Annotated in this window: 225 protein-coding genes, 4 tRNA genes and 2 pseudogenes (2 of these 231 only partly in view); 63 read left to right on the top strand and 168 right to left on the bottom strand. The window is 64.1% G+C overall.

The features are described from left to right. The 7 genes from pyrH to JN280_RS23125 all read right to left on the bottom strand — a co-directional run. Nucleotides 1–614, bottom strand: the 5' portion of a protein-coding gene (pyrH, locus tag JN280_RS23155; RefSeq protein ID WP_202305701.1) for a UMP kinase. The gene continues 106 nt to the left of window position 1, outside the view; the window shows 614 of its 720 coding nt (coding positions 1–614); it begins with the start codon at nt 612–614; the stop codon falls past the left edge of the window. 121 nt (nt 615–735) lie between these two features. Next, nucleotides 736–1,659 carry a translation elongation factor Ts gene (gene tsf / locus JN280_RS23150; protein ID WP_202305700.1) on the bottom strand — a complete coding sequence of 308 codons (924 nt, stop codon included), beginning with the start codon at nt 1,657–1,659 and terminating at the stop codon, nt 736–738. Nucleotides 1,660–1,782: 123 nt separating this feature from the next. Next, nucleotides 1,783–2,565 carry a 30S ribosomal protein S2 gene (gene rpsB, locus JN280_RS23145; RefSeq protein WP_202305698.1) on the bottom strand — a complete coding sequence of 261 codons (783 nt, stop codon included), beginning with the start codon at nt 2,563–2,565 and terminating at the stop codon, nt 1,783–1,785. 210 nt (nt 2,566–2,775) lie between these two features. Continuing rightward, a complete protein-coding gene (locus JN280_RS23140) occupies nt 2,776–3,381 on the bottom strand; it encodes a LysE family translocator (protein WP_202305696.1) in 606 nt (201 codons plus the stop codon). Next, nucleotides 3,378–3,662, bottom strand: a complete 285-nt coding sequence (locus JN280_RS23135) for a DUF4031 domain-containing protein (RefSeq protein ID WP_202305694.1) — start codon at nt 3,660–3,662, stop codon at nt 3,378–3,380. The genes JN280_RS23140 and JN280_RS23135 overlap by 4 nt, the downstream gene beginning before the upstream one ends. Nucleotides 3,663–3,759: 97 nt before the next feature. Beyond that, entirely contained in the window at nt 3,760–4,050 is a 291-nt protein-coding gene (locus JN280_RS23130) for a hypothetical protein (RefSeq protein ID WP_202305692.1), read from the bottom strand. A 53-nt stretch (nt 4,051–4,103) separates the two neighbouring features. Further along, nucleotides 4,104–4,931: a cell envelope integrity EipB family protein gene (locus tag JN280_RS23125; RefSeq protein ID WP_202305690.1), complete on the bottom strand. Its 828-nt coding sequence runs from the start codon at nt 4,929–4,931 to the stop codon at nt 4,104–4,106. 138 nt (nt 4,932–5,069) lie between these two features. Between JN280_RS23125 and JN280_RS23120 the strand changes: the two genes are divergently transcribed. The 4 genes from JN280_RS23120 (at nt 5,070) to JN280_RS23105 (ending at nt 8,041) form a co-directional block, all read left to right on the top strand. Continuing rightward, a complete protein-coding gene (locus tag JN280_RS23120) occupies nt 5,070–5,534 on the top strand; it encodes a RidA family protein (protein ID WP_202305688.1) in 465 nt (154 codons plus the stop codon). 7 nt (nt 5,535–5,541) lie between these two features. Further along, on the top strand, nt 5,542–6,264 hold the full coding sequence (locus JN280_RS23115) for a glycerophosphodiester phosphodiesterase (protein ID WP_202305687.1): 723 nt from the start codon (nt 5,542–5,544) through the stop codon (nt 6,262–6,264). Nucleotides 6,265–6,315: 51 nt separating this feature from the next. Then, complete coding sequence (locus JN280_RS23110; protein WP_202305684.1) at nt 6,316–7,533, top strand: GNAT family N-acetyltransferase; 1,218 nt, start codon at nt 6,316–6,318, stop codon at nt 7,531–7,533. 76 nt (nt 7,534–7,609) lie between these two features. Then, a complete protein-coding gene (locus JN280_RS23105; RefSeq protein WP_202305683.1) occupies nt 7,610–8,041 on the top strand; it encodes an HIT family protein in 432 nt (143 codons plus the stop codon). 90 nt (nt 8,042–8,131) lie between these two features. Here the strand turns inward: JN280_RS23105 and JN280_RS23100 are convergent, their stop codons facing one another. From JN280_RS23100 to JN280_RS23080, 5 genes are all read right to left on the bottom strand, one after another. Beyond that, entirely contained in the window at nt 8,132–8,482 is a 351-nt protein-coding gene (locus JN280_RS23100) for an AzlD domain-containing protein (protein WP_202305682.1), read from the bottom strand. After that, nucleotides 8,482–9,225 (bottom strand): AzlC family ABC transporter permease, encoded by a 744-nt coding sequence (locus tag JN280_RS23095; protein WP_202305681.1) that lies wholly within the window; start codon nt 9,223–9,225, stop codon nt 8,482–8,484. The genes JN280_RS23100 and JN280_RS23095 overlap by 1 nt, the downstream gene beginning before the upstream one ends. A 157-nt stretch (nt 9,226–9,382) precedes the next feature. Then, nucleotides 9,383–11,845: an ATP-dependent Clp protease ATP-binding subunit ClpA gene (clpA, locus tag JN280_RS23090; RefSeq protein WP_202305680.1), complete on the bottom strand. Its 2,463-nt coding sequence runs from the start codon at nt 11,843–11,845 to the stop codon at nt 9,383–9,385. 8 nt (nt 11,846–11,853) lie between these two features. Beyond that, nucleotides 11,854–12,204, bottom strand: coding sequence for an ATP-dependent Clp protease adapter ClpS (clpS, locus tag JN280_RS23085; protein ID WP_202314991.1), 351 nt, complete (start codon nt 12,202–12,204; stop codon nt 11,854–11,856). A gap of 246 nt (nt 12,205–12,450) precedes the next feature. After that, on the bottom strand, nt 12,451–12,780 hold the full coding sequence (locus tag JN280_RS23080) for a phasin family protein (RefSeq protein ID WP_202305678.1): 330 nt from the start codon (nt 12,778–12,780) through the stop codon (nt 12,451–12,453). Between the two features lie 295 nt (nt 12,781–13,075). Between JN280_RS23080 and JN280_RS23075 the strand changes: the two genes are divergently transcribed. Then, entirely contained in the window at nt 13,076–14,467 is a 1,392-nt protein-coding gene (locus JN280_RS23075) for a D-alanyl-D-alanine carboxypeptidase family protein (RefSeq protein ID WP_244741944.1), read from the top strand. Nucleotides 14,468–14,520: 53 nt separating this feature from the next. On the opposite strand, the gene JN280_RS23070 is transcribed toward JN280_RS23075, so the two are convergent. From JN280_RS23070 to JN280_RS23055, 4 genes are all read right to left on the bottom strand, one after another. After that, nucleotides 14,521–15,216, bottom strand: coding sequence for a DnaJ domain-containing protein (locus JN280_RS23070; RefSeq protein WP_202305676.1), 696 nt, complete (start codon nt 15,214–15,216; stop codon nt 14,521–14,523). After that, nucleotides 15,213–15,947: a VWA domain-containing protein gene (locus JN280_RS23065; protein WP_202305670.1), complete on the bottom strand. Its 735-nt coding sequence runs from the start codon at nt 15,945–15,947 to the stop codon at nt 15,213–15,215. Before JN280_RS23065 ends, JN280_RS23070 begins: the two co-directional genes overlap by 4 nt. A 98-nt stretch (nt 15,948–16,045) precedes the next feature. Next, nucleotides 16,046–16,483, bottom strand: coding sequence for a DUF1489 family protein (locus JN280_RS23060; RefSeq protein ID WP_202305668.1), 438 nt, complete (start codon nt 16,481–16,483; stop codon nt 16,046–16,048). 69 nt (nt 16,484–16,552) lie between these two features. Further along, nucleotides 16,553–17,953 (bottom strand): L-serine ammonia-lyase, encoded by a 1,401-nt coding sequence (locus JN280_RS23055; RefSeq protein WP_202305666.1) that lies wholly within the window; start codon nt 17,951–17,953, stop codon nt 16,553–16,555. A 598-nt stretch (nt 17,954–18,551) separates the two neighbouring features. Between JN280_RS23055 and JN280_RS23050 the strand changes: the two genes are divergently transcribed. Further along, nucleotides 18,552–19,277, top strand: coding sequence for a DUF599 domain-containing protein (locus JN280_RS23050; RefSeq protein WP_202305655.1), 726 nt, complete (start codon nt 18,552–18,554; stop codon nt 19,275–19,277). Here JN280_RS23050 and JN280_RS23045 read toward each other — a convergent pair. The 6 genes from JN280_RS23045 to JN280_RS23020 form a co-directional block, all read right to left on the bottom strand. Continuing rightward, nucleotides 19,253–20,050 carry a YdcF family protein gene (locus JN280_RS23045; protein ID WP_202305653.1) on the bottom strand — a complete coding sequence of 266 codons (798 nt, stop codon included), beginning with the start codon at nt 20,048–20,050 and terminating at the stop codon, nt 19,253–19,255. The genes JN280_RS23050 and JN280_RS23045 overlap by 25 nt on opposite strands. Nucleotides 20,051–20,374: 324 nt before the next feature. After that, entirely contained in the window at nt 20,375–21,946 is a 1,572-nt protein-coding gene (locus JN280_RS23040) for an amidase (RefSeq protein WP_202305651.1), read from the bottom strand. Nucleotides 21,947–21,958: 12 nt separating this feature from the next. After that, nucleotides 21,959–22,429 carry a GNAT family N-acetyltransferase gene (locus JN280_RS23035; RefSeq protein WP_202305642.1) on the bottom strand — a complete coding sequence of 157 codons (471 nt, stop codon included), beginning with the start codon at nt 22,427–22,429 and terminating at the stop codon, nt 21,959–21,961. Nucleotides 22,430–22,432: 3 nt separating this feature from the next. After that, nucleotides 22,433–22,720, bottom strand: coding sequence for an Asp-tRNA(Asn)/Glu-tRNA(Gln) amidotransferase subunit GatC (gatC, locus tag JN280_RS23030; protein WP_202305640.1), 288 nt, complete (start codon nt 22,718–22,720; stop codon nt 22,433–22,435). A gap of 112 nt (nt 22,721–22,832) precedes the next feature. Next, complete coding sequence (locus JN280_RS23025; RefSeq protein WP_244741941.1) at nt 22,833–23,255, bottom strand: hypothetical protein; 423 nt, start codon at nt 23,253–23,255, stop codon at nt 22,833–22,835. A 106-nt stretch (nt 23,256–23,361) separates the two neighbouring features. Further along, complete coding sequence (locus tag JN280_RS23020) at nt 23,362–24,069, bottom strand: metal-dependent hydrolase (RefSeq protein WP_202305638.1); 708 nt, start codon at nt 24,067–24,069, stop codon at nt 23,362–23,364. 74 nt (nt 24,070–24,143) lie between these two features. Between JN280_RS23020 and ruvX the strand changes: the two genes are divergently transcribed. After that, the gene (gene ruvX, locus JN280_RS23015) at nt 24,144–24,617 is read left to right on the top strand and encodes a Holliday junction resolvase RuvX (RefSeq protein ID WP_202305636.1); all 474 of its coding nucleotides are present in this window, start codon (nt 24,144–24,146) and stop codon (nt 24,615–24,617) included. On the opposite strand, the pseudogene JN280_RS39540 reads toward ruvX, so the two are convergent. The 5 genes and pseudogenes from JN280_RS39540 to JN280_RS22995 form a co-directional block, all read right to left on the bottom strand. After that, nucleotides 24,606–24,905 (bottom strand): annotated as a pseudogene (locus JN280_RS39540) (DUF6105 family protein); the annotation flags it as partial. The gene ruvX and the pseudogene JN280_RS39540 overlap by 12 nt on opposite strands. 331 nt (nt 24,906–25,236) lie before the next feature. Beyond that, nucleotides 25,237–28,530 (bottom strand): hypothetical protein, encoded by a 3,294-nt coding sequence (locus tag JN280_RS23010; protein WP_202305634.1) that lies wholly within the window; start codon nt 28,528–28,530, stop codon nt 25,237–25,239. Continuing rightward, entirely contained in the window at nt 28,527–30,680 is a 2,154-nt protein-coding gene (locus JN280_RS23005; protein WP_202305632.1) for a trypsin-like serine peptidase, read from the bottom strand. The genes JN280_RS23010 and JN280_RS23005 overlap by 4 nt, the downstream gene beginning before the upstream one ends. Before the next feature lie 9 nt (nt 30,681–30,689). Next, nucleotides 30,690–31,832, bottom strand: a complete 1,143-nt coding sequence (locus JN280_RS23000) for a trypsin-like serine peptidase (RefSeq protein WP_202305630.1) — start codon at nt 31,830–31,832, stop codon at nt 30,690–30,692. Then, entirely contained in the window at nt 31,829–35,644 is a 3,816-nt protein-coding gene (locus tag JN280_RS22995) for a DNA/RNA non-specific endonuclease (RefSeq protein ID WP_202305628.1), read from the bottom strand. Before JN280_RS22995 ends, JN280_RS23000 begins: the two co-directional genes overlap by 4 nt. A 548-nt stretch (nt 35,645–36,192) precedes the next feature. On the opposite strand from JN280_RS22995, the gene JN280_RS22990 reads away from it, so the two are divergent. Beyond that, entirely contained in the window at nt 36,193–36,666 is a 474-nt protein-coding gene (locus tag JN280_RS22990) for a hypothetical protein (protein ID WP_202305626.1), read from the top strand. Nucleotides 36,667–36,685: 19 nt separating this feature from the next. Here JN280_RS22990 and JN280_RS22985 read toward each other — a convergent pair whose 3' ends face one another. Continuing rightward, the gene (locus JN280_RS22985; protein ID WP_202305624.1) at nt 36,686–38,353 is read right to left on the bottom strand and encodes a DNA alkylation response protein; all 1,668 of its coding nucleotides are present in this window, start codon (nt 38,351–38,353) and stop codon (nt 36,686–36,688) included. A gap of 227 nt (nt 38,354–38,580) precedes the next feature. Between JN280_RS22985 and JN280_RS22980 the strand changes: the two genes are divergently transcribed. From JN280_RS22980 to rpmG, 10 genes are all read left to right on the top strand, one after another. Continuing rightward, the gene (locus JN280_RS22980) at nt 38,581–39,549 is read left to right on the top strand and encodes an aspartate carbamoyltransferase catalytic subunit (protein WP_202305622.1); all 969 of its coding nucleotides are present in this window, start codon (nt 38,581–38,583) and stop codon (nt 39,547–39,549) included. Beyond that, complete coding sequence (locus JN280_RS22975) at nt 39,546–40,832, top strand: dihydroorotase (RefSeq protein WP_202305620.1); 1,287 nt, start codon at nt 39,546–39,548, stop codon at nt 40,830–40,832. The genes JN280_RS22980 and JN280_RS22975 overlap by 4 nt, the downstream gene beginning before the upstream one ends. Nucleotides 40,833–40,850: 18 nt before the next feature. After that, a complete protein-coding gene (plsY, locus tag JN280_RS22970) occupies nt 40,851–41,465 on the top strand; it encodes a glycerol-3-phosphate 1-O-acyltransferase PlsY (protein ID WP_244741937.1) in 615 nt (204 codons plus the stop codon). Continuing rightward, a complete protein-coding gene (gene dprA, locus JN280_RS22965; protein ID WP_202305618.1) occupies nt 41,462–42,595 on the top strand; it encodes a DNA-processing protein DprA in 1,134 nt (377 codons plus the stop codon). Before plsY ends, dprA begins: the two co-directional genes overlap by 4 nt. Before the next feature lie 206 nt (nt 42,596–42,801). Further along, nucleotides 42,802–45,402 carry a type I DNA topoisomerase gene (gene topA, locus JN280_RS22960; protein WP_202305608.1) on the top strand — a complete coding sequence of 867 codons (2,601 nt, stop codon included), beginning with the start codon at nt 42,802–42,804 and terminating at the stop codon, nt 45,400–45,402. 4 nt (nt 45,403–45,406) lie between these two features. Next, a complete protein-coding gene (rnr, locus tag JN280_RS22955; protein ID WP_202305606.1) occupies nt 45,407–47,707 on the top strand; it encodes a ribonuclease R in 2,301 nt (766 codons plus the stop codon). A 2-nt stretch (nt 47,708–47,709) separates the two neighbouring features. Next, on the top strand, nt 47,710–48,144 hold the full coding sequence (locus tag JN280_RS22950) for a DUF983 domain-containing protein (protein WP_202305589.1): 435 nt from the start codon (nt 47,710–47,712) through the stop codon (nt 48,142–48,144). A gap of 21 nt (nt 48,145–48,165) precedes the next feature. Continuing rightward, on the top strand, nt 48,166–48,906 hold the full coding sequence (locus tag JN280_RS22945) for an NUDIX hydrolase (RefSeq protein WP_202305587.1): 741 nt from the start codon (nt 48,166–48,168) through the stop codon (nt 48,904–48,906). A 15-nt stretch (nt 48,907–48,921) separates the two neighbouring features. After that, on the top strand, nt 48,922–50,106 hold the full coding sequence (locus JN280_RS22940) for an MFS transporter (RefSeq protein ID WP_202305585.1): 1,185 nt from the start codon (nt 48,922–48,924) through the stop codon (nt 50,104–50,106). A gap of 102 nt (nt 50,107–50,208) precedes the next feature. Beyond that, nucleotides 50,209–50,376 (top strand): 50S ribosomal protein L33, encoded by a 168-nt coding sequence (gene rpmG, locus JN280_RS22935; RefSeq protein ID WP_188256947.1) that lies wholly within the window; start codon nt 50,209–50,211, stop codon nt 50,374–50,376. A 194-nt stretch (nt 50,377–50,570) separates the two neighbouring features. Here rpmG and JN280_RS22930 read toward each other — a convergent pair whose 3' ends face one another. Together JN280_RS22930 and JN280_RS22925 are read right to left on the bottom strand one after the other, a co-directional pair. After that, a complete protein-coding gene (locus JN280_RS22930) occupies nt 50,571–50,888 on the bottom strand; it encodes a hypothetical protein (protein ID WP_202305583.1) in 318 nt (105 codons plus the stop codon). Beyond that, nucleotides 50,885–51,388, bottom strand: a complete 504-nt coding sequence (locus JN280_RS22925; protein ID WP_202305581.1) for a hypothetical protein — start codon at nt 51,386–51,388, stop codon at nt 50,885–50,887. Before JN280_RS22925 ends, JN280_RS22930 begins: the two co-directional genes overlap by 4 nt. 87 nt (nt 51,389–51,475) lie before the next feature. Here JN280_RS22925 and JN280_RS22920 point away from each other — a divergent pair, with 87 nt between their 5' ends. The 3 genes from JN280_RS22920 to JN280_RS22910 all read left to right on the top strand — a co-directional run bounded on the left by JN280_RS22920 (nt 51,476) and on the right by JN280_RS22910 (nt 52,606). Then, a complete protein-coding gene (locus JN280_RS22920) occupies nt 51,476–51,760 on the top strand; it encodes a helix-turn-helix domain-containing protein (protein ID WP_202305580.1) in 285 nt (94 codons plus the stop codon). Then, the gene (locus JN280_RS22915; protein WP_244741932.1) at nt 51,669–52,094 is read left to right on the top strand and encodes a Rap1a/Tai family immunity protein; all 426 of its coding nucleotides are present in this window, start codon (nt 51,669–51,671) and stop codon (nt 52,092–52,094) included. The genes JN280_RS22920 and JN280_RS22915 overlap by 92 nt, the downstream gene beginning before the upstream one ends. Before the next feature lie 74 nt (nt 52,095–52,168). Then, nucleotides 52,169–52,606 (top strand): thermonuclease family protein, encoded by a 438-nt coding sequence (locus JN280_RS22910; protein WP_244741928.1) that lies wholly within the window; start codon nt 52,169–52,171, stop codon nt 52,604–52,606. On the opposite strand, the gene JN280_RS22905 is transcribed toward JN280_RS22910, so the two are convergent. Continuing rightward, nucleotides 52,603–52,914, bottom strand: coding sequence for a hypothetical protein (locus JN280_RS22905; RefSeq protein WP_202305578.1), 312 nt, complete (start codon nt 52,912–52,914; stop codon nt 52,603–52,605). The genes JN280_RS22910 and JN280_RS22905 overlap by 4 nt on opposite strands. 121 nt (nt 52,915–53,035) lie before the next feature. On the opposite strand from JN280_RS22905, the gene JN280_RS22900 reads away from it, so the two are divergent. The 3 genes from JN280_RS22900 to JN280_RS22890 all read left to right on the top strand — a co-directional run bounded on the left by JN280_RS22900 (nt 53,036) and on the right by JN280_RS22890 (nt 54,485). Continuing rightward, nucleotides 53,036–53,737 carry an SOS response-associated peptidase gene (locus JN280_RS22900; RefSeq protein WP_202305577.1) on the top strand — a complete coding sequence of 234 codons (702 nt, stop codon included), beginning with the start codon at nt 53,036–53,038 and terminating at the stop codon, nt 53,735–53,737. Nucleotides 53,738–54,045: 308 nt separating this feature from the next. Continuing rightward, the gene (locus JN280_RS22895; RefSeq protein ID WP_202305576.1) at nt 54,046–54,294 is read left to right on the top strand and encodes a hypothetical protein; all 249 of its coding nucleotides are present in this window, start codon (nt 54,046–54,048) and stop codon (nt 54,292–54,294) included. Then, nucleotides 54,291–54,485, top strand: coding sequence for a hypothetical protein (locus JN280_RS22890; protein WP_202305575.1), 195 nt, complete (start codon nt 54,291–54,293; stop codon nt 54,483–54,485). The genes JN280_RS22895 and JN280_RS22890 overlap by 4 nt, the downstream gene beginning before the upstream one ends. Nucleotides 54,486–54,619: 134 nt before the next feature. Here the strand turns inward: JN280_RS22890 and JN280_RS22885 are convergent, their stop codons facing one another. Next, complete coding sequence (locus tag JN280_RS22885) at nt 54,620–54,877, bottom strand: DUF6894 family protein (RefSeq protein WP_202305574.1); 258 nt, start codon at nt 54,875–54,877, stop codon at nt 54,620–54,622. Between the two features lie 878 nt (nt 54,878–55,755). Here JN280_RS22885 and JN280_RS22880 point away from each other — a divergent pair. Next, nucleotides 55,756–55,995, top strand: a complete 240-nt coding sequence (locus JN280_RS22880; protein WP_202305573.1) for a hypothetical protein — start codon at nt 55,756–55,758, stop codon at nt 55,993–55,995. Between the two features lie 242 nt (nt 55,996–56,237). On the opposite strand, the gene JN280_RS22875 is transcribed toward JN280_RS22880, so the two are convergent. Together JN280_RS22875 and JN280_RS22870 are read right to left on the bottom strand one after the other, a co-directional pair. Next, the gene (locus JN280_RS22875) at nt 56,238–56,507 is read right to left on the bottom strand and encodes a DUF982 domain-containing protein (RefSeq protein WP_202305571.1); all 270 of its coding nucleotides are present in this window, start codon (nt 56,505–56,507) and stop codon (nt 56,238–56,240) included. Nucleotides 56,508–56,631: 124 nt separating this feature from the next. Further along, entirely contained in the window at nt 56,632–57,636 is a 1,005-nt protein-coding gene (locus JN280_RS22870) for a P63C domain-containing protein (protein WP_202305569.1), read from the bottom strand. Nucleotides 57,637–57,873: 237 nt separating this feature from the next. On the opposite strand from JN280_RS22870, the gene JN280_RS22865 reads away from it, so the two are divergent. Further along, the gene (locus JN280_RS22865; protein ID WP_202305567.1) at nt 57,874–58,326 is read left to right on the top strand and encodes a pyridoxamine 5'-phosphate oxidase family protein; all 453 of its coding nucleotides are present in this window, start codon (nt 57,874–57,876) and stop codon (nt 58,324–58,326) included. A gap of 41 nt (nt 58,327–58,367) precedes the next feature. Here JN280_RS22865 and JN280_RS22860 read toward each other — a convergent pair whose 3' ends face one another. The 24 genes from JN280_RS22860 to JN280_RS22750 all read right to left on the bottom strand — a co-directional run bounded on the left by JN280_RS22860 (nt 58,368) and on the right by JN280_RS22750 (nt 78,456). After that, the gene (locus tag JN280_RS22860) at nt 58,368–58,727 is read right to left on the bottom strand and encodes a hypothetical protein (RefSeq protein WP_202305565.1); all 360 of its coding nucleotides are present in this window, start codon (nt 58,725–58,727) and stop codon (nt 58,368–58,370) included. 15 nt (nt 58,728–58,742) lie between these two features. Continuing rightward, nucleotides 58,743–58,919, bottom strand: coding sequence for a hypothetical protein (locus tag JN280_RS22855; protein ID WP_202305564.1), 177 nt, complete (start codon nt 58,917–58,919; stop codon nt 58,743–58,745). An 11-nt stretch (nt 58,920–58,930) separates the two neighbouring features. Then, a complete protein-coding gene (locus JN280_RS22850) occupies nt 58,931–59,641 on the bottom strand; it encodes an NlpC/P60 family protein (protein ID WP_202305563.1) in 711 nt (236 codons plus the stop codon). A gap of 383 nt (nt 59,642–60,024) precedes the next feature. After that, complete coding sequence (locus tag JN280_RS22845) at nt 60,025–62,565, bottom strand: SGNH/GDSL hydrolase family protein (RefSeq protein ID WP_202305562.1); 2,541 nt, start codon at nt 62,563–62,565, stop codon at nt 60,025–60,027. 43 nt (nt 62,566–62,608) lie between these two features. Next, nucleotides 62,609–65,038 (bottom strand): hypothetical protein, encoded by a 2,430-nt coding sequence (locus JN280_RS22840; protein WP_202305561.1) that lies wholly within the window; start codon nt 65,036–65,038, stop codon nt 62,609–62,611. Then, on the bottom strand, nt 65,038–65,418 hold the full coding sequence (locus tag JN280_RS22835) for a DUF6950 family protein (RefSeq protein WP_202305559.1): 381 nt from the start codon (nt 65,416–65,418) through the stop codon (nt 65,038–65,040). The genes JN280_RS22840 and JN280_RS22835 overlap by 1 nt, the downstream gene beginning before the upstream one ends. 3 nt (nt 65,419–65,421) lie before the next feature. Then, nucleotides 65,422–66,012, bottom strand: coding sequence for a hypothetical protein (locus JN280_RS22830; RefSeq protein ID WP_244741923.1), 591 nt, complete (start codon nt 66,010–66,012; stop codon nt 65,422–65,424). Further along, a complete protein-coding gene (locus tag JN280_RS22825; RefSeq protein WP_202305555.1) occupies nt 66,012–66,677 on the bottom strand; it encodes a hypothetical protein in 666 nt (221 codons plus the stop codon). Before JN280_RS22825 ends, JN280_RS22830 begins: the two co-directional genes overlap by 1 nt. A 15-nt stretch (nt 66,678–66,692) precedes the next feature. After that, entirely contained in the window at nt 66,693–69,299 is a 2,607-nt protein-coding gene (locus JN280_RS22820; protein ID WP_202305553.1) for a phage tail length tape measure family protein, read from the bottom strand. After that, the gene (locus JN280_RS40025) at nt 69,299–69,421 is read right to left on the bottom strand and encodes a hypothetical protein (RefSeq protein ID WP_274609027.1); all 123 of its coding nucleotides are present in this window, start codon (nt 69,419–69,421) and stop codon (nt 69,299–69,301) included. The genes JN280_RS22820 and JN280_RS40025 overlap by 1 nt, the downstream gene beginning before the upstream one ends. Continuing rightward, nucleotides 69,418–69,858, bottom strand: coding sequence for a gene transfer agent family protein (locus JN280_RS22815; protein ID WP_202305549.1), 441 nt, complete (start codon nt 69,856–69,858; stop codon nt 69,418–69,420). The genes JN280_RS40025 and JN280_RS22815 overlap by 4 nt, the downstream gene beginning before the upstream one ends. Continuing rightward, nucleotides 69,858–70,304 carry a phage tail tube protein gene (locus tag JN280_RS22810; RefSeq protein ID WP_202305539.1) on the bottom strand — a complete coding sequence of 149 codons (447 nt, stop codon included), beginning with the start codon at nt 70,302–70,304 and terminating at the stop codon, nt 69,858–69,860. Before JN280_RS22810 ends, JN280_RS22815 begins: the two co-directional genes overlap by 1 nt. A gap of 75 nt (nt 70,305–70,379) precedes the next feature. Then, the gene (locus JN280_RS22805; protein ID WP_202305537.1) at nt 70,380–70,613 is read right to left on the bottom strand and encodes a hypothetical protein; all 234 of its coding nucleotides are present in this window, start codon (nt 70,611–70,613) and stop codon (nt 70,380–70,382) included. Then, nucleotides 70,610–71,032, bottom strand: a complete 423-nt coding sequence (locus tag JN280_RS22800; protein ID WP_202305535.1) for a DUF3168 domain-containing protein — start codon at nt 71,030–71,032, stop codon at nt 70,610–70,612. Before JN280_RS22800 ends, JN280_RS22805 begins: the two co-directional genes overlap by 4 nt. After that, on the bottom strand, nt 71,029–71,433 hold the full coding sequence (locus JN280_RS22795; RefSeq protein WP_202305533.1) for an HK97-gp10 family putative phage morphogenesis protein: 405 nt from the start codon (nt 71,431–71,433) through the stop codon (nt 71,029–71,031). The genes JN280_RS22800 and JN280_RS22795 overlap by 4 nt, the downstream gene beginning before the upstream one ends. Further along, complete coding sequence (locus JN280_RS22790; RefSeq protein ID WP_202305531.1) at nt 71,433–71,786, bottom strand: hypothetical protein; 354 nt, start codon at nt 71,784–71,786, stop codon at nt 71,433–71,435. Before JN280_RS22790 ends, JN280_RS22795 begins: the two co-directional genes overlap by 1 nt. A 15-nt stretch (nt 71,787–71,801) precedes the next feature. Next, nucleotides 71,802–72,140 carry a phage head closure protein gene (locus JN280_RS22785; protein ID WP_202305529.1) on the bottom strand — a complete coding sequence of 113 codons (339 nt, stop codon included), beginning with the start codon at nt 72,138–72,140 and terminating at the stop codon, nt 71,802–71,804. Next, a complete protein-coding gene (locus JN280_RS22780; RefSeq protein ID WP_202305520.1) occupies nt 72,137–72,721 on the bottom strand; it encodes a head-tail connector protein in 585 nt (194 codons plus the stop codon). The genes JN280_RS22785 and JN280_RS22780 overlap by 4 nt, the downstream gene beginning before the upstream one ends. Before the next feature lie 2 nt (nt 72,722–72,723). Then, nucleotides 72,724–72,906, bottom strand: coding sequence for a hypothetical protein (locus JN280_RS22775; RefSeq protein WP_202305519.1), 183 nt, complete (start codon nt 72,904–72,906; stop codon nt 72,724–72,726). A 61-nt stretch (nt 72,907–72,967) separates the two neighbouring features. After that, nucleotides 72,968–74,239 (bottom strand): phage major capsid protein, encoded by a 1,272-nt coding sequence (locus JN280_RS22770; RefSeq protein ID WP_202305518.1) that lies wholly within the window; start codon nt 74,237–74,239, stop codon nt 72,968–72,970. A gap of 97 nt (nt 74,240–74,336) precedes the next feature. Beyond that, nucleotides 74,337–74,855, bottom strand: a complete 519-nt coding sequence (locus JN280_RS22765; RefSeq protein ID WP_202305517.1) for an HNH endonuclease — start codon at nt 74,853–74,855, stop codon at nt 74,337–74,339. Next, a complete protein-coding gene (locus tag JN280_RS22760; RefSeq protein WP_202305516.1) occupies nt 74,839–75,435 on the bottom strand; it encodes an HK97 family phage prohead protease in 597 nt (198 codons plus the stop codon). Before JN280_RS22760 ends, JN280_RS22765 begins: the two co-directional genes overlap by 17 nt. Continuing rightward, nucleotides 75,425–76,747, bottom strand: a complete 1,323-nt coding sequence (locus JN280_RS22755; protein ID WP_202305515.1) for a phage portal protein — start codon at nt 76,745–76,747, stop codon at nt 75,425–75,427. The genes JN280_RS22760 and JN280_RS22755 overlap by 11 nt, the downstream gene beginning before the upstream one ends. Next, nucleotides 76,747–78,456 (bottom strand): terminase large subunit, encoded by a 1,710-nt coding sequence (locus JN280_RS22750; RefSeq protein ID WP_274609099.1) that lies wholly within the window; start codon nt 78,454–78,456, stop codon nt 76,747–76,749. The genes JN280_RS22755 and JN280_RS22750 overlap by 1 nt, the downstream gene beginning before the upstream one ends. Between JN280_RS22750 and JN280_RS39535 the strand changes: the two genes are divergently transcribed. After that, entirely contained in the window at nt 78,355–78,567 is a 213-nt protein-coding gene (locus tag JN280_RS39535) for a hypothetical protein (RefSeq protein WP_244741914.1), read from the top strand. The two genes, JN280_RS22750 and JN280_RS39535, sit on opposite strands and share 102 nt — an antisense overlap. Here the strand turns inward: JN280_RS39535 and JN280_RS22745 are convergent. The 4 genes from JN280_RS22745 to JN280_RS22730 form a co-directional block, all read right to left on the bottom strand. Beyond that, nucleotides 78,548–79,021 carry a P27 family phage terminase small subunit gene (locus tag JN280_RS22745; RefSeq protein WP_202305513.1) on the bottom strand — a complete coding sequence of 158 codons (474 nt, stop codon included), beginning with the start codon at nt 79,019–79,021 and terminating at the stop codon, nt 78,548–78,550. The genes JN280_RS39535 and JN280_RS22745 overlap by 20 nt on opposite strands. Before the next feature lie 40 nt (nt 79,022–79,061). Further along, complete coding sequence (locus tag JN280_RS22740; protein WP_202305511.1) at nt 79,062–79,412, bottom strand: SLOG family protein; 351 nt, start codon at nt 79,410–79,412, stop codon at nt 79,062–79,064. Continuing rightward, nucleotides 79,409–80,023 (bottom strand): phosphoribosyltransferase, encoded by a 615-nt coding sequence (locus JN280_RS22735; protein ID WP_202305509.1) that lies wholly within the window; start codon nt 80,021–80,023, stop codon nt 79,409–79,411. Before JN280_RS22735 ends, JN280_RS22740 begins: the two co-directional genes overlap by 4 nt. A gap of 162 nt (nt 80,024–80,185) precedes the next feature. Continuing rightward, nucleotides 80,186–80,551, bottom strand: coding sequence for a hypothetical protein (locus JN280_RS22730; protein ID WP_202305508.1), 366 nt, complete (start codon nt 80,549–80,551; stop codon nt 80,186–80,188). 105 nt (nt 80,552–80,656) lie between these two features. Between JN280_RS22730 and JN280_RS40020 the strand changes: the two genes are divergently transcribed. Further along, complete coding sequence (locus JN280_RS40020) at nt 80,657–80,788, top strand: hypothetical protein (RefSeq protein ID WP_274609026.1); 132 nt, start codon at nt 80,657–80,659, stop codon at nt 80,786–80,788. A gap of 383 nt (nt 80,789–81,171) precedes the next feature. Here the strand turns inward: JN280_RS40020 and JN280_RS22725 are convergent, their stop codons facing one another. After that, nucleotides 81,172–81,420: a DUF982 domain-containing protein gene (locus JN280_RS22725; RefSeq protein WP_202305507.1), complete on the bottom strand. Its 249-nt coding sequence runs from the start codon at nt 81,418–81,420 to the stop codon at nt 81,172–81,174. Between the two features lie 155 nt (nt 81,421–81,575). Between JN280_RS22725 and JN280_RS22720 the strand changes: the two genes are divergently transcribed. Beyond that, nucleotides 81,576–81,923 (top strand): hypothetical protein, encoded by a 348-nt coding sequence (locus JN280_RS22720; RefSeq protein WP_202305506.1) that lies wholly within the window; start codon nt 81,576–81,578, stop codon nt 81,921–81,923. Between the two features lie 173 nt (nt 81,924–82,096). On the opposite strand, the gene JN280_RS22715 is transcribed toward JN280_RS22720, so the two are convergent. The 12 genes from JN280_RS22715 to JN280_RS22660 all read right to left on the bottom strand — a co-directional run bounded on the left by JN280_RS22715 (nt 82,097) and on the right by JN280_RS22660 (nt 92,853). Beyond that, entirely contained in the window at nt 82,097–82,777 is a 681-nt protein-coding gene (locus tag JN280_RS22715) for a hypothetical protein (protein WP_202305505.1), read from the bottom strand. 476 nt (nt 82,778–83,253) lie between these two features. Further along, nucleotides 83,254–84,192 carry a hypothetical protein gene (locus JN280_RS22710; RefSeq protein ID WP_202305504.1) on the bottom strand — a complete coding sequence of 313 codons (939 nt, stop codon included), beginning with the start codon at nt 84,190–84,192 and terminating at the stop codon, nt 83,254–83,256. Continuing rightward, nucleotides 84,189–85,757, bottom strand: a complete 1,569-nt coding sequence (locus JN280_RS22705) for a DEAD/DEAH box helicase (RefSeq protein ID WP_202305503.1) — start codon at nt 85,755–85,757, stop codon at nt 84,189–84,191. Before JN280_RS22705 ends, JN280_RS22710 begins: the two co-directional genes overlap by 4 nt. Continuing rightward, nucleotides 85,754–86,104: a hypothetical protein gene (locus JN280_RS22700; RefSeq protein WP_202305502.1), complete on the bottom strand. Its 351-nt coding sequence runs from the start codon at nt 86,102–86,104 to the stop codon at nt 85,754–85,756. Before JN280_RS22700 ends, JN280_RS22705 begins: the two co-directional genes overlap by 4 nt. After that, complete coding sequence (locus tag JN280_RS22695; protein ID WP_202305500.1) at nt 86,097–87,278, bottom strand: ParB N-terminal domain-containing protein; 1,182 nt, start codon at nt 87,276–87,278, stop codon at nt 86,097–86,099. The genes JN280_RS22700 and JN280_RS22695 overlap by 8 nt, the downstream gene beginning before the upstream one ends. Continuing rightward, entirely contained in the window at nt 87,275–87,553 is a 279-nt protein-coding gene (locus JN280_RS22690; protein WP_202305497.1) for a hypothetical protein, read from the bottom strand. Before JN280_RS22690 ends, JN280_RS22695 begins: the two co-directional genes overlap by 4 nt. A gap of 1 nt (nt 87,554) precedes the next feature. Then, nucleotides 87,555–87,758: a helix-turn-helix transcriptional regulator gene (locus JN280_RS22685; protein ID WP_202305495.1), complete on the bottom strand. Its 204-nt coding sequence runs from the start codon at nt 87,756–87,758 to the stop codon at nt 87,555–87,557. 121 nt (nt 87,759–87,879) lie between these two features. Continuing rightward, nucleotides 87,880–88,647, bottom strand: coding sequence for a hypothetical protein (locus JN280_RS22680; RefSeq protein ID WP_202305493.1), 768 nt, complete (start codon nt 88,645–88,647; stop codon nt 87,880–87,882). A 4-nt stretch (nt 88,648–88,651) separates the two neighbouring features. After that, a complete protein-coding gene (locus tag JN280_RS22675) occupies nt 88,652–89,818 on the bottom strand; it encodes a tyrosine-type recombinase/integrase (protein WP_202305491.1) in 1,167 nt (388 codons plus the stop codon). Between the two features lie 289 nt (nt 89,819–90,107). After that, entirely contained in the window at nt 90,108–90,551 is a 444-nt protein-coding gene (locus JN280_RS22670; RefSeq protein WP_202305489.1) for a transposase, read from the bottom strand. 540 nt (nt 90,552–91,091) lie between these two features. Beyond that, entirely contained in the window at nt 91,092–92,465 is a 1,374-nt protein-coding gene (locus JN280_RS22665; RefSeq protein ID WP_202305472.1) for a PleD family two-component system response regulator, read from the bottom strand. A gap of 31 nt (nt 92,466–92,496) precedes the next feature. Beyond that, nucleotides 92,497–92,853 (bottom strand): response regulator, encoded by a 357-nt coding sequence (locus tag JN280_RS22660; RefSeq protein WP_342215992.1) that lies wholly within the window; start codon nt 92,851–92,853, stop codon nt 92,497–92,499. Nucleotides 92,854–93,115: 262 nt separating this feature from the next. On the opposite strand from JN280_RS22660, the gene JN280_RS22655 reads away from it, so the two are divergent. Continuing rightward, the gene (locus JN280_RS22655) at nt 93,116–93,415 is read left to right on the top strand and encodes a DUF3572 domain-containing protein (RefSeq protein WP_244741909.1); all 300 of its coding nucleotides are present in this window, start codon (nt 93,116–93,118) and stop codon (nt 93,413–93,415) included. Then, on the top strand, nt 93,412–94,065 hold the full coding sequence (locus JN280_RS22650) for a hypothetical protein (protein WP_202305468.1): 654 nt from the start codon (nt 93,412–93,414) through the stop codon (nt 94,063–94,065). Before JN280_RS22655 ends, JN280_RS22650 begins: the two co-directional genes overlap by 4 nt. 40 nt (nt 94,066–94,105) lie before the next feature. Here JN280_RS22650 and JN280_RS22645 read toward each other — a convergent pair whose 3' ends face one another. Then, entirely contained in the window at nt 94,106–94,678 is a 573-nt protein-coding gene (locus tag JN280_RS22645; protein ID WP_202305466.1) for a GNAT family N-acetyltransferase, read from the bottom strand. 66 nt (nt 94,679–94,744) lie between these two features. On the opposite strand from JN280_RS22645, the gene JN280_RS22640 reads away from it, so the two are divergent. Next, nucleotides 94,745–96,073, top strand: coding sequence for a DNA polymerase IV (locus JN280_RS22640; protein WP_202305464.1), 1,329 nt, complete (start codon nt 94,745–94,747; stop codon nt 96,071–96,073). 46 nt (nt 96,074–96,119) lie between these two features. On the opposite strand, the gene JN280_RS22635 is transcribed toward JN280_RS22640, so the two are convergent. Continuing rightward, on the bottom strand, nt 96,120–98,078 hold the full coding sequence (locus tag JN280_RS22635) for a hypothetical protein (RefSeq protein ID WP_202305462.1): 1,959 nt from the start codon (nt 98,076–98,078) through the stop codon (nt 96,120–96,122). Beyond that, complete coding sequence (locus JN280_RS22630) at nt 98,078–99,595, bottom strand: NAD(P)H-hydrate dehydratase (RefSeq protein WP_202305460.1); 1,518 nt, start codon at nt 99,593–99,595, stop codon at nt 98,078–98,080. The genes JN280_RS22635 and JN280_RS22630 overlap by 1 nt, the downstream gene beginning before the upstream one ends. A gap of 348 nt (nt 99,596–99,943) precedes the next feature. On the opposite strand from JN280_RS22630, the gene JN280_RS22625 reads away from it, so the two are divergent. The 4 genes from JN280_RS22625 to JN280_RS22610 all read left to right on the top strand — a co-directional run bounded on the left by JN280_RS22625 (nt 99,944) and on the right by JN280_RS22610 (nt 104,277). After that, nucleotides 99,944–100,282, top strand: a complete 339-nt coding sequence (locus JN280_RS22625; RefSeq protein WP_202305458.1) for a P-II family nitrogen regulator — start codon at nt 99,944–99,946, stop codon at nt 100,280–100,282. 55 nt (nt 100,283–100,337) lie between these two features. Then, a complete protein-coding gene (gene glnA, locus JN280_RS22620; RefSeq protein ID WP_202305456.1) occupies nt 100,338–101,747 on the top strand; it encodes a type I glutamate--ammonia ligase in 1,410 nt (469 codons plus the stop codon). A 123-nt stretch (nt 101,748–101,870) separates the two neighbouring features. Continuing rightward, on the top strand, nt 101,871–102,296 hold the full coding sequence (locus JN280_RS40015; RefSeq protein ID WP_274609025.1) for a DUF4212 domain-containing protein: 426 nt from the start codon (nt 101,871–101,873) through the stop codon (nt 102,294–102,296). 13 nt (nt 102,297–102,309) lie between these two features. Next, the gene (locus JN280_RS22610) at nt 102,310–104,277 is read left to right on the top strand and encodes a VC_2705 family sodium/solute symporter (protein WP_202305444.1); all 1,968 of its coding nucleotides are present in this window, start codon (nt 102,310–102,312) and stop codon (nt 104,275–104,277) included. Nucleotides 104,278–104,311: 34 nt separating this feature from the next. Here JN280_RS22610 and JN280_RS22605 read toward each other — a convergent pair whose 3' ends face one another. The 3 genes from JN280_RS22605 to JN280_RS22595 are packed head-to-tail and all read right to left on the bottom strand — an operon-like array spanning nt 104,312 to nt 106,999. Next, on the bottom strand, nt 104,312–105,100 hold the full coding sequence (locus tag JN280_RS22605; RefSeq protein ID WP_202305443.1) for an ATP12 family chaperone protein: 789 nt from the start codon (nt 105,098–105,100) through the stop codon (nt 104,312–104,314). Nucleotide 105,101: 1 nt separating this feature from the next. Beyond that, nucleotides 105,102–106,019 carry a DMT family transporter gene (locus tag JN280_RS22600; RefSeq protein WP_244741903.1) on the bottom strand — a complete coding sequence of 306 codons (918 nt, stop codon included), beginning with the start codon at nt 106,017–106,019 and terminating at the stop codon, nt 105,102–105,104. Then, a complete protein-coding gene (locus tag JN280_RS22595; protein WP_202305442.1) occupies nt 106,016–106,999 on the bottom strand; it encodes an RluA family pseudouridine synthase in 984 nt (327 codons plus the stop codon). The genes JN280_RS22600 and JN280_RS22595 overlap by 4 nt, the downstream gene beginning before the upstream one ends. A 388-nt stretch (nt 107,000–107,387) precedes the next feature. Here JN280_RS22595 and JN280_RS22590 point away from each other — a divergent pair, with 388 nt between their 5' ends. Further along, nucleotides 107,388–107,759 (top strand): DCC1-like thiol-disulfide oxidoreductase family protein, encoded by a 372-nt coding sequence (locus tag JN280_RS22590; protein ID WP_202305441.1) that lies wholly within the window; start codon nt 107,388–107,390, stop codon nt 107,757–107,759. A 12-nt stretch (nt 107,760–107,771) separates the two neighbouring features. Here JN280_RS22590 and JN280_RS22585 read toward each other — a convergent pair whose 3' ends face one another. The 35 genes from JN280_RS22585 to rpsL form a co-directional block, all read right to left on the bottom strand. After that, nucleotides 107,772–108,605 (bottom strand): aspartyl/asparaginyl beta-hydroxylase domain-containing protein, encoded by an 834-nt coding sequence (locus JN280_RS22585; protein ID WP_202305440.1) that lies wholly within the window; start codon nt 108,603–108,605, stop codon nt 107,772–107,774. Nucleotides 108,606–108,760: 155 nt separating this feature from the next. Next, complete coding sequence (locus JN280_RS22580) at nt 108,761–110,074, bottom strand: replication-associated recombination protein A (protein ID WP_202305439.1); 1,314 nt, start codon at nt 110,072–110,074, stop codon at nt 108,761–108,763. Between the two features lie 9 nt (nt 110,075–110,083). Next, a complete protein-coding gene (locus JN280_RS22575; protein ID WP_202305438.1) occupies nt 110,084–111,574 on the bottom strand; it encodes a DegQ family serine endoprotease in 1,491 nt (496 codons plus the stop codon). Between the two features lie 99 nt (nt 111,575–111,673). Beyond that, nucleotides 111,674–112,798 carry a 2OG-Fe(II) oxygenase gene (locus JN280_RS22570; protein ID WP_202305437.1) on the bottom strand — a complete coding sequence of 375 codons (1,125 nt, stop codon included), beginning with the start codon at nt 112,796–112,798 and terminating at the stop codon, nt 111,674–111,676. A gap of 198 nt (nt 112,799–112,996) precedes the next feature. Continuing rightward, complete coding sequence (gene rplQ / locus JN280_RS22565; RefSeq protein WP_202305435.1) at nt 112,997–113,428, bottom strand: 50S ribosomal protein L17; 432 nt, start codon at nt 113,426–113,428, stop codon at nt 112,997–112,999. A gap of 159 nt (nt 113,429–113,587) precedes the next feature. Beyond that, a complete protein-coding gene (locus tag JN280_RS22560; RefSeq protein ID WP_202305433.1) occupies nt 113,588–114,598 on the bottom strand; it encodes a DNA-directed RNA polymerase subunit alpha in 1,011 nt (336 codons plus the stop codon). 99 nt (nt 114,599–114,697) lie between these two features. Further along, on the bottom strand, nt 114,698–115,087 hold the full coding sequence (gene rpsK / locus JN280_RS22555) for a 30S ribosomal protein S11 (RefSeq protein WP_202305431.1): 390 nt from the start codon (nt 115,085–115,087) through the stop codon (nt 114,698–114,700). Nucleotides 115,088–115,207: 120 nt separating this feature from the next. Continuing rightward, nucleotides 115,208–115,576, bottom strand: coding sequence for a 30S ribosomal protein S13 (gene rpsM, locus JN280_RS22550; protein WP_202305422.1), 369 nt, complete (start codon nt 115,574–115,576; stop codon nt 115,208–115,210). Between the two features lie 186 nt (nt 115,577–115,762). Beyond that, nucleotides 115,763–116,356: an adenylate kinase gene (locus JN280_RS22545; RefSeq protein WP_202305419.1), complete on the bottom strand. Its 594-nt coding sequence runs from the start codon at nt 116,354–116,356 to the stop codon at nt 115,763–115,765. Next, nucleotides 116,353–117,693: a preprotein translocase subunit SecY gene (secY, locus tag JN280_RS22540; RefSeq protein ID WP_202305418.1), complete on the bottom strand. Its 1,341-nt coding sequence runs from the start codon at nt 117,691–117,693 to the stop codon at nt 116,353–116,355. Before secY ends, JN280_RS22545 begins: the two co-directional genes overlap by 4 nt. A gap of 127 nt (nt 117,694–117,820) precedes the next feature. Further along, nucleotides 117,821–118,297 carry a 50S ribosomal protein L15 gene (rplO, locus tag JN280_RS22535; RefSeq protein ID WP_202305417.1) on the bottom strand — a complete coding sequence of 159 codons (477 nt, stop codon included), beginning with the start codon at nt 118,295–118,297 and terminating at the stop codon, nt 117,821–117,823. Nucleotides 118,298–118,319: 22 nt separating this feature from the next. Beyond that, the gene (gene rpmD / locus JN280_RS22530) at nt 118,320–118,517 is read right to left on the bottom strand and encodes a 50S ribosomal protein L30 (RefSeq protein ID WP_202305416.1); all 198 of its coding nucleotides are present in this window, start codon (nt 118,515–118,517) and stop codon (nt 118,320–118,322) included. A 26-nt stretch (nt 118,518–118,543) separates the two neighbouring features. Beyond that, the gene (gene rpsE, locus JN280_RS22525; RefSeq protein ID WP_202305415.1) at nt 118,544–119,110 is read right to left on the bottom strand and encodes a 30S ribosomal protein S5; all 567 of its coding nucleotides are present in this window, start codon (nt 119,108–119,110) and stop codon (nt 118,544–118,546) included. A gap of 79 nt (nt 119,111–119,189) precedes the next feature. Further along, complete coding sequence (rplR, locus tag JN280_RS22520; protein WP_202305409.1) at nt 119,190–119,549, bottom strand: 50S ribosomal protein L18; 360 nt, start codon at nt 119,547–119,549, stop codon at nt 119,190–119,192. Nucleotides 119,550–119,634: 85 nt separating this feature from the next. Continuing rightward, on the bottom strand, nt 119,635–120,168 hold the full coding sequence (gene rplF, locus JN280_RS22515) for a 50S ribosomal protein L6 (protein ID WP_202305407.1): 534 nt from the start codon (nt 120,166–120,168) through the stop codon (nt 119,635–119,637). A gap of 37 nt (nt 120,169–120,205) precedes the next feature. Further along, entirely contained in the window at nt 120,206–120,604 is a 399-nt protein-coding gene (gene rpsH, locus JN280_RS22510; protein WP_202305406.1) for a 30S ribosomal protein S8, read from the bottom strand. Between the two features lie 12 nt (nt 120,605–120,616). Continuing rightward, nucleotides 120,617–120,922: a 30S ribosomal protein S14 gene (rpsN, locus tag JN280_RS22505; protein WP_202305402.1), complete on the bottom strand. Its 306-nt coding sequence runs from the start codon at nt 120,920–120,922 to the stop codon at nt 120,617–120,619. A gap of 27 nt (nt 120,923–120,949) precedes the next feature. Beyond that, nucleotides 120,950–121,510, bottom strand: a complete 561-nt coding sequence (gene rplE / locus JN280_RS22500) for a 50S ribosomal protein L5 (protein ID WP_202305397.1) — start codon at nt 121,508–121,510, stop codon at nt 120,950–120,952. Then, nucleotides 121,503–121,817: a 50S ribosomal protein L24 gene (rplX, locus tag JN280_RS22495; protein WP_202305389.1), complete on the bottom strand. Its 315-nt coding sequence runs from the start codon at nt 121,815–121,817 to the stop codon at nt 121,503–121,505. The genes rplE and rplX overlap by 8 nt, the downstream gene beginning before the upstream one ends. Nucleotides 121,818–121,828: 11 nt before the next feature. Continuing rightward, the gene (rplN, locus tag JN280_RS22490) at nt 121,829–122,197 is read right to left on the bottom strand and encodes a 50S ribosomal protein L14 (protein WP_006205457.1); all 369 of its coding nucleotides are present in this window, start codon (nt 122,195–122,197) and stop codon (nt 121,829–121,831) included. 63 nt (nt 122,198–122,260) lie between these two features. After that, nucleotides 122,261–122,503: a 30S ribosomal protein S17 gene (rpsQ, locus tag JN280_RS22485; RefSeq protein ID WP_202305387.1), complete on the bottom strand. Its 243-nt coding sequence runs from the start codon at nt 122,501–122,503 to the stop codon at nt 122,261–122,263. Between the two features lie 11 nt (nt 122,504–122,514). Further along, nucleotides 122,515–122,715, bottom strand: coding sequence for a 50S ribosomal protein L29 (gene rpmC, locus JN280_RS22480; protein WP_202305385.1), 201 nt, complete (start codon nt 122,713–122,715; stop codon nt 122,515–122,517). 13 nt (nt 122,716–122,728) lie between these two features. Continuing rightward, on the bottom strand, nt 122,729–123,142 hold the full coding sequence (rplP, locus tag JN280_RS22475) for a 50S ribosomal protein L16 (RefSeq protein ID WP_202305383.1): 414 nt from the start codon (nt 123,140–123,142) through the stop codon (nt 122,729–122,731). Nucleotides 123,143–123,170: 28 nt separating this feature from the next. After that, nucleotides 123,171–123,893: a 30S ribosomal protein S3 gene (rpsC, locus tag JN280_RS22470; RefSeq protein ID WP_202305371.1), complete on the bottom strand. Its 723-nt coding sequence runs from the start codon at nt 123,891–123,893 to the stop codon at nt 123,171–123,173. Beyond that, nucleotides 123,893–124,282: a 50S ribosomal protein L22 gene (gene rplV / locus JN280_RS22465; protein WP_202305369.1), complete on the bottom strand. Its 390-nt coding sequence runs from the start codon at nt 124,280–124,282 to the stop codon at nt 123,893–123,895. Before rplV ends, rpsC begins: the two co-directional genes overlap by 1 nt. 2 nt (nt 124,283–124,284) lie before the next feature. Then, nucleotides 124,285–124,563: a 30S ribosomal protein S19 gene (gene rpsS, locus JN280_RS22460; RefSeq protein ID WP_202305359.1), complete on the bottom strand. Its 279-nt coding sequence runs from the start codon at nt 124,561–124,563 to the stop codon at nt 124,285–124,287. A gap of 16 nt (nt 124,564–124,579) precedes the next feature. After that, nucleotides 124,580–125,413 carry a 50S ribosomal protein L2 gene (gene rplB / locus JN280_RS22455; protein ID WP_202305357.1) on the bottom strand — a complete coding sequence of 278 codons (834 nt, stop codon included), beginning with the start codon at nt 125,411–125,413 and terminating at the stop codon, nt 124,580–124,582. A gap of 22 nt (nt 125,414–125,435) precedes the next feature. Continuing rightward, nucleotides 125,436–125,729 carry a 50S ribosomal protein L23 gene (locus JN280_RS22450; RefSeq protein WP_202305355.1) on the bottom strand — a complete coding sequence of 98 codons (294 nt, stop codon included), beginning with the start codon at nt 125,727–125,729 and terminating at the stop codon, nt 125,436–125,438. Continuing rightward, on the bottom strand, nt 125,726–126,346 hold the full coding sequence (gene rplD, locus JN280_RS22445) for a 50S ribosomal protein L4 (protein WP_202305353.1): 621 nt from the start codon (nt 126,344–126,346) through the stop codon (nt 125,726–125,728). The genes JN280_RS22450 and rplD overlap by 4 nt, the downstream gene beginning before the upstream one ends. Beyond that, nucleotides 126,346–127,059, bottom strand: a complete 714-nt coding sequence (gene rplC, locus JN280_RS22440) for a 50S ribosomal protein L3 (RefSeq protein WP_202305351.1) — start codon at nt 127,057–127,059, stop codon at nt 126,346–126,348. Before rplC ends, rplD begins: the two co-directional genes overlap by 1 nt. A 20-nt stretch (nt 127,060–127,079) precedes the next feature. Then, the gene (rpsJ, locus tag JN280_RS22435; RefSeq protein WP_007066362.1) at nt 127,080–127,388 is read right to left on the bottom strand and encodes a 30S ribosomal protein S10; all 309 of its coding nucleotides are present in this window, start codon (nt 127,386–127,388) and stop codon (nt 127,080–127,082) included. A gap of 70 nt (nt 127,389–127,458) precedes the next feature. Next, entirely contained in the window at nt 127,459–128,634 is a 1,176-nt protein-coding gene (tuf, locus tag JN280_RS22430) for an elongation factor Tu (RefSeq protein ID WP_202305309.1), read from the bottom strand. Nucleotides 128,635–128,698: 64 nt separating this feature from the next. Further along, nucleotides 128,699–130,789 carry an elongation factor G gene (gene fusA, locus JN280_RS22425; RefSeq protein WP_202305348.1) on the bottom strand — a complete coding sequence of 697 codons (2,091 nt, stop codon included), beginning with the start codon at nt 130,787–130,789 and terminating at the stop codon, nt 128,699–128,701. Nucleotides 130,790–130,819: 30 nt separating this feature from the next. After that, complete coding sequence (rpsG, locus tag JN280_RS22420; RefSeq protein WP_202305346.1) at nt 130,820–131,290, bottom strand: 30S ribosomal protein S7; 471 nt, start codon at nt 131,288–131,290, stop codon at nt 130,820–130,822. 64 nt (nt 131,291–131,354) lie between these two features. After that, entirely contained in the window at nt 131,355–131,726 is a 372-nt protein-coding gene (gene rpsL, locus JN280_RS22415) for a 30S ribosomal protein S12 (RefSeq protein ID WP_008837709.1), read from the bottom strand. 480 nt (nt 131,727–132,206) lie between these two features. Between rpsL and JN280_RS22410 the strand changes: the two genes are divergently transcribed. Further along, the gene (locus tag JN280_RS22410; protein ID WP_202305337.1) at nt 132,207–132,488 is read left to right on the top strand and encodes a transcriptional regulator; all 282 of its coding nucleotides are present in this window, start codon (nt 132,207–132,209) and stop codon (nt 132,486–132,488) included. A 129-nt stretch (nt 132,489–132,617) separates the two neighbouring features. Here the strand turns inward: JN280_RS22410 and JN280_RS22405 are convergent, their stop codons facing one another. Next, nucleotides 132,618–133,865: an acyltransferase family protein gene (locus tag JN280_RS22405; RefSeq protein ID WP_202305335.1), complete on the bottom strand. Its 1,248-nt coding sequence runs from the start codon at nt 133,863–133,865 to the stop codon at nt 132,618–132,620. Between the two features lie 189 nt (nt 133,866–134,054). Between JN280_RS22405 and JN280_RS22400 the strand changes: the two genes are divergently transcribed. Then, on the top strand, nt 134,055–134,897 hold the full coding sequence (locus tag JN280_RS22400; RefSeq protein ID WP_202305333.1) for a LytTR family DNA-binding domain-containing protein: 843 nt from the start codon (nt 134,055–134,057) through the stop codon (nt 134,895–134,897). Nucleotides 134,898–135,035: 138 nt separating this feature from the next. Here the strand turns inward: JN280_RS22400 and rpoC are convergent, their stop codons facing one another. The 9 genes from rpoC to JN280_RS22355 form a co-directional block, all read right to left on the bottom strand. After that, entirely contained in the window at nt 135,036–139,232 is a 4,197-nt protein-coding gene (gene rpoC / locus JN280_RS22395) for a DNA-directed RNA polymerase subunit beta' (protein WP_202305331.1), read from the bottom strand. Between the two features lie 177 nt (nt 139,233–139,409). After that, nucleotides 139,410–143,546 carry a DNA-directed RNA polymerase subunit beta gene (gene rpoB, locus JN280_RS22390; protein ID WP_202305329.1) on the bottom strand — a complete coding sequence of 1,379 codons (4,137 nt, stop codon included), beginning with the start codon at nt 143,544–143,546 and terminating at the stop codon, nt 139,410–139,412. 252 nt (nt 143,547–143,798) lie between these two features. Beyond that, complete coding sequence (gene rplL / locus JN280_RS22385; RefSeq protein ID WP_202305327.1) at nt 143,799–144,179, bottom strand: 50S ribosomal protein L7/L12; 381 nt, start codon at nt 144,177–144,179, stop codon at nt 143,799–143,801. A 53-nt stretch (nt 144,180–144,232) separates the two neighbouring features. Next, the gene (gene rplJ, locus JN280_RS22380) at nt 144,233–144,751 is read right to left on the bottom strand and encodes a 50S ribosomal protein L10 (RefSeq protein ID WP_202305325.1); all 519 of its coding nucleotides are present in this window, start codon (nt 144,749–144,751) and stop codon (nt 144,233–144,235) included. Between the two features lie 377 nt (nt 144,752–145,128). Further along, nucleotides 145,129–145,827 (bottom strand): 50S ribosomal protein L1, encoded by a 699-nt coding sequence (gene rplA, locus JN280_RS22375; RefSeq protein WP_202305323.1) that lies wholly within the window; start codon nt 145,825–145,827, stop codon nt 145,129–145,131. A gap of 4 nt (nt 145,828–145,831) precedes the next feature. Further along, nucleotides 145,832–146,260 carry a 50S ribosomal protein L11 gene (gene rplK, locus JN280_RS22370; RefSeq protein ID WP_202305321.1) on the bottom strand — a complete coding sequence of 143 codons (429 nt, stop codon included), beginning with the start codon at nt 146,258–146,260 and terminating at the stop codon, nt 145,832–145,834. 152 nt (nt 146,261–146,412) lie between these two features. Further along, entirely contained in the window at nt 146,413–146,940 is a 528-nt protein-coding gene (nusG, locus tag JN280_RS22365) for a transcription termination/antitermination protein NusG (RefSeq protein WP_202305319.1), read from the bottom strand. Nucleotides 146,941–146,965: 25 nt separating this feature from the next. Continuing rightward, nucleotides 146,966–147,169, bottom strand: a complete 204-nt coding sequence (gene secE / locus JN280_RS22360; RefSeq protein ID WP_202305317.1) for a preprotein translocase subunit SecE — start codon at nt 147,167–147,169, stop codon at nt 146,966–146,968. A 407-nt stretch (nt 147,170–147,576) separates the two neighbouring features. Further along, a complete protein-coding gene (locus JN280_RS22355) occupies nt 147,577–148,239 on the bottom strand; it encodes a GntR family transcriptional regulator (RefSeq protein WP_202305315.1) in 663 nt (220 codons plus the stop codon). Nucleotides 148,240–148,424: 185 nt separating this feature from the next. On the opposite strand from JN280_RS22355, the gene JN280_RS22350 reads away from it, so the two are divergent. The 5 genes from JN280_RS22350 (at nt 148,425) to JN280_RS22330 (ending at nt 154,308) form a co-directional block, all read left to right on the top strand. Further along, a complete protein-coding gene (locus JN280_RS22350; RefSeq protein ID WP_202314979.1) occupies nt 148,425–149,390 on the top strand; it encodes a TRAP transporter substrate-binding protein in 966 nt (321 codons plus the stop codon). Between the two features lie 73 nt (nt 149,391–149,463). Next, a complete protein-coding gene (locus JN280_RS22345) occupies nt 149,464–150,039 on the top strand; it encodes a TRAP transporter small permease subunit (protein WP_202305314.1) in 576 nt (191 codons plus the stop codon). Then, nucleotides 150,036–151,352: a TRAP transporter large permease gene (locus JN280_RS22340; protein ID WP_202305313.1), complete on the top strand. Its 1,317-nt coding sequence runs from the start codon at nt 150,036–150,038 to the stop codon at nt 151,350–151,352. The genes JN280_RS22345 and JN280_RS22340 overlap by 4 nt, the downstream gene beginning before the upstream one ends. Further along, a complete protein-coding gene (locus tag JN280_RS22335) occupies nt 151,349–152,782 on the top strand; it encodes a malonyl-CoA decarboxylase (RefSeq protein ID WP_202305312.1) in 1,434 nt (477 codons plus the stop codon). The genes JN280_RS22340 and JN280_RS22335 overlap by 4 nt, the downstream gene beginning before the upstream one ends. Further along, nucleotides 152,779–154,308, top strand: coding sequence for a malonate--CoA ligase (locus JN280_RS22330; RefSeq protein WP_202305311.1), 1,530 nt, complete (start codon nt 152,779–152,781; stop codon nt 154,306–154,308). The genes JN280_RS22335 and JN280_RS22330 overlap by 4 nt, the downstream gene beginning before the upstream one ends. 32 nt (nt 154,309–154,340) lie before the next feature. Here JN280_RS22330 and JN280_RS22325 read toward each other — a convergent pair. From JN280_RS22325 to ilvD, 4 genes are all read right to left on the bottom strand, one after another. Beyond that, a tRNA-Trp gene (locus tag JN280_RS22325) sits at nt 154,341–154,416 on the bottom strand. 108 nt (nt 154,417–154,524) lie between these two features. Beyond that, complete coding sequence (locus JN280_RS22320) at nt 154,525–155,001, bottom strand: group II truncated hemoglobin (RefSeq protein WP_202305310.1); 477 nt, start codon at nt 154,999–155,001, stop codon at nt 154,525–154,527. 202 nt (nt 155,002–155,203) lie between these two features. Beyond that, the gene (gene tuf / locus JN280_RS22315) at nt 155,204–156,379 is read right to left on the bottom strand and encodes an elongation factor Tu (protein ID WP_202305309.1); all 1,176 of its coding nucleotides are present in this window, start codon (nt 156,377–156,379) and stop codon (nt 155,204–155,206) included. 324 nt (nt 156,380–156,703) lie between these two features. After that, a complete protein-coding gene (gene ilvD, locus JN280_RS22310; protein WP_202305308.1) occupies nt 156,704–158,539 on the bottom strand; it encodes a dihydroxy-acid dehydratase in 1,836 nt (611 codons plus the stop codon). Nucleotides 158,540–158,844: 305 nt separating this feature from the next. Here ilvD and JN280_RS22305 point away from each other — a divergent pair, with 305 nt between their 5' ends. Beyond that, on the top strand, nt 158,845–159,189 hold the full coding sequence (locus tag JN280_RS22305) for a hypothetical protein (RefSeq protein ID WP_202305305.1): 345 nt from the start codon (nt 158,845–158,847) through the stop codon (nt 159,187–159,189). Between the two features lie 134 nt (nt 159,190–159,323). Here JN280_RS22305 and JN280_RS22300 read toward each other — a convergent pair. Both JN280_RS22300 and JN280_RS22295 read right to left on the bottom strand, forming a co-directional pair. Further along, nucleotides 159,324–159,397: transfer RNA gene (locus JN280_RS22300), tRNA-Gly, on the bottom strand. 29 nt (nt 159,398–159,426) lie between these two features. After that, a tRNA-Tyr gene (locus tag JN280_RS22295) sits at nt 159,427–159,511 on the bottom strand. 200 nt (nt 159,512–159,711) lie between these two features. Here JN280_RS22295 and JN280_RS22290 point away from each other — a divergent pair. Beyond that, complete coding sequence (locus tag JN280_RS22290) at nt 159,712–160,563, top strand: TrmH family RNA methyltransferase (RefSeq protein ID WP_202305303.1); 852 nt, start codon at nt 159,712–159,714, stop codon at nt 160,561–160,563. Between the two features lie 78 nt (nt 160,564–160,641). On the opposite strand, the gene JN280_RS22285 is transcribed toward JN280_RS22290, so the two are convergent. The 3 genes from JN280_RS22285 to gcl form a co-directional block, all read right to left on the bottom strand. After that, entirely contained in the window at nt 160,642–161,529 is an 888-nt protein-coding gene (locus JN280_RS22285) for a 2-hydroxy-3-oxopropionate reductase (protein ID WP_202305300.1), read from the bottom strand. 278 nt (nt 161,530–161,807) lie between these two features. After that, on the bottom strand, nt 161,808–162,605 hold the full coding sequence (gene otnI / locus JN280_RS22280; protein ID WP_202305298.1) for a 2-oxo-tetronate isomerase: 798 nt from the start codon (nt 162,603–162,605) through the stop codon (nt 161,808–161,810). A gap of 13 nt (nt 162,606–162,618) precedes the next feature. Beyond that, the gene (gene gcl / locus JN280_RS22275; RefSeq protein WP_202305296.1) at nt 162,619–164,400 is read right to left on the bottom strand and encodes a glyoxylate carboligase; all 1,782 of its coding nucleotides are present in this window, start codon (nt 164,398–164,400) and stop codon (nt 162,619–162,621) included. Nucleotides 164,401–164,585: 185 nt separating this feature from the next. On the opposite strand from gcl, the gene bhcR reads away from it, so the two are divergent. Continuing rightward, nucleotides 164,586–165,413, top strand: coding sequence for an HTH-type transcriptional regulator BhcR (gene bhcR, locus JN280_RS22270; protein ID WP_202305294.1), 828 nt, complete (start codon nt 164,586–164,588; stop codon nt 165,411–165,413). A 21-nt stretch (nt 165,414–165,434) separates the two neighbouring features. On the opposite strand, the gene JN280_RS22265 is transcribed toward bhcR, so the two are convergent. Next, entirely contained in the window at nt 165,435–165,674 is a 240-nt protein-coding gene (locus JN280_RS22265) for a hypothetical protein (RefSeq protein ID WP_202315344.1), read from the bottom strand. A gap of 98 nt (nt 165,675–165,772) precedes the next feature. Between JN280_RS22265 and JN280_RS22260 the strand changes: the two genes are divergently transcribed. Both JN280_RS22260 and JN280_RS22255 read left to right on the top strand, forming a co-directional pair. After that, a complete protein-coding gene (locus tag JN280_RS22260; protein WP_202305292.1) occupies nt 165,773–167,413 on the top strand; it encodes an EAL domain-containing protein in 1,641 nt (546 codons plus the stop codon). Between the two features lie 119 nt (nt 167,414–167,532). Further along, complete coding sequence (locus JN280_RS22255; RefSeq protein WP_202305290.1) at nt 167,533–169,782, top strand: adenylate/guanylate cyclase domain-containing protein; 2,250 nt, start codon at nt 167,533–167,535, stop codon at nt 169,780–169,782. 32 nt (nt 169,783–169,814) lie between these two features. On the opposite strand, the gene JN280_RS22250 is transcribed toward JN280_RS22255, so the two are convergent. Together JN280_RS22250 and JN280_RS22245 are read right to left on the bottom strand one after the other, a co-directional pair. After that, nucleotides 169,815–170,321, bottom strand: a complete 507-nt coding sequence (locus JN280_RS22250; protein WP_202305288.1) for a YHS domain-containing (seleno)protein — start codon at nt 170,319–170,321, stop codon at nt 169,815–169,817. A gap of 42 nt (nt 170,322–170,363) precedes the next feature. Continuing rightward, nucleotides 170,364–170,954, bottom strand: a complete 591-nt coding sequence (locus JN280_RS22245) for an ankyrin repeat domain-containing protein (protein ID WP_244741898.1) — start codon at nt 170,952–170,954, stop codon at nt 170,364–170,366. A 622-nt stretch (nt 170,955–171,576) separates the two neighbouring features. On the opposite strand from JN280_RS22245, the gene JN280_RS22240 reads away from it, so the two are divergent. Both JN280_RS22240 and JN280_RS22235 read left to right on the top strand, forming a co-directional pair. After that, nucleotides 171,577–174,036 (top strand): phosphoketolase family protein, encoded by a 2,460-nt coding sequence (locus JN280_RS22240; protein ID WP_202305286.1) that lies wholly within the window; start codon nt 171,577–171,579, stop codon nt 174,034–174,036. Nucleotides 174,037–174,099: 63 nt separating this feature from the next. Beyond that, on the top strand, nt 174,100–175,419 hold the full coding sequence (locus JN280_RS22235) for a glucoamylase family protein (protein WP_202305284.1): 1,320 nt from the start codon (nt 174,100–174,102) through the stop codon (nt 175,417–175,419). A 136-nt stretch (nt 175,420–175,555) separates the two neighbouring features. On the opposite strand, the gene JN280_RS22230 is transcribed toward JN280_RS22235, so the two are convergent. The 5 genes from JN280_RS22230 to JN280_RS22210 form a co-directional block, all read right to left on the bottom strand. Beyond that, the gene (locus JN280_RS22230) at nt 175,556–176,539 is read right to left on the bottom strand and encodes a branched-chain amino acid ABC transporter permease (protein WP_202305282.1); all 984 of its coding nucleotides are present in this window, start codon (nt 176,537–176,539) and stop codon (nt 175,556–175,558) included. A 1-nt stretch (nt 176,540) separates the two neighbouring features. Next, nucleotides 176,541–177,428 carry a branched-chain amino acid ABC transporter permease gene (locus JN280_RS22225; protein WP_202305280.1) on the bottom strand — a complete coding sequence of 296 codons (888 nt, stop codon included), beginning with the start codon at nt 177,426–177,428 and terminating at the stop codon, nt 176,541–176,543. A gap of 109 nt (nt 177,429–177,537) precedes the next feature. Then, a complete protein-coding gene (locus JN280_RS22220) occupies nt 177,538–178,743 on the bottom strand; it encodes an ABC transporter substrate-binding protein (RefSeq protein WP_202305278.1) in 1,206 nt (401 codons plus the stop codon). Between the two features lie 47 nt (nt 178,744–178,790). Next, complete coding sequence (locus JN280_RS22215) at nt 178,791–179,507, bottom strand: ABC transporter ATP-binding protein (RefSeq protein ID WP_446720766.1); 717 nt, start codon at nt 179,505–179,507, stop codon at nt 178,791–178,793. Nucleotides 179,508–179,526: 19 nt separating this feature from the next. Then, nucleotides 179,527–180,282: an ABC transporter ATP-binding protein gene (locus JN280_RS22210; RefSeq protein WP_202305274.1), complete on the bottom strand. Its 756-nt coding sequence runs from the start codon at nt 180,280–180,282 to the stop codon at nt 179,527–179,529. 165 nt (nt 180,283–180,447) lie between these two features. Between JN280_RS22210 and JN280_RS22205 the strand changes: the two genes are divergently transcribed. Continuing rightward, entirely contained in the window at nt 180,448–181,188 is a 741-nt protein-coding gene (locus JN280_RS22205; RefSeq protein ID WP_202305272.1) for an IclR family transcriptional regulator, read from the top strand. 480 nt (nt 181,189–181,668) lie between these two features. Here the strand turns inward: JN280_RS22205 and JN280_RS22200 are convergent. Both JN280_RS22200 and JN280_RS22195 read right to left on the bottom strand, forming a co-directional pair. After that, nucleotides 181,669–181,744: transfer RNA gene (locus JN280_RS22200), tRNA-Thr, on the bottom strand. Nucleotides 181,745–181,805: 61 nt separating this feature from the next. Next, a complete protein-coding gene (locus tag JN280_RS22195; RefSeq protein ID WP_202305270.1) occupies nt 181,806–182,210 on the bottom strand; it encodes a GFA family protein in 405 nt (134 codons plus the stop codon). A 138-nt stretch (nt 182,211–182,348) separates the two neighbouring features. On the opposite strand from JN280_RS22195, the gene JN280_RS22190 reads away from it, so the two are divergent. From JN280_RS22190 to JN280_RS22180, 3 genes are all read left to right on the top strand, one after another. Further along, nucleotides 182,349–183,122 (top strand): NAD kinase, encoded by a 774-nt coding sequence (locus JN280_RS22190; RefSeq protein ID WP_202305269.1) that lies wholly within the window; start codon nt 182,349–182,351, stop codon nt 183,120–183,122. A 161-nt stretch (nt 183,123–183,283) separates the two neighbouring features. Next, nucleotides 183,284–183,517, top strand: a complete 234-nt coding sequence (locus JN280_RS22185; RefSeq protein WP_202305268.1) for a hypothetical protein — start codon at nt 183,284–183,286, stop codon at nt 183,515–183,517. A gap of 206 nt (nt 183,518–183,723) precedes the next feature. Then, complete coding sequence (locus tag JN280_RS22180) at nt 183,724–185,229, top strand: DEAD/DEAH box helicase (RefSeq protein ID WP_202305267.1); 1,506 nt, start codon at nt 183,724–183,726, stop codon at nt 185,227–185,229. Between the two features lie 51 nt (nt 185,230–185,280). Here the strand turns inward: JN280_RS22180 and JN280_RS22175 are convergent, their stop codons facing one another. Then, nucleotides 185,281–185,604: a TfoX/Sxy family protein gene (locus JN280_RS22175; RefSeq protein WP_202305266.1), complete on the bottom strand. Its 324-nt coding sequence runs from the start codon at nt 185,602–185,604 to the stop codon at nt 185,281–185,283. A 180-nt stretch (nt 185,605–185,784) separates the two neighbouring features. On the opposite strand from JN280_RS22175, the gene JN280_RS22170 reads away from it, so the two are divergent. Further along, on the top strand, nt 185,785–186,276 hold the full coding sequence (locus JN280_RS22170) for a GFA family protein (RefSeq protein WP_202305265.1): 492 nt from the start codon (nt 185,785–185,787) through the stop codon (nt 186,274–186,276). A 7-nt stretch (nt 186,277–186,283) separates the two neighbouring features. Here JN280_RS22170 and sufA read toward each other — a convergent pair whose 3' ends face one another. The 7 genes from sufA to JN280_RS22135 all read right to left on the bottom strand — a co-directional run bounded on the left by sufA (nt 186,284) and on the right by JN280_RS22135 (nt 193,512). Beyond that, nucleotides 186,284–186,673: a Fe-S cluster assembly scaffold SufA gene (gene sufA / locus JN280_RS22165; protein ID WP_202305264.1), complete on the bottom strand. Its 390-nt coding sequence runs from the start codon at nt 186,671–186,673 to the stop codon at nt 186,284–186,286. A 213-nt stretch (nt 186,674–186,886) separates the two neighbouring features. Further along, nucleotides 186,887–187,279: an SUF system Fe-S cluster assembly protein gene (locus JN280_RS22160; RefSeq protein ID WP_446720852.1), complete on the bottom strand. Its 393-nt coding sequence runs from the start codon at nt 187,277–187,279 to the stop codon at nt 186,887–186,889. A 2-nt stretch (nt 187,280–187,281) separates the two neighbouring features. Continuing rightward, nucleotides 187,282–188,526 (bottom strand): cysteine desulfurase, encoded by a 1,245-nt coding sequence (locus JN280_RS22155; protein WP_202305262.1) that lies wholly within the window; start codon nt 188,524–188,526, stop codon nt 187,282–187,284. Between the two features lie 4 nt (nt 188,527–188,530). Further along, nucleotides 188,531–189,799: a Fe-S cluster assembly protein SufD gene (gene sufD, locus JN280_RS22150; RefSeq protein WP_202305260.1), complete on the bottom strand. Its 1,269-nt coding sequence runs from the start codon at nt 189,797–189,799 to the stop codon at nt 188,531–188,533. Between the two features lie 10 nt (nt 189,800–189,809). Beyond that, entirely contained in the window at nt 189,810–190,565 is a 756-nt protein-coding gene (gene sufC / locus JN280_RS22145) for a Fe-S cluster assembly ATPase SufC (RefSeq protein ID WP_202305258.1), read from the bottom strand. Nucleotides 190,566–190,658: 93 nt separating this feature from the next. Then, nucleotides 190,659–192,176: a Fe-S cluster assembly protein SufB gene (gene sufB / locus JN280_RS22140; RefSeq protein ID WP_202305256.1), complete on the bottom strand. Its 1,518-nt coding sequence runs from the start codon at nt 192,174–192,176 to the stop codon at nt 190,659–190,661. A gap of 172 nt (nt 192,177–192,348) precedes the next feature. Then, entirely contained in the window at nt 192,349–193,512 is a 1,164-nt protein-coding gene (locus tag JN280_RS22135; protein WP_202305254.1) for a cysteine desulfurase family protein, read from the bottom strand. A 228-nt stretch (nt 193,513–193,740) separates the two neighbouring features. On the opposite strand from JN280_RS22135, the gene JN280_RS22130 reads away from it, so the two are divergent. Next, a complete protein-coding gene (locus tag JN280_RS22130; RefSeq protein ID WP_202305252.1) occupies nt 193,741–194,415 on the top strand; it encodes an alpha/beta hydrolase in 675 nt (224 codons plus the stop codon). Between the two features lie 193 nt (nt 194,416–194,608). Here JN280_RS22130 and JN280_RS22125 read toward each other — a convergent pair whose 3' ends face one another. Beyond that, complete coding sequence (locus JN280_RS22125; protein ID WP_202305250.1) at nt 194,609–195,964, bottom strand: esterase-like activity of phytase family protein; 1,356 nt, start codon at nt 195,962–195,964, stop codon at nt 194,609–194,611. A gap of 365 nt (nt 195,965–196,329) precedes the next feature. Here JN280_RS22125 and JN280_RS40135 point away from each other — a divergent pair. After that, a pseudogene (locus JN280_RS40135) lies at nt 196,330–196,509 on the top strand (YegP family protein); the annotation flags it as partial. A gap of 617 nt (nt 196,510–197,126) precedes the next feature. Here the strand turns inward: JN280_RS40135 and JN280_RS22115 are convergent. Next, nucleotides 197,127–198,245 carry an anhydro-N-acetylmuramic acid kinase gene (locus JN280_RS22115; RefSeq protein ID WP_202305246.1) on the bottom strand — a complete coding sequence of 373 codons (1,119 nt, stop codon included), beginning with the start codon at nt 198,243–198,245 and terminating at the stop codon, nt 197,127–197,129. A gap of 106 nt (nt 198,246–198,351) precedes the next feature. Here JN280_RS22115 and tyrS point away from each other — a divergent pair, with 106 nt between their 5' ends. Continuing rightward, entirely contained in the window at nt 198,352–199,605 is a 1,254-nt protein-coding gene (gene tyrS, locus JN280_RS22110) for a tyrosine--tRNA ligase (RefSeq protein WP_202305244.1), read from the top strand. Between the two features lie 44 nt (nt 199,606–199,649). On the opposite strand, the gene JN280_RS22105 is transcribed toward tyrS, so the two are convergent. After that, on the bottom strand, nt 199,650–203,078 hold the full coding sequence (locus tag JN280_RS22105; RefSeq protein ID WP_202305242.1) for a YhdP family protein: 3,429 nt from the start codon (nt 203,076–203,078) through the stop codon (nt 199,650–199,652). A gap of 86 nt (nt 203,079–203,164) precedes the next feature. Between JN280_RS22105 and JN280_RS22100 the strand changes: the two genes are divergently transcribed. Then, nucleotides 203,165–203,632: a peroxiredoxin gene (locus JN280_RS22100; protein ID WP_202305240.1), complete on the top strand. Its 468-nt coding sequence runs from the start codon at nt 203,165–203,167 to the stop codon at nt 203,630–203,632. A gap of 244 nt (nt 203,633–203,876) precedes the next feature. Here the strand turns inward: JN280_RS22100 and merB are convergent, their stop codons facing one another. The 6 genes from merB to JN280_RS22070 form a co-directional block, all read right to left on the bottom strand. Next, the gene (gene merB / locus JN280_RS22095; protein ID WP_202305238.1) at nt 203,877–204,566 is read right to left on the bottom strand and encodes an organomercurial lyase; all 690 of its coding nucleotides are present in this window, start codon (nt 204,564–204,566) and stop codon (nt 203,877–203,879) included. A 180-nt stretch (nt 204,567–204,746) separates the two neighbouring features. Further along, nucleotides 204,747–205,604: a helix-turn-helix transcriptional regulator gene (locus JN280_RS22090; protein WP_202305237.1), complete on the bottom strand. Its 858-nt coding sequence runs from the start codon at nt 205,602–205,604 to the stop codon at nt 204,747–204,749. Then, nucleotides 205,589–207,067, bottom strand: coding sequence for a mercury(II) reductase (gene merA, locus JN280_RS22085; RefSeq protein WP_202305236.1), 1,479 nt, complete (start codon nt 207,065–207,067; stop codon nt 205,589–205,591). The genes JN280_RS22090 and merA overlap by 16 nt, the downstream gene beginning before the upstream one ends. A gap of 26 nt (nt 207,068–207,093) precedes the next feature. Beyond that, on the bottom strand, nt 207,094–207,309 hold the full coding sequence (locus JN280_RS22080) for a mercury transport protein (RefSeq protein WP_202305235.1): 216 nt from the start codon (nt 207,307–207,309) through the stop codon (nt 207,094–207,096). A gap of 1 nt (nt 207,310) precedes the next feature. Further along, nucleotides 207,311–207,607 carry a heavy-metal-associated domain-containing protein gene (locus JN280_RS22075; RefSeq protein ID WP_202305234.1) on the bottom strand — a complete coding sequence of 99 codons (297 nt, stop codon included), beginning with the start codon at nt 207,605–207,607 and terminating at the stop codon, nt 207,311–207,313. Nucleotides 207,608–207,623: 16 nt separating this feature from the next. Then, nucleotides 207,624–208,019, bottom strand: coding sequence for a mercuric transporter MerT family protein (locus JN280_RS22070; protein ID WP_244741894.1), 396 nt, complete (start codon nt 208,017–208,019; stop codon nt 207,624–207,626). Between the two features lie 107 nt (nt 208,020–208,126). Between JN280_RS22070 and JN280_RS22065 the strand changes: the two genes are divergently transcribed. Beyond that, nucleotides 208,127–208,591: a MerR family transcriptional regulator gene (locus JN280_RS22065; protein ID WP_202305232.1), complete on the top strand. Its 465-nt coding sequence runs from the start codon at nt 208,127–208,129 to the stop codon at nt 208,589–208,591. A 109-nt stretch (nt 208,592–208,700) separates the two neighbouring features. On the opposite strand, the gene JN280_RS22060 is transcribed toward JN280_RS22065, so the two are convergent. Continuing rightward, nucleotides 208,701–211,025 (bottom strand): Tex family protein, encoded by a 2,325-nt coding sequence (locus tag JN280_RS22060; protein ID WP_202305231.1) that lies wholly within the window; start codon nt 211,023–211,025, stop codon nt 208,701–208,703. 532 nt (nt 211,026–211,557) lie between these two features. Between JN280_RS22060 and JN280_RS22055 the strand changes: the two genes are divergently transcribed. Next, entirely contained in the window at nt 211,558–212,823 is a 1,266-nt protein-coding gene (locus JN280_RS22055; RefSeq protein WP_244741891.1) for a M23 family metallopeptidase, read from the top strand. A gap of 285 nt (nt 212,824–213,108) precedes the next feature. Here the strand turns inward: JN280_RS22055 and prfB are convergent. The 4 genes from prfB to JN280_RS22035 form a co-directional block, all read right to left on the bottom strand. Next, nucleotides 213,109–214,240 (bottom strand): peptide chain release factor 2 gene (gene prfB, locus JN280_RS22050; protein WP_202305229.1). Its coding sequence is split into 2 segments (ribosomal slippage): nt 213,109–214,173 and nt 214,175–214,240, totalling 1,131 coding nucleotides; the frame shifts between segments, so codons are not numbered across the junction. Between the two features lie 227 nt (nt 214,241–214,467). Beyond that, nucleotides 214,468–214,938 carry a VOC family protein gene (locus tag JN280_RS22045; RefSeq protein WP_202305227.1) on the bottom strand — a complete coding sequence of 157 codons (471 nt, stop codon included), beginning with the start codon at nt 214,936–214,938 and terminating at the stop codon, nt 214,468–214,470. Nucleotides 214,939–215,191: 253 nt separating this feature from the next. Next, on the bottom strand, nt 215,192–217,651 hold the full coding sequence (locus tag JN280_RS22040) for a penicillin-binding protein 1A (RefSeq protein WP_202305225.1): 2,460 nt from the start codon (nt 217,649–217,651) through the stop codon (nt 215,192–215,194). 245 nt (nt 217,652–217,896) lie between these two features. Then, complete coding sequence (locus JN280_RS22035; protein ID WP_244741888.1) at nt 217,897–219,114, bottom strand: N-acetylmuramoyl-L-alanine amidase; 1,218 nt, start codon at nt 219,112–219,114, stop codon at nt 217,897–217,899. Nucleotides 219,115–219,771: 657 nt separating this feature from the next. On the opposite strand from JN280_RS22035, the gene JN280_RS22030 reads away from it, so the two are divergent. Continuing rightward, nucleotides 219,772–222,726, top strand: coding sequence for an Rne/Rng family ribonuclease (locus tag JN280_RS22030; RefSeq protein WP_202305221.1), 2,955 nt, complete (start codon nt 219,772–219,774; stop codon nt 222,724–222,726). An 89-nt stretch (nt 222,727–222,815) separates the two neighbouring features. Here the strand turns inward: JN280_RS22030 and JN280_RS22025 are convergent, their stop codons facing one another. Beyond that, nucleotides 222,816–223,185, bottom strand: partial view of a pyridoxal phosphate-dependent aminotransferase gene (locus JN280_RS22025; RefSeq protein ID WP_202305219.1) — the end only. It continues 782 nt past the right edge of the window; 370 of the gene's 1,152 nt are visible here — the last part of the coding sequence; the start codon falls outside the window, past its right edge; the stop codon is at nt 222,816–222,818.

Here is a 223,185-nt window from a genome sequence, read left to right as displayed (position 1 = left end):
AGTGCAATCGCAGCGGTATCCATGATGGCGAGCCCCCTGACCAGCACTTCCTCGTGGCTGATGCGGTCGTAGCGAACGGCGTCGGGGTCTTTCTTCGGGTCGCTCGAATATACGCCATCAACCTGGGTGCCCTTGAACAGGGCGTCTGCGCCGATCTCGGCGGCGCGCAGCGCCGCGGCGGAATCCGTGGTGAAGAAGGGGTTGCCGGTACCTCCGGCGAAGATCACCACCTTGCCGGCATTCATGTAGGAAGTCGCCTGGCGCTGCGAGAAGCTTTCGCAGAGTTCCGGCATCGCGATCGCGGAGAGCACGACGGCGTCGACGCCGATCTTGACGAGGGAGGTGCGCAGGGCCAGCGAATTGATGACGGTCGCCAGCATGCCCATATGGTCGCCGGTGACGCGATCGCCGCCCTTGGAGGCGACGGCGACGCCGCGGAAGATATTGCCGCCGCCGATCACCACGCCCACTTCCACGCCGAGCGCCCTTGCCTCGGCGATGTCGGCGGCGATGCGGTCGACGACCGAGACGTCGATTCCGAAATGCTGGTCGCCCATCAGCGCCTCACCCGACGCTTTCAGCAGGACACGCCGGTAAAGGGGCTTCGCCGTCATTGGTTCCTCGTCAATCCTCTTCTGCCGCCTTGCATCCCGCCTGGAGCCGCTCGATACACGAAGGGCGCCGCCATGTCACGGGGCGCCCTTCAGTAACTGGCGGGAAGCGTTTGATGCGGCGTTACTTTTTCACTGCCGCGGCGACTTCGGCGGCGAAGTCGCTCTCTTCCTTCTCGATGCCCTCGCCAAGCGCGAAACGTACGAAGCCGGTGATCTTCGCCGGAGCGCCGATCTCCTTCTCGGCATCCTTCAGCGCCTTCTCGACGGTGATGTCGGGATTGAGCACGAAGGCCTGTTTCAGGAGCACGACTTCCTCGTAGAACTTGCGCAGGCGCCCTTCCACCATCTTCTCGATGATGTTCTCGGGCTTGCCGGACTGGCGCGCCTGATCCGAGAAGATGTCCTTCTCGCGGGCAACCACTGCCGGATCGATCTCCTCGGCCGTCAAGGCGAGCGGATTGGTCGCGGCGACATGCATGGCGACCTGGCGGCCGAACGCGCGCGCGGCTTCCGCATTCCCCGTGGTCTCGACGCCCACCAGCACGCCCATCTTGCCGAGATTGTCGGCAACGGCGTTGTGGACATATGTTGCGACGGCGCCGGCGGACACCGAAAGCTTGGCCGAACGGCGGAAGCTCATGTTCTCGCCGATCGTGCCGACGGCGTCCTTGATGGTGTCGGCGACATTCTTGCCGGTGCCGGGATAGGCCGCGGCGGCTACCGCTTCCGAGGAGCCGTCGGTGGCGAGCGCAAGCTGCGAGACGTTGCGCACGATCTCCTGGAAGGCGGCATTGCGGGCGACGAAGTCGGTCTCGGAATTGACTTCGACCACGACGGCGCCGTTGGCGTCGGAAGCGACGCCGACCAGGCCCTCGGCGGCAGTGCGGCCGGCCTTCTTGTCGGCCTTGGCGATACCCTTCTTGCGCAGCCAATCGACCGCGGCCTCCATGTCGCCGTTGGTCTCGGCAAGGGCCGCCTTGCAGTCCATCATTCCCGCGCCGGTCATGTCGCGGAGCTGTTTAACCTGTGCAGCAGAAATGCTCATTTTCGCCTCTTCATATTCAACGCGTCAGCGCATCACCGAAGGATCGATGATGCGCCGGCCCGCAAGCGCGACATAGCGCGCCAAGTCCAAGATAATGTGAAGGTCGCGGTGAACCTTCGCGGATCAGGCGCCGGCCTGGTCGCCTGCGGCACGCTCGTCGAGGGCCGGCTCGACCGGGGCCTCGGCCGAAGCGCCGAGATCGACCCCGAGCGCGCCCTGCTGGCGCGCGATACCGTCGATCGCGGCCTTGGCGACGAGGTCGCAATAAAGCGCGATGGCGCGCTGCGCGTCGTCATTGCCCGGGATCGGGTAGTCGATCTTGTCCGGATCGCAATTCGAATCGATCACCGCCACGACCGGGATCCCGAGGCGCTTGGCCTCCTGGATGGCGATCGCCTCCTTGTTGGTGTCGATGACGAACATCAGGTCCGGCGTGGAGCCCATGTCCTTGATGCCGCCCAGCGCGCGGTCAAGCTTCTCGCGCTCACGCTCGAGATTCAGGCGCTCCTTCTTGGTGAAGCCCTGGGCTTCGCCGGCGAGCAGCTCGTCGAGCTTGCGCAGGCGCTGGATCGAGTTGGAGATCGTCTTCCAGTTGGTCAGCATGCCGCCGAGCCAGCGCGAATTGACATAGTACTGCGCCGAACGCTGCGCGGCGTCGGCGACGATGTCGGACGCCTGGCGCTTGGTGCCGACGAAGAGCACGCGGCCGCCGCGCGAGACGACATCAGACACCTGCTTCAGGGCCTGGTGAAGCAGCGGAACCGTCTGCGACAGGTCGATGACGTGGATGTTGTTGCGGGCGCCGTAGATATAAGGCGCCATCTTCGGATTCCAGCGATGGGTCTGGTGGCCGAAGTGAACACCAGCTTCCAAAAGCTGGCGCATGCTGAAGTCTGGCAGAGCCATTACAACTTTCCTTTCCGGTTGAGCCTCCACGGACGCTTGACGTTGTCGGGAGGGTCCCGCTACGCCACCGGAGGTTCCGCCGGATTTCTCCCGGCCGGTAACCCATGTCCGTGTGTGGAATGGGCGGCCATATAGAGGCTGCGCGCCGGAAAAGCAAGCGCCTGCACCCGACTTATGCGCCCGCACCTGGTCGGCTGGCGCGGAAAGCGGTCAGCGCGAGGCGATCAGCGCCCCGGCACTGATCATCGCACCGCCGGAAATGCGGTTGACCATGCGCATGCGCCGTTCCGTCCCGAAGAGGCGCGCGGCGCCGGTTGAGAGGCCAGCATAGATGCCCATCACCACCGCATTCGCGCCGATCACCACTGCGATCACGACCATACCGTCCGTGATGGTGAGGACGTCGAGGTCGAGGATCAGCGGCATAATGCTGGCGTGGAAGAGAATCGCCTTCGGATTGCTCAGGCCTATCGACGCGCCGAGAACAAAGGGGCGCGCCCGGCTGCCACCTGCAGGCTTGCCCTCGGCCGCAGCCGGAGCACGCCACATCTTCACGCCGAGCCAGACCAGATAGGCAGCGCCCGCATATTTGAGGACCAGGAGTATCCACTCGAAAGCCTGCACGAGCGCTACCAGACCGAGCAGAGCAAGGACGACCAGAATTGCATCGGCCAAGGCGACACCGGCGCCGGCAAGGACGGCCGGCATGAAACCTCGTGACAGTCCCGTCGATATGACAGCGAACATCGCCGGCCCCGGCGTGGCCGCGGCAAGGGTGATCGCAGCGCAATAGGCCAAAAATGCCGCCAGGGTCATGCCGCCACGCTCCCTGCCCGCCGCGCCACGCGCACGCGCCGGAAGACCTCCACGATTTCCTCTCGGCCACACGGCACCGCGCCCAGCCTGACCGCGCGATCTCGCTCGAAGCCGGTGATGTCGTAATGCGGCGCCGACGTCTTTGGCGGTCCCTGATAGGATAGATGATGGATGCCGAGCAGTGCGGCAAAGCGATGAAGCTCCGCGATGTCGTCTGCCAGCATGTGGCACCATCTTCGCCCCGCCCAGTTCCAGATCGCATCGTCGACATAGACCGTCATGCGACCTCCCCTGCGGCCGGCAGGACGCCCCGCACTCTCGGCGTGTCGCCGCATGGAGCCGGGCGTAGCAAACGCCGTTGCAGATGCAGGATGCTCTTCAAGACCCAGATATCCCCAGTGTGCGCTCAACTGCGGGAAGATAGAATGGATTGCCATAGGAATTGAAGCCGCCGGCAGCCTCACGTTCGCCCATCACGTAGTCGATCGCGGATCGCATGCGGCAGCGCAACTCGCCGAGCGCCGCGCCGACCGAGCCTTCGAAACCGTGCAGCGGCAGTGGATCGGGCACGCGGATATGCGCCCTGCGCGGTCCGGCCGGCTGCGGGACGAATCGGCTGACCGTGTCGCGCAGCGACCCTGCAGTAGTCGTCGCGCAGCCGCTTAACATGCTCGGCAATCTCCGTGCATCCACGCGGACGCACGGCTCTCCAGGAGTCCTTTTCAGTCGCAGTCCTTCGGGGCATCGAACAGCGACAGGTTGACGAGCTTGCCCTTCATGGAAAAATCGCCGTAGTCCATCAGGAGATCGCGGGTGACGCCGTTCTCATGCAGCTTGAAGGAGATATGGTACTCCGGCACTTCCTCGCCGCTGCTGCCGGCCTTAGACAGATCGAAATAGGCGATGTCGACCGGCCAGTAGGGTTCCGGCGCCAGTTCGCTCATGACGGGGAGTTCCGGATCGTCCTTGCCGGACTTCTCCTCCTTGCCGATCACGACCGTGGTGGTCATCACCCGATCGGCATCCTCCGAACCGTCGAACAGGGTCGTCTCGTAGAAGGTCTCGCCCTTGTTGGCCTTGTCGATCATCTCGATCAGATGCTGGGTCGGGAATTGCGTCTTGCCAAGTTCCAGCGTGTTCCTGTCGGGTTTTTCCAGGTCGACCCGCACGCCGGACGGCTCGATGTGGGCCGAGCCCTTCACCTCGCGATCGGGGTTCTGGTCCACGAAGGATTTCGTGACGAAATTGAAGGACTTGCCGGCACCATCTTCGAAAGTCGTCGTCTGCTGGTCGGTAAGCCGCGAGACATCGCGCGTGTCTATCTTGGTGACGAACCGGAACTTCACGGTATAGCCTTCGCAGGGCGAGCCGTTGAACTCGTAGACCATGCGTCCGGCTATTCCGGTGATCCCCGAGCGGTCCGAAGCCTTGTCGAGAATGAGATCGTAGACGGCGCGATGAGGCGCGAGAATCGGCGCCGACAAAGCGGGCTGGATTACGAGCAGCGACGGAGAGGCCAGGGCAAGCAGGACAAGGCGCTTCAAGCGCATCAGGAAAACTCCGGAAGCACGGCCTTTCATCAGGCCGCGATGATCGATAGGCCACAATAAAAAAAGTCGTGGCGGAAGCGAGGCAAAAATAGCACCTTCCCCGCTTCTCGCCATCCCACCCCGAACAAGGACCGCATCATGGCCCAAACGATCGAAACCCGCCTGGCAGATCTCGGCGTGACGCTGCCGGCCGCTGCTGCCCCTGCCGCCAACTATGTTCCCTTCATGCGCTCCGGCAATCTGCTCCTGACGGCCGGGCAGCTTCCTTTCAAGGACGGAAAGCTCTCCTCGACCGGGCTGCTGGGTCGCGACGTCGACGTGGAAGCCGGCAAGGAGGCCGCCAAATATTGCGCAATCAACGTCCTTGCCCAGGCCAAGGCGGCCCTCGGCGATCTCGAAAAAATCAGGCGCGTGGTCAAGATTACGGTCTTCGTCGCGTCCACGCCGGACTTCGTCGAGCAGCACCTCGTCGCCAACGGTGCCTCAGACTTCCTTGTCGCCGCGCTCGGCGACCATGGCAAGCATGCGCGTTCGGCTGTCGGCACAGCCGCCCTCCCGCTCAATGCACCAGTCGAGATCGAAGCCATCATCGAGTTCGAGTAGGACCGCCATGCGCGACATTTCCTGGCTTATGAAGAGACCGGTCGCCCATCGCGGCTTCCACGACATGAACAAGGCGCGCTGGGAGAACACGCTCTCGGCCTTCGAGGCCGCAGCCGAACGCGGTTACGCGATCGAATGTGACGTGCATCTCACGCTCGACGACGAGGTGGTCGTCTTCCACGACAACGACCTCAGGCGCCTGACCGGCACGGAAGGCTATGTGTGGCAGCGCACGGCGGCCGAGTTCGGCGCACTGCGTGTCGGCGGAACCGCGGACCATGTGCCGACGCTGGGCGAACTGCTGTCGCTGGTTCGCGGGCGCGTGCCCCTCGTCATCGAGCTCAAGGGCATTCCCGGCAAGGATGCGGGCCTGGTCGCCAAGGTCGCCGCGGCGCTGCGCAACTACAAGGGCGAGGTGGCGATCATGTCCTTCGACCACTGGCTGATCCGCGAGTTCCCGACGCAGGCGTCGGGAATTCCGGCCGGTCTCACCGCCTGGGGAGACAAGCCGCACGAGATCGAGGCCCATTTCTCCATGCTCGCCAACGGCATCTCCTTCGTCTCCTACAGCGTCGTCCATTTGCCCAACCCGTTCGTCACCTTCGTGCGCGACAGGCTGGCGATGCCTGTCATCACCTGGACGGTGCGCGACCAGCCGATGGTCGACAAGACCTTCGCCGAGGCCGACCAGATGACGTTCGAAGGGTTCGAGCCCGCACTCGTCTCATGAAGGTGATCGTGCAGGCCTTGCGCATTGCGGAACGAGACGTAAGTAAGCGCCATGGGTAACGGGACCGAAGCCGCACGACCGGAAGCGGATGGCGCCTATGCCATCCGAGCCGCCACCAGCATTGGCGCCTTCCGCAGGAGCGAATGGGAATCGCTCGCAGGAACCTCGAAAATCAGTTCACAGAACTACTACAACCCTTTTCTTTCATTTGATTTTCTGACCGCGCTGGAAGAATCCGGCTGTGCTGTCGCCCGTGCAGGATGGCAGGGCCACCATCTGAGGCTGGAGACGTCGGACGGAAGGCTTGTCGGTGCGGTGCCCTGTTATGCCAAGTCCCACAGTCAAGGCGAATATGTGTTCGACCATGGCTGGGCCGATGCACTCGAACGGGCCGGCGGGCAGTATTATCCGAAGCTGCAAGTCTCCGTCCCGTTCACGCCGGTGACCGGCCCTCGCCTGCTGGTCGCTTCCGACGGCGACGCCGGCAGCCTGCGCGCGGCCCTCGCCACCGGCCTGAAGATGGTGACCGACCGCCTCGGCGTATCGTCCGCGCATGTGACCTTCGCGCAGGAGGCCGACATGACGGCACTGGACGCAGCCGGCTACCTCGTGCGCAACGACCAGCAGTTCCACTTCTTCAACGAAGGATATGGAAGCTACGACGACTTCCTGGCCTCCCTTGCCTCGCGCAAGCGCAAGGCGCTGAAGGCCGAGCGGCGCAAGGCCGTGGCCGATGGCATCACGATCGACCGGCTCACGGGGGCCGATATCACCGAAGCCGTATGGGACGATTTCTTTGCCTTCTACATGGACACGGGCGGGCGCAAATGGGGCCGGCCCTATCTCAATCGGCGCTTCTTCTCACTGATCGGCGAGCGTATGGCCGACGACGTCCTGCTCGTCATGGCCAGGCGAAATGGACGCTACATTGCCGGCGCCATCAACTTCATCGGGTCGGAGGCTCTTTACGGCCGCAACTGGGGATGCATCGAGGATCATCCGTTCCTGCATTTCGAGGTGTGCTACCACCAGGCGATCGATTTCGCGATCGAAAGGAAACTGAAGGTGGTCGAGGCCGGTGCGCAAGGCGAGCACAAGCTCGCCCGCGGCTATCTGCCCGTGACGGTGCAGTCGGCGCACTACATCGCCCATCCCGGACTGCGCAAGGCAGTCGCGGACTATCTCGTCGCCGAGCGCCGGGACGTTGCGCGAATGGGCGCCTATCTGGAGGGGCACGGACCGTTCCGCAAGGACGAGGGAACGGCTTGACGGCGGGCCGCCATCTTCGACACTGGGACCGCCTGCGCCGGTGAACACCGCCGGGCACGAAACGACGAGGGACACGATGACCGCTGCCTACGACACCAACAACGTCTTTGCGAAAATCCTGCGCGGCGAGTTGCCCGCTCACAAGCTCTACGAGGACACGGACACCTTCGCCTTCATGGACATCATGCCACGCGGCGACGGTCATTGCCTCGTCATCCCGAAGAAGCCGTCGCGCAACATCCTCGACGTCGAGCAGGATAGCCTTGCAGCCGTTGCCAGGACCACGCAGAGGTTGGCGCGCGCCGTCAAGAAGGCGTTTTCGGCCGATGGCGTCACCGTCCAGCAGTTCAACGAGCAGGCCGGCGGACAGGTGGTGTTCCATCTCCATGTCCATATCCTGCCCCGCTTCGAGGGCGTGGCGCTGAAGCCCCATACCGGCCAGATGGAAAAGCCCGAAGTGCTCGCGGCCAATGCCGAGCGGATCAGGGCGGCACTCTCCGAGGCCTGACGTCCTTTCAGGGAAACAGGTCGCCAACGGTCGTGCCCCGCGCCATCGGTGGGGAAATCGGCCGCGCGCCAGAAATCGCGGCGCAGGCCGTCAGGCACCGAGCATCAATCCGGCGACGAGCACGACCTCCGCGACCACGATGCCTGCGAGGATTCGTTTGCCGAGCCACAGATAAGCGACGAACCCGGCTGCCGCCGCCCCGACACGCAGGGCGAGCGGCGCCGCGGCCAGCACGCCTGACGGGAACACGATCAGGTTTCCGATCACCGCTGCCACCAGTGCCGTGGCAACGGCGCGGACCAGAACGAGCAAGCCCGCCCCCTCCGAAATCCGCCCGCCGAAATACACGCCGAGAAATCGCCATGCGTCGGTGGCCAGCCAGCCCGCGATCAGGATGAAGAGAAAGGGCCACCACCAGGCGTCGAGGGCATCGAAGGTCATCATGACGCCTTCGGCCGGGCAGCGAGGTGAAAGGCATACGCCGCACCGCCGCCGATCACGCCGGCGGCGAGCAGGTCGAAGCCGGGCAGCAGTAGGTGGAACAGCGGTCCCAGCACGAGGCCGATCGCCATAGCGACATGCCCTGCCCTTTCCCTGGCGGATCCCCAGAGCGAGGTGAGGAAATACATCGGCGTCAGGAGCAGCAGCGCCGCGGAAACGAGCGGCGGCAAGCTTCCCGCGATCGAGAACACGACCGCGACCACGACCATGTTGGCGAGCACGAGCGTCCCGCCCAGCCCGGCATAGTAGGTCGTGCGCAGATCCCGCGGCACGTGGCGCAACTGGTCCATCGCAAGGACCCAGGAGGTGACGGCGACGAAATGCGAGAGCGCGTAGAGCACCCATCTCGGCGTCCGCGGCCCGCGCATCTCGGGAACCAGGGCGACCACCATCGGCATCAGCCGGACGGAAGAAAGCGCCACGGCGAAGGCCGCGCCCCAGACAGAGCTGCCGGACAAGACAGCGCCGATCAGCACCACCTTCGCCGGCAAGGCCCACACGACGGCGACCATGAAGACCGTCTCGCCGAGGCCGAGGCCAGCGTCCTTGGCAAGACCGGCGAAGCCCACGAAGGCACTGGTCAGGATCAGGCCGGGAATGGACACCGACGCCCGAACCCCGCGCCGGAACCAGGTCCAGTGCAGATCGAAGCTCGGGGGAAAGGATGGTTCGACTTCAGGCATGCGCTCCTGCGCTTAACACGGGAAAGAACCCCGAGTCAGCGCCCGGCCCAGGCGATATGTTGCGCCACGATGGTGGATCCCGGGGGCCAGCCAACCGAGGGCTGCCGCCAAGTGGAAAGGCCCCGTTGCCGGGGCCTTGACCTGACCGGAACCTCTCTCAGCCCTTACGGGGCAGCTGTGGGACGAGGCTGCGCTTAGCACCGTCCCTGCCCCCGGGTCTTGGCTTCTGCGCAACGGCCTTCTTGGCCGTTTTCTTTGCGGCCGCGCGGCGCGGCGCCGGATCCTTCTTCGGCTCTTCCTTCTTCGGCTTCACCGGAACCTCGTCGGCGATCGTTTCCAGCTTGAGGCCGGTTTCACCGGTCTCCTTCGTCTCGATCGTGACGCGGACCGTGCCGCCCTTCTTGAGCTTGCCAAACAGGACCTCTTCCGCCAGCGGCTTCTTGATGTGCTCCTGGATGACGCGGGCGAGCGGCCGCGCGCCCATGCGCTCGTCGTAACCCTTCTCGGCGAGCCAGGCGACGGCATCCGGCGACAGGTCGAAGGTGACGCCGCGCTCCGACAGCTGGGCTTCGAGTTGCATGACGAATTTCTGAACGACCTGGTGAACGACCGGAACCGGGAGCGACCCGAAGGGAATGATCGCGTCGAGACGGTTGCGGAACTCCGGCGTGAACAGCCGGTTGATCGCCTCCATGTCGTCGCCCTCCCGCTTCGACGAGCCGAAGCCTATCGCAGCCTTGGCCATCTCGGAGGCGCCCGCATTCGTGGTCATGATCAGGATTACGTTACGGAAGTCGATCTGCTTGCCGTTGTGATCCGTCAGCTTGCCGTGATCCATGACCTGCAGGAGGATGTTGAACAGATCGGGATGCGCCTTTTCGATCTCGTCGAGCAGCAGCACGCAATGCGGGTGCTGGTCGACGCCATCCGTCAGCAGGCCGCCCTGGTCGAAGCCGACATAGCCGGGAGGCGCGCCGATCAGCCGGCTGACGGTGTGGCGCTCCATATATTCCGACATGTCGAAGCGCAGAAGCTCGACTCCGAGCGAGGCGGCGAGCTGCTTGGCAACCTCGGTCTTGCCGACACCGGTGGGGCCGGAGAACAGGTAGCACCCGATGGGCTTCTCCGGTTCGCGCAGGCCGGCACGGGCGAGCTTGATCGCGGAAGCGAGCGCGCTGATGGCGGTGTCCTGCCCGTAGACGACGCGCCGCAGTTCATCTTCCAGCCCGGCGAGCACCTTCTCGTCGTCCGCCGAGACCGTCTTCGGCGGAATGCGCGCCATGGTGGCGATGGTGGCCTCGATTTCCTTGACGCTGATCGTCTTCTTGCGCTTGCCTTCCGGCAACAGCATTTGCGAAGCGCCGGTTTCGTCGATCACGTCGATCGCCTTGTCCGGCAGCTTGCGGTCGCTGATATAGCGCGCCGAAAGCTCCACCGCCGCCTTGATCGCGTCGTTGGTGTAGCGGACCTTGTGGAAGTCCTCGTAATAGGGCTTCAGACCCTTCATGATTTCGATGGCGTCGACCACCGACGGCTCGTTGACGTCGATCTTCTGGAAGCGGCGTACGAGCGCCCTGTCCTTCTCGAAGAACTGGCGGAACTCCTTGTAGGTGGTCGAGCCGATGCAGCGGATCGCACCGGAGGACAGGGCCGGCTTCAGCAGGTTCGATGCATCCATGGCGCCGCCCGACGTCGCGCCGGCGCCGATCACAGTATGAATCTCGTCGATGAACAGAACCGCGCCCGGATAATCCTCGAGCTCCTTGACGACCTGCTTCAGCCGCTCCTCGAAATCGCCACGATAGCGGGTGCCGGCGAGCAGCGTGCCCATGTCCAGCGCGAAAATGGTCGCGCCGGCGAGCACCTCGGGCACGTCGCCTTCGACGATCCGCTTTGCCAGCCCCTCGGCGATCGCCGTCTTGCCGACGCCGGGATCGCCGACATAGAGCGGATTGTTCTTCGAGCGGCGGCACAACACCTGGATGGTACGGCTGATCTCGGACTCGCGACCGATCAGCGGGTCGATGCGGCCGGACTTGGCCTTCTGGTTGAGATTGACGCAGTAGGCGGAAAGCGCGTCCTGCGGCTTCTTCTTGCCGTTGTCTTCCGCCGCTTCACCGTTGCCCTGGCTGGACTGGTCTTCCTCGGCGCCACGGGGCGTACGGCTTTCGCTGGCGCCGGGACGCTTGGCGATGCCGTGGGAAATGTAGTTGACCGCGTCGTAGCGCGTCATCTGCTGTTCCTGGAGGAAATAGGCGGCGTGGCTCTCGCGCTCTGCGAAGATGGCGACGAGCACATTGGCGCCGGACACCTCTTCCCGGCCCGACGACTGCACATGGATGACCGCGCGCTGGATAACGCGCTGGAACCCGGCGGTCGGCTTGGAATCCTCGTCGTAGCCCGTGACCAGATTGTCGAGTTCGGTGTCGATGTAGGTCAGGACGGTTTGCTTGAGTTCGTCGAGATCGACGTTGCACGCGCGCATGACCGCCGACGCATCGTTGTCGTCGATCAGCGCGAGCAGGAGATGCTCGAGGGTCGCGTATTCGTGGTGACGCTCATTGGCAAGGGTGAGTGCCTGATGAAGCGCCTTTTCGAGGCCTTGCGAGAAAGCCGGCATTCAAAACCTCACTTTTTCTCCATCACGCATTGCAGCGGATGCTGGTGCTGGCGGGCGAAGTCCATGACCTGCGTCACTTTGGTCTCCGCCACTTCGAAAGTATAGACCCCACACTCGCCCACTCCGTGATTGTGAACGTGGAGCATGATGCGGGTCGCCGCCTCCCGGTCCTTCTGGAAGAAGCGCTCCAGCACGTGGACCACGAATTCCATAGGGGTGTAGTCGTCGTTGAGGATAAGCACGCGATAAAGACTGGGCTTCTTGGTCTTGGCTCTGGGCCGCGTGATGACCGCAGTACCCCGGCCGGGGCCGTTGCCACCGCCCTCGCCGTTCTGCATACGCGCCGTGCTCGCTTGCATGGCAAACCCGCCGATCGTCAAAATGCTGTCCTTGTCGCCGAATCCCTTCCCGGCCTCGACATGTAGGTGCTCATTGGCAGATTTTAAGGCCTTCTTTCCTGCTGACAATATGGCCCTTTCGGCTAGGCGCCAAAATTCGGGTGCGCGATACGCGGAGATCGTCGACATTCATCCTGCCTGAAAAAACAAAAGGACCCGGCTGCGACCATGCAGCCGGGTCCTTTTGCGAAGCTTGCAGGGCGACGCTTACTTCGCCTTGGCGACGACGGCCTCGAACGGCTTGTAGGCTTCCTTGGCGACGTCCGCGTAAAGCTCGCCGAATTTGGTCGCCTCGGCGACGAAGCTCTCATAGGCCTGCTTGGCGTAGTCGGCCTGAATTTCGAAGGCCTTGTCCAGCGACTTGGCCGCAACCAGCTTCTCGAAAGCGGCGCTGCCCGCCTCGAACGACTTCTTGGTGTATTCGCTCGCCTCGGCGGCGATCGCCTGCACGCTCTTGGAGATAGAGGCGAAGCTCTTGAGGCTGGCGTCGAGATATTCCTTGCCAGCTTTGTTGGCGTCTTCAAAAGGTTGCGTCATCGGTGGACCTCTCGGCTGCGACGTGGAAGCAATGCACGCACGCCATAGTGCGCTGCAGCCTATTTATTGTGCATTGCACAAAAAGTCAAGCCGGACCTGCCGCGCGCAAAGGCGATCGACGGTCGCCACAGTTCGAAAGAAATTCGAATGAAATAAGCGTAAAGCCGGACGGAAATCGTCAACATCCTGGTTACCATAAACGGATTGGTAAGATTGCTTGCCTTAGGGTTTTCGAATGCGAGGCCGGATCCTTTGCCGCGCCCCGGGTACCAACGAAAACTCAAAGGATGTAACAGTGCGTCAGGCGTCGCTGGTCCGTCACCTTCCTCGATCTCCCATATCCCTCAAACCCTTCCTCGCCCTCCTCCTCGCGGCAACGCTCGGCCTGGGGGCATCGGAAGCGGCGGCGGCGAATTCGCGATATGCCGCCATCGTCGTCGACGCGAACACCGGCAAGACGCTGTTTTCAGCCAATGCCGACGCGCAGCGCTATCCCGCTTCGCTGACCAAGATGATGACCCTCTACCTCATCTTCGAAGGGCTGCAGTCCGGCAAGATCACCAGGAACACGCGTGTTCCGTTTTCGGCCTCCGCCGCCGCGAAGCCGCCGACGAAACTCGGCGTCAAGGCCGGCAGTTCGGTCACGGTCGAGACCATCGTCTACGCGCTGGTCACCAAGTCGGCCAATGATGCGGCCGCTGCGATCGCCGAATATCTCGGCGGATCGGAGGAGAATTTCGCGCGCATCATGACCAACAAGGCGCGCCGCCTCGGCATGAGCGACACCACCTTCAGGAATGCCTCGGGCCTGCCGAACTCCGCGCAGCACTCGACCGCACGAGACCTTGCCGTCCTCGGTATCGCGCTGCGCGAGCATTTTCCGCAGTACTACAGCTATTTTTCGACCCGCTCCTTCACCTTCGGGCGTCAGCGCATGGGCAACCACAACAAGCTGCTCGGCCGCGTCCAGGGCGTCGACGGCATCAAGACCGGCTACACCAATGCGTCGGGCTTCAACCTTGTCTCGTCGGTGAAATCAGGCGACCGCAAGATCGTCGCCGTCGTGATGGGTGGCGCCAGCGGCCGCGCCCGCGACAACCATATGGCCGAGCTGATCAAGAAGTATCTGCCGAAAGCATCCGGCCGCGACGGCGGCGACCTTGTCGCCCGCGCCGAGCCGGCGGACCTCCGGCCGCAGATCACCGCCGACAATGCCGCCACGGCGGTCGCCGCTGCGGTCCTGCCGAAGCGCAACGCACCTACTCCGGACAGCCGCCCCGAACTTGCGGTCGAGCTCGCCACTGCCGAGGTGGAAGCGCCGAAGGCATCGGGCAAGTCCGTCAAGGTCGTCACCGAAGTCGCGTCCGTCGAGCAGGGCTACGCCGAGGTCGCTCCCACCCCGGCGGCGCTGGACGCGGTGCAGACCGCGTCGACGCAGCCTTCCGGCTGGGTCGTTCAGATCGCGTCCTCGCCGAGCGATGCCGAAGCCAAGGCCGCGCTCGCCAAAGTCAGCAAGCAGGCGCCAACGATCCTGGCTGACGCTTCGGGCTTCACATCGACCTTCAACAAGGGGGGCATCACCTACTATCGCGCCCGCTTCGGCGGCTTCGCGACGAAGACCGCGGCCTGGGATGCCTGCGGCGCGCTTAAGAAGAAGAAGATCGCCTGCTACGCGGTCCAGCAGTGAACAGTCGAGGCAATGGAACCGTCTCCAGGAAGAGTACCGGTGTCGAAGGAGATCTAATCGTGATCGGAGAGCAGGACATCCTTGGCTTCGTTGATCCGCGCCGCCAGGAAAGACGATCCGCCAATGTCGGGGTGCAGGCGCTGCATCAGGCGGCGGTGCGCCTTGCGGACATCCGCCGCGGAGGCCCCCGTTTCAAGACCAAGGACCTTGTAGGCCTCCTCCTTAGTCATGGCGCCCGAACCTGGCGCAACTCGCTCCCCCCGGCCAACATCCGCCTCAGCGTCCTTGCGCCAGACGGGAAAACGGCCGTCAAGATACGCCTCAAGTAGCTGCCGGCTCTCGCCGTCGCCGGCCAACTCGGCGTGGAGTTCGACAAGCTCGTGCAACGTCATCTCGCCGAGGATGCGGGTTTCGAATCTGCCGGCGAGCACGATGCCCTCCAGTACGCCGCTGTCGTGGTCGAGTTCCATCTCCAGCGCGGCGGTTCTGACGGTGGATCGTTTCCCCGGCGTCTTGCGCAGGTTGCGGTTCCTGCGCTGATAGCCGTACCAGCCGAAGGCAAGCGACATCAGCATGCCGCCCACTCCTGCCCGGCCGGTGACGAGCAGCAGGGCGCCGGCGATGCCGAGCACGATCGGACCGCTCTTGCGCAAGCCTTCCGCCAATCGTGCCGGATCGGCGCGCACGAAGACCGCTGCCAGTCCGACGACGAACAGCAGCACCAGCAAGGCATAGACGGCCACTGTCATCCCTTGCCGCTACCTCGCAAATTCTCGATCATCAGCCTGTCCTCGGACCGTCCCCTTGCTTCGAGGGCCTTCAGCCCGCCGGTAGCGAAGACGGCCACGGCAGACAACAGACGCGCCAGTGTGGCGGCCGCGTCGCGATCGAAGCGAAACCAGGCGCCGCGCGACAGCCGGGCGACCTCGCGGAAAGCCCGCTCGACGGCGGCGTCGGCTCCTTCCTGGAAAACGAACACCGGCACGCCGCGCAGGCCAAGCTTGCCGGCCTTGTCGGCGAGATCGTCGATGCTCTCCTCCATGGCGTCGCCGATGAAGACCACGGCATTGACCTTCTCCTGCTCCGTCGTCCGTAATGCATGGGACAGCACCTTGCCGATCTGCGTGTGTCCGCCGCGGCAATCGATCCGCACCATCAGGTCCTTGAGTGCCCCGGTATCGGAGACGAATTTCGAGGCGCGGCACTCGCCGATTCCCCGGAAATAGACGAGTTGGACAGACAGCTTTCCCGACTTGCCGACGGCGTCGAACATCTCGGCCTGCAGGCGGCAAGCGAGATCCCAGGTCGGCTGCCGGCTCATGGTGGCGTCAAGTGCCAGGATCAGCCGGCCGCTGCCCGCTGAAACCGCCTGCAGGGTGCGTGCCTGCTCAAGGAACGCGGCGATATCGCGCGCATCGGATTTCGGCTTGGCCGGGGCAGACCGGGCATTGCGCGGAACAGGCGTCGACTTGTCGCTCATGACAATCAACATGTGGCGTGAAGGCCCGGCTTGCAAGATCGCCGGCCAGAGCGATCGCGGCCCGGGCGGCGCGCAAGCCGGAGTTGGCGGCGATGCGCTCAGAGAAGTCCGAGCTCGGCGAGTTCCTGCCTCAGCTTCGGCGGCATCTCCGCAAGCCCGGCCCTGCCCTTGCCGAGATCGGCCGGTGCATCCTCCGGCTTCAGGTAGCGCCACCCCTGGAAAGCCCGCCGCGGCTGCCATTCGGTCCGCACGACGAGCGGATCGAGAACCAGATGGCAGCGGCCGATACCTTCGTCATCCGTGAACGGGCGTATCTCGGTGATCAGTTGCCGGCACTGCACATTGCCCTTGATGACCCAGTAGAGCGAGCCGCCTTCGGTGATTTCGGCGCCGCGGGTCGGGACCATGCGCGTGGTGTGATATTGCTCGACAGGTTCGCCGGCGCGGCGACGGTCGGCAAGTCGCATCGCGATCCATTCTTCGAGGTCCTCGACGCTCTCGCAGCCGACGCAGAGTTTGATCAGGTTCAGTGCCATGGTCCGAAACTAGCGGCAGCGGTGGGGCGCTTCAACGGCAGTGCCGGTTTTGCACAGGATCCCCCCTCGTCAGCACTCGACCACGTTGACGGCGAGTCCGCCGAGACTGGTCTCCTTGTACTTCTCGCTCATATCCATGCCGGTCTGCCGCATGGTCTCGATCGCGGCATCGAGCGGCACGAAATGCTTGCCGTCACCCTTGATGGCGAGCGACGCGGCGGTGACCGCCTTCACCGCGCCCAGTGCGTTGCGCTCGATGCACGGCACCTGGACGAGCCCGCCGACGGGATCGCAGGTCATGCCGAGATGGTGCTCGAGCGCGATCTCGGCCGCATTCTCGACCTGTTCGGGCGTGCCGCCCATCACCGCGCAAAGGCCTGCCGCGGCCATGGCCGAGGCCGAACCGACTTCGCCCTGGCAGCCGACCTCGGCCCCGGAGATCGAGGCATTGTGCTTGATGATGCCGCCGACGGCTGCGGCCGTCAGCAGGAAGTCGCGGATCGAACCCTGATCCGCCTCGACATGGAAGTGCAGCCAGTAGCGCATGACCGCCGGCACAACGCCCGCGGCCCCGTTGGTCGGCGCGGTGACGACACGGCCGCCTGCCGCATTCTCCTCATTGACCGCCATGGCATAGATCGACAGCCAGTCGTTGGCGAGCAGCGGATTCGGACGGTTGCTCCGCCAATCCTCCTGCAGCTTGTCGTGGAGTTGGCGAGCGCGCCGCCGAACCTTCAGGCCGCCGGGCATGATGCCCTCCTGCGAAAGGCCGCGATCGATACAGCCCTCCATCGCTGCCCAGACGGCATCCAGGCCGGCATCGAGCTCGGCCCGCGACATATGGACCTCCTCGTTGGCTCTTTTCATGGCGGCGATCGAGCGGCCGCTCTTCGCGGCCATGGCAAGCATCTCCGCTGCGCTCCGGAACGGATATGGCACAGGCCTGCCCGGGGCCTGAGGGCCACGCGTCTTCATGCGCTGCAGCTCTTCGTCGGAAACGACGAAGCCGCCGCCGATCGAATAATAGATGCGCCTGAGAAGCAGTTCGCCCACCGCGTCATAGGCGTAGAAGGTCATGCCATTGGCATGGCCCGCCAGCGGCGTCTTCTTGTCGAGGACGAGATCGACCGCCGGATCGAAGCGATAGGTTGGATGCCCCGGCGGCGAAATGCACTTTTCGGCCCCGATCCGTTCGACGATCACGTCTGCCGTGTCGGGATCGACGGTCACCGGCGTCTGGCCGGCGAGCCCGAGCACGACCGCCCTGTCACTGCCGTGCCCGATGCCGGTATAGGCGAGCGAGCCGTGCAAACTCGCGCCCAAGCGCGACACCTTGGAGCCGGCAGGCCGCGGCCAGTCGCCCGACAGGATCTCGTCCAGGAACCGCGCGGCTGCCGTCATGGGTCCCATCGTGTGCGAGCTCGACGGACCGATGCCGATCTTGAACAAGTCGAAGACGGAAAGGAACAACGGCAAAGCCTCCGGTTGATCCGCGATCTATCCGCCTGTTCGAGACCGCGCGCTGCGCGCGGGCCGACCTCGGCTGATCCCGGCGCGACATCGGCCGGGATGGATCGCCAACCCTACAGATAGGCAAACAAAAAGGCGCGAGGAAGCTCCCGCGCCCGCCGAAACGATACCGTGAAGATCAACCGGCCGTCGCAAGCACCGCCGCGGTTTCCGAACCGCCGACCAGCCAGGCCAGCAGGATGATGCCCGCAAAGCCGACCACTGCCTTGGCCGTCAAGCCCCAGCAGGATTTGTTCACGCTGTCTTCCATGATTTCCTTTTGCTCATCAGCCGGGAAACGCCAGACTCACCGTTCCGTTTCCACTCCCAATGCCCGCACGCTAGATACGCGCTTCGCATGGGCTTCGCAACGACAAAAGAGGCGAAATCTGGGCAACCGTCCTGCGACATCTTCTCATGCCCCTCACAAGTTTAATGAAATCAGAAGCTTGACCTCAACTCTTCGTAAAGGAACCGGCAAGAGTTGTGGCGGAGGCAAGGCGCGCGCCGGACGCCCGCACCAGCGCCCCGGCCGATCATCTATGGTAGAAATCCGGACATGGCCGATTCCTTTCCGCTCGCCGCGATGGACGTTCTCGCACTCGTCTTCTTTCTCGTTGTGTGGGCCTTCTATGCGCTGGCGGTCGAAGGCAGGCTTTTTTCCCGCACATCGCTGACGCGCGCCATGAACGTGCAGCGCGAAGTCTGGATGCATACGATGGCCAGGCGCGATCTGCGCATGGTCGACACCAGCATCATGATCGGCCTGCAGCAGGGCACGGCCTTCTTTGCCTCGACCTCGCTGATCGCGCTCGGGGGAAGCCTTGCTCTGCTCCAGCAATCGGACAAGGTTCTGGTCGTGCTCTCGGACCTGCCTTACGTCACGCAACCCGTGCGCGGCGTCTTCGAGATGAAGGTTCTCGGCCTCGCCGTGCTGATGGCCTATTCCTTCTTCAAGTTCGCCTGGTCGTACCGGCTGTTCAACTATTGCTCCATCCTGATCGGCGCCGTGCCGATGCGAGGCGAAGACGGCGGCAATGACACGGAGGTCGAACTGGCCGAACGGCGTGCTGCGCGCATGAACATCCTCGCCGGCAAGCACTTCAACACCGGCCTGCGGGGCATCCTGTTTTCGATCGGCTATCTCGGCTGGTTCGTCGGGCCCGGGCCGTTCGTGGTCGCGACCATACTGGTGCTCGGCGTTCTCATCCGACGTCAGTTCTTTTCAGCCGCGCGGCGGACAGTGCTCGAAGCCGGCGATCAGCCCGGGCCGGGCAAGAGCTGATCGATCCGGCCGGTTATCCAGTAGACGAACAGACCGATCCACTCGCGGATGCCGAGCGTGGTGTTCTGCAGCGAATCCATCGCATTGTCGACAAAGAATCCGGCCCCTTCCTCCCCTGACGTCCGGTAGTCGACCGGCCAGGGAATCGCGGGAAAGCCGGCCTTTCGAAACAGGCCGACCGAGCGCGGCATGTGGAAGGCCGATGTCACCAGCAGCCAGGTGTCACCTGGCTGCGGCTCGACCAGTCTCTGCGAGAAGCGCGCGTTCTCGTCGGTGTTGCGCGATCTGTTCTCCAGGATCAGCCGCTCCGGCGCGACACCGAGCGCGGTGAGCAACCGCGGCGCCGTGTCGGCGTCGGCCTCGCCATCGAGCTGAAGCTCACCCGAGCCGCCCGAGACGAGGATCTTTGCATTTGGATAGCGCCGCGCAAGGATCGCCGTCTCGACGAAACGGTCGCCTGAACTGTTCAGCTCGTAGCCGCCCCGAACCTTGTTGATGCCGCCCTCGAGCCCGCCGCCCAGCACGACGATGCCGTCGATGCGCTCGGGCAGAGCATCCGGCCTGGGGAAGCGATCCTCCAGAAGCCCGAGGAGATTGGCGCCGAGTGACGACCAGACGGACAGCGCCAGCACGAGAGCCGCCCCGCTGCCGGTCCAGAAAGCAAGCCGCCGCCACGCCAACACCGTGGCGGCAAGGGACGTCAGGATCAGCAGCACCGCCAGATTGGCGGGCTGGGCGAAGAACCAGAAGATCTTTGAGATGACGAAGAACATGCGCGCCCCCGCGGCTCAGCTATCTGGCGACTTCGTAGAGCATTGAGTGGAGCAATTGAAAGCGGGCACCGGACCAGACGCTGTCCTGCAACGCCTCGAACATTCCCAAAGCCGCGGGGGACGTCCGGCGAGGAACGTCCCGCCCGATCGCCGTTGTCCCACCCTCGAATTCGGCCGGTGCCAGTGCCGGAGCGGTCCTGCGTCCGGGGCGGATATCCTTCACGCAGTGGATCAAGGACCTATGGCGAAGCCCGCGGCAACGTCGACACGCAGATTGCGACAGCGCTTGCCCCACAGGCCCGAAACGCAAAAATCCCCCCAGGCTCAGGCCCACCAGACCTCGGGCTCGAAACGCCCGGCGGCCTTCTCGATGACGTCACCGGCCCGGAAAAGCGTCTCCTCGTCGAACGGCCGGCCGATGAGCTGCAAGCCGAGCGGTAGGCCCTTCTCGTCGAGCCCCGCCGGGACGGCGATACCCGGAAGCCCTGCCATGTTCACCGTCACGGTGAAGATGTCGTTGAGATACATTTTGACGGGGTCGGCGTTCATGTCCTGGTCGGCGACGCCGAAGGCGGCCGACGGCGTGGCCGGCGTCAGGATCACGTCCACGCCGGCGTCGAACGCCTGCTCAAAGTCGCGCTTGATCAGGGTGCGGACCTTCTGGGCCTGGAGATAGTAGGCGTCGTAGTAGCCCGCGGAGAGCACATAGGTGCCGATCATGATACGGCGCTTGACCTCGCGGCCGAAGCCGGCGGCGCGGGTCTTCTCATACATGTCGACGATGTCCTTGCCGGGAACGCGCAGCCCGTAACGGACGCCGTCGTAGCGCGCCAGGTTCGAGGACGCCTCGGCCGGCGCAACGATGTAGTAAGCCGGCAGGGCGTATTTGGTGTGCGGCAGCGAGATGTCGACGATCTCGGCGCCGGCATCCTTGAGCCAGGCGATGCCTTTGCGCCAGAGCTCCTCGATCTCCTGCGGCATGCCGTCGATGCGGTATTCCCTCGGGATGCCGACCTTGAGCCCCTTGATCGACTGGCCGACGGAAGCCTCGTAGTCCGGCACCGGGCGGTCGACCGAGGTAGTGTCCTTGGGGTCGACCGACGCCATGGATTTCAGAAGGATCGCCGCATCCCGCACGTCGCGCGCGATCGGGCCCGCCTGGTCGAGCGACGAGGCGAAAGCGACGATGCCCCAGCGCGAGCAGCGGCCATAGGTCGGCTTGATGCCCACGGTGCCGGTGAAGGCGGCGGGCTGGCGGATCGAGCCGCCCGTATCGGTCGCGGTCGCGCCGGCGCAAAGGAAGGCCGAGACCGCTGCGGCCGAGCCGCCGGACGAGCCGCCCGGCACGAGCTGGGCATTGTCGAGGGAACGCGCGGCGCGCACGCCGCCGCCGCCGGAGACGAAACCGCCCTCGCCCATATGGGTCGACGGCGTCACCGTCGTCATCGTCCGCGAACGGCGCCAGGGGTTGATCACCGGCCCGTAATAGGACGTTTCGTTGGACGAGCCCATGGCGAACTCGTCCATGTTGAGCTTGCCGAGCATGACGGCGCCGTCGGCCCACAGATTGGCACTCACCGTCGATTCGTAGCGTGGCTTGAAGCCGTCGAGCACATGGCTGCAGGCCTGGGTGTGCACGCCTTCGGTCGCGAACAGGTCCTTGATGCCGACCGGAATGCCTTCCAGCGGACCGGCTTCGCCCCTGGAGAGCCGCGCGTCCGACGCCTTGGCCATGTCCCGCGCCTTGTCGTGGGTGACGGCGACATAGGCGTTGAGCTGCGGATTGGCCGCATCGATCGCCGCGAGATAGGCGTCGGTCAGTTCGGCCGCGGAAATTTCCCTGGAGCGCAGCTTCGCGCGTGCTTCTGCGATGGTCAGTCTGGTCAGGTTGGTCATCTGGACATCCGTTCAGGCCGCTTCGGCAACAAGCGGCTTTGCATAAAATACCGACCACTGCGAATCCGGGTAGTCGAGCACCGGTCCGCAACGAGAGAAACCGGCCCGCTCGTAAACCGTCCAGGCCGCCGGGTGGCGATCGCCGGTTTCGAGCACCAGTCGTGTCATGCCTTCGGCTCGCGCCAGCGCCTCTATGCGCGCGACGATCGCCACCCCGATCCGCCGGCCACGGTGCGAAGGGCGCGTATACATGCGCTTCACCTCGCCGACGCCGTCTTCGTGCCGCTTCAGGGCACCGCAGGCGACGGCGACGCCCTCATCCCGCGCGACGAAGACCGTGGTGTCGGACTGCGCCATCTCCTCGACCGTCATGTGGAAGCAGAATTCGGGCGGGGTCAATTCGAGCAAGGCCGCGTTGAGCTCGGCGATCAGCGCGCGAACCTCCTCCTGCAACGGGCTTTCGGCCGCGATCTCGATCGCCATGGCCTATTCCACCACTTTCGGCACCAGGAAGAAATTCTCTTCGGTGGCCGGCGCATTGGCGACGATGTCGGCCGCCTTGTTGCCCTCCGTCACCACGTCCTGGCGCTTCTTCATCTCCATCGGGATCACCGACGTCATCGGTTCGACGCCGGTCACGTCGACCTCGTTCAGTTGCTCCACGAAGCCCAGAATGGCGTTGAGCTCGCCGGTCATGCGTTCCGCCTCCTCCGGCGTGACGGCAATGCGGGCAAGGTGCGCGACGCGTTTTACAGTATCGGTATCGACGGACATTCTCTCGCCTCGGCGGTCAAAGGAGGATCAGGCCGGGCTATAGCTTCGTGGCGCGCCACGCGCAACCGGCATGGCCCGCCGACGCGCCGCAACAGCGGCGGCGCCGCGCGCTTCAGGGCGCCTCGACGCCCTCGCACTGGAAATAGGTGCCGCCATTGCCGCCGGCGTCGTCGGGATCGGCGACGCGCACCGAGGTGATTTCCAACTGCCCCTCGGCCCGCGGCATGATCGACACCACATCCGGAAAGGCATGTCCGGGCTGCTCGCACAGGGCGTTCGCCAGCCAGCCTGCGGATCGCGCCGCCTTGGTCACATCGAGGAATTCACAGTGATATTCGATGCCCTCGAAGCCGCGGGCGGTGAGCAGGACGTTACCGGCCTCCAGCACGGTCTGGAGACCCTCCGTTCTCGCCTGGGCGCAGAGATCCTCGCTCGGCGCATAGACCCCTGAGATGAAATCGTCCGCCGCGACCGCGGGCATGGTCGACGCGAGCGCAAGAATCGCTAGAGAAAAGCCTCCCAAGCCAATGACCATGTGTTATTTTCCCGAATTCGATCTGCGTAGCCTCACTTCCGCTTCCTGCCTGACCGCATCTCTTGCCGCAGGTTCTTGTCGGAAGACCGCGGTGCCGCTTTGCTTGCTAGATGGTGAAGGCCTCGCCGACCTTCGGCAGTGCGACCCGCGTCTTGGACCCCTCCATGCCCGCGACGAATTTGTCGGCCGTCTGGTCGATGATGCCGAAGCTGGCGTAGTGGCAGGGGATAACGGTCTCGAAATTGAAGAAGCGGCGGCAGGCGAGCGCAGCCACTGCGCCGCCCATGGTGAAGCGGTCGCCGATCGGCACCATGCCGATCTTGGGCTCGTGCAACTCGTTGATCAGCGCCATGTCGGAGAAGATGTCGGTGTCGCCCATATGGTAGACCGTCGGCTCTTCCGGGAAGTGCAGGACCAGTCCTCCCGGATTGCCGAGATAAGTATTGGCGCCGCGCTCGCCGCCGAAGGACGAGGAATGGAGCGCCTGCACGAATGTCGTGGTGAAGCCGCCGCAGTCGACCGTTCCGCCGTGATTGCCGGGATTGATCTTCTTGTCGCTCACGCCCTTTCCGACAAGGAACATGCAGATCTCGAAATTGGCCACAAGCATGGCGCCTGATTTCTGCAGGATCGGCACGGCGTCGCCGACATGGTCGTTGTGGCCGTGGGTGAGCAGCACATGGGTCACGCCCTCTGCCGCCTCCTCCCATCCCTTACCCCATGAAGGATTGCCCGTAAGGAACGGATCGATCAGGATTTTTGCCCCGCCGGCCTCGACGCGGAACGCGGAATGACCATACCAGGTGATTTTCATGGGACTTGCTCCTCGATTTCGGTTCGACGCGAGGATAGAACGGCGGACGACCAAATCAATGGGAAGCCCCGCTTTTGCCCGTCATCGCGATAGAGGAATTGCCTGCCTGGCTGCCGCGCGGCAAGACGCTGGCCGGCCTCGACCTGGGCGACAAGACGATCGGCGTGGCCGTTTCGGACGTCGGGCTCTCCTTCGCCCATCCGCGCCAGGTGATCCTGCGCAAGAAGTTCTCGATCGATGCCGCCGTTCTGCTCGAGCAGTTGACCCGGGACAATGCCGGCGCCGTCGTCATCGGCCTGCCGGTCAATATGGACGGCAGCGAAGGTCCGCGCGTACAGGCTTCGCGCGCCTTCGTCCGCAACATCGCACGGATGAGCGATCTACCCTTTGCCTTCTGGGACGAGCGGCTGTCCACGGTAGCCGCCGAACGGGCGCTGCTCGAGATGGACGTCTCCCGCAAGAAGCGGGAGACGCGCATCGATTCGGCTGCCGCGGCCTTCATCCTCCAAGGCGTTCTCGACCGGCTGAAGTCCCTGCGAGGGGATTGATCCCCAGGCCGTGACACGGCGCGTCCGCCACCAGGTGCGCAGTTCGCGGCGGCGCCGAAAGGCCCATATGGCGCAGAGCAGCAGCGTATCGATCGCGCAGGCCCTGGCAACGAGCGCCGGTATGGTTGCCGGATCGATTCCCAGTATTTCACCATAGAGTTCGAAGACGAGATCGTGCAGTTGACGGCTCAGCATGACGTAGCCGAAATTGATGTCGTTCAGGGACAGAAAATACCAGCCCCAGAACAGGATGAGCGGCATCGCCCAGGCGGCTAGGATGTATTTCATGACCGCTCCTCATCGAAACTGACGTCGGCGCATTCGGAAGTGCGCGAAGATATGGCCCCCTCCACAGCGGCCGCGCGGCCACCGGCACCGGATGGCGGATGCCCGTCGACGGTCGTGACGCCCAAGCAATCGAATGCCGCACATGCTCTGCCGCTCCCGACCGCCATCGCCGGCAAGGCAAGGCCGCTCATCGGCTGGAAGGCCAGGAATGGCGCGAAAGTCTGACGCATCGAAGGACTGTGGCCCCTGCCGCCGTCCGCCGCAATCTAAACCATCTGTTAAGGTTAATGGCGGACCGCCTCGGGCGCATAGTCCCACAGCACCGCGCAAGTCAGTTCGCCGGCGATCCCTGCAGGCGCGATTGCAACTCCCGCAATCGTGCACGAGACGCGTCCCGAACCGCCATGAGCGCGCCGAGTTCGCTTGCCTCGCCGCCGCGAAGGAGTCTGCCGAGCAGGTTCACCGTACGTCCGAAATCCCCGGCCCGGTCCGCCCAGCCGAGGAAGCCGAGAAGATCGGATGGAGTCTGCGCTCCGAGCAGCGTGGTCGTGAGGCGCTTGAACAAGCCGCTGGCTTCCGGATCGTATGCGTCGGCCGGCAGATTGACATTCATGCGCCATGCTTTCGGCAGCACCTTGTCGAGCAGATAGGCGAAGGGGACGATCCACTCGGGTTCGCGCACGAAGCAATAGGAACCGGCAAAGCGCGCGACCCAATCGTCGTCCTGAAGGGCGACCCATTCGATCATTTGTCTCGCCGCCGCAATGACGTCGAGGTTCTGGATGATCAGGTGAGGTATCTCGCTGAATTGCTGGTCCTCCAGGGGATAGCGAAGCCTTTCGGCGTCATCGAGATAATCGAGCACGGTGGCATTTGGCGCCGACAAGCACTGTGCGCCCCCGGAACTGGCCAGGATGGCGAACTCGGCAAACGAGATACCGTTTGCGATACGCGCGGCTTCCAGCTTGCACCAGGCGGTGATCGCCGATCGCCTGCTCGCCGCCCCGACAAGCAGGATCAGCCGCAACGAGCATTCGCGCAGACGGCCCTGGCCGCTCGAGCTTGCCAGCGCGTCACGGATGCGACTGTCGATACGGGTAGCCAGTCCGGGATCGTACATATGCGCGGTAAGAAGGGCCTGGGCAAGCGCATGCCAGTTGTCATTGCCGCGGCTACCGGTGATCCGGTCATACAAAGGCTGATACTTCTTCAGCCAGTAGTCCGGCGCGACCTGCCCTGCCAGCGAAAGCCGCGCAATGTAGAATGCCAGTTGCGTCAGGTCATATTGTTCGGCCGGCATCACCAGATCGCGCGGATCGAGGCGGCCCCAGAAGCCGCATTTCATTTGGATCGCCTGCCAGGCACTGTGCGCGCCGATTGTGCCCCCGGTGGATGGCTGCCCCTTGTCGAGAAGGAAACGCACGCGAGGTTCGATTTTTCGGTCATTCATGCCGCGCAGGCCGCTTCCGGTGCGCCCGACATGGTCCCAGAGCAAGTCGTCCGGCAGACGACGCAGATGCTCGAGTTCGAGCGGTCGTTCGGAGAATTTGGCCTCGAGCAGGCACCAGCCGGGAGATCCCGGTTCGAAATCCTCGAGGTCGCGTGCGAGCGCCGTCAGCACCTGCTCGGGAAAGGCATCGGGCCTTATCTCTTCAGTTCTTCCACGAAGAAAGATGTAGTAGGCCCTTTCGACGGGGTCGTCGTTTGGCGGCACACCATAATAGTCGATCAATGCATCAACGACTTTGTCGAATTTTTCCGGCTTCCGACGCATCAGCGGCAGCGTGCGGGCGCGCAGGTCGCGCCTATGGCGCAGCGCATGACCGAACGGCTCGACGATCCAGCCTTCGCGCGATAGGCTGTCGAAAGCTTGGCCGGCCTGCTCCGGCGTAAGCTCGCAAATGGGCGCGAGTACGTCGCTTGCAAGTTGCCGGGTCACGGTCCGCGCCACGAGGCCCGGCCACGCTAGCTTGCGCGCCTGCTTGTCGCGTATGTGGTCGAGGACGCGCCGCTCGTAGAGCACGCCGACGAACTCCTGGTCAGCCTTTTCACCCAGCAGCTGGATTTCCTTGACAAGAGGCTCCCGTTGCTCGGGCGATGCGTCACGTACGAGTTCCACGGCCAGGCGCAATGTCAGCGGCTCGCGTCGGGCGGCCGGGTCGCGGCGGCGGCCCGCGATCTTCGGGACCCATTCGTCCTTCCACTCGCTGCCCATCAGTTGCCTGCCAAGCTTGTCGACCATCTCGCGGGCATCGGCTATCGACAGCGGTTCAAGGTTTTTCGTCTTCACGCTGAATTGCGGGGCATCGGGGTTTTCAAGTTCGTCCAATCCGGAACGGCCGGAAGCGACCACGCACAGTTCCGGAAAGGGCGCTTCCGTCAAGAACCTGAGCAAGGTAATCGTGCCGTTCATGGCCTCGGGGTCGGCATCGACAATCTCGAGCGTGTCCAGCACCAGAAGGAATGTCCGCGCGTTGCTCGCCGCAAGCGCATCGCGCACGATGGCTCGCAAGGCATCGCACCATTCGCCCAGCATAGTGAATTCCTGTCCGGTGAGCGAACGCCGGATCGAATTCTGCAACTGTTCGAGCGCCGGCTCCTGGGCGGCATATTGCAGAGCGAGTTGCCGGGCTATCTCGATGATGAGGAGCCCGGGGCTGCGCGGCTGCAGGTCCGCCCGGTCGAAGTCGAGGAAGGCGAACGGGAACTTCCTGTTGGCTGCCGTGGCATGATCATGGATGAACTTGGCAATCAGCGCAGTCTTGCCAAGTCCGCCGCGCGCCTTGATCGTCAGCATGCGGGGGCGGCGCACGCCCGCCGCCTGCGCAACGGCGGCGCCCACGCGGATAGCTGCCCGGCTGACATATTCGACCGCCGATTCCGAATCGAGCTCGTCGACGATGCTGCGCAGGATTTCGAGCTCCTCCGCGCGGCCGGCGAACCGATCCGTACGTCCCTGAGGACTTGCCTCGTCCAGGCCGATCATGACACCGAGCGGGCTGAGGAGATCGGTGAGTCCCGCCTGGCGCCGGCAATCGTTCACGGAGGGCACCGAGGGCGCAAGACGCGCCACGCCCTCCAGGGCATCCCGGGCGGCCTTGATGGCCCGATAGTGCTGAGGCGGCCACCCTTGAGGTCCCGTACCAAGCCGCCCGCGAAGCATTTCGCGCAGATACGCATCGATCAACGCTTCGGGACTGCTGTGCGTTGAGCCGATGACCACCTCATCAGGCTGTTCGAGTTCAGCCAGGCAGGCCGGCAGCAGTTCCTGTATCTCCGGCGAATCGAGGATGCGCGTGCGTTCGGCATTGGAGAGCCGCAGCAGCTTGGTGCCGCCCACGCTGATCAGTGAAGACTGGGACAAGGCGCGGTCACGCGCGGCCGGATCGCCATCGAGCAGGGTCGGATCGAAATTGTATCGGACCGCCGCCGCCACCAGCGCGCGCGTGACTGTCGGCGACTGGGGGGGCGTTGCGGGGTCCGCTCGCTGCGACGTGCCGCTTTGGGTGGAAGGCGCCAGGCGCGAGATCGTCTCCAGCACCCTGGGCCCCGTTTTCGCCAACGCCTGACGCACCTCCTCGCTGGCCAGCAAGGATGTGAGCAGGTCATTTGCTCCGGATTTCATAGCGTTCGTCCGTGCCTCTGATAGGCGCTTTCGATGTGCCTCGCGACCAGTTGCTGACCGAGTGTCAGGAACGTCTCGTCGTTGATGCCGCTCTGACGCAGACGGTCCAGCAACACCGGTATCGCGTTCCTGAGCGCGGCCGCTTCGATCTGTGACGGCGGCTCGACGTCGGTGATCTCGGCTTCGTCGAAGGCCGCCCCGATCGAAACCGCGACATCATCGACGGAGATGTCGTCGGCCGAAAGCGCCTCCTTGGTGAAGTCGTCCGGCACCAGAAAATCCGGCGTGGCGCCCAGGAAGAGCCAATACAGCGACGCGCGCACGTCGATGATGGCGCTCTCGTCGACATCGGCACCGACCAGCCCGGCGACAAAGCCTCTCACCTGCGCCGACATCGGCCGCACGTTGAGGTCATCGATCATGATCCATGTATTGCGCCAGCGATCCTTGGGTTCGATGACATCGGAAACGGCATTGGCGAGTTCCAGCACGACTGCGTCGGTCGCCACGCCGAGTGCGTCGTTGCCGGCCTTCGCGGCCCTGGCGTGTTGCGATTTGTTCACGGCCGTGACGCGATGGGCGGCAAGGCGCTCGGCGAACCACGAAGGCATTCTCTGCGAGGCCCAGCGGTCGATCTTGTCCCCATCCCCCCTGGGAAGGGCAGCACTTGGCTGTTCCGGGATTTCATCATGCTTGATGGTCAGGCCGAACCCCGCGGCAAGGGCGACGACGAAATCCTCCAGCCGGTCGGGGAGAAGTTCCCGCTCGCCGCCAAGGACGATAACGATGTCATCGGGCTCACTGGCCAGAATCGACCTGACGACGTCGACAGTGAACGTCTTTCCGGCGCCCAGCGACGGCGCATCGGCTGCGTAGACGCGGTCGCTGCGGCTCCGGCCAGTCGCCGCAGTTGCCTTGGTAAGGGCGGCATTCAGCCAGTCCTGTAGCTTTGTCCGGCCCAGGATCGGAGCGATCCCGCCGTTCCGGCGGCCAAGACGCCAGGTCCTTTTTCGCAGTGGTGGTGGTGGCGCCTGCGGCACGACGGCGCTGATCGCCGGCCAGATGGCGTCGAAGCGAATGGCTTGATTGCCCTCCAGGACCTTGTTGGGCTTGAACGCAGCGTTGTGGACGCCGATCAGGGTCAGATCCCAGGCGAAACAGGGCGCGCCCGACGTGCCCTCCTCCGTTTCTATCCTGGAGACCATCCTTGTCCCCGATTCACAGCATTTCGAGATGGCGCCGAAGTCGACCCTGCGCGCGAAGCCGAACGGATGCTGGGGAATGATCACCCGTGCTCCGTCGGCATAGGACGTCGCCGGCGGCAGGAGTGTTTCGATCCAGCCCCTCGGCCTTGCCGCGCCTGGGCGAACCGGTTGATTGCCGACAGGTTCGGCGAGCCGGATCAGCGCGAAGTCCAGATGGCTCTTCAGTTCACCGATCTGGGTCTGGTCGGGCGTCTTTACGGTTCCGTCCCACGCGAGCTTGTCGCTCTTGGCCCTTAGCCAATCCGTTGCGTGAAAATCGACGATGCGCAGGAACCGTGCGTTGCTGAGCTTCTCAAGGCCCGCGATAGGGTCGCCCGACTCGAAGTCGAACACGGCCTTGAAAGCGCGCGGAACTTCGGCCTCCTTGTGCCGAAGCACCAGGAGGTCGACGACATGCATCGCCGTCAGGATGATGTCGGGTCCCACCAGGAACCCGGTGCCGAGGCTCGTCTTGCGCTCGCCGTTCAGCAGGAAGTCGCCGACAATGCAGCACACTCTCGGGCCGATCTCTTCATTGAGCTGCTTGAGGCGCGGGACAGTCAGGGAATGGTCGCGGCGGCGCAGGAATGCCTGGTGAGCCTGTTCGCTCGACTTCGCGGAGCGGGTCAGCGGACCCACCACGGCCTGGAAGGCCTCGACCGTATCCATTTCGAAGTAGAGCCTTTCGGCCAGGTCGCAGGCGATCTCAAGCTCGTTCAGCGCATCGAGGATAGCGCGCGCCACACTCAGTTCACCCGAGGAACGCCCCGCCGAATGCGCCTTGATGAAGGCATCGATGTCGACGGCAATCTGATATTGACGGGCTGCGGTTTCGAGGCGGCCGGGATGGAGGTGTTCCGTGCAAGCCGCGGCCAGGGCATCGAGCTCAGCGGGTGTCAACTTCATGGCGCATCCCTAAGGGATCATTGGGCCAAGAACCTTATGCGCGCGCAGGGCATCCGACGCAATGGCTCGGTTTCCGGACACCGAATCGCCCCAGTAGTGCAGCGCCCTCACCTGCGCCGTGGCGAAGCCGAGAACGCCGGCGCCGGAATAGCCGCCGATCGTGGAAGCGTCATGCACGACGTGGATCTGACCGGGTTCGACCATGTCCATCAGCGTGCCGAAACTGACGCGCTTGCGCTCGTCGGGCTCGCCGAACACAGCGAAGATATCGTCCGGTACATTGCCGACCCGCCCTGGATGGCCAACGATGAAGAGACGATCGATGTCGAAGATGCTGTTCTTCGAGACCGTCAGCGGCTTCGCCGCACCGGCAACCGGCTCGACCTGGAGAACGGCGGCGTCGATGGGGTCCGCATCCTCCGCAACGAAAGGCACGCCCGTGATCCGATAGGTCAGGTCGCGCCGCGCGCCACTGTCGAAGGCGAAATCGAGAAGCACCTCGTATTCGCCTTTCATCCGGGCGTTCGTCGTTCCGGGCAGGCGCCGCGCCAGGCGCGTTCCCTGGCCGGGTGGAAACAGGACATGCCGGTTGGTCATAGCCAGCCCGTCGCCGATCAGGAAAGCGGTGCCCTGGACCCACTGCCGGTCCGTCAGCAGCGTATCGGTCACCCGCACAGCAGCGGTCGCCATAGTGACGGCCATGACATTTGCCCGGTGGTCGTCGACCAGCTGGGCCCACATGCCGGACTCCGGATACGCATTGATGTCTTCAAGTTCGGCGCCCATCACCTTCACTGCCGGGCGGCCGCGCGTCAGAAGCACGGCCTCCAGGGCAACGGCTTCCGGCTGTCCAAGAACGCCCTCGGCGGCGCCCTCGAGCTTCTCCAGCCCCCTGCGCGCATCGGCAACGAGGCTCCGCGCCAGGCCTTCGGCCTCCGTCCTTGACACCGTCTCGCCCTTCGACGTGCGTGCGCTTGCAAGGCGGCTGGCGATAGCAGAAATGTCCGCTTGGCCGAGCCCGCTTCCCGGTGAGGCCGATTCGTACCCGACGCCGAGCTCGCCGCCGGCCTCCTGCGCACCGCCCCGCGGCATCAGCAGGCGCCGGGCCCAGCGGGCAGTGCGTTCAAGCTTCAATCCGTCGACGCCGTTCATCTGACGCCTCCCCTGAACACGACTTGCGCGGTGACCGGGTCCATGCGCCGCTTGAGGCCGCCGGAGATGCGCAGCGGCGGCAACGATTCGAGCTGCGCCCTTTTCGTCATGGGGATGCGCGCCATGTCGAGCCCGATGCAGGCCATTTCGAGCAGATTCTGGCTTTCCGTGAGCATAGGGCCGGCGGCTTCGGCCTGGCCTCTCCCACCGACTTCGGCCAGAAGATCGCGCACCTGCTCGGCATTCGTGCGCGGTGAAGGGACAATGGCTTCCAGCGCCCCGGACGGGGTCGGGTCGGCTCGCAGCAGAGCTTCAGCGTCGACGATGCCGGCGCCATATTCGCCGGTATTGAAGCCGGCGGGCACGATCGCGGATCGCCGGATCAGCGATTTGAAAAGGTCCTGCAGGGTCATGCCGGGGCCGAGACGCTCAAGGAGAGCGTCGCGGCCGTGATGGGCGAGCCAGCAAGCGGCGACGCCCGCCAGATGGGCCGTTGCAAAGGAGGTTCCCTGGCCGCCGCCGACTTTGCCGGGATCGACCGGATCCCGTGCGTCGGCGCGCAACACCAGTTCGGCCGGGCCCGAAATATCGACGGCGCCGCCATGGCTCGATCCGATCCACGGCCGGAACTTCTCATTGATTCCGCCGACAGCGATCATCTCGTCATAACGGGCGGGCCATACCACGGTACCGACGCAGTTGCCGGCGGCTGCCACCACGATGATGTTCGCGGCGACCGCCTTCTTCACCGCGGCGTGCAGAGCCGAGCTGAACACGCCGCCGAGGCTCATTGTGATGACATGGGCGCCGTTCAGCCGGGCATGGTCGATGGCCTGGGCCACCCGGCTCTGGTCGAAGACAGCGACCGACGTCACGCAGCGAATGGGAACCAGGGTGGCGTCGGGCGCCGACCCGCTCATTCTTCCCTTTTCGGGACTGGCCACGACACTGCCGGTACCTGTGCCGTGACCTGGGTTGCCGCCCCCATTCATCGGATCGACGGGCGGCTTGCCGATCTCGACGAAATTCGCCGCCCGCTTGTCCTTGTGGATGTTCTTCGGCAATTCGGGATGGCCGGGGACTACGCCGGTGTCCGGCTGGAAGACGATGATGCCCTTGCCGCCGCGCGGCCGCCCCTCCTGCTCGGAAAACACCCATGCCTGGCGTACCTTGGTCTTGTTGATCGCCCAGTCGCTGTCGACGGGCCGATTGGCCGGATCGTCGTTGACCCAGCACCAGAAGGCCCAGTCCGCGCTTTCGGCGCTGCCCTCCGGCGGAATATCCCTGTCCGCTTCGTAGTAGCGGGTCGACAGATCCGGCTCGACCGTTTCGCTGCCGAGCACGTCGTTGAGGACGCGGGCGACATCGAACAGGTCGGAACGATCGTCGGACACGACGCCGGGAACATCGATTGCGCGAAAGCGGTCGAGCTCGCGGTCGGGCGCGAACAGCGGACCGACGACGACCTCCAGCCCGAGCGCCGCCTTCGTCATCGACTCTATGGTGGCATCGGATATCGGCTCGGCCAGGCCGACGACGAAGCGTGCGTCCTGGGGCGAGCGGATGCCGGCCTTCTGCAACCCTCGCCAGAAGTCGAGGATCTCGCTGAGATCGATCCGCGGCGCAACCGAGGCTGGGACCGGTTTCGGCGATCGCGGTTCTCTGGCGGGACGAGGCAGCGCCTCGATGGCTGCGCTTTCGCGGATATGCGCACCGCCAGCCGTTCCGGACTGGTCGCCAACGCGTATCTCATCGGAGAAATCGATGCCGGCCAGGGCTTCGATTTCGCCGACGCCGGCCATGAACCGGCGCCAACGCTGCGGAACGGCGAACTCCATGTCGACGGCCGAGAGATCCTGCTCGAGCAGGAACCCGAAGCTCTGCGGTCTGCCGTCCTTGGCCGCCACGATCAGCTTCCAGTAGCGGCGCGGGATGCGCACGGCGATCGGACTTTGAAGATCCACACCCGAGAAGATCGGGTCGTCCGCCGCCAGTACGGGCCCGGCAAAGACGGCGAGACCTTCCGCCTTCGCCTCACTCAGGACCAGATTCTCCAGATCGCCCCAATTGTCGGCACCTTCGGACGAGCGATTGAAGCCGAGTATCTGGGGCGAGCAGTTCGTCACATGGAACGTGTCGCCATTGGCGTTGCGCATCTCGTCATAGGTCTGACCCCAGGCGACGTCCTCGCGGCGCGCGATGTGACCTTTGTCGAAGGCTTTACGGTCCTGATTGTAGAATTTGTCGGGCAGTTGCTCCTCTGCGAGGATGCGCGGGTCGGAAAACCACTTCTCCCTGTCGTTCTTGCTCAGGCCCCCGAGGCCCTTACGCCCATAGTCGGAGTCGGGCCTGTTTCCTGGTCTCTTGGTTTCCGGTCGGGCACTGACATTGGACGCCACAAGCAGCGCCAGGCGGCGCTTCTTGTGCATGACGACGGAAAAATGGTGGTACGGGATAACGTGGCTGCCATTCTCCATCCGCACCAGATCGCCCTGGTTGCGTGGTTCCGGGATAGGCACCTCGACCCCGAGGAATCGGGCATCGTAGCCTTTGCGGGTCGAATAGTCGGCGTCATGGATCGGCTCGACCGCCCGCTCCGCCTCCGGCTGCGCGCCGGCTGCCGCGGCGCCGACCTCCGCGCCGGCGCGCGCCTGCCCGAGCCGCACGGTGATTTCGAGCGGGATGACGATGCTTGTCTCGCCACCGGCTGGCATTGCGGTTCCGGCCAGCGACGGCCGCGTCGCGCCAGCCGCCGTCAAGCCGCCGCCGGTATCCTCCTTGGGCCGGGCGAGCGCATCGGCTCTGCGCCAGGCTTCGTCCCATTTGGTGGCGCGCCGTGTAACGGGAGCCGAAAAGCCGACGCCGGCGTCGATGACCCGGCCGTCGCGGGCGAGTTCGCCCGCGGGCACGCAATAGTTGGCGACCGCGTAGCGCCCGCCGAAATGCAGCCCGACCACTTCGCCTGTGCCTGGATCGAGGACGCAGGAACCCGAATTGCCTCCGAGGGTTGAACTGTCGTGCAGCGCGGCCTCGACCGAATGATCGTAGCTCTCCACGCCTGCGACCCTTTTCATCTCCCCCGGCTGCAGCCGCTTGACGCCGTAGACGCCGCCGAAGACCATGTTCTGGACGTCGGCCGGATTGCGGATATCGAAGGTGGGATAGCCTACCACCGCCACCTCGCGGCCGACCACGGCCCCCGGGTCGAGCGTGGACAGGGTAAGCTTCCGCACGCCGGAGGGCAGGCCCTCCACCTTCAGCAGCGCCATGTCCCAGTGGGGATGGATCATGACGATCTGCTTCACGCGCAGGAAAAGCTCCCTGCTGCTACGCCGCTCCTTCAGGAAATCGATACCGGCCTCGAGTCCCGGGATGAAGCGAAGGCCCGCCGTGCCCAAACCTTCAGCGAAGATCTCGGCGACGTGCCGATTGGTCATCAGGAGGCCGTCGCCGGCCACGAAGCCGGTCCCTCCATAGGGCAAGGTCGGATGGTTGGGCAGCTCGATGCGTCCAATGCCGGCGATCGCCGCGCGCAGTCGGGAACGCACGGGTTCGTTGTTGAAATGAAGCCAGTCGGGATGCCGTACCTGATAGTCGCCCTCGATGATGTCGATTGCCGGACGCTTCTCCGGGATGATGATCGCCTCCAGATGGAAACGCTCATCCGGCTCGAGCGGCGTCCCTCGGGCCAGTTTCTCCAGAGTCCGCCGCCTCAGCGGGTCAGTTCCTCTCGCGGACTCGAAATTGCCCGCGGCCTCGACGAGCTCTTCGACACCGCCCGACGAAGTCGTACCGGCAAGAAATGAACGCAAAGTCTCATCGCCCACACGCGACATCGTCCGAACCTCGTGTCAGCCACTGTCAAATTTGCTTGATATGCGCTTTACAAAACGGTGCCATTGTACAATTGTTCAAATTATATTTCAACGTATTATGACGTCGCTTCTATCGACTCTGCGAACGACTTCAGACTTTCACCTTCCGATTTCGGGAGATATGAGACATCCGGCTGATGAAGACGATCACGCAGCCTCAATCCATCCAGAATATCGATATAAACGATGAGATCGAAACATAATTACTTTTCATTTCGGCCGTTTGTGTTTGACACCTACTCCCAAATAGGGAAACGTGGCGACATCGTTTCGGCGCGGAAGCCGCGGCCACGTGATGGCGAGCGACGGCCGATGTTGGTCGTCGCGGCATTCTGAGACGGTGTAAGCGAACGTGACCCGATCGTCGGGAGCCGACCGCTTTCGCCCGCGTTGAAATCCGCGTTGAAGGAAGCCGCATCCCGCACCGCAGCCGGCAAAGGCGTGAACAGATGATCGGATCGACCAGAGTGTTTCCCGCTATCCTCATGGCGTCGCTCACCGGTTCCTCTGCCATCGCGGATGAAAGTGACTTTCTCCAGACCCTCTCCGGGAACTGGCAGGGCACAGGTCAGGTGCGATTGAAACCCGATGCGCAGCCGATGCACGTGTCCTGCACGCTGGATTCAAGGGCCGACGGCGAAGAGATCAGCATGCAGGGCGCCTGCCGGGCCAACGTCGTGTTCTCGCGACGGATCGGTGCGGATCTCCAGGCCCAGGGCGCTCGCTACACCGGCTCCTATGTCGGGTCGATCCGCGGCCCGGCCACGCTTTCCGGCTCGCGCAACGGCGGCACGCTCGACCTCCGTATCCGTTGGCCTGCAAGGAATGACACGGGCCGCACCGCACGAATGCAGGTCGCGAGCCTCGGCAGCGGACGCATGCGCCTCGTCACCTCCGAATCACATCCCAGGAGCGGCGAGCGGATCGTCACCGCCCGGATCGAGTTCAGCAGGAAATAGGCCGCCGTCCGGCCCGGCCTCAGTTCGCAGGATAAAGCGTGTCGATGATCAGCCGAGCGTCATGGCGGGCGTCGAGCATGCCGTAGGTGCCGCGCCACTGGCCGGCAAGCCGGGTCTCGATGAAGGCGTCGGCGATACGACCCGCGCCCAGCCTGCGCAACTCCGCGGCGGCGGCGGACAAAGCGAGTTGCTCGGTGAGGATCCGCGCCGAACCCTCGTCCGAGGCCGCGACCTGCATGGCCGCTCGCAGCACGCCGGTGGCGCCTTTCCCGCTCTGACCGCCGAGATCCTTCTCGATTCCTGCCAGGACCTCGTCGAACAGTGCCGGCCCTCGCCCGAGCACGCGCAGCACGTCGAGGGCCATCACGTTTCCGGAGCCTTCCCATATCGCGTTGACCGGCGCCTCCCGGTAGTAGCGGGCGAGCGGCGCCTCCTCGACATAGCCGTTGCCGCCGAGGCACTCCATCGCCTCGTAGAGCAGCGGCGGGGCGATCTTGCACACCCAGTATTTGACCACAGGCGTCATGGCGCGCGCGAAGGCTGCCTCGCCCCGGTTGGAGGCTGCCTCGTCGAAGGACCGCGCCAAGCGGAAGGACAATGCCGTCGCAGCCGCCACATCGAGCGCCATGTCGGCCAGCACGCTCTGCATCAGCGGCTGCTCGATCAGTGCCTTGCCGAAGACGTTGCGGTGGCGCGCATGATGGATGGCCTCGGCCAGCCCCGCGCGCATGATGCCCGACGAGCCGACCGCGCAGTCGAGCCGGGTCAGCGTCACCATGTCCATGATCGTCTTCACGCCGGCGCCCGGCTCACCGACCATTTCGCCGATCGCGCTGTTGATCTCAACCTCGGAGGACGCGTTGGACCGATTTCCGAGCTTGTCCTTCAGTCGCTGGAAGTTGAGGCCGTTGCCGTTGCCGTCGCCCAGGAGGCGCGGCACCAGGAAGCAGGAGAGCCCCTCCGGCGCCTGCGCCAGCATCAGAAAGGCGTCCGACATCGGCGCCGACATGAACCATTTGTGGCCGGTGATGCGATAGAAGCCGCCGCCGGCCCGCTCGGCCCTGGTCGAATTGGCGCGCACGTCGGTGCCGCCCTGCTTCTCCGTCATGCCCATGCCGAGCGTGAGGCCGGCCTTTTCCACCGGCGGCTTCTGGCTCTGGTCGTATTTGCGGGTGGTCACCCGAGGCGCCCATTCGCGAAAGAGCTTGGGGCTCGCCATCAGCGCGGCCAGCGAGGCGCTCGTCATGGTGATCGGGCACAGATGCCCGCATTCGAGCTCCGCGGTCAAATAGAAGCGGGCCGCCCGCACCTGATGGCGCCGGCCTGTCTCCGCATCGCCGTTCTCCCAGACGGAGGAATGCAGGCCGACGGTCACCGACCGGCGCATCAGCGCGTGATAGGCGGGGTGGAATTCGACGAGGTCGATGCGTCGGCCCTGGCGATCGTGCGTCCGCAGCTTCGGTGTCTCGGAATTGGCCAGACGGGCGAGATCCTGCGCCTCCTGGCTCATCACGAATCGGCCTTGGGCGTCGAGGTCCTTGCGCACGGCCGGCGAGAAGTTCTCGGCCAGTTGCACCAGAAGCGGATCGCCCCGCCACGCATTGGAACCGGTCAGCGGCGGCGGCTGGTTCGTGACGTCGTGGTTCACCCGGATTCCTTCCGCTGCCGCATCGGCCGATCGAAACATTCGGAAAGCACGATGCGTGGATACTTGCTCCCGGAGCATTCTTTGCGCACCCGAAGGGACGCGTAAAGGACTCTCCAAGATCGCGGCGCCGGCCGCGAATCCGGGCGCCCGCGCCGACTTATAGCCGAAGGAGCATGCGGCGCGAACAAAATCCCGTTGGACAAGGAACGCCGCCGCCCGGCACGGCTTGCGGCCGGGAGCCGGCACGCCTATAGCAGCCGCTTGAGATGACAGACGCTTCGTCCCCGCCGCTCTTCCCGCCCTTCCCGCATCGGCATCTGCTGGGCATCCGCGACCTATCTCCCGTCGATATCCAGCTTCTGCTCGACCGGGCAGACGCCGCCGTCGCAATCTCGCGCCAGCCCGAGAAGAAGACATCCACACTGCGCGGCCGCACGCAGATCAACCTCTTCTACGAGGCCTCGACCCGCACCCAGTCGTCCTTCGAACTGGCCGGCAAGCGGCTCGGCGCGGATGTGATGAACATGTCGGTGGCCAGTTCGTCGGTGAAGAAGGGCGAGACCCTGATCGACACCGCCATGACCCTCAATGCCATGCGGCCCGACATCCTGATCATCCGCCACCAGTCGGCCGGGGCAGCCGCGCTGCTCGCCCAGAAAGTCGGCTGCTCCGTTGTCAACGCCGGAGACGGCGCGCATGAGCACCCGACCCAGGCCCTGCTCGACGCCCTCACCATCCGCCGCGCCAAGGGCGACATCGCGCGGCTGACCGTGGCGATCTGCGGCGACATCCTCCATTCCAGGGTCGCACGGTCGAATATCTTGCTGCTCAATGCCCTCGGCGCGCGGGTGCGCGTCGTCGCGCCTTCCACGCTGCTTCCCTCCGGCATCGCCCGGATGGGTGTCGAGGTTTCCCAATCCATGGCCGAGGGCCTGAAGGGCGCCGACGTCGTCATGATGCTGCGCCTCCAGCGCGAGCGCATGGCCGGCGCCTTCGTGCCGTCGGTGCGCGAATATTTCCGCTACTGGGGTCTCGACGCCGAAAAGCTCAAGGCGGCCAGGGAGGGCGCCCTGGTCATGCATCCTGGTCCGATGAACCGTGGTGTCGAGATCGCCTCGGAGATCGCCGACGGGCCGCAAAGCGTCATCCAGGAGCAGGTCGAAATGGGGGTCGCGGTGCGCATGGCGGTCATGGAAGCGCTGCTTGATCCGCGCCGCAACAAGGAAGCGGCATGATGGTCACGGTCTTCCACAACGCCCGCGTCGTCGACCCGTCCCGCGGCCTCGACGAGACCGGCAGCGTCGTCGTCGAGGGCAAGAAGATCGCCGCAGCCGGCGCCTCGGCCCGGAATCAGGGCGTTCCTGAGGGCGCCACGGTGATCGATTGCTCCGGCAAGGCCATCATTCCCGGCCTGGTCGACGGCCGCGTCTTCATCGGCGAGCCCGGAGCCGAACATCGCGAAACGATCGCATCGGCCAGTCACGCGGCGGCGGCCGGCGGTGTCACTTCCATCGTCATGATGCCGGACACCGACCCCGTCATCGACGACATCGCGCTGGTCGAGTTCGTGCTGCGCACGGCGCGCGACACAGCCTCGGTCAACGTGTTCCCTGCGGCGGCGATCACCAGGGCGTTGGAAGGACGCGAGATGACCGAGTTCGGCCTACTGCGCGAGGCAGGCGCGGTCGCCTTCACCGACGGGCGCCGCACGATCTCCAGCGCGCTGGTCATGCGCCGCGCGCTGACCTATGCGCGCGACTTCGGGGCGGTCGTCGCCCATGAGACGCAGGATGCCGACCTCGCCTCCTCGGGCGTCATGAACGAAGGTCTCTATGCGAGTTGGCTCGGTCTTTCCGGAATTCCGCGCGAGGCAGAGACGATCCCGCTGGAGCGCGATCTCGCGCTGGCGCGGCTGACACGCGGCACCTACCATGCCGCGAAGGTCTCGACAGCCATGTCGGCCTCGGCGATCGCCCGTGCCAAGGCGGACGGCTCCAGGGTCACGGCCGGCGTGTCGATCAACCATCTGTCGCTGAACGAGAACGACGTCGGCGAGTATCGCACCTTCTTCCGGCTGTCGCCGCCGCTGCGGGAGGAGGACGACAGGCTGGCCATGATCGAAGCCGTGAGGGACGGCACCGTCGACATCATCGTTTCCTCACACGACCCGCAGGACGTCGACACCAAGCGGCTGCCCTTCGCGGACGCCGCCGCGGGCGCGATCGGCCTGGAGACGCTGCTCGGCGCCGCACTTCGGCTCTATCACAATGGCGACGTGCCGCTTTTGCGGCTGGTCGAGGTTCTGTCCACCGCGCCCGCGCGGCTGTTCGGGCTGCCAGGCGGCACGCTTAGGCCCGGCGCGCCGGCCGATCTGGCGGTCGTCGATCTCGGCGAGCCCTGGGTGGTCACCGAAGCCAGCATCCGCTCGCGCTCGAAGAACACCTGCTTCGAGGGCGCCCGGCTGCAGGGGAAGGTCTTGCAAACCATGGTGGCGGGCCGCACAGTGTTTTCGGCTTGAACCAGCGGGAGGGGCGCTGTGGCTGACGCAACGACATGGCAGGCTGTCCTGCCCTATCTTATCGCCGCGCTGGCCTTCGGCTATCTTCTCGGCTCCATTCCGTTCGGCCTGGTGATCACCCGCGCGGCGGGCCTCGGCGATGTGCGCAAGATCGGCTCGGGCAACATCGGCGCCACCAACGTGCTGCGCACCGGCAACAAGGGTCTGGCGGCGCTGACGCTCCTGCTCGACGCATTGAAGGGCACTGCCGCCGTGCTGGTCGCCGGACGGTGGGGCGTCGACTACGCCGTCGCCGCCGGGCTTGGCGCCTTCCTTGGCCACCTGTTCCCGGTCTGGCTGGGCTTCAAGGGCGGCAAGGGCGTGGCGACCTATCTCGGCGTGTTGATCGGGCTCGCCTGGTCGGGGGCGCTGGTCTTCGCCGCCGTCTGGCTGGCGATCGCCTTTGCCACGCGCTACTCTTCCCTCGCCGCCCTCGTCGCGGCCGTCGTGGTTCCGATCGCGCTCTATCTTCTCGGACACGGCCAGGTGGCCGCCCTCTTCGCCGTTCTCAGCCTGATCGTCGTCATCAAGCACCGCGCCAACATATCGCGGCTGCTGGCGGGCACGGAAGCGAAGATCGGGGCCAAGGAATGACCGTTGAGGATGGGCGTCTCAGCGATCGGCAGCGCATAAGCTGGCTGCGGCTGATCCGGACCGAGAATGTCGGTTCCGCCACCTTTCGCGGCCTGGTCGATCGCTTCGGCTCGGCCGAGGCGGCGCTCGAAATGCTGCCGGAACTGGTGATATCAGGCGGCGCAAGACGCCTGCCGCGCATCCCCTCGGTCGCCGAAACCGAGGCCGAGCTCGACATCGCGCGTCGCGCCGGGGCGCAATTGGTGGCGATCGGCGAGCCGGACTATCCGCCCATGCTGCGACGCATGGACCAGCCTCCGCCACTGATCGCAATCAGGGGCGAGCCATCCGTCTTCCGGCGCCCGCCGGTGGCGATCGTGGGCGCGCGCAACGCCTCTCTCGTCGGCATCAAGATGGCGCGCATGCTCGCCGCCGAGCTTGGGGGCCAGGGCTACGCGGTCGTTTCCGGACTGGCGCGCGGCATCGACGCGGCCGCGCATCAGGCGAGCCTCGCGACCGGCACGATCGCGGTGCTGGCGGGCGGACTCGACCGGCCCTACCCGCCGGAGAACATAGAGCTCGCCGCCGGGATAGCGGCCCGGGGCGGCGCCGTCGTTTCGGAGATGCCGTTCGGCTGGGAGCCGCGCGCCAGGGATTTTCCCCGACGCAACCGCATCATTGCAGGCCTGGCGTTGGGGCTGGTCGTCGTCGAGGCGGCACATCGTTCAGGCTCCCTGATCAGCGCCCGGCTCGCCGGAGAAATGGGCCGGCTGGTCTTCGCCGTGCCCGGTTCACCGCTCGATCCACGCGCCGCCGGAACGAACTGGCTCCTGAAGCAGGGTGCCACACTGGTCACCGAAGCCAGCGATATCGTCGCGGAAATCACGCCGCTTCTCTCGAACAGCGTACCTCAGCCGGCCGGTCTCGCGGAACCGCCTGACCACTCGGCGGCGCCACCACCCGGCGATCACGATCGCGCCGGCATCGTCGAGGCGCTCGGCCCTACGCCGGTGAGCCTCGACGAGATCATCCGTCATTCCGGACTGCATCCGGCTCAGGTATTCACGATCCTATTGGAACTGGACCTTGCCGGACGCCTGGAGCGCCACGCCGGCGGCGCGGTTTCACTGCTGCCGGACGGCGGTCGATGACGTCCCGCGGTGCAAGATCGGGCGCAGAGACCAGCCAGAGAATAGGAAAAATCGGTAGTCCAATCTTGTTTCGACCAGTGGCACCGAGAAGCAATTTCAACCCTTGCCCTTGACCAGATTGAAAACCGCAGCCATTTGACGGGCCGACTGAAAAGCAATTTGCCGACCGCAAAGCTCCGGCGCATCGCGGGGAAAATCGAGAATTCATGGAAGTCGTCGTCGTCGAATCACCGAACAAGGTGAAGACCATCAACAAGTATCTCGGGCGAAACTACAAGGTTCTCGCCTCCTTCGGCCATGTCCGAGATCTGCCGGCCAAGGATGGATCGGTCAAACCCGACGAGGACTTCTCCATGTCCTGGGACGTCGACGGCCCCTCTTCCAAGCGGCTCACCGACATCGCGAAGGCGGTCAAGGATTCCGACGGCCTGATTCTCGCCACCGACCCCGATCGCGAGGGTGAGGCGATCTCCTGGCACGTGCTGGAGGTGCTGAAGCAGAAACGCGCGCTCAAGGACAAGCCGGTCAAGCGCGTCGTCTTCAACTCCATCACCAAGCAGGCCGTGCTCGACGCCATGGCCAATCCGCGCGAGATCGATCCGCCGCTGGTGGACGCCTATCTCGCCCGGCGCGCGCTCGACTATCTCGTCGGCTTCACTCTGTCGCCGGTGCTGTGGCGCAAGCTGCCGGGCGCCCGCTCGGCCGGGCGCGTCCAGTCGGTTGCGCTGCGCTTCGTCTGCGACCGCGAGGCCGAGATCGAGCGTTTCGTACGCGAACAGTATTGGCAGGTGGCCGCCATCCTGGCGACGCCGCGCCAGGACACGTTCGAGGCGCGTCTCACCACCTTCGACGGCAAGAAGTTGCAGAAGCTCGACATTTCGAGCCAGGAGCAGGCCGACGACATCAAGGCGATGCTCGACGGCGCGACTTTCCGGGCGCTCTCCGTCGAGGCAAAGCCGACCAAGCGTAATCCGGCTCCGCCCTTCACCACCTCCACCCTGCAGCAGGCGGCATCGTCTCGTCTCGGCTTTTCGGCGGCGCGCACCATGCAGGTCGCGCAGCGCCTCTACGAAGGCGTCGACATCGGCGGCGAGACCGCGGGTCTCATCACCTATATGCGTACAGACGGCGTTCAGATGGCGCCGGAAGCCATCGGCGCGGCGCGCTCGGCGATCCAGAAGGAATTCGGCGAGAAGTACCTGCCGGAGAAGCCGCGCTACTACTCGACCAAGGCCAAGAACGCGCAGGAAGCCCACGAGGCGATCCGCCCGACCGATTTCACGCGCACCCCGGCCTCGATCCGCCAATATCTCGATCCCGACCAGCAGAAGCTCTACGACATGATCTGGAAGCGGGCGATCGCCAGCCAGATGCAGCCGGCCGAGATCGAGCGGACGACGGTCGAGATCGAAGCCGTCAACGGCCCGCGCTCGGCAGGCCTGCGCGCGGTGGGCTCGGTGATCCGCTTCGACGGCTTCATCGCCGCCTATACCGAACAGAAGGAAGACGACGCCGAGGACGAGGAGAGCCGGCGCCTGCCCGAGATCCGCACGGGCGAGCAGCTTCTGCGCGAGGTCATCAACGTCACCCACCACACCACCGAACCACCGCCGCGCTACACCGAGGCCACCTTCATCAAGAAGATGGAGGAGCTCGGCATCGGCCGGCCGTCCACCTACGTCGCGACGCTCAAGACGCTGGAGGACCGCGACTATGTGAAGATCGAGCAGCGGCGGCTCATTCCCCAACCGAAGGGCCGCCTGGTGACGGCCTTCCTCGAGAGCTTCTTCGAGCATTATGTCGAATACGACTTCACCGCCTCGCTCGAAGAGAAGCTCGACGAGATTTCCGACGGCAAGCTCGCCTGGAAGGAAGTCCTGCGCGACTTCTGGCGGGACTTCTCCGGAGCCGTCGACGACATCAAGGAATTGCGCATCACCGACGTGCTCGATGCCTTGAACGAGGAACTGGCGCCCCTGGTGTTCCCGGCGCGCGAGGACGGCGGCAATCCACGCACCTGCCCGAAATGCGGCACCGGCAACCTGTCGCTCCGGCTCGGGCGCAACGGCGCCTTTGTCGGCTGCTCGAACTATCCCGAATGCAGCTACACCCGCCAGTTCGGCCCGGCCAATGGCGGCGACGACGCCGCCGGCCTCGAGGAAGGCACCAAGGTGTTGGGCAAGGATCCCTACACCGAGGAGGAGATTACGCTGCGGAGCGGCCGCTTTGGCCCCTATCTGCAGCGCGGCGACGGCAAGGACGCCAAGCGTGCCAGCCTGCCGAAAGGCTGGAGCCCGGCCTCCATCGACCATGAGAAGGCGATGGCGTTGCTGTCGCTGCCGCGCGACGTCGGGAAACACCCCGAGAGCGGCAAGATGATCTCGGCCGGCATCGGGCGCTATGGTCCCTTCGTCCTGCATGACGGAACCTACGCCAATCTCGAAAGCGTCGAGGACGTCTTCTCGATCGGCCTCAACCGTGCCGTCTCCGTGATCGCCGAGAAACAGTCCAAGGCGAAGGGCGGTCGCAACGGCGGCACGCCGGCCGCATTGAAGGACCTCGGACCGCACCCCGACGGAGAAGGCAACGTGACGGTTCGCGACGGGCGCTACGGACCCTATGTCAACCATGGCAAGATCAACGCCACACTGCCCAAGGGCAAGGACCCGCAGTCCGTGACGCTCGACGAGGCGCTTGCGCTCATCGCTGAACGGGCGGCGAAAAGCGGCGACGGAAAGAAGCCGGTCCGCAAGGCTTCGGCGAAGAAGCCGGCGGCCAGGAAGTCCGCCGCCAGGAAGAAGGAATAGCGATTTGGCGCGCAGCATATCCGGGCGCAAGGGGGCCCCGGCGCGTGGCGACAAGCCGGCAGGCGTCGACTTCCGGCCGTCACGCGACGATATACTGCGCTTCGTTTCGGAAAACCCCGATCTCGCTGGCAAGCGCGACATCGCGAAGGCCTTCGGGCTGAAAGGCGGCGACCGTGTCTGGCTGAAGGACCTGCTGCGCGACCTTCAGGATGAAGGCCTGCTGCAGAAGGACCGCAAGCGGCTTGTCACGCCGGGCGCCCTGCCCCATGTCGTGGTGCTGGAGATCTTCGGGCGTGACCCCGACGGCGGCCTGCTGGCGCGCGCCGTCGAGCGCGCCGGTCAGGACGACGACACCAATCCTGTCGTTGCGATCAACCTGCCGCGCGCGCCGAAGGGCCCGGTGCCCGGCATCGGCGACCGCGTGCTGGCCAAGGTCTTTCCGACGCGGGAAATCACAGGGCCGGCCTACACCGCCCGCGTCATGAAGCTTATCGACCGGCAGCGCGAGGCGGTGCTCGGCGTCCTGCGCCAGGCGGACGACGGCAGTTTCCGCATAGAGCCGGCCGAGCGGCGCCAGCCGGAACTCGTGGTCGAGCCTGATTTCCTGAACGGCGCCAAACCGGGCGATCTCGTCGAGGTGGAGCCCTCGCGGACGGGACGATACGGCCTGCCGCGCGCCAGGATCCTGACCGTGCTCGGTTCGCTCACGAGCGAGAAGGCGGTCTCGATGATCGCCATCCATGCCCACGAGATCCCGCACATCTTTGCGCCTGAAGTGCTGGCCGAGGCCGACGCCGTCAAACCCGCGACGCTATCCGGGAGGGAAGACTGGCGCGACGTGCCGCTCGTGACCATAGATCCGGCCGACGCCAAGGACCATGACGACGCCGTTTTTGCCGAGCCCGACCCGGACGGGAACAACCCGGGCGGTGTCATGGTCATCGTCGCGATCGCCGACGTCGCCGCTTATGTGCGCCCGGGCTCAGCTCTCGACCGCGAAGCGCTGAAACGCGGCAATTCGGTCTATTTCCCCGACCGGGTCGTGCCGATGCTGCCGGAGCGCATCTCCAACGACCTCTGCTCGCTGCGCGAAGGCGTCGACCGGCCTGCGATCGCCGTCAAGATGGCCTTCGCCGCGGACGGCCGGAAACTCCGCCACTCGTTCCACCGGGTGATGATGAAGTCGGCGGCCCGCCTCGCCTACCCCCAGGCCCAGGCGGCGATCGACGGCCGCCCGGACGACGGAACCGGACCGATCCTCGAAGCGGTGCTGAAGCCGCTTTGGGAGGCCTATGCCGTGCTCAAGCGCGGCCGTCAGGCCCGCGAGCCGCTGGAACTCGACCTGCCCGAGCGCAAGATCCTGCTGAAGCCCGACGGGACCGTGGACAGGGTCGTCGTTCCCGAACGCCTCGATGCACACAAGCTGATCGAGGAATTCATGATCCAGGCCAATGTCGCGGCGGCCGAGACCCTCGAGGCGAAGCGCCAGCGTCTGGTCTATCGGATCCATGACGGCCCTTCGCTCGCCAAGCAGGAATCGTTGCGGGAGTTCCTCGCTTCGCTCGGCCTGTCGCTGGCGCGCGGAGCCCAGCTCCGGCCCGCGCAATTCAACGCGATCCTGGACCGGGTGCGCGGCGCCGACAACGAGGCGCTCGTCAACGAGGTGGTGCTGCGCTCGCAGAGCCAGGCCGAATACGCGCCCGACAACATCGGCCATTTCGGCCTCAATCTGCGACGCTACGCGCATTTCACCTCGCCGATCCGCCGCTATTCCGACCTGATCGTGCATCGCGCCCTCATTGCTGCGCTCGGTTTCGGGCCGGACGGCCTTACGCGCGGCGAGGAAGAACGCCTGGACGAGACCTCAGCGCTCATCTCTGCGTCGGAACGCCGCGCCATGGCGGCCGAACGCGACACGGTCGACCGCTTGATAGCAGCCTATCTATCTGAAAGGATTGACGAAACCTTCGATGCCCGTATTTCGGGCGTCACCAAGGCGGGGCTTTTTGTCCAGTTGCCCATCTACGGCGCGGACGGTTTCATACCGGTGTCGTCCCTGGAGGGTGATTACTATATCTATGACGAGACCGCCCGCGCCCTCTATGGGGAGCGCACTGGCAAGGGTTATCAGCTCGCCGATCGCGTCGAGGTTCGCCTCGTCGAAGTCGCGCCGCTCGCGGGCGCGATGCGTTTCGAGATGCTGACCGATCCCAAGCCGCTTTCCGGTTCGCGACGGTCGTTCCACAAGGCAAAAGGCAAGGCGCGCAGCCGCGCGGCAAAGCCGCGGCCCCGCGGCAGGAGATGAATATGGAACAGCAGGTTTTCGGCGGCCAAAAGAAATCCGCACGGCCGGCCCGGCCGGTCCGGGATGCCATGCTGCGCGGCGCCTGCAACAGGTGCCCCCATTGCGGGGAAGGCCGGCTGTTCGCCTCTTTCCTCAAGACGGTGAATCGCTGTGAGGTCTGCAGCGAGGAAATGCACCATCATCGCGCCGACGACCTGCCGGCCTATCTCGTCGTGGTGATCCTGGGCCATATCATCGTCGGCGCCTTCATGGCCTTCGAGGCCACCAGCACATTGTCCACATGGCAGCATCTCGCCATCTGGATCCCCTTGACGGTGCTGTCCGCGCTGGTGCTGATACGCCCGGTAAAGGGAGCTGTCGTCGGGCTGCAATGGGCGCTCTATATGCACGGCTTCGGCGGCGAGGAAGACGCCATCGAGGCACATCCGGAAGCCTGACGAAAGGATCGAGGTAGCTCGATGGAAGGACTGACCAGGGCCGAGGTCGACAAGGCCGAATCGAAGGATTTCGCGCTGGGCGGCAAGCCGATGCGGCCGCGCGACGCCGCAACATTGATCCTGCTCGACCGTCGCCGCGACCAGTTCCTCGTTCTGATGGGCAGGCGTCATGCGCGGCACGCCTTCATGCCGGGCAAATTCGTCTTTCCCGGCGGCCGCACCGATCCCACGGACAGCCGCATCCCCGTCGCCGAGGGCCTCCACCCTGCCGAAGAGACAAGGCTGGCGGGCACCGGCCATCGTGCCTCCTCCACCCGCGCCCGCGCCATCGCGCTCTCGGCGATCCGCGAGACCTACGAGGAAGCCGGCCTTCTGATCGGACGCAAGGGCCCCTTCTCGACGGCCAAGGCGGAGTGGCAGGAATTCGTGCGCCAGGGCGTGTGTCCGTCGCTGGAGAAGCTGCGCTTCATCGCCCGCGCCATCACCCCGCCCGGACGCGTGCGCCGCTTCGACACCCGTTTCCTCGCCGCGTGGCGGGAGGATGTCGCCGTCGCCCTGCCCGACGGCGGGCCGACCAACGAGCTCGAGGAACTCGTGTGGCTGCCACTGCAGGAGGCGAAGCAGGCCGACATCCCCACCATCACCCGGACGATCCTGGGCGAACTCGAACAGCGCCTGGCCGACGACCCGATACTCGGCCCGGGCGGCCCGGTTCCGTTCTACCGGATGCTGCACAACCGCTTCCGCCGGGAAATCGTCTAGGCAGCGTCGGCGGGCATGCACACGCCGCACCAGAGCGCAGCGCTGGCGCATACGCGTTGGCTGGCGATCACGGCCGCGATCGCCTCGATCAGCGTGGTCGGCATCGCGATCGGCCTCGGCATTCCCCTGCTCAGCGTCATCCTCGAAAGCCGTGGGCATTCGGCCTCGATGATCGGCCTGAACACGGCGGTTGCCGGCGTCGCCTCGATCGCGGCCGCGCCGCTGGCCATTCCGCTCGCGGTGCGCTTCGGCGTCGTGCCGACCATGCTGGCGATGATCCTGGCCGGCGCTTCCGCCTTCGTCGGCTTCTATTTCGCGCCCCATTTCTGGATGTGGTTCCCGCTTCGTGTCACCCTTCACGTGGCCTTGACCGTGCTCTTCATCCTGTCGGAGTTCTGGATTTCGGTCTCGGCGCCGCTGCACCGGCGCGGTTTCGTGCTGGGCCTTTATGCCACGGTGCTGTCACTCGGCTTCGCGGCCGGCCCCTGGCTGTTCTCGCAGATCGGGAGCAAAGGGTTCCTGCCCTTCGGCGTGACCTTCGCCGTCACTATGATCGCCGCGATCCCGGTGGCCGCGGCCTGGCGGCAAAGCCCCGCGATCAAGCGCTCCGACGACGAATCGCGCAGCTTTGCCGGCTACATCTGGCTGGTGCCGACAGCCACCGCCGCGGTGCTCGTCTTCGGCGCGGTCGAAACGGGCGGCTTCGCGCTTTTCCCTGTCTACGGCGCCCGCATGGGGTATTCGGAGAGCGACGCCGCCTTGCTGCTCAGCATGATCGGCCTCGGCAACGTCGTCATGCAGGTGCCGCTCGGCATGATCAGCGACCGCGTACGCGACCGCCGCCAGTTGCTGCTCGGCTGCGCGCTCACCGGTCTGGCCGGAATGCTTGCTTTGCCGTATCTCGCCGGGAACTGGTATGTGCTGGCGGTTCTGCTGTTCTTCTGGGGCGGCGTGGTCGCCGCCCTCTACACGATCGGGCTTGCCCATCTTGGCGCGCGCCTATCCGGCCATGAGCTCGCCTCAGCCAACGCCGCCTTCGTGTTCTGCTACGGGCTAGGCATGGTGCTCGGCCCCCAGGCGATCGGCATCGGCATGGACATCCTGGGCGACCAGGGTTTCGCCTGGTCGCTGGCGCTCTTCTTCGCCGCCTATGTCGCCTTGGTCGCGTGGAGGCTGGCCGCGTCGCGGTCCCGGACTTGACTTTTCGGCCGCCTTCTATATCAGTCGCGCCACGTTTTCCGCGTCCGGGTTTCGTTCCCGTGCTCAAGCGGTACGAAACTCAAGAAACAACGGACGAGAATCATGGCCAAGGCTGCGAACATCAAGATCAAGCTTCTGTCGACCGCGGACACCGGTTTCTTCTACGTGACGAGCAAGAACAGCCGCACGAAGACGGAGAAGCTGTCGTTCCGCAAATACGACCCGATCGCCAAGAAGCACGTCGAGTTCAAGGAAACGAAGATCAAGTAGTCCTCGTTTCCGACACGACGCAGATCGACGCCGCCCATCGGGCGGCGTTTTCGTTTACTAAGACCTTGATATTGTTGGATTCTTTTATCTCAACCATATCGCCCAACATAACACCCACTCCGACCGACCCGCATAGGCGCAAATTAAGCCCCGGCCACGTTTCCGCAGCCGGGGCTCAAGGTTGAGAAGTTTGATCAGTAGGGCATGATTGCGTGCAGGGCGTCCTCGTCGGCAACGCCCCACTCGGCAGGGTCCGCTTCAGCGTCGTGGCTGTCCTCGTCGTCGGGGTTACCGTCCCAATGCTCGTTTTCGTCCTCGCGATCGTCGCCGCCAGTGCCAGCCAGATACGGTTCAAAATCCGCGTCGACCTCCATCATGTCGAGCGCGGTTATCAGCGCCATGGACTGGTCGAGAAGTTCCTCTAGCCGGATCTCAACGGCTCGCCGCCATTCGTGAGGCGCGATGCCCGCAGGGCAGCCGTAGGGCTTCAGAAGCGGCGTGTGAGCGTTCATGACGCGGACTCCCCTGCCAGCCGCCTGATGTCGACCGCGATGGACAGAAAGTCATCGCGGTCGACAAAGTCCTCAAGGATCAGTCGATCGCCGGCTCGGAGCTTCACGGCCATGCCCTGAGGCGTGTGGGCGGGAATCGCAAAAATGCGCCGGCCGATTTTCCAGAGATCATCAACGATCGCGCCGAAGGCCTTTTCGGCAGCCTCGCTTTCTGGACAGACGTTGCCGCCAGTTCGGTTGCATATGTCGACGCATACTGCGTTGGCACGCTCCATCCTGGCGTGAACGGCCTCCATCTCCTTGTCGAGCTGGAGCAGTTCAGCATCGGGATGTTCGCGGAAAAGAGTCATAATCGGCGATGCAACGGACACGTTGTCCGCTGCACGCGCCGGTGCCTCGATGAGAGCGGCGGCAGTGAGCCCGCCCAGGAGGGCGAGCCGGCGGTTGATCTTGGCAGCGGGCATAGCTTCGCCGGCCGCCGAAACGATGGTATTCGGCATGGGTCCGTTCCTTGTAACGATTTCGTAACGGTGATACGATATCAAAGTAGGACGTTTCGTCAATTGAAATCGTAACAGGGTTCTGAAATGAATTCCGTCCAGAGCAAAATGGCAAGGGCTGCGCTCGGACTTGGGGTGCGCGAACTCGCCGAGTTGGCGAAGGTCTCACCGGACACAATTGCCAGGTTGGAGAGGGGCGATCCGCTCAAGGAAAGAACGGTCGACGCAGTTCAGGCCGCATTGGAGGCGGCCGGAGTCGAATTCATCCCGGAGAATGGCGGTGGCGTCGGTGTACGGCTACGGAAGTGGCGCCCTAGCGAAGAAGGCAAGCGGCCTGATGAACTCAACGCAACCAATGATGACAAAGTATAATATTCTTGTCCTGGTCGGACTTACCATGTCCTTAACGATGCCAGCTCTCGCCCAAGAAAGAGCAACGTACTTCTTCAACGGCAATCAGCTTTATGAGCTTTGCCGATCCGACAGAGGCGAGGCGCAAGCCTACATTCTGGGATTCAATGATGCCACTGCGCTCCGCGATGAAGTGAATAATACAGCAACGTTCTGCCCGCCGTTAACCGTGAAAAGCGGCCAATTCGTCGACGCTGTTTGCCAAGAACTAGAGCGGAATCCTGCCGACCGCCATTGGCAGGCGGCCTTTATCGTCCTGTCTGCAATCCAAAAAGCCTGGCCATGCCCTCAATGAAAAACTGGCCGGCGGTATCGCCAGTTAGTCGTGCCCTTGTTGTCGCTGTATCGTTTTCCGCAACTGCGACCGCTATGGAGGTTCCGACCGTCGGCCGCGCCAGTGTCGTCGACGGCGACACGATCGAGATCCATGGCGAGCGCATCCGCATCAATGGGATCGACGCGCCAGAGAGCCGGCAACTCTGCACCGACGGTGCGGGGAAGACTTACCGGTGCGGCCAGGTCGCCGCGCTCGCGCTCGACGACTTCTTGAAGGCGGCGCGGCCGACGACCTGCCACAAGGTCGACCGGGACCGATACGGCCGGATGGTCGCCCGCTGCACTGCCGGCGGAAAGGACGTGGCTGAATGGCTCGTCCGGAACGGCCATGCGCTCGACTGGCCGAAATACAGCAAGGGCGCCTATGCAGCAGCACAGAACAAGGCACGGCAAGATCGCATTGGCATGTGGCAGGGTGAATTTGTGGAGCCCTGGGAGTGGCGCAAGCAGCAGAGGCGGCCGGGGCTTTAGTCGTCCCGCCAGACGGGAACACGCTTGATCTTGATGGCTGCCAACCGCCGGATGCGAAGCCCGACCGCCTCGCTGCCTGTCGGAATGAACGCCTTCACGTCAAGAATGCCGTGATCCGCGCCACCCTCGCATTTCATCCTCAGCATCAGCGAATCGACGTCGACATCGCCGAATATCTGGATCAGGTCGTCCGGCCGGTAGTGATTGACGCGCTTGCAATAGGCGCACCTGACCCGCACGAGCTGCATATGCTCGTTGAGGCGGGATAGGGGAAACTCCCCCTTCTTGGGCCAATACGGTTCCGGCATGGTAGGGAATTATTCCTCTCCCTATCATCCTGACAAGCCCGGATTGACTCTTTTGTTCTCATTTTGTCCACTGCCAGCCCGGCTGGAAGCACCGAACTGTGACCCGTGAGGAGAATCGCCAGTGTGCAATCTGTACAACATCACCACGACGCAGCGGGCAATCCTCGAATGGTCCAGGGCGATGCGGGATCTCACCGGCTTCAACGAGCCGAGCCGTGACGTCTATCCCAACTTCCTGGCGCCGGTCGTCCGCGTCGGCGAGGATGGTCAGCGCGAGGTCGTGCCGCTCCAATGGGGCATGCCGACGCCACCTGATCGGATCAAGGGCAAGGCTGACCCTGGCACGACCAACATCCGCCGCCCGAACTTTGGGCATTGGCAGCCGTATCTCGACGTCCCGCACCGCTGCATCGTGCCGGCGACGAGTTTTGCGGAGCCGTCGCCCACACCTGGCGACAAGGATCCTGAAACCGGCGTCCAGCGGAACTATTGGTTCGCGCTCACTCCGGACCGGCCATTGTTCTTCTTCGCGGGGCTATGGACCCGTTGGACGGGCGTGCGCAAAGTCAGGGATGGCGTGCAGGAATTCGAGCTCTACGGCTTCTTCACGACGTCGCCGAACGCGGTGGTGAAGCCCATCCACGAAAAGGCGATGCCGGTGATCCTCACCACCCAAGAAGAAGCCGACACCTGGTTGCGCGCGCCGTGGTCGGAGGCAAAGGCCCTGCAGCGCCCGCTCCCCGATGATCAGCTCGTCATCGTCGAGAAGCCGCCCACCCAGATCAAATACCCGGGCGCCGCGGTGCAAGGATCGCTACTATAGGGGCCGACGATCCGCGCGCGTCGACAGCACGCCGCCAGGCCTCTAATGAGCACTGGTGCGATCTTGAAGGCGCCGTTTCCACACCCCAGATTTTTGCCGCTGTGAGTGTTTCACTTTTTGTCAGTGGGTGAACGTCATGCCAGAGCTACACAGACAAGGATTGGAACTTGTGGTGGATCTCTTGGACGCGGCCGACCATCTCGACGATATGCCGCACGAGGATGTCCGCCGACTTCTTCGGAATACCGCCGATGTTCTCGCCGACTTGTTGAAGCGTGACATCCCAACTCCGCGCTCGGTGACCGCAAATGTCGCAATCCAGACCAAGCAAGCTCATCGTCGTCGCGGCGTTCGATCAGACCGATGATGGGGAACTCGTCGCTGCCTACGGCCCTGCTGAGCAGCAGAGCGAAGACCGGGCTGTCAAGCTGGCCGAATCGCTCTCGCGGAAGCATTCCGGCGTGATCGCTTGGGCGCGTGACGCCGATCCCGCCGTTGGCGAGTATGGGCCGCCGACAGTGCTTTTCCAGAGCGGCGATGTACCGGACATGGAATGATGTCTGTCCGCCTCACCCTCGACATAGACGACGACATAGCGGCAGCGCTCAACAGGCTCCGCGTTGAAATGGACCCGGCATTTTCGCTCGAAATCGTAGCGGCCGAGCTGATGCGGGATTGGCTGATCGGCGCGGGCTATCTGCCGTCCGACGAGATCGAGGAAGACACGCCGACAGAGGGCGAGGCGTAAGCGCTAACTCTCCGCGCCTCTATTTGAGCAATATCTAATGCGATTCATCATTTGGGTCGCCCGTCTCCTCGGTGACCCGCCCCGTTAGGCCCGCGCGATGGTGGCGCGGGTCTTTCAATTGGTTGCCGAAGTATTCACTGCTTGCCAGTGCCCAGCGCGTGCAGTCCGCTGAACTCCAACGCCAGCAAAACACTAAGAATTGCCTCGCCTACCGTGCTTCGGATTTCGATCCGCAGCTCCTGTCGCAATGAGCCCTCGATCATCTCCTCAGTCATATCGGCAAGCGCACGGGCTGCTTCGCCGATGGCGGCCTTGAGATCGTCAAGTTCCAAGCCGGTTTCGTCGAGAACACGCGTGCCATTGTTCAATATATCGAAGAAGTAGCGGGCCATGCGGGCGGATCTTTCCAGAAAATCGCGATGGAGGAGGTTTGGAGCTATCACGCCTCCCCCATCCTGCTCAATTTGAACAGCCGGCGCAAGCCGGGCAGCAAACCAGGTCGGGAACCTAGATTCTCTGCAGCCAAATCACTCGATGGACGTGCAACTTCGTTCGTTGGCGTTCCGCATAGAGAACGGCAGATCTTCGGCTCGCGAACCTCTCCGTTTCAGCGATGCCTCCGACCACCGATCGGACGAACCAATCACCATAAACTTGAATTAGGGCGACCGATGCGTGCAGAGGAGGCCTGGTGGCTTTCGTGGACATAGCTTTCTGCCCTTTCCCAAGGCTGGGGCGAAAGCGTGATTGTCTCTTCCAACAGCCGGCGCCCGTGTGATGTGCCGGCAACGACCCTATCGGGCGCCCATCGAGCCCCAGAGTCAAGCGAATACCGGGCCTTCAATTTCGTTGGAACCATCTCGGCAACTCTACGTTCGCTTTGTGCGCCTGTGGCGCGACTTGGCGGAGAATGAACACACGGCAATTGCAGCGAGAAATCGCACGCCTTGTAAACGCGACTGAGCAAATAGTTCGGGGGGAAGCTGACGTTGTCAGGCAGCGCGCCATCGTCGAAGATCTTATTTCTGTAGGCGGCGATACGACCGAAGCGAGAGAACTCCTATCGGAGCTTTTGAATACACTCGCGAGCTTGCGTGCCGATCGTGACTTGATCGAAGGGGCCATGGCCCGGTTGACCTGAGGCGGTTCCATTTGTGATTTGACTTTGGTTCTCGGCGAGCGCCCATTCGCATGTTGCCGGCATTTGAAACGGGCGCCGGCTGTTGGAAGAGACAATCACGCTTTCGCCCCGACCCTGAAGGGGCATTCCATGCAACTTCATCAGCGTGGCGTCGATCTGCTCATGAATGTCATGGAGGCGGTCGACCAGTCGGACGAGCTTACCCCGCAGGAGAGGCGGCGACTGCTGCAAGAAGTGGTCGAAGTGATGAGCCAGATTCTGGAGCGGGACGCTCTGATAGCGCTCAATTCGTTACGGCGCTATCCGCCTCAAGCGACTTCTACCTCGCTTTCGCCAAGTGCAGGGGCGTTTCCATATGCATCGTCATGAACGTGTCGTCGACCTCTTCATGAACTTGAACGATGCCCGTTGGGCGGGTGGATCTACTTACCCCTGACGAGACCCGCCGACTGCTTTTGGAAGCCACCGAGGTCATGAGCCTGCTCCTGGAGCGAGACGCTGCAATCTCGCTGAGGGAGGAACGCTCTTTCACTCCCAAGCACCTCAGGGCTCGACGGAGATCTTCCGATTAGAGGGAGGGGGGGCGAGGCGAGGCCGCTTCAGGAGGTAGCTTAATGCCCGTAGAACGACAGCGTGGGGTCAACCCGCATACCTGCCGTCTCCACGGCGAGGATGAACGCAACACTGGCGTCTTCGATGCTGCTCTTGCCGGTGTCGGCGCTGGCGCACTGCTTCATCGCGTTCGTCCATTGCTCGCTGTCGTTGCTTGGCCAATTGTCGAACAGGAAATTCGAAGCGTCGGTCACCGTGACGATGAGCGTGAAAGTCCTCAGCCTCTCGACAAAAATCACGACGGGCATGGGGAACTTGTTTTTGATCATCAGGGACGGTGCGCCTTCATTGCGGCGAAAGAGAGTGCAGCCACCAGATATTTGGAGGCGCGGAATCGGCCAAGCCCGCGCATCCGGGCAGCGGACACGCGGGCTCTGGCGGAGGACTGCGCCATCAATCGGGAAGAAGTTCTGTCTGATCGCCCTTGCGCGGGAAGGCCCTGGCGAACATCCGTTTGAACGACGGCCAATCATCTGCAACCCGCATGATCGCAGTCGTCGCTGCTAGCTGGCGCTCCAGATGCGGGTTGCCGATCTGGTCGGTCAGATACTGGTGGTGCCGAACCTTCCTGCGCCCCTGTCCGTCCTTCGGGTTAACCCGCCGCAGTTCGTCGAGAACACCATTCGGCAGTTGCTCATAGATGTAAGTGTTCGTGAACTTGCCGACCACGCCAGGGCGCGCCACCGACTCGGGATCGTACGGCCATTTGTGGAGACGAAACATTTCCTCATAGAACGAATTCGGGAACCGCTGGGTCCAAGGCATCAGTTCCGGCGCGATGTATGCCTCCAAAATCTTGTGGAGCGCATCTCGTTTTCGGACTTCCTGATACCCGGTCGCCTCGTCGACCAGGGCCACGATGCCGACCCTTGCCAACCCGCGGATCAGCAGTTCACATTTCTGCGCGATCGAGAGCTGTTGCTTCTGAAGAACGCCAGCCTGACGCGCCGCGAGCACGGCTTCACAGAGTTCGACCAGAATCTCCGCCTCATATCCATACGCCCGACCTCCGGTCGGAGTGACAAAGATAATCGGATTGCGGATTCGCTCCGCCAAGTCATTGGAAATATACGGTTTAATGCGTTCGCGGCTGACAAAAAGCTCGAAACGATTCATGCCGGCGACCATGCTGCCGCCTCGCGCCATGTTCATGGCAGACTGCATTCCGGAAATCGTCAGAACCCGACGTTCGTCGTCGAGCACGTAGCACGGGATTTCCATATCGCCGATGCGAAGCGGCCGATCGTCCGCGCCGAAAATCGCTTTGGCATAGCTCGCCCGATCGGGGTCTGCTTTCGCCCATCGTGCCATTGCTCCGGCGGAAGCGACCTCACGCCGAGCCTCCGCAGTCATCTTCTTGAGCCTTGCCTTTCCTGCGTCACTGAACCTGTTACTCATCGAATCACCTATGCTAACGACCGATAGCAGTATCTATGCTATCGAGCGCTAGCATGTCAAATTCCTGCGTCGTTCGCTTCCTCCTGAACATCAGCACCAGGAGCGAACGAGGATCCGAGCCCGGACCGACCATTGCGGCCGAAGAGTATTTGCCGGACATGGCGTTGACGTACGTCAAGGCCACGCGGTCTGCGGCCCCTATTATCATCACGGCTGCAATGGTCTTGGAGACGACCGATGAACGAAGAGATCAGAGAGAAGATCCTGACGCTGTTGGATCAGCACCGGATCATGACGATTGCAACGCTGAGGCCGGACGGTTGGCCGCAGGCGACCACCGTCGGCTATGTGAACGAAGGCCTTACCCTCTACTTCCTCTGCGGCCTGGACAGCCAGAAGGCGGCGAACCTGGCGCGAGACGATCGCGTGTCCTTGACCATCGATCATGATACGCCACAAGTGATGGAAATTGCCGGACTTTCCATGGCGGCGCGCGCGCAGGCGGTGGTCGACCGGGGCGAAGCGGAAAAGATCTTGCGAATGTTGCCGCTGAAGTATCCGGAGCAAGTCTCGCTGCCAGGGCCGATGCCGACTCCGGAACAGGTTCGGATATTCCGCGTGACGCCGACAGTCATCTCCGTGCTCGACTACTCTAAGGGTTTCGGCCACACAGATCTCGTCACGTGCTGAGCGCCCACCGCTCCAAGGGAGACCCGCCGGCCTAAGCGAGATTAGGGCGGCGGCCGACCGGTGAGCGTGTACCAGGCCGCCGCGGCGCCGGCCGCGGCCGACAGCAGCGCCTTTCCGATGGACCACAGGGCCCTGCCGAGCGACCCGGCGAAGACCACGCGGTCGCGCACGCGCTCCAGCTCGGCAGTCGTCGGTCGAATCGCCTCGACGCTCCTTTCTACCGCTACGAGCCTATGCGTGATGCCGATGATCTCGCGCTCGACCCGCTCCGAAGCCTCGTAGCCGCGCCGCCGTCCTTCAGACGCGGCTTTCAATTCCTCGAGGATCGAAGCAACTGCCCGCTCGATCCCATTCAGCCGCTCATCAAGCCTAGCGACCTGTGCTTCCGTGCTGACGGCCATTACCAATGCCGCCGATCAGTCAGCGTTCTTCGGCGCGAGATAGGTGACGACTGCCGGCGCCAGCCCGGTGATCAGCGCCATCAGAACATAGGCGTACCAGGGCGAGCCCTCCGGCAGATAGATCGCACCGATGCTGGCACCAGTAATGACGCCGCCCGTGCCGGCGCCGATCGCTTTCGAAATCTTGTCCATGGTCAGGCTCCTTATGCCTCGTTGGTGGAAACGGTCGCGTCGATGTCGCGGTAGGGCAGCGCCTCGGTCGGCAGCGCGTAGCTCGACGGCCAGCGCAGCGGGCCGGAGAGCCGATCCTTGGCGATCTTGGTGATTGTCACGGCGTTGGTCTGGTTGCCGCCGAGAACGTGGAAGTAGCTGCGGTCGTGACCGACGACGAAGCCGACATGCCCGCCGCCGGGCCGCACAAAGGCCGCCACGGCGCCGAGCGCCACGATATCGATCGGCCGCCCGAACTGCCTCCAGTTGAGCGCCCAATAGGGGTTCCCGGGCAACGGCTCGTCGGGCAGCGCGAGCGCCAGGCAGGTTTCCACGAAATCGCCGCACCACGGCAGTTTCGCCGGGTCGCCGAGCGTGTGCCCGTCGCTCTTGAGCCAGTCGCGCAGCGTCTTGTTGTGGATCTTCTCGTGCTGGCCGATCTTCGCCCGCGCGATCGCGATCCACGGCGGCACGACCTCGCCGGCAGGAACGCCCGGCTCCGGCGCGGCATCGCCTGACAGGCCAAGCGCGGCGAGCGTGATCGGCCCAATGGTGCCGGGCCATTTCACGGCAAGGCCCCGATCCGCCTGGAACTGCCGCACCGCGGCCGTGGTGCGACGGCCAGGGATGCCATCCGCCCCGGTCGGCCCGAGGTCATAGCCGAGCGCGATCAGCGCGCGCTGCACGTCCAGCGTCGTTGTCATGTGGTTGTTCCTTTGAGTTGCGAAGATGTCAGGCCAGAGCGCGGCCGCGACTATCAGCGGTTGCAACGACTCCAGGTTCGATAAATGATGCCGGTGACCGGGAGGGATTCTGAGAAAGGAGACGACATGGACGTCAGCCCCTTGTTAGCCGTCTGCCCGGTTTGCAAAGGCGCCGGAAAGATACGGCCTGCCAAGAACAGAACGACCACCTGTCAAACGTGCGACGGAACAGGCAAGGTCGACTTCCGCACCGCAGATGAAGACCTACAGATGAAGATCGCGACGCAGTACGCATCGTAGCGGCAGCGCGATCAGCGCACTGCTGGCGCTGCAATGGTCGGCAAGGGGCCCTCTGCCCCCGGTCGCGGCGGCTGTGCGGGCTCCTAAACGTGGTTCGCCATGAACCGCAGGAACGTTTCGACGGCCTGATCGGTCCCCGTCTCCCGATAGTGCACATCGTCGGTCACGCGCACGATCTCGGGGGTTGACCCCGTGGCAGCGCTGATCGTGCTCTGCGTTCCCCAGCGCAGATAACGGCTCTGATGCGCCCACACCGGAAGGATGAAGGTGTTGGCGTCGGCGATCGTCACGAGCTGATCCATCGCCGCCTGGATGACAGCGACATATTCAGCCCACTTGTGGATCACACCGCCGGCGAAGGCCGTCGCCTGCAGGCTGAAAACGATCTTGGCCGAAGGTGCATCGGCCCTGATGCGCTTCGCCAGCACCAGCATGCCATCAATGAAGTTGGCCGCGGCGTCCGATGTCGGCAGCCCGACCTTGGCGAAGGCGATGTCGTTGGCGCAGGAGTTGATGAACACGAAATCCGGATCGGCATAGGTGAACCGGTCCAGATACATCTGGAAGTCGAAGACATGCCCGTTGCGCACATAGGCGGGCGCGCCGCTCGTCTCGCCGCCGACGGCCGTCCGGATGAACGGGTTGTAGCCCTCACGGTCGTCGCTGGAGAGCGCCAGGTATGCGGCCGTCGAGGCCGGCACCAGCATCACGGTGTTGTCGGCGTTGGTGTAGTGCGACAGGTCCTTGCCGCCGCGCCCCTCGCATGGCCGCACCGTGATGCCGCCGACATAGGCATCCTTGCCGTCGATCGTGCCGAGGAACGTCGGCGTCGCGCCGTTGGCGACAAGCGCCTCATAGAGCCTCGGCACGGTGCCGGAACTTTCGAACAGGCTGTCTCCCAGCATCAGGATCGTGGGGCTCTTGCCCGACAAAGCCGACAGCGGCGCGCTCTCCAGAGTCACGGCCTTGGTTGCCTGTATCGCCGGCTTCGACAGCGAGACGGAGCGCAGCTGCAGCGTCGAGCCGCACCGCGCCGGGTCGATCTCTATTTCGGTCATCATCGCCGCCTGGCGCACATAGGGCCGGCGGCCGGCGCCCTTCGACGTCGCCACGGTGAAGATCTGGTCGCCGCCGACATTGTCGCGGCCCGTAAGCGTATCGGGATAGAGCACCACCGGCCATTCGTCGATCGCCCACATGACGTCGGGATAGAGGATGTTCGCCTGGGCATCGGGCGCCGCCAGCTGCTCGAGGCCACGAAGCCGGGAGCCGAGTTCCTCGTCGGGCAACGGATAGTCGCTGCGGCGGACATAGATGTCCTTCTGCTGCGCCCACGCGAATTGCAGCCCGCAGATGATGATGTCGCCGGTCGCCGTCGCATTGGGGCCGACCCGCAGCGACGCGCATTCGAAGCCGGTCAGCTCGAGCCACAGGATGTAGCTGGCCGAGCCGTCCGAATTGTAGCTCTTTTCCTTGAGCATCGGCGCGGCGACGACAACGGTCCCGGCCTTATTGCGGGCGAACACATAAGGCGTCCCGAAATCCCCCGCGACCGTCGACTGCACATACACGCGAACAAACAGCCAGCCGTCCCGCCGCGGCGTCAGCATGTCGCCATGGATGAGCGGCTTGTTGTTGACCGCATTCTCCCAGCCGCGGGTAAAGCCGAGCGCCAGCAGGCCGGCATCCGTCACGTCGACCGCGACGACGCTGTTGGCGATCTTCGTCGAATCGTCGTTCCGGCTTTTGCCGAAGGGGTATTCGTTCGGCAGCGTGCGGGCGACGGGCGCGTCGAATTCCTGCACCAGGCCCTTGTAGCTGGTCGCCAGTCGCTTCAGGTTCTCGTTGCCGCCACTCGGAGCGGACGCATTGATCACCTCGGCATGCATCGACTGATCGGTCGGGTTGATCCACAGCCGCCAGGCGCCATCGGCCGCCAGGTCGGACCATTCGAACTCCCCGAACGCCAGCGAGCTCGGCGGCGTATAGGTCACCGCGGAGCCGGAAGGCGGCTGCAGGATGAAGGTCGGCACCAGCAACCGATCCGTCTCCTGGCAGATCGGCCGATAGAAGGCGGCTCGATACTGGCTTTCGACGGCATCCTGCAGCGTGCCGAGAGCCGAGTTGGAGTTGCTGATATTGACCCATGTGACGGCGGTGCTGCCGATCGTGATGCTGGTCGCGGTGCAATACCATTGCGTGTTGGCGTTGGTGGAGCCTGTCAGCACCAGCACGGCCGCGCGCTCCAGTTCGGCGCCGGAGTTGGCATCGTCGGCCCTGGTCGGCGCGCCCGAAGCGTTGACGACGTAGATGCCGTTCTCCGCCGCGCTGGCCTGGTTCTTGATCAGGATCCTGTCGCCGGTCGCCAGCACAACGCCGTCGACCGCATCGCCGTTTTCGAAGGACGAAGCAAGCGTCCCGGCCCCCGTCGTGGCGACGCGGACCGCCTCCTTCCAGATGACGCCGGCGATCATGCCTTCGAGGATCTCGTTCAACTCGGTTTCGATGAGCGCGCCGATCGGCCTGATCTCCGACTTCTTCGGCTCGTTGGCCCCGCTCGCCGGCACGCCATCCGTCACGAAGTCGCGGAACGCGGTATTGAACTGGTCAGCGATGCTTCCCATGGAATTCTCCAAATCGATTTTTCAAGGAAGAAAGTCGACGGCCTTAGAACACCGTCACCTGATACGGCCCTTGCGGGTTGCCGAGGCCGGATCGGTTGACCGGCTTGACGTAGTATTGCCACACGCCTTGCGGCGCGCAGCTTGCCGTCTCCTGGAACAGGATGGCGTTGTCGACGCTCACGACGGCCGTCGCCGAGGCGCGCAGGCCGAAGGTGACCGGCGTGGTGGGCGCCGCAATGGTGTCGAGCTTCTGGCCGACCGTCGTGTTCACGGTGCCGTCGGGCGCGGTGTCGCCGATGATGCGGGATCGAATGTCGCCACCCGAGATCGCGGTGACCTGGTAGCCGATGCGATAGTTCTGGCCGGCCGACATCGACGGCGTCTGCGTGATCAGCGACGCACTTCCCGAGGCATGGCTTGCCACCCCGGAACCGATCGTCCAGCCGGTGCCCTTCGTCCAGTTGGTGTCGCTGGCGAAATCCGGCGTCAGCAGCAGGTTTGTCCGTGTCGCATCGCCATCGGTGTAGTTGTAGGCGGCCAGCTGCGAGACATTGAGCACGGCGATCAGATCGCCTTCACCGGGCGTCCCGACGGTGGCGCGCCGATAGATCTTCACCCGGTCGAGATTGTTCGATCCCGGCGCCGTGAAGGCGAGCGTCGCCCGGCCGAGCCCGCCGTTGACGCTGACCCCGGTCAAGGCGCCAGGCGCGACAGGGTCGCCGTAGGCGGTGAGCAGCTCCGATGCCGTCCACGCCGACGGACGGCCGGACGGCGAGATATGCCTGATCTGAAACTCGTATTCGACGCCGTCGTCGAGCGGGAAGCTGTCCGCCTGTGTCGCGCCCGATTGCACCGGAATAGGCGTCCATTGGCTTTCCGACGTCTTCTTGCCGCGCGCCTGCACCTTCAGCGAGGCGACCGGCGGCGCATCGAAGGTCAGCCGCGCGATCGCCAGCGGCGCGCCCTCGACATTCAGATGCACGGCCGCCACCGAGAAGCCGGTCGGCACCGGTATCGTGCGATCCACATCCGTCTGCGTGCTGGCCGGGGCGTCGCCCTCCTCGGTCGCCGGGTTCCACTCCTCCGAAGCCGCAGGCATGGAAATCACCGGCATCATGACGCCCTGGAGAATCCCGTCGTCACCGAGGATAAACTGGAAATCCTGCACCTCGAACACTTCGTCGATCCCGAATAGCGGATAGCGGATCCTCACCAGGCGCTCGCCGAGCGCGGCAAGTCCGCGCAAATTGAACTGGAAGGTGCCGACCCAGTTGGGATTGGCGCGATAGGCTTCCTTCTTCATCAGTCGCCGCGTCTGGCCGTGCGCCGGCGACATCACGAACGGAATGTCCCGCTCGATCTCGCCGCGTCCCGCCACGTCGGCGACGTCGATCCAGGGATCGGCGTCCGCCGTCTGATAGTCCTGGTCGACGCCGAGATAGGTCGCGCGGATCACATTGGCGGTGGTGATGATGTCCTTGCCGCGCGACAGCTCGGTGAAGCCGACGATCGCATCCTCGTCGAGGATGACGGTCGGCTCCTGCCAGCCGCCGACGTTGAGCGTCAGGCCACCATCGGGCGTCGGATACAGGCGACCGTCGCAGCAGGCGAGCATGCGCCCCAGCACATCGCCCGGCCGCTCATTGAGGAAGTAGCTTCCCCACAGCCGGTAACGTGCCTCGGTCCCGCCGGCCTTGAGCGTAATGTTCTCGTTGCAGCGGTGATAAGCCGCCAGCCACCCGGCGGCGGCGAGCGGCGTCGAGAAGATCGACGTCGGCAACCGCATGCCGTCGGCATGGGTCATGTAGTCCCGTATCACCGCCGCGGCGCGATCGTTCCACACGGTCGTTTCCGTTGCGGGATTGAAGACCCGACAGCCACGGATGACGACCCGATAATTGGTGTTGATGCCGTTCGGATATTTCTCGAAGAACACTTCGCTGTCGACGCCCGGCTGAACGGCAAGAAGGGAGGCCACGCCGTCGCCGCGATGCGCCGATGTCCACTCCGGAAACTCGGTCGAAATCCCGTAGGCGGTTTCCGTCGGAACGCCGGTGCGCGTGGCGATGGTTATGTTCGCCTTCGGACCGCTGATCACGCCGCCGGAGCCGTTGAGCGTCACCTGCTCGTCGTCGATCCAGTATTCCTCGAAACCGTCGATCGGCCCTTGCCCAAGCGCGAGGATCTTGAAGAAGGTGCCGTCCTTGCTTTCCGCGAACACCCATGGCCCGGAGATCTTGGCCTTGCCGTAGTGACGCGAACGCGGCTGCGCCGGCTGGCGCACCGACGTCTGCACATCCTCCGGTTTCGGCGCCTGCGGCCGGAAGATCGATTGCGCCAGCAGTTGCAACCCGATGCCGATGCCGCCGATCAGGCCATAGGTCAGCGTCGCGGTGGCAATGCCGAGCGCAGCCCCCGACACGCCGAGCGAGGTCAGGCCAAGCAGCACGAAGCTTTCGATGACGCCGGGCATCAGGCGACTCTCCAGGCTTTCCACCCGGCGCCGAGCGGTGCTCCGATCATGCCGCTGTCATCGCGGCTCACCCACACCGAGCCCGCATGGATGGCCATGCACAGCCTGCCGGCATGGACAATCAGTCCGACGTCGCCGGCCTGCGGGTCCCTGGTCTTGGCAAACCCGCCTGCCCGCATGACGCGGTTGACCGCGACGGCGAGCCCGCCCGGCTCGGCAAGCCAGGCGCGCACATCCTCATCGGTCCTGAAATCCCGCCCGAAGCGCGCCAGGGCGGAAAAGCCGGTCACGCGCGTAACCCATTTGTCGGCCATGCGGCAGCATGCACCGGGATAGCCGGGCAGCGCGGCCTCGGCCCGTATGAATTCGTCGATGGTCACTGGTCAGAAATCCGGCCAGACGAAGGTCTTGAACAGCAGGCTTGGCGTGAACTGGAAAAACTTGTCGCCGGGAGAGCGCGTCTGCTGGTCGCGATCGGTATAGCGGCCGTTCGGCGGCCGGGAGCGGTTGAAGAAGGCGTTCTCCGCGACCAGTGTGATCGCCTGTGTGCCGCCCTCGATGTCCTGCATCGGCGTCCTGCTCACCTTCGGCGGCTGCATGAAGCCCCACCAGATGCCGATCGGCGCGCCGACGGGCTGCCAGTCCTCGTCAAAGAGCTGCAGGTAGACGATGACGAACTGCTGCTCGACCTCGGGCGTCTCCTCCAGCGCCTTGGCCAGGAAGTCGGGAGACTGCCCGGGCAGGCCGTTGAGCGTGAAGGTCACCGTCTCCGAAGCTGTCCCGCCGGAGATCCCGATGCCTTCGATCCGCCCGGCCCGGAACATCGGTTTCCACAGATTGCCGCTCGTGGTCAGCTCGCTGTTGCCATTCCAGACGCGCTCGGTGCCGCTGGCGAACTGGAACTCGACCAGGAGATCGAGCCGAACGACGCCGGCCGAGAGCTGCGCGACCTGATCGGGCGTAAAGAAAGCCATCACAGATCCTCGACGAAGTTGACGGTAGGCGTTCCGAAGCGGCGAAGCGCAAGCTCGAGGTCCATGGCGTCGTCGGAGGCCAGACGCATGCGGCAGACCGGATCGTCGAAATCCATCTCGGCGCCGGCGCCGGCGGCCTCACGCAACGGCGGCCGAAAGGTGATCGTTGCCGTGGTTGTGGTGTGATAGACGATCGTCCGCACCCGGTAGAGCCGCTCGCCGATCGAGAAATGCTGACCGGGCTCGATCGTGCCGCCATCGGCAGTGATTGACGCCGAGACGGCGCGCGCCGCCACTGCACCGCTCAATCGAACCGACATGGCGACACCCTGATACTCTGTGCCGTCACTGAAGGGGGTGTCGTCACTGTGCGGAACCGCCTCGAGCAGCCCGTCATTGGTCGGAACAGGCTGGTATGCCCGGCAAAACGGCACCAGGATCTTGCCAAGCCGGCCTTCCAGCAGGTTGTCGATGGCGCGCCAGGCTAGCACCCGCTGCCTGTTGTTCACGACGACCTGGCCGAAGGTCACTTTCCAGATCCCGGCATCCGTGGCCACCACCTGCGCCTTGCCGGACACGCTCGGCGGAGCGGCCAGGGTCCTCGGCGCCATGTTGAAGCCCGGGTTCTGCACCGGCAGAACCATGATTGGCCAGCGAATGGTCAAGATGATCGATCCCGCTTATGCGAAACGCGTCTGGGTCTGGGCGAGCATGCCAGGAAACTGCTTCTGCACGGCCTTGGTCGACTGCTGCACGGAGACCTGCACGATCGTGCCGCTAGCCGTCTCGATCCGCTGGTCGGCGATCTCGGCCATGCGTCCGGAATCGTCGCGCAGATTGATCCTGATCGTCTCCGTGCCGCCCGCCCTGCTGCCTCGCGGCAGAACCACCTCGCCGCGCTGCAGGATCGCCGGCACCTCACCGGGCTGGAGGCCGGCGACGCCACCCGAATGATACCGGCGGGCGCCGGAGAACACCGACGGGGAGACAGCCCGACCGTGGCCGTAACCATCCCGTCCCGCCACACCGCCCCTGTGCAGGATGCCGGGAATGATGAACCCGCCAAGAAGGCCACCGCCGCCACCCTTTCCGAAGCCGCTGAAGAGACCGTCGAGCGCCATGTTGAGCAGCCGATCGCCGACACGCGCCAGAGCGTCCGAAAGCGCCTCGGCCGCATCCTTGCCGTTCACCAGGTCGCTGATTAGCCCGCCGATCGCCTCATGCCCGATGTCCCGGATCTCTGCGGCTTGGTCCGCAAGGCGCTGCTGCCGATCCTGCAACTGCTCGGCGCCGGCGCTGGCCTTGGCCATGTTGGTCGCGAGCGACTCGATCTTTGCCGCCAGTTCCGGCGTTACGGCGACGCCGGCCTCCTGCGCCTTGTTCAGCAGGTCCTGCTGTATCCGCGCCTTCTCGACCGCATAGCCGTAATCGTTCACCAGCGGGTTGACGCGCGCCTGCGCCTCATACTCGGCGTTCAGCAGATCGATGCGACGCTGCACGTCCTCGAGGGAGCCCTTGAAGGTGTCGGCCGGCGTCCGCGACTTGCGTCCGCCGAGCCCGGCTTCCGACATCGAGATGCCGGTACCGGAAAGGAAGGACTGTGCCTCTTCGCGCCGTCGATTGGCGTTGATGCCGTTGTTGTCGGCGCCGAGCGCGTTGATGGCCTTGGCGACCGCTTCCGGGCCGCCGCCTTGCTGTATCGCCTCGACGATCCGCTTCGGCAGGCTGCCATAATTGTAGGCGATCGAGGTCAGCGCCGCCTGCTGGCCCTCGCTGAGGCTGCGCCAGGTGTCGATCCCGATCGCGTCCTGAATGCCGCTCTGGAATTCGAGGATCCTGCGGGAAAGATCGCGCTCCGCATCGTCGAGCGTGACGACGGTGTCCTTCGTCACCTTCTCGATCAGGCCGCTCGCGCGCGTGACCGTGTCGGACCCGAAGCCGGCGCGAAAGGCGTTCACGTCCCATTTCGCGTTCGCGATGAACCCTTCGAAGCTCTTGATCATTGCGGACGCGGCGCTCTCCCCGGCCGCCCGCAGATTGGCTTCATTCGCCCGGAAGGTGTTGAACTGATCCGGGTTGAGGAACTGCCCGCCACCGGACACCAGCGGCGAAAGCGTGCCGAGCGGCGACCGCTCGATCATCTTCTGCATTTTCCGGTAGTTTTCGACCAGGTCGCGTACCTTGTCGCCCGCATCCCCGAGCGCCGGGATGAGCGTGCTGGTCAATTCGGTAGCGACCTGCCCGACGGCGTTGGCCCCCTGCGGCCCGAGGCCGACCATCTGAGCGACGAGGGCGGCGGCCATTGCCTTCGCTTCGCTGGCCGACAACGTGATCCGGTCTACCTCCTCGCGGATCGCCGCGCCGCGCGGCTCCACCTTGGCCATCTCTTCGGCGAGCGTCCCGAACTGGTCGCCGAGGTCCTTGGCCGCCGGCAGGCCAGTGTCGCGGAAGAGATCGAAAAGCCTCTTCTGGAACTCGCGCACATCGGCGACGGTCGCCTTGTTCTGATCGATCTTCTCGTTGAGTTCGTCGAACTTGGACCGCAGCCCATCGATTGCCTGGGCATCCTGTCCGAAGCCCTGCATCTGCAACTGCAGATCGGCAATGCCGGGAAGCGCGAAGGCGCGAGCCTGTTCACGAGGCTTCTCATAGATCCTGCTGAGTGCTGCCTCACCGGCGGCCAGACGGTCCGCCGCATCCGCCGCATTCTTCAGCTCGTCGGCATAGGCTTTGAGCGCCGGCATGGTGTCGCCCCACTTGTCGGCGACGCGCTGGATCAGCTCGACCTGCTTCTCCAGTTCCTCATTCGAGACCTTGCCGCTCGATACGAGCTCGGCGAAGTACTGGACGGCGAAGCCCGTCGCGCCAATGAGCCCGACAGACAGAAGGCCGACAGGATTGAGCAGCCCAGTGATCGCCCCGCCGAGGGCGGTGATGGCGCCCTTGATGCCGCCGGAACCCTGCATGATCTGAGCAACCTGGCCACCCTGCTGGATCATCACCGTGAAGGGCGAGGTTCCCGATGCGAGCTGCATGGCGATGTCGTTCAACTGGAACGACAGGTTTTGCGCCGCCGCACGGGCCTGACCAAGCGACTGAGCCGCCTTCCTGCCGCCCTGATCGGAGGATCGCCCGATATTGTCGTTCGCCTTTTTGAAGGCGTCCTCGGACGACTTGGCCGATCGCGCCGACGCCCGCGCGATCGTCTCCATCTGTTTCAGGTATTTCGCCTGCGTCGCCTCGATCGAGACGAGCAAGCGGGCCTGGTCTTCCGCAGTGGATGCCATCAGAAACCTTCAATCCCGAGTTCGGCCAGCGTGTTTTCATCCATGGCAGGCGGCGCTGCATCTTCGGTCTGATGCGCCTTGCGGTAGCCTTCCATGCAGCAGTGGAATTCCCACAGCGTCATGTCGTCGACGTCTCGGGGAGCGAAGCCGAGGACGGCGCCAGCTCCGTAGTAGGTTGACCATCGGGTTCGGCCGTTGGCGAGCGGGGCGAGGTCGTTTCCGCCTGCCCCGCTGGAGCTTCCCCCGGCTGGTCATCCCCTTCCCATATGACGAAGCGTCTCATCACCTCGGCCGCGGTGACGGCGAGTTCATAGAGGTTGGCCGATTCCGTCGCGGCATCGACCTTCTTCCTGGCATCCGCCTCCGACAGCCCGCCGCCGATCAGGCCAAGCCGGATCGGATTGATGACGTCGTCGACTTTCCATGCACCGCCGAGCAGCCGCATCAACACCACGGAAACACCCGCGTCCGACCGCTGCTCGATCGCCCGCAACTCGCCAATGCCCAAGCGGAAGGTATCCTCCCCCGCCGCCCAGACGATCATCTCGCCATGGCGCATCAGGCAGCCTTCGGCGTGCGCGTCGGCAGGCCGTCGAACTCGATCGCGATCTCAGCCGTGACCTTCGTGCCGCGTTCCGCCTGGTTGCTGATCGACGCCAGATAGGCCGGCCCCGTCTCGTATTCGGTATCGCCGACCAGCGCGTTGACGTGGCGGATGCGTACGTTCTTCGTCGCGCCCGAATACCACCAGTCGAGCATGGTTTCATGGCTCTGAGCCGCCCACACGCCGGACCCGGAGATGGTCACCTCCGACGACTGCACGGCCCTCTCGACGGCGGCCGGAAGGCTCTCGTCGTCGCAGTCCGGCACTTCCGATGTCTGCATGTTGTGCTGCCGGTTGACGCCGCGCGAGGTCAGCCCGCACAGCTTGGCATAGGTGCCGGGCGTGTCGGTCTCGACCTCCAGCACCATCTGATGGAAATTGGCAGTCGCCGCCTTCGCCATTGCATTTCTCCATACGTTGATAGGCCGGTGACGACCAGCCGACGAATTGGGCTCGCGCCCGGTTGCAGATGAGGGCTACAGCGCCCGGCTACGGCCCTTCCGGGCACGTTTCATGATCCCCGCATCGGCCGGGGCGTCTTTCTGGGTCGGCGGAGGTACCTCGGTCGCCCACCCCTTGCCGACGCAATGGTCGACCAGATCGCGGGGCCGCTGCTGCGGCTCCGACGACGGCTGCACGTTGAACGAAAACCGGCTGTTCGGCCGCGACCAGTTGCATTCGCGGTGGAAGATCGCCCAGGCCATCGTCATGCCGGCTCCTCGATCATCGCCACGATGCGCACGATGCCGTGCGACGTCAGCCCATCTGGATCACCGATCACCTGCGTGAAATCGACCCGCATCTCGACGAGAGCATAAACGCCAAGGTCCGCTTCATGACTGTGGAGGGCCAGGCGAACGGCATCTGTGACCTGCTTCGCCTCGACACGCCCAACGGCCCGGCTCCAGACGTCGACCTGCAGCGTATGCTCGCCTGCGTCGATGCATTCGGCATCATCCGAGACGAAATCGTAGGGGCCAAAGCTGACATAAGGAAACGTCGCCGTGACGTTGCCCTGGCTGTCGGCCGGCACGCGATCATAGACGCGGCCTGCGATCAGTCCGGACACTGCGGGATCCGCTCGGAGCGCGTCGAACACCGCCTTCTGCAGGGCAACCGCGACACTCATTCAGCACTCTCCGACCGGATCGCCTTCTTCATCGTCCGCGTGATCCTCGATTTGATCCGCTTTCGCATCGCCCGATAGCTGGGGAAGAAGAACGGTTGCGCCGCCATCTTCACCGTGCCGAACTCGATCCAGCGCGCCTTGAAGTCGGTCGCGTAGACGGTGATCTTTAGCCCCCGGCTCTCAGCCTTGCTCTCGGCCAGGACAACCGCACCTTTCGGAGCTTCGCCCCAGGTCCAGGCAATGCTGTCGCGCAGGTCGCCCTGGTCGACGGGCACCAGGCGCTTCATCATGGCGACGAGTTCGTCGGCGCCCTTCTCCATGGCCGCCCGTGTCGCCGCCTCGACTTTGGCCGGGATGGTGACGGTCAGCTTCCGCTGGAGCTGGGCGAGGCCCTTGACCATCAGTGCGTCCGGATCACCGCGACCGATAGCGAGGTGACCGCGTCGTAGGTGAGCGCCACCTTGTTGAGGTCGGCGGCGTTGCGGAACGCGACATTGACCGGCGGAATGACCGCCACCGCCCCGGCCGCAACCGCCAGCACGATGTTGGAGCGCGTGAGCTCGCCATAGGTGGCGTCGTTGATCGCGGTGTAGGCGGCCGTGACGGTGACCGTCTTCGACCCCACGTCATCGTTCTTGATGACGATCGCCGCGCGGCTGTCCCACACGAACTTGTCACCGGCGACATCGGCCGCGGCGAAGGTGACGGCGCCGCCATCCTCGTCGGAAAGGTTCTGTACGGTCAGGTCTGCCATGGTCTTGCTCCTGTTTCAGGCGGCCACGCCGCGCTCGCAAAGGAAGGAAATGAACGCCCGGTCTGTCTCGACCGTCACGTCCCGGATGTTGAACACCTCGCCGGTGCGGGCGTCCCTCACCCGCCAGTCCGTCGACACCTGCCGCGTCTGCGACGAGGCGCGCACGGCAATGATCTGCACATGCTTGCCCTGTAGGCGGCTCGCCACGACGCTTTCGCCGCCGCGCAGATGCCGATAGGCGGCACGGCACTGGAACTGCTCGACCCAGTCCGCGAGGGTGTTGCCAAGGCCATCATCGACCTCGGTCCGCCTGTCGAAAGCGACACGGTAGAAGAGATCACCGCCGTCGGTCATGCAGCGACGCGCCCCCGCGCGTGTTCGTCGAGGATCCACTGTGCGCCCATTGGGACCTCTTTCAGGTCGCCGGCAGCTACGGCCCCGCGGACGCCGTACCAGTGCGCAACGATCATACAGACAGCGGTCACAAGGTCCGGCGGCACGTTGGTCGGGTCGGTCTCGCCGATCTTGTATTCAACGGTCACCGCACCAGTCACATCGCGCGTCGACGGCCAGGACGTCCCATAGGCTGGTTCGATGCTCGCCGGTTCGACAGTCGTGACGGCCCGATAGCTTGCAGGGTCCAGCGTCTGCGTCATGCCGGCATCGTCGACATAGGTGATCGACGTCACGCTTTTGATCGGCGCACCCGGAAGCAGGATGCACCGCGGGAAACAGTCCATGGTCTTGCGCCAGGTCTGTTCCATCAGCGCGTAGCCGATGCCGAAGGGTCCGTCGACGCGGGCAATCGCCGCTTTCAGCAGATCGCCAAGCAGATCATTATCATCGTCATGATCGACGACCAGCCGCGCCTTCAGCTTCGCCAGCGTGACCAGCTCGGCCGTCGGCTTCGCGACGACGGAAACGCCGTGCCACATGGCTATTTCACGGCCTTTTCGGCTGTGCCCTGCTTGACGGCCCTGTCGGGCGGCTCGGAGCGGACGAGTTCTGCGAAACCGGCCTCGGCAAGGCGGACCGCCTCGTCGGCTGACACCTCGATCACGTCGCCTCTATTCCGCTGGACTTCAGGCCCGGACATGCTTGTCAGCATCTTGATCTTCATCGCGGCTCTCCTTCGGTTTTGAGAGCGGGCGGCCGAAACCGCCCGCCTTGCAAAGCCGAACTCAGGCCATGATCAGATGCTTGACGGCCGCCGTGTTCAGCAGCTCGCCGTCGAACCGCTTGAAGCCGACCATGCCGATCTGGAAATTCTCGGCATAGCGCTCGCGAAGCGTCAGCACGGTGAAGCCGCGCACCTTGCGCACCACGTAGCGGCTGTGATCGCCGAAGATGATCGGCTTCGTGCCGGTCGCGATGTTGGCCATCGCCTGGTTGACCGAATACGGATGCGCAAGCAGACGATCCGGCTCGCCGGTGCGGACGTCGCCCATCTGCCACAGATAGTTGCCCTGCCCATCCTTCAGCTTGCGGATCGACGCGAGCGTAGTGTCGTTGAACTGCCAACGGCACTTGGGCGAGGCGCGATATGCCGGATCGACCGAGTGCAGGAGGTCGATCAGCTCGTCGGACGCGAGCGCCGTTGCCGACACCGCGGTCTTTCCCAGCGACGACGCGGTGACAACGCCGTGCGGCTGCGACACGCCGGTGCCGGTGGTCAGCACCGAGTTCGACAGTCGCCCAAGCCGCTCGCCGAAGAGATCGTTGAGCAGGGCTTCCATGTCGAATGCGGAATCCTGCAGCAACTCCATCGGGATGCGGACCATCTTCGTCGAATAGACGTAGGCATTCAGCATCTTCTGGCCGAACACCACGTCACCGGAGCCATCGTCGGTCACCGGCGCGTTCTCGGCCTTCAACTCGCCCGTCTGCGCCGTGTCGTCGACGGTCGGCCAGGGCAGGTCGTTGCCGGTCGAGGTGGGCAGTTCGCGAACGATGTTGGCATCCCACATCGGACCCCAGGCCTTCATGGCCTTGTCGATCCCACCCGAGAAGCCTTCCGGAACGGTGTAGCCGCCTGCCGCATCGGTGACCGAAGACTGCGCGCGAACCTCCGCCGGCACATCGGCGCGCCCCTGCATGAGGACGGATCGTTCCTCGGCAGTCAGCGAGGCCGCACCGAAGCGGATGGCCTTGCCGAAGACTTCCTTGTATTCGAGCGGCTTGTCGCCATCGTCCTGGCCGCGCTGTTCGCCGTCGTCACCCCTGGGCCGGCGAGGATCGGCGGCATTGGCACGTTCCTCGGCATCCTCCAGTTTCTTCAGCCGCTCGATGCGCTCGCCGAGCTTGTCGTAGTCGGCCATCATGGCGTCGAACTCGCGCTCGATCTCGGCAGCGCGTTCGGCCGGGGTGTCGGCCGTGATTTCGTCGAACTTGGCGCGGGCATTGGTCGCGATACGAGCCTGCTGCTCGCGCAGCTCCTTGAGCTGTACGGTCATCGTTTCAGTCCTTCTGACTGGTTGACGTTGATAGGCAGCAGCAGGCCGCTACTTGCCGTTCTCTCGCGTTTTGAGGGCGAGGTAGGCTTGCGAGTTGCTAGGCAGTTCTCGCGAAGTCATGAAAGTGCCGCTTCGCAGCGGACACGTAAGCAGCGTGTGCATCTTGCGGCGTGTCGAAGGTTCCGAGCGTCTTGCGCTTGCCGTTGAACTCTATGCCTGCAACGAAACGCTTGCCGCGTCTGCTGACGCCTTTGTAGCCCGTCTTATTGTCGGATCGGACAGGGCTGTTGGCGGCATTCTGTGACCGCGATGCCATTCGGAGATTTGACCACCTGTTGTTCAGGCCATCGTTATCCCAGTGATCGACCAAATCTGGCGGCCATTCCCCGGTCACGTAGAGAACAGCCAGCCGGTGCGCGAGATAGTTCTTGTTGGCGATTGTGATCCGCCAATAGACAACCTTCTTGCACACCATCCTTCCGCCAGCCTTCGTCCGTGCATATCGGCCATTCCAGCGCCGATCGGCTAAAGTCAGACTTGGCCTTTCTCGCCAGAGAAAATCTCCGGTCGTCGGATCGTAGAACAGCAGTTGCCGGAGATCATCGGCCGTCAGCATCGACCACCCCTTTCAGCCGGAGCGCCATCTTCATGCGCAACCGCGATGCGGCGGCATGAAAGTTCATGGTCCTGCGCAACTGCTCGCGGTGCTTTTCCAGCGAGCGCAGGCCGATTTCGGTTCCGCTATAGGCGGGATCGGTGACGATCGAGACGTCGAACAGTTCGACCTCGTAGACGTGACGGATCGGGATTTCACCGGTCTCAATCCATTCCTGCCGGGTGGCCCGGAAGGCGAAGGACATCTTGTCCAGGTCGCCGCGGCGCATCTTCGGCACGATCCGCGCGACATCGGGGTCGGCGCCGTCAAGGCCGCTGTCGACTTTCAGCCCGTGACTGTCCTCGGCGAGGATCAACGTCCCCGAGCGGGTGCGGGCCAGCGGCAAGCCCCTGTGGTTGATCAGGAACGATACGTCGTCGCGGCCGATCGCTCCCCGGAAGGCGCCGGGGTGAATGATCTCCTTGAACAGACCGGCGATGTCGGCCGCCTCGTTGAAGACGGCGGCATAGCCGGAAACCTTCACGGTGCTGTCGTCGGCCCGGATTTCCGCCGGCAGGCCACCACGGATTTCACGCTCCATCGTTTTTCCCTTCCTGCTCGTCGAGGGGTGGCCCGCCATTGTCGCCCATGCCGCGCGCCGGCTGTTGTCCCAGCTTGTCGATCGGCAGCATGGCGCCCTGCATGTGCAGTTTTGCCGCCGCGCCGCCCATGGCCGGGCGGTTTTCCATCTCGCGCGCCTCGTCGGGCGTGAGCTGGCCGGTCTGGATCGCCCGGGCGTTGCCCTCCATGCGGGTCTTGAAGTCGCCGCGCAGCAGGCCGTCGAGATTGAGCTCGACATACTGGCGATTGTTGAACCGCCCGAAGAGCTTCAGGTTGACCTCCTGCTCGAACTGCTTGGCCAGGCGGGTCAGCGTGTGCTTCGTCAGGTGCAGATCCTGCTGCTCGGTGTTCGAGAACGTGCCGTGGGTCAGATCCTGCAGGAAGATCGGCGGCAGCGAGTAGATGCGCGCAACCTGCTCGATGATGAAGCGCTGAAGCTCGACGAGTTGCGACTTTTCGGGGTCGACGCCGATCGACTTGATCTCGTGCCCGCTCGGAAGCGAGAGCGCGAGCTTCCGCTTCTCGGCAGCCTCCTTGACGGCAAGTTCCATATCGGTCGCGGACCGGTCCAGCGCACCGGGCGACTTGAACGGACCAGTCAGGACGAAGGGCGGGACGCCGCCATTCTGGAAGAACTTCGACCCGTATTCCGTGACGGCGATAGCGAGGCCGATCGCGTCCTTGTTCGTCATGATCGGCGAGCGATGCCGCAGGCCGTCGCTGTGCAGCATGTAGGCGACGTCGATCACCTCCGAAGCCTGATAGGTGTGCGTCGTCCTGCCGTCCCGATACTGGTAGAGCTTGCGACCGTTGACCCGTTTGACCGTGGCCTTGGTCGGGTCGAGTGGCCAGAGGTTGGCGACTTTCCCGGCCGCGTTCCGCTCTATGAACGTCAGGCCGCGCCCACCGGTGAACATCGCGTCGAAGAACGACTTCCGCCAGTCGAACGACGAGGTTTCGTCGTTCACCGCGTCATGCAGGATGGTGGCGAGACCGCCCGTCACCTTCTCGCGCCCGGCCTTTGTCCTGCGGTGCAGGTTGAGCGGCAGAGCGGCAAGCGTGCCCGACAGGAAGTTGACCGCCGCCCACACCGCCGGCACACCGAGCGCCTTGTCGATCGTCACCGTGACGCCGGTCGCCGACACGCCCTGGAGGCCAAGGAAATCCATGATGTTGGCCGAGGAGATCGGGACTTTCGGATCCTCGATCGATGCCCGCTTGTCGAGCACAGTGGTCACCGCGACCTCGACCGCGGCCTCTATCTCGCGCTGGTTTGGTCCGAAGATGCCCATCAAGCCGCCTGATATTTGAAGTTCGGGTCGTCCCAGGGAGAGGACGGCTGCACCGCAAGTTCATTGTCGGCCGCGCCGACGGCCATGGCGGTCGTCACGATGCCGTCGATACGCCCGCGCGACCGCTTCTTGTCGAAGGCCCTGTTTCCCTGGCCGTCCGCGTCGAGGAAGGCATTGCCGGCGCACATGTAGGTGACCGGCGAATTGTCGATGTCGATCGTGCCAGCAAGGATGCGGTCCTCGAGCTTCTCGACCGAGCGCGGCATGCACAGAGCGCGGTCCTCGAACACGATGCGCTTGCCTTGGCCGTGAGCCACCAGTTTGAGCCCCACTCCAGCCGGCTCGTCGGGCCCCTGGTACCGCCATACGGGGAAACCGATCGCCTCACATGCCGCGATGAAATCGCCCATGCCGGCCGGGTCGAAGGCCAGGAACTGCACATCGTGTTCTGCGCAGAGCTTGTTGACCTCCATGGCCACGAAGGTCTTGTCGATCACGGCGCCAGGGACCGCCGTGAAATCGATATCCGGGTTCGCAGCCCACTCGACATATTTCGCGTTGTCCGCGAGTGCCCGTTCCTTCAGCCCCGCTTGCGTCGTCCAGTACCAGGTCTTTGCGTAGACGTGCCCGGTCGCTTCATCGATCCATATTGCCGTCAACGCCGTCAGGTCGTTCTTGTCCGACAGGTCCAGCGACAGCCAGCATCGCCGCCCTTTGTGGTCGGCCGGAACCACCTTCTTTTGAACCGCTGACCATGCCTCCTCGGCGATCCAGAAGTCGACCGAGCCGATCGGAATGCCGAAATACAGGCGCTTGACCGAGAACGATGTCGACAGCAGCACTTTTGCCGTGTTGACCTCGCCGCGAATGTTCTCGACCGGGAAGGTAACGCCCAGCGCCGGGAGCGCCTTCGGCCAGCAGCCTTCATTGTCGAAGACGCTTTCGCGGTCTTCCTTGTCGACGCGGGCGATGAAGGCAAACGCCTCGTCGTCCTCGATCTCGCCCTTGACGACCTTCTGATAGAACTCCGAATAGTCCGTTCCGACGATCTGGGTCGATGCCGGCGTGTTGGTGCCCAGCAACATCAGCGCGTCGCCCGGCATCTTGGCAATGGCGCGCTTCCATGTCTCGATGGAGGCGTTTGACTTGAACTCGTGGATCTCGTCGGCCGCGACCAGCGTCGGGCGCGGGCCAGAAATCGCCTCGCCGTTGGCAAGCGACTGGAACTTGCTGCCGCTACCCGGGAACTCGATCTTCCAGGCGTTGTCTCCCTCGCCGCGAATGATGACCTCGCCTCGAGAGGCAAGGGTGTCGGTTTCGTCCTCCTCGGCGCCCGGGATGCTCGCCCGGCACATCGCGACGGCATCCTTGAACAGGACGTTCGCTGTCGCCCGGTCCTGACCGATCGAATAGACCTCGGCGCGTTTCACGCCGTAGAAGCCGCCCATGTAGAGGCCTGTGGCCGCCATCCATGGGCTTTTCGCCTGGCCCTTGCCGGTCTCGACCCACGCCGAGCGAAACCGCATCCGGCCGGTGTCCTTGCGCCAGCCGAAAAGGCTACCCGAGCAGAATACTTGCCACGGCAGCAGGTTGAACGGCCGCCCTTCATGCGCGCCAGCGGTGATCGACAATACCGCCGGCGGGAACTCGATCGCCCTGGCCGCCAGTTCCGGCCGCCAATGCAGGCCTCGTTTTACTCCATCCTTCAAATCGCGCAGGTGACGCTCGGCCGCTGCACGATGATGTTCCCCGGCGACTATCCGATCTTCGACGACATCGTGCGCGTAGGCGCTGGTCGGGTCACCCTGATGCAGGTTTGAGGTACGCGTCGGCCGCGCGGGAGACTTTCTTGCCACGCTGCACCTGTGTTGCACGACCACGCTCTACCGGCGGGATACCAAGGGCGCTCTCAGCCGACTGAAGCCGTTTGGCGGCGGCATCGGCGATTGCCTTGTAGGGGTTATGCATGGGCACGCCTGTTTTCGGCGCCGGCACGATCGGCCCGAACTTCGCGACATGGGCTTCGGCTAGGCGCCAATCGGCATAGGCCCCGGCAGCGATCTCAACCAGGGCATTGTTGTCCCGGTCGAGCGTACCCCTCGCGGACATCGACGCGACGAGCTGAGCCCAGCGCTCCGATGCCAGTTCGGCGCGCCGCTCGCCCCACTTTCCTTCTTCGAATGGCAGCGTCCAATCCGGCTCCAGCAGTGCCGGAGCGGCACCGCTGAAAACGCCATCGATGACATTGGACGCAGCCGGCTTCCGGCCTCGCATGTGACCTCGCTTTATTGCGGCAGCTGCGCCGCGCGCAGGCCTACATGATTTGAACCGGCTTGCCCGCTTTCAGGGCTTGCTTGATCGTGTATTCGGTCCCGCCCTTCCGGGCCTGATTGACGAAGGCGATCATCTGGTCGCAATCCGCCGCGACAACCCGATTCCGCGCGTAATAGGCTTCCGTGTATTCGTGGCGCCGCCTGCAGCCGGTCAGGTCCGGCAAGTGTTCCACGACTTCCAGCCCGCATTCGCGAGCGGTTTCGGCTGCCCAGATGTCGGGACCATCGCAGCCGCCCGACACGACGACGGTTCCGGACGGCAAGGCGCGAACCGCGGCGGCAACAGCCTCCCGGTCCTTCCGATCCCTGCTGCCGACGATTGCCACCCTCATTTTACGGTCCCGCTGATCCAGGCCAATGCAAGGGCAGGCACACCAGCGCGTCGGATGTCCGTCAACGCTTCTTCGATGTGCCAGCCGCTGGTTGCGACATCGTCGATCAATAACACAGGCCGATTCGGTTCCGCGAGCCTTTCCAGCGGCGGCAGCTTCGAAAACTCCTTCGGGTGCGAGACGCCTTCAACGAAGCGGTCGGCGAAGATCTTCTCGAACGGCATCCCGAGGCGTTCGGCCACCCCTTCAGCCAGACGCACGGCGAAGCTGTCCGGTCGACGCGAATGCCCGACAGCAACGGTGGACACCAGCCAGCCCGGAAGCGGTCCAAGGCACAGCCCGGCGAAGTGCGCCAACTCGTCGGCGGCACCGGCGATTACCTGCGGATCCAAGGCCCGCTTCGCTGCTCGCATCACCGCGATGTCGTGCTGGCGGGCTTTGTGGCTCCATGCCCTGACCGAGAGCCAGGCAACCCCGTTGCGCGTGTATATGGCCCGGCGAGACACCAGCGAGCCGAGCGGGCTTGCGGGTGGCGCGGCCTCGGGGTCGGGCAACTGCTCGGGCATCGCCCACCAGGCCGAGCTGGCCCCGCCAGTCCAGTTCTCGGGCAAGGGAAACTCCCCCTGTGAATTTCATGTCAGTGCGAACGGAGGGGGGGCGCGGGTCCAGGGGCCGATCGGCCTAGACTTCGACCCACCCCCTCCCGCTCGGGGTGCTGCGGCGCACCATGCGGATCGGGGTCGGTTCGCACCTGCGAAGGGGTGCCTTCGGCCTCATCGGTTCCATGGATGATCCGGCGCCAGGGGCCGCCCGTTGATGTCCGACCCGATCCTGTAGCCTCTCGCTTCCTCGCGCTGGATGATGGCGTCGTGGTCTGACTTACAGACGCTCTCGGTGTTCTCCAGGTTGAAGAAGAGGGCCGGATCTCCTCTGTGTGGGCGCTTGTGGTTGACCACTGCGGCCCGCGGATGGTGGGGCTTGCCGGTGACGAGGAGGCAACCACAGCGCCGGCAGATGAACAGATCGCGGACCAAGGCCTGCTCTCTGATGCCGCCCGGGCCGCACCAGCGAGGATCCTTGTAGAGGTGGTGATAGGCGGCGCTGCCGGCTGGTCGGTTGGCCTTGGACTTGGTCGGCATCGCTGGTTCCGGGTGACTGGTTGCGGGAGGCTCAGGCCGGAGAAGCGGAACGTTTGCCGGCCCGGGCTGTTTACCAAGGCGGCCTTCCTGGCCGAGTGGTCTGCCATGTCCAACAAGACCTTGCTGTGGATCCTGACGGCTCTGGTGTTCGGAGCTATCCTCGCGATCACCATTGCGCCGGGCCTGATAACAACGCATGACGAGACGGCAAGAACTCAACAGCCAACTACCCGCTGATATCGCAGTCGGCGAATGCCAGCCGAAGATACGAAGCGCCAACGAAAAAGCCGCTGGAGATATCATCCAACGGCTTCGGCGTCTCATCTTGAGTTGTGCGGCCTTTGCTTCTCAACTCGCCAGTACATCCGTGGTCGGACGAAAAGCGAAGGCCCGGCGCGCATCAACCTCTGACGGGGACGCGCTGCACTTCCCCTATATGCGGACTCATTACGGCTTATTCAAGACGGCGAAATTCTGGCTAACAATCGTGATGTCGCTTCCGCAACGAATGCACCTGAGCTCTGCGTGGCTCCGCAACCAGCCGATGGTCTTTTTCTCAGTGTGAGAACAGCGCGGGCAGACGACGCCAATTTCGCGACTATCGCCTGCGTGCAACCGTGTCATGGATTGATCAGTATGCCGGCCCCACGCGCTGCAAGCGCAAAGGCACGGCGGGCGTTTTCGATGGGCTTCTTGCCCGCACTTGCGTCAGAGCAGGCTTGAAGCGCGGCGCGATGGTTGTCACCTCGCTTGCCCGGCCACCTTCTCAGCAGGAACTCTGTGCAGGATCGGATGTCATCAATGACCGTTCTTCCGCCTCCCGGATCTGTGAGGACGGTTACTGGAGTCTCGAATTTTTGGCTTTGCATCCCCGCTTATAGGGCAACGGCAAAGGCGTAGCGAGCATAATATGCTACCCGGCGACCGCTATGCCGATTTGTTACACCGCGGTTAAATTGCGTGATAGGGTGTGGAACTCGCGAGCAATCATGCACGCCTGTCCTGACAAAGATCGGACACCATCATGAAATCCCCTGAATGGACTATACCGGCGCTCTACGGCGCCGGGGCTGGAGCAATTGCGCTTGCCATTGTCGGCTTCACCTGGGGCGGCTGGGTCACCAGCGGCACTGCCCAGAAGTTGGCGGAAAATGCAAGCGTCAATGCGGTTGTCGCCGTCATGACTCCCTACTGTGTAGCGCAGTCCAAGTCGGCGCCGAATTCGGTGGAAGTTCTCGCCGCGTTGAAGGCGGCAAACTCCTACGATCGCAGGGAGATCATTGAAAAGGCTGGTTGGGCCACCCCGCTTGGATCAAGCACTCCAAATAGGGAGTTGGCTATTTCCTGCAACACTGCACTCGCCGCCAACTAAACATCCCTCGATCGAGGCGCGAGCGACAATTTCGCGCCTTCTTCGTTCCTCGCCATTGGTGGACAACGAAAAACCCGCCGTGCTGGTGCCGGGCGGGTTCAGGCGCATCTCTGCGAATAGAAATCACATAGGGGGTTTCGTGACGAAAGTCAATGCACGACCCTCGCGCCGATTCACATAAAATCGAAGTGTCTCGCGCAAACTTTCAGGTGATGATGCAAGACAGTAGCCATTTCCCGCATCTCGACGCCGTTCTTGTGCGCGATCTCTGATGCGGTAAGACCGGCCACGCAGTAGTCGATGAGCTGGCTTGCCGGGACCTCGCCGAGTGTTGTCCGGAATCCCACCAGCCGGTCGATTGCGGCTACGCGGCCCTCGGCGATGCCGGTCATGTAGCCCGACCGCGTGCCGCGTAGAAAGTCCGCAGAACTCGCGACAGTCATCCCGGCGCGTTCCCATAGCCGGGCAAGGTGCGACCCGGCATGAAACAGCGCATCCTGTTTGTTGCGCCCGTACCGCCATTCGAACGTGCCGGGCCGGCTGCGGAAGTGTGACCGATCCTTTCGCTCGGTCGAGACGGTGATCTTGACGCGCGTCACCTTCGTTCCGTCCTTGCCGCCGTCCTGCTTCAACAGCTTCGCCGTGCGCTTCCGCTCGGGTTCGGTCTGGCGCTGGTGCTCGGCGCGGGATTGCTCTCGCTGCCAGGCGTCGGCGACGCGCGTGTCCTCGACCGTTGGCGCTCCTGCCCGGGCCGTAGCTCCTGCTTCTCGGCGCCGGCGCTGCTTGGTCAGGTCGGTACGTTTCCCGCCGTCGATCCGGATCGCCGGGGTTATCTGCTGTTTCTTCACGGTCATGTCTTCACTGTCTCTCTGTCTTCAGGCCGGACATGCTTGCGGGTGGGTTTGTCCAGGACACACTTCGCCCGTCGCGGGGCGAAGTGTGTCGAGATATGCCCACGAGTTGGGACGCCCTCTTAACCTCTGGTCACACGATTGCTCCCTGTCCGGGGGAGCTCGAGCCGGGGTTGCCCTGTCGGCCCTACATGCGCTTCGCTTGGCAGCGGCACCTCTCCAAGGCCAACCAGACAACCAAGGAGAGGCTGCACCTCATTTTCAGGGTGCGTCCTGTGCGGGTAGTGGGTGCCTCTGCGTTCGGGGCCGGTCTCGTATTCCGGATTGTCCCCGCCCTGTTCGCCAGGGTCACGGTGCAGACTATGTTGTCGCTGTTTCCGGCGCGACGAACGGCTCTACCAGACCGCTCCCGGATGCAACCTTGGGCGCCTCTACGCCGTCGATCGCATGGGCCTTGGCACCTATCGGCCCCAGATCTTCTACATGGCAGCCCCCTTCAGGAAATTGGCGATATGCCGCTGAACGGCGAAGATGCCCTCCGACATGTGCATGTCGTTGATGTCGGAACCGACGAGAGGCTTCAGGAAAGGACGGCTGGTCTGCCGCGCGAAATACTCGCTGGTCCCCAGACCGCCATATTGTGCGATCGGCTTGTCGTTCTCAGCGGCGATGAAGCACCGTCCGGTGATCGACCGCGCAATGACGACGACATTGTAGGCCGAGAAGCAGCAGAGGATCGTTGCCGACAGCCCGAGCCCCTTGAGAGCGGCCCGTAGCGACAGGCCTGTGGCGAAGCCCTCGCACAACCAGGTACTGCCACCACGCGAGATCCGATGCGATGCGCCCGACATCTCGCCGCCGAACAGGAACTTCTTGGTTCCGTCCTCCCAGATCAGTTGGACGCTTGAAACCATCGTGCCGATGCGCGCGGATATGACGATCGCTCGGGCCGCGCCTTCTGGCACGAGGTATTTTCCGCTGATCCCGGTGACGGAATCCGTGGCCAGGCTGATAACGGCATCGGCGCCGACGACGAGCGCCTTTTCCTCACGGAAGCCCTTGCCGACCAGATAGGGATGCGTCGAAAGTTGTGCCGCATCCACAAGGCGGGACGCGCTTGCGCTCACCCGCTTGGCGCGAGCCCTTTTCTGCGCTTTTGCTTCCTCGATCTGCTGCGCCATCTGCCGGCGCTCGACAGCGGTCGGCTTGTCCTTCAGCCAGACGGTAGCCTTCTCGCCTGTCTGCCAGTTCCAGGCAGTGACGTTGCTGTCGTTGACGACGACGCGCCCGTCACCCTTGCCGCTCTTGCCGGCCAGGGTGTCGGTCTTCAGCCACCGGCCATATCCGCGCGCCTTGGGCGGCAATATGCCGACATTGGCGCAGGCTTGAAGAATGGCGTCCTCGGCGGTCATCGTCATGCCGCCCTCTTGCGCCGGTTGTTCTCGCGCCAGCGCTTAACTTCGCGCTCGACCAGGCTCCATTGATCCGGCGTCACGTCACCGGACCTGCAATTCATGTCGTAGAGGCCGCGCGGAAGCTTGTTGTCTGGATAGATCCCTGCCCAGATCCCATAGGCCCTTTTCCTTGAGGCTTCCGGCCCGCGTCGGCCGTTGGCGAAGCAGTAGGCCAAGGCGGCGTTCCAGACACCGCGCGGGTTCTTCAGGCACTCGGCGCGCAAACCGGATCGAGGCTTGAAAGCCTCGCGCATGCTGATCTCGAAGTCGATGATCTCGCCGGGCACGGTCTTGATCTCGCCGCGCTTCGGCCGCTCCCAACCACACGACTGGCACGTTGTGGAGCCGGCCTCCATCTGCAGCCCGCATTCGCCGCAGAAGTGGTCCCTCTTGACCTTCTCCGATGGCTCGCGGACCTCGCTATCCTTCTTCTCGGCGCTGGACAGGCTGTCGACGCCGTTCTCGTAGAGCCATGCAGTGTCATCGGCGAACGCGATGCTGTTCCCGGAATGGTCCAGCCACAGGCCGAACTCTTTCCCGGGCGCGATGCGCATGACGCGCCCCATTTCCTGAATGTGCGACGAGAAGGATTTCCGGTATGGGCGGCAGGAGATGCCGCATTTCACGTCCGGAACGTCGAACCCCTTGGTGAGGACGGCGCAGGAGACCAGCCCGTGGATGGCGCTATCCGGCTTCCGGAATTCTTTGATCTTCTCGTCGCGAGCCTTGTCGGACTTATCGAGATAGCTGATTTGCTGGAAGTTGTAGCCAGCTTCGGCGAACTGCCGGCATAGCTCCTCACCATGCTTGACCGACGGGGAGAACACGATGGTCTTGACCGGGCCGCCGAAGAACTTCGCCGTCTGCTGGACCCAGGTCTGCACGACATCGCCGATGATCGTGATGCCGCGCTGCCCGGCCTCCTCCTCCTCATACTCGCCGTCGAACTTCTTCTTCGCGCCGGTCATGTCGGGCGAGACGCAGGCCTTGATCTTGAGAGGCGACAGCCAGCCCTGACCCAGCAGGTAGTTGACGGTGGCGCCGTTGACGATGCTGTGCCAGTGCTGCGCCATGCCAGCGCTGAAGGGCGTTGCCGTGAGGCCTATGACCTTTGCGCGCTTGCACTTGTCGATGAATTCGAGGATCGCCTTGCGCTGGTCGTGGGCCTCGTCAATGAAGATCAGATCGGGCTCGGTATCCGTCTCCCGCCGCTCGAACGTTTGGGCGCTCCAGATTTGGACGTTCTTTTCCGGGGCGTACCGCTCGTTGTTGAGCCCCTGGTTGACCCCGTGGTCGACGCCGTAGTCATGGAAGCGGTCGCTGGTCTGCTTCACCAGCGTCACCCGATCCACGAAGAACCACGCGACCTTGCCCTTCTCGACGCAGGACTGGATCAGTGACATCGCCGTTTCGGTCTTCCCGAAGGCGGTCGGCGCGACGAGAATGATCTTGTCGTGGCCCGCCGCGATGCGCTCGGCCAGTTTGCCGCGGACAGATGCTTGATGCGGACGAAGCTCGATCGACTTCATGCTGCAGATCTCATCGGTACGCTGTCCAGCACCTGCGATGCCTTACCGACGAACCACGTCCAGTCGGCCGGGGAGATGTCGGTGGGAGCAGATGACAGCAGCAAATGGGTCAGGTACTCAGCGGCCGGGCGAGACAGGCCGCCGTCGAATTCGATGATTGCCGCGCGCTCCTCGAACTCGCTTTCGGTCCCAAGAAAGGCGGCGATTTCCTTGCCGTGCTGGCGGATGAAATCGAGGGCGCCGGCCGGAAGCTTTTCGCGGTTCACGATCACCAGCTTGGGGCCGTCGAGCATGACGTTGGCGCCGTGAGCGCGAATGCGATCGAGGATCTTGCCGGCGTCAGCCATTCAGGATGGCACCGGTTTGAATGTCGATTTCGACATTGCGCGAAAAGCCGTGTTCGATGGCCTTCTTCTTCCACCACTCCATCGAGTTGAGGTTTCGGACCTTCTCGGCGCTCTCCTGCTCCACACGTGTCAGCAGGACGCGGATTTCTTCGTCCTTGTCGGCGACAACCTTCTCGAAGCCGCCTTGCTCGAACTGGACGCGCATATCGCCGTATTTCTTGTTCTCGGCGCGTAGCTCCTGGGCCTCGGCCTCGAGGACGCGCACGGCCTCCTCCAACTCGGCAATTCGATCTTCAGGGGACAGTCCGCCGTGGTCCTGTTGCTGTTCCTGTTGCTTCCGCGCGGCGATGGCCTGCTGCTTTGCTGCCTCAATGTCGCGGATGGCCTGGGGTAGGTTCTCCTGTGCCTGCTGGTGGAATGCGGCGTGGTCTTCTTCCGGATGCGACGCGGGGAGGAGATGCAAATTTGCATCTTGATCAAGCGCCCCCTCATTTTTCTCCGCGTCGCGAAAATTGTCGGAACTTTCCGACAAGCTCCCGCCAATGGCGGAAGTATCCATCACGGCCACGTCGCCATAACGATTCCGGTAGTATCTCGGCTGCCCTCCGGCATCCCGGATCGCGTCTGCCTTTTCGCGCACATCATCCGGCACATCCGGAGCCGTCGGCCCGCGGCTGTCACTTGTCGTTCTGCAAGTGACAGAACCTTGCAGCGACTTCACCAACTCGCGGCTGACCCGGCATAGATCGGCGATTTTGTTAACCGACCATGTCGACCATTCCGCATCGTTGAGCAGCATTTCGACCGCTCTGCGCTTGTCCGCGCGAGTACGCTGAAGGCCATGGGTTGCGTTGGCGCCGACGCTGTACAAGATCGCGTCGCGCTGCATTCCCTGCTTGACCTCGACGGCGATCTTCGCCTTCTTCGCCTTCTGGTGCGCCCGGTAGCGGTGGAAGCCATCTGCCAGCCAGTAATCGACCCCATTGTAGAAAACGGTGATCGGCGGGAACGTCACGCCGTCCGCGATGTCCTCGGCGTATGCCTCGACTACCGCATCGTCGATTCCGGCACGGGATTGTGTTCCGCCGTCGACCCGTATCCGTTTCAGATCAAGGGTCTTCGTCTTCGACGCGGCCGAGCGGCCGGTCTTGTTGAATTGCCGGGCGATGTTCAAGCTCCTGCCTCCATATTTTCGGCAGAGGCTACGCCCAGAGCAGTCGCGTTACGTTTCCGGTGCGGCATAGGGAAAGGGACAACCTTCGTCGAAGGCCGATACGTGTTCCGGGTGTAGGCTTCGAAGAACCTGCCGTAGGCCTTGCCGGCGGCGTGCGCAGCCTCAGGCGTGCGGATCTCGTCCATTCGGTCGCGGAGCTGGCGCCACTCGTTAAAGGCGGCTTCCTGCTCGGCGCTCATCTGGTCGTCGGGTGGAGTGTGTTCGAAGACCGCCATATTATGCGGCCCTCCCGCGCGCAGCGGCGATACGGTCGCGAATCCACTCCTCTACTTCGGCGCGGATGAACGCGACGCGACGGTCGCCCATCGGGACGGCCTTCGGGAACCTGCCCAGGTCGCGCCAGCGGTTGATCGCTGTGCGGGAAAGGCTCGTGAGCCGGCAGGCTTCGTTGAGGGAGATAAGGTGAGGTGTTTCGGACATTTGCCGCTCCGTATTTGAGCGGCAGGGTTGTCATGGCCGCTCTGGTTGAACGGCTTCCTGACTAAACACGATGGGCAGTCGCGTAGTCATAGAGAAATACGAATTTTCTCCGACTTCTATGCTACTTCCAGACGTCTGGTTCCTTTTCTTCCAGCGCAACCCACCGCTTGAACGCGGACATCGGGTCGCCGGGTATTTCGAAAAACTCAAATGCGTCACGCAAATAATCAGCAAATGGTGACGCGGGGTTGAGCGCGCGGCTCGGGGCCGGCGTTTCCGTCATGTTTTCCCAATAGCCCCGCAGATGGTCCACCGCGTGAACGGCTTTCCATTTGATGTTGCGGCGGTTGGGAACGTATTCGGCACCCTTGCGCGCCCACTGCTCGAGTTCGTCCAGCACCTGAGAAAGATTCCCGTAATGGTGCTCCGCATCGCCCACGGTTAGCAGGCAATCATAAATTTGCCGGGCAACGTTTGTGACATCCTCGGGATCGTCGATTTCCGGCGGAGACGGCACGGCGACCATACAGGGCTTCAAGCCCCAGATGGGCCAATCGGCGAGCGTCTCCACTGCCTTGCGAAACCGCTTTAGATCAGTCTCGAACGAGTTCTTATTTATCGTTTCCGGGGGATTGAAGATCAAGCCGTCATGCATCGCTCCATGCACTCGGATGGTCGCATGTTCGCTCTCCAGCAGCCAAGGAGCATATCGACCAAAAATTCGCTGAAACCGCTGTAGCGTCGCCAAGTCCTCCGGGTCAGCCACGTTGGCAAAACTGTATATCCGCGATTGCACCTGCTGCATCCAGCGCGCACGCGCATTTTCTTCCAAATCCTTCAGTTCCTGTAGCAGCCTTGCCTTGTGAGCTTCTTCTTCCGGGGTCAGCATCAGCTTATTTCCCCTCGCAATAGGTCGCCCAATCGACCATGAGGTCGCGCCGCTTCTTCAGTGCCGTATCGCGGCGGTAAGCCCGCTCGACAGCGGTTCCGACCTTGTGACCCAGGGACCATTCAGCGATCTCTCGCGGATAATCCGTTTCCTCGCCGGCCCAATCGCGGAACGAACTGCGGAACCCGTGAACAGTCACACCGGGACGCTTGTCTGCCATCACCAGCCGCATTGCGGCATTGCCGATCGGCCGGTCCTTTGTCGCGCCTTCAAAAAGGAATTTTCCCGCTGGTCGAGCGGCGATCACTGCCAGCGCCGCATCAGACAAAGGCACGATATGCGGCTTATCAGTCTTTGTGCGCTCGGGCGGGATGGTCCATAGCTTGGCGTTGATGTCGATCTCGTCCGGAACGGCCTCGCGCGCCTCGCCGCTGCGCACCGCCGTCAAGATGGTGAACAGCAAGCACTGCTCAGCCGCGTCGTCGCCAAGCTCTTTGATGAAGGCCGGAACCACTTTGTAAGGCATCGCCTCATGATTGGCGCCGGTCGTGCGACTGGCGGCTGACAGGACGTGCTCCAGATGGCCGTTCCATCTTGCCGGGTTGTCACCCTCGGCGCGAAGCTTCTTGACTGCAGCGAAGTCGAGCACCGCCTCGATCTTGCCGCGCACCCTCTGGCCGGTTGCCGGCGTCTTCTTCCAGATCGGCAAGAGAGCGGATTCGATAGCCTCGGTGCCCACCATGTCGACGGTGAGTTTGCCGAGTTTAGACGCATGTTCTAGCAGATGAACGCGCCATTCCTTTTCGGTCTTTGGTGTCCAGTCGTCGCGCTTGGCCTCGATCAGCCGCTTCGCCACTTCGGCAAACGTCGGCGTTGTCTTGGCCGCTTGGCGGGCGGCAAATGGATCTTGGCCGTTAGCCAGCATGTCGCGCATGTCGTCGGCCTTGCGGCGCGCCGTGGCCAGCGTCACGGGTGCCGTGCCGGCGAAGCCACCAAGACCGATCTCGCGCCGGACACCGCGTCGACGGTAGATGAAAAACCAGCTCTTGCTACCGCCCTGGTGGACCCGGAGATATAGTCCGGCGCCATCGGCGTAGACGCCCGGCCTACTCAATCCCTTAATTTTGGCGTCGGTGAGTTTGCTCCTTACCATACTTTCCACCATATCCATACTGGTGGATACTATGGTTATCAATGATGATTATGTCAACACAAACTGCTTATTTTGCAAGGCTTTTCAGCGCAATAGCCTTGAATGCCAAAGAGAACTTTCCGCCCATCGGGCGGCGTTTTTTCATCTGAAGCTATCGTTTCTATTATCGTCACCGCATTCCAGCATAACGACAACCATAACCGGACTTGTTGCCGAAAATGACGATATGGCGTGTTGAATCCGGTGTGTGACGGCGGATCGAAAGGTCTATTTCGCACTTGCGATAAAATTTTTGTGCATTGCAGAATCAGTTCGGTCTAGGTAAGTGTCTGGGTGTCGGCCATCTACTCCTCCCAGATGCGATGCCGGCACAGCGAATGCGGTGCACCTCCTCCCGCACTGCATTTGAAATCAGAGCCCGCTGCCACCTCCTCCCGGCAGCGGGCTTTTTCGTTGGCGTGACCGCGCTCTTGTGCCGCGCGTAGATGATGCCGGCGTAGTGCGGTGCACCTTCGCGCAAAGCGCGGCGCAGGCCATCGCTGTCCACCGGCGTGAAGATCAGATGCACATGGTTCGGCATGAGGCACCGGCCCCGGATCGCCACGCAGACAGCGGCGCAATGCACCACCAGCAGGTCGCGACAAGGCGTGTAGTCGCCATCTGACAAGAACACCCTTGCGCGGCCGTTGCCGCGTTGGGTGACATGATGCGACAGACCGGCAACGACGATGCGTGCGATGCGAGCCGTCACCGGATGCCAAGCGCCGTAGGGCCCGCGAATACAGCGCGCACTGTCACCGTGATCGTGTCACCATAGTCAAACCGACCTGCCAGAAATACCCAGTCTTCTTCTGTCGCGACGACACGGGTCCGCGAGCAATCGACCGCCGACGCGTGACCATCGAAGAATTCGTCAGCGAGATCAGCCCCTCAAGACCCCTTTGGGTAGCGAAACCCTGGCAGCGTTCGAGCTGAAGCGATGAATTGCCGCAACCCCGAAGGGGGCCGGTCGGCAGTCTGGCAGCGGTACGAGGAGGCCACTATGCGCCAGCGCCGGCCGGCCGACCCCACGGACCCAGGAGATGCGGCGGACCTGAGCATCATGGGGTGTCGAACAACGGACCGGATTTCGCCCTCGCACCCGGCCCGTCGTCTTTCTTGAAAATGACATTTGCGCAAGAGCGCTTGAAAATCAACCGTTTCTTAACCAACCGCCAGCGAATCGCTGCGATTAAGGTAAACGGCGCTCGACATCCGGACCCGAATCGAGGTCGCGACTCTGCGCTCCCGGTCAGGCCGCCTTGGCGACCACGCGGTTGCGCCCGCCCCTCTTGGCCTCGTAGAGCGCCACGTCGGCACGCTTGATCAGAGCCTCGACGCTGTCAGGCGGATACTTCACGCAGGAGACGCCGACGCTGATGGTGATGCTGACGGAAATCCCTTCCCGACCGACGATGAAAGGTGTGCGCTCGATCTCGGCGCGGATTCGTTCGGCCACCCTCTCGGCGTCATGTCCCTCCGTGTCGGGCAGCACGACAAGGAACTCCTCGCCGCCATAGCGACAGGCAAGGTCGATCCCCCGCACGTTACGTCGCAGCCGCTTGGCGAATTCGCGCAGCACGTCGTCGCCGCCGTCATGGCCATAGGTGTCGTTGACCGTCTTGAAGCGGTCGAGATCCGTGATCATCACCGACAGCGGCCGCTCGCGCGTCACCGCGCGGTTGAACAGGGTCTCCAGATGGTTGTCGAGATAACGGCGATTGTGCAGCCCGGTCAGCGCGTCCGTCACGGCCATCTCGATCGTATGGGTGACGCTCGCCCGGAGCTGGTCGTTGTAGCGCTTGCGCCGCACCTGGGTCCGCAGCCGTGCGATCAGTTCCTGCTGATCGATCGGCCGCACCAGATAGTCGTTGATGCCGAGCTCCAGACCGCGGATGACCCTGGCCTCCTCGCCCTCCTCCGCGATCAGCACGATCGGCACGAAACGCGTGCGGTCGAGCGAGCGCAGCTGCGAGCAGAGACGCAGCGGATCGAATTCGGAGAAAGCGGTCGACACGATGACGCATTCATAGCCGGCTTCCGCCGCCTTGAAGAAACCGGCCTGCGGGTCGGTCGCCACGTCGAGCGTCATGGTCTGCGCCAGCATAGCCTCGATCTGCCGGCACGAAGCCTCGCGCTCGTCGATCAGGAGCACCTTCGGCCGGGAGTCGTCGGCCACGCCGCGCCGGCTCAGCATCTCCTCGATGCCGATATTGCGCGTGGTGGCGGCGCGCAGGCGCAGCTCGTCCGTCAGCATCTTGAGGCGCACCAGGCTCTTGACCCGCGTCATCAGTTGCAGGTCGTTGACCGGCTTGGTGAGGAAATCGTCGGCGCCGGCCTCCAATCCGCGCACGCGGTCGGCGGTCTGGCCAAGTGCTGTGATCATCACCACGGGAATATGGGCCGTCGAAGGGTCGTCCTTGAGCCGGCGGCATACCTCGAAGCCGTCCATCCCGGGCATCATGACATCGAGGAGCACCACGTCGACCTTGCCGCCCTCACAGATCTCGAGCGCCTCCCGCCCGCTGGTTGCAGTCAGCACATCGAAATACTCCGCCAGCAGCCGGACCTCCAGCAGCTTCACATTGGCGGGCACGTCGTCAACGACGAGGATGCGGGCGGTCATGCACGGCTCCGGGCGAAAGTGGCGGGGCGCATCATGCGTCGCCCAGATAGGATTTGATGGTCTCGATGAAGCGCGGTACGGAGATCGGCTTCGATATATAGGCCTCGCACCCGCCCTGGCGGATGCGCTCCTCGTCCCCCTTCATGGCAAAAGCGGTGACGGCGATGACAGGGATGACATGCAGATCGCTGTCTTCCTTCAGCCATTTGGTAACGTCCAGCCCCGAAACCTCAGGCAGTTGAATGTCCATCAGGATGAGATCTGGACGATGGGTGCGGGCAAGCTCCAGCACCTCCAGCCCGTTGCGCGTACGAACCGTCTCGTATCCGCTCGCCTCGATAAGGTCGCGGAAGAGCTTCATGTTGAGCTCGTTGTCCTCGACGATCATAACCTTCTTCGGCATCACTTTTCGCCCTGCCCGGCTGCGGCAATCCTAACCGTCACACCGCGTCGCTTGCCGCGTGCTCCCCCGCAACGGAGCACGAATCCCAGTCTCGACAATAGCGCGAGATGATTGACGAAACGGTAATCCTTCGTGCCCCTCACCGGCCTTCCCTTCGGCCCGCGACCCTGTGACATGCTTGCGGCAACGCGAACGAAACGCTACTTGCGGCATGGAGACTTCCACACCGTCCAAACCGATGCCGCCTGTGACAAGCCGGAAAGTAACACGTCATGACGCCGAGGCAACAGCGATCGCCGCGCTGGGCTTCGTGGCGTCGGACGCCGAACTGATGGGGCGTTTCCTGGCGGTCACGGGGATCGACCCCCAACAGATCCGCGCCGCCGCCGGCGAGCCGGGATTCCTGGCGGGCGTGCTCGACTTCGTGCTTGCGCATGAGCCGACGCTGATGCGTTTCGCCGAGGCGAGCGGACACGACCCCGCGCAGGTGATGGCGGCGCGACGCTTACTTCCGAACGGCGACGAACGCTACGAGACTTCGACATGAGTGACGACCCAGAAACCGCCCGCCAGATCGCCGAGCTGTCGCTCGACGACCGTCCGCTCCTCGTGCTCGACGTCGACGACGTGCTGCTTGAGTTCGTCCGGCCCTTTCCGCTTTATCTCGAAACACGGGGCTTCGAACTGAAGCTCGCCTCGTTCCGGCTGACCGGCAACATCGCCGAACGGGCCAGCGGCCGCATTCCCGAACAGGCGGAGGTCTCTACCCTGATCGATGCCTTCTTCCAGGCGCAGGCTGATTGGCAGACAGTGATCGAGGGTGCTGCCGAGGCCATCGCCGGCCTGTCCGGCAGCGCCGAGGTCGTGCTTCTGACGGCCATGCCGCATCGCCATCGCCAAGCGCGCCGCGCCCATCTGGATGCGCTCGGCCTGGCCTATCCGCTGCTAACCACCGAAATGGCGAAGGGGCCGGCGATCGCCGCCCTGCGCGGCGCCGGGCGACGCCCCGTCGCCTTTGTCGACGACCAGCCGACGAACCTCGCCTCGGCGCAGGAATCGGTCGCCGACGCGTATCTCTTCCATCTGATGGCCGACAATTCGCTGCGCGCGCTTTTGCCTCCGCCGCCTGAGGGAGCGATCGTGGTCGAAGGTTGGCGCGACGCCGGTCCCAGAATCGCCCAGGCGCTCGGCATCTGACGGGGCCCTCAGGGCGCATTCAGCGAGCCTTTATACGCCATCACAGCACGAGCCGCATTAGCGGCCTGCCAGGTTTCCGGCTCGCGGCGGGCAGGAAACCGGCCTTCTCGAAGACGCGCGTGGAGCCGACGAACAGGCCGACCGAGCGCGAATCCTTCGAATGGTCCATCGGGCAGGCCTCCAGCAGGCGTGCGCCGCCGTCGCGGGCAAAGTCGATGCCGGCGGCAACCAAACGGTGCGTAAGACCGCTGCCGCGCGCCTTCGTTCGCACGAAGAAGCAGGAGATCGCCCAGACCGAAGGATCTGTCGCGTGCCCCTCTTCCAGCGGCGCCGAGACGCGGCCCGCATTGTTCCATTCGGGAACGTCGGCGCGCGGCCCGATCTGCATCCAGCCAGCGGCAACGTCGCCGTCAAACGCCAGCAAGCCGGGCGGCGGCCCGGCCTCGATGCGCGCCTTGATGAAATCCTTGTTGCGGCCGCGATCATTGTCGCGGCGGACCGCGGGCGGTAGCCTGAAATGGGTACACCAGCAGCCGTAGCAGGCGCCCTGCTTGCCGAACAGGTCTTCGAATGCCGGCCACAGATCCGGCGTCAGCGGTTTGACAACAGTCATGGCTCTCTTCCTCGCTGGCCGTTGCCCGGCTCGGCGCGGTCGCGTATCATTCGGGATGTTCCCTCTATGTTCTCAACAATGGCAGCTGCTGTCAACAATCCCGAGCATGGTTTTTGCCGCGACTGCCTAGCCCTGCAGCCTGGGGAGACGCATCGCTGCACACGCTGCGGCAGCCCGCGCCTGCTCCGCCATGCCGAACTCTATGGGCTGAACATCGCGCATATCGACTGCGACGCCTTCTATGCGGCGGTCGAGAAACGCGACAATCCCGAGCTCAAGGACAAGCCGCTGATCATCGGCGGCGGCAAGCGCGGTGTCGTGTCGACCGCCTGCTACATTGCCCGCATTCATGGCGTGCGCTCGGCCATGCCTATGTTCAAGGCACTCGAAGCCTGTCCGGAAGCCGTGGTCCTGCGGCCCGACATGGAAAAATATGTGCGTGTCGGCCGCGAGATCCGTGCCATGATGCAGGCGCTCACCCCGCTGGTCGAGCCGCTGTCGATCGACGAGGCGTTCCTCGACCTCGCCGGAACCGAGAAGCTGCATGGCCGCCCGCCGGCGCTGGTGCTCGGCAAGTTCGCCCTCGACGTGGAACGGGAGATCGGCATCAGCGTGTCGGTCGGGCTCTCCTATTGCAAGTTCCTCGCCAAAGTCGCCTCAGACATCCGCAAGCCGCGCGGCTTTGCCGTGATCGGCGAGTCCGAGGCGATGGGTTTCCTGTCGGACCAGCCGGTGACGCTGATCTGGGGCGTCGGCAAGGTGTTCGCCGCGACGCTGGAACGCGACGGCATCCGCCTGGTCGGCCAGTTGCAGAAGATGGAGCGCGGGGAACTGATACGCCGCTATGGCACCATGGGCGACCGGCTCTATCATCTGTCGCGCGGCCAGGACCATCGCGGCGTCCATGCCGACCAAGAGGCCAAGAGCGTTTCGGCGGAAACCACCTTCGACACCGATCTCGCCTCTTCGGAAGATCTCGTGCCGGTGCTACGCGCGCTTTCGGAAAAGGTCTCCTCGCGGCTGAAGAAGGGCGGCATCGCCGGGCGCACGGTCGTGCTCAAGCTGAAGACCCAGGACTTCAAGCTCCGCACCCGCAACCGCCAGCTCGGCGATCCGACCCGACTCGCCGACCGGATCTTCCAGACCGGCCTTCAGCTCCTGAACAAGGAAACCGACGGCACACGCTATCGCCTGCTCGGCATCGGGGTCAGCGATCTGACCGATGCCGACCGAGCCGATCCGCCCGATCTCGTGGACGTCCGGTCGCGCAAGCGCGCCATGGCCGAGGGGGCGATCGACAGCCTCCGGGAGAAGTTCGGCAAGAAGGCCGTCGAAACCGGCTACACATTCGGCAAGGGCGGCAAGGCCCATCCACCTGATCTTCCGGACGAGTGATATCCAGCCTTCGGCAGGGCCTTTCCGCGCGCCGGCGCGTTGCCGTCTATTCCTGGCGGACCTCGCTCCGCCACGGCGTCGCGTGGTTGTCGATGCGCATCTGGAAGATGAAATATGTCGGCGAGCAGAAGCCTATGTCCTTGACCTTCGCGGCGCCTGGCGTACCGGCCGGCAACGACTGACACATGTAATCCTCGCGGCAGTGATGGTCGGCCGAGCATGCCTGCCTGTTGCCGCGATTGACGGCGCCGCCGAGGCATTGGTCGACATCATTGGTCGCGACGCAGAGATCGAAACGCTTGCCGCCGACCAGCCCGCAGATCTCGTTCGGCATCGACTTTCCGGGTCTGAAGCCGGCAAAGTTTCGGTCCCTTTCGTCGCAGCCGCGATAGGCGAGGCCCGCGGGCAAGCCGATCTCGGGCGGGCGGCAGGTATAGCCGGTCCGCGAGATGTACTTGTCGAAGGCCGCGAACTGCCCCGATATCGTCATGCGGTCGTTGAAGGGCGCTTTCGTTTCGGAAGCGATGGTTCCGGCGAGGCAGGGATGGCCGGAGAACATGGCGCCGCTCTTGTCGCCGGAGGGCAAGAGGCATTGGGCAAGCTTCACCCCGACCCCCGAGGCGGAAGCCACCGGCGTGCAGACGGTACCGTCCGCGCATTGCCAGGCCTGGCCGAACCGGCCCGCCTGCTCTGGCATCATGCACGGCATGGCGATCCCTGCCGGCCGGTATTCGACCGCACCGTTCCAATCAGCCGGCGGCGCAAGGGACAGGGGCCGGAACCTGTCGGGCTCGCGCTCCCTGGCAACGGCCGCGACATAGGCCTGACGGCGCGGCAGTTCGGCGCGCAGATGCGGTGATATCCCGACCTCTATGCGGTTCAGCGGCGACGTCGTCTCGTCGTCGAGTCCGATGAAGTGGAAGCCTGCGGTGGAGCCTGCCTGATGGCATCCCTGGCAGGATCCATTGTCCAGCCGTTCGACCAGAGCTTCCGGCGAACGCAGCAGGCGGAGCCCTGAGAAGTCCAGGCCGGAAAAGTCCTCAGGCCCGAACAGCGGCGTGAAAGGACGGTTTGCCAAACGGACGCTGCCGAAGGTCGAGTAGGAGATCGCCTTGCGCGCCAGGAACTCGTCCGGCATGTCATAGACGCCGAGGTCGATTGCCGCGAGATTGCCGCGCAGCCATGCGGCGAGCCGCGCTTTCAGTGCGGCGTCGCCAATAAGTCTCTCTGCATCGGGCGTGTTCTCCAACGGCCTTTCGGTTGCGGTGCCGCCTTCGATGCCGAAGATCCGCATGAGATAGGCGGCCTGGCCGCCGAACTCCGTTTCCTGGCCGGATGGGAAGCGCACCACCTGGGCATTGAGTTCCAACTGTTTGAATGCGAGGCCATCCCGATCGAGGGGGGCTCCGGCGAGCCAGCCGGCATCGACGCTTTCGTCGATCATCGGGCTCCATCGACCGGCCACGCCGGTGCAGCCGCCGTCGGCGTCCGGCCGCGTCGTGTGTACCGCGTTGAAGTTGAAGGGCAGCCGCGAAGCGATCAGCCGGCCCTTCCGCTTGAAGGCGTAAGCCAGCCGATAGATGAAGCGCACCTCGCCGCAGCCTTGCTCCGCACGCAGGGCCGCGAAATCGCGGCGGTCGAGCCGGTTGACGACACCGACGAGCCGGAAGCGCGAGGCGGCTGCCTTGAGCCAGCGCATGTCGATGACGCGCCCCACATTGCGGTCGGTAACTTCGTGAAGTTCCCGGCCGCCTCGTTTCATCTCGGCGCGCAGGTCGCCGACGTCGGCCGCGATTGCGTCGACGATCTGCCGATAGGCCGGGGCCTCGCGATAAAGCGTCTCGAGGTCGTCGGCGGCCCCGTTGCCGAAAACCGCGGCGAAGCCATAGCCTTTGGCCTCGAGCCGAGCCATCAGTTCCGGATCGTCGAGATAGATCAGCGGCTGTCCGGCGCGCGCATCGAGGACGGCGAGGAACAGCGCGAAGAGAGCGGGGATCAATCGCATCAGGACTGTTCCGCCGTCGACGTGACGAGATCCCGCAGGACCGGCAGCAGCGCCAGCGGCAGGTCCTCGGCGATCAGGCCCGGTCCGAAGCGCCGCGCCGCCTCGGCATGCAGCCAGACGGCCGCGCAGGCGGCTTCGAAAGCCGGCATGCCCTGCGCGGCGAGCCCCGCCACGATGCCGGAGAGAACATCGCCGGAACCCGCAGTGGCGAGCAGCGGCGTGCCGTTGGCGTTTATCACGGCGCGCCCGTCCGGCGCCGCGACGACGCTGTCCGGCCCCTTGAAGACGATGATCGCCGCAGCCCGTTTCGCGGCCGCCCTCGCCTTCTCCAGCTTGGACAGCGCCTCGTCCCCGGCGATATCGGCAAAGAGCCGCGCGAATTCCCCCTCATGCGGCGTGAGCACGACGACGGGAGCTCCGGGTCGCCGGGCCGCGGCGAAGAAGGCCGCCGGCTGCCGTGCCAATGACGTCAGCGCGCTAGCATCGACGACGAGCGCGCCTGGCACCCCGGCGGCCGCGTCGATCAGGCCGACCGCGAAGTCAGCGGTAGCGGCGCCCGGGTCGAGGCCAGGCCCGAAGACCAGGGCGTCGGGCCGACGGTCCCTGAGGAAGGCCTTGGCTTCCACCAGCGTATCGGCCTTTCGAAGCATGATCGACGTCAGATGCGCGGCATTCGCGGCCAGCGCGGCGCCGGGGGAGAGCACGGTCACCGCGCCGGAGCCGGCGCGCGCGGCGGCCATCGCCGCCAGCCTTGCCGCGCCGGTCGCCGACGGCCCGCCCGAGAACACGCCGACATGCCCACGGCGATATTTGTGGGCGTCGACATCAGGCACCGGAAACCGCTCGATCCAGAGGTCGGGTCCGTTTTCAAAGCAGCGCGACCCTGCCTTGGCGACGATCGCATCGGATATTCCGATATCGCAAAGCTCGACCTCCCCGCATAGGCAGCGGCCGGGCTGCAGCAGATGGCCGGGCTTCTTTCGCACGAAGGTCACTGTCAGATCGGCCTTGAAGGCCGTCCCCAGCACCTTGCCGGTGTCGCCCGAGACGCCGGAGGGCAGGTCGACGGCAACGACGGCAACGCCGCCTCGGGCGCAAAGCTCGATGGCGCGGGCCTCCGCTCCCTCGACCCGCTTCGACAGCCCTGCTCCGAACAGCGCATCGATCACGATCGTCCCGGTCTCCGGCGCGAATTCGGCGAGCGGCTTCACCTGCGCAGGGCACTCGCCGGCGGCGATCGCCGCATCGCTTCCCGCGCGTGGCGGCGCGTCCGCCCACAGCGTCACCGCCCACCCCGCTTCCAGCAGGAGCCGCGCCACGACATAGCCGTCGCCGCCGTTGTTGCCGGGACCACACAGGATGTGCGCCCGCAACGCCTGCGGGTAGCGCGCGAGAACGCGCCGCGCGATACCGGCCCCGGCGTTGCGCATCAGCGCGATGCCGCTCAAGGGACCGGCGGCGATCGCAGTGCGGTCCGTCTCCGTCATCTCTCGCGATGTCAGGATCTCGTTCGTCATGCGCCCTTCGCCTGTTTGCCTGACAATAGGGCATCGGACCCGAAAACGCCTATCTGGTTTCTTGAGCAGAATGACCGCTCGCCCCCTTACAGGCTGGAGAGATGCCTGCCCGCCTGAAATGCAGCTTGCCTAAGATTTATGCAATTGTGTGCGGGCGCTTTTTCGACCAAGGTGCAGCCGTCTCGCCGCTGCTGCAAAAGGCGGCAGTGCAAAGCTCACTTTTTCGCGGCACCGGCAAAAAATCACGTCCTGCGACCCCGGTCGGCCGAACTGGCACGGTTCATGCTTAAGACAGGCGGAAGCGGGGTTCTACAACCCGTTCTGACCCCTTATGGAGGCCAATTCCGAATGAAAAAGATCGAAGCGATCATCAAGCCATTCAAGCTCGACGAGGTGAAGGAAGCGCTGCAGGAAGTCGGCCTGCAGGGCATCACCGTCACCGAAGCGAAAGGCTTCGGACGGCAGAAGGGACACACCGAGCTTTATCGGGGTGCCGAATATGTGGTCGACTTCCTGCCCAAGGTGAAGATCGAAGTGGTGCTCGGCGACGATTCCGTCGAGGCCGCGATCGAAGCCATCCGCAAGGCCGCACAGACCGGCCGCATCGGCGACGGCAAGATCTTTGTCTCGAACATCGAGGAAGTGGTCCGCATCCGCACGGGAGAAACCGGCATCGACGCGATCTGATCGCACCGGCCGGGCCAGTTATTTTGTTCAAACGTCATCACGATAGGAAAATGACATGACGACAGCCAAAGACATCATGAAGCAGATAAAGGACAACGACGTGAAATTCGTCGACCTGCGCTTCACCGATCCCAAGGGCAAGCTGCAGCACGTCACCATGGATGTCTCCGAGGTCGAGGAAGACATGTTCGCCGACGGCGTGATGTTCGACGGCTCCTCGATCGCTGGCTGGAAGGCCATCAACGAATCCGACATGGTGCTGATGCCGGATCCGGATACGGTCCATATGGACCCGTTCTTTGCGCAGTCGACGATGGTCATCCTGTGCGACATTCTCGATCCCGTCTCGGGCGAAGCCTATAACCGCGACCCGCGCGGTACGGCCAAGAAGGCCGAAGCCTATCTCAGGGCGGAAGGCATCGGGGACACGATCTATGTCGGCCCGGAAGCCGAATTCTTCGTGTTCGACGACGTCAAATACAAGGCCGATCCCTACAACACCGGCTTCAAGCTCGACTCCACCGAGCTGCCGTCGAACGACGACACCGATTACGAGACCGGCAATATGGGTCACCGGCCGCGTATCAAGGGCGGTTACTTCCCGGTTCCTCCGGTCGACAGCTGCCAGGACATGCGCTCCGAGATGCTGACGGTGCTCGCCGAGATGGGCGTACGGGTCGAGAAGCATCACCATGAGGTGGCCGCCGCCCAGCACGAGCTCGGCATCAAGTTCGACGCCCTGGTGCGCAATGCCGACAAGATGCTGATCTACAAGTATGTCGTGCATCAGGTCGCCAATGCCTACGGCAAGACCGCGACCTTCATGCCCAAGCCGGTCTTCGGCGACAACGGCTCCGGCATGCACGTCCATATGTCGATCTGGAAGGACGGCAAGCCGACCTTTGCCGGCAACGAATATGCCGGTCTTTCCGAGACCTGCCTGTTCTTCATCGGCGGCATCATCAAGCATGCCAAGGCGATCAACGCCTTCACCAACCCGCTGACCAACTCCTACAAGCGTCTGGTTCCGGGTTACGAAGCCCCGGTGCTGCTCGCCTATTCGGCGCGCAACCGCTCGGCTTCCTGCCGCATCCCCTTCGGTTCGTCGCCGAAGTCGAAGCGTGTCGAGGTCCGCTTCCCCGATCCGGGCGCGAACCCCTATCTCGCTTTCGCCGCCATGCTGATGGCCGGCCTCGACGGCATCAAGAACAAGATCCACCCCGGCCAGCCGATGGACAAGGATCTCTACGACCTGCCGCCGAAGGAACTGAAGAAGATCCCGACCGTCTGCGGTTCGCTGCGCGAGGCGCTTCAGAGCCTCGACAAGGATCGCGGCTTCCTGAAGGCCGGCGGCGTCTTCGACGACGACCAGATCGATTCCTTCATCGAGCTGAAGATGGCCGAGGTCATGCGTTTCGAGATGACCCCGCACCCGGTCGAGTACGACATGTACTACTCGGTCTGAAGGCTACCTCGACCTAGGAAAGACCCCGGCCATCGCGCCGGGGTTTTTTGTCTGTGCAAGCTGCCGGGTTCAGATCACGCGAAAGTTCACGACAGCCAGATTACCTTTTGATAAATATGGATATTGCCGCTTTCAGCGAGACATTCAGTCTCGCTTGACTATCGAGGCGATGGATTCCGGCGCACGACAGGCGACAGCCATTCCGGTGCCGCTCCCTCGCCGACATGGTATCACTGGGCTGGTCTCGCGAGTCGCCGCCGTCCAGAAGGTCGAAGCTCTTCCCGACGGCACGACGGAACGGGACATGCGGAAAAGGGGGACCGTCATGGCAGCGTCGGACCGCAGCGCATACTGGCAACGCAGCCGAGGCTTGGCGCTGGTCGTCGTGGCTGCATCGTCCTTGCACCGCGGCTCGACCGGGTCGTCATGCCGGGTTTTGCGCTTGCCTTCCACATGACCGTTCAGAGCCTGTCGCTCATCTTCGTCGTATCGTTGTTCTGGTTCGCGGATAGTCAGGCTTCGATCGACGAGAAGCACGGTGTGGACTGAAAGGAGCAAGAAATTGGGCGATCGCCGCGGCTCAAGCGACAAGATCAATGGCGCTTTCCTGCTCTATTGTGTGGGCTTCGTCTCCCTCGCGCTTTTGCTGGCCTTGCTCGGCGCGATCGGTCTGCCGGACCGCGTCGTCGGCCCTTTGCTGATCGGTTCCACGCTCCTGGCCTTCGCCGTGATCGGCCTCGCCAACGGCACTATGCAGGCAGGCGATTTCTTTGTCGCGGGGCGCAGGATACCGGCCGTCTACAACGGCATGGCGACCGCCGCCGGCTGGTTGGCTGCCGGCGGCTTCCTGGGCCTCGCCGCTTCGTTTTACCTGCTCGGCCGGGACGGTCTCGTCCTGATGCTCGGCTGGGCGGCAGGCTTCGTGCTCGCCGCCGCCCTGCTGGTGCCTTATCTTCGCAAATCAGGCGCAGTTACCGTTCCCGACTTCCTTGCCGCCCGCTATGGCGGCAATCCGGCACGGCTGGTCGGTGTCGTCGTGCTCCTCTGCTGCTGCTTCCTGCTTGCGGCGGCGCAGCTTCACGCCGCCGGCCTCGTCGCAGGGCTCGTGCTCGGCATGGATGCCGATGTCGCGATCTATGCCGGGCTGGGCGTCGTGCTCTCCTGCACGATGTTCGGCGGGATGCGGGCCCTGACCTGGACCCAGGTCGCGCAATATGTCGTGCTCGCCCTCGCCTACCTCGTGCCGGCGATCTGGATGTCGACCGCGAAGACGGGCAACCCGGTGCCGTATTTCGCTTATGGCGAGGCGCTCCGGCAGATCGGGTTGATGGAGGCCGCACAGCCGGTCGTGCAAGGACCATTCGGGCCGCCGGGCCACGACGCGAAAAACTTCCTGCTGCCGGTCATTTGCCTCGCTGTCGGAACAGCATCAATGCCGCATCTTCTGATGCGCAGCTTCACGACGCCTTCGGTCAGCGCTGCCCGCTTCTCGGCCGCCTGGGCACTGCTGTTCGTCCTCCTCATCTGTGCCGCCGCGCCGGCCTACGCCGCCTTCGCCAGATGGGCGCTGCTCGAACTCGTCGCTTCGGGACTCACGCCGGACAACCTGCCCGCCAAGGCGGCCTGGCTGATGCGGTGGGCGTCGATCGATCCTAGCCTCGTCGAGATCTGCGGAAACCCGGCCACAGACGCGGCCGCGGTCGTCATAGCCTGCGCCGAGCGGGGCGTCTCGACGATCGGCCCGGGCGACATCAGGCTCGCTCCCGGCATGATCGTTCTGGCCATGCCTGATATGGTCGGCATGCCCTATGTCGTTTCGGCGCTGGTCGGGGCCGGCGCGCTTGCCGCTACTCTCGCCGCGGCCGGCGGCCTGCTCCTGGCCATCGGCAACACGCTCGGGCATGACGTCTATCACAAGATGATCGACCGCGAGGCATCCCCCGACCGCCGGGTGGTCGTCTCGCGGGTCATGCTGCTGGCCGCCGCCGTTCTCGCCGCACACACCGCTTCGAGCCGTCCGTCGGACGTGGTGTCGCTTGTTTCCTGGGGCTCCTCGCTTGCGGCGTCTGGCCTGTTTCCCGCCCTGGTGCTCGGCATCTGGTGGAAGCGTGCGACGACCGCAGGGGCCGTAGCCGGCATGGTCGTCGGTTTCGGCGTCTGCCTCTATTATCTGTTCGCCACGCACTACGGAGCGGTCGGCTTCTACGAAATATGGAGCAGCTTCTCCTCCGCCTCACCGGAGGCGGCGGCGGAGTTCTCCCGGTTGAAGGCGGTCTGGCTAGCGGCTGCCGGCGACGCGAAGGCTGCGGCCCGGGTCGCGCTTAACGAGCATGCCCGGACAATCGCCGACTGGTGGGGGGTGAAAAGCCTTTCGGCCGCCGCCTTCGGAGCGCCGGCCGGCCTGCTGACGATCGTGATCGTGTCCGTGGTGACCCGCGGGCCATCGGCCGAGGTCGAAGGCTTCATCGACGCGATCCGCACTCCGGACGACGGCGCCGTGCTTGATCCGAACGGCCTTTACAACCGCTGAGACAGGTCAGACCGCCGCCTCTTTGAAACGCCGATCATGCAAGCGCTTCAAGCAGATCGGCAGCCGCGATGAAGTCACGCTTGCGGCTCGCGCGGCGGGCGGCAGCCTCGAAGTCCTCGCCCCACTGCTCCGCGTTCCAATCCTCATCCACGTGCGCGGCCAGCCAGCCGGCCTCGACATCCAGATACCCGGCCTCGACCGCCAGCGCCAGCAGCGCCGAACCGGTGATCGACGTCATCACGTGAAGGGCGGCCAGCTTCAGCGGTTGCTCGCGCTGCCGCAGGTGGATGCCGACCGCCGCTATCGACTCGCGCGGCTGCTCGACATGCATCACGCCCTCGGCCAGGAAGAAGCGCGCACCCAGGCGGCTCCGCGCCCAGTCGAGCACCGGATCCCAGGCTTCGGCCTGCCGCTCGACCAGCCTCTCTGGCCCGTCGGCCCGATAGCAGAGAAGGTCCGACGAACTGAAGCGCAATATATCCTCCAGCACCGCCTGAGGATCGGTCGCGACACCGTCGATGGCCGTGTTGACCAGCCGCATGACCGGCATCGTGACGGGATCGATGCTCGCGCCCTGGGCGGAGAACTCGTCGGCAACGAGTTTCACCGCACGCTCGGTCGGAAGGAGCAGCATAGCCTTGCCGGGTGTACGCACAGGCTTGCCGTCGAGATGGACGGCAAAACCCTCGGGCCCTTCCCACACGTCGACCCTCTCATAGAACCGCTTGGCGAGCGGGTTCCTCATCTGGTTCTGGGCACGCTTCACAGGGTCGGGGTCGGACAGGTGATTCCCGGCCTCAAGGTCGCTCAACAGATCGCGCATCTCATGCCTCCTTCGGCCGCTGCGGCCGATTGACGATCGCCAGCCCGGCTGCGATCAGGCCGAGCGCCAGGAACAGCCTGCCGGTCAGCGGCTCGCCGAGCAGCAGCCCGCCCAGCAGAACACCGAATGCCGGCGTCAGGAAGGCGAAGCTCGACAGGCCCGCGGCCGGATAGCGCCGCATCAGCCAGAACCAGAGGATATAGGTGAAGGCGACCACGTAGACAGCCTGGAACAGCAGCGCCGCGGTGGCGAGCGACGACACGTCGCGCAGCACCGGGCCAGCGAGCGGAACGAGCGGCAGGATCACAACGGCCGAAACCGCGAGCTGATAGAGCAGCATCTTTTCCGCGCTCGCGCGCCCGAGCCTGGTGGCCTTGATGACGATTGTGGTGGCGGCCCAGAAGATGCCCGCCGCGAGGCTCATAAGGTCGCCCTTGATCGCTTCCGGGCCCGGCAGGCTGAGTTCGTCGGAAAAGACCACCGCCACGCCGGCGAAGGCGAGCAGCAGCCCAGCCAGCTTGCCGAGCGACATACGTTCTCCGAGCAGGAAATGGCCGCCGACCAGAACCCAGAACGGCATCGCGTTCACCATCAGGGCGCTGCGGGCCACGGTGGTGTAGTCGAGGCCGAGGAAGATCAGCACGAACTCCGCGCCGAACAGCAGCCCGGCCAGCAGCCCGGCCCAGAGCGTGCCGTCGCGTTCGAACAGCGGAATACGGCGCCAGCGGCACCAAAGGAACACGAGGACCGCAGCGATGGCTGAGCGCGCGACGGTGAGGAACACGGGATTGTAGCCGGTGTTGGCGACCTTGCCGGCAACCCAGTTCAGCCCCCAGGAAAAGGTGAGCAGCAGCATAAGCGCGACCGCGGCCGTGTCGATCGCGTCGTGCTGCTCGAGCTTGACGGCGGCGCTGCTCACGCGCCGCGCTCCGCCGCCTCGTCGAAGCCAAGCAGGTTCCAGCTCTGGCGCATATGCGGCGGCAGGGGTGCTGTCACGTCGACGACGCCCGCATCGGGGTGAGGAATGATGATGCGCCGGGCATGGAGATGGAGCCGATTCTGGATTCCGCCGGGGAACTCCCAGTTGGTGTCGGCCTCGAAATATTTGGGATCGCCGATGATCGGACAGCCGATATGGGCGGCGTGCACGCGCAATTGATGCGTTCGTCCCGTATAGGGCTCCATCTCGAGCCAGGAGAGCGACTGGCCGGCCTGTTCGACGACGCGATAGAAGGACACGGCGTGATCGGCGCCGTCCTCGCCATGCCTGGCGATCCGCATGCGGTCGCCGTCGGGGGTCTGGTCTTTTACGAGCCAGGTCGAGATCTTGTCCTCTCGTTTCCTCGGCACGCCCTTCACCAGGGCCCAATAGGTCTTTTTCGTCTCGCGCTCGCGAAAAGCCTCGCCGAGCTTCATCGCGGCGTGCCGGGTACGGGCAATCACGAGCACGCCCGAAGTGTCGCGATCCAACCGGTGCACCAGCCGCGGCTTCTCCCCTTTCTGGTTGCGCCAGGCCTCCAGCATGTCGTCGACGCTGCGCGTGACCCCGGAGCCGCCCTGCACGGCCAACCCCGCCGGCTTGTTGAAGACGAAGACCTTCGGGTCCTCATAGAGCAGCATCTGGGAAAGCACGTCGGCGTCGGGGCGGGACCGCATCGTGCGCGCCGTCAGCGGCGTGGTGTCGCGGCGATCCACTTCGAGAGGCGGGACACGGATCACCTGACCGGGCTGGATGCGCGTATCGGCCTTGGCCCGGCTGCCGTCGACACGGACCTGCCCCGACCGCAAGAGCTTCTGCAGATGCCCGAAGCCCAGTCCCGGATAATGGGTCTTGAACCAGCGGTCGAGCCGCATGCCCGCCTCGCCGGCCTCCACCGTGATCTGTTCGACACCTGCCATTTTCGATGCGTCCGCTCCAAAGCGGCGCTGATAGCATCAGCCGGCGCTTCGCGCGAGCCACAATCCCACAAACAGGGCGAGCAACGAACCGGCAAGGCTGGCCAATGCGTAGGCCAAAGCAGGGAAAGGGAATGCCTTGCTCCCCACAGCACAGCAAATCGAGCGGGAAGGCGGGGCCCTGATCGTCGTGGGCGGGGTTGCAATGGGGCATTCTGGGCAGACCGCACCCGGAATCTGCCGACCGTGCTCACCGCAACATTCTGCCGCGTGAAGCGCCGGCGTATGATCCGATGGGGCAAAGCTTTCAGTCCCGGCCGCCGTGACTCATACACGCCGAGCCTTGCGGTCGGGGCGGCGAACGACGATATCGAAGGGGAATGGGCCCGCGATGAAAACCAACTATCTGCTCTATGACGGCGACTGTCCCGGCTGCAGCGCCTATGTCGCGGTCGCGGCACTGCGAAAGCTTCACCCGTCGTTCCAGGTTCTCGACGCCCGCCACGAGCCGCTGCTCGTCGCGGCAATGCGCAGCCAGGGTTTTGATGTCAACGAGGGGATCATCCTCGACATCGGCGGCAAGATCCACTTCGGCGCGGACGCCGTCCGGATGATGGCCAGACTCGGAAAGGACCACGGCATCGCACGCCGCACGATACTTGTGGCAACAGGCGACGCCTCCTGGTCGGCCTGGCTCTACCCGCGACTCAAACGAGGACGCCGGCGACTGCTCGAACTGCTTGGACGGCCGCCGATCGGTTAACCAGTAGCGGCCTTATTTCGCCGGGCTGGCCTTTGGCTTGCGGGAATCGATCATCTTCCAGTTCTTGTAAAAGATGGCCTTCACATGGGCGACGCCGGCCGAGATGGCCGACAGCAGCATCGACAGCAGCCCTGGCACCGGGGACGGACGGATGACATCGACGAACACGCAATAACGACGCCCGTCATGCTCGTTGACCGAGCGATGCAGCAGCGTGTCGTCGAAGATGAAAAGCGGATTCTCATACCAGTAGTTCTTCACATCGCCGCATTCGATGAAGATCTGGTCCGTCTTCACAGGGATCAGATTGTAGAGTACCCGCAGGGTGAGCCGCAGCGGTCCGAAATGGAACGACGTCGATTCCCGGCCGCTGAACACCGACACGGCGATGGTGCGGATGTATTTGAACTGCTTGGTGAATTCAGGCACGTTGTCGATATGCGGTTTGCCGTACCACTGGTAGACATACATGCCGCGGCGGCCGCTCTCAAAATTGGCGTCGATGTCTGCGATGATTTCCGCCTGCCTGGTCTTGAAGATGTCGAGCACCTCGTCGATCTCGCGGCGATAGTCGTCGGGAAACTGGTCGAGCTTCCACACGCCCCAGTTCTTGTAGGAAACGAGATCGACCAAGAGATTGAAAGGTGACAGGAACCACGTGAACATTCCGTTGCCCAGGAAATAGAGGCTGAACAGCCGCTGGTCCTTGCGGTCGTTGCGCAGGACGTCGATCAGGCCGCACACGATGAACACCGTGGTTATGATCGGGACGAAATAGAATGCGACTGCCAGGACCAGCACGGCGATGCCGATCCTGCGGAAGGCCTTGAGAGACGTCTTGTCCATTTGGACCTCGCGGGAAGATTGAAATAAGTCGGCGATCTCTACGGGACACAGCCGCCAGGCGCCAGCACCCGGCGACTGAATTCTTGGTGAAGCCGGAGCGATCCCCCAAATCGATCGTCGGCAGAATGCTTCGATTTAACCGGCCCCTGGACGCGCTACCCCTCGCTTCGCTCCTTCCTGAGCTTGGCCCAGTAGTCCAGCCTCTTCCTGATTTCCCGCTCGAAGCCGCGGTCGGGCGGGTCGTAGAAGATCTGGCGGCCCATCTTTTCGGGGAAATAATCCTGTCCGGAAAAAGCGTCGGGCTCGTCGTGATCATAGCGATAGCCGGCGCCGTAGGCCTCATCCTTCATCAGCTTGGTCGGCGCGTTGAGAATGTGCTTGGGCGGCAGCAGCGAACCATGCTGCTTGGCTGCGGCGGTCGCCGCCTTGAAGGCAGTGTAGACGGCGTTCGACTTCGGCGCCGTCGCGAGATAGACGGCCGCCTGGGCGAAGGCGAGTTCGCCTTCCGGCGACCCCAGATAATCGTAGGCATCCTTCGCCGCGTTGGCGACGACGAGCGCCTGCGGATCGGCGAGCCCTATATCCTCCACGGCCATGCGCACCAGCCTGCGGCCGAGATAAAGCGGATCCTCGCCGGCGTCGAACATGCGGGCCAGATAATAAAGTGCGGCGTCAGGATCCGAGCCACGCACAGACTTATGCAGCGCCGAGATCAGGTTGTAGTGGCCGTCCTGTCCCTTGTCGTAGATCGGCGCGCGGCGCTGAACCACCTGCTGCAGGGCCGCCGCGTCGAAAACCTCGCCCGGTTTCGCCGCCCGCCATATCTCTTCGGCGAGAGTGAGCGAAGCGCGTCCGTCACCGTCGGCCATGCGGATCAGGACTGCCCGCGCGTCCTCGTCGAGCGGCAGCTTCCGGCCTTCCGTCTCTTCGGCCCGTGCCAGCAGTTTCTCCACGTCTTCCGGCCCGAGCGACTTGAAGACGAGGACACGGGCGCGCGAAAGCAAGGCGGCGTTGAGTTCGAAAGACGGGTTTTCCGTCGTCGCGCCGACCAGCACGACGGTGCCGTCTTCCATGACGGGCAGGAAACTGTCCTGCTGGGCGCGGTTGAAGCGATGGATCTCGTCGACGAAGAGCAGCGTCTGGCGGCCGTTCTGCCGGCGCAGACGAGCCGCCTCGAACACCTTCTTCAGATCGGCGACGCCGGAGAAGATCGCCGAAATCTGCTCGAAGGCGAGCCCGGTCTCACCCGCCAGCAGCCGCGCTACCGTGGTCTTGCCCGTGCCGGGTGGTCCCCAGAAGATCATCGAGCCCAGCGAACCCGACCGGATCAGCCGCGTCAGCGCCCCATCGCCGCCGGTCAGATGCTCCTGGCCAACGACCTCGCCGAGGCTTTTCGGCCGCAGCCGGTCGGCCAGCGGCCGTCCGGGCGGCGCCCGTTCCGGCTGGTCGGAGCTGAAAAGATCGGCCATGGCTTCGGGTCAGTAACGCAGCATCTGGCGCAGTATCTGCCCCTTGCGCTCGATCGTAAACCGCCACCAGCGCGTGTTCACTCCGGCGACCTGACGGAGCTTGTCCGCCGTATCGATCGTCTCGCCATTGATCTCGCGCACGATGTCGCGCGGCATGAAGCCGAAACCGGCCGCCGGCGAGTTGCGGGCAATGTCGATAATGACCACGCCTGTAGTGTCGGTGGCCATGCCCAGGCGCTGGGCCAGCCGCGGCGACAGCGCTGCCACCCTGGCGCCGGCGAACGGGTTGCGGCCCTCGATCGTGAATTCCGTCGTGATCGCACCTTCCGGCGCGCGCTCGAGCGCCACCTCGACGGTTTTGCGGTCGCCCTGGGACAGGATCTCTAGGTTCACCACGTTGCCGATCGCCTGGGTCGCCAGCCGGTAGCCAAGTGCGTCGACATGCTCGATGGCGGCACCGTTGAAGGACAGAACGACATCACCCGGCTTCAATCCGGCGCGAGCGGCCGGCCCGTTCGACGTCACCGACCCGACCAGAGCGCCCGACGGGCGTTCCATGCCCAGCGATTCCGCGATCTGGGCGTCGACCTCCTCGAATGCGGCGCCGATGAAGGGCCGCTCGAAGAAGTCGCTGCCGTTCTTCGCCGACTCCACCACGGCGCGCACCATGTTGGAAGGAATGGCGAAACCGATGCCGATCGACCCCCCGCTGCGACTGTAGATCGCCGTGTTGATGCCGATCATCTGGCCGCCCATGTTGATGAGGGCGCCGCCGGAATTGCCCGGGTTGATGGCCGCGTCGGTCTGGATGAAGAACCCGAAATCCGACACGCCGACATGGGTGCGGGCGAGCGCCGACACGATGCCGCTGGTGGTCGTTTGGCCGACGCCGAACGGATTGCCGATGGCCAGAACGAGATCGCCTACCTCAAGCGCGTCGGAATCGCCGAACGGCACCACCGGGAACGGATCCTTGGCCTCGATCTTGAGCACTGCGAGGTCGAGTTGCTCGTCCTTGAGCAAGACCTTGCTTGCGAATTCGCGCCCATCCGACGTCGCAACCTTCACCTCGTCGGCGTCGCGGATCACATGGAAATTGGTGACCACGATGCCCGACGGGTCCACAAGCACGCCGGAGCCAAGCGATGACTGGACACGCGGCGGCATCTGCCCGCCGAAGAAGCGCTCGAAGAAAGGGTCGCCTTCGAAGGGCGAGCGCGCCTGCACCTTGCTCGACGCATAGACATTGACGACAGCAGGCGCCGTGTTCTTGACCAGCGGCGCGAAAGAGAGCTGCATGTCCTCGCGACCGAAGGGGACACGCTTCTCCAGTCCCTCCACTGCCGGGTTGGTGGCGTCTTCCGCGCCACGCAGCATATCGGTCAGGACTTCACTCAGCCCCTCGCCTTTCGGCTCCTCCTGAGCCCATGATCTCACCGCCACGGCCATGGCGGCGAGCCAGATGCCGACAACGACGAACGCCACTCTTCCCGCGCGCATGCGAATCCTTCCGCCTCGTTCGGAGGCTTCTTGTCAAAGGATTGTGCAAAATGAAAGGCGTCGCGCGACGAGGTCAAGGGTGGCGCACGACGCCGGCCGTCACGCCTGCCTGCTGTAAGCGCCGACGCTCTCGTCGAGATATTTGTTGTTCGCCTCGCGGAGCGCCGCCGCGGCATCGTCGTAGAGGAACGGCAGGAATGCGAAACGCTTGCCCCGCGTCACCGGCGAGACGGCATGGAGCAGCGAACAGGAGAAGATCACGGCTCCGCCCACCGGCGGCTTGAACGACCGCGGGCCATACTCCGGAAAGCTCACCTCGCCGCCGTCGAATTCGCTGTTGAGGTTGATCGACACGGCGAAGCGGCGATGCGCGGTGCCCTTGGTGGTGTTGTCCCGGTGGGCGCGGAAATGGCCGCCATTCTCGCTGTCGTAACAGGCGACGATATAGCGCTCCATGCGTGTAGCCTTGAACTGATGCACCTTCTCGATCTCGGGGACGACGCGCCGCACCACTTTCTGCTGGATCAGCTTCTTCAGCGCTTCGTCCTCGATCGTATAGTCGGCCCGGCGCTTGTGCCTGGGATCGACGACCGCGACGGTCTTGCCGTCGACCTCCCGCATGAAACCCGATTCCTCGCCGCCATGCGTTCGATAGAGCCCCATCAGATGCTCACAGAAATCGCGTTCGAAGACATCGGGCAGCACAATGATCGGCGCCTGGACGCTGAAGCCCGCATGCGAGTCGACCGCAGGAAGCCCCTTGAGGAAGCGCGCCACTTCGTGGCGCTCGCTTCCGTCCGGTCGGTTCGGGAAGACGGCGCGCACCCGCGTCGTCGGGTCGAGCACGGCCCAGAGGCGCCGGATCTGAACCGTCCCTCCCGGGGCGGCGTCGACGGGCGCGGCACCATAGAGGCGGCTCACCTTGGCGTCGTAGTCGAGGAAGAAACGAATGCCGGGGAGTTGCTCCTTCAAGCGCCCGCCGGCTTCGTCAGCCGGGTCGACACCGACCCCGAAGAAGCAGACCCTGTCGTCGTCGAAGAGCGCACGTTCCTCCTGCAGGATGCGGAGCATCTGCTGGCCGCCGGCATCGGAGGCCGAGCCGTAGAAGCAAAGCACGATGTAGCGGCCGGCGGCCGTGTCGAAATGATAGGCTGGGCTTGTGGTCGAGCGCTGGGTGAACCACGGCGCGGGATCACCGGCATCGAGTCGACGGTATTCGGGCATATGTTCCCCCGGTCTGCTATCTCACCCGGCGAGTCTTAGCGAAGACCTGGGCTGGTGGAAACAGGCGCGCCGCGGGGTTGTCGCCCGTGTCCAACTGGCCGGCCGCTACCGCATCGGCCCGAAAATCGGTGTGACCCATAGCCAGACGCAAAAAGGGGCCGCGAGGCCCCTTGAGCACTTGAAGACGTTCAACGGTTGTCAGGCCGCGGCGGCTTCCGTGTCGGCGCCTTCGGCCTCGACGCGGGCACGGTCGGCCGCACCCTTGGCCGAGACGTCGCGGTCGACGAACTCGATGACCGCGAGCGGCGCGTTGTCGCCATGGCGGAAGCCGGCTTTCATGATGCGCAGATAACCGCCGTTGCGCTGCGCATAGCGCGGAGCGATCGTGTCGAACAGGCGCTTCACCAGCGGCTCGTTGCCGATCTGGGCGATCGCCTGACGGCGGGCATGCAGGTCGCCACGCTTGCCGAGCGTGACCAGCTTCTCGACGATCGGACGCAGGTCCTTCGCCTTCGGCAGCGTCGTCACGATCTGCTCATGCTCGATGAGCGAGGCGGCGAGATTGGCGAACATCGCTTTGCGGTGGCTTGCACTGCGGGCGAACCGGCGGCCGGCAAATCCGTGACGCATGGCTCTTCTCCTGGTGTTTTGGGCTTGGCGCCCGATGTTTCAATTCGTGAATAGCGAATGGTGAATGGTGAATGGAAGCAGACGATGATCGTCTTTGCGCTCCGGCCGGCCCTTGGGACCATTCACCATTTTACCATTCGCTACCCACCAGTTGCATTCTCAATACTGGTCTTCGTAACGCTTGGCGAGGTCTTCGATGTTCTCCGGCGGCCAATCCGGCACTTCCATGCCGAGATGCAGGCCCATGGCCGCCAGCACTTCCTTGATCTCGTTGAGCGACTTGCGGCCGAAGTTCGGAGTGCGCAGCATCTCCGCCTCGGTCTTCTGGATGAGGTCGCCGATATAGACGATGTTGTCGTTCTTCAGGCAGTTGGCCGAACGAACGGAAAGCTCCAGCTCGTCCACCTTCTTGAGCAGCGCCGGGTTGAAGGCGAGCTCGGTGACCGCCTCGGCGGCGACTTCCTTCTGCGGCTCCTCGAAATTGACGAACAGCCCGAGCTGGTCCTGCAGGATGCGGGCAGCGAATGCCACCGCGTCTTCGCCCGAGACCGAGCCGTTGGTCTCGATCGTCATGGTCAGCTTGTCGTAGTCGAGAACCTGGCCCTCGCGGGTGTTCTCGACCTTGTAGGAGACCTTCTTGACCGGCGAATAGAGACTGTCGACCGGGATGAGCCCGATCGGAGCGTCTTCGGCGCGATTGCGCTCGGCCGGCACATAGCCCTTGCCGGTGTCGACGGTGAACTCCATGCGGATCTCGGCGCCCTCGTCGAGCGTGCAGATCACGTGGTCGGGGTTCAAGATCTCGACATCGCCGACGGTCTGGATATCGCCTGCTACGACTGCACCCGGTCCCTGCTTGCGCACGACCATTCGCTTGGGTCCATCGCCTTCCATGCGGATGGCGATTTCCTTGATATTGAGCACGATGTCGGTCACATCCTCGCGCACGCCGGCGATCGAGGAGAATTCGTGCAGCACGCCGTCGATCTGCACCGCGGTGACAGCGGCGCCGCGCAGCGACGACAGCAGCACACGGCGGAGCGCATTGCCGAGCGTCAGACCGAAGCCGCGCTCCAGCGGCTCAGCGACCAGCATCGTCAGGGTCTTGCCCTTCGACGAGAAGTCGATCTTGTTCGGCTTGATCAGTTCTTGCCAGTTCTTCTGGATCATCTGTTGTCCTTCCGGTTCCCCGCCACCATCCAATCGTGACGGGCGATCTGGAAACATGAAAGAGCGCCCTGGCGGCGCTCCTTCAGTTTGGATGTCGAATTAGACGCGACGCTTCTTGCGCGGCCGGCAGCCATTGTGCGGGATCGGGGTCACGTCACGAATGGACGTGATGGTGAAGCCCGCGGCCTGCAGGGCGCGCAGCGCGGACTCGCGGCCGGAGCCGGGGCCGCAGACCTCGACCTCGAGCATGCGCATGCCGTGCTCCTGCGCCTTCTTGGCGACGTCTTCGGCAGCAACCTGGGCGGCGAAAGGGGTCGACTTGCGCGAGCCCTTGAAGCCCTGGGCACCGGCCGACGACCAGGCGATCGCGTTGCCCTGCGCGTCGGTGATGGTGATCATCGTGTTGTTGAACGTCGAGTTGACGTGGGCGACACCCGACGAAATGTTCTTGCGTTCGCGGCGGCGAACCCGTGTGGCTTCCTTGGCCATGATAGTCCTTCCAGTTGATCTCTACACCGCCGTAGTGCCAGCGGCTACACCTACAGCGAGTAGCGAATAGTGAGTAGCGAGTAGGATTCCCTATTCGCTACCGGCTACTCGCTATTCGCTTTACTTTTTCTTGCCGGCGATCGCCTTGGCCGGGCCCTTGCGGGTGCGAGCATTGGTGTGCGTACGCTGGCCGCGGACGGGCAACGAGCGGCGGTGGCGCAGACCGCGATAGCAGCCGAGGTCCATCAGCCGCTTGATGTTCATCGAGACTTCGCGGCGCAGATCGCCCTCGACCTGATAGTCGCGGTCGATCGTCTCGCGGATCTGGAGCACTTCGGCGTCGGTGAGTTGGTTGACGCGGCGCTCGGCCGGAATACCAACCTTCTCCGTGATTTCCTGGGCGAACTTCGGCCCGATGCCGTGGATATATTGCAGCGCGATGACGACGCGCTTGTTGGTGGGGATGTTGACGCCTGCTATGCGGGCCATTCTCTTCTCCATGTGGGCCGGACGTGCCGGCGGTATTGTTGTGTTCCCGCGTCCGGTGGAGGCCGGCCCTTGCGGGGTCCTGTCAAAAAAACGTCGCCTGCCCCAATGAGCCGGAGACGTTGTACCTGATCGGAGGACGGGCCGCTATAGTCCAGAGTTGGACTTTAGTCAACCGACCATTCCCTACTATTTTGCCGCGGCCATTGACAGGATGCCGGCGATTTGGGCAGTCACTGCGTCGATGTCGGCCATGCCGTCGACGGTCTTCAGTTCGCCGGTCCATGCATAATATGCCGAGAGCGGCGCGGTTTTCGCGCGATACTCGTCGAGCCGCAGCTTGAAGGATTCCGGATTGTCGTCGGCTCGAACCTTGCCGCCGGCTGCGACCGTGTCCGCCACGCGCTTCTTCATGCGCTCCAGCAGAGCCGATTCGTCTACCTTCAGTTCGATCACGGCGTCGAGCTTGTGCCCCTTACCGGCCAGAATGTCGCGGAGCGCTTCGGCTTGCGGAACCGTTCTTGGAAAGCCGTCGAGAATGAAACCTCTGGAGGCGTCCCGCGCATCGACACGATCCGACACGATCTGGTTGACGATTTCGTCCGACACCAGCTGGCCGGCATCCATTACCGCCTTGGCGCGCTTGCCCACCTCGGTTCCGGCGGCCACCGCAGCCCGCAGCATGTCTCCCGTGGAGAGCTGCGGAATACCGTATCTTTCGACCAGTCTCTGCGCTTGCGTTCCCTTGCCGGCTCCCGGCGGTCCAAGCAGTATAAGCCTCATCTTCCTCTCTTGCCCCCCCGGAGCTTCGACTTCTTGATCAGCCCTTCATACTGGTGGGCAATCAGGTGGCCTTGGATTTGCGCCACCGTGTCGAGCGTGACGCTCACCACGATGAGAAGCGACGTTCCGCCCAGGTAGAAGGGCACGCCGGTCGCCGAAATCAGGAACTCCGGTATCATGCAGATGACGACGAGGTAAATTGCACCAATGACGGTGATCCTGGTGAGCACATAGTCGATATACTCGGCCGTACGCTCGCCTGGGCGATAGCCCGGAATGAAGCCCGAATGCTTCTTCAACTGGTCGGCCGTGTCCTTGGGGTTGAACACGATCGCCGTGTAGAAGAAGGCGAAGAAGACGATCATGGCGGCATAGAGCGCCATATAGAGCGGCTGGCCGTGGCCCAGCGCGGCCAGCACGGTGTTGGCCCATCCCGGCAGGGTGGTGGTGTTCGAGAAGCCTGCAAGCGTTGCCGGCAGGAGCAGCAGCGACGACGCGAAGATCGGCGGAATGACGCCCGACGTGTTGAGCTTCAGCGGCAGGTGCGACGTATCGCCCTGGAACATCCGGTTGCCGACCTGACGCTTGGGATACTGGATCAGCAGCCGGCGCTGCGCACGCTCGAAGAACACGATGACCGCGATGATCGCCACCGCCAGAACGATGATGGCCAGGATGATGCCCGTCGACAGGGCGCCGGTGCGGCCGAGTTCGAGCGTATGGCTGATCGCGGAAGGCAGGCCGGCAACGATGCCCGAGAAGATGATCAGCGAAATGCCGTTGCCGATGCCGCGCGCGGTGATCTGCTCGCCGAGCCACATCAGGAACATGGTTCCGCCGACCAGCGTGATGACTGCGGAGAGGCGGAAGAACCAGCCCGGATCCGTGACGATGCCGCTGCCGCTTTCGAGGCCGACCGAAATGCCATAGGCTTGGACTATGGCCAGCAGCACCGTGCCGTAGCGCGTGTACTGGTTGATGATCTTGCGGCCCTGCTCGCCTTCCTTCTTCAGCGCTTCGAGCGTCGGGATGACCGACGTCATGAGCTGCATGATGATGGAGGCCGAGATGTAGGGCATGATGCCCAGTGCGAAGATCGCCATGCGCTCGACGGCGCCGCCGGCGAACATGTTGAACATCCCCAAAACGCCGCCGCTCTGTTGCTGGAAGGCCTGGGCGAAGGCATCGGGATTGATCCCCGGCATCGGAATGTAGGTGCCCAGCCGATAGACCAGAAGCGCGCCGAGCGTGAACCAGATGCGTTTCTTGAGGTCTTCAGCCTTGGCGAAGGCTGCGAAATTCAGGTTGGAGGCGAGTTGCTCAGCAGCCGATGCCATCAGAAATTCTCCGCTAGGTCACGCGCGCCGTCCCCGGGTCGCAACGCGTGTCACCGAAGCCCGAGATAGGCTCCGGACGGCAAACATGCAAGCGGCGGTATCTCTACCGCCGCTCGTTCGAAGCCGTTTATTCGGCGGCGGCCGCCGGTTCCGGCAGCTTCACCGATCCGCCGGCCTTCTCGATCTTCTCGAGGGCTGCTTTCGAAGCGCCGGCCACGTCGAAGGAGAGTTTCGCCTTGAGTTCTCCGTCGGAGAGGATCCGCACGCCGTCCTTGACGCGGCGGATGACGCCGGCCTTGACGAGGACCTCGGCCGTCACGGTCTCGTTGGCATCGAGCTTCTTCGCGTCGACCGCCGCCTGGATGCGGGCGAGCGACACGGTGTTGAAGTCCTTCGCGAAGAGGTTCTTGAAGCCGCGCTTGGGCAGGCGGCGATAGAGCGGCATCTGGCCGCCCTCGAAGCCGTTGATGGCTACGCCGGAACGCGCCTTCTGACCCTTGACGCCGCGGCCTGCGGTCTTGCCCGAGCCCGAGCCAATGCCGCGCCCAAGTCGCTTCCTCGACTTGGTTGCGCCGTCCTTGTCACGCAGTTCGTTGAGTTTCATTGTCGTTCTCCTGCGCTACGGTTCAGGCCTCGTCCACGACGCGGACGAGATGCTGCACGGAAGCGATCATGCCGCGCACGGAGGGCGTATCTTCCAGCGTGCTCTTGCGATGCAGCTTGTTGAGGCCGAGGCCGACCAGCGTCGCGCGCTGTTCCTTCGGGCGACGAATCGGACTGCCGATCTGTTCGACGGTGATCGTCTTGCTCTTGTTCTTAGCCATGGTCGTATTCCTTGATCAGCCGCGGACTATTCCTCGGCGACCGCGGCACCGCGGCGGGCCTGGAGCGTCGAATACTTGATGCCGCGCTGGGCAGCGACGTCTTTCGGATGGAGCTGGCTCTTCAGCGCGTCGAACGTGGCGCGAACCATGTTGTAGGGGTTCGACGAGCCCATCGACTTGGCGACGACGTCGTGCATGCCGAGCGTCTCGAAGACGGCGCGCATCGGGCCGCCGGCGATGATGCCCGTACCGGGTTTGGCTGCGCGCAGCAGCACCTTGCCGGCGCCCCAGCGCCCTTCGACGTCGTGATGCAGCGTGCGGCCCGAGCGCAGCGGCACGAAGATCAGGTCGCGCTTGGCCGACTCGGTCGCCTTGCGGATGGCCTCCGGCACCTCGCGCGCCTTGCCGTGGCCGAAACCGACCCGGCCTTTCTGGTCGCCGACGACGACGAGCGCGGCAAAGCCGAAGCGACGGCCGCCCTTCACCACCTTGGCGACGCGATTGATGTGTACGAGCTTGTCGACGAACTCGCTGTCGCGCTCTTCACGGTCACGGCTGCGCTCGCGGCCGCCGTCCCTACGATCCTGTGCCATATCCTAGTCCTTGTTCTTTTCCGGAAGCACGGTTGCTTGAAAATGCGGGCGCCCCCTGCCGGACCGCCCGCGGCGAAAATCAGAAGTTCAGGCCGCCCTCGCGAGCCGCATCGGCCAGCGCCTTGACGCGGCCGTGATAGATGTAGGGTCCACGGTCGAAGACGACGTCCTTCACGCCGGCCTTCGCGGCGCGCTCGGCGAGCAACTTGCCGATCGCGGCGGCGGCAGCAGTGTCGGCGCCGGTCTTGAGAGAGCCCTTGACGTCCTTCTCGAGTGTCGAGGCGGCGGCCAGCGTGTGGCCTTTCGAATCGTCGATGATCTGAGCGTAGATGTTCTTCGACGAACGGTAGACCGAGAGCCGCGGGCGATCGCCGGCGACCTTCTTGAGCTGACGCCGCACGCGCTGGGCGCGGCGCTGGGTGGATTCCTTCGAAGCCATGGTTCTTTCCTTGCCTGATAATCCGGGATGGCCATGTGCGGTAAGCCCACTCTTCTAGGGCTTCCCGCGACCATGCACCGCGGCGTTACTTCTTCTTGCCTTCCTTGCGGACGATCTTCTCGCCGGCATATTTCACGCCCTTGCCCTTGTAAGGCTCGGGGCCGCGATACTTGCGGATCTCGGCAGCGACCTGACCGACCTGCTGCTTGTCGATGCCGGAGACGACGATTTCCGTCGGCTTCGTCACGGCGATGGTGATGCCCTGCGGCGTCTCGTAGACGACGTCGTGGCTGAAGCCAAGAGCCAGCTGCAGGTTTTTGCCCTGCATGGCGGCGCGATAGCCGACGCCGTTGATCTCGAGCTTCCTTTCGAAGCCGTTCTTCACGCCTTCGAGGATGTTGACGATCTGCGTCCGCGACATGCCCCACTTGGAGCGGGCATCCTTCGACTGGTCGCGCGGCTCGACGGCGATCTCGCCGTCGTTCAGCTTGACCAGCACCTCGTCGTTGACGACGAACTTCAGCTCGCCCTTCGGGCCCTTGGCCGTCACGGTCTGGCCGGCGACGGTCGCGGTAACGCCCTGCGGGACCGGGACGGGTTTCTTGCCAATACGAGACATGGTCTTGTCCTCGTTCCTTCTTCTTATGTCCAGCCGATCAGAAGATCTGGCAGAGGACTTCTCCGCCAACGTTCTGCTCGCGCGCCTCGTGATCGGTCATCACGCCCTTCGGGGTCGAAAGGATCGAGATGCCGAGACCGTTGGCGACCTGCGGGATCGACTTGACCGACACGTAGACGCGGCGGCCGGGCTTGGACACGCGGGCGATCTCGCGGATCACCGGCTGGCCCTCGTAGTATTTGAGCTCGATTTCGATCTCGGCCTTGCCGTTGTCGAACTCGACCTGGCTGTAGTCGCGGATATAGCCTTCAGCCTTCATCACATCAAGCACGCGGGCGCGCAGCCGCGACGCCGGCGTCGACACCTTGGTCTTGCGGCGGCCATAGGCGTTGCGGATGCGGGTCAGCATATCGCCGAGAGGATCATTCATGGACATGTGTCGCCCTCCTTACCAGCTCGACTTGACCAGGCCCGGGATCAGGCCGTTGTTGCCCAGCTCGCGCAGAGCGACGCGCGACATCTTGAGCTTGCGATAGAAGGCACGCGGGCGGCCGGTGACTTCGCAGCGGTTGCGGATGCGCACCTTCGCTGAATTGCGGGGCAGCGCGGCAAGCTTCAACTGGGCGCGGAAGCGCTCCTCGATCGGCTTGCTCTGGTCCATGATGGTGTCCTTCAGGGCCTTACGCTTGGCAGCGTAGCGGTCCACGAGCTTCCGGCGCCGGTTGTTCTTCTCGACTGAGCTGGTCTTTGCCATTTCAGATTCTTCCTTTTCTCGCTGCCGTTACTGCCGGAAGGGGAAGTTGAAGGCCTTGAGCAGCGCCCGGGCCTCGTCGTCCGTCTTGGCAGTCGTACAAACGATGATGTCCATTCCCCAGATCTGGTCGACCTTGTCGTAGTTGATCTCGGGGAACACGATGTGCTCCTTGATGCCCATGGCGTAGTTGCCACGGCCATCGAAGCTCTTTGGGTTCAGGCCGCGGAAGTCGCGCACGCGCGGCAGCGCGATATTCACCAGGCGGTCCAGGAACTCGTACATGCGCTCCTTGCGAAGCGTCACCTTGGCGCCGATCGGCATGTTCTCGCGGACCTTGAAGCCGGCGATCGAGTTGCGCGCGCGGGTCACGACGGCCTTCTGGCCGGCGATCAGCGCGAGATCCTCGGCGGCGACCGAAGGCTTCTTCGAATCGGCCGTCGCCTCGCCGACGCCCATGTTCAGCACGATCTTGTCGATGCGGGGGATCTGCATCTCGTTGTCGTAGTTGAACTGCTCGCGGAGCGCCTTGCGGATGGTCTCGTTGTAGACCTTCTTCAGGCGCGGTTCGTAGGTTGCTGCCTTAGCCATTGATGACTTCTCCCGAGCGCTTCGCGACTCGAACCTTGGTGCCGTCCTGCTGGACCTTGAAGCCGACGCGGGTCGGCTTGCCGTCCTTGGGGTCCACCAGCGCGATGTTCGACAGGTGGATCGGCGCTTCCTTCGTGATGATCCCGCCCTCTTGGGACTGGGTCTGCCTCTGATGGCGGTGAACCTGGTTGACGCCGCGAACGACCGCCTTGTCCTCCTTGGGGAGGACGCGCAGCACCTCGCCGGTGCGACCCTTGTCCTTGCCGGCCAGAACGACGACCTTGTCGCCTTTGCGAATCTTCTGCATTTTCCGGCTCCTTACAGCACTTCGGGCGCGAGCGAGATGATCTTCATGTGGTTCTTGGCGCGAAGCTCGCGCGGAACCGGCCCGAAGATGCGGGTGCCGATCGGCTCTTTCTTGTTGTCGACGAGCACGGCCGCGTTCTTGTCGAAACGGATCACGCTGCCGTCGGGCCGGCGGATGTCCTTGGCCGTGCGAACCACGACCGCCTTCATCACGTCACCCTTCTTCACGCGGCCGCGCGGGATCGCTTCCTTGATCGACACGACGATGATGTCGCCGACTGAGGCGTACTTCCGCTTCGAGCCGCCGAGCACCTTGATGCACATGACACGACGCGCGCCGGAATTATCCGCGACGTCGAGGTTTGTTTGCATCTGAATCATGACTGGCCGCCTTCTTCTTCATGGGGAGTGGCCATCGCCCTCCCCGGCTTATCCGAAATTTCGTTACTGCGACGAGGCGTCGGTGACGACGACCCAGCGCTTGTCCCTGGAGATCGGCTTGGATTCCTCGATGGAAACCACGTCGCCGACCTTGAAGGTGTTGTTCTCGTCGTGCGCCTTGTACTTCTTCGTCTGGCGCACGGTCTTCTTCATCACGGGATGCGTGAAGCGCCGTTCGACCTTGACGACGACCGTCTTCTCGTTCTTGTCGCTGACGACGACGCCCTGCAGAATGCGCTTTGGCATGGTCTTGTCCCTTAAGCCTTCTTGCCGGCCGACTTTTCGGCCGCGATGGTCTTGATGCGCGCGATGTCCCGACGGACCTGCTTCACGCGTGCTGTCTTCTCGAGCTGGCCGGTCGCCTTCTGGAAGCGCAGGTTGAACTGCTCCTTCTTGAGGCTGGCGAGTTCGTCGTTCAACTCGTCTGGGGTCTTCGCCCTGATGTCAGAAGCCTTCATGATCAGCCCTTCCTTACTCTGCGATGCGCTGGATGAAGCGCGTCTTGACGGAGAGCTTGGCCGCGCCGAGGCGCAGGGCTTCGCGTGCCGTCTCTTCCGGAACGCCGTCGATCTCGAACATGACCCGGCCCGGCTTCACCCGGCAGGCCCAGTAGTCGACCGCGCCCTTGCCCTTGCCCATGCGGACTTCGGTGGGTTTCGAGGTGACGGGCACGTCCGGGAACACGCGGATCCAGACACGGCCCTGGCGCTTCATCTCGCGGGTGATGGCGCGGCGGGCCGCCTCGATCTCGCGCGCGGTGACGCGATTGGGTTCCATCGCCTTCAGCCCGAAGCCGCCGAAATCCAGGTTGGTGCCGCCCTTGGCGGCGCCGTGGATGCGTCCCTTGAACTGCTTGCGGAACTTTGTGCGCTTTGGCTGCAGCATCTTGCTAACTCCGAATTCCTATTGCCGCTCAGGCGTTTTCGCGGCGGCGGCTGCGTTCGCTGCGCTCACCGGCGTGGCTGTGATCGCCCTCGGCCGCGCGGCGCTCCGAAGCCATCGGGTCATGCTCGAGGATCTCGCCCTTGAACACCCACACCTTCACGCCGCAGATGCCGTAGGCGGTCTGTGCCTCGGCCGTACCGTAGTCAACGTCAGCGCGCAGCGTGTGCAGCGGCACGCGGCCTTCGCGGTACCATTCCATACGCGCGATTTCGGCGCCCCCGAGACGGCCCGAGCAGTTGATGCGGATGCCCTCGGCGCCGAGACGCATGGCCGACTGCACGGCGCGCTTCATGGCGCGACGGAAGGCGATGCGGCGCTCGAGCTGCTGGGCGATCGACTGCGCGATCAGAGTCGCGTCGATCTCCGGCTTGCGCACTTCGACGATGTTGAGGTGCGTCTCGGACTGCGTCATCTCGGTCAGCTTCTTGCGCAGCTTCTCGATGTCGGCGCCCTTCTTGCCGATGATCAGACCCGGGCGCGCGGCGTGGATCGTCACCCGGCACTTCTTGTGCGGACGCTCGATCACGACCTTGGAGATCGCGGCCTGCTTGAGTTCCTTCTTCAGGTACTCGCGGATCTTGATGTCTTCGTGCAGCAGCTTGCCGTATTCGCCGGTATTCGCGTACCAGCGCGAATCCCAGGTGCGGTTGATGCCGAGGCGGAGACCGATCGGATTGATTTTCTGGCCCATCAGGCGGCCTCCCCTTTCTCTTCGACTTCGCGGACGACGATCGTCAGATTCGAGAACGGCTTCTCGATGCGGCTGGCGCGGCCACGGCCACGCGCATGGAACCGCTTCATGACGATCGACTTGCCGACGTAAGCCTCGGCCACGACCAACGCATCGACATCCAGGTCATGGTTGTTTTCTGCGTTGGCGATCGCCGATTCCAGCGTCTTCCTGACCGTTCCGGCGATCCGCTTGCGCGAGAATTCCAGATCGGCGAGCGCGGTCGCGACCTTCTTGCCGCGGATCAGCGCGGCAACCAGGTTCAGCTTCTGCGGGCTGACGCGAACCGTGCGCAGGACGGCACGTGCCTCGTTGTCAGCAAGCCTGCGCGGAGCTTTGGCCTTGCCCATCGTTACTTCCTCTTCGCCTTCTTGTCCGCCCCGTGGCCGAAATAGGTGCGGGTGGGAGCGAATTCACCGAACTTATGACCGACCATGTCCTCGTTCACCGAGACGGGAACGTGCTTCTGGCCGTTGTAGACACCGAAGGTGAGGCCGACGAACTGCGGCAGGATGGTGGAGCGGCGGCTCCACATCTTGATCACCTCATTGCGGCCGCCTTCCCGAACCTTGTCTGCCTTCTTCAGAAGGTAGCCGTCGACAAAGGGGCCTTTCCAAACTGAACGAGTCACTTGGCGTTACCTCTTCTTAGCTCTTGCGCTGGTGGCGCGAGCGCAGGATGAACTTGTCGGTCGCCTTGTTGGACCGCGTCTTCTTGCCCTTGGTTGGCTTGCCCCACGGCGTGACCGGGTGGCGGCCGCCCGAAGTGCGGCCTTCACCGCCGCCGTGCGGATGGTCGACCGGGTTCATGGTGACGCCGCGATTGTGCGGACGCTTGCCACGCCATCGGCTGCGGCCGGCCTTGCCGTCATTGATGTTGCCGTGGTCCGGATTGGACACGGCACCGACGGTGGCAAAGCACGAGCCGTGCACGACGCGCTGCTCGCCCGAGTTGAGGCGCAGGATCGCCATGCCCTGGTCACGACCGACGAGCTGGGCATAGGCGCCGGCGGAGCGGGCGATCTGGCCGCCCTTGCCCGGCTTCAGCTCGATGTTGTGGATGATCGTGCCGACCGGCATGGAAGCGAGCGGCATAGCGTTGCCCGGCTTCACGTCGACGGTCTCGCCGGCCACCACCTGATCGCCGGCAGCCAGACGCTGCGGGGCCAGGATGTAGCTCAGCTCGCCGTCGGCGTATTTGATCAACGCAATGAAGGCGGTCCGGTTCGGATCGTATTCAAGGCGTTCAACCGTCGCGACCACGTCGAGCTTGCGGCGCTTGAAGTCCACGATGCGATAGGCGCGCTTGTGACCGCCGCCCTGGAAACGGGCGGTGACGCGACCGTAGTTGTTGCGGCCGCCCGACGAGGTGAGACCCTCGGTCAGGCCCTTGACCGGCTTGCCCTTGTAGAGGCCCGAGCGGTCGACGATGACCAGCTGGCGGGTGCTCGGGGTGACCGGCTTGAATTTCTTGAGTGCCATGGTTCTATCCTCGCCCCTTAGATCAGAGGCCCGTGGCGACGTCGATCGACTGGCCGTCGGCCAGTGTCACAACCGCCTTCTTCACGTCGCTCTGCTGACCGACGGTGCCACGGAAGCGCTTCACCTTGCCCTTGCGGACGAGCGTGTTGACGGCCGTCACCTTGACGCCGAACAGCGCCTCGACAGCAGCCTTGATCTCCGGCTTCGACGCCTTCTTGGCGACGTTGAAGACGACCTGGTTATGCTCGGAAGCCATGGTCGACTTCTCAGTGATGGCCGGGCTGACGATCACGTCGTAGTGTCGAAGGTCCGTCATTTGAAGCGCTCCTCGAGTGCCTCGACGGCGGCCTTCGAGAGGACCAGCGTGCCGCGGCGCAGAATGTCGTAGACGTTGATGCCCTGGATCGGCAGCACGTCGATGTTGGGGATGTTGGTCGCCGCCAGCTTGAAGTTGCGGTCGAGTTCCGCACCGCCGATGACCAGAGCGTTGGTCAGGCCGAGCGTCGCGAAATTGGCGACCAGCGCCTTCGTCTTGGCTTCGGCGAGCGTCAGTTCATCGATGATGATGAGGCTCGACGACTTTGCCTTGGCCGACAGCGCGTGCTTGAGGCCGAGAGCGCGGACCTTCTTCGGCAGGTCGTGCTCGTGGCTGCGGGCAACCGGGCCGTGAGCCTTGCCGCCGCCGCGGAACTGCGGGGCGCGTGCCGAAGAGTGACGGGCGCGGCCCGTTCCCTTCTGCTTGTACATCTTGGCGCCGGTGCGCGCGATGTCCGCGCGGCCCTTCGCCTGGTGGGTGCCCTGCTGCTTCTTGGCGAGCTGCCAGCGCACGACGCGCTGCAGGATGTCTTCGCGCGGCTCCAGACCGAAGATCTCTTCCGAGAGCTTCACCTGGCCGGCTTCCTTGCCGCCGAGGGTGGTGATCTTGACGTCCATTATTCCGCCCCTTCCTTGGCCGGAGCTTCGCTCTTCTGTGCGGCGCGGATGGCGGCCGGCTTCGGCGCATTCGCCGGAAGCGCCGCCTTGACCGCGTCACGGACGAGGATCCATGCGCCCTTCGTGCCCGGCACCGCGCCGCGGATGAGGATCAGACCGCGATCGGTGTCGGTCGACACGACCTCGACGTTCTGCGTGGTCACGCGGGTGCTCCCCATGTGGCCGGCCATCTTCTTGCCCTTGAACACCTTGCCGGGGTCCTGGCGCTGGCCGGTCGAGCCGTGCACGCGGTGCGACAGCGAGTTGCCGTGCGTGGCGCGACCGCCGCCGAAATTGTGGCGCTTCATGACGCCCTGGAAGCCCTTGCCGGTCGAGGAACCGGTGACGTCGACCTTCTGGCCCGGCACGAAGTGGTCCACCGTGATCTCTGCGCCGACATCGAGGAGGTTGTCGGGGGAGACGCGGAACTCGGCGAGCTTCGCCTTGGGCTCGACGGAGGCGGTCGCGAAGTGGCCGCGCATCGCCTTCGACGTGTTCTTCACCTTGGCGAGGCCGACACCGAGCTGCACGGCCGTATAGCCATTCTTCTCCTGCGTGCGCTGCGCCACGACCTGGCAGTTCTCCATGCGGAGAACGGTGACCGGGATGTGTTCGCCGGCGTCGTTGTAGACGCGCGTCATCCCGATTTTCTGTGCGATTACACCTGAACGCATGGGTTCATCCTTCCCGCGCCTTAGAGCTTGATCTCGACGTCGACCCCGGCAGCGAGGTCGAGCTTCATCAGAGCGTCGACGGTCTGCGGGGTCGGATCAACGATGTCGAGCAGGCGCTTATGCGTGCGCATTTCGAACTGTTCGCGGCTCTTCTTGTCGATGTGCGGCGAACGGTTGACCGTGAACTTCTCGATCCGCGTCGGCAGCGGAATGGGCCCGCGGACGTTGGCGCCCGTGCGCTTGGCGGTCGACACGATTTCGCGCGTCGAGGCGTCGAGCACCCGGTGGTCGAACGCTTTGAGGCGAATGCGGATATTCTGTCCGTTCATGCGTCTATTCCTTGTTCTGCCGCGGCGCGGGCCTTGCCGCGCCCGCGTCAGATCGTTCTTATTTTTCCGATTATTCCGTGATGCTGACGACGATACCGGCGCCGACGGTGCGGCCGCCTTCGCGGATGGCGAAGCGCAGCTTCTCTTCCATGGCGATCGGCACGATCAGCTCGACGTCGACCGTGATGTTGTCGCCCGGCATCACCATCTCGGTGCCTTCCGGAAGCTTCACGATGCCGGTCACATCCGTCGTGCGGAAATAGAACTGCGGACGGTAGTTGGTGAAGAACGGCGTATGACGGCCGCCCTCTTCCTTCGTCAGGATGTAGGCCTCGGCCTTGAACTTCGTGTGCGGCGTCACCGAACCCGGCTTGCACAGGATCTGGCCGCGCTCCACGCCCTCACGGTCGACGCCGCGCAGCAGCGCGCCGATGTTGTCGCCCGCCTGGCCCTGGTCGAGCAGCTTGCGGAACATCTCCACGCCGGTCACCGTCGTCGACGTCGTCGGACGGATGCCGACGATCTCGACCGTCTCGCCGACCTTGATGATGCCGCGCTCGACGCGCCCCGTCACCACCGTGCCGCGGCCCGAGATCGAGAACACGTCCTCGATCGGCATCAGGAACGGCTGGTCGATCGGACGGTTTGGCGTCGGGATGTAGCGGTCGACCTCTTCCATCAGCTTGCGGATCGCGTCCTCGCCGATCTCCTTGTTGGAGTCCTCCAGCGCGGCAAGCGCGGAGCCCTTCACGATCGGAATGTCGTCGCCGGGGAACTCGTTCTTCGACAACAGCTCGCGAACCTCGAGCTCGACCAGCTCGAGCAGCTCGGCGTCGTCGACCTGGTCGACCTTGTTCAGGAACACCACGATCGAGGGAACGCCGACCTGGCGGGCCAGCAGGATGTGCTCGCGCGTCTGCGGCATCGGGCCGTCGGCGGCCGAAACGACCAGGATCGCGCCGTCCATCTGCGCCGCACCCGTGATCATGTTCTTCACATAGTCGGCGTGGCCGGGGCAGTCGACATGCGCGTAGTGCCGGTTCGGCGTCTCGTACTCGACATGCGCCGTCGAGATCGTGATGCCGCGCGCCTTCTCCTCGGGCGCAGCGTCGATCTGGTCGTACGGCTTGTACTCGCCGAAGAACTTCGTGATCGCAGCCGTCAGCGACGTCTTCCCGTGGTCGACGTGACCGATCGTTCCAATGTTCACATGAGGCTTCGTACGCTCGAATTTACCTTTGGCCATGTGAGTTCTCCATTCCTGTCAGCCCGTTAGGGCGTTGAATTAAGGTTCTGCGCAATCCGTCGATTTACGCGTATTTCTTCTGGACTTCCTGCGCGACAGCAGTCGGGACCGGCTCGTAGTGGTCGAACTGCATCGTGTACTGGGCGCGGCCCTGCGACATCGAACGAAGGCTGTCGACGTACTTGAACATGTTGGCCAGCGGCACCATCGCGTTCACGACGACGGCGATGCCGCGGGTCTCCTGGCCCTGGATCTGGCCACGGCGGCTGTTCAGATCGCCGATGACGTTGCCGACGTAATCTTCCGGCGTCACGACCTCCACCTTCATGATCGGCTCCAGCAACTGCACGCCGAGCTTCGGCGCGGCCTCGCGGATACAGGCGCGGCCGGCGATTTCGAAGGCGAGCACCGAGGAGTCGACGTCGTGGAAGGCGCCGTCCAGCAGCGTCGCCTTGACGCCGATCATCGGGAAGCCGGCGAACGGACCGGACGACAGCACGCTGCGCAGGCCCTTGTCGACGCCGGGGATGTATTCCTTCGGAACCGCGCCGCCGACGATCTTGGACTCGAACAGGAAGTCCTCGCCCTCGGAGTTCGGCTCGAACAGAATCTTGACGCGGGCGAACTGGCCCGTGCCGCCGGTCTGCTTCTTGTGGGTGTAATCCTGCTCGTGGGTGCGGGTGATCGTCTCGCGATAGGCCACCTGCGGCGCGCCGACATTGGCCTCGACCTTGAACTCGCGCTTCATGCGATCGACGATGATGTCGAGGTGAAGCTCGCCCATGCCGGCGATGATGGTCTGACCCGACTCCTCGTCCGACTTGACGCGGAAGGACGGATCCTCGGCAGCCAGGCGGTTGAGCGCGAGGCCCATCTTCTCCTGGTCGCCCTTGGTCTTCGGCTCGATCGCGATCTGGATGACCGGCTCGGGGAATTCCATGCGCTCCAGGATGACCGGCTTCGTCGGGTCGCAGAGCGTGTCGCCGGTGGTGGTCTCCTTGAGGCCGGCCAGCGCGACGATGTCGCCGGCATATGCCTCTTCGATGTCGGCGCGCGAGTTCGAGTGCATCTGCAGCATGCGGCCGATGCGCTCCTTCTTGCCCTTCACCGTGTTCTCGAGCGACACACCCTTGTTGAGCTTGCCCGAATAGATGCGGCAGAAGGTCAGAGAACCGACGAACGGGTCGTTCATGATCTTGAAAGCCAGCATCGAGAGCGGCTCGTCATCCGACGAATGACGCTCGATCTCGGCCTCCGTCTTCGGATCGATGCCCTTGATCGCGGGAACGTCGACGGGCGACGGCAGGAAGTCGACGACGCCGTCGAGCAGCGGCTGCACGCCCTTGTTCTTGAAGGCGGAGCCGCAGAACATCGGGAAGAACTTGACGGCGATCGTGCCCTTGCGGATCAGCGCGCGCAGCTCATCGTTCGACGGCATGTTGCCTTCGAGGTAAGCCTCGAGCGCAGCCTCGTCGACCTCGACCGCGGTCTCGATCATCTTCTCGCGATATTCTTCGGCCTTGGCCTGCATGTCGGCGGGGATTTCAACGACATCCCAGGCCGCGCCCAGGCTCTCGTCGCGCCACACCAGCGCCTTCATCTCGATCAGATCGACGACGCCCTTGAACTCGCTCTCCGCACCGATCGGCAGTTGGACGACGACGGCGGTCGCACCGAGGCGCGACTTGACCATCTCGGCCGAGCGGTAGAAGTCGGCGCCGATCTTGTCCATCTTGTTGCAGAAGATCATGCGCGGGACATGATACTTGTCGGCCTGACGCCACACCGTCTCGGTCTGCGGCTCGACGCCGGCATTGGCATCGAGCAGCGCGATGGCGCCGTCGAGCACGCGCAGCGAACGCTCGACCTCGATGGTGAAGTCGACGTGGCCGGGCGTGTCGATGATGTTGAAGCGGCGCTGCTTGCCGTCACGACCCTTCCAGAAGGTCGTGGTGGCCGCGGACGTGATCGTGATGCCGCGCTCCTGCTCCTGCTCCATCCAGTCCATGGTGGCGGCGCCGTCGTGCACCTCGCCGAGCTTATGCGACTTGCCCGTGTAATACAGGATGCGCTCGGTGGTCGTGGTCTTGCCGGCGTCGATATGCGCCATGATACCGAAATTGCGGTAGTCTTCGATCTTGTATTCGCGAGCCATGGGAGGTGCCTCTCAGTCGTTCGTTCGCGCTTACCAGCGGTAGTGCGCGAAAGCGCGGTTGGCTTCCGCCATCTTGTGGGTGTCTTCGCGTTTCTTGACGGCCGTGCCGCGGTTGTTGGCCGCATCCAGCAGTTCGCCCGACAGACGATCGACCATGGTCGACTCGTTGCGATTGCGAGCAGCGGCGATCAGCCAGCGTATGGCCAAGGCCTGGCGACGCTCCGGACGGACATCGACGGGGACCTGATAAGTCGCGCCGCCGACGCGGCGGGAGCGCACTTCCACGTGCGGCGCGACATTGTCGAGCGCCTGATGGAAAACCGCGACGGGCTCCTGCTTGGTCTTGGCCTGGACCTGGTCGAGCGCGCCGTAGACGATCGTCTCGGCGACCGACTTCTTGCCGTCATACATGACGGCATTCATGAACTTGGTGACAACCAGATCGCCGAACTTCGGATCCGGGTTGATCTCGCGCTTGTCTGCACTGTGACGTCGGGACATATTTCTCGTCTCTCGCTATCGACGGCCTGGCGCAGAACAAAAAAGCGCCGAAGCCGGGAAACCCTTACTTCGGACGCTTCGCACCGTATTTCGAACGGCGCTGTTTGCGGTTCTTCACACCCTGGGTGTCGAGCACGCCGCGGATGATGTGGTAGCGCACACCCGGAAGGTCTTTCACGCGGCCGCCGCGGATCATGACGACGGAGTGCTCCTGGAGGTTGTGACCCTCGCCAGGAATGTAGCCGATCACTTCGAAACCGTTGGTGAGGCGAATCTTCGCCACCTTGCGGAGCGCGGAATTCGGCTTCTTCGGCGTCGTGGTATAGACGCGCGTGCAAACACCCCGCTTCTGCGGGTTGGCCTGCATGGCCGGAACCTTGTTGCGCTTCACCGGCGCAATGCGCGGCTTGCGGATCAGCTGGTTTACGGTAGGCATTAAACCTTCCTCTTGTCTCTCAATCTCGTGTCGCAAGCCCGCTTCGGGCCGTTTCAAGCGGTCTTTCCATACGCAAATTCGGGCCGAAACCGCTCCTTCGCGGTCTTGCCCGAACAAATCGCAGAGGAAGCGGAAGCCGCTTCATGCACGCCGGAAATGTCTTTTCGCTCGTAAAACGAACCCTGTTTGAGGCAAACTCCTAGGCGCGACGCCCTGGAAGGGAAAGCCTCACATCGGCTCAGACGCGGCGGGTCATACTCGCAACATCTCGGCCCGTCAACCCCGGAGCCCCAAATATCGGGCCGAAATAGCAGCCCGGCAGCCATGCAACGGGCACGCGCAACATTGTTGCGCCGCACCATTGGCGCAAAACATATTATGTCCCGCTCAAAGCTGTCTCGTCCGGCCCGTTCGTGCGAAAAGGCTGGGACGAGGCCACGAATCTCCTCGACGGCGGACCTTTGCGGAGGAATCACCGACATGAACGACAACGAAGCAAGCTCCGTGACGATCATCACGGGCCGAATCTGGAAGCGGAAGGGCAGCAGGCCCGAGGGCGTGCATGTGATGCTCGTCGCGCCTGACGACGATTCCGCCGTCCGCATGGCGCTCGACGCTCTGTCGCGCGAAGGCTATGCCGAGGCCGAGTTGGACCAGATCGGCGATATGGACGGCATTCCCGACGAGGAGCCGCATCTCTCGGCCTATCAGGGTGCACTCGAAGGCGAGGTTTCGATCGTCACCTTCGACGAGAAGAACTGAGCGGGCCGTCGGCGCCCAGTCCACCGGGCCGCTCTGTCAAATACGAGGTGGGACCGGCTCCGTGCGGAGGCAGCCCTGCCTGGAACAAGCAGCCTCGGGACCACTCCGAGCCGCGCGACGGTTGACGCATCAGCACGACGGGCTGCGCAGTCCCGCAGGCGCAAGTCCGCCTTCGATGGCTACACCGTTGCGATCCGAGTTCCGGCGCCACGGCAATCCGAACAACGGCCGAAGCACCAGCACGCGGCGAATGACCTCGTAGCCCAGAACGCAGCCGGACAGGGTCGCGCCGATGATGATTGCCGCCTCCTCAAGAGCGGGAAGACGGTAGGGGATCAGCCAATAGCCAAGGACGACGATGATCGTCTGATGCAGGATGTAGTATGGAAACACCGCATCCGTCAGATAACGAAGCGCCGTGCCCGGCCGATCGAGCCACCGCTGTGAGAGGCCCAGCAACGCGACGATGACAGCCCAAGCGTAGAAAATACGACCGATTCGAACGGCCGTCTGCAGCATCTCGTCAGGCGGAACGCCGGTCCAGCCAAGCCTCACTGCCAGCGACAGCATGCCGAGCGACACCGCAAGCACGACCGCGGTCGCGAAGGTCTTGTCGACGAGGCGCCAGAAGACCTGATTCTTTGCCACCACAAAGCCGTAGAGCAGGATCGTCAGATTGTGCGCATGGTTCGCCCAGTCGTCGGCCAGGGCATGGGTCGTGGGGAAATAGGGGTCGAGTACCAGCCGATAGACGAGGAAAGGCAAGGCCGGCAGCACCAAGGGATAGAGTCGCGGCCGCGCCCCGATCCACGACAGCAGCGCCCCGGCCGGTCGGCCGGAAAGGCGCCGCAGCACTGTCAGGAATGGTGCGAGCAGCAGCGTATAGACGAGGATATAGACGACATACCAGAGATGATTCCAGGTCGGGGTGATGATCGAGAACTCCTGCCGGAATGTGGCGTAGTCGATGAAGAAACGCCACAGGCCGACCTCGGTTTCACCCTTGAAGCGCATCTCGACATAGGCCTGCGGCATCACCACGATAAGCATGCCGAAGACAATCGGGATGAAGAGCCGCAGGACGCGCTTCGGCAGGAACCGCCGGAGCGGCACCTTGTCCGTCGCGAAGCGAATTGCCACGCCGGAGATGAAGAACAGCAATGCCAGGCGCCAGGGATTGACGAGCAGCATGGCCGGTTCGAAAAAGCTCGACGCGCTGGGGCTCTTAACGTGCCAATCCCAGGTCACGTAGAACATGCCCACATGGTAGAAGATCAGCATGCCGAAAGCCAGGACCCGGAGCCAGTCGAGATCGTGCCTCCGTCCCTCCGGGGACGCAGCCACATGGCGCACCCGCAATGCTTCGATGGACATCATGATCGCCTTTCGAGATGCCGTTTCCGATGACGGCGATCTTAGACGGCGCGTTTCTGCACCCAAGCGCGATGGGATGAGCGGCGGTCCCGCGGGACCGGAGGCCGGCGGCGACGGTAGCGTCAGGGACGAATGGCGGCACGCAGGTGACAAGCGGCGGACCAGCGCGTCATCCGTTCGTCGGGTGATCGGATGACGGCCGATCCGTCCGATGCCCTTATCGACGAACGCGTGGCGCGACGCGGACTCGTCATATCCGCCTTCTTCTTCCCAGTAGTCGCACTGATCAACGCTGCGTCGATGATCACCGACGCAGAACGCACCGGCGTGCCGCTCGACCCGCGCGTGCCATGGATTCTCGAACTGACCAGCGTTTCCGTGCTCGTCCTGCTGGTTCCGCTGGTCGCCAGACTCGAGCGCCGGACGCCGTTCACGCCCGACTCCTGGCCGAAAGCCTTGCTCGTTCACGCCCTGGGAAGCGCCGTTTTTTCGATCCTGCATGTCGGCGGCATGATCCTGCTTCGCAAGCTCGTCTTCGCGGTGCTGCTCGGCTACGACTACACATTCTTCGACAATGTGGTGAACGACAGTCTTTACGAGTATCGCAAGGACATCCTGCCTTACGCCGCGATCCTGCTGGTGCTCAGCCTGGTGCGAAGCATCGAAGAACATCGGCAGGATGCAGAAACCGCGAAGGCCGATGCAGGCGCCACCGGCCGGCTGACGCTCAAATGCGGCGGCCGCACCATCTGGCTCGACGCCCGGTCGCTGGAATGGGCACGGGCGGCCGGCAACTACGTCGACCTGCGCGCCAACGGCAAGAACCATCTGGCTCGCATCAGCCTCGCCGCCCTCACCCAGCAACTGTCGGAGGCCGGCATCGACGCCGTGCAGGTCCACCGCTCCTGCCTCGTCAACCGCGACAAGGTGGTAGAGGTCGCGCCGTTACGCGACGGCGATTTTCGCATCCGTATGGCCGATGGGACAGAGCTGCGCGGCTCGCGCCGATACCGGCATCTTCTGGCGGCCGACTGAGGTCGCGCGGATGCGTCAGCAGCCACGCGGCTCGTATGTCTCAGCATCCTGTGCCCGCTGGCATCAAGCCTCGGCCCCAGCATAAGAAAAAAGCCGCCGGGTCGCCCCGGCGGCTTGGGTCTGGTCAGGTCGGCCGCGCTACTGCGCGGCGGTCGACATGTCGGTGAGCATCGGTTCGGCGACCTCCACACCCGAGGCCTTGCGGCGCTCGTCGAGGATGAGCTCGTCGCGCGAGGTCGCGATGCGCCGGATCTGGGCCATCGTGCCGCCGGTGCCGGCCGGGATGAGACGCCCGACGATGACGTTCTCCTTCAGGCCCTGCAGCATGTCGGTCTTGCCGGCCACCGCCGCTTCGGTGAGCACCCGGGTCGTCTCCTGGAAGGAGGCGGCCGAGATGAAGGACGGCGTCTGCAGCGAGGCCTTGGTGATGCCGAGCAGCACCGGCTGACCGGCGGCCGGCTTCTTGCCGTCCTCGATCAGGCGCTCGTTGATCTCGTCGAGCTCGATCACGTCGACATGGTCGCCCGGGATGTAGGTCGAGTCGCCCTGCTCCGTGATCTCGACCTTCTGCAGCATCTGGCGAACGATCACCTCGATGTGCTTGTCGTTGATCAACACGCCCTGCAGCCGGTAGACCTCCTGGATCTCGTTGACGAGGTAGGAAGCCAGAGCCTCCACGCCCTTGATCGCCAGGATGTCGTGCGGCGCCGGATTGCCGTCGAGGATGTAGTCGCCCTTCTCGATGGCGTCGCCGTCCTGGAGATGGAACGGCTTGCCCTTCGGGATCAGGTATTCGACCGGCTCCAGTGTCGAGTCATGCGGCTCGATGATGATGCGGCGCTTGTTCTTGTAGTCGCGGCCGAAGCGGATCGTGCCGTCGATCTCGGCGATGATGGCGTGATCCTTCGGACGGCGTGCCTCGAAGAGCTCGGCCACACGCGGCAGACCGCCGGTGATGTCCTTCGTCTTCGCGCTTTCCATCGGGATGCGCGCCAGCACGTCGCCGGGACGGACATGCGCGCCCGGCTCGACCGAGAGGATCGCCTCGACCGAGAGCAGGAAGCGGGCATCGCCACCCTTGGACAGCTTGCCGATCTTGCCCTTGGCGTCCTGGATCGTGATCGCCGGCTTGAGGTCCGAGCCGCGCGGCGTGGACCGCCAGTCGATGACCTCGCGCTTGGTGATGCCGGTCGACTCGTCGGCCGTCTCCTGGACGGAGATGCCGTCGACGAGATCCTCGAACATGACCCGGCCCTCGATTTCGGTGAGGATCGGACGGGTGTACGGGTCCCACTCGGCGATACGCTGGCCCCGCTTCACCTTGTCGCCGTCGTCGACATAGACGCGCGAGCCGTAGGTGACGCGGTGCGTCGCACGCTCCTTGCCGGCCTCGTCGAGGATGAGGACCGCCATGTTGCGGCCCATCGCCACGAGGTGGCCGTCGGAGTTGCGCACGACGTTGCGGTTGCGGATCTGCACCGTGCCCTCATACGAGGCTTCCAGGAACGACTGGTCGACGACCTGCGCCGTGCCGCCCATGTGGAAGGTACGCATGGTGAGCTGCGTGCCCGGCTCGCCGATCGACTGCGCGGCGATGACGCCGACAGCCTCGCCGATATTGACCGGGGTACCGCGCGCCAGGTCGCGGCCGTAGCAGACCGCGCAGACGCCGGTCCTGACCTCGCAGGTCAGCGCCGAGCGGATGCGGACGGACTGGATTCCGGCCTTCTCGATGGCGTCGACGTCGCGCTCGTCGATCAGGCGGCCGCCCTTGACGATGACCTCGCCCGAAACCGGATGCGTCACGTCGTCGAGCGCCGTACGGCCGAGGATGCGCTGGCCGAGCGAGGCGACGATCTGGCCGGCGTCAACGATCGGCTGCATGGTCAGGCCCTTGTCGGTGCCGCAGTCGGTCGCATTGACGATGCAGTCCTGCGCGACATCGACGAGACGACGCGTCAGATAGCCGGAGTTGGCCGTCTTCAGCGCGGTATCGGCGAGGCCCTTGCGGGCGCCGTGGGTCGAGTTGAAGTACTCGAGAACGGTCAGGCCTTCCTTGAAGTTCGAGATGATCGGCGTCTCGATGATTTCGCCCGACGGCTTGGCCATAAGGCCGCGCATGCCGGCGAGCTGACGCATCTGGGTCGGCGAGCCACGCGCGCCCGAATGCGACATCATGTAGATCGAGTTCATCGGCTTCTGGCGGCCATTGGCGTCGAACTCGACCGCCTTGATGCGGCCCATCATCTCGTCGGCGACCTTTTCCGAGCACTTGGCCCAGGCGTCGACGACCTTGTTGTACTTCTCGCCCTGGGTGATCAGGCCGTCATTGTACTGCTGCTCGTATTCCTTCGCGAGCGCCTCGGTCTCGCTCACCAGCTTCTCCTTGGTGTCGGGGATCAGCATGTCGTCCTTGCCGAACGAGATACCGGCCCGGCAGGCATGGCTGAAGCCGAGCGCCATGATGCGGTCGCAGAAGATCACCGTCTCCTTCTGGCCGCAGTGGCGATAGACCGTATCGATCATCTTGGAGATGTTCTTCTTGGTCATCTCCTGGTTGGCGATGTCGAAGGGCACGTTGTGGTTCTTCGGCAGGAGTTCGCCGATGATCATGCGGCCGGGCGTCGTGTCGTGGATCTTCGACACAACATTGCCCTCCGCGTCGACGGTGCGGAAGCGGCCCTTGATCTTGGCGTGCAACGTGACCGCCTTGGTCTCCAGGGCGTGCTGGAGCTCGCCCATGTCGGCGAACACCATGCCCTCTCCCGGCTCGTTCTGGTTGACGATCGAGAGATAATAGAGGCCCAGAACCATGTCCTGCGACGGCACGATGATCGGCGCGCCGGAGGCCGGATGCAGGATGTTGTTGGTCGACATCATCAGCACGCGGGCTTCGAGCTGCGCTTCGAGCGACAGCGGCACGTGCACCGCCATCTGGTCGCCGTCGAAGTCGGCATTGAAGGCGGTGCAGACCAGCGGGTGGAGCTGAATCGCCTTGCCCTCGATCAGCGTCGGCTCGAACGCCTGGATGCCGAGGCGGTGCAGCGTCGGCGCGCGGTTGAGAAGCACCGGATGCTCGCGGATCACCTCGTCGAGGATGTCCCAGACCTCTGGCTTCTCCTTCTCGACCAGCTTCTTCGCCTGCTTGACGGTCGAGGAGTAGCCCTTCGCATCGAGGCGGGCATAGATGAAGGGCTTGAACAGCTCGAGCGCCATCTTCTTCGGCAGGCCGCACTGGTGCAGCTTGAGCTCCGGACCGGTCACGATGACCGATCGGCCGGAATAGTCGACGCGCTTGCCGAGCAGGTTCTGGCGGAACCGTCCCTGCTTGCCCTTGAGCATGTCGGACAGCGACTTCAGCGGACGCTTGTTGGCACCGGTGATGACGCGGCCGCGGCGGCCGTTGTCGAACAGCGCGTCGACGGCCTCCTGCAGCATGCGCTTCTCGTTGCGGATGATGATCCCCGGAGCGCGCAGTTCGATCAGCCGCTTCAGGCGGTTGTTGCGGTTGATGACGCGGCGATAGAGATCGTTCAGGTCCGACGTCGCGAAGCGGCCGCCGTCGAGCGGCACGAGCGGGCGCAGATCCGGCGGGATGACCGGGACGATCTTCATGATCATCCACTCCGGACGGTTGCCGGATTCCATGAAGTTCTCGACGACCTTGAGCCGCTTGAGCAGCTTCTTCTGCTTCAGCTCCGACGTGGTCGAGGCCAACTCCGAGCGCAACTCGCCGGCGATCTTCTCGAGATCCATGCCTGCCAGCAGGTCATGGATCGCTTCGGCGCCGATCATGGCCGTGAAGGAATCCTCGCCGTAATTGTCGACGGCGATCATGTACTCTTCCTCGGACAGAAGCTGATGCTGCTTCAGATCCGTCAGACCGGGCTCGGTGACGATGTAGTTCTCGAAATAAAGGACCCGCTCGATATCCTTCAGCGTCATGTCGAGCAGCGTGCCGATGCGCGAGGGCAGCGACTTCAGGAACCAGATGTGGGCGACCGGAGCGGCGAGCTCGATATGGCCCATGCGCTCGCGCCGGACGCGCGACAGCGTGACCTCGACGCCGCACTTCTCGCAGATGACGCCCTTGTACTTCATGCGCTTGTACTTGCCGCACAGGCACTCGTAGTCCTTGATCGGACCGAAGATGCGCGCGCAGAACAGGCCGTCGCGCTCCGGCTTGAAGGTGCGATAGTTGATCGTCTCCGGCTTCTTGATCTCGCCGAACGACCAGGACAGGATCTTGTCGGGCGACGCGAGCGATATCCGGATGGAATCGAACACCTGCGCCGGCGCCTGGGGGTTGAAGAGATTCATGACCTCTTGGTTCATGCCGTTCTCCTTGTGGGGACCGAAATCCCTCTTCGATAGTATCGGGCGGTGACGCCCATTCCGTGATCCGCCCGCAATTCCGCCGCGCAGGCCCGGTCACGCGATCATTCCATCCGGCCCGCCGGCCGGGAAACATGCGGCGCGCCCGGCAAGGACCGTGGCGCGCCGCTCTTTCCGTTACTCGGCGGCGTCGGGCAGACGCGCCGGGCTTTCGTCGAGCTTGGTGTTCTCGAGCTCGACATTGAGGCCGAGCGAGCGCATCTCCTTGACGAGAACGTTGAAGCTCTCCGGAATGCCGGCTTCGAACGTGTCGTCGCCGCGCACGATCGCCTCGTAGACCTTGGTGCGGCCGGCCACGTCGTCCGACTTCACCGTCAGCATCTCCTGCAGCGTGTAGGCAGCGCCGTAAGCCTCCAGCGCCCAGACCTCCATTTCGCCGAAGCGCTGGCCGCCGAACTGCGCCTTGCCGCCCAGCGGCTGCTGGGTGACCAGGCTGTAGGGGCCGATCGAACGCGCGTGGATCTTGTCGTCCACGAGGTGGTGAAGCTTGAGCATGTAGATGTAGCCCATCGTCACCTTGCGGTCGAACGGCTCGCCGGTGCGCCCGTCATAGAGGGTCGACTGACCGCTGGTATGCAGGCCGGCCTGCTCGAGCATCTCGTTGATGTTGACCTCGTGCGCGCCATCGAACACCGGGGTCGCGATGGACACGCCGCGCTTCATCTGCTCGCCGAGCCGGATGATGCTCTGGTCGTCGTAGTCGCGGACCGGCTCGTTGCGGTCGTTGGCCGGGATCACGCTCTCGATGGTCTCACGCAGCGGCTTGATGTCGCCGCTCTGCTTGTAGGCCTCGATGAGCTGCCCGATCTTCCTGCCCATCCCGGCGCAGGCCCAGCCCAGATGCGTCTCCAGGATCTGGCCGACATTCATGCGGCTCGGAACGCCCAGCGGGTTGAGCACGATGTCGGCATGCGTGCCGTCCTCGAGGAACGGCATGTCCTCGACCGGGACGATGCGCGACACCACGCCCTTGTTGCCGTGGCGGCCGGCCATCTTGTCGCCGGGCTGCATCTTGCGCTTCACGGCCACGAAGACCTTGACCATCTTCATGACGCCGGGCGGCATCTCGTCGCCGCGCTGCACCTTCTCGACCTTGTCCATGAAGCGCTGTTCGAGCGCCTTCTTGGAGTCGTCGTACTGGCCGCGCAGAGCCTCGAGTTCTCCCTGGAGCTTCTCGTTCTCGACGGCGAACTGCCACCACTGAGAGCGCGGATACTCGTCCAGGATCTCCTTGGAAAGCGTCGTGCCCTTCTTGAAGCCCTTCGGCCCCGCGATCGCCTCCTTGCCGACGAGCATGTCGTTCAGGCGGCTGTAGACGTTGCGGTCGAGGATCGCCTGCTCGTCGTCGCGATCCTTGGCGAGACGCTCGATCTCCTCGCGCTCGATCGCCATGGCGCGCTCGTCCTTCTCCACGCCGTGGCGGTTGAAGACGCGCACTTCGACAACCGTGCCGAAGGTGCCGGGCGGCATGCGCATGGAGGTGTCGCGCACGTCGGAGGCCTTCTCGCCGAAGATGGCGCGCAGGAGCTTCTCCTCCGGCGTCATCGGGCTCTCGCCCTTCGGCGTGATCTTGCCGACCAGGATGTCGCCCGGCTGCACCTCGGCGCCGATATAAACGATGCCGGCCTCGTCGAGGTTCTTGAGAGCCTCTTCCGAAACGTTCGGAATGTCGCGCGTGATCTCCTCGGGTCCGAGCTTGGTGTCGCGGGCCATCACCTCGAATTCCTCGATGTGGATCGAGGTGAAGACGTCGTCGGCGACGATACGCTCGGAGAGCAGGATCGAGTCCTCGTAGTTGTAGCCGTTCCACGGCATGAAGGCCACGAGCACGTTGCGGCCGAGCGCCAGATCGCCCAGGTCCGTCGACGGGCCATCGGCGATGATGTCGCCCTTCTCGATCCGGTCGCCCACATTCACCAGCGGACGCTGGTTGATGCAGGTGTTCTGGTTCGAGCGCTGGAACTTCATCAGCCGGTAGATGTCGACACCAGACTTGCCGGGATCGAGATCCTCGGTCGCGCGAATGACGATACGGGTCGCGTCCACCTGGTCGACGATGCCGCCGCGGCGCGCCGCGATCGCGGCGCCGGAGTCACGGGCGACCACCGGCTCCATGCCGGTGCCGACGAACGGAGCCTCGGCCCGCACCAGCGGCACGGCCTGACGCTGCATGTTGGAACCCATCAGCGCGCGGTTGGCGTCGTCGTTCTCGAGGAACGGGATCAGCGCGGCCGCGACCGAAACCATCTGCTTCGGCGAGACGTCCATCAGGTCGACGTTCTCGCGCGGCGCCATCATCACCTCGCCGGCGTTGCGGCAGATGACGAACTCGTCCTTGAAGCGGCCTTCGGCGTCGAGCTCGGCATTGGCCTGCGCCACGAAGTGCTTGGCCTCCTCCATCGCCGAGAGATAGACGACCTCGTTGGTCAGCCTGCCGTCCACGATCTTGCGATACGGGCTCTCGATGAAGCCGTATTTGTTGACGCGCGCGAAGGTGGCCAGCGAATTGATCAGGCCGATGTTCGGGCCTTCCGGCGTCTCGATCGGGCAGATCCGGCCGTAATGCGTCGGATGCACGTCGCGCACCTCGAAGCCGGCGCGTTCGCGCGTCAGACCGCCCGGTCCGAGCGCCGAGAGGCGCCGCTTGTGGGTGATCTCCGACAGCGGGTTGGTCTGGTCCATGAACTGCGAGAGCTGCGAGGAGCCGAAGAACTCGCGCACGGCGGCCGCGGCCGGCTTGGCGTTGATCAGGTCCTGCGGCATGACCGTGTCGATCTCGATCGACGACATGCGTTCCTTGATCGCGCGCTCCATGCGCAAGAGGCCGACGCGGTACTGGTTCTCCATGAGCTCGCCGACCGAGCGCACCCGGCGGTTGCCGAGATTGTCGATATCGTCGATCTCGCCCTTGCCGTCGCGCAGCTCGACCAGCGTCTTGACCACGGCAAGGATGTCCTCCTTGCGCAGCACGCGCACCGTGTCGGCGGCGTCGAGCTCGAGACGCATGTTCATCTTGACGCGGCCGACGGCCGAAAGATCGTAGCGCTCGGCGTCGAAGAACAGCGAGTTGAACATCGCCTCCGCAGTCTCCAGCGTCGGCGGCTCGCCCGGACGCATCACCCGGTAGATGTCGAACAGCGAGTCCTGGCGACTCTCGTTCTTGTCGACGGCGAGTGTATTGCGGATGTAGCCGCCGACATTGATGTGGTCGATGTCGAGGATCTGGATCTCTTCCTCGCCGGCCTCGTTGAGCACCTTGAGGGTCTTCTCGTCGATCTCGTCGCCGGCCTCGAGATAGATTTCGCCGGTGGCGTAGTTCACGACGTCCTCGGCCAGGTAGCTGCCGTAGAGATCGTCGTCGGTCGCCTTGATCGCCTTCAGCCCCTTTTCGGCGAGTTGCTTGGCCTGGCGCGCGGTGATCTTCTTGCCGGCCTCGACGACGATCTCGCCGGTGTCGGCGTCAACCAGGTCGCCCACAGCCTTCAGGCCGCGGAAGCGGTCGACGTTGAAGGGGATGCGCCAATGGTCGCCCGACCGCTTGTAGGCGATCTTGTTGTAGAAGGTGGACAGGATCTCCTCGCCGTCCATGCCGAGCGCCATCAGCAGCGACGTCACCGGAATCTTGCGGCGGCGGTCGATGCGGGCATGCACGACGTCCTTGGAGTCGAACTCGATGTCCAGCCACGAGCCGCGATAGGGGATCACCCGCGCGGCGAACAGGAGCTTGCCCGAGGAGTGCGACTTGCCCTTGTCGTGGTCGAAGAACACGCCGGGCGAACGGTGCATCTGCGATACGATCACGCGCTCGGTGCCGTTGACGATGAAGGTGCCGTTCGACGTCATGAGCGGCATGTCGCCCATATAGACGTCCTGCTCCTTGATGTCCTTGATCGACTTCGCGCCGGTATCCTCGTCCAGATCGAACACGATCAGGCGTAGCGTCACCTTCAGCGGGGCAGCATAGGTCAGGTCGCGCTGGCGGCACTCGTCGACGTCGAACTTCGGCGCCTCGAACTCGTACTTCACGAACTCCAGCATCGAGGTGCCGGAAAAGTCCTGGATCGGGAACACCGACTTGAAAACGGCCTGCAAGCCTTCGTCGGGACGCCCGCCCTTGGGCTCCTCGACCATCAGGAATTGATCATAGGATGCCTTCTGAACCTCGATAAGGTTCGGCATCTCCGCAACCTCCGGAATCTTCCCGAAGAACTTGCGTACGCGCCTGCGACCGTTGAAAGTCTGGGTCTGGGCCATCGTCGCTCCTTGCTGCCTTTCTTGGGGCGCGCCTCGCCAGGCACGCCTTGCAACTCGTGACCGCCGTCGCGGCGATCTTCTTCCAATCCGCTCGCTGCCTTTCGGCGGCGGTTCGAAACGGCTGAAAACCCGTTTCCTGAAGGCCGTCCCGACCCTCAGGAAAGGGGTTCCCCAAACATCGCCCCGGTTCTCGGGCCCGGCGCCGTGCCGGGATCGGCGGACGGCTTCGCCGCCCGCCGAAACCGTGATGTCTTACTTCAACTCGACCTTGGCGCCGGCTGCTTCCAGCTGGGCCTTGAACTTGTCGGCGTCGGCCTTGGAAACGGCTTCCTTGACCGGCTTCGGAGCGCCTTCGACCAGGTCCTTGGCTTCCTTGAGGCCGAGGCCGGTGATGGCGCGCACTTCCTTGATGACGTTGATCTTCTGGGCGCCGGCGTCGGCGAGGATGACGTCGAATTCGGTCTTTTCCTCAGCCGGAGCAGCAGCGGCGGCGCCACCACCGGCAACGGCGGCGACAGCCACCGGAGCGGCGGCCGAAACGCCCCACTTCTCCTCCAGGAGCTTCGACAGCTCGGCCGCCTCGAGGACGGTCAGGCTCGAAAGGTCATCTACGATCTTGGCGAGATCAGCCATTTTTCACTTCCTTCAAAAGTTCGAACAGGTGTTGGTGACAGCGAGGAACGGCCTCATGCCGCCTCGTCCTTCCGGGCATAGGCGCCGATGACGCGCGCGACCGAAGCCGCGGGCGCATTGACGATCTGGGCGATCCGGGTAGCCGGGGTGGCGATCATGCCGACCAACCTGGCGCGGAGCTCGTCGAGCGACGGGAGCGTGGCGAGAGCCTTCACCCCATCGGCATCGAGAGCCGTCGGTCCCATCGCGCCGCCGAGAATGACCAGCTTGTCATTCCCCTTGGCGAAATCGGAAGCGACCTTCGGAGCCGCAATCGGATCGTCCGAATAGGCGATCAGCGTCTGTCCCTTGAACAGCTCGATGATGCCTTCGGATTCCGTGCCCTGAAGAGCGATCTTGGCGAGACGGTTCTTCGCGACTTTGACGGTGCCGCCGGCCTGACGCATCTTCGTGCGAAGATCGTTCATTTGCGCGACGGTGATACCGGCATAGTGGGCCACGACGACTGAACCAGCGCTCTTGAACGCATCGTTCAGGCCCGTGACGAGTTCGCGTTTTTCCGCTCTGTCCACTGCCTATCTCCAGTTGACGGCCGTCTCATTCTCGAAACGACCATCGGGTTGCCTTTTGCCGGGCGGGCCATCCACTCCTGGATCTCCCGAACGGCGCTCGAGGATCCTGCCCCCTTTCGCCACACCGACCGGCTTCCCGGACGGAGCGCTGACAAAAGGCCAACACGGTTCGAACCTTTCATCGGAGCATTAGCTCCTTTGTCGGGTCTTCACCCGTCTCATGCAGGCCCATTCGAATTAAGGCCCAGGGTCACCTTGGACCGCCTGCAATCTCGGACAGGATATCCGGAAGCCTCTCGGCTCCCGGAATCCGGGCCTTGCGGCCCGGAATTCTTTCAGCAGGATCAGGCCTTGCGACCTGATCCTCAACCAGCGTCTCAGGACGCCGCGAGGCTCGATATATCGAGCCTTAGGCCCGGGCCCATCGTGGTGGTGAGCGACACCTTCTTCACGTAGTTGCCCTTGGCGCCTGCCGGCTTCGCCTTGGTGACCGCGTCGGTGAAGGCGCGCACATTCTCTTCGATCGCCTTGGCGTCGAAGGAGGCTTTGCCGACGCCGGCATGAACGATGCCGGCCTTCTCGACGCGGAACTCGACCGCGCCGCCCTTGGAGGCCTTGACGGCGGCGGCGACATCGGTCGTCACCGTGCCGACCTTGGGGTTCGGCATCATGCCACGCGGGCCGAGAACCTTGCCCAGCCGACCGACCAGCGGCATCATGTCAGGCGTCGCGATGCAGCGATCGAACTCGATCGTGCCCTTCTGAACGGTCTCGACCAGATCCTCCGCGCCAACCACGTCGGCACCGGCGGCACGCGCCTCGTCAGCCTTGTCGCCCTTGGCGAACACGGCCACGCGCACGGTACGACCCGTGCCGTTCGGCAGGTTCACCACGCCGCGGACCATCTGGTCGGCATGACGCGGGTCGACGCCGAGATTCATCGCGACTTCGAATGTCTCGTCGAACTTGGCGGTGGCGCGCGACTTCAGGACCTCCACGGCCTCAGCCAGGCTGTAGGCCTTGTTCGGATCGATGCCCTCGCGGGACTTGGCTACACGCTTTGCAATCTTTGCCATCGTCTCAGCCCACCACTTCCAGGCCCATCGAGCGGGCGGAACCCTCGACCATGCGCATGGCCGCCTCGACGTCGTTCGCGTTCAGGTCCTTCATCTTCGCTTCGGCGATCTCTCGCACCTTGTCGCGGCTGATCTGGCCGGCCTTCGACTTGCCCGGCTCCTTCGAGCCCGACTTCAGGTTGGCGGCCTTCTTCAGGAAGTAGCTCACCGGCGGCGTCTTCATGACGAAGGTGAACGACTTGTCCTGATAGTAGGTGATCACGACAGGAATCGGCGATCCCTTTTCCAGCTCCTGCGTCTGCGCGTTGAACGCCTTGCAGAATTCCATGATGTTGATGCCACGCTGACCAAGCGCAGGACCGATCGGGGGCGACGGCGTCGCCGAACCCGCGGCTACCTGGAGCTTGAGCTGGCCCGCAATCTTCTTAGCCATCTCTTGTCTGCCTTATATCGTGCCGGCATGACCGGCGGTTGCAGTGTGGTGGTTCGGATTGGACGGCCGGCCACAGCCGCCTGCCCCTCCCACCAGTTCAGGCGGCATGAAAGCCGCCAAGCCCGATCGCCGTTCCGGCGCGGGCGTTCGGATCAGCCCTTCTCGACCTGTCCGAATTCGAGATCGACGGGCACGGCACGCCCGAAGATCGAAACTTCCACCTTGAGGCGCGAACGCTCCTCGTCCACCTCCTGGACGAAGCCATTGAACGAGGCGAAAGGCCCGTCCGACACGCGCACCTGCTCGCCGATCTCGAAGGTGACCGACGGCTTCGGCCGCTCGACACCCTCCTGCACCTGGTGAAGGATGCGCTCGGCTTCCTTGTCGGTGATCGGCACCGGCTTGGAATCGCCCAGGAAACCGGTCACCTTCGGCGTATTCTTGATCAGGCTGAACACGGCGTCGGACAGGTTGGCGCGCACCAGCACATAGCCCGGGAAGAACTTGCGCTCGGCGTCGACCTTGCGGCCGCGACGCACCTCGACGACCTTTTCGGTCGGAACGACGATCTGCTCGATCTGGTCGGACAGGCCTTTCTGCTTGGCCTTGTTCTCGATGTCCTCGGCGACCTTCTTCTCGAAATTCGAGTAGGCGTGGACGATGTACCACCGCGCAGTCATTCAGATACTCCCCGTAGTCGCCGGTCTATCGCGCAATGCCGAGGATCTGCTCGATCGCGAACGCCATGAGTTGATCGGCGGCGAAGAAGAAGATCGACGCGATCACCGCAAAGGCCAGGACCATCAGCGTCGAGATCATCGTCTCGCGCCGCGAAGGCCAAGTCACCTTCTGGGTCTCCGACCTCACCTGCTGGAGGAAGGTAAAGGGGTTGGTGGTCTTCGATGCCATGTGCCGCTCTGCTGTCGAGGCCCGTCGTCGCCGCAGGCCTTCTGGATGATCCCGTCGACCGGGAGATGCCGCATGGATACGAAACCCTGCGCGAATCAGCGCACCGTATCCGTCCATGCATTTCGGGCGCGTAAAGCTGACCTCTCAGCTCCACGCGCCGCGTGTCCGTTCTGTTTACATAAAGCCGATTCCCGACACATGCAAGTGTGAACAATCCGCTTTATTGTCAAAGCGCCAGCATGGAACCATCCAGTCGTCCCTTCCCGGCTATGGCGTGCTTATGCCTCAAAAGTCGCGTTTTGGCAAGCTTGATATGCAATGGGTGTCGTAAGCACACGAGTTGTCCGGGTTAGGTAGCACACGAATTGTCCGGTTTCATTGGTCACCGCCAAGGGGGCTGAGTCGACCTACTGTCGCGCTGCCGCCCGGTTGATCGACGCGATCAGGTCGGCGAAGCGCTCGCCCTGCACTGCCACATGGGCATAGGCACGCGACGCCGCAAGGTCTCCATCGCCCTCGGTCAGCGCCTCGACGATGGACTTGTGTTCAGAGAACGACGTCTGCATGCGGTTGCGGACGCGCAACTGAAGGCGGCGGAACGGCGCCAGCCGCTTGTGCAGCGCCATCGCCTGCTCGGCGACGAAGGTGTTGCCGCTGGCCGTGTATATCGCCTGATGGAAGCGCTCGTTCTCGTAGTAATAGGCATCCGTATCCCCGGACTCGGCTGCGAGCCGGCATGATTCGAGCGTCTTCTTCAACTGCACCTCATCCGAGACGAGCATGCGGCGCGACGCCAGCCGCGCGCAGATTGCCTCGAATTCCGCCATCAGTTCGAACATTTCGAGCAACTGCTTCGGATCGGGCGCACTAACGACAGCGCCGCGGTGGCGGCGATGCTCGATGAGGCCGGCGATCGAAAGCTGCTGCAGCGCCTCGCGTATGGGCGTGCGCGAAACACCGAAGCGGGCGGCAAGCGAGGCCTCGTCAAGACGCTCTCCCGGCCGCAGGGCGCCGGTGGCGATCTCCTCCTCGATCTGGGCCTTCAACCGACTCGATTGATTGATCTTCATGCAGAAATTCTGCTGCGTTTCGCGATCTCCCGCAAGTGCAAAAAATGCAATTCAGCCGCCGATGCATACAATTCGGTTGACAGTGCGTGCAAAATCACCTCCAATTCAAACAGCCGGCGGGAGGCCGGAACCAAAGGGAGGAAAAATTGCGACAGTCCATCAGAGCGCTTTGCATCTCCACGGCGATGCTTCTCGGCAGTTTCACCGGCACCGAGGCTTCCGCCCAAACGGTGCTCAAGGCATCCCACCAGTTTCCCGGCGGCAAGGGCGACATCCGCGACGAGATGGTGCAGATCATCGCCCGCGAGGTCGCGGCGGCCAATGTCGGACTGGAGATCCAGGTCTTCCCGGGCTCTTCGCTATACAAGCCCAATGACCAGTGGAACGCGGTGACCCGCGGCCTGCTCGACCTGACGTCCTTCCCGCTGGACTATGCATCGGGACGTCATCCGGAGTTCTCGGCGACGCTCATGCCGGGACTGGTCGGGAACTTCGACCGGGCCTTGCGGCTCAACGATTCCGAATTCATGCAGGATATCAAGAAGATCATCGATGATGCCGGCGCGATCGTAATCTCCGATGCCTGGCTCTCGGGCGCGTTCGCTTCAAAAAAGGGCTGCATCACCGCGCCCGAGACGGTCAAGGGGCAGGTCATCCGGGCCGCCGGGCCGGCCTTCGAAGAGATGCTGGTAGCGGCCGGCGCATCGATCTCATCCATGCCCTCGTCGGAGATCTATACCGGCATGCAGACCGGCGTGCTTGACGCGGCCAACACCTCTTCCGCGAGTTTCGTCTCCTACCGCCTCTTTGAACAGGCGAAATGTCTCACCGCGCCAGGCGAGAACGCGCTGTGGTTCATGTACGAGCCGGTGCTGATGTCCAAGAAGGTCTTCCAGGGCCTGAACGAAGCTCAACAGAAGGCGATCCTTGCGGCGGGCGAGAAGGCCGAGGCCTTCTTCAACGAAGAAGTCCGCAAGGGCGACCAGATCATGGTCGACACGTACAAGAAAGCGAATGTCGAGGTCGTCGAAATGTCGAAGGCCGACTACGATGCCTGGTTGGAGATTGCGAAGCAGTCCTCGTACAAGAAATTTGCCGCCAACGTACCCGGCGGCGACCAACTGATCGAAAAGGCCCTGGCCGTGGAATAAGCGACGGCGGGTGGCGACGATCCGATCGGCAGATCCCTCGCCGCCGCCCGCTTCACCGACAAGGAAGCGTCCAATGGTCGATGGCTATGTAAGGGCGATCGCCGGACTGTCCCGCGCGCTCGCTGTCCTGTCCACCCTGCTGATGATCGCGGCAATGCTCGTTGTCTGCCAGATGATCTTCATGCGCTACGTATTCAGACTGCCGACAATCTGGCAGACCGACTTCGTCGTGTTCTCCGCTACGGCCGCGATTTTTCTCGGCGCGCCCTACGTGCTCATGAAGGGTGGACATGTCGGCGTCGACGTCGTGGAGATGCTCGTCGCCGATGATGCTCGACGGTACCTCAGACTGGTCGGCAGCCTTCTCGGCCTGGTTTTCTGCCTCATAATGCTCGTCGCCACATGGGTGCAATTCCACGAGGCATGGGTTGGCAACTGGAAGCATTCGAGCGTATGGGGTCCGCCTCTCTGGGTGCCTCTGGCAGCCCTGCCGGTCGGATTCGCCGTCCTTTGCCTGCAGTATTTCGCCCAGATCCTGACATTTGGGAGGGCCGACGCCGGGCCGCATGACGCTCATGCGGCGATCGTCGGGGAAACGCCGGCCTTGAAGCCGGATTCGAACACGCACGCAAAGGAGCATTCGCGATGAGCCCGACCCTTGCCGGTCTCATGATCGTAGCGTGTCTTTTCGTATTGCTGGCAACAGGCATGCCCATCGCCTTCGCGCTTGGGCTTGCGGCTTTCGTCGCCCTGTTCGCGCAAAGCGGTACCGCCATCTTCTATGTGCTCGGCGACACGATGTTTTCCGGCATCGCAAACCTTGCCTATGTGTCGATCCCGATGTTCGTGCTGATGGGAGCCGCGGTCGCCTCGTCGCCGGCCGGATCGGATCTGTACAGTTCCCTGGACCGCTGGCTGAACCGCATTCCAGGCGGCCTTGTCCTGTCGAACATCGGCGCATGCGCGATCTTCTCCGGCATGACCGGTTCGTCGCCGGCGACCTGCGCCGCCATCGGCAAGATGGGCATCCCGGAAATGCTTCGCCGCGGCTATCCGACGACCGTCGCCGCCGGATCGATCGCGGCCGGCGGCACGCTCGGCATCCTCATCCCTCCGTCGGTCACGCTGATCGTCTACGGCATCGCCACCGAAACATCCATCGGGCGGCTGTTCATGGCCGGCGTGGTGCCGGGGATCATGCTGACCGTGATGTTCATGGTATGGGCGATCATAGACTGCAAGCGCAAAGGCTACGAATTCGATGCTCGCGCCGTGCGATACACGCTGAGGGAAAGGCTGGAAGCGACGCCCCGCGTCCTGCCCTTCCTGCTGATCATCGCAGGCACGCTTTACGTGCTCTACGGCGGCATCGCCACGCCGTCCGAGGCGGCCGGCGCCGGCGCTTTGCTCACCCTCGTCGTCGTCATCCTGAGCTACCGGCTGTTCCGGACCCGGCCCATCGCCAACATATTCGGATCCGCCATGCGCGAAAGCGTCATGATCATGATGATCATGGCTGCCGCCGAACTGTTCGCCTTCGCCCTGTCATCGCTCTTCATTACCCAGACGGTCGCCAGCACCATCGCCGGCATGGATGTGAACCCCTGGGTGCTGATGCTGGTCGTCAACATCTTTCTCCTGGTTGCGGGCATGTTCCTGCCGCCGGTCGCGGTCATCGTCATGACCGCGCCGATGCTGTTTCCGATTGTCACACAGGCGGGATTCGACCCCTATTGGTTCGCAATCATCCTGACCATCAACATGGAAGTCGGGCTGATCACACCGCCGATTGGCCTGAACCTCTTCGTCATCAACGCGATAGCGCCGACCGTCCCGACGAGGGACATCCTGTGGGGAGCCTTGCCCTACGTGCTCGTCATGTTCCTGGCCATCGCCGTCCTCTGCATCTTCCCCGAAATCGCGACCTGGCTGCCGAACCAGATGATGGGAACCGTCCAATGAACACGTCCTCCTTTTTCGGAGACATGCTGCAGACGATCACCGATCGCGGACGGCGCTTCCTCTCGCTCGGAACGCAACGGGGGAACGGGCCGCACGCGGTCGGCACGATGGAGACGCGTTGCGAAGCCCTGCTTTCGAGCAAGGGCGAAGCCTCCGGCATGGCGCTGGCCAAGGACATACTGGATCGCTGGAATGCTTTCGACATCGACAGCCAGCGCGAGTTCATGCGCATGTTGCTGACCCGCTTCGGCCCTCGGATCGAGCGTCTCGAAAAGGCGATCGAGGCCTACCGCGCGAGCCGCAGCGCTTCTGCGCTGCTCGAGCTGCACGAGGCCGCCGAGCCGCGCCGTCAGGAGTTGATCCGCCGCCTCAACCTTGCTCCTAACGGCATTGCCACGCTCGTACGGATGCGGGAAGTGCTCTTGAAGCTCAAGTCCGAGGATCGGGACCTGCAGGCGGTTGATGCGGACTTCGCCCATCTGTTCGGGTCGTGGTTCAACCGGGGCTTCCTTGTGCTCAGGCCGATAAGCTGGTCGACGCCGGCCGACATCCTGGAGAAGATCATCCGCTACGAAGCGGTTCATCAGATCAGCGGCTGGGACGAATTGCGCCGCCGCCTTGCGCCGGAGGACCGGCGCTGCTTCGCCTTCTTTCATCCGCAGCTTGTCGACGACCCTCTGATCTTCGTCGAGGTGGCGTTGACGCGGGAGATACCCGCCCGGATCGACGACCTGCTGCGCGAGGATCGCGCGCCCATCCGCGCCAACGAGGCCACGACTGCTGTCTTCTATTCGATTTCCAACTGTCAGGAGGGTCTGCGCGGCATTTCATTCGGCAATTTCCTGATCAAGCAGGTGGTGGAGGATCTGCGCCGCGAGTTGCCGAAGCTTGATACGTTCGTCACGCTGTCGCCTGTTCCCGGCTTTGCGCAATGGCTCGCCCGCGAACGGCGCGCCGAGGTTTCGGACGCCCTGGCGAGCGCCGACAGGTCTCAACTGAACATGCTCGACGACCCGAACTGGCCAGACGAGACAGAGGCTGTGGCTGCGCTCCAGCCGATCCTGACATCTGCGACCGCATGGTACTTCCTGCGGGCCAGGTCGGCCGACGGGCGCATCGTCGACCCGGTGGCGCGTTTCCATCTGGGCAACGGCGCGCGCCTGGAGCGCATAAACTTCCTTGCCGACCGCTCCGCGCGCGCGATGAGCCAGGCGCACGGGCTGATGGTCAACTACCTCTACAAGCTCGATGACATCGAAACCAATCACGAGGCTTTCGCCGACAAGGGCGAGGTCGTCGCCACGCCGTCGATCCGGCGTCTAGTACCGCCGGCGAAGGCATCGCGCAGCCTGGCCAAATGGGAGAAGGAAACGGCGACCACCCGAGGCGGCAATTCGGGAGCGAAAGGGAATAGGGAATTCACCGAATGAGCAATCATCTGTTCGACGCGATCCGCGCCGCCGCGACGCCGGAGGCAGTTTTCATCGAGACGGTCGACGGCCGATCCTGGACCTACGACGACATGCTCGCTTTTTCCGGCCGGCTTGCGTCGACGCTGGTGAAGCTCGGCATCGAGCCGGGCGACCGCGTTGCGGTGCAGGTTGAAAAGAGCCCGGAGGCGCTGATGCTCTATCTCGCCTGTGTACGCGCGGGCGCAGTCTACCTTCCCCTCAACACGGCCTACACGCTTGCCGAACTCGACTACTTCATCGGTGACGCGGAGCCGCGGCTGGTCGTCATGACGCCGAGGACCCGCGACGGCATCCTCCCCATCGCGCAGCGATACGGGGCACGCGTCGAAACGCTGGACGAAGCCGGAGGCGGTTCGCTTGTCGAGCTCGCCGCCAACGCGGAACCGGACTTTACGAACGTCGCGCGCGCTCCGGACGACCTTGCGGCGATCCTCTACACGTCGGGCACCACCGGCCGCTCCAAGGGCGCGATGCTGACCCACGACAATCTTCTGTCGAATGCGAGGACGCTGAAGGACTACTGGCGCTTCAGCCGTGCCGATCGGCTGATCCATGCGCTGCCGATCTTTCACACCCATGGACTGTTCGTCGCCTCCAACGTGGTCCTGCTGGCAGGGGCGTCCATGTACTTCCTGCCGAAGTTCGACGCGGACGAGGCGCTGCGGCTTATGCGGACTTCCACCTGCATGATGGGCGTGCCGACATTCTATGTCCGGCTCGTCCAGCACCCTGGGCTGACCCGCGAAGCGGCGGCCGCAATGCGGCTGTTCGTGTCGGGCTCCGCGCCCCTTCTCGCCGAGACGCACCGGACCTTCGCGGAAAAGACCGGCCATGCCATCCTCGAACGGTACGGCATGACCGAGACCAACATGAACACGTCCAATCCTTATGAGGGGGACCGGGTAGCCGGAACCGTCGGCTTCCCGCTGCCGGGCGTGTCGCTGCGCGTCACCGAACCCGAGAGCGGCAGTCCCGTCGCCGACGGCGAGACGGGCATGATCGAGGTCAAGGGACCGAACGTGTTCAAAGGATACTGGCGCATGCCGGAAAAGACCAAGGCCGAGTTCCGTGAAGACGGCTTCTTCATCACCGGAGACCTCGGCAGGATCGACGAGCGCGGTTATGTCCACATAGTCGGGCGCGGAAAGGATCTCGTCATATCGGGCGGCTACAACATCTACCCGAAGGAAGTGGAAGCGGAGATCGACCTGGTGCCGGGCGTTGTGGAGAGCGCCGTCATCGGTGTGCCGCACCCCGATTTCGGTGAAGGCGTGACCGCCGTGGTGGTACGCGAGTCCGGCGTTTCCCTGAACGAGCAGGCAGTGCTCGGTGCTTTGACGGATCGCCTTGCCCGCTACAAGCAGCCCAAGCGGGTCATCTTCGTCGACGATCTGCCTCGCAATACGATGGGCAAGGTGCAGAAGGCCCGATTGCGCGAGGAGTTTTCCGATCTTTATTCGGACCTTGCCGGCCGTTCGAAGTAGTGGCTGGCCGGCGCGGGGAAAAGGCTTTGGAGTGGCAGGGGCAACAGGGCTCGAACCTGTGACCTGCGGTTTTGGAGACCGCCGCTCTACCAACTGAGCTATACCCCTAACGCTGTGCTCGAAGCACGGCAGGGCCGCTTCCTAAGGGCTTCCGCGCGTCCTGTAAAGAGCGCTTCGTCAGCTTGTGCAAAACAAACCGCATGGCACCCCGATTTTCTATTCCTGCGGCTGGTAGGGTCCGCCGGGAACGCCCCAGCCCCATTGCGGCATGGGTTCTTCGGCGGGTTGGTGATCGGGCTCGAACTCGGAGTTTATCCTGGCCAGCCGTGTCCCCCATTCCACATAGGCCATGAAGGCCGAGCGGAATTCCGGGTCGTCGGGCAAGCCGACATGGTCGGCGGCATCGGCCAGCAGCTCGACCCAGCGCCGCCGCTGCGGTTCGGTGAGATGCCGGTCGAGGTGGTGCATGACCATGGCGCGATGGCCGCCGAGGCTCACGCTATAGGTCCTGGGTCCGCCGAACACTTCGCCGATGAAGGCGGCGACATGCCCGGGATGATCCGGCGACATATTGCGGAACACCGGTTCAAGCAGTTCGTCCGCGAGCACCTTGTCGTAAAAGGTTCGCGTCAGGCGCCCCAGCGCCTCGCCACCGCCAGCCCATTGGTAAAGCGTGGGGACGTCGTCGGGCATCCGTTCCTCCTCCTGGCCGGTTCGAAGCCTTGGTTCTCGGACGAAAACCAGCGGCAAGTCTGGGCTGGTGAGGCGTGAGCGAATCCACGCTAGCCTGCCCAGGCCCGCGTCCATGTGGCAGTCGCCGCGGCGGTTTGGAAGACTGCCCAAAAGCATAGGGCGGCCGAAGCCGCCCTATGTCGTCATTCCTGCCTGATTTCGATCACTCGGTGATCGACACCACGATACCAGCGCCGACGGTGCGGCCGCCTTCGCGGATGGCGAAGCGCAGCTTCTCTTCCATGGCGATCGGCACGATCAGCTCGACGTCGACCGTGATGTTGTCGCCCGGCATCACCATCTCGGTGCCTTCGGGAAGCTTCACGATGCCGGTCACATCCGTCGTGCGGAAATAGAACTGCGGACGGTAGTTGGTGAAGAACGGCGTATGACGGCCGCCCTCTTCCTTCGTCAGGATGTAGGCCTCGGCCTTGAACTTCGTGTGCGGCGTCACCGAACCCGGCTTGCACAGGATCTGGCCGCGCTCCACACCCTCACGGTCGACGCCGCGCAGCAGCGCGCCGATGTTGTCGCCCGCCTGGCCCTGGTCGAGCAGCTTGCGGAACATCTCCACGCCGGTCACCGTCGTCGACGTCGTCGGACGGATGCCGACGATCTCGACCGTCTCGCCGACCTTGATGATGCCGCGCTCGACGCGCCCCGTCACCACCGTGCCGCGGCCCGAGATCGAGAACACGTCCTCGATCGGCATCAGGAACGGCTGGTCGATCGGACGGTTCGGCGTCGGGATGTAGCGGTCGACCTCTTCCATCAGCTTGCGGATCGCGTCCTCGCCGATCTCCTTGTTGGAGTCCTCGAGCGCGGCAAGCGCGGAGCCCTTCACGATCGGAATGTCGTCGCCGGGGAACTCGTTCTTCGACAACAGCTCGCGAACCTCGAGCTCGACCAACTCCAGCAGCTCGGCGTCGTCGACCTGGTCGACCTTGTTCAGGAACACCACGATCGAGGGAACGCCGACCTGGCGGGCCAGCAGGATGTGCTCGCGCGTCTGCGGCATCGGGCCGTCGGCGGCCGAAACGACCAGGATCGCGCCGTCCATCTGCGCCGCACCCGTGATCATGTTCTTCACATAGTCGGCGTGGCCGGGGCAGTCGACATGCGCGTAGTGCCGGTTCGGCGTCTCGTACTCGACATGCGCCGTCGAGATCGTGATGCCGCGCGCCTTCTCCTCGGGCGCAGCGTCGATCTGGTCGTACGGCTTGTACTCGCCGAAGAACTTCGTGATCGCAGCCGTCAGCGACGTCTTCCCGTGGTCGACGTGACCGATCGTTCCAATGTTCACATGAGGCTTCGTACGCTCGAATTTACCTTTGGCCATAGTCTCTTCCTTGGGCGGCTTGGGCTTCAGTTCGGTCCTGAGTGCGGGCGATTAGCGACAAAGGCCGAAAAACACAAGCATCTTTTGGCGACGGCGCCCGACCGTCGGGACCGAACCGTCGACCGGGATGGAATATGGAACCGATGTAGGCATCCCGCGTTCCGGGGCAAGGGCCTCCACCACCCCTGATCTGCTCCTGTCGGTCGCTCATGAAGAACGACCGCTCCCGGACCGAAACGCGTGGCCCGGAAACGGGAAAGCCGAAACCTGGCTGACGAGCCAGGCGGGCGCCGCGTGTTCGGTGCCCGCTACCTTCCATTCCCGTTATTCCGGCAACTGGCGCACAGCGCCTTTCGCCGCGCTGGTGGCGAAGGCCGCATAGGCCTTGAGCGCGGTCGTCACCCGGCGCTCCCGCTTTTCCGCGGGCTTCCAGCCGGCCGCATCCTGGGCCGCGCGACGGCGCGCGATCTCGTCATCGGCGACCGCGAGATTGACCGTCCGGTTCGGGATGTCGATCTCGATGAGGTCGCCCTCGCGGACGAGCCCGATGACGCCGCCCTCGGCCGCCTCGGGTGAGACATGGCCGATGGATAGGCCCGACGTTCCGCCCGAGAAGCGCCCGTCGGTGATGAGCGCGCAGGCTTTGCCGAGGCCCTTCGATTTCAGATAGCTCGTCGGATAGAGCATTTCCTGCATGCCGGGCCCACCACGTGGTCCCTCGTAGCGGATCACCACCACGTCGCCCGGATTGATCTTGTTCGACAGAATCGCCTTCACCGTCGCGTCCTGGCTCTCGAAGACCCGCGCCGGACCGGAAAATTTGAGAATGCTCTCGTCGACGCCGGCCGTCTTCACGATGCAGCCGTCGATGGCCAGATTACCCTTGAGCACGGCCAGCCCGCCGTCGCGCGAAAAAGGATGCTCGGCGTTGCGGATGACACCGGCCTCGCGGTCGAGATCGAGATCGTCCCAGCGCCGCTCCTGGCTGAAGGCAACCTGCGTCGGCACACCCCCGGGCGCGGCCAGGAAGAAGTCGCGGACCTTCTGGCTCTTGGTCTGCGCGATGTCCCAATGCTCGATCGCCTTGCCGATCGACTCGGAATGGACGGTCGGCAAGTCGCGATTGAGAAGGCCGGCGCGGTCGAGTTCGCCGAGGATGGCGTAGATGCCGCCTGCGCGATGCACATCCTCCATGTGCACGTCGGACTTGGCCGGTGCGACCTTGCACAGCACAGGCACCTTGCGCGATAGCCGGTCGATGTCGGCCATGGTGAAATCCAGCTCCGCCTCATGCGCGGCCGCCAGTATGTGGAGCACGGTGTTGGTCGAGCCGCCCATGGCGATGTCGAGCGCCATGGCATTCTCGAACGCGCCCTTCGAGGCGATCGTTCGCGGCAAGGCGCTCTCGTCGTCCTGCTCGTAGTAGCGGCGGGCCAGATCGACGACCAGATGCCCCGCCTCGACAAACAGGCGCTTGCGGTCGGCATGGGTGGCGAGCGTCGAGCCGTTGCCCGGAAGCGACAGGCCGAGCGCCTCGGTCAGGCAGTTCATGGAATTGGCGGTGAACATGCCGGAGCAAGATCCGCAGGTCGGGCAGGCCGAACGCTCGATCACCTTGACGTCTTCGTCGTTCACCCGATCGTCGGCCGCCGCCACCATGGCGTCGACGAGGTCGAGCGCGTGGGTCTTGCCAGCAAGCACCACCTTGCCGGCCTCCATCGGACCACCCGAGACGAACACCGTCGGGATGTTGAGCCTCAGCGCCGCCATCAGCATGCCGGGCGTGATCTTGTCGCAGTTGGAGATGCAGACCATGGCGTCGGCGCAATGGGCATTGACCATGTATTCGACCGAATCCGCGATGATCTCGCGCGACGGCAGCGAATAGAGCATGCCGTCATGGCCCATGGCGATGCCGTCATCGACGGCGATGGTGTTGAACTCCTTGGCGACGCCGCCTGCCGCCTCGATCTCGCGAGCGACGAGCTGGCCGAGGTCCTTGAGGTGTACATGGCCCGGCACGAACTGGGTGAAGGAGTTGACCACAGCAATGATCGGCTTGCCGAAATCGGCGTCCTTCATGCCGGTGGCGCGCCAGAGGCCGCGCGCGCCGGCCATGTTGCGTCCGTGCGTGGTGGTGCGTGAGCGATAAGCGGGCATGTCTTCCAATCTCGAGCGTTTGTCGACACGAGATTTACTTGCGGTCCGGCGTCGATGTCCAGACCGCAAGCATTGGCGAAGGCCCCCCTGGCGCAGGCATCGGCCCGAGAGAAGGATATCGGCGCCGCCGGGCGGATAGCCGTCCTGCCGCATACCGCCTCGCAAACGCAGCCTCGGGTAAGGGCATCGGGCACGCATTGGCATATGGTGTCCATGCAGCTTCCGGGCTACGATGCGCGAACAGATGCACATCGCCATCGGAGCGCGATCCCCGCTCCGATCACGGTTCCAGGAAAGGGCCGACGATGACCGTGTATGTGGCTGAAATCGCCCAGCGCGCGATCTTCGCCTTCGATGCCGCGAACAGCCAGGCGGCAGAGGAGCGGCTGGCAGACAGGGAATTCCTCGGGGACTTGTACGTGCTCCAGAGCAATGCTCAGCCGCTTTGGGACGGAAAATCCGAAATCCACTTGCGGGAAGCGCTTCCTGGAGAGGTCGAGGCCTGGGAAGCCGGCCGCGAAGCCGCCAGCCTGTCCCGCGTCTTCCTGGTCCCTGTCGTAGATCCCTTGAAGTTCGTGGATCCCGAAGACGTCGACCCCTACGACGACCTCGATGACGATGATGACGATTTCGATGACGACCGCGATTGACCGCTGATGGGGTTCGCCCTTCGGCGACGTCCCGAACATCTGCGACGACGGGCGGGGAAGCCGAGGCGGTGGAGCGGCGCTGAAACGCCGCTTATGATCGACTAAGGAACAGCAACATTTTCAAAAGGATGCCTTGGAGCGGGTAGCGGGAATCGAACCCGCATATTCAGCTTGGAAGGCTGCTGCTCTACCATTGAGCTATACCCGCGTCGCGTTCCAAGGCTTCCGGGCCGGCAGTGGTGGAGAGGGTTGGATTCGAACCAACGTAGGCTGAGCCAACGGATTTACAGTCCGTCCCCTTTAACCACTCGGGCACCTCTCCAGTCTGCCGCCGGAGCCATGCAACGAGGCATTTTCGCGGGGTTCGGGTGTCGGCCGAAGCCTTCCTCAAATCCGCGATGCGCCTTATGGCGACAAGCCTCCGGGCTGTCAACCACGCCAGGCACAAACAATCGGGAATTTCCACGATGCCGGTTCCGGCCGCCATATCCAAGGGCACGTAGCGCCGCTATAGAAGTCGCCATGAGCAAGGACAACAAAACCGGCACGCCCAAGGACACACACTATGCCCGGCTGCGCCGCGCCCATCGCGACTTCAAGAGCGGTGGTGCGCCGCGGCCGCGCCCCGTGGTGGCACCCGCGGAACATCCTGCCGACGGGCTGGTGCGGCTCTATGGCCTCCATACAGTGCGGGCAGCGCTCGACAATCCCAGGCGCAGGATCCGCAAGCTGCTGGTGACGCGCAACGCCCAGGAACGGCTGGGAATCGCCGACCTCGCCGCCCTGCCCTTCGAGAGCGAGCTCGTCGAACCCAGGGCGATCGACAGAATCACCGGCAGCGAGGCGGTGCACCAGGGCGCCCTCCTCGAGGCGGAGCCGTTGAAGCCGAAGGCGCTGTCGGCGCTCGGCGAAACGCCGCTGGTCATCGTGCTCGACCAGGTGACCGATCCCCACAATGTCGGCGCCGTCATGCGCTCGGCCGTGGCCTTCGGCGCCGGGGCGCTGATCACCACGTCGCGGCACAGCCCGCATGAATCGGGCGTGCTGGCGAAATCGGCTTCCGGCGCGCTCGAACATATCGACCTGATCGAGGTGAAGAATCTCGCCGATGCGCTCGGCCAGCTCCACGAGGCCGGCTTCCGGACGATCGGCCTCGATTCGGACGGGCCGGCCGAGCTGGAGGCAACCTTCGCCGGCGGCCGCATCGCTCTGGTGCTGGGCGCGGAAGGCAAGGGCCTGCGTCAGAAAACGCGCGAAACGGTGACCGCGCTCGCGCGGCTCGACATACCCGGCGCCATCCGCTCGCTCAACGTGTCGAATGCGGCGGCCGTCGCGCTCTATGCGGCAAGGAAATTCCTAGCGAGTAGCGAGTAGCAACTGGGTCTTGCCTCTCGCGCAAGCCCTTTCTTCTTCCCCTATTCGCTACTGGCTATTCGCTATTCGCTAATACTCTCATTGACCCAACTGATGCCCAGCCATACGCTCCAACGCCCGCACCAGCGCCGAGTGATCCTCCTTCGCTCCGCCATTCGCGGCGCAGGAGTTGAAGAGCTGCTGCGTGGTCGAGGTGTTCGGCAGCGAGACGCCGAGCGCCCTCGCCCCTTCCAGCGCGAGGTTCAGATCCTTCTGGTGCAGTTCGATGCGGAAGCCAGGCGCGAAGGTGCGCTTGACCATGCGCTCCCCGTGCACTTCGAGGATGCGTGAAGCGGCAAGCCCGCCCATCAACGCCTGACGTACCTTTGCGGGATCGGCGCCCGCCTTGGAAGCGAAGACCAGGGCCTCGGCGACCGCCTCGATGGTGAGCGCCACGACGATCTGGTTGGCCACCTTGGTGGTCTGGCCGACCCCGTTGTCGCCGACCAGCGTTATGTTCTTGCCCATCTTCTCGAAGACAGGCTTCGCCCGCGTGAAGGCGGCCTCGCTGCCGCCGACCATGATCGTCAGCGATGCAGCCTTGGCGCCGACCTCGCCGCCAGAAACCGGAGCGTCGAGATAGTCGCAGCCGAGCGCGTTGATCTGTCGCGCGAACTCCTTCGTCTCGATCGGCGACATCGAACTCATGTCGATGACGAGCTTGCCCCTGGCGAGGCCGGCAGCGACACCGCCCTCTCCGAACAGCACCTCGCGCACCTGCGGCGTGTCGGGCACCATCGTGATGACGATTTCGGCCGCCCGCGCGACCGCGTCATGTCCGCTGACGATCTTCAGTCCCTTGTCCACCAGCCATTGCGGCGGCCGGCTGCGATGATCGCTGGCGACGACAGGATAGCCCGCGTCGAGAAGATGTCCCGCCATCGGCGCCCCCATGATGCCGAGCCCGATGAAGCCGATCGTTTCCATTGTCGTGTCCTTTCAAGAATGTCTGCGACGCCTCGCCTGCCTGGCTTTCCTCCCAAAAGATGGACGGCCGAGCGAGAATCTCAAACCATCGGCGCCGCCCCCTCATCCGGCTGCCGCCACGACAGCGCTCATTCTCCAGCCTCGACGATTGGCGAAACCGCCAAAGGCAGCGGTCTTCTCCCGCTTGCGGCGAGAAGGTGGCGGCAGCCGGATGAGGGGCAGCGCGACGATCGAAGTTGAAGGTCTATGCTACCAAGAAATGCGCAGCGTGCCTCGACCTAAGCCGCCGCACTCCCCTTGCCCCTGAAGCCTTCGAACCAGCCGAGCCCGGCATCCGTGCCCGCCTTGGGCTTGTATTCGGCGCCCACCCAGCCTGCATAACCCAGCCGGTCGAGATGCGCATAAAGGAACGGATAGTTGATCTCGCCCGTCCCCGGCTCGTGACGGCCGGGATTGTCCGCGAGCTGGATATGCGCGATGCGGCCGAGATTTTCCTCGATCGTCCGGGCGAGATCCCCCTCCATGACCTGCATGTGATAGATGTCGTATTGCAGATAAAGGTTGTCCGACCCGACGCGGTCGATGACGTCCAGCGCCTGCCGCGACGTGTTCAGGAAGAAACCCGGAATGTCGCGGGTGTTGATCGGCTCGATCAGCAGCCGGATGCCGGCCTCCTTCAGCCTGGCGGCCGCGTAGTTGAGGTTGGCGACGAAGACCGCCTCGAGTTCCTCGCGGCCGATGCCATCAGGCGCGATACCGGCGAGGCAGTTGACCTGCGGACACTCCAGCGCCTTGGCGTAGAGGATGGCGGTGTCGACGCCGCGGCGAAACTCGTCGGTGCGGTCGGGCAGCACGGCGATCCCGCGCTCGCCCTTGCCCCAGTCGCCCGGGGGCAGGTTGAACAGCGCCTGTGTCAGCCCGTTCTTCTTGAGCCTTGCCGCGACGACTTCGGGCGCATGGTCGTAGGGGCCGACATATTCGACCGCGGAGAAGCCCGCTTGCGCGGCCGCTTCGAAGCGGTCGAGAAAATCGTGCTCGGTGAAGAGCATGGAGAGATTGGCTGAAAAGCGCGGCATGTTCCTGGTCCTCTCAGTCGAGCAGCGCGATGGCCGTCGGCGCGTCCTCGTTCTTTTCGGCGAGTTCCTCGAACTCCACGATAGCGTCGATCTCGGTACCCATCGAGACGTTGGTCACGCGTTCCAGAATGAATTCGAGCACGACCGGCACCTGATATCGTTCCATCAGTTGCCGCGCCTCCTTGAAGGCGCCGGCGAACTCCTCCGGCTTCTTCACCCGGATGGCCTTGCAGCCCATCGCCTCGGCGACCGCGACATGGTCGACGCCGTAACCCGGTTCGGCGTCGCCGGTACGATTGATGTTCTCGAAGGCGAGGCTGACCTCGAAATCCATGGCGAAACCGCGCTGGGCCTGGCGGATCAGGCCGAGATAGGCGTTGTTCACGACGACATGGATGTAGGGCAGCTTGTGCTGGGCGCCGACGGCCAGTTCCTCGATCAGGAACTGGAAGTCGTAGTCGCCCGAGAGCGCCACGATTTCACGCGCGGGATCGGCGGCACGCACGCCCAGTGCAGCCGGCAGCGTCCAGCCGAGCGGTCCGGCCTGACCGCAATTGATCCAGTTCCGCGGCTTGTAGACGTGCAGGAACTGCGCGCCCGCGATCTGGCTCAGCCCGATGGTCGAGACATAGCAGGTGTCCCGGCCAAAGGCCTTGTTCATCTCCTCATAGACGCGCTGCGGCTTCAGCGGCACCTGGTCGAAATGCGTCTTGCGCTTCATCGTCTTCTTGCGCTCACGGCATTCTTTCGACCAGTCGGCCCAGTTGCGCAGCCTCCCGGCCAGGCGCCAGTCGGTGGCGACGTCGAGCAGCACCTTCAGCGCCGCGCCGGCATCGGACACCACGCCGAAATCGGGCGCAAAGACACGGCCGATCTGTGTCGGCTCGATATCGACATGGATGAACTTCTTGCCGGCCGTATATTTCTCGACCGATCCGGTGTGGCGGTTCGCCCAGCGATTGCCGATGCCGAACACGAAGTCGGCAGCGAGCATGGTGGCGTTGCCGTAGCGATGCGACGTCTGCAGGCCGCACATGCCGGCCATCAGCCGATGGTCATCCGGGATGGCGCCCCAGCCCATCAGCGTCGGAACGACGGGCACGCCGGTGATTTCGGCGAATTCGATCAGCAGATCCGAGGCATCGGCGTTGATGATGCCGCCGCCGGCGACGATCAGCGGCCGCTCGGCCCCGTTCAGCATCGCCAGCGCCTTCTCGGCCTGGGCGCGCGTCATCGCCGGTTTCGAGACCGGCAGCGGCTCGTAGGTCTCGATGTCGAATTCGATCTCGGCCAGTTGCACATCGAGCGGCAGGTCGATGAGAACCGGACCGGGGCGGCCCGAGCGCATCAGATGGAACGCCTTCTGCAACGCCATCGGCACCTGGTAGGGCTCCATCACGGTCACGGCCCATTTGGAGACGGGGCCTGCGATCGCAGCGATGTCGACGGCCTGGAAGTCTTCCTTGGTCAGCCTGGCGCGCGGCGCCTGTCCGGTGATACACAGGATGGGGATCGAATCCGCCGACGCCGAATAGAGCCCGGTGATCATATCGGTGCCGGCCGGACCTGATGTGCCGATGCACAGCCCGATATTGCCGGCCTTGGCGCGTGTATAACCTTCGGCCATATGCGAGGCCGCCTCCACATGACGCGCCAGGATATGGCGGATCGTGCCCCTCGCCTTCAGTGCCGAGTAGAGCGGATTGATAGCGGCGCCCGGCACACCGAACGCCGCCGAGATCCCTTCCTTTTCGAGCACGAGAACCGCCGCGTCGACGGCGCGCATTCTGGCCATGGGCCTCCCTCCGTTTCCGGTTTTGGTGATGACCGGAGCATGCCAGCAGCCTCGTCATTTTTCAATTTTTCCAAAATAATTTTCCAAATAGCGAAAAATTCGGCTACAAATTGATTCCCAACGGTTTTTGGTTTTTCAGCATCAACCCATTTCCATGCCTCGAAAAATTTTTTTATAGTGAGGAAATGGAAATGACCGAAAAACGACAGCGCGGACGCCCTCGCTCCTTCAATGCGCCGGCAGATGCAGGCTCCGTCCAGTCGCTCGACCGGGCGCTGCGCATCCTTGCCGTCGTTGCCGAAGGGAACGGCCTGTCACTGAGCGAGGTGGCGTCCCGGACCGGGCTCGCCGCTTCCACCGCCTATCGCATGCTGACCACGCTGGAGAACCACGCGATGGTCGAGTTCGACCGTACCGACCAGCTATGGTCGATCGGCGTCGGCACTTATCGGATCGGCTCCGCCTTCCTGCGGCGCCGCAAGCTGGCCGATCGCGCGCGCCCTCTGATGCAGGAACTGATGGAGAAGACCGGAGAGACGGCAAATCTCGGTGTCGCGGAGGACGACTGCGTGGTCTTCGTCAGCCAGGTGGAGACCCATCAGGCGATCCGGGCTTTCTTCCGCCCCGGCACGCGCAGCCCCTTCCATGCCTCCGGGATCGGCAAGGCGATCCTCGCGCATCTGCCGCGAGAGCGTGTCGCGGCGGTCGTCCGAGGCGCGGGGCTCAAAGCCTATACGCACAAGACGCTGGCCGACGCGTCGGCGCTCGGCCGCGACCTCGACGAGATCGCGTCGCGTGGCTGGTCGGTCGACGACGAGGAACGACACCCGGGAATGCGCTGCGTCGCGGCGGCGATCTTCAACGAGTTCGCGGAGCCGGTCGCAGGAATCTCGGTTTCCGGGCCGACCGTGCGCGTGACGGTCGAGCGGCTCGCCGAGCTCGGGCCATTGGTGCATGGCGCGGCGGCCGAGGTGACGCGGCTGATCGGCGGTACGACGCCGCCGGCCGGTTGAGCACAAAGCGCGGCCAGCGCCTCAGCCGATCCCGGTCACGTGACGGAGATAGAACGCAAGCGCCACGAAACCCAGCGCGAACATAATGCCGCTCCAGTCGAGGGACCTCGACCTCGCCCAGCCTATGACCTGACGGGCCCAGAACCAGACGAGAACGACAAGAAGCGTGATGACGACGAGCCTGATCATGACGAGCCCCGGCGAAAGCCGGGCATCCTTGCCCGGCCCCCAGCTTATCCCTCGCCGGTTTGGCGAATTCATGTCCGGCCGGACCCACCACTCGGGCCGACGTCATCGGCGTCGGGATTAACCAGGCCTTGAAGAATGTCGTGTCCAATAGGGCGGGGTTAGGACATGCCATGGCGAAGCTCGTCAGCGTTTTCATATCCGCGGGCCATCGCCGGCTCATCGTCGCCGTGATCTGGGCAGCCGCTTTCGCTTTCGTGCTTGGCCTGATCGGCATTGTCGCCGCGCGCCAGATCGGCATCGTCATGCGCGCCGAGATCGGCAGCGCGCTCGAGCGTTTCGAGCGCCTCGACGAGAATGTCCGCAACACCTTCGCCATGCTGCACAAGGATGTGACCGCCGAACCCTGCTCACCCGCGTTCGGCAGCCAGTTGCGCAAGGTCGCCTTCCTGCCCGATGGCCTCAGCGAGTTCATCTATGCCCCTGACGGCGTCGTCCGGTGTTCGATATCGGCACCACGTCTCGTCGCGCCGGTTGCGCTGGGCACGCCCGACATCACGGCGGACAGTGTGGCGATATGGCTCGACCGCGATCTGGGTTTCCTGAGGCTCGATGGGCTGCACGGAACGATTGCGCTGAGCGAGCCTTTCGCCGTGGTGGTTCCGAAGCAACAGATCGTCACGCCGTTTCATCCATGGGTGGAGCTGGAGACAGGTCTTGCCGCGCCGGACAATTCCTGGTGGCATCGCAGCGGCACTCCCGGGATCAACGAGCATGACGAAAACCGGCTCGCGTCCGGCTCCGCCTGGTCGCCGCTCCACGCCGGAGCATTCGTCCTGCGCCAGTGCGGCAGGTCCGGCCTGCAATGCGTGGCCGCAAGGGCCAGGCTCGCGGACATTCTCGCAGCGGAATGGAAGCGTTTCCTGGTCGCCCTCGTCGGCGCGGCCCTGGTCGCGGCATGGGTCGCAGCCCAGGGCAGCAGGCTGATCCGCGCCTACTGGTCGCTCGAAGCGCGCTTCCGCCGCCATCTGGACGCGGGCTCGATCGTTCTGGCCTATCAGCCGATAATCCATCTGGAGAGCGGCAGGGTTTCGGGTTGCGAGGTGCTGGCCCGATGGCGCGATGTCGACGACACGATCCTCTTTCCCGATGCATTCATCGGCATCGTCGAACGCTACGATCTGACTCGGCGCTTCACCAGCCTTGTCGCGCAGCGCGCCTTCGAGGAGCTTTCCTCGCTGCCTGACCAGGTACGGCTCCGGGTCAACTTCAACATTTTCCCGCGCGATCTCGACGGCGACACGCTTCGGGAGATCTTCTCGATCTTCGACCAGGCCCGGGAACGCTTCGAGATCACCCTGGAAATCGTCGAAAGCGGCGCCATCCAGGCCGACAGCGCGCAACGCGAGATCGAGGAACTCAGGCGCGCCGGCATCGACATCTATATCGACGACTTCGGCGCCGGCTATTCCAACATGGCCAACCTGGCGACGCTGTCCGTCGACGGGGTGAAACTCGACAGGGCCTTCGCGCTTGCGCCCGACGGCAGCCTGACGGCGCAAATGCTCGTGCACGCTGTCGAGATGATACGAGCCACCGGTAGGGCCATGGTGATCGAGGGCGTCGAGACGGCGGAACGCCTGGCGCAGTTGCGCCGCTGGGCGACGCCGCTCGATCACGCCCAGGGCTATTTCATCTCGCGGCCGCTGGCGATCGACCGCTTTGCCGCGTTCCTGGCCGACCACGAGCCGCAGCCAGCCTCCATCGAGGCGACCGCCATCGCCGGTCCCGGCGCTTCCAGGATCGTCGCCTGAAACAGGCGGCGCACCGCGACGCCCAAACAGCGGCGAAGTATTCGCGGATGGCGCTACTGGCAGCTGTCATGGATTTTCCAGTGTCCGTCAGGTAATCTCCCGTCCAGGGAGAATTGCGCATGGAACGTCGGCTGGCCGCGGTCCTTGCCTTCGACATGGTAGGCTACTCGCGCCTCACAGGTGTGGACGAGCAGCTGACTCTGGCGACGTTCCGAAGGCATCGCAGCGATATTTTCGATCCGCGCGCCGCCCAATATCACGGCCGGGTGGCTGCTCTTGTCGGCGATGGCGCGATGATGGAGTTCGCGAGCGTCGTGGACTCCGTCTGCTTCGCGGTTGAAGTGCAGCTGGCGCTGCGCGCGGAGAACTCCGGCATCCCCGAAGACCGGCAGTACCGGTACCGTATCGGCATCAACATCGGCGACATCGTCCACGAGAATGGAGACATCTATGGCGACGGCGTGAATGTCGCGAAACGCACCGAGGAACTGGCCGATGCGGGCGGCATCAACCTCTCGGGCACGGCCTTCAGCCAGGTCAAGGGCAAGCTCGACCTCACCTTCGAAAACCTCGGGGAAAAGCGCGTCAAGAACATCTCCGATCCCGTCACCATGTACCGCATCAGGCTCGACGAAAAAGCCGAGGCTCTGATGACCCCGGTCGTGAAGGTTCCGCCACCCTCGCCTGCGGTCGCCGCAGCCGGCGGCTCTTCTCGCCCCATTCTCGCCGCCACGGCTATCGCCATGCTGCTTCTGGTGTCGGCCGGCGGCTTGCTTTGGTGGCAACCATGGAGGTCAAGCCCAGCGGTGACCGTCGAGCGGGTCGCATACCCGCTCCCGGACAAGCCCTCCATTGCCGTGTTGCCCTTCATCAATGTCAGCAGTGACGACGAACATGATCATCTTGCCGAGGGCTTGACCGACGACCTCATCACCGAACTGTCGAAAGTGTCGGGCCTCTTCGTCATAGCGCGGCATTCTGTCTTCGCGCTCCGGAATTCGGCCGACAAGATCCAGGAGATTGCGGCCGAACTCGGGGTCCATTTCGTCCTCGAAGGCACGCTGCAACAGGCAGGCACGCGGCTCAGGATAAATGTCAAGCTGATCGACGCCCTGACCGGGCTTTCCATGTGGGCTGAACGTTATGACCGCGAATATGCCGACATCTTCGCAGTCCAGGACGAGGTGATCGGCAAGATCATCTCCGCGCTTGCGGTGAAGTTGAGCGATGGCGAACGCGACCATCTTGCGCGCATCCCTACGGCGAATCTCGAGGCCTACGACTACTATCTGCGGGCAGAGCACGAGGGATTCCTGTACAGCGACGTCGAGACCTATCGTCGAACATTATCCTTCTATCAAAAGGCGATCGACCTCGACCCGACCTTTGCCGAGGCCCATGCCGGCATTGCCCGCATTGCGGTCGATGTCTGGCGCAACGACTACAACTTCCTCTGGTCTGCCGCCGTAGCGCGCAAGATCGCCTATGACGCGGCGGGGCAAGCCTTGAAGTTCGACCCCGACAACGCTCGCGCGCACACCGTCCTCGCTCTTCTGCAACTCGTCGACGGCCGCCAGGCCGAGGCGATCGACTCGGCGAACAGGGCGGTCGAACTGCAGCCGAACGATGTAGAGGCATTCTGCAACCTGGCCCTGATTCTGGCCCAGGCGGGCAGGCACGACCAGGCACTGACGGCACTGGACAAGTCGCTCCGGCTCGAACCGACGCCGCCGCCCAGCTTCAAGCTGCTCGCCGGCGTCGTCTATTATCTGGGGCGCGACAACGAGCGAGCAGTCCGGATGCTGGCCGCAGCGGCCGACGCGCTGCCCAGAGCCGAACCCGCCCATGAATATCTGGCCGCGGCTTATGTCCAGCGAGGCGACAGCCAGGAAGGCAGGGATCAGGCGGCGAAGCTGCTCGAGCTGTTTCCCGACAGCAATCTGACCTACTACAGCTATCTCTACGACTACTGGACCGAAGATGCTCGTCTGTACCACCTCGCCGGTCTCGGCAAGGCCGGCATTCCGGAATGGCCGTTCGGCTTCAACGGAAAAGAGGCCGATCGGCTGGGCGGGCCCGATTTGGCGCAGTTGGCCGATGGCAAGACCTGGATCGGCAAGCACAAGAACGGGACTGACTTCATGCAGTTCTTCGGCGAGGGCGGGAACACTGCCTACCGCAGCGCCAACACCAACATCACCGGGACCTTCGAGATCCACGGCGACAGGCTCTGCGAAAAGTTCGAAGGCTATTTCCTGGACCGCCTCGCCTGCGGCTATGTGTACCGCAATACCGGCGCGGAAGAGCCCGGCATGGGCTATGTCCATGTCACACCGATGTCGCTGAAGTTCTTCTCGCTCGGCAGCTGACGCTGTAAACCCTGGTCCGGCTATTCCCGAACCTACTGGGCGCTTTCGCGAGCCTTCTCCGCGACGAGCGCCTGCTCGACCTCGGGCCAGTGTTTCTTGGAATCGACGACCTTCTCCGGGGTCTTTTCGAAGCCTTCCGCCGTTCCGGGATCGTAGCTCAGATAGAGCTTGCCCTCGATGATGCGCCAGGCCTTCGGATCGATATTGGTGGTGATCGTTCCGAACGAAACGCCGTCGGCGCAATAGCCGCCATATTGCGGGGCATATTTGACCGGATCGGCCTTGAAGATGTCGCGGTTTTCGGCGCTGACGAAATGCCAGTCCGCACCCAGCCAACGATAGGTGAATTCGGGCGAGCCCTGGACCGCCTCGTTCTGGGTGAAATAGCTCACCGGGTCGTAGCCCTTGATGGCCACATTGCCGAAATAGCCCGTATTCACAACCTCGTCGGCCGAGGCGGTCTGGACGACGGACGCCAGCAACGCGATCGAAAAGGCCCCGCACGCCGCCGCCGAGGCGAGCCTGCTTGATCTGAACATGGTTACCTCCGTGGCTCGGCCACGCTTCCGTCGAAGCGGGCGCTATTGCCGCTTGGTGCACTCCGCATAGAGCCGGTCGCCGACCAGATCCGCTTTCTGGCAGACCGCGCCTGCCTTCATGAGCAGATCGGCGGCATCCCAGTGGTCGCGCCATCCGGCCTGGCTGAGGGGCGTATAGCCGTTTCGCTCCTGCGCCTCGACCTCGGCCTTGTTCGCCAGCAGAAACGCCACGACTTCGGCATGGCCTTCCTCGGCGGCAGCATGTAGCGGCGACATCTTGTAGAAATTCGCCGTATCGTTCACTGCCGCGCCCTTGGCGACGAGCAGTTCTATAACATCCATGTTTCCGCCATATGCCGCCGCATGCAGCGCCGTCAGTCCATGTTTGTTTCTGATTTCGATGTCGGCGCCGCGCTCCAACAGCAATGCCACGACACCGGCGCGTCCGGCCAGGGATGCGATGATAAGAGCCGGATCGCCGGCTTCATCGAGTTCAGCGACGACTACGCCCTGGTCAAGCAATTGCCGGACGCGATCGACATCACCTTGACGCGCCGCATCGTGCAGCGGGCCGGCCAAGGCGGACGACGTGATGACAACCAACCCGATCACAGCGCCAAGAAGAGATTTCACGGCAAATCCTCCACCCCGACGCCTGTCGGGAACAGGAACGATTTATGGAATCTTATCACGCGCGATCGAACTGAAGCAATAATACAAAGGAAATAGGATTCTTCCCAGTTCCTATATATCGACAATTGCAATCACCTGATCGTTCGCGCAACCGGATCTCAAATATCGCGATCAAACTGAGGGCAATATACTCGCGAAAATCTCAACGGATGCACGACATGATGGCAGAGGGAGGAACCCCACTAACCATGAGGCTCCTTGGCCGGGTCGGGTTCATGGGGTCGCGGGTGCGGCCACCTGCCTCCTGTTCGTAGATCGCGTTCAGGGCGCCTGAGTTCGCCGCTGGCCGCCCTCGGTCAAGATCGCAGTGACGCAAGCCATGAAATATGCTTGTGTCTTATCAAGGTGCGATCGGTCGACTGGTGAAGAGCCAACTCGATCGCCGATCGGTGGTCGGCCAAGCGATGTCTTGGCGCTGAAGTCCGCAAGCTGTTCGCTCGAATGTCACGGTATATTCGCACAATGCTTGCCGCTGGAGCACCGGCACGGAGTGTGCCGAGCCTATCCGCTTGGCTGGTTCTCTTGCGTTGAACGGTCTCGAACTGTCGACAGGAGCGTTTCCATGGCACCGTCCAAGATTGCAGCCGCCGACAAACATGCTTCCGCCAGGGATCAAGGCGGCCCGCTTTCGAGCCACGAACTGCAGGCGATGGATGCCTATTGGAGGGCTTCCAACTACCTGTCGCTCGGTCAGATCTATCTCCTCGACAATCCCCTGCTGAAGGAACCGTTGAGGCGCGAGCACATCAAGCCGCGCCTGCTCGGCCACTGGGGCACGTCGCCGGGGCTGAACATGCTCTATGTCCACCTCAACAGGCTCATCAAGCGCGAAGACCTGAACATGATCTATGTCATCGGCCCGGGCCATGGCGGACCGTCCCTCGTCGCGCACGCCTATCTCGAAGGAACCTACAGCGAAGTCTATCCGAACATCGGTCAGGACACGGAGGGCATGCAGCGGCTGTTCAAGCAGTTCAGCTTTCCCGGCGGGATCCCGAGCCATGTCGCGCCGGAAACGCCCGGCAGCATCCATGAGGGCGGAGAACTGGGATATGCCCTCAGCCACGCCTATGGCGCCGCCTTCGACAACCCGGACCTGATCGTGACCTGCATCGTCGGCGACGGCGAGGCCGAGACCGGCCCGCTTGCGACGGGATGGCAGGGAAACAAGTTCCTGAACCCGGCTCGGGACGGCTGCGTGCTGCCCATCCTCCACCTCAACGGCTACAAGATCGCGAACCCCTGCTTCCTCGCCCGTATCCCGCGGGACGAACTGCGGAAATTCTTCGAGGGTATGGGCTACGCGCCCTTGTTCGTCGAAGGCAGGGAGCCTGCCGACGTCCATCAGCAACTGGCCGAAGCGCTCGATACCGCCTCCGCGTCGATCAAGCGCATCTGGGCGGAGGCACGCGAGGACGGCAAGGTGACGCGCCCGGCCTGGCCGATGATCGTCTTTCGCACGCCCAAGGGATGGACGTGCCCCGCCGAAATCGACGGCAAGAAATGCGAGGACTATTGGCGCTCGCACCAGGTCCCGATGGGCGAGATGGACAAGCCGGAGCATATCCGGATTCTCGAAGGGTGGATGAAGAGCTACCGGCCCGAGGAATTGTTCGACGATAGCGGCTGCCTCAAGCCCGAAATTGCTTCCCTCGCCCCGACCGGCCATCGCCGCATGAGCGACAACCCCCATGCCAATGGCGGCCTTCTGCTACGCGATCTCCGCATGCCCGACTTTCGCGACTACGCAGTCAGCGTACCGAGCCCCGGCGAAACCATCGCCGAGTCGGCTCGTGTCATGGGCAGGTTCCTCCGGGACGTCATGGCGGCCAATCTCGAGACCGGAAACTTCCGGCTGTTCAGCCCTGACGAGAACAACTCGAACCGCTGGCAGGACGTGCTGGAGGTCACCAGCCGATGCTACATGGCGGAGATCTATCCGGAGGATGACCACCTGGCGCCGGATGGCCGCATCATGGAAGTGCTGAGCGAACACCAGTGCCAGGGATGGCTCGAGGGGTATCTGCTGACGGGACGGCACGGCTTCTTCTCCTGCTATGAAGCCTTCATCCACATAATCGACTCGATGTTCAACCAGCATGCCAAATGGCTGAAGGTGTGCAATCACATCCCGTGGCGCCGGCCGATCGCCTCGCTGAACTATTTCCTCAGTTCCCATGTCTGGCGGCAGGACCACAACGGCTTCAGCCATCAGGACCCGGGTTTTATCGACCACGTCGTCAACAAGAAGGCGGAGGTGATCCGGGTCTATCTGCCGCCCGACGCGAACACGCTTCTGTCCGTGACCGACCACTGCCTGCGCAGCCGCAACTACGTCAATGTCGTGGTGGCCGGCAAACAGCCGGCCCCGCAATGGCTGACCATGGACCAGGCCGTCAAGCATTGTTCGGCGGGGCTCGGCATCTGGGACTGGGCGAGCAACGACAAGGGCTCCGAGCCTGACGTTGTCATGGCCTGCTGCGGCGACGTTCCGACGCTCGAGACCCTGGCCGCGGTGGAACTGATCCGCAAGCACCTGCCTGAACTGAAGGTACGGGTCATCAATGTCGTGAACCTGATGAAGCTGCAGCCCGCCGACGAGCACCCTCACGGCTTGTCGGACCGCGACTTCGACGCCCTGTTCACCAAGGACAAGCCGATCATCTTCGCTTTCCACGGCTATCCCTGGCTGATCCATCGATTGACCTATCGACGGACCAACCACAACAACCTCCATGTGCGCGGCTACAAGGAAGAAGGAACCACGACGACGCCCTTCGACATGGTCGTGCTGAACGAGCTCGATCGTTTCCATCTGGTGGAGGACGTGATCGACCGCCTGCCCCAGCTCGGGGCGCGGGCGGCCTACTTCAAGCAGGCCATCCACGACAAGCTGATCGATCACAGGCAATACATCGAGAAACACGGCGACGACATGCCTGACATCAGCGGCTGGAGATGGGGGCTGGGGAGCGCCGCCGGATCGTATGCGGCAACCTCGACCGAGGGAGACAATCTCTGAAGGGATTTTGACGCGGTCGACCAAGGCATTGGCCGATGTAAGGTGGAGGCTTCCCGGGACCCGATGCGCAGACCTCTGTCGGTAGAAATCGACCTGGACCAGGCTCCGACCGATGCGGAACTGGGCCGGCTGCAATTCACGACGTTGCTTTACTATCTGCACGAGACGAACCCCGACAACGGCCTGGTTCGCGACAAGACGGAGCCGAATGCTCCGGTCAGCATCGCCGCGCTCGGCATGGCCCTGGCGACGATCCCCGTCGTGGTGGAACGCGGTGTCATCATCCGCGAATTTGCGGCCAAGATAACCCGCAAGCGGTTGCGTTATCTGCTGGAATGTCCTCAGGGACCGGAGCCCGACGCCTCAGGTTACAAGGGCTTCTTCTATCATTTTCTGGATATCGAAACCGGCCGTCGCGTCTGGCAATGCGAACTGTCCACCATCGACTCGGCGTTCCTGTTCGCTGGCGCCCTGACGGTGGCGACCTATTTCGATCGCGACACCGCGGACGAAGCGGAAATCCGGCAGATCGCCAACTCTCTCTATGAGAGGGCCGACTGGAACTGGGCCCGCAACGGCGAGGCGACCCTGACCCATGGCTGGCGGCCCGAGAACGGGTTCATCCCCTATCGCTGGCGCGGATATGACGAGGGCCTGCTGCTGTACATTCTCGGCCTGGGCTCTCCCAGCCACCCGCTGCCGCCGGAGAGCTATGTGGCCTATACCTCCAGCTACCAATGGAGGAAAATCTACGACCGCGAACTCCTCTACTGCGGCCCTCTCTTCACCCACCAGCTTTCGCATATGTGGGTCGATTTCAGGGGAATCCGGGATGCATTCATGCGCGAGCGTCAGTCGGACTATTTCGAAAACAGTCGCCAGGCCACGTTCGTGCAGCAGGAATATGCCGTTCGCAATCCCAGGGAGTTCGTCGGCTACGGGGAACACTGCTGGGGGTTCACCGCCAGCGATGGTCCCGGGTGGTGCAAGCGGACCATTGACGGCGTAGAGCGCGAGTTTTTCGACTACATCGCCCGCGGAGTTCCTTACGGGCCCGATGACGGGACCGTGTCGCCATGGGTCGTTCTCGCGTCGTTGCCGTTCGCTCCTGAGATAGTCATCCCGACCGTCCGGCATTTTTCCGTGATGCCTCTCGGCGCGCACCGGCTCTACGGGTTCAAGCCCTCCTTCAACCGGACTTTCGAAGTGGAAGGCAGTCCCACCGGATGGTGGGTGAGCCCCTATCATTTCGGGATCGATCAGGGCCCGGTCGTCCTCATGATCGAGAACTACCGGACAGGCTTCCTGTGGAACATCATGCGCCGCTGCCAACCAATGCTGAGGGGTTTGCGTCAGGCCGGGTTCTCGGGCGGTTGGCTGTAAATTGCACCAGCCCTCCCCGTCCAAGAGTACGCAGCGTTCCGATCGAGTTTCAGCCGTCACGGCTGGCGCGGCCGCGCGGCTTTCGCCGTTCACCTCCTGCGTCCCCAGGGCACCGTGCGCCGGTAGGCCCTGCGGGTCAAAGGGACTTTTTCAGCCACTTCGAAAGGACGCCGACAATACCCTCGCGAAACAGCAGCACACCGAGGACGAAAATCACACCCTGCATCACGGTGACCCATGCTCCGAGATTGGCAAAATAGTTCTGCATGGTGATGACGATTGCAGCGCCCAGCATCGGCCCGAACACCGTGCCCATGCCGCCCAGCAGCGTCATCAGCACGACCTCCCCCGACATGCCCCAGTAAACGTCGGTCAGCGACGCGAGTTGCACCACTATTGCCTTTGTAGCGCCCGCCAGCCCGGCGAGCGTGGCCGAAAGCACGAATACGGCGAGCTTGTAGTGATTGGCGCGGTAGCCGAGCGAGATCGCCCTCGGCTCGTTGTCCCGGATCGCCTTCAATACCTGGCCGAAGGGTGAGTGGATGATGCGATAGATCAGGAGCACGCCGAACATGAAAATGGCCGCGACGACATAATAGAGCGTCGTCGCGTCGGAGAGGTCGAGAATGCCGAACAGATGGCCTCGGGGCACGGCCTGGATACCATCTTCCCCGCCGGTGAACGGCGCCTGCAGCGCGAAGAAATAGACCATCTGAGCAAACGCCAGGGTGACCATCGCGAAATAGATGCCCTGCCGGCGAATGGCGAGCGATCCGAAGAGCGCGCCGAGCACGGCGGCAGCGGCAACGCCCGAGACGATGGCCAGTTCGGGCGGAAGCCCCCAGACCTTGGCCGCGTGCGCCGACACATAGCTCGCCATGCCGAAATAGGCGGCATGGCCGAAGGAGAGCAATCCGCCGTAACCCAGCAGCAGGTTGAACGCCGACGCAAACAGAGCGAAGCACAGGAGCTTCATCAGGAAGAACGGATAAAGCACCAGCGGAGCGATCACGAGAAGGACAGCCAGTCCGATAAAGATCGCCTTGTGGTGACGCTTGCTGTCGCCGGCATGATCGGCAAGGGCGGCCCCGACGCCGACCGGTTCAGCTTCGACGCTCATCTCACGCCTCCCGACCGAACAGGCCGGCCGGCTTAACGAGAAGCACGATGGCCATGATGATGAAGATGACCGTCGAGGCCGCTTCCGGATAGAACACCTTGGTCAGGCCCTCGATCAGGCCGAGCGCGAAGCCGGTGACGATGGCGCCGAGGATCGACCCCATGCCGCCGATGACGACCACGGCAAACACGACGATTATGAGGTTGGAGCCCATCATCGGATTGACAGCGTAGATGGGAGCGGCCAGCACGCCGGCGAAACCCGCGAGCGCGACGCCGAAACCATAGGTGAGCGTGACGAGCAGCGGCACATTGATACCGAATGCCTGCACCAGGGTCGGGTTCTCGGTGGCGGCGCGAAGATAGGCGCCGAGCCTGGTCTTTTCGATGACGAACCAGGTGGCAAGGCAGACGGTGAGCGAGGCGACGACCACCCAGCCGCGATAGAGCGGCAAGAACATGAAGCCTAGATTGACGCCGCCGGAAAGCTGCGGAGGGAGGGAATAGGCCATGCCCGACACACCATATGCGTTGCGGAACAGTCCCTCGATGATCAGCGCCAGCCCGAAGGTCAGCAGCAGTCCGTAAAGATGATCGAGCTTGTGCAGGCGCGAGATCATCGTTCGCTCCAGCACGATGCCGACGGCGCCGACGATCAGCGGTGAAAGGATCAGCGCCGGCCAGTAGCCTATGCCGAGATAGGTGAGCAGCATCCAGCCGACGAACGCGCCCATCATGTATTGCGCGCCGTGGGTGAAGTTGATGATGTTGAGAAGACCGAAGATAACCGCCAGCCCAAGGCTGAGCGTCGCGTAGAACGCACCGTTGATGAAACCGAGGAGCAACTGGCCGTAGAGCGCTGCCATCGGGATACCGAATATTTCCGCCATCGGACCTTGCTCCGGGAGACCTCAGATCGGCACAGGGGCGCTCCTGCTGGAACGCGCCCTGCCACACCGGGGCGCCGGGGAGCGCGTGCTTCCCGGCGCGCCTGGCGTCTTACTTCACCAGACTGCAGCCGCCGTCGGCGAGCGGACGGAAGGCTTCCGCTGCAGGAATGGTGGCGACGGTCTTGTAGAGATCCCAGTCGCCCTTCGATTCTTCGGGCTTCTTGACCTCGAACAGGTACATGTCGTGCACGTGACGGCCGTCGGCACGGATCTGTCCCTTGCCGAACAGCGGATCCTCCGACGGGGTCTCCTTCATCTTGGCCATGACGGCAGCTGTGTCCTTGCTCTTGGTCGCTTCGACCGCCTTCAGATAATGGAGCACCGAGGCGTAGACGCCGGCGTGAACCATGGTCGGCATGGCGCCGCCATGCCTCTCGGCGAAGCGCTTGGAGAAGTCACGCGTGCCGTCGTTCTGGTCCCAGTAGAAGGCTTCGGTCATCACCAGCCCCTGGGCCGTGGCGAGGCCGAGACCCTTGACGTCGGTCGCGAAGGTCAGCAGGCCGGCGAGTTTCTGGCCGCCCTGCACGATGCCGAACTCGGCCGCCTGCTTGATGGCGTTGGTCGTATCGGCGCCGGCATTGGCCAGGCCGATGACCTTGGCGCCCGATCCCTGGGCCTGCAGCAGGAAAGACGAGAAGTCCTGGCCCGGGAAAGGATGGCGGACCGCGCCGAGCACCTTGCCGCCTGCCTTTTCGACGACGGCGGAGGTGTCGCGCTCAAGGGCATGACCGAAGGCATAGTCGGCGGTCAGGAAGAACCATGTGTCTCCACCCGCCTTGACCATCGCGCTCCCGGTACCATTGGCGAGTGCCCAGGTGTCGTAGGTCCAGTGGACGGTGTTGGGCGAGCATGCCTTGCCGGTGAGGTCGGACGAGCCGGCTCCGGAGTTCAGCATGATCTTGTTCTTTTCCTTGGTGATCTCGCTGACGGCGAGCGCCACCGACGAGGTCGGCACGTCGAGGACGACGTCCACGCCGTCCTGGTCGTACCATTGCCGGACGATGCTCGAACCAATATCGGGCTTGTTCTGGTGATCGGCGGAAACCACCTCGACGGCGATGCCCTTTTCGGCCGCCTTGAAGTCCTCGGCCGCCATTTTCGCGGCGACCACCGAGCCTTCGCCTGCCAGGTCGGCATAGAGGCCGGAACGGTCGTTCAGCACGCCGAGCTTGACGCTGATCTGGTCTTGCGCCAGCGCGCTGCCTGTCATCAACGCGGCTGTCGCCACCGCCAGGACAAGTTTCTGCACCTTCATTGACTCTCACTCCCTGTGTGTTGGTCGAATTGTGCGGGTCGAAATCGTCAGACGCCGAGATAGCGATGAAGCTTGTCCATGCTTGCATCGAGATCCGCGTTGGCGATCTCGTCCACGACGCGCCCCTGCTCGACGACGTAGTGACGGTCGGCGACCGTGGCGGCGGCGTGGAAGTTCTGCTCCACCAGAACGATGGTGAAGCCCATCGACTTGAGCTTCCGGATCATGAGGCCGATCTGCTGCACGATGACCGGGGCAAGTCCTTCGGTTGGCTCGTCGAGCAGCAGAAGGCGCGCGCCGGTCCGCAAGATCCGGCCGATGGCCAGCATCTGCTGCTCGCCCCCGGAAAGCTTGGTGCCCTGGCTGTGCAACCGCTCCTTCAGATTGGGGAAAAGCTCGAAGATCTGCTCCAGCGTGAAACCGCCGGGCGCGACCACCGGCGGCAGCAACAGGTTCTCCTCCACATCCAGGCTCGAGAAGATGCCACGCTCCTCCGGGCACCACGCAATGCCTTTCTTCGCGATATGCCGGGAACCGACGCCGATCAATTCCTCATTGCGGAAGCGGACCGAACCCTTTTTCTTGTCGATGACGCCCATGATCGCCTTGAGCGTCGTCGTCTTGCCGGCGCCGTTGCGGCCGAGCAGCGTGACCACCTCGCCGGGGCGGACATCGAAACTCATGCCGTGCAGCACATGCGATTCGCCATACCAGGCATGCAGGTCGCGGACCGTGAGCAATGTCGAGGCCTCCGCGCCGGGCATCGGCCGATCCGTCGCGGGATCAAGCATGTCCGACTCCGATATAGGCTTCGAGCACGCGCGGATCCTTCGATACCGTGGGATAGTCGCCTTCGGCGAGCACCTTGCCGCGGGCGAGCACCGTGATGTAGTCGGACAGGGTCGAGACGACAGAAAGATTGTGCTCCACCATCAGGACTGTGCGGTCCTTCGAGACCCTGCGGATGAGTTGACTGATGCGGTCGACGTCCTCGGCGGTCATGCCGGCCATGGGCTCATCGAGCAGCATCATTTCGGGGTCGAGCGCCAGCGTGGTGGCAATTTCGAGCGCGCGCTTGCGACCGTAGGACAATTCGCCGGCCGCGATATCCTCGAATTCGGCAAGGCCCACGGCATCGACCAGTTCACGGGCCCGGCCGTTCATACCGTTCAGCGCCCGCTCCGATCGCCAGAAATGAAAGGAATCGTTTCTCGATCGCTGCAATGCTATCCGGACGTTTTCCAGCACGCTCATATGCGGGAACACGGCCGATATCTGGAAGGAGCGGATCAGGCCGAGACGCGCGATGTCCGCCGGCTTGCGCGCGGTTATGTCCTGCCCCTTATAGACGATGGTTCCTCGGGTCGGGCTCAGAAACTTGGTCAGCAGATTGAAGCAGGTAGTCTTGCCGGCGCCGTTGGGACCGATGAGGGCGTGGATCGTGCCGCGCCGAACCTTCAGGTTGACGCCGTCTACGGCAAGGAAACCCTTGAATTCCTTCGACAGGCCGTTAGCCGACAGGATGATGTCCTCACCCATGGCATCCTCCCATTTGCCCTGCGCTGCCGGATCTTGGCGTCCAATTGCCGGAAAGAGTAGCGGCCGGAAGTGAGCGAGTCAAACTAATTCACTGGCAAGCATTTTAGTTCACGGTTATGAACTACCCAAGCTTGGAAGATATACACAAGCCTGGGAGGAATGCCTTTGAGGGTAAGGCAAATCGACAAGGTGCTGGATCTGTTCGAGGTCTACGCGCGAGAAAAGACGTCTCTCACGCTGACGGCCCTGTCCAAGGCCCTGGGAATTCCCAAGTCGAGCACGTTCAATGTGATCGAGACCCTGGTGGCCAGGGGCTTCCTGTACGAAACGAAGCCGAGGGGCGGCTACTATCCGACGGCACGGCTGCTCGACCTGTCGCGTTCGATGATGGAGGGCGACCCGTTGGTCCAGCGCGTCCACGGCGAACTTGCGGCTCTGGCCGCCGTCACCGGCGAGACGGCTGTATTGTCGGTGCGCGATCAACTCGACGTCGTGTATGTCGATGTCGTGGAGTCGACCGCCCCGATCCGCTACTTCGCCAAGGTCGGAGAGCGGCGCGCCATCCACACGACGTCGAGCGGCAAGGCCATCCTGACGGCTTACGACACGAAAGAACGCGAAGACATCCTGCGTTCGTTAAGCTATGCGCCCATCCAGCCTGCGACCAAGATGAACGCCGGAGAGCTCGCCGAAGATCTGGACCGGTCCATCGAGCGCGGCTGGTGCGAGGACCGGTCGGAATCGACACCGGACGTCATGGGCCTGGGCGTTCCGATCCGCAGCGGCGACCGCCGCTTCGGCCTTGCACTGGCAGGTCCGCTCTACCGTATGCAAGGCAATCTCGACACATTGGTAGGGCATCTGCTGGCGGCTGCCGAACGGGTCGAGAATCTGATCAGAAGCTGAAGCGTGTTCTTCTGGAAATAATGCTGCGCCATATCCGAGCGGGATCGAACCCGGAGGGTTCGCAAGGGCGACCGCCCGCCCGCCGGCCAGACCGCCCCATCGGAGCGGTGAGCGAAGCGAACTCGCGTGAGATCAAGAAATGGTGCGGGGCGAAGGATCAAACCCGGAGGGGTTCGCAAGGGCGACCGCCCGTCGGCCGGCCAGGCCGCCCCATCGGAGCGGTGAGCGAAGCGAACTCGCGTGAGATCAAGAAATGGTGCGGGGCGAAGGGTCAAACCCGGAGGGTTCGCAAGGGCGACCGCCCGTCGGCCGGCCAGGCCGCCCCATCGGAGCGGTGAGCGCAGCGAACTCGCGTGAGATCAAGAAATGGTGCGGGGCGAAGGATCGAACCCGGAGGGTTCGCAAGGGCGACCGCCCGTCGGCCGGCCAGGCCGCCCCATCGGAGCGGTGAGCGCAGCGAACTCGCGTGAGATCAAGAAATGGTGCCCCCGGACGGACTCGAACCGCCGACCCCCTGATTACAAATCAGGTGCTCTACCAACTGAGCTACAAGGGCATCGGCGCACCGGTTAGCACATCCGTCGCGCCAGTAAAGTCAATTGTGCGGCGCGCGCCGCTCAATCGCGTTCGATGGCCTCGATGGAAGGGATATCTGCCAGCCACCCCACGGCCGAGCGGCACCAGATCTGGCGCTTCGGCACGAGTTCGGCACGCTGGCGCATCGTGCCGGTGCGAAGCCCGAGTATCTTCGACCCCTCGCCCACCGATGTCGCGTAGATCGCCGAGCCGCACTCGCCGCAGAAGGCCTGCGCCCGCTTCCTGCCGCTTTCGGCGGTCTTCACATAGATCTTCGGCGTGCCGGATTTCAGGTGGAAATCGGCTTCCGGCGCCGGCACGTTTACCCGGAAAGCCGTGCCGGAGAGTTGCTGGCAATCCGTGCAGTGGCAGATGGACACCTTGTCGGGATCGATCTCGGCCTCGTAGCTTATGCGGCCGCAATGGCAGGAACCGTCGATCTTCATGATATTCACCTCATGGGGTCGACTTTAGACCCGTACGGCCGCAGCGCAATCCGGTTTCTTCGAGAGCGCGGCCTTTGCACGAACAGCGCCCGCATGCTACCCGGCAGACGCCCGATCACGCCGGGCCCGGGAGGAACGATGCACAAAGCCGCGCCGATTTTCGCCTTCGTCTCTTCCGATGCCCCCGACGCACACGAGGCGGCCGAGCGGCTCGCCGGCCGCTACGGCCAGGCGAGCGTGGAGGATGCCGAGACGATCGTCGCGCTCGGCGGCGACGGCTTCCTGCTGCAGACGCTGCGTGAGACCATGGGCTCGGGCAAGAAGGTCTATGGCATGAATCGCGGGACCATCGGCTTCCTGATGAACGAATTCAGCGAAGATGGCCTCTGCGAGCGTATCGCTGCGGCCGTGGCCGAAACCATCCGGCCGCTGGAGATGCAGACGGTGGATGCCGCCGGCCGCACCGCCACCGCACTCGCCATCAACGAGGTGTCGCTCTTCCGCCAATCCTACCAGGCCGCGAAGGTCCGTATCGCGATCGACGGCAAGGTGCGGCTCGAGGAACTGATCTGCGACGGCGTGATGGTGGCGACACCAGCCGGATCCACCGCCTATAACCTCTCCGCGCACGGCCCCATCCTGCCGCTCGACGCGCCGCTGCTGGCGCTGACCGCGGTCAGCCCGTTCCGGCCACGCCGCTGGCGCGGCGCGCTGCTCCCGAACAAGGCGACCGTCCGCTTCGACATTCTGGAAGGGGAGAAGCGCCCGGTGAACGCGGTTGCCGACCACACCGAAGTGAAATCCGTCGTCGAAGTGACGGTGACGGAAGCGCGCGACGCCACGGCGACACTGCTTTTCGACGCCGGACATTCCTGGAGCGAGCGTATCCTCGCCGAGCAGTTCCGCTACTGACGCCAGCTTCGACCGATCCGTGCTTCGTCGACGAGACGAGCGTGTCCGCGTGACGATGGGATCCGCCGGGTGATGAAGCCGGACGGCACGCTCATGGTTTTCGCTGGTCCCCCTTTGACGGTCGGTGGCCGTTTCGCCGGGCCCGAACCGGACGCCCGTTCATGCTCGACGGCACCTATTTCGGCTGCGAACCTTTCGAAGGTGCGGACGAACATGGCGGCCTGGCCATGCAGTTTGCCTGGTGGTCTCAACCCCTGCAGGCGGCGCTGGAGGCGGCCGGGCTTGCGATCACGGCATTGCGTGAGCCCATTCCCGATCCAGTGAAAGGAGACCGCCTGGACCGGTGGGCACACCTCCCGCTGTCCTTGTGGTTCAACGCCCGCATCCTGGCATGACCTTTCGCCGCACCCGGGGCGCAGCGTGCGTCATTGAAAATCCGCAAGCCGGGATTAAGTATAAGCGGTCGCCGATGACGCACCTGCTTCAGGTTGTGTTGACAAATCGCTAACTTCTCCGTATCGCGTTGCGCAACAGGCAGACGCGCAGCGTTTGCGGAGACGGCCCCGGCGGGCCCTCCCAACCAGCCAAAGATACCAGACACTTGTCCTCAGACGATCAGACCGCGCAAGAAGCGTTGACCTTTGCAAGCCTCGGCCTTTCGCCGAAGGTGCTTTCCGCCGTCACCGACGCAGGCTACCAGCAGCCGACGCCGATCCAGGCTGGCGCCATCCCGCATGCCCTGCAGGGCAAGGATGTTCTGGGCATCGCCCAGACCGGCACGGGCAAGACGGCGTCCTTCGTGCTGCCGATGCTGACCCGCCTCGAAAAGGGCCGGGCAAGGGCGCGCATGCCGCGTACGCTGATCCTCGAGCCGACGCGCGAACTCGCCGCGCAGGTCGAGGAGAACTTCGTCAAATACGGCAAGAACCATCGTCTCAACATGGCGCTGCTGATCGGCGGCGTTTCCTTCGACGAACAGGACCGCAAGCTCGAGCGCGGCGCCGATGTGCTGATCGCGACGCCCGGCCGCCTGCTCGACCATTTCGAGCGCGGCAAGCTGCTGCTCACCGGGGTCGAGATCCTTGTCATCGACGAGGCGGACCGCATGCTCGATATGGGGTTCATCCCCGACATCGAGCGCATCTGCAAGCTCATCCCCTTCACCCGCCAGACGCTGTTCTTCTCGGCGACCATGCCGCCCGAGATCACCAAGCTCACCGAACAGTTCCTGCACGCGCCGGTCCGCGTCGAAGTGGCGAAGGCCGCGACCACCGCCACCAACATCACCCAGCACCTCGTGAAATCGGGCTCCAAGCCCTGGGACAAGCGCGAGGTTCTGCGCAATCTGATCCGCGCCGAGGAAGACGGGCTCAAGAACGCGATCATCTTCTGCAACCGCAAGGTCGAGGTCTCCGAACTCTTCCGGTCGCTGGTTAAGTACGACTTCGATGCCGGCGCGCTGCATGGCGACATGGATCAACGCGCGCGCATGACGATGCTTTCGAATTTTCGCGACGGCAAGCTGAAGCTGCTCGTCGCTTCCGATGTCGCCGCGCGCGGACTCGACATTCCAGATGTCAGCCACGTCTTCAATTTCGACGTACCGATCCATGCCGAGGACTATGTCCACCGTATCGGCCGCACCGGCCGCGCCGGGCGCTCCGGCAAGTCGTTCACCATCGCCACGCGCTCCGACGTCAAATATCTGGACGCCATCGAGCGGCTGATCGGCAAGAACATCGACTGGCTCGACGGCGATCTGTCGACCCTGGTGGTGAGCGAGAGCGACGACGACGGCCCGCGCCGGGGCCGAGGCGCATCGCGCCGCAGTGGCCGCAAGGACGAGGTCGAGCGCAAACCGCGTGGCGGAAAGCGTGCCCATGCCGGCTCCGCCGCCGAGCAGCCCGATGTGGTGCCGCATGAAGCGGTCGAGGAGCGCCGCGTCCGCAAGGACGCGATTCGCGCCGACAATGCCGACCGCAAGGGCAAGCCGGAACATCGTCGAGACGATCGTGCGCGCCGCCACCGGGACGATGACGACGTCAACACGGTCGTCGGCTTCGGCGACGACGTGCCGGCTTTCATGAAGGTTGCAGCCAAGGTTTAGCCGCCACGGCCGAATCCTGCATGACGCTCCGAGGCAAGCGCCAGCGCGCCTCTATTTCCCCGCCCTCACCCCGGCCTCATAGGCCTTGCGCGCCCAGGGTTTCATCTCGTCGGGATCATCCATCGCGCCGTCGGGCACGCTCCAGTAAGGCATGGCGACCAGCTTGCCGTGCCACGAGCCGGTATAGGTCCACTGGGTGCAGCCCGCCGCGATGAAATCCGGCTCGGTTTCGCCATCCGCCTTCAGGCGCAGCTCGCCGCGGATCTCGACAGCGATGATCACGCCGTTGTGGTAGATGCCCTTGCCTCCGAACATTCTCCTGATCTGGATCGGCCCCAGGCCGGAAAAAAGATCGAGCAAAGCGTCATTGTCCATCGGGGTTCATCCGGTGATTGTCCTGGGGTGATTGTCCTGGCCGGCGCATCTTTCCAAAATCGGAACGATTTTGGAAAGCACGAAACGTCGACAAGATGAGCACCCGCTGCGTGCCCGAAATGGACGCGCCACACTCACACGTGGCAGTGTGCATCGCGCCATCATTGGAGGAAAGCGCCGATGCTGCTGAATGGATCCTGCCACTGCGGGGCGGTCCGCTTCTCCGTGGAGAGCCACACCCCAGTCCCCTACCAGCTCTGCTACTGCTCGATCTGCCGGAAGCAGCAGGGCGGCGGCGGATTCGCGATCAATCTCGGCGCCGATGCCGATACGCTGAAGATCGAGGGAGAGCGTCACCTCGGCGTGTATCGGGCGCGGATCGAGGACGATGAGCGGCCGCATTGCGAGGTCTCGACCGGCGAGCGCAACTTCTGCCGGAAATGCGGGGCCGCACTCTGGCTCTACGATCCGACGTGGCCGGAGCTGGTGCATCCGTTCGCGTCGGCGATCGACAGCGAATTGCCGAAAGCGCCCGAACGCGTCCATCTTATGCTGAAGTACAAGGCGTCCTGGGTCGAGCCCGATATCGCCGACGGCGACCGGACCTTCGAGCTCTATCCCGAGGAATCGATCGCCGATTGGCACCGGCAGCGCGGACTATGGGTGGACTGAGGTCGCTTCAGGCGGCGGTCGCAGCGGCCCGCGCCTCGGCGAGGGCCTTGAGGTCCGCCGGCTTCAGCTCGACCGATTCGCCGCAGCCGCAAGCGGAACTCTGGTTCGGGTTGCGGAAAGTGAAGCCGGTGCGCAGCGTGGTCGTCTCGAAATCCATCTCGGTGCCGAGCAGGAAAAGTGCGGCCTCCGGCGCCACATAGACATGGACGCCGTCTCGCTCGATATGGTCGTCCTTCGGGTTCGGCTCGGTCACGAGATCGATCGTGTATTCCATGCCGGCGCAGCCGCCCTTCTTGACCCCGACGCGGATGCCATGCGCGTTGTCGCGATCCGCCACGATCTCGCGCACGCGGTCCGCAGCCCTTTCAGTCAGGCTCATGACGGCGAAACGTCCCATCTCATTCTCCACGCTCGCGCGGGTTCAAGGCCCGCGGAAACAGTCTCACCCAAAATATCGACGGTCAATATCGACCGTCGGGAGCGCGCGACTGCGCGCCGCGCCCGTTGGCCCGAAAAGCCACGCGATCCAGATGGATCGCGCCGGCAATTGAGGCCCGCAGCCATAAGATGGTGAAGATTCGGGCGCTATGCAACCCGCCCGCCGATACTCTCAATACCATCCGACGGCGACCTGCGCCTCTTCCGACATGCGATCCGGCGTCCAGGGCGGGTCGAACACCATGTTGACCTCGACGTCGGACACGCCTTCCACGGCGCTCACTGCATTCTGCACCCAGCCAGGCATCTCGCCCGCCACGGGGCAGCCGGGCGCCGTCAGCGTCATGTCGATCCTGACCGTGCGGTCATCCTCGATGTCGACCTTGTAGACGAGGCCGAGCTCGTAGATGTCGGCCGGGATCTCGGGATCGTAGACCGTCTTCAGCGCCGAGACGATATCGTCGGTCAGCCGCGCCAGTTCGTCGGCGGGAATGGCCGATGCCGAGAATACGCCCTTGGCTGGAGCCTCGGTCCCCGTGGTCTCTGTAGCAGCGTCTTCCATCATGCTCACCCGAAGAATTTCCGCGCCTTCTCAAGCGCTTCGGCCAGGATGTCGACTTCGGCCCTGGTATTGTACATGCCGAACGATGCCCTGCATGTGGAGGTGACGCCGAAGCGTTTCAACAGCGGCTGGGCGCAATGGGTGCCGGCGCGCACGGCCACGCCGGCCCGGTCGATCACCATCGACACGTCATGGGCGTGGATGCCCTGCAATTCGAAGGAGACGATGGCGCCCTTGCCGGGCGCGTCGCCGAAGATGCGCAACGAATTGATCGCGCGCAGCCGCTCATGCGCATAGTTCTTCAGGTCCGCCTCGTGCGCGGCGATGCGCTCGCGGCCGACCGTCTCCATATAGCCCAGCGCGGCTCCGAGCCCGATCGCCTGGACGATCGGCGGCGTGCCGGCCTCGAAGCGATGCGGCGGATCGTTGTAGGTGACGTTGTCCTCGGTCACCTCCAGGATCATCTCGCCGCCGCCGTGGAAGGGGCGCATGGCCTCCAGCATGTCGCGGCGGCCGTAGAGCACCCCGATGCCGGACGGACCGTAGACCTTGTGGCCGGTGAAGACGAAGAAGTCGCAGCCCAGATCCTGCACGTCGATCGGCATGTGGACGGCGCTCTGGCTGCCGTCGACCAGCACCGGGATGCCGCGCTCATGCGCGATACGGCAGATCTCCTTGATCGGCGTCACCGTGCCCAATGCGTTCGACATGTGGGTTATGGCGACCAGCCTGGTCTTCGGCGTCAGCCGTTTCTCGAATTCCTCGATATGGAAGGCGCCGAGATCGTCGACCGGCACCCACACCAGCTTGGCGCCCTGGCGCTCGCGGATGAAATGCCAAGGCACGATGTTGGAGTGATGCTCCATGATCGAGATGACGATCTCGTCGCCCTCGCCAAGGCGTGGCATGCCCCAGCCATAGGCAACGGCGTTGATCGCCGAGGTGGTGTTCGACGTGAAGACGATCTCCTCGGTGCTTCCGGCGTTGAGAAAGCGCCGCACCGTCTCGCGCGCCTTTTCATAGGCGTCGGTCGCCGCATTGGACAGGAAATGCAGCCCGCGATGGACGTTCGCATATTCCTGGCCGTAGGCATGGCTGATCGCGTCGAGCACGGCCTGCGGCTTCTGCGCTGAGGCGCCGCTGTCCAGATAGACGAGCGGCTTGCCGTAGACCTCGCGCGACAGGATCGGAAAGTCGCGGCGGATCGCTTCGACGTCGTAGAACTCCGCAGCCTTGCCAGGCGCATTCATGGCATCACCCGTGTGTCGCAAACCAGTCGCCGAGCCGCTCTTCGAGCGCATCCACGACCTCTTCCTCTTCGAGCCCCTCGATGACCTCCGCGAGGAATGCCCGGACCAGCAGCCCCCGTGCCGTCTTCTCGTCGATGCCGCGCGCCATCAGGTAGAAGAGATGGTTGTGGTCGATCTCGGTGACGGTCGCACCGTGGCCGCAGGCGACGTCGTCGGCGAAGATCTCGAGCTCCGGCTTGGTGGAGAACTCGCCGTCGTCGGAAAGCAGCAGCGTGTTGCATGCCATCCTTGCGTCGGTCTTCTGCGCATGCTGGAAGACGTTGATGCGCCCCTGGAACACGCCGCGCGCCTTGCCCGTGACGACATTGCGGATCACCTCGGTCGACGCCGTATGCGGAACCGCATGGTCGAGCACCATGGTCACGTCGGTGTGGGTGTCTCCAGCCAGAAGGTTGATGCCGCGCAGCGTGAACACCCCGCCCTCGCCCGCTGCCGTGACGCGGATCTCCTGGCGCACCAGCTTGCCGCCGGCATTCATCACGAACAAGGTGAGCTTTGCATTCTTGCCGATCTCGGCATTGAACTGGCCGAGATGCGTCGCGCCATCAGGCTGGTCCTGCACGATCAGATAGAGCACCTCGGCATCGTCGCCGACCAGCAGATGGCCGACGGAGGAGACGAAGGCCTCGCCCGTGCCGGTCTGGCGCTCGACGATTGTCGCCCTGGCGCCGGCGCCGACCCGCACCGGCAGGCGCACATGGGTCTGCCCGCCGGCCTGGACGTTCTGCAGCTCCAGCGGTTTCTCGAGCGCGGCGCCGGCAGCAATGTCGACGAAATAGCCGTCGGCGACAAAGGCGGCGTTCACCGCACCGATCGCGTCGTCGCTTCCGCTGAGCTCCAGAGCCGGCGCGAAACTGCCGTCGGTCAGCTTGTCCTCGAGACGGGTGACGCTCACCCCTTCGATGTCAGGCGTCTTCGCAGCGGCGACGCCGTTGAGCACGGCAAGGACCGTCGAGCCTTCGAGCACGGGAGCCTGGGCAGCCGCCTTGGCCGTGAGGTCGTGCGCAGGCACGGTCGTCAGCATCCGGCGGAAATCGGTGTAGTGCCAGGATTCGACGCGTCGCGTCGGCAGGCCGGCCTTGACCGCCTCGATCGCGGCGTCGCGCTTCACCATGACGGCGCCGTCGCCGGGCAGCAGCGACAGCCGCTCGTCGAAGGCGCTGACGAGCGCCGCCTCGGCGGCCGTGCGCTGGGGTTGGGTATGCATGTTCATGATCGTCACCCTAGGCCGCCTCGCCGATGATGCCGGCATAGCCGTTCGCCTCGAGTTCGAGCGCCAGCGACTTGTCGCCCGACTTGATGACCTGCCCGCGATAAAGCACGTGGACCGTGTCGGGCACGATGTGTTCGAGCAGGCGCTGATAGTGGGTGATGACCACGATCGAGCGGTCGGGCGAGCGCAGCGAGTTGACGCCATCCGCCACGACCTTCAGCGCGTCGATGTCGAGGCCGGAATCCGTCTCGTCGAGCACGCAGAGCTGCGGCTCCAGCAGCTTCATCTGCAGGATCTCGGCGCGTTTCTTCTCGCCGCCCGAGAAGCCGACATTGAGCGGCCGCTTCAGCATGGCCACGTCCATGTCGAGCGAGCCGGCAGCCTCCTTCACCTTCTTCAGGAGCTCAGGCACCTTCAGCGGTTCCTCGCCGCGGGCCTTGCGCAGCGAGTTGAGCGCCACCTTCAGGAACTCCATGGTCGCGACGCCGGGTATCTCCATCGGATACTGGAAGGCGAGGAAGATGCCCGCCGCGGCGCGCTCGGCCGGATCCATCTCCAGGATCGACTGGCCGTCGTACAGAATGTCGCCTTCCGTCACCTCGTAATCCTCCCGCCCGGCGAGGATGTAGGACAGCGTCGACTTGCCCGATCCGTTCGGGCCCATGATGGCGGCCACCTCGCCGTCCTTCACCGTGAGGTTCAGCCCGCGGATGATCTCGGTTCCATCCTCGACGATGCGGGCATGAAGGTTCTTGATCTCAAGCATGATGTTTTCCGTCTGTTCGTTCCGGCGCGCTGCCGCGCCTGCATGTTCGATGTCGCCGGCTGATCGCCGGGCTGTCGTCGGGTCGGGAAGCGCCTAGCCGACGCTTCCTTCCAGGCTGATACCGATAAGTTTCTGCGCCTCGACGGCGAACTCCATGGGCAGTTCCTGGATGACTTCCTTGACGAAGCCGTTGACGATCAGCGCGATCGCCTCTTCCTCGGGGATGCCGCGTTGCATGACGTAGAACTTCTGATCCTCGGAGATCTTCGACGTCGTCGCCTCGTGCTCGAACTTGGCGGTCGAGTTCTTGGCTTCCATGTAGGGCACGGTATGCGCGCCGCACTGGTCGCCGATCAGCAGCGAATCGCAGTTGGTGAAGTTGCGGGCGTTTTCTGCCTTGCGGTGCGCCGAGACCTGCCCGCGATAGGTGTTCTGCGAGAAGCCGGCGGCGATGCCCTTGGAGATGATGCGGCTCGACGTGTTCTTGCCGAGATGGATCATCTTGGTGCCGCTGTCCACCTGCTGGTAGCCGTTGGACACGGCGATCGAATAGAACTCGCCGCGGGAATTGTCGCCGCGCAGGATGCAGCTCGGATATTTCCAGGTGATGGCCGAACCGGTCTCGACCTGCGTCCACGAGATCTTGGAATTCCTGCCCCTGCAGTCGCCGCGCTTGGTGACGAAATTGTACACGCCGCCCTTGCCCTGCGCGTCGCCCGGATACCAGTTCTGCACGGTCGAATATTTGATCTCGGCGTCGTCGAGCGCGATCAGTTCGACCACGGCCGCGTGAAGCTGGTTCTCGTCGCGCTGCGGCGCAGTGCACCCTTCCAGATAGGAGACGTAGGCACCTTCCTCCGCGATGATCAGCGTGCGCTCGAACTGGCCGGTGTTGCGCTCGTTGATGCGGAAATAGGTGGAGAGCTCCATCGGGCAGCGCACCCCCTTCGGCACGAAGACGAAGGAGCCGTCGGTGAAGACGGCCGAATTCAGCGTCGCATAGAAGTTGTCGGTGGTCGGCACGACGGAGCCGAGATACTTCCTCACCAGTTCCGGATGCTCGCGGATCGCCTCGGAGATCGAGCAGAAGATGACGCCCGCCTTGGCCAGTTCCTCCTTGAAGGTGGTCACGACCGAGATCGAATCGAGCACGGCGTCCACCGCGACGCGGCCCGACTTGTAGACATTGTCGTTGGCCTCCTCGAACTCGTCGGCCGCCGGCTTCTGGACGCCGGCCAGGATCTCCTGCTCCTTCAGCGGGATGCCGAGCTTCTCATAGACCTTGAGGATCTCCGGATCGACCTCGTCGAGCGAGCGCGGGCCGCTCTGGTTCTTCGGCGCGGCGTAGTAGTAGATGTCCTGGAAATCGATCCTGGGATATTCGACGCGTGCCCAGGTCGGCTCCTCGAGCGTCAGCCAGCGGCGATATGCGCCAAGGCGCCATTCGAGCATCCAGTCCGGCTCGTTCTTCTTGGCGGAAATGAAGCGGATGATGTCTTCGCTGAGCCCCTTGGGGGCCTTTTCCATCTCGATCTGAGACTCGAATCCATATTTGTACTGGTCCACATCGATCTTGCGGACCTGCTCGATCGTCTCCTGCACGGCAGGCATCAGCGTTCTCCATCCATGCCGGGGTCAAGGCCCGGCCGTTTTCAAACTATGGCACCGCAGGGCGGCGTAGTTCGCATATAGTGCCTTGCGGACGGGAATTCACCCGCAAACCGCCGCTGCGGCCCGCAAAGCGTCGAAATGTCCGGTCGACGACCGGAAGTCCTCCTGGCCGTCAGGCTGCCCTGACCCTCTCCGCGCGCCGCGCCAGGATCGCGGCCAGCGCGGTTCCGAAAAGCGCGACGTCCTCCTCCGTCGTCGAGAGCCCGATCGACACCCTGAGCGCACCCGCATTGTCGCCTCGCCCCATGGCCCTCAGCACATGGCTGGGCCCCACCTTGCCGGAGGAGCAGGCCGAGCCGGCCGACAGCGCCACGCCGGCAAGGTCGAAGGCGATCTGCGCGGTCTCGGCCTTCAGCCCGGGAACCGCGAAGAAGCTCGTATTGGGCAGGCGCTCCGCGCCGCGGCCGAAGATCTCGATGCCGGCATCGCCTTCCGCCAGCAATGCCTCGATCGCGTCGCGAAGGGCCCGCACCTCGTCCATGCGCGGCAGCCCCGCCAGCGCTTCGCGGGCGGCCGCGCCGAAGCCGGCGATCGCGGGCAGGTTTTCCGTTCCGGCCCTGTGCCCATTCTCCTGCCCTCCGCCGACGACCAGCGGCTTCGGCATCATCAGGTCGGAGGCAGCGACGATCGCGCCCGCGCCCTTGGGGCCGCCGATCTTGTGCGAGGACAAGATGAGATAATCCACGCAAGTCTCTGCGATATCGAGAGGAATTCGCCCGACAGCCTGAACCGCGTCGATCACCGACACGCCGCCTGCCGCCTTCGTCATTTCCGCGATGCGGCGGAAGGGCTGGATCACCCCGGTCTCGTTGTTCGCGGCGTGGATTGCCACCAGCGGCAGGCCGGCGGTGCGGTCATGGCGCGCGAGGGCCGCTTCGAGCGCGGCAAGATCGACCACGCCATCCCCGTCGACGCCGATCGTCTCGACCTGATCCGCGGCGAAGCGGCCGCCGCAAAGGATGCAGGGATGATCGGCGGCCGAAACATAAAGCCGCGACAGGCGCACGGCGCCACGCCCCATCTGCCAGTCTGATGTCAGCAGCGTCGAGGCCGCCTCGGTGGCCCCTGACGTGAACACCACATGCTCGGGCCTGGCCGCGACCACGGCCGCGACATCGCGCCGCGCATCCTCGACGATCCGCCGCGCCGCCCTGCCCTCGCTATGCACCGACGACGGATTGGCTGCTATGGCGAGCGCCTCGACCACGGCAGCCTTCGCGGCGCCGCAAAGCGGCGCGCTGGCATTGTGGTCGAGATAGGCGCGTTCCGCAGCCATTTTCCGTCTTTTTGCCCTGTCAACTCGCCTGCGCGGGCCGGAAAGCGTTATTTCCTTGATATTCCAAGGTCAGCCGTCCTATTTACCCGCTTCGTAGGGATGGCTTCCATCCCCCAGTTTTGAACAATTCTAAACTAGCTTCTATGGAGCCGTCTGCGTCTCGTCAAGGCCGCACCGAGAGATGTTCTCGGGTGATCCCGCGCAGCGTTCCGCCCAAGTGGAGTACCCATGCCCGAGGTCATTTTCGCAGGTCCGGCAGGCCGTCTTGAAGGCCGCTACCAGCCTTCCAAGGAAAAGAGCGCGCCGATCGCTATCATCCTTCACCCTCACCCGCAATTCGGCGGGACGATGAACAACAAGATCGTCTACGACCTCTTCTACATGTTCCAGAAGCGCGACTTCACCACGCTGCGCTTCAATTTCCGCGGCATCGGCCGCAGCCAGGGCGAGTTCGACCATGGCACCGGCGAATTGTCGGATGCCGCCGCCGCGCTGGACTGGGTCCAGTCGCTGCATCCTGATTCCAAGAGCTGCTGGGTCGCGGGCTACTCCTTCGGCGCCTGGATCGGCATGCAACTCCTGATGCGCCGCCCCGAGATCGAGGGCTTCATCTCGATCGCGCCGCAGCCCAACACCTACGACTTCTCGTTCCTGGCGCCCTGCCCTTCATCCGGCCTGATCATCCATGGCGACAGCGACAAGGTGGCGCCGCCCAAGGACGTGCAGGGACTGGTCGACAAGCTGCATACGCAGAAGGGCATCACCATAACGCAGAAGACGCTTCCCGGCGCCAATCACTTCTTCGCCAACCACAGCGAACTTCTGATCGAGGAATGCGCGGACTATCTGGATCGCCGTCTCGCCGGCGAACTGGCGGATCCGCGGCCGAAGCGCCTGAGATAGAAGTCGGCAATGTAGCAGCCTGCTCGTATCGTCGAGGCACGGCTGGACGTCCTTCATCCGCAGCCTTCCGCCGTCGGCTCAGGGCGAAACACCGGAGGTCACCCGGGCCGGAAACGCTTCCGGCCCGTCGTCGCGACGGGCCGGTGACCGGATCGGGCGGCGCCGAAGGCGCTTCCCGACAGAGGCTCGTACCTTATTTGGCCTTGAGGAAGTCGGCTACTTCGAGCAGCACGAATTCGTTGTCGTCGGCCTTGTCGATGGCACGGCCGGCCGAGAACGGCAGGTTGTTGTCGTTGCCCACGACGATGTGGCTGTCGTCGACCACGTCGACATTCTCGATGGTCACGAAGGGCATGTCATAGAAGCCGTCGCCGCCGCCCTGGCGCTTCTTGCCATCGGGATCGGCGATCGCGAGCAGATCGATATGGCCGATCTTGCGCACTGCCTTGCCGGCATTCTCCTCGGTCATCTCGATCTTGTAGATCCGCTTCACCTTGGATCCCCTGGCGAAGCAGTCCGGCTTCGGATTGGCGGCGTCGGCGCAAGCCTTGCCGGCCACCCCTGCACCGTTGTCGCGCTCGATCACTAGGGCGGTGGTGGCATCGATCATGTTGAAGTCGCCGATCGCCTCGCCGCCGTCGGCCAGCGGATAGAGCCAACTGCGCCCGGTCCAGGCCTTGCCGGCCACGTCGAACTCGACGATGCGCAGCGCAGTCTTGCCGTCCACCTGTTCGACGGCGCCGTCGGCCATATAGCGCGGACCTTCCAGCAGCCCGTAGAGTTTGCTGCCGTCCTTCGACATTGCGAGCCCCTCGTAACCGCCCGAGCGCTTCAGGTTGAAGGCCGGAATCTTGGCGGTCGGATTGGCCGGCAGCGTCAGCGCCGGATGGTCGGGTGAACGAACCGGCTCGCCGTCGACGACGGTCTCGAAGACATCGGTCAGCTTGCCGTCGGTGTCGAACTTCAGGAGATACGGACCGAATTCCTCGCCGACCCAGAAACCGTCGGCCACCGGCTGGATGGATTCGACGTCGAAATCGGCGCCGGTGAGGAAGCGGTTCTCGCTGCCTTCCAGCACGATCGGGAATGGCGCCTTCTTCTCGGGATCGGTGAGGAACACGGTCCTGACGCGTTCGACCGAGCCGGCGTTCCAGTCGAATTTCAACAGATGCAGCATCAGCGCGGCGTCGGACGAGTTCATCTTGCTGCCGAAGCCGTTGTCAGAGAGCGACCAGAAGGTCCCGTCACCGTTGGACTTGATACCGGAGAAGCCCTGCACCGGCTGTCCGTCGAAGGGCAGCGAAAGCCCGGTCGGGCGCACGCCGTCCTTGCCCGGAACGGTGCCGAGGCCCTCGGCGCGGCGACGATCCGGCGTAGTGAACTTGCCGGAGGCCTGCAGATGTCCGGGTGCGTTCTCCGGCGCCTTGATGATCGTGTTCGCCGGCAGGATGGCGTGGCCGACCAGCTTGGCGTTGAACTGCTGGTCGTCGGCCGTTGCGGCAGTCGTCAGAGCGATGACGGCAGCCGCCGAGAGAAGAGAGCGTCGCATGGGAAACCCGTTTCAAGAGGGATCGAACGGCCGCTAGCTATGGTGGCTCGATGTCTGCCGGGTGACGCTTCGATGAAACTTTGATGATGGGGAACACGAGCCCCGGGCGCAGATGTCGGGCGCATGGGACGGGCCGGATTTGCTGTCGCCCCGCCGCGTCGGCGATGGGGAGCAAAAGGAGATACTGCAAGGGGCTGAAAACAAGTGTCGGCGAAACTGTCGATGCTTCTGGAAACGCCCACCGGGCCGGTCGCAACTGGGTGATAATCCGCGGTTGAAGGGCGAAGTTCATTGGTCGACATAGTTGTCGCTTCATGTCACCCTTCGTTTGCCTAGAATCACCCGAATGCTTAAGGGGACAGTTCATGCACAGCTTCGAGGTCTACAAGGATAAGAAGGGTGAGTTCCGCTTCCGTTTCCGTGCAGGGAATGGGGAGCCCATGTTTGCGTCCGAAGGCTACAAGACGAAGGCGTCGGCGATGAAGTCGATCGACTCCATCAAGAAGAACGCGGCCGAGGCGGAAGTGAAGGACCTGAGCGTCGCCCCGAAGGCCGCGCCGGCCAAGGCCGCCAAGGCGGCGGGCAAGAAGCCCGCGGCAAAGGCGGCGGCAAAGGCCAAGCCGGTCGCCAAGGCTGCCGCAGCCAAGGCGGCACCGGCGGCCAAGACGGCCAAGGCCGCGGCGCCCAAGCCCAAGGCGGCTGCCAAACCGGCTGCCGCGCCCAAGGCGAAGAAGGCAGCGAAGTAACCAGGCCGACTGGGCAATATCTCCGAAGTACTCCGGCTCCTTCGCGACGCCGATCCCGAAGATCATCATCGCTTCCTGGGAATGTGGCAGGTCGTCAGAGCCGTGGGCCGGAGTACGGCTGGCAGCACCCTCGCCTCTGGATTGCCGGATGCCTATCGTGGGCAGAGCAGGTGTCTTGTGTTCGCGGGAGCATGCGCTGCCGAAGACCACTTCGGCTTTCGGGTGAGGATTTGCCGTCGGTCGACAGGCTCGACCGGTGGAGCGCGTGAACGCGTGGCACACGCCTGGCGCGAAAGCCACGCGAGCCGGATAGGTACCGCCGTCGACTGCGAACAGCCGGTTGCGCCGGCATTTACGTTGCATGGATGCGTCATCGTCCGTGCCCGCTTGTATCAACCAGGTGCCGCGACTTCCGGCTAAGGCTTTGCCGTCACGCCCCCCGGCGCGGGCTCGCGGCATCCGGTCGTCGTGGGGAAGGTGAGCGGCAGCCCCTTCGTCGAGCGGACCGCCAGATAGGCCCAGGCTTCCGCCTCCATCGAATCGCCGTTCAGGCCGGCATCCTCGGCGAGGATGACCTCGGCATGTTTCGCCTTGTTTCCAAGGTCGGCCATGATGTGCGGGTTCTTGCGTCCGCCGCCGCAGACGATCCAGAGCTTGGGCGCTTCCGGCATGTGCTCCGCCGATTTGAGGATGGCTTCGGCCGACAGCGCGGCGAGCGTCCTTGCTCCGTCCGCCAGTTCCAGCCCCTCGGCTTCGTCGAGCGTGAAGTCGTTGCGGTCAAGGGATTTCGGCCCCGCTCTTTCGAAGAACGGGTTGCCGAGATAGCGCTCGATGACCGCCGCAACGGTGCCGCCCTCGCTGGCGATCACGCCGTCGGCGTCGAATGGCACCCCCCCTTCACGTGCCACCCATTGGTCGATCAGCGCATTGCCCGGCCCGCTGTCGAAGGCGATGGGGTCACCGCGGCGGCCCACATAGGTCACGTTGGAGATGCCTCCGATATTGACGAAGACGACCGGAGAGCGGGAGGAGAATGGCGCGGGCAGCGCCCGGGCAACGGCTGCGTGATAAGCCGGCACAAGCGGCGCGCCCTGCCCGCCCAACTCCATGTCGTTCGCCCGCATGTCGTAGACGACGGGCAAGCCCGTCTTCTTCGCCAGCAGTTCGCCGTCGCCGAGTTGGACGGTGACGCCCATCTGCGGGCGGTGAAGAACCGTCTGGCCGTGGAAACCGATGATGTCTGGCCGTCCCCAGCCTGACGCCCCGTTTCGAAGGAACGCCTCGATCGCCTCCGCGTGCCTCAGCGTGATCTCCTTCTCGAGCGCAGCCAGACCGCCCGGCCGGTCTTCGCGGCGGACGATTGCCCGAGCCTCGTCGAGCGCCCCTTCCACCCGACGACGAAATCCCCCCTCGTAAGGCACGAACATGGCGGGGCCGCGTTCGACCTTGTTCTCTCCATCGGTCCGCAGCATCGCAAGATCGATACCGTCCATCGATGTGCCGCTCATCAGTCCGATCGCGCAGAATTCAGCCATTTCGCCCGCCGTCCTTGTGATTCCTTGGCTGCGGATGCTAAAGGCGCGCCAGCCGTTATGCCATGCGAGCGGCGCAGCAGACGATCATCCGCCGAGAGACCGAACCATGTCCGCCTTCAAGTCCAACTTCCTGCGCACGCTTTCGGAGCGCGGCTTCATCCACCAGATTTCGGATGAGACCGGCCTCGACGACCTTTTCGCCAAGGAGACCGTGACTGCCTATATCGGCTTCGACGCGACGGCCAGGAGCCTCCATGCCGGCTCCCTGATCCAGATCATGATGCTGCACTGGATGCAGAAGACCGGGCATCGCCCGATCGCGCTCATGGGCGGCGGTACCTCGATGATCGGCGACCCGTCCTTCAAGGACGAGGCGCGCCGGCTGCTCACGCCGGCTGACATCGACGCCAACCTGGCAGGCATCCGGCGCAACTTCGAACCCTACCTTGCCTTCGGCGATGGGCCGCGCGACGCTCTGATGGTCAACAATGCCGACTGGCTGATGTCGATCAACTACGTCAACTTCCTGCGCGATGTGGGCCGTCACTTCTCCGTCAACCGGATGTTGTCCTTCGATTCCGTCAAGCTGCGGCTTGACAGGGAGCAGTCGCTCTCGTTCCTCGAATTCAACTACATGATCTTGCAGGCCTACGACTTCGTCGAGCTCAACAAGCGCCATGGCTGCCGGCTGCAGATGGGCGGCTCCGACCAGTGGGGCAACATCGTCAACGGCCTTGATCTCGGCCATCGCATGGGGACGCCGCAACTCTTCGCACTGACCTCGCCGCTGCTCACCACCTCGTCCGGCGCGAAGATGGGCAAGACCGCGTCCGGCGCGGTCTGGCTCGATCCTGAAATGCTGAGCCCTTACGAGTTCTGGCAGTACTGGCGCAACACCGAGGACGCCGATGTCGGCCGTTTCCTCAAGCTCTACACTACATTGCCGATGGACGAGATCGCCAGGCTGCAGGCCCTCGGCGGCGCCGAGATCAACGAGGCGAAGAAGACGCTCGCCACCGAGATCACCGCCTTGCTGCATGGACGGCAGGCCGCGGAGCAGGCTGCGGAGACGGCGCGCAAGACCTTCGAGGAAGGGGCTCTTGCCGAGAGCCTGCCGACGGTCGAGGTGCCAGCGGCCTCGCTCGAAGCCGGTGCGGGAATCCTGTCGCTTTTCGTGACCGCCGGGCTGGCCGGATCCAACGGCGAGGCCCGGCGCCAGATCCAGGGCGGCGGCGTGCGTCTCAACGACCAGCCGGTTTCCGACGACCGCCGCATGGTCACGTCAGCCGACCTCACCCCGGAAGGTGTCGTCAAGCTGTCGCTCGGCAAGAAGAAACACGTCCTCGTCCGTCCGGTCTGATAGCGGACGCTGGAGGCTATCGCTCCAACGCCTCGGATCAGCCGTCAGCGGAACTCGAATATCGAGCGGAATATTCCCGGCGCGATCACCGACAGCGGATTGATCTGCAGCGTCGGCGAATTGGCGTCGCCCGACAGGCGGAATGTCACGCCGATAAGCCCGCGGTCGCGGCCGTTTCCGAGGATCTGTCCGACCAGCGGAATTTCGCCGAAGATCCGGTTCAGCCCGTAGGCCGGCATGAACGTGCCGGTCATGTTCATCTTGCTGGCCTTGTCATAGAGCGTTCCCTGGAACATCAGGCCGATCAGCGGCCCGCGCAGCATGCCCCGGTCGAGCACGAGGCTGCCCGGCGCCTTGTCGATCACCGCGAAGCCGCGTTCGAATTTCACGCGCGAAGTGTCGATATTGTGCTTCACCGCCTGGTTGAGGCTGCGATCGTCCCCGGGCGGCGTGGTCGCCACGATCGACGCGAGCCTCGGCTCGTCGACCACCCAGAAATCCGTGGCGTCGATCTGGCCGCGCATTGGACCGTCCGCTTCGCCCGCCAGCGCCAGCCGGATCGTCCCGCCCTCCATATGCTGGTAGATGTCGAGGAAACGCAGCACCGCGCCTGCATCGGCCGAATGCATCTCCATCGTCCGGCGGCTGCCGTCGGTGCCGTTGCTCACCGTGACCGTCTTGCCTCCCGACGTGCCGGCCGACACCTTCAAGGCGATGACGCGGCTGCCCTGGCCCGCATAATCGAGCTTTACGTCGGAGAACCGTTCGCCATGGAACCCGATGAGCGACTTGACGTCGGCGGTCACGGACACGGATGACGACCCCGAAGCCGCCTCGGTGCCTTTTGCATCGGAGGTGAATTGCCTGACGAGGGAACGGGCATCGAGTGCCTTGCCCCTGACGTCGACCTGGTAGCCCTTGCCGTTGCGTTTGATCGTGACGCGCACGTCGTCGCCACGATTGAGTTGGGCCGTGTCGAAACGCGCGGACGACAATTCTCCTCCGTTGAGCACGATCTCGCCGGCTATGGCGAACGACTTTCCGCCCAGCTTGAAATCCGAAAGCGTCGTCGTTCCGCCGGTGCTCCGCATCCGGAAGCTCGCTTCGGCGGCGACGCCGGGGCCCTTGCTCCATCCGGCCCAGGGGATGTCGAGCCTGGCGCCGGTCAGGTCCGCCTCGATGTGCCTATCGGCATTGTCGGATCCGGAACTGAACGCGAGCTTGACCGGACCGCTGACCAGCGTCGAGAGGCCCGGAGCGAGCTTCTCGCGCGCCTTGTCATCGAGGGTGATCGTGATGTCGCGCGCGCGGCCTACGTCGCTGCCGCCGATCGGCTCCACGATGTCGATGTCGGCCGGCGCGCCATTGAGTTTGGCCTTGGCGTCGATCACGGCCTTCGTCGGATCGATGGTGATGGTTCCGTCGGCCTCGGTCGCCAACTGTCCGTCGAAGGCGCGCGTCAGCGCGAGATTCTTGAAATCCAGCGCGACGATCCAATCGAGCTTCTCGCCTTGCGCGGCCTTGCTCAGAGGGATGTCCGCCTTCACATTGCCGGATACTTCGCCGGAGAATTCGTCCGCCGTCATGCCGATGCGACGCATGGCATCGATCGGCTCGTAGGAGGCCAGTTCGGCCACCGCTTGCGCGTCGCCGGCGACATTCATGTCGAGCGCCCCGATGACCTTGGGGACATTGGCTTTGCGGATCGTCAGCGTGCCGTTGCTCGCGGCGACCGTGCGTCCGCTCGGAAGGTAGACGGTTCCCGAAGAAAGCGCGATGTCGACTTCGTTGCCGCGGAAATCTATGGTGCCGACGGCGTCGCGCATCGGCGGCACGCGGCCCGTGAGGTCGAAGCGGGTGCCTGCGATACGGAACTGGCCGGAAATCTCGTCGCCCGACAGCGGCACGCCGTTGCCGATCCGACCGGGTGGAACGCGGAACTGGAGCCGGCCGTCCGAGACATGGCCGCCGAACAGATTGCCGAGCGCCCATCGCCGCGCCGGCGCTGCCGCGACCCATGGCCAGAGTTGCTTGACGTGGGACGCCGGCATATTCGGCAGGGTTAGCGCCAGGAACATGCCCGGAGACTTGCCCGGGACGAAATCGAAGGCCGCCGTGCCCAGCATCTCGCCACCCTGGGTGCGTACGCCAATGTCCTTGACCTCGAGGTGTCGGGCAGCCGCGTCGTAGGTCCCGCCCAGCCGGGCGACGAGGCTGAGCGACGGCTCGGGCGAATCCGGCGGTGCGAGCGTCGAGCCGTCGCTCACCAGTTCGTAGCGATAGACGGGAGCCTCCGCAGGATCGGAACGCGGCTTGGGTCCGACCGCGCCGTGGAACTGGAAATGCGAGCGCCCGGAGATGAGGGTCGCGCGCTCGATCTCGAGCTTGCCGGAGCCGGAGATCATCGTCGCGGCCATTGTGAGGCTGGCGTCGAGGCTGTGGTTGCGCGGGTCGATGCGGACGACGGAATCACCCACCGTGAGTGCAACGGCCAGGCGCGAGGCCTCGCCGCCGGTTCCTTCCGCCCCGGTGATCTTCATCCCGACATCACCGATGGCGGTTTCGCGCGGCGCCTGCTGGGCATCCCGTGGCGCAGACGGTGCAGGCACGCCGGGTCCGGGGGAAGACACGGTGAAATCGAGCGCGTCGACCCTGCGTGTTGCCTTGTCGCGGCTGGCCGTTCCTTCCATGGCGATCTCGCGGCCGTCCACGGCCAGTTCGGCCGACAGGACGAGCCCGCCGGTGAGCGATTGGTGCAGAGAGGCCCGGGCTATTTCCAGGCGACGCAGGCTCCCGGTGTCGGGAAACGCGACCGTGATGTTGTCGAGTTCGATGCTGCGCGTCGAGCCCGCTCCAAAAACGTCGAGCGCGCGATGTACGCCTGCGAATACCACATCCACCAGTCGATCGGGATCGAGCAGGCCATCCTTGTTGGCGAGGGGGGCCATCCAGTCCGCACCGTCGCCCGCAGGCATGGCTGCGGCGGCAATCGTCGCGTCGGCGATCCTGGCATTGCCGAGCTTGAGCTCGCCGCTCAGCAGCGGCAATACCCTGATGCCGAAACGCACGCTTCCCGCTTCGATGATGTCGGCCTTGCCGGTTCCAGGCACCGCGAAGCGGACGTCATCCATTTCGACGGCGAGGAAGCGCGAACTGTCGAAGGAGAGCCTGGCCGGCCCGAGCGTCGCCACCACGTCGACACCGAGCAGCCGCTCGACCGCCGCCTCCGCCTCGCCGCGCAAGCTGTCCGAGCTGATGCCCGATATGCCGACGAAATAGATGGCACCGACCACGAAGGCGATCATTGCGACGACGGCGGCAAGCGCGCCCGCGCAGAAGCCTAGCGCCTGCCTGTGCAGCGGTCGCCTGGGCGTCCAGAAATCCTGACCGATGGCGGATGGAAAAGTATGCAGGCCCGTGATGTCTTCACGCCGGAACCGCACCTTTTCGTGCCTTTGAAGCTCTTGCTCCAACCAATCTCCTGCCAACCTGCCGTGGACGAATCCGCCGCCCTATTATAACTGCATGACTTCGCGCGTAACCCAAGAGCGAGATTGTCATGCCTGAATTGAAGACGGGCCAGAAGGCACCCTCATTCGAGCTGCTTCGTGACGGCGGCGGCACCCTGAAACTCTCAGATTTTGGCGGAAAAGCGGTCGTCCTCTATTTCTATCCGCAGGACGACACCGAAACCTGCACCGCGGAAGCGATCGAGTTCTCGAAAGCGCGGTCCGATTTCGAGAGGGCCGGCGCCGTCATCGTCGGCGTCTCGCCCGACAGTGTGCGAAAGCACGACAGGTTCAAGACAAAGCACAAGCTCACCGTCGATCTCGGCGCCGACGAGGAGCGCAAGGCCATCGAGCCCTATGGCGTCTGGGCCGAGAAGACGATGTTCGGACGCAAATATATGGGTGTGGTGCGCAGCACCTTCCTCATCGCGCCTGACGGCACCATCGCGCGCATCTGGCGCAATGTCAGGCTGCGCGGCCATGTGGAAGAGGTTCTGGCCGCCGTCAAAGCGCTCTGACGCCGGCGCAAGCCGGCGGCGACGCCGCCAGGCTGGAATATCGCCGCCCGGATCGTATGGAACCACTTCCTTGAAGGCTTCACTGGGAGCGCGGTCGTCATCCCCTTCCGAAAGCCCGATCAACAAGGCGCCAGGGGCGCCGATTTTTGCAGTGAGCCCGGGGGCGGCGCTAGACTCTGGCCCCCGGAACCTCGCTCATCGCTGGTTGATCGGTCCTGCGCGTGCCATAGTCGTCGTCCTCCACTTACGCCGCATCCGCCCGGAGCCGGGCCAGTTCCGCATTGAAGAGATGCGTGTTGATGCGCTTCATGAAAGCGTAAATCGCGTCGAGCGGCTGCAGGATGGTCTCGGGATGCTTCGCCACCCAGCGCTTCCCCGATTCCCGCGAAGCGAAGAAGAAGTTGAAATGGCAGGCGGTTGCCATGATCCGTGCCGCCGACGTGGCATCCCACGCTTCCGGGCGGCGTATGGACACCGCGACGTCCTTCGGCTCCACGGCCTCGATGCGGTCGAGCGACACCGTGAGGCGGACCAACGCGCCCGTTTCGGGATCCCGCGTCTCGACCGCGACGGTTCCGCGGAGAAGTTCCGGGTAAAGCAACGTATCCGGCGCGCACCACGCCCACAATCTGCGTCCATTGATCGTTAGCTGGTGATGCGTAGGCCTCACCGAGAGCCCGTAGAAGCCCTGGATTCGGCCGTCGTCGCCTTTGTGGATGAACGGGCTCAGTGCCGAGTCTGTCACGAGCGCCTCTGCCATCTCGAACGGCGTGCCGAGCGCCTGCGCGACCTGAGCGATGGCCACGGGCTCGCCCCCGGCCAACTCCTGAAGAAGCACGAGGCCGACCCGCTGTCCCTCGCGGGAAAACGACGGGAAGTGGCTGCATGCCGCCTCCCACAGATCGTCCGCAGTTATGATCTCGTTCCGTGTCATGAGGTTGTCTCCTGTTCTGGACGCACCCCGGCAAGCGAGCCGTCCGGGCAATCCACCGGCCTCGGGATGACCGTCGGCCTGGTGACCGGCGGTCCGGCGAGCTTGCAATCGCGGTGCATCGCCTCGCGTGGCTGGGATCCAACCGCAGTGGTGGCGACCCGTCTTGAAGCGGATTAACACCTACATCCTCGGCCACCGTGGAGGCTCGAAGAAGCGCGAGCGGAACACGCCCGGCGACATGCCGACCAGGCGCCGAAACGTGTTGGTGAAATGGCTCTGGTCGGCAAAGCCGGCATCGAGAGCGATCTCGGAGAGCGGATCCGGCGAAGCCGCGAGACGATGGCAGCCGAACTCGACGCGTCGCTGGCGGATGTAGTGGCCGATCGTACATCCGAAGCGTCGCCGGAACTCGCGGGCAAGGTGTACGTGGTGGACACCGGCTGCGCGCGCCAGGCTCTCCAGCGTGTGGTGCCGATGGAACTCGTCGTGGATCTGCTCCTGCACGCGTTCCAGCCAGGGCGGTGGTGCGCCCCGCGCTTCGAGACCAGGACGCTCGGAGAGTTCAGAGAGGAGTGCGACAAGCGTATGCGCAACCGAGGCAGGCGACAGATCGTCTGCCAGTTCCATCTCCCGGCGCAGTTGAAAGGCGAGCCAGTGTGGCGGCGCCCGGCGTGCCGTGCTCAAGCGCTCGACATCAAGGGTGGTGTCGCACGCGTTCCGGAGCAGCGCCGGGTCGATAGCCGCCGTCAGGCAGTGGCTGCCTTCGTGCGAGATGTGAGCGGCATATGCCTGACCGGCCGGAAGGAAGATGAGTGATGCCGGACCGGAGTTGAGCCGCCTTCGCCCCCAGTCCACCTGGTAGCTCCCGTCGAGCGTGAGGCACAGCCCCAGCCATTGGAGCGGTTCGACCGGAACGGTGGTGGCCGCACAATAAGCGGCCTCGCGAACCGCAAATCCCGGTCCGTCGAGGGCGTTCAGCGACCGCGCACAGCCGTGGCCGTTCAGGTCGCCGGACCAACGGTCTAGCCGGCGCAGCACGAAAGCCTCGCCACGTCCTTCTCGAAGGCCAGGGCGGCGAGTTTGAGGCCCTCGACAGTGGTCAGATACGGAAAGATCATATTGGCGAGATCGTCGACGGTGAGGCCCTGCCGGATCGCCAGTGCGGCCGTCTGAATGCTGTCCGCCCCCTCTGGCGCAAGCACATGCGCGCCGAGCAGCCGGCCGCTGCCGGCGTCGGCGACGAGCTTGATAAGCCCGCGGGTGTCGCGGGCGGCGAGCCCGCGCGGCACCTGGTCGAGACCGATCGTCGAGACACGGACGGCATGCCCGGCCGCGCGCGCTGCGGCCTCAGTCAACCCGACGCTCGCCACCTGAGGATCGGTGAAGACGATGGCCGGCATGGCGTTGTTGTCGTAGCGGAGGCTGTCGCCGTTGAGGGCGTTCTTTGCCGCAAGCTTGGCGCCATAGGCGGCCATATAGACGAACTGGTCCCGGCCAGTGACGTCGCCGGCAGCATAGATGCCGGACTTGGACGTGCGCATGCGGTCGTCGACGATGATACCGCCCTGCGGCGAGAGAGCGATCCCGTGCTCGGCGAGGCCAAGGCCTTCGATGTTGGGTGAGCGGCCGGTGGCGATCAGCACCTGATCGGCGTCGATCGTCGCCTCCCGGCCGTCCCGTGCGACCGTGAGGGAAACGCCGTTCTCCGTCTTGCGGATCGCGCGGTACGCGATCCCCGAGACGACATTAATACCCTCGTCGGCGAAATACCGCGCCAGCGCGGCGCTAATCTCGGGCTCGGCCTGCGGCAGCAGGCGGGACCGACAGCCGAGTGTCACCTTGACGCCGGCGCGAGCGAACAGCTGGGCGAGCTCCGCCCCGACATAGCCGCCGCCGATGACGATCAGCGATCGGGGCAACTCCCCGAGGTCGAGCGCCGACGTGCTGGTGAGATACGGCACGGTCTCGATGCCGGGGATGGCGGGAACCGCCGGCCGCGCACCGGTCGCGATGATGATCTTGCCGGCGGGAATGCGTGTGCCGTTCACCCCGACACCGCCATCGACGAGGCGGGCCGGCCCTTCGCGGTAGCCGATGCCGTTGTAGGCCGGCAGCAGGTGCACATACTTGGCCTGACGCAGCTCGGAAACAAGCGCGTCCTTCTGCCGAACGGTTCCCCGCCAGTCGTTCAGGTCGGCCTCGGCCGTGATACCGGCGAAACGTGCCGCGGCCCGAGCATTGTGCAGCGTCTCGGCGGCGCGGATCAGCGTCTTCGAGGGCACGCAGCCGATATTGACGCAGGTACCGCCGATGGTGCCGCTGCCGATCAGCGCCACCTGGGCGCCCTGATCTGCGGCCGTGATCGCGGCGGAGAAGCCGGCGGAGCCGGCGCCGATCACCACAAGGTCGTAGGAGCCATGGTTTCGGCCATTCGGCAGCGTCGCGGGTTCGGAAGCCGTTACGTTGTCGTGAGAAAAAGAGGATGCACAACAATCGTTCATGGCTTCAGGCTCTCCTCGTGAATCTCTTACTCGCAGCAGGCGGCTTGGCTGTGGCGCCGGTAAAGGTCCCAGGCGATGAGCCCGAGGCTCACGGCCGTCGGAAGCGCCATCCAATCAGCACGGGCAAGCCAGGCGCTCGGACCGACAAGCGGTGGAAGCACGACAAGGACCAGCTTCGCGCAGCAGATCTCAGCGACCGAGCCGCTGGCAATGCCGGTGCGGATCAGGTCACGGTCATTCATGTCAGCTGCCTTGCTGCTGCGTCGGGCGTGCCGGATAGCCGGAATTCATGCTGGCTGCGGCGATGGCATCAGGGGTCGTCTTGGCATCGTCGAAGGTCACGGTCGCGGTCTTCGCCTCGAACGAGACGGCCACCTTCGTCACTCCGGGGACCGCCGCCATCGAGGTCTTCACGATGTAGGGGCAGGAGGCGCAGGTCATGTTGTCGACGGCGAAGGTGACGGTGCGCTCGGCAGCGAAGGCGGACGGCGCGGCCGCTACCGACGCGATCAAGGCAAGAGCATGCAAACTCTTTTTCATAGGGGGCTCCCTGGTCTCAGGCACCGAGCAGACGCGGTGCGACATAGTCGAAGGCAAAGGCGGCCGCGACGAGGGCCGCCGCAAACCACAGCGCGACTTGCACGAGGCGATTGCGGGCCGGGCGCACGCAGGCGCCATCGGCGCAGGCCCGCCGCGGCTTCCAGTAGACGAGATACAAACCGTAGCCGAGAATGCCCGCCGTTCCGGCGACGAAGAAGGGCTTGTAGGGTGCGAGCGCCGTCAGATTGGCGATCCAGGCGCCGCCGATGCCGATGCTGAACAGGACGAGCGGGATAACGCAGCAGGACGAGGCCGCGATCGCACCGACAATGCCGCCGACGGCAACCAGGCGCTGCCGTGTGACCTCGTCCCGCCCCGTCGCGGGCGCGTCGGTGGTTGTCATAGTCGCCATTCCGGGTCTCGATGTATCCATGTCCGATCTCGCTTTCCTTGCCGAAATCCTGTCCGTGCCGTACCATGCGGTCTGTAGCAACTACAGGGTCAAGAGGGATTTCGCGAATGGATGATCACGCCGTGGTGAAGGGCCTGCGCCGGGCCGAGCTCGCCCGGCGGACGGGCTGCAATCTGGAGACCGTGCGCTATTACGAGAAGATTGGCCTACTGCCGGAGCCGCCGCGCACGGCGGCCGGTTATCGGAGCTACGACACGGGGCACGAGCGACGCTTGCGCTTCGTGCTGCGGGCGCGCGAGCTCGGCTTCTCCATCGACGAAGTCCGCGAGTTGCTGCGTCTCGTCGATGAGCGCGATCAGCCTTGCGCGGAAGCGCGCACCCTGGCCGCCGACCACCTCGCGGACGTTTGCGCGAAGATTGCCGATCTCAAGCGCATGGAGAGGGTGCTCGAGGAAATGGTCGCGCAATGCGACGACGGCGCGCGACCGGAGTGTCCACTCATCGAGGCGCTGTTCCAGGAGCAGTCGGCAATCTCGCGCGAAAGGCCGCGTCGGCCCGGCCTTCATGGATGAACTGGCAAATTGCATGCGGCCGAGCACGCGCGCCACTTGCAACCGTGTGATCGCTCCGGCGCGGTCGCGGGCTCCCTGCCCGCGACCGGCATGAACCACCGGGGGGTTCCTACCGCTTGCGCTTGAGCGCCTCGGCGAAAGCCGCACCGAAGGCACCTTGTTGCTGCTCTCTCCCGCGGCCCCCGTCGGAGCGCTGCGGTGGCCGGCCAGGCGACATGCGCGGCTGCGACCTGTCGCCTCTCTGTTCCGGCCTGCCCGCCCCGCCGTCATCGTGCTTGCGCATCGTGAGGCCGATGCGCTTGCGCTTGATGTCGACCTCGACGACGCGCACCTTCACGACGTCGCCGGCCTTCACCACCTCATGCGCATCCCTGACGAACCTGTCAGCGAGTTGCGAGACATGGACGAGCCCGTCCTGGTGCACGCCGATGTCGACGAAGGCGCCGAAGGCCGCGACATTGGTGACCGTGCCCTCCAGGACCATGCCCGGTTTCAGATCCTTGATGTCGTCGACCCCCTCGGCGAAGGTCGCGGTCTTGAATTCCGGCCGCGGGTCGCGCCCGGGCTTGTCCAACTCGGCGATTATGTCGCGCACGGTCGGCAGTCCGAAGCGATCGTCGACGAAAAGGCGCGGATCGAGCCCCTTGAGCGCGGCACTGTCTCCCATCAGCGAGCGGACGTCGCGGCCGCAGGCGGCGACGATCTTCTTGGCGACGCCGTAGGCCTCCGGGTGCACCGCTGAAGCATCGAGCGGCTCGCTGCCGTTCGGGATGCGCAGGAATCCGGCGCATTGCTCGAAGGTGCGCTGGCCGAGCCGGCTCACCTTCAGCAGTTCCTGGCGGCTGGCGAAGGGTCCGGTCGCATCGCGATGCGCCACGATCGCCTCGGCGAGCGACGCGCCGAGGCCCGAGACGCGAGCGAGCAGCGCGGCCGAAGCCGTGTTGAGATCGACGCCCACCGCGTTCACGGCGTCCTCGACGACGCCCTCCAGCGAACGGCCGAGGCGATACTGGTCGACATCGTGCTGGTACTGGCCTACTCCGATCGACTTCGGTTCGATCTTCACCAGCTCGGCGAGCGGGTCCTGGAGCCGGCGCGCGATGGATACGGCGCCGCGCAGCGACACGTCGAGATTCGGGAATTCGGCCGCCGCCGTCTCCGAGGCGGAATAGACGGACGCACCGGCCTCACTGACAATCACCTTCAACGGCTTCGGCGACGGCATTTGCGACAGCATGTCGGCGACCAGCCGCTCCGTCTCGCGACTGCCGGTGCCGTTCCCGATCGCGATCAGTTCGATCCTGTGCTTGACGATCAGGGTCGCCAGCTCGGCCTGGGTGCCGCGAACGTCGTTTCGCGGCGGAAATGGATAGACCGTGGTAGTGTCGAGCAGCTTGCCCGTCTGGTCGACGACAGCGACTTTCACGCCGGCGCGGATTCCGGGATCGAGACCCATCGTGGCGCGGGAGCCGGCGGGTGCCGCCAGCAGCAGGTCCTTCAGGTTGCGCGCGAAAACCCGGATCGCCTCGTCCTCGGCGCGTTCGCGCAATTCGCGCATGAGATCGAGGGACAGTGACAGCGTGAGCTTCACCCGCCAGGTCCAGCCGACCACCTCGGCCAGCCATTCGTCGCCGGCGCCCTGCTTGCCGATCGCATAGGTCTCGCGGATCATCCGCTCCACCGGCTTGACCGCCGAGGCGTCGTCGGCGTCGACCTCGATGTCGAGCGTCAGCACGTCCTCGTTGCGGCCGCGCAGCATCGCCAGCGCGCGGTGGCTCGGCACCGTTGCCCAGCGCTCGACATGGTCGAAATAGTCGGAGAACTTGGCGCCCGCCTCCTGCTTGCCGTCGATCACCCTGGCGCGCAGAAAGGCCTTGTCCTTCATGTAGTTGCGAAGGCGACCGAGCAACTCGGCGTTCTCGGCGAAGGATTCGGCAATGATATCGCGCGCGCCGTCGAGCGCTGTCTTCACATCCGGCACGTCGTCGGTGAGATAGCCGGCGGCCAGTTCGGCCGGCACCGCGCTGCGGTCTGCGAGGATTGCTTCGGCCAGCGGCCCGAGGCCGCGCTCGCGGGCGATCTCGGCGCGCGTGCGGCGCTTCGGCTTGTAAGGCAGATAGATGTCCTCGAGCTCCGACTTGGTCGCCACCGCTGCGATTTTCTCGGCAAGCTCGTCGGTCAGCTTGCCCTGGCCGCGGATCGATTCGAGGATCGTGTCCCGCCGGGCGTCGAGCTCGCGCATATAGATCAGCCGCTCGGCGAGCAGTCGCAACTGGCTGTCGTCGAGCCCGCCGGTCACCTCCTTGCGGTAGCGCGCGATGAAGGGCACGGTCGCGCCTTCATCGAGGAGGCCGATCGCCGCGGCGGCCTGGTCGGGCTTCGCGCCGATCTCGCCGGCAATCAGCGCGGCGATGCGTTTGATATCTGCTGCCATGTCGGTCCCACGTTCCACAATCGGGCGGCGACCATAGGTTCAATCGCGCAAAAATGCCATTTGTGGGGAGGTGCGCCGGAATCTCCCTCCACAGGAAAGCGCTCCTCGTCCGTCCTCGAGCGCAAGACGATGTTTCCAAGCCGGAACCATGGCCTACCTTCGGCGTTTGGCTTGGGCATAGGGTCTGGAGCCCGAAGCTGTTTCAGGGACGATTCCCTTGCCTGAACAATGAGATAGCGCGGCCGCGTCGTCAGTCGATGCGCCCGCGGGATGATATCTTTGACCGAGGAGAAACCCATGTTTCGTTCGATCCTGCTCTGGATGCTCGGCATCCCGATTCCAATCATCATTCTGCTCTGGCTGTTCCTCGACTGACGACCTGAAAATCGAAGCCCGTCCGGAAGGGCGGGCTTCCCCGCCTCACGGGATCGCTTCGCGGCTGCGTTTGGCCTCCGGCCGAAAAGCCTTTGTTAACCCTAACAATGTGTAATCGACGCGCTGTCACCGCAACGATTGAGAAGCGTCGAGTCCCGTGAAAGCCCCAGGTCAGTCAGCCGTCTTCGGCAAGCGCAAGGAGCCGCACACCGTCATCATCGCGCATGGCGACGTGATCAGGCACTTCACCGTCAGGCCCTGGGTCGCCGCCCTTGCCGGTTCCGTGCTTTCCGCTGCCGCCATCGGCTATCTGCTGGCGACATCCTATCTGGTGCTGCGCGACGATCTGATCGGCGCGGCCGCGGCGCGCCAGGCGCGCATGCAGCAGGCCTACGAGGACAGGATCTCCTCGCTTCGTGCCCAGGTCGACCGCATCACCAGCCGCCAGTTGCTCGACCAGCAGGTGATGGAGAACAAGGTATCGGAGCTGCTGGAGCGTCAGACGCAGCTCAGCCAGCGGCACGGCCGCATCGGCCCGATCCTGGAACGCGCCAGGTCCATGGGCAAGGATGCGTCCCCTCCGGTGCCTTCCGACAAGCCCGATCTTCGAGCCACGCTCGATGCGCCTGACGCCCTCGCCTATGCCGCCGCTGCAACGACCGCGCCGTCGCCTTTCGCGCTGTGGTCGCCGCGCACCGGATCGGCAAACGACAGTTCCGCCGCCGACCATGCCGACCGGCTGTTCGTGGCCATAAACCAGTCGCTGCGCGCCATCGAAAGCGAGCAGCTCGCCCGCATCACCTCGCTCGCGCAAGATGCTTCACAGACCGCCGATACCATCGCCGAAGCGCTCGAAAGCGCGGGCCTGCCGGTCGATTCCGAATATGGCAAGCAGGGCGTGGGCGGTCCCCTGATCGCGGCCGGCAGCGCGACCATGTTCGACACCAGGGTGAAGGAGCTGGACGAGGCGCTCGACCATCTCGACGCGATGAAGAAGGAAGCCCGGCGCTTCCCGCTCGCCAACCCGGCACCCGGCCAGGGCGTGTCGAGCGGCTTCGGCGTGCGCCGCGATCCGATCATCGGCATGCCGGCCATGCATTCGGGGCTGGATTTCCGCGCCCCTGCTGGAGCGCCGGCGCGGGCGACCGCGCCCGGCACGGTGGTCAAGGCGGGTTGGAACGGCGGATATGGCCGCATGGTCGAGATCGACCACGGCAGCGGTTTCTCGACACGCTACGCGCATCTGTCCAAGGTGCGCGTCAAGGTCGGTCAGGCGATGGCGACCGGCGACATTGTCGGCGACGTCGGCTCGAGCGGCCGCTCCACCGGTCCGCATCTCCACTACGAGATCCGCAAGGATGGCGACGCGCTCGATCCGGTCCGCTTCCTGAAGACCGGCCGAAAGCTCGGCCGGTACCTCTGATACTCGACCGGCTTCCGACCATACCGATCGTCGATGAAATCGACCGTTGGAGTGCGCGACCGCGTGGTCCGCGCCAGTCAGAGCGCCGCACGTCCACTTGGACGCGAGAAGGATGCTCTGCTACTATTAGGTGCCGCATCGTGCTTTCCGAAAATCGACTACGATTTTCGGGCCGATCCGGTGGCGTGAAAGCCAGGCGGTCTGGAGGGCAGCGCCGACGACTGAGGCCGGGTGGATGCCGCAGCATCCACCCCACTGGATGTATCAATATCCAGTCCGTTGATATCAGTCGATGTCGGCGATCGGCTGTCCGGCGCCGCCCTCGATGCGCTGCGACAGCGACGCTTCCATGAAGGAATCGAGATCACCGTCGAGCACGTCCTGCGGGCTGGTGCTTTCCACGCCGGTGCGCAGGTCCTTCACGAGCTGATAGGGCTGCAGCACATAGGAACGGATCTGGTGGCCCCAGCCGATGTCGGTCTTGGAGGCCGCCTCGGCATTGGCCTTCTCCTCGCGTTTCTGCAGTTCCAGCTCGTAGAGGCGCGCACGCAGCATCGACCAGGCCGTGGCCCGGTTCTTGTGCTGTGAGCGTTCCTGTTGGCAGGCCACCACGATGCCGGTTGCAAGATGCGTGATGCGCACCGCCGAATCGGTCGTGTTGACGTGCTGGCCGCCGGCGCCCGACGCCCGATAGGTATCTATCCGGACATCCGCTTCGGAGACAGCGATATCGATCGTGTCGTCGATGACCGGATAGACCCAGACGCTGGCGAAGGATGTATGCCGCCGCGCATTGCTGTCGTAGGGCGAAATGCGGACGAGGCGATGCACGCCCGATTCCGTCTTCAGCCAGCCATAGGCGTTGTGACCCTTGACGAGCAGCGTGGCCGACTTGATGCCTGCCTCTTCGCCGTCATGGATCTCCAGCAGTTCGACCTTGAAGCCGCGCCGCTCGGCCCAGCGCGTATACATGCGCATCAGCATCGAGGCCCAGTCCTGGCTCTCCGTGCCGCCGGCGCCGGCATGCACTTCGAGATAGGTGTCGTTGGCGTCGGCCTCGCCCGACAGCAGCGTCTCGATCTGGCGCGCCTTGATCTCGCCGGACAGGGAACGGATCGCCGCTTCCGCCTCGGCGACGACGCCGGAATCGCCCTCTTCCTCGCCGAGCTCGATCAGGCCGATATTGTCTTCGAGCGCCTGGCCGAGCCCGCCAATCGCCTTGATGCCGTCATCGAGCTGCTGACGCTCGCGCATCAGCTTCTGCGCTTCCTGGGGATCGTTCCAGAGGCTGGGGTCCTCGGCGCGATTGTTCAGATAGTCCAGTCTCTTGATTGCCTGGTCCCAGTCAAAGATGCCTCCTCAGCAGGCTTATGGCCTGCTTGATCTCGTCGACCAGGATTTGGGTTTCCGTACGCATAGCGTGCCCGTTCTTGGTTTTGTCCCTGCGTCGTGCAACCCGAATCGCCGACACCCCGGATCGGGGCTTCAGCAAAGTCGGGCAGGACGCGACGCCGGGGCCGTTGAAGTGGCGCGGACCATAGGGATGGGTCCGCCGCCTGTAAAGCGAAATGGGCGGACGGCGTTCATCCGCCCATCGCGATACGGTTTCATCGTCGGCACGCTCCGGCCACGGCAATAGTCTGGTCAGACGGCGGATGCCTGCTCCAGGGCGGCAATGTCGATCTTCTTCATCTGGAGCATGGCCTGCATGACCCGGCTGGCTTTCTCGCGATCCGGATTGCCGAGCAACCGCGGCAAGGCCGTCGGCACGATCTGCCAGGACAGCCCGAACTTGTCCTTGAGCCACCCGCATTGCTGGATCTGCCCGCCTTCTGAAAGGCGGTCCCAGAAGTAGTCGACCTCCTCTTGGTCGTCGCAACTGACATTGAACGACACGGCTTCATTGAACTTGTGGAACGCACCGCCGTTCAGCGCCGTGAATTCCAGGCCTTCGAGTTCGAACGACGCCGTCAGCACGCTGCCGGCCGGCCCGGGGCCGCCCTCGCCGTAACGGCTGACATTGCCGACTTTCGCGTTCCTGAAGATCGATGTGTAGAACTTCATCGCCTCCTCGGCCTGACCGTCGAACCACAAGAACGGAGTAATTTTCTGCATGTCACCTCTCCCGATGGTGGATGTCTTGCTGCGCGCGGCGCGCGGACCTCAATTCACCGAGGCGCCGACAGCCTATTCGATAACCAATGAGTTCTAAAACCAAATGGTTATGCAATAAGGACAAGCAGCCGTCAAGCGCGGGCATGCACGGCGAGCGCCTGGCGCACACAAAAACAGCGCCGGCAGAGCGGCGCTGTTTTCGATTGTCACAGCGAAAGTGCGAAGGGACCTGCGATAAAGTTCGAGACGCCTGCTAATAGAGCCCGCCGCCGGAATTGTCGCGGATAGCCTTGGCGGCCTGCGGCGAAAGCGCCTCGCCGGAACCGTTCGAGCCGTCCTCGCCCATGCCGATGACCCAGTAGCTGTCCGCGGGACCAGTGCCCGGCTTGAAGGCTTCCATGATCGTGCCTTGAGCACCTTCGGCAGCCTGCATGCCGGTCTTGCGGTTGATCGCGATCATCTTCATGCCGTCTGGCACCTTGAAGTCCACGATAGGCGTGTCCTTGAGCGCCTCGCCCATGAATTCCTTGAAGATCGGCGCAGCGAGGCCGCCGCCCGTCGAGCCCTTGCCGAGCCCTTGCGGCTTGTCGTAGCCCATATAGAGGCCGACGACGAGGTTCGGCGTGTAGCCGATGAACCAGGCGTCCTTCTCATCGTTGGTCGTTCCGGTCTTGCCGGCCATCGGGCGCCCGAGCTCCGACACCGTCACCGCCGTGCCTCGGGTGACCACGCCTTCCATCATCGAGGTGATCTGATATGCGGTCATCGGATCGAGCACCTGCTCGGCATTGTCGATCAGCTCCGGCTCGGGCTGGTTCTCCCAGCTCGTCGCCACGCAGCCTTCACAGCCGCGCTCGTCATGCTTGAACACTGTCTTGCCATAGCGGTCCTGGATGCGGTCTATGAGCGACGGCTTGATCTGCCGGCCGCCATTGGCCATCACCGCATAGGCCGAAACCATGCGCATGACCGTCGTCTCGCCCGATCCCAGCGACATGGCGATGACAGGGCTCAACTTGTCATAGACGCCGAAGCGCTCCGCATATTCGGCCACGAGCTTCATGCCCATGTCGTTTGCCAGCCGCACCGTCATCAGGTTACGCGAGCGCTCGATTCCCATGCGCAGCGTCGACGGGCCGGCGGCCTTTCCGTCATAGTTCTTCGGCGACCAGACAGTCGTGCCGACCGTGATCGTGATCGGACCATCCATGATCACCGAGGCAGGCGTGTAGCCATTGTCGAGCGCGGCCGCGTAGACGATCGGCTTGAACGAGGAGCCCGGCTGGCGATAGGCCTGTGTCGCGCGGTTGAATTCCGATTCCGCGAAGGAGAAGCCGCCGACCATGGCCAGAACGCGGCCCGTATGCGGGTCCATCGCCACCATGCCGCCCGACACCTCCGGCGGCTGCCGCAGTTCGTAAGCCGAGCCGGAATCGCCCTTCTTCTCGACGAAGACGACGTCGCCGGGCTTCAGCACTTCGGCCGGCGACTTGGCCTTCACGCGCTTGCCGTCGACGAGGTGGCGCATGGCCCAGCTCATGTCGGCCTCGGCGATGGTGCCGGTCTCGCGCGCCGGTTCGAGCGCGCCCGACACCTCACGCTTGGGCTGCAGGCCGACCGTGACACCTTCGCCGGAACTCTCCAGCACTACGGCCAGACGCCATTCCGGCACGTCGTCCAGGCCCTTGACCTTGCCCAGGGCCTCGCCCCAGTCGCCCGATATGTCGATCTTCTCTTTCGGGCCCCGATAGCCGCGCAGCCTGTCGAACTTGATCAGGCCGTTCTGCAGCGACTTGCGCGCCATGAGCTGCAGCTTCGGGTCGAGCGTGGTGCGCACCGAAAGCCCGCCTTCGTAGAGCGCGTTCTCGCCATAGCGGGCGATGATCTCGCGGCGAACCTCCTCGGTGAAATATTCGCCGGCGAACAGGTACGTGCCCTTGCGGCGCGGCGATACGCCGAGCGGCTCGGCTTTGGCCTTGTCGCCTTCGGCGCGCTCGACATAGCCATTCTCGACCATCTGGTCGATGACCCAGTTGCGGCGCTCGATGGCGCGCTCCGTGTGGCGGAACGGATGATAGTTCGACGGCGCCTTGGGCAGCGCGGCGAGATAGGCGACCTCGGCGACGGTCAGTTCGTTGACCGACTTGTCGAAATAGGTGAGCGCGGCACCTGCGATGCCGTAGGCGCCCATGCCGAAATTGATCTCGTTGAGATAAAGCTCGAGGATGCGGTCCTTCGAATAGGCCTGCTCGATGCGGAAGGCCAGGATCATCTCGCGGATCTTGCGGTCGACCGTCTGGTCCGACGACAGCAGGAAGTTCTTGGCGACCTGCTGGGTGATGGTCGAGGCGCCGACCGGCCGGCGGCCCGATCCGAGATTCTGGAAATTGGTGACGACGGCACGGGCAAGCCCGGTCACGTCGATGCCGGGATGGTTGTAGAAATTCTTGTCCTCGGCGGAAAGGAACGCGGCCTTGACGCGGTCCGGCACCGCCTGGATCGGCAGATAGAGCCGCCTCTCGCGCGCGAATTCGCCCATCAGCGCACCGTCCGAGGCGTGGACGCGCGTGGTCACCGGCGGCTCATACTTGGCCAGCACCTCGTAGTCCGGCAAATCCTTGGTCAAGCCGCCGACATAGATGCCTACGCCAGCCGCGGCGACCAGCGCCAGCATCACGCCGATGCCGAAGAAATATCCGATGAGACGTATCATGCCCGCTCCACCTTCCAGAGCCCGTCCAAAGTCGCGACAGACTCCCGGACCACGACGGCCTGGAAGAATCCGTTCGCAGCCGATCTGCGCCGTAACCGCCCCGGTCCGTGGTGGTCAACTCTTGTCGCGCCGTTGTGGGCAAAATGCGGCAGCTTCAAGAAACCCCATCGGTTGACGTCGATTATATGACGGACTGTGACGCCGCTGCAACGTTTTGCCACTCGCGGCGGTTGTCGCCGCGCCGGTCAGCCGCCCGCACCCATCTTGGCTTCGGCGAAGAGCGAGACCGCCGACATGATGCCGTCGACGGCTTTGCCGCGCCACGCGGCGTCGCGAAGCTGCTTTTCGTCCTGCGGGTTGGAGAGATAGCCGAGCTCGACCAGCACGGAGGGCACGTCGGGCGCCTTCAGCACCCGGAAGCCGGCGGAACGGTGCGGATTGTTGATCATCTCGATGTTGCCGGACAGTTCACCGACCAGCGAGCGCGCGAAACGGATGGAGAAATTGTGGGTCTCGCGCCGGATGAGATCGACCAATATGTCGGAGACCTCGTGATCCTGCTCCTCGATGGAGATTCCGGCGAGTTGGTCGGAAAGGTTCTCGCGATCCGCCAGGGCCTGCGCCTCGGCGTCCGAGGCCTTGTCGGAAACGGTGTAGACCGTGGCGCCGCGGATTCCCTTCAGGCGAATCGTATCGGCATGGATCGAGATCAGCAGGTCGGCCTCGTACTGCCGGGCGATGCGCACGCGCTCGTCGAGCCGAAGGAAGTCATCCTTCTCCCGCGTCATGTAGACGTCATAGCGGCCCGTTGCCGCGAGCTTGGCCCTCAACTCGAGCGCGAAGGCCAGCGTGATGGTCTTCTCGACCGTTCCGTTCGGCCCCTCCGCGCCGCCGTCGATGCCGCCGTGGCCGGGGTCGACGACAACCGTGAAGCGTTTGCCCTGCCTCGCCTCGGCGGTGCCCAGCCGGTCGCCCTTCGGCGCGGAATGAGTCGAGCCGGTGGTCTCCACCTGCGCGGCGAGCGCCTCCTCGAAACGCCTCTCCGAACTTGCCACGATGTCGGCGACGAGGCGGTAGCCCGGCTCGTTCTCATTGCGGACGACATCGAGCTTCTCGACCTCGAACGGTCCCTTGCTGGTCAGAATGAGCCGCGACCTGCCCTCGCCGATCAGGCCGTAACGCACACCCTTGATCAGGCCGCGCGCCTTCAGTTCGCGCGGCTCGATCGCGAAATTCGTCTCGGGCAGGTCGATGACCAGGCGATGCGGTCCGCGAAGGAGGAACCAGTTCGGCTCCGGCTCGCGATCGAAGCGGACCACCAGGCGCATGCGCGCCGCATCCCCCGCCATCTTGTATTCGGTCGCCCCCAACGGCTCGGCGGTCGCGACGGTCGACGCCGATGCGACGAGCCATGCGGCCAAGGCGAGCGAAAGAAACGCGCGCAGCGACCGGGCGATCGCCATGCCGCACCCTCTCGCCGCCCATCTACCCATGAAGCCTTACCGTCCCCGCTGGAATCCGTACCATACCCGTTCGCCCGTCCCGGCACGAAGCATCACCCCGACTGGTAGACGCTTATGGTTAATCAAGCCTTTCGACACGACGTGCCGTTGCGGAACTCCCCTAGCCGGCATCGAAATCCGGGGTTGCCATGATCCGCTCCAAATCATAAAAGCGACACCGGATCATCGCAATGCCCGGGACCGGGTTCTTCCGGCCGCTTCGGCAGCTCAGGCCCGGGAAAATCGGTTCCGACCGCTCGCGGCGGAGCAAAGGCGGATCCGTCGAGTTTCTTCAGGGCCGATGCCGAGGCGGACGCCCTGATGCAGGAAAAACGGCCGGGACGGCACGTCCCGCGCCGGCTCTGGCAAGAGCATAATAGCTGGTCCGGTTTCCGGGCCTGGTTCAAATGGTTCCGCTAGGCGGCAGGATGGCGTTAGACGCAACTGTGGACAAGACCGGGAAATCCCGCGCCATGCCGGCGGCGGCCCGCTTGTCTGTCGCGTCAAGCCCGTTGCCTGCGGATCGCACATTATCCGGCATCGCCGCCCCGACAGGTTCAAGGCAGGGTTTTCGCGCCCGCAAGCCTCGGCTGACGGCTGCCGGGGAGACAAGACATAATGCCCAACAAAATGCTAATAGACGCCTCCCACCCGGAGGAAACGCGGGTCGTCGTCGTTCGCGGTAACCGCATCGAAGAATTCGATTTCGAATCCCAGGACAAGAAACAACTCAAGGGGAATATCTATCTCGCCCGCGTGACGCGGGTCGAACCGTCCCTTCAGGCCGCCTTCGTCGAATATGGCGGGAACCGCCACGGCTTCCTGGCCTTCAGCGAAATCCATCCCGATTACTATCAGATCCCGGTCGCCGACCGGCAGGCGCTGTTGCGCGCCGAGGCCGAAGCCGACGATGCCGACGACGAGGAGGACGCCGAAGGCGACGACCGTTCCGATCGCGGTCGCAACCGGCGTCGCCGCCGCGGCGGACGTCATCGCGGTCGCGACCAGGAGCGTCGCGACGCCGCCGAGGCGTCCGATGAAGCTGAAGCCCAGGCGGTCGCGGACACCGAGGGCGACGGCGACGCCGAGGCGAACGATCCCGTCCCGGCGGAGAGCGAGCAGCCTGCCTTGGTGGACGATCAGCCCGCCGCAACGCAAGACGCCCCCGCCGACCATGCCGAAGCGCCGACCGGGGACAGTACGGCCGTTGACGCCGGCGACGGCGAAGCTGCGCCGGCGTCCGGCGAGGTGACGTCGATCGCCGCCTCCATCGAGGCCGACGTCGTTTCCGAGCCGGTCGCCGTGTCCGAGGCGCCCGACGCCAACGAGGATCGCGGCACCGTCGAGGAGATCAGCGGCGCGCAAGGCGACGAGAGCGAGGTCGAATCCGTCGGCGCGGAGGACGCGCTGGAGGAGATCCGCAATCGTCGCAAGCCGATGCGGCGCCACTACAAGATCCAGGAAGTGATCAAGCGCCGCCAGATCCTGCTGGTGCAGGTGGTCAAGGAAGAGCGCGGCAACAAGGGCGCGGCCCTCACCACCTATCTGTCGCTCGCCGGACGCTATTCGGTGCTGATGCCGAATACCGCGCGCGGCGGCGGCATCTCCCGCAAGATCACCAACGCCCAGGACCGCAAGCGCCTGAAGGAGGTCGTGCAGGACCTCGACGTGCCGGAAGGCATGGGCGTCATCCTGCGAACGGCGGGAGAAAGCCGTACCAAGGCCGAGATCAAGCGCGACTACGAATATCTCATGCGGCTGTGGGAGAATGTCCGCAGCCTGACGCTCGAGTCGACTGCCCCTGCCCTCGTCTATGAGGAAGGCAGCCTGATCAAGCGTTCGGTGCGCGACCTCTACAACAAGGACATCGACGAGATCCTCGTCTCCGGCGAGGAAGGCTACCGCGAAGCCAAGGACTTCATGCGGATGCTGATGCCCAGCCACGCCAAGGTGGTTCAGCCGTTCCGCGACACCACGCCGATCTTCGCGCGCAGCGGCATCGAGGCGCAGCTCGACCGGATGCTGCAGCCTCAGGTGACGCTGAAATCCGGCGGCTACATCATCATCAACCAGACCGAGGCTCTCGTCTCGATCGACGTCAACTCCGGGCGCTCGACCAGGGAGCATTCGATCGAGGACACCGCGCTCCAGACCAATCTGGAGGCGGCGGAGGAAGTCGCCCGGCAACTGCGCCTGCGCGACCTGGCCGGCCTCATCGTGATCGATTTCATCGACATGGAGGAGAACCGGAACAACCGGGCGGTCGAGAAGAAGCTCAAGGATTGCCTGAAGAACGACCGGGCCCGCATCCAGGTCGGGCGCATCTCGCATTTCGGCCTTCTCGAGATGTCGCGCCAGCGCATCCGCGCGAGCGTGCTGGAATCGACGATGAAGCCCTGTCCGCATTGCGGCGGCACGGGACATGTCCGTTCGGACTCCTCGACCGCGCTGCTCGTCGTGCGCGCCATCGAGGAATTCCTGCTCAAGGATTCGCGCCACCACATCACGGTGCGCACGCCCATGGCGACCGCGCTCTATGTGCTCAACCACAAGCGTTCCATGCTGGTCGATCTCGAGCGGCGTTTTGGCCTGACGATCACCCTCGAAGCGGACGATTCGGTCGCCTCGCAGCACTATGCGATCTTCCGCGGAGCGGTGGCGGAGAAGTCCGCCGTCACCGAGGCGCTGCCGGCGCAACTCGCCTATGTCGAGCCGGAAGAGCCTGAAGAGGAGATCGTCGAGGAGGAGGACGTCGAGGAGACGGCCGCCGCTGAGCAGCCGTCCCATGGCGAACGCCGCGAAGACGGCGACCGCAAGCGGCGCAAGCGCCGGCGGCGGCGCGGCAAGGATCGCGACCGTGACGCGAGCGATGAGCACAGGCGCGCCACCGACGCGGAAAGTGTCGCCGCCACGTCCGAAAGCCCCGAGGACGGCGACGTCGAAGACGTCGAGGGCGAGGAGACGGTGGCAGCCGAGGCCGACGGCGCAGCCGATCGCAAGAAGCGCCGGCGCGGCCGGCGCGGTGGACGACGCCATCGCCAGGAGGACGGCGAGCCGACTGCCGCGACGGAGGCCGCCGAGGGCGAGGTGCCTGAAACGTCCGAGCCCGTCGTAGAGGCCGTTGAAGCCGACGCCGCCGAGTTGGCGGCCGAATCCGCCCCTCCTGCCGAGAGCGTCGCTGAAGCCGCGGCCGAGGCTGTCGAGACCCCCGCCGAACCCGTCGCCGAGGCGGTCGCGGAACCCGAAAAGCCGAAGCGGAAGCCGCGCAAGTCGGCCAAGGCCAAGAAGGCGGAAGCCGAAGCCGCCGCGGCGGCCGAGGCCGAAGCAGCGGCTGGGGCGACCGCGGCCGAGACGGCTCCGGCGGAAGCGGTTGCGGAGGAGCCGGTTGCGGAGGAGCCGGCGCCCGAGCCCGCGAAGCGGCGGACCCGAGCCACGCGGCGCAAGCCCGAGGCCGAAGCCGCGCCTGCCGAAGCCGTCGTGGTTTCCTCCACCGTCGCCGAAGTTGCCGAGATTCCTGCCGAGGAAGCAAAGCCGAAGAAGGCCGGCTGGTGGCAGCGCAAGGGCTTCTTCTGAGCCGAGTCATCCTGAAAGGGACAGAAAAAGCCGGGGTTTGCCCCGGCTTTTTCATGTCCTGCCGACACCCTGCCCTGTAGATCCGGCGCCTACCTGCCGAGCCAGCGGCCGATCCGGTCCAGGGCGGCCGCCATGTCTTCGCTGCTGCCGGCATAGGAGAAACGCATGTAGCGCTGGCCGGCAAACGGGTCGAAGTCGCGGCCTGGCGTGGCGGCGACATGGGCCTCGGCCAGCATGCGCCGCGCGAAATCCATGCTGTCGTTGGTGAGCCCGGAGACATCGCAGAAGGCGTAGAACGCGCCGTCCATGGGCGCGGCGATGCGAAAGCCCAGTTCCGGCAGCCGGCGCATCAGCAACGCACGGTTGACCTCGTAGCGCGCCTTGACCAGATCGAGGGCGTCGCTCACCGAGAACGCCTCGATCGCCGCGAGTTGGGAAAGCTCCGGCGCGGAAATGTAG

The sequence above is a fragment of the Mesorhizobium sp. L-8-10 genome, from assembly GCF_016756635.1.
Classification (GTDB): Bacteria; Pseudomonadota; Alphaproteobacteria; order Rhizobiales; family Rhizobiaceae.
Note: the sequence above shows the minus strand (reverse complement) of the source record. Positions and strands in the feature narration are given on the sequence as shown.

Coding starts and splice junctions, on each gene's coding strand:
- JN280_RS22320 (WP_202305310.1), bottom strand. CDS start 155,001: ATGCCCGACGACGTCCCCACGCTTTACCAATGGGCTGGCGGTGGCGAG.
- JN280_RS22980 (WP_202305622.1), top strand. CDS start 38,581: ATGACAGACGCTTCGTCCCCGCCGCTCTTCCCGCCCTTCCCGCATCGG.
- JN280_RS22950 (WP_202305589.1), top strand. CDS start 47,710: ATGGAACAGCAGGTTTTCGGCGGCCAAAAGAAATCCGCACGGCCGGCC.
- JN280_RS22870 (WP_202305569.1), bottom strand. CDS start 57,636: ATGAGTAACAGGTTCAGTGACGCAGGAAAGGCAAGGCTCAAGAAGATG.
- JN280_RS23100 (WP_202305682.1), bottom strand. CDS start 8,482: ATGACCTTCGATGCCCTCGACGCCTGGTGGTGGCCCTTTCTCTTCATC.
- JN280_RS22880 (WP_202305573.1), top strand. CDS start 55,756: ATGCAACTTCATCAGCGTGGCGTCGATCTGCTCATGAATGTCATGGAG.
- JN280_RS22170 (WP_202305265.1), top strand. CDS start 185,785: ATGCTGCTGAATGGATCCTGCCACTGCGGGGCGGTCCGCTTCTCCGTG.
- JN280_RS22680 (WP_202305493.1), bottom strand. CDS start 88,647: ATGCTGACCCCGGAAGAAGAAGCTCACAAGGCAAGGCTGCTACAGGAA.
- JN280_RS22845 (WP_202305562.1), bottom strand. CDS start 62,565: ATGGGAAGCATCGCTGACCAGTTCAATACCGCGTTCCGCGACTTCGTG.
- JN280_RS22290 (WP_202305303.1), top strand. CDS start 159,712: ATGAGCAAGGACAACAAAACCGGCACGCCCAAGGACACACACTATGCC.
- JN280_RS23140 (WP_202305696.1), bottom strand. CDS start 3,381: ATGACCCTGGCGGCATTTTTGGCCTATTGCGCTGCGATCACCCTTGCC.
- rplP (WP_202305383.1), bottom strand. CDS start 123,142: ATGCTGCAGCCAAAGCGCACAAAGTTCCGCAAGCAGTTCAAGGGACGC.
- JN280_RS22755 (WP_202305515.1), bottom strand. CDS start 76,747: ATGGGCATCTTCGGACCAAACCAGCGCGAGATAGAGGCCGCGGTCGAG.
- JN280_RS22940 (WP_202305585.1), top strand. CDS start 48,922: ATGCACACGCCGCACCAGAGCGCAGCGCTGGCGCATACGCGTTGGCTG.
- JN280_RS22220 (WP_202305278.1), bottom strand. CDS start 178,743: ATGAAGGTGCAGAAACTTGTCCTGGCGGTGGCGACAGCCGCGTTGATG.
- JN280_RS23050 (WP_202305655.1), top strand. CDS start 18,552: ATGGCCGATTCCTTTCCGCTCGCCGCGATGGACGTTCTCGCACTCGTC.
- JN280_RS22660 (WP_342215992.1), bottom strand. CDS start 92,853: ATGATCGTCGAGGACAACGAGCTCAACATGAAGCTCTTCCGCGACCTT.
- clpA (WP_202305680.1), bottom strand. CDS start 11,845: ATGCCGGCTTTCTCGCAAGGCCTCGAAAAGGCGCTTCATCAGGCACTC.
- JN280_RS22700 (WP_202305502.1), bottom strand. CDS start 86,104: ATGGCTGACGCCGGCAAGATCCTCGATCGCATTCGCGCTCACGGCGCC.
- JN280_RS22355 (WP_202305315.1), bottom strand. CDS start 148,239: ATGAAGATCAATCAATCGAGTCGGTTGAAGGCCCAGATCGAGGAGGAG.
- secY (WP_202305418.1), bottom strand. CDS start 117,693: ATGGCATCGGCTGCTGAGCAACTCGCCTCCAACCTGAATTTCGCAGCC.
- rplA (WP_202305323.1), bottom strand. CDS start 145,827: ATGGCAAAGATTGCAAAGCGTGTAGCCAAGTCCCGCGAGGGCATCGAT.
- JN280_RS22895 (WP_202305576.1), top strand. CDS start 54,046: ATGTCGCAATCCAGACCAAGCAAGCTCATCGTCGTCGCGGCGTTCGAT.
- JN280_RS23120 (WP_202305688.1), top strand. CDS start 5,070: ATGGCCCAAACGATCGAAACCCGCCTGGCAGATCTCGGCGTGACGCTG.
- JN280_RS22285 (WP_202305300.1), bottom strand. CDS start 161,529: ATGGAAACGATCGGCTTCATCGGGCTCGGCATCATGGGGGCGCCGATG.
- JN280_RS22060 (WP_202305231.1), bottom strand. CDS start 211,025: ATGGCAGCAGATATCAAACGCATCGCCGCGCTGATTGCCGGCGAGATC.
- JN280_RS23035 (WP_202305642.1), bottom strand. CDS start 22,429: ATGGCGATCGAGATCGCGGCCGAAAGCCCGTTGCAGGAGGAGGTTCGC.
- JN280_RS23095 (WP_202305681.1), bottom strand. CDS start 9,225: ATGCCTGAAGTCGAACCATCCTTTCCCCCGAGCTTCGATCTGCACTGG.
- JN280_RS23130 (WP_202305692.1), bottom strand. CDS start 4,050: ATGTTAAGCGGCTGCGCGACGACTACTGCAGGGTCGCTGCGCGACACG.
- rpsL (WP_008837709.1), bottom strand. CDS start 131,726: ATGCCTACCGTAAACCAGCTGATCCGCAAGCCGCGCATTGCGCCGGTG.
- sufB (WP_202305256.1), bottom strand. CDS start 192,176: ATGCCTGCCGTGCAGGAGACGATCGAGCAGGTCCGCAAGATCGATGTG.
- JN280_RS23005 (WP_202305632.1), bottom strand. CDS start 30,680: ATGAAGTTGACACCCGCTGAGCTCGATGCCCTGGCCGCGGCTTGCACG.
- JN280_RS23025 (WP_244741941.1), bottom strand. CDS start 23,255: ATGGTCATTGGCTTGGGAGGCTTTTCTCTAGCGATTCTTGCGCTCGCG.
- JN280_RS22100 (WP_202305240.1), top strand. CDS start 203,165: ATGCCTGAATTGAAGACGGGCCAGAAGGCACCCTCATTCGAGCTGCTT.
- JN280_RS39535 (WP_244741914.1), top strand. CDS start 78,355: ATGCGCGCCAGCGGTGATCGACAATACCGCCGGCGGGAACTCGATCGC.
- rpsK (WP_202305431.1), bottom strand. CDS start 115,087: ATGGCCAAGGAAGCCACACGGGTTCGCCGCCGCGAACGCAAGAACATT.
- JN280_RS22775 (WP_202305519.1), bottom strand. CDS start 72,906: ATGAAGATCAAGATGCTGACAAGCATGTCCGGGCCTGAAGTCCAGCGG.
- rpsB (WP_202305698.1), bottom strand. CDS start 2,565: ATGGCTCTGCCAGACTTCAGCATGCGCCAGCTTTTGGAAGCTGGTGTT.
- JN280_RS23020 (WP_202305638.1), bottom strand. CDS start 24,069: ATGAAAATCACCTGGTATGGTCATTCCGCGTTCCGCGTCGAGGCCGGC.
- rpmD (WP_202305416.1), bottom strand. CDS start 118,517: ATGGCTAAGAACAAGAGCAAGACGATCACCGTCGAACAGATCGGCAGT.
- JN280_RS22765 (WP_202305517.1), bottom strand. CDS start 74,855: ATGCTGACGGCCGATGATCTCCGGCAACTGCTGTTCTACGATCCGACG.
- JN280_RS23115 (WP_202305687.1), top strand. CDS start 5,542: ATGCGCGACATTTCCTGGCTTATGAAGAGACCGGTCGCCCATCGCGGC.
- JN280_RS22635 (WP_202305462.1), bottom strand. CDS start 98,078: ATGCGATTGATCCCCGCTCTCTTCGCGCTGTTCCTCGCCGTCCTCGAT.
- JN280_RS22265 (WP_202315344.1), bottom strand. CDS start 165,674: ATGAATTCGCCAAACCGGCGAGGGATAAGCTGGGGGCCGGGCAAGGAT.
- JN280_RS22340 (WP_202305313.1), top strand. CDS start 150,036: ATGAGCCCGACCCTTGCCGGTCTCATGATCGTAGCGTGTCTTTTCGTA.
- JN280_RS22335 (WP_202305312.1), top strand. CDS start 151,349: ATGAACACGTCCTCCTTTTTCGGAGACATGCTGCAGACGATCACCGAT.
- JN280_RS23045 (WP_202305653.1), bottom strand. CDS start 20,050: ATGTTCTTCGTCATCTCAAAGATCTTCTGGTTCTTCGCCCAGCCCGCC.
- JN280_RS22190 (WP_202305269.1), top strand. CDS start 182,349: ATGCACAAAGCCGCGCCGATTTTCGCCTTCGTCTCTTCCGATGCCCCC.
- JN280_RS22065 (WP_202305232.1), top strand. CDS start 208,127: ATGGATGATCACGCCGTGGTGAAGGGCCTGCGCCGGGCCGAGCTCGCC.
- JN280_RS22860 (WP_202305565.1), bottom strand. CDS start 58,727: ATGGCCGTCAGCACGGAAGCACAGGTCGCTAGGCTTGATGAGCGGCTG.
- JN280_RS22625 (WP_202305458.1), top strand. CDS start 99,944: ATGAAAAAGATCGAAGCGATCATCAAGCCATTCAAGCTCGACGAGGTG.
- JN280_RS22115 (WP_202305246.1), bottom strand. CDS start 198,245: ATGGCTGAATTCTGCGCGATCGGACTGATGAGCGGCACATCGATGGAC.
- JN280_RS22780 (WP_202305520.1), bottom strand. CDS start 72,721: ATGTGGCACGGCGTTTCCGTCGTCGCGAAGCCGACGGCCGAGCTGGTC.
- JN280_RS22720 (WP_202305506.1), top strand. CDS start 81,576: ATGAAATCCCCTGAATGGACTATACCGGCGCTCTACGGCGCCGGGGCT.
- JN280_RS22130 (WP_202305252.1), top strand. CDS start 193,741: ATGCCCGAGGTCATTTTCGCAGGTCCGGCAGGCCGTCTTGAAGGCCGC.
- JN280_RS22875 (WP_202305571.1), bottom strand. CDS start 56,507: ATGATCAAAAACAAGTTCCCCATGCCCGTCGTGATTTTTGTCGAGAGG.
- JN280_RS22125 (WP_202305250.1), bottom strand. CDS start 195,964: ATGCGACGCTCTCTTCTCTCGGCGGCTGCCGTCATCGCTCTGACGACT.
- JN280_RS22350 (WP_202314979.1), top strand. CDS start 148,425: ATGCTTCTCGGCAGTTTCACCGGCACCGAGGCTTCCGCCCAAACGGTG.
- rplB (WP_202305357.1), bottom strand. CDS start 125,413: ATGGCACTCAAGAAATTCAAGCCGGTCACCCCGAGCACCCGCCAGCTG.
- JN280_RS22450 (WP_202305355.1), bottom strand. CDS start 125,729: ATGACGGACCTTCGACACTACGACGTGATCGTCAGCCCGGCCATCACT.
- JN280_RS22630 (WP_202305460.1), bottom strand. CDS start 99,595: ATGACGAACGAGATCCTGACATCGCGAGAGATGACGGAGACGGACCGC.
- fusA (WP_202305348.1), bottom strand. CDS start 130,789: ATGGCTCGCGAATACAAGATCGAAGACTACCGCAATTTCGGTATCATG.
- ilvD (WP_202305308.1), bottom strand. CDS start 158,539: ATGCCCGCTTATCGCTCACGCACCACCACGCACGGACGCAACATGGCC.
- JN280_RS22030 (WP_202305221.1), top strand. CDS start 219,772: ATGCCCAACAAAATGCTAATAGACGCCTCCCACCCGGAGGAAACGCGG.
- sufA (WP_202305264.1), bottom strand. CDS start 186,673: ATGGGACGTTTCGCCGTCATGAGCCTGACTGAAAGGGCTGCGGACCGC.
- rplN (WP_006205457.1), bottom strand. CDS start 122,197: ATGATTCAGATGCAAACAAACCTCGACGTCGCGGATAATTCCGGCGCG.
- JN280_RS23080 (WP_202305678.1), bottom strand. CDS start 12,780: ATGACGCAACCTTTTGAAGACGCCAACAAAGCTGGCAAGGAATATCTC.
- JN280_RS22255 (WP_202305290.1), top strand. CDS start 167,533: ATGGAACGTCGGCTGGCCGCGGTCCTTGCCTTCGACATGGTAGGCTAC.
- JN280_RS22855 (WP_202305564.1), bottom strand. CDS start 58,919: ATGGACAAGATTTCGAAAGCGATCGGCGCCGGCACGGGCGGCGTCATT.
- JN280_RS22545 (WP_202305419.1), bottom strand. CDS start 116,356: ATGAGGCTTATACTGCTTGGACCGCCGGGAGCCGGCAAGGGAACGCAA.
- JN280_RS22175 (WP_202305266.1), bottom strand. CDS start 185,604: ATGGACAATGACGCTTTGCTCGATCTTTTTTCCGGCCTGGGGCCGATC.
- rpmG (WP_188256947.1), top strand. CDS start 50,209: ATGGCCAAGGCTGCGAACATCAAGATCAAGCTTCTGTCGACCGCGGAC.
- JN280_RS40020 (WP_274609026.1), top strand. CDS start 80,657: ATGTCCAACAAGACCTTGCTGTGGATCCTGACGGCTCTGGTGTTCGGA.
- JN280_RS22195 (WP_202305270.1), bottom strand. CDS start 182,210: ATGAAGATCGACGGTTCCTGCCATTGCGGCCGCATAAGCTACGAGGCC.
- JN280_RS22405 (WP_202305335.1), bottom strand. CDS start 133,865: ATGATGTCCATCGAAGCATTGCGGGTGCGCCATGTGGCTGCGTCCCCG.
- JN280_RS22135 (WP_202305254.1), bottom strand. CDS start 193,512: ATGGCTGCGGAACGCGCCTATCTCGACCACAATGCCAGCGCGCCGCTT.
- rplX (WP_202305389.1), bottom strand. CDS start 121,817: ATGCAGAAGATTCGCAAAGGCGACAAGGTCGTCGTTCTGGCCGGCAAG.
- rpoB (WP_202305329.1), bottom strand. CDS start 143,546: ATGGCCCAGACCCAGACTTTCAACGGTCGCAGGCGCGTACGCAAGTTC.
- JN280_RS22590 (WP_202305441.1), top strand. CDS start 107,388: ATGAAAACCAACTATCTGCTCTATGACGGCGACTGTCCCGGCTGCAGC.
- rplR (WP_202305409.1), bottom strand. CDS start 119,549: ATGGCTTCGAAGGAATCCACCCAGCGCCGCGCCCAGCGCGTGCGGCGT.
- tuf (WP_202305309.1), bottom strand. CDS start 128,634: ATGGCCAAAGGTAAATTCGAGCGTACGAAGCCTCATGTGAACATTGGA.
- JN280_RS22305 (WP_202305305.1), top strand. CDS start 158,845: ATGACCGTGTATGTGGCTGAAATCGCCCAGCGCGCGATCTTCGCCTTC.
- merA (WP_202305236.1), bottom strand. CDS start 207,067: ATGAACGATTGTTGTGCATCCTCTTTTTCTCACGACAACGTAACGGCT.
- JN280_RS22890 (WP_202305575.1), top strand. CDS start 54,291: ATGATGTCTGTCCGCCTCACCCTCGACATAGACGACGACATAGCGGCA.
- JN280_RS22945 (WP_202305587.1), top strand. CDS start 48,166: ATGGAAGGACTGACCAGGGCCGAGGTCGACAAGGCCGAATCGAAGGAT.
- JN280_RS22215 (WP_446720766.1), bottom strand. CDS start 179,507: ATGCCCGGCGCGGAGGCCTCGACATTGCTCACGGTCCGCGACCTGCAT.
- JN280_RS22865 (WP_202305567.1), top strand. CDS start 57,874: ATGAACGAAGAGATCAGAGAGAAGATCCTGACGCTGTTGGATCAGCAC.
- JN280_RS22675 (WP_202305491.1), bottom strand. CDS start 89,818: ATGGATATGGTGGAAAGTATGGTAAGGAGCAAACTCACCGACGCCAAA.
- JN280_RS22850 (WP_202305563.1), bottom strand. CDS start 59,641: ATGACAACGACGCTGGACGTGCAGCGCGCGCTGATCGCGCTCGGCTAT.
- JN280_RS22580 (WP_202305439.1), bottom strand. CDS start 110,074: ATGGCCGATCTTTTCAGCTCCGACCAGCCGGAACGGGCGCCGCCCGGA.
- JN280_RS22725 (WP_202305507.1), bottom strand. CDS start 81,420: ATGCAAAGCCAAAAATTCGAGACTCCAGTAACCGTCCTCACAGATCCG.
- JN280_RS23040 (WP_202305651.1), bottom strand. CDS start 21,946: ATGACCAACCTGACCAGACTGACCATCGCAGAAGCACGCGCGAAGCTG.
- JN280_RS22745 (WP_202305513.1), bottom strand. CDS start 79,021: ATGCGAGGCCGGAAGCCGGCTGCGTCCAATGTCATCGATGGCGTTTTC.
- rpsH (WP_202305406.1), bottom strand. CDS start 120,604: ATGTCCATGAATGATCCTCTCGGCGATATGCTGACCCGCATCCGCAAC.
- JN280_RS22920 (WP_202305580.1), top strand. CDS start 51,476: ATGAATTCCGTCCAGAGCAAAATGGCAAGGGCTGCGCTCGGACTTGGG.
- secE (WP_202305317.1), bottom strand. CDS start 147,169: ATGGCATCGAAGACCACCAACCCCTTTACCTTCCTCCAGCAGGTGAGG.
- JN280_RS22910 (WP_244741928.1), top strand. CDS start 52,169: ATGGAGGTTCCGACCGTCGGCCGCGCCAGTGTCGTCGACGGCGACACG.
- JN280_RS22690 (WP_202305497.1), bottom strand. CDS start 87,553: ATGGCGGTCTTCGAACACACTCCACCCGACGACCAGATGAGCGCCGAG.
- JN280_RS22345 (WP_202305314.1), top strand. CDS start 149,464: ATGGTCGATGGCTATGTAAGGGCGATCGCCGGACTGTCCCGCGCGCTC.
- JN280_RS22160 (WP_446720852.1), bottom strand. CDS start 187,279: ATGATGGAAGACGCTGCTACAGAGACCACGGGGACCGAGGCTCCAGCC.
- sufD (WP_202305260.1), bottom strand. CDS start 189,799: ATGAACATGCATACCCAACCCCAGCGCACGGCCGCCGAGGCGGCGCTC.
- sufC (WP_202305258.1), bottom strand. CDS start 190,565: ATGCTTGAGATCAAGAACCTTCATGCCCGCATCGTCGAGGATGGAACC.
- nusG (WP_202305319.1), bottom strand. CDS start 146,940: ATGACTGCGCGGTGGTACATCGTCCACGCCTACTCGAATTTCGAGAAG.
- JN280_RS22830 (WP_244741923.1), bottom strand. CDS start 66,012: ATGGCTTTCTTTACGCCCGATCAGGTCGCGCAGCTCTCGGCCGGCGTC.
- dprA (WP_202305618.1), top strand. CDS start 41,462: ATGACCGTTGAGGATGGGCGTCTCAGCGATCGGCAGCGCATAAGCTGG.
- JN280_RS22585 (WP_202305440.1), bottom strand. CDS start 108,605: ATGGACAAGACGTCTCTCAAGGCCTTCCGCAGGATCGGCATCGCCGTG.
- JN280_RS22575 (WP_202305438.1), bottom strand. CDS start 111,574: ATGCGCGCGGGAAGAGTGGCGTTCGTCGTTGTCGGCATCTGGCTCGCC.
- JN280_RS23000 (WP_202305630.1), bottom strand. CDS start 31,832: ATGAACGGCGTCGACGGATTGAAGCTTGAACGCACTGCCCGCTGGGCC.
- tsf (WP_202305700.1), bottom strand. CDS start 1,659: ATGAGCATTTCTGCTGCACAGGTTAAACAGCTCCGCGACATGACCGGC.
- JN280_RS22260 (WP_202305292.1), top strand. CDS start 165,773: ATGGCGAAGCTCGTCAGCGTTTTCATATCCGCGGGCCATCGCCGGCTC.
- JN280_RS23065 (WP_202305670.1), bottom strand. CDS start 15,947: ATGAGCGACAAGTCGACGCCTGTTCCGCGCAATGCCCGGTCTGCCCCG.
- JN280_RS22705 (WP_202305503.1), bottom strand. CDS start 85,757: ATGAAGTCGATCGAGCTTCGTCCGCATCAAGCATCTGTCCGCGGCAAA.
- rplL (WP_202305327.1), bottom strand. CDS start 144,179: ATGGCTGATCTCGCCAAGATCGTAGATGACCTTTCGAGCCTGACCGTC.
- gcl (WP_202305296.1), bottom strand. CDS start 164,400: ATGGCCAGAATGCGCGCCGTCGACGCGGCGGTTCTCGTGCTCGAAAAG.
- rpsJ (WP_007066362.1), bottom strand. CDS start 127,388: ATGAACGGACAGAATATCCGCATTCGCCTCAAAGCGTTCGACCACCGG.
- rpsQ (WP_202305387.1), bottom strand. CDS start 122,503: ATGCCAAAGCGCATTCTGCAGGGCGTCGTCGTCAGCGACAAGAACGAG.
- JN280_RS22930 (WP_202305583.1), bottom strand. CDS start 50,888: ATGAACGCTCACACGCCGCTTCTGAAGCCCTACGGCTGCCCTGCGGGC.
- JN280_RS22410 (WP_202305337.1), top strand. CDS start 132,207: ATGAACGACAACGAAGCAAGCTCCGTGACGATCATCACGGGCCGAATC.
- JN280_RS22740 (WP_202305511.1), bottom strand. CDS start 79,412: ATGAGGGTGGCAATCGTCGGCAGCAGGGATCGGAAGGACCGGGAGGCT.
- JN280_RS22805 (WP_202305537.1), bottom strand. CDS start 70,613: ATGACGATGGCCTGGGCGATCTTCCACCGCGAATGCAACTGGTCGCGG.
- JN280_RS23135 (WP_202305694.1), bottom strand. CDS start 3,662: ATGACGGTCTATGTCGACGATGCGATCTGGAACTGGGCGGGGCGAAGA.
- JN280_RS22230 (WP_202305282.1), bottom strand. CDS start 176,539: ATGAGCGTCGAAGCTGAACCGGTCGGCGTCGGGGCCGCCCTTGCCGAT.
- otnI (WP_202305298.1), bottom strand. CDS start 162,605: ATGCCGCGCTTTTCAGCCAATCTCTCCATGCTCTTCACCGAGCACGAT.
- JN280_RS22730 (WP_202305508.1), bottom strand. CDS start 80,551: ATGCCGACCAAGTCCAAGGCCAACCGACCAGCCGGCAGCGCCGCCTAT.
- rpsE (WP_202305415.1), bottom strand. CDS start 119,110: ATGGCACAGGATCGTAGGGACGGCGGCCGCGAGCGCAGCCGTGACCGT.
- JN280_RS22685 (WP_202305495.1), bottom strand. CDS start 87,758: ATGTCCGAAACACCTCACCTTATCTCCCTCAACGAAGCCTGCCGGCTC.
- merB (WP_202305238.1), bottom strand. CDS start 204,566: ATGACACGGAACGAGATCATAACTGCGGACGATCTGTGGGAGGCGGCA.
- rplK (WP_202305321.1), bottom strand. CDS start 146,260: ATGGCTAAGAAGATTGCGGGCCAGCTCAAGCTCCAGGTAGCCGCGGGT.
- JN280_RS22035 (WP_244741888.1), bottom strand. CDS start 219,114: ATGGCGATCGCCCGGTCGCTGCGCGCGTTTCTTTCGCTCGCCTTGGCC.
- JN280_RS22185 (WP_202305268.1), top strand. CDS start 183,284: ATGCTCGACGGCACCTATTTCGGCTGCGAACCTTTCGAAGGTGCGGAC.
- JN280_RS23125 (WP_202305690.1), bottom strand. CDS start 4,931: ATGCGCTTGAAGCGCCTTGTCCTGCTTGCCCTGGCCTCTCCGTCGCTG.
- JN280_RS22570 (WP_202305437.1), bottom strand. CDS start 112,798: ATGCCCGAATACCGTCGACTCGATGCCGGTGATCCCGCGCCGTGGTTC.
- JN280_RS22810 (WP_202305539.1), bottom strand. CDS start 70,304: ATGGCGAAGGCGGCGACTGCCAATTTCCATCAGATGGTGCTGGAGGTC.
- JN280_RS22785 (WP_202305529.1), bottom strand. CDS start 72,140: ATGACCGACGGCGGTGATCTCTTCTACCGTGTCGCTTTCGACAGGCGG.
- rpsN (WP_202305402.1), bottom strand. CDS start 120,922: ATGGCAAAGACCAGCTCAGTCGAGAAGAACAACCGGCGCCGGAAGCTC.
- JN280_RS22560 (WP_202305433.1), bottom strand. CDS start 114,598: ATGATCCAGAAGAACTGGCAAGAACTGATCAAGCCGAACAAGATCGAC.
- JN280_RS40025 (WP_274609027.1), bottom strand. CDS start 69,421: ATGACGCTGTGGGAATTCCACTGCTGCATGGAAGGCTACCGCAAGGCG.
- JN280_RS22080 (WP_202305235.1), bottom strand. CDS start 207,309: ATGAATGACCGTGACCTGATCCGCACCGGCATTGCCAGCGGCTCGGTC.
- JN280_RS23060 (WP_202305668.1), bottom strand. CDS start 16,483: ATGGCACTGAACCTGATCAAACTCTGCGTCGGCTGCGAGAGCGTCGAG.
- JN280_RS23070 (WP_202305676.1), bottom strand. CDS start 15,216: ATGACAGTGGCCGTCTATGCCTTGCTGGTGCTGCTGTTCGTCGTCGGA.
- JN280_RS23010 (WP_202305634.1), bottom strand. CDS start 28,530: ATGAAATCCGGAGCAAATGACCTGCTCACATCCTTGCTGGCCAGCGAG.
- rplC (WP_202305351.1), bottom strand. CDS start 127,059: ATGCGTTCAGGTGTAATCGCACAGAAAATCGGGATGACGCGCGTCTAC.
- JN280_RS22975 (WP_202305620.1), top strand. CDS start 39,546: ATGATGGTCACGGTCTTCCACAACGCCCGCGTCGTCGACCCGTCCCGC.
- JN280_RS22640 (WP_202305464.1), top strand. CDS start 94,745: ATGTTCTCAACAATGGCAGCTGCTGTCAACAATCCCGAGCATGGTTTT.
- JN280_RS22240 (WP_202305286.1), top strand. CDS start 171,577: ATGGCACCGTCCAAGATTGCAGCCGCCGACAAACATGCTTCCGCCAGG.
- JN280_RS22400 (WP_202305333.1), top strand. CDS start 134,055: ATGACGGCCGATCCGTCCGATGCCCTTATCGACGAACGCGTGGCGCGA.
- rpoC (WP_202305331.1), bottom strand. CDS start 139,232: ATGAACCAAGAGGTCATGAATCTCTTCAACCCCCAGGCGCCGGCGCAG.
- JN280_RS22820 (WP_202305553.1), bottom strand. CDS start 69,299: ATGGCATCCACTGCGGAAGACCAGGCCCGCTTGCTCGTCTCGATCGAG.
- JN280_RS22815 (WP_202305549.1), bottom strand. CDS start 69,858: ATGCGCCATGGCGAGATGATCGTCTGGGCGGCGGGGGAGGATACCTTC.
- rplO (WP_202305417.1), bottom strand. CDS start 118,297: ATGAAACTCAACGAACTGCGTGACAAGGACGGCGCAACCAAGTCGAGG.
- clpS (WP_202314991.1), bottom strand. CDS start 12,204: ATGCAAGCGAGCACGGCGCGTATGCAGAACGGCGAGGGCGGTGGCAAC.
- rplV (WP_202305369.1), bottom strand. CDS start 124,282: ATGGGCAAGGCCAAAGCTCCGCGCAGGCTTGCTGACAACGAGGCACGT.
- JN280_RS22040 (WP_202305225.1), bottom strand. CDS start 217,651: ATGATACGTCTCATCGGATATTTCTTCGGCATCGGCGTGATGCTGGCG.
- JN280_RS22075 (WP_202305234.1), bottom strand. CDS start 207,607: ATGAAAAAGAGTTTGCATGCTCTTGCCTTGATCGCGTCGGTAGCGGCC.
- rpsM (WP_202305422.1), bottom strand. CDS start 115,576: ATGGCCCGCATAGCAGGCGTCAACATCCCCACCAACAAGCGCGTCGTC.
- JN280_RS22795 (WP_202305533.1), bottom strand. CDS start 71,433: ATGGTCAAGGGCCTCGCCCAGCTCCAGCGGAAGCTGACCGTCACCATC.
- bhcR (WP_202305294.1), top strand. CDS start 164,586: ATGGAAATGACCGAAAAACGACAGCGCGGACGCCCTCGCTCCTTCAAT.
- JN280_RS22595 (WP_202305442.1), bottom strand. CDS start 106,999: ATGGCAGGTGTCGAACAGATCACGGTGGAGGCCGGCGAGGCGGGCATG.
- JN280_RS22710 (WP_202305504.1), bottom strand. CDS start 84,192: ATGACGATGACCGCCGAGGACGCCATTCTTCAAGCCTGCGCCAATGTC.
- rplE (WP_202305397.1), bottom strand. CDS start 121,510: ATGGCTAAGGCAGCAACCTACGAACCGCGCCTGAAGAAGGTCTACAAC.
- glnA (WP_202305456.1), top strand. CDS start 100,338: ATGACGACAGCCAAAGACATCATGAAGCAGATAAAGGACAACGACGTG.
- JN280_RS22885 (WP_202305574.1), bottom strand. CDS start 54,877: ATGGCCCGCTACTTCTTCGATATATTGAACAATGGCACGCGTGTTCTC.
- JN280_RS22225 (WP_202305280.1), bottom strand. CDS start 177,428: ATGGCGGAAATATTCGGTATCCCGATGGCAGCGCTCTACGGCCAGTTG.
- JN280_RS22645 (WP_202305466.1), bottom strand. CDS start 94,678: ATGACTGTTGTCAAACCGCTGACGCCGGATCTGTGGCCGGCATTCGAA.
- rplD (WP_202305353.1), bottom strand. CDS start 126,346: ATGGACGTCAAGATCACCACCCTCGGCGGCAAGGAAGCCGGCCAGGTG.
- JN280_RS22070 (WP_244741894.1), bottom strand. CDS start 208,019: ATGGCGACTATGACAACCACCGACGCGCCCGCGACGGGGCGGGACGAG.
- JN280_RS22210 (WP_202305274.1), bottom strand. CDS start 180,282: ATGGGTGAGGACATCATCCTGTCGGCTAACGGCCTGTCGAAGGAATTC.
- JN280_RS23110 (WP_202305684.1), top strand. CDS start 6,316: ATGGGTAACGGGACCGAAGCCGCACGACCGGAAGCGGATGGCGCCTAT.
- tuf (WP_202305309.1), bottom strand. CDS start 156,379: ATGGCCAAAGGTAAATTCGAGCGTACGAAGCCTCATGTGAACATTGGA.
- JN280_RS22985 (WP_202305624.1), bottom strand. CDS start 38,353: ATGTTTCGATCGGCCGATGCGGCAGCGGAAGGAATCCGGGTGAACCAC.
- JN280_RS22155 (WP_202305262.1), bottom strand. CDS start 188,526: ATGAATGCGCCTGGCAAGGCTGCGGAGTTCTACGACGTCGAAGCGATC.
- JN280_RS22330 (WP_202305311.1), top strand. CDS start 152,779: ATGAGCAATCATCTGTTCGACGCGATCCGCGCCGCCGCGACGCCGGAG.
- JN280_RS22840 (WP_202305561.1), bottom strand. CDS start 65,038: ATGCCCGGCGTCATCGAAAGCTTCGTGCTGCTTGGCCTGACCTCGCTC.
- rplF (WP_202305407.1), bottom strand. CDS start 120,168: ATGTCTCGTATTGGCAAGAAACCCGTCCCGGTCCCGCAGGGCGTTACC.
- rpsC (WP_202305371.1), bottom strand. CDS start 123,893: ATGGGCCAGAAAATCAATCCGATCGGTCTCCGCCTCGGCATCAACCGC.
- JN280_RS22990 (WP_202305626.1), top strand. CDS start 36,193: ATGGCGTCGCTCACCGGTTCCTCTGCCATCGCGGATGAAAGTGACTTT.
- JN280_RS22650 (WP_202305468.1), top strand. CDS start 93,412: ATGAGTGACGACCCAGAAACCGCCCGCCAGATCGCCGAGCTGTCGCTC.
- JN280_RS22760 (WP_202305516.1), bottom strand. CDS start 75,435: ATGGAGCGTGAAATCCGTGGTGGCCTGCCGGCGGAAATCCGGGCCGAC.
- tyrS (WP_202305244.1), top strand. CDS start 198,352: ATGTCCGCCTTCAAGTCCAACTTCCTGCGCACGCTTTCGGAGCGCGGC.
- rpsG (WP_202305346.1), bottom strand. CDS start 131,290: ATGTCCCGACGTCACAGTGCAGACAAGCGCGAGATCAACCCGGATCCG.
- JN280_RS22905 (WP_202305578.1), bottom strand. CDS start 52,914: ATGCCGGAACCGTATTGGCCCAAGAAGGGGGAGTTTCCCCTATCCCGC.
- JN280_RS22770 (WP_202305518.1), bottom strand. CDS start 74,239: ATGACCGTACAGCTCAAGGAGCTGCGCGAGCAGCAGGCTCGTATCGCG.
- JN280_RS22605 (WP_202305443.1), bottom strand. CDS start 105,100: ATGCGCGATCTGTTGAGCGACCTTGAGGCCGGGAATCACCTGTCCGAC.
- JN280_RS22045 (WP_202305227.1), bottom strand. CDS start 214,938: ATGCAGAAAATTACTCCGTTCTTGTGGTTCGACGGTCAGGCCGAGGAG.
- JN280_RS23105 (WP_202305683.1), top strand. CDS start 7,610: ATGACCGCTGCCTACGACACCAACAACGTCTTTGCGAAAATCCTGCGC.
- JN280_RS22235 (WP_202305284.1), top strand. CDS start 174,100: ATGCGCAGACCTCTGTCGGTAGAAATCGACCTGGACCAGGCTCCGACC.
- rplQ (WP_202305435.1), bottom strand. CDS start 113,428: ATGCGTCACGGATTTGCCGGCCGCCGGTTCGCCCGCAGTGCAAGCCAC.
- JN280_RS22250 (WP_202305288.1), bottom strand. CDS start 170,321: ATGTTCAGATCAAGCAGGCTCGCCTCGGCGGCGGCGTGCGGGGCCTTT.
- JN280_RS22790 (WP_202305531.1), bottom strand. CDS start 71,786: ATGGCAGACCTGACCGTACAGAACCTTTCCGACGAGGATGGCGGCGCC.
- JN280_RS22665 (WP_202305472.1), bottom strand. CDS start 92,465: ATGACCGCCCGCATCCTCGTCGTTGACGACGTGCCCGCCAATGTGAAG.
- topA (WP_202305608.1), top strand. CDS start 42,802: ATGGAAGTCGTCGTCGTCGAATCACCGAACAAGGTGAAGACCATCAAC.
- JN280_RS22800 (WP_202305535.1), bottom strand. CDS start 71,032: ATGAGTGTCGCGGTTGCCCTGCAGAAGGCGGTGTTCGACGCGCTCCGA.
- JN280_RS22925 (WP_202305581.1), bottom strand. CDS start 51,388: ATGCCGAATACCATCGTTTCGGCGGCCGGCGAAGCTATGCCCGCTGCC.
- rpmC (WP_202305385.1), bottom strand. CDS start 122,715: ATGAAGGCTTCTGACATCAGGGCGAAGACCCCAGACGAGTTGAACGAC.
- JN280_RS22715 (WP_202305505.1), bottom strand. CDS start 82,777: ATGACCGTGAAGAAACAGCAGATAACCCCGGCGATCCGGATCGACGGC.
- gatC (WP_202305640.1), bottom strand. CDS start 22,720: ATGTCCGTCGATACCGATACTGTAAAACGCGTCGCGCACCTTGCCCGC.